The 230,686-nt window shown below is 74.6% G+C and carries 205 protein-coding genes, 2 tRNA genes, 3 rRNA genes, 6 pseudogenes and 1 riboswitch (2 of these 217 running past the window's edge); of the genes and pseudogenes, 70 read left to right on the top strand and 146 right to left on the bottom strand.

Features of this window, described 5'->3' with window-relative positions:
- On the top strand, nt 1–665 hold the 3' portion of the coding sequence (locus MTO91_RS12285) for a DNA alkylation repair protein (RefSeq protein WP_405417431.1). 454 nt of this gene lie to the left of the window's left edge; 665 of the gene's 1,119 nt are visible here — the last part of the coding sequence; its start codon lies off the left edge, out of view; its stop codon occupies nt 663–665.
- 220 nt (nt 666–885) lie between these two features.
- Entirely contained in the window at nt 886–1,191 is a 306-nt protein-coding gene (locus MTO91_RS12280; RefSeq protein WP_476654554.1) for a hypothetical protein, read from the top strand.
- Here the strand turns inward: MTO91_RS12280 and MTO91_RS12275 are convergent.
- The 9 genes and pseudogenes from MTO91_RS12275 to MTO91_RS12235 all read right to left on the bottom strand — a co-directional run.
- On the bottom strand, nt 1,167–1,316 hold the full coding sequence (locus tag MTO91_RS12275) for a VOC family protein (protein WP_405417435.1): 150 nt from the start codon (nt 1,314–1,316) through the stop codon (nt 1,167–1,169). The genes MTO91_RS12280 and MTO91_RS12275 overlap by 25 nt on opposite strands.
- An 82-nt stretch (nt 1,317–1,398) precedes the next feature.
- A complete protein-coding gene (locus tag MTO91_RS12270) occupies nt 1,399–1,575 on the bottom strand; it encodes a hypothetical protein (protein WP_476655003.1) in 177 nt (58 codons plus the stop codon).
- Between the two features lie 107 nt (nt 1,576–1,682).
- A pseudogene (locus MTO91_RS12265) lies at nt 1,683–1,811 on the bottom strand (arsenate-mycothiol transferase ArsC); the annotation flags it as partial.
- Entirely contained in the window at nt 1,808–2,236 is a 429-nt protein-coding gene (locus tag MTO91_RS12260; protein ID WP_405417438.1) for an arsenate reductase ArsC, read from the bottom strand. The gene MTO91_RS12260 and the pseudogene MTO91_RS12265, both read right to left, overlap by 4 nt.
- Nucleotides 2,237–2,279: 43 nt before the next feature.
- Nucleotides 2,280–2,933, bottom strand: a complete 654-nt coding sequence (locus MTO91_RS12255) for an arsenate reductase ArsC (RefSeq protein ID WP_346104994.1) — start codon at nt 2,931–2,933, stop codon at nt 2,280–2,282.
- 47 nt (nt 2,934–2,980) lie between these two features.
- On the bottom strand, nt 2,981–4,075 hold the full coding sequence (arsB, locus tag MTO91_RS12250) for an ACR3 family arsenite efflux transporter (protein WP_476654553.1): 1,095 nt from the start codon (nt 4,073–4,075) through the stop codon (nt 2,981–2,983).
- A 15-nt stretch (nt 4,076–4,090) separates the two neighbouring features.
- A complete protein-coding gene (locus MTO91_RS12245; protein WP_476654552.1) occupies nt 4,091–4,462 on the bottom strand; it encodes an ArsR/SmtB family transcription factor in 372 nt (123 codons plus the stop codon).
- A 69-nt stretch (nt 4,463–4,531) separates the two neighbouring features.
- Nucleotides 4,532–5,731, bottom strand: a complete 1,200-nt coding sequence (locus MTO91_RS12240; RefSeq protein ID WP_476654865.1) for an MFS transporter — start codon at nt 5,729–5,731, stop codon at nt 4,532–4,534.
- 90 nt (nt 5,732–5,821) lie between these two features.
- Nucleotides 5,822–7,132: pseudogene (locus MTO91_RS12235) on the bottom strand (FAD-dependent oxidoreductase); the annotation flags it as partial.
- A gap of 92 nt (nt 7,133–7,224) precedes the next feature.
- Here MTO91_RS12235 and MTO91_RS12230 point away from each other — a divergent pair.
- Nucleotides 7,225–8,073, top strand: a complete 849-nt coding sequence (locus MTO91_RS12230) for a helix-turn-helix domain-containing GNAT family N-acetyltransferase (protein WP_476654551.1) — start codon at nt 7,225–7,227, stop codon at nt 8,071–8,073.
- A gap of 16 nt (nt 8,074–8,089) precedes the next feature.
- On the opposite strand, the gene MTO91_RS12225 is transcribed toward MTO91_RS12230, so the two are convergent.
- Nucleotides 8,090–8,635, bottom strand: a complete 546-nt coding sequence (locus tag MTO91_RS12225) for an alpha/beta hydrolase fold domain-containing protein (RefSeq protein ID WP_476654863.1) — start codon at nt 8,633–8,635, stop codon at nt 8,090–8,092.
- Nucleotides 8,636–8,646: 11 nt separating this feature from the next.
- Between MTO91_RS12225 and MTO91_RS12220 the strand changes: the two genes are divergently transcribed.
- Complete coding sequence (locus MTO91_RS12220) at nt 8,647–9,378, top strand: diguanylate cyclase (protein ID WP_476654550.1); 732 nt, start codon at nt 8,647–8,649, stop codon at nt 9,376–9,378.
- 41 nt (nt 9,379–9,419) lie between these two features.
- Here the strand turns inward: MTO91_RS12220 and MTO91_RS12215 are convergent, their stop codons facing one another.
- Nucleotides 9,420–9,845, bottom strand: a complete 426-nt coding sequence (locus MTO91_RS12215) for an STAS domain-containing protein (protein WP_476654549.1) — start codon at nt 9,843–9,845, stop codon at nt 9,420–9,422.
- Nucleotides 9,846–10,209: 364 nt separating this feature from the next.
- Between MTO91_RS12215 and MTO91_RS12210 the strand changes: the two genes are divergently transcribed.
- Together MTO91_RS12210 and MTO91_RS12205 are read left to right on the top strand one after the other, a co-directional pair.
- Nucleotides 10,210–10,383, top strand: a complete 174-nt coding sequence (locus tag MTO91_RS12210) for a hypothetical protein (protein ID WP_476654548.1) — start codon at nt 10,210–10,212, stop codon at nt 10,381–10,383.
- Nucleotides 10,384–10,691: 308 nt separating this feature from the next.
- Nucleotides 10,692–11,090, top strand: coding sequence for a hypothetical protein (locus MTO91_RS12205; protein WP_476654547.1), 399 nt, complete (start codon nt 10,692–10,694; stop codon nt 11,088–11,090).
- A gap of 100 nt (nt 11,091–11,190) precedes the next feature.
- Here the strand turns inward: MTO91_RS12205 and MTO91_RS12200 are convergent, their stop codons facing one another.
- Nucleotides 11,191–12,372, bottom strand: a complete 1,182-nt coding sequence (locus MTO91_RS12200) for a DUF418 domain-containing protein (RefSeq protein WP_476654546.1) — start codon at nt 12,370–12,372, stop codon at nt 11,191–11,193.
- A 1,476-nt stretch (nt 12,373–13,848) separates the two neighbouring features.
- On the opposite strand from MTO91_RS12200, the gene MTO91_RS12195 reads away from it, so the two are divergent.
- The 5 genes from MTO91_RS12195 (at nt 13,849) to MTO91_RS12175 (ending at nt 15,488) form a co-directional block, all read left to right on the top strand.
- Nucleotides 13,849–14,022, top strand: coding sequence for a hypothetical protein (locus tag MTO91_RS12195; RefSeq protein ID WP_476654545.1), 174 nt, complete (start codon nt 13,849–13,851; stop codon nt 14,020–14,022).
- The gene (locus tag MTO91_RS12190) at nt 14,019–14,324 is read left to right on the top strand and encodes a hypothetical protein (protein ID WP_476654544.1); all 306 of its coding nucleotides are present in this window, start codon (nt 14,019–14,021) and stop codon (nt 14,322–14,324) included. The genes MTO91_RS12195 and MTO91_RS12190 overlap by 4 nt, the downstream gene beginning before the upstream one ends.
- Nucleotides 14,321–14,524 (top strand): hypothetical protein, encoded by a 204-nt coding sequence (locus tag MTO91_RS12185; RefSeq protein WP_476654543.1) that lies wholly within the window; start codon nt 14,321–14,323, stop codon nt 14,522–14,524. The genes MTO91_RS12190 and MTO91_RS12185 overlap by 4 nt, the downstream gene beginning before the upstream one ends.
- Nucleotides 14,525–14,855: 331 nt before the next feature.
- On the top strand, nt 14,856–15,197 hold the full coding sequence (locus tag MTO91_RS12180; protein ID WP_476654542.1) for a hypothetical protein: 342 nt from the start codon (nt 14,856–14,858) through the stop codon (nt 15,195–15,197).
- Between the two features lie 60 nt (nt 15,198–15,257).
- A complete protein-coding gene (locus MTO91_RS12175; RefSeq protein WP_476654541.1) occupies nt 15,258–15,488 on the top strand; it encodes a hypothetical protein in 231 nt (76 codons plus the stop codon).
- Between the two features lie 3 nt (nt 15,489–15,491).
- Here MTO91_RS12175 and MTO91_RS12170 read toward each other — a convergent pair whose 3' ends face one another.
- Entirely contained in the window at nt 15,492–16,187 is a 696-nt protein-coding gene (locus tag MTO91_RS12170; protein WP_476654540.1) for a hypothetical protein, read from the bottom strand.
- Nucleotides 16,188–16,266: 79 nt separating this feature from the next.
- A complete protein-coding gene (locus tag MTO91_RS12165) occupies nt 16,267–16,515 on the bottom strand; it encodes a hypothetical protein (protein ID WP_476654539.1) in 249 nt (82 codons plus the stop codon).
- 113 nt (nt 16,516–16,628) lie between these two features.
- Here MTO91_RS12165 and MTO91_RS12160 point away from each other — a divergent pair, with 113 nt between their 5' ends.
- Together MTO91_RS12160 and MTO91_RS12155 are read left to right on the top strand one after the other, a co-directional pair.
- The gene (locus tag MTO91_RS12160) at nt 16,629–17,618 is read left to right on the top strand and encodes an HK97 family phage prohead protease (protein ID WP_476654538.1); all 990 of its coding nucleotides are present in this window, start codon (nt 16,629–16,631) and stop codon (nt 17,616–17,618) included.
- Nucleotides 17,585–18,169, top strand: coding sequence for a hypothetical protein (locus MTO91_RS12155; RefSeq protein ID WP_476654537.1), 585 nt, complete (start codon nt 17,585–17,587; stop codon nt 18,167–18,169). The genes MTO91_RS12160 and MTO91_RS12155 overlap by 34 nt, the downstream gene beginning before the upstream one ends.
- A 22-nt stretch (nt 18,170–18,191) precedes the next feature.
- Here MTO91_RS12155 and MTO91_RS12150 read toward each other — a convergent pair whose 3' ends face one another.
- The 14 genes from MTO91_RS12150 to MTO91_RS12085 form a co-directional block, all read right to left on the bottom strand.
- Nucleotides 18,192–19,061, bottom strand: a complete 870-nt coding sequence (locus MTO91_RS12150; protein ID WP_476654536.1) for a recombinase family protein — start codon at nt 19,059–19,061, stop codon at nt 18,192–18,194.
- On the bottom strand, nt 19,058–19,579 hold the full coding sequence (locus MTO91_RS12145) for a hypothetical protein (RefSeq protein WP_476654535.1): 522 nt from the start codon (nt 19,577–19,579) through the stop codon (nt 19,058–19,060). Before MTO91_RS12145 ends, MTO91_RS12150 begins: the two co-directional genes overlap by 4 nt.
- A 2-nt stretch (nt 19,580–19,581) precedes the next feature.
- Nucleotides 19,582–20,073 carry a hypothetical protein gene (locus MTO91_RS12140; protein WP_476654534.1) on the bottom strand — a complete coding sequence of 164 codons (492 nt, stop codon included), beginning with the start codon at nt 20,071–20,073 and terminating at the stop codon, nt 19,582–19,584.
- A 210-nt stretch (nt 20,074–20,283) separates the two neighbouring features.
- Nucleotides 20,284–20,874, bottom strand: coding sequence for a hypothetical protein (locus MTO91_RS12135; RefSeq protein WP_476654533.1), 591 nt, complete (start codon nt 20,872–20,874; stop codon nt 20,284–20,286).
- Nucleotides 20,864–21,088: a hypothetical protein gene (locus MTO91_RS12130; RefSeq protein WP_476654532.1), complete on the bottom strand. Its 225-nt coding sequence runs from the start codon at nt 21,086–21,088 to the stop codon at nt 20,864–20,866. Before MTO91_RS12130 ends, MTO91_RS12135 begins: the two co-directional genes overlap by 11 nt.
- Entirely contained in the window at nt 21,085–21,612 is a 528-nt protein-coding gene (locus MTO91_RS12125) for a helix-turn-helix transcriptional regulator (RefSeq protein ID WP_476654531.1), read from the bottom strand. Before MTO91_RS12125 ends, MTO91_RS12130 begins: the two co-directional genes overlap by 4 nt.
- A gap of 361 nt (nt 21,613–21,973) precedes the next feature.
- Nucleotides 21,974–22,321: a hypothetical protein gene (locus tag MTO91_RS12120; RefSeq protein WP_476654530.1), complete on the bottom strand. Its 348-nt coding sequence runs from the start codon at nt 22,319–22,321 to the stop codon at nt 21,974–21,976.
- On the bottom strand, nt 22,318–23,409 hold the full coding sequence (locus MTO91_RS12115) for a PDDEXK family nuclease (RefSeq protein WP_476654529.1): 1,092 nt from the start codon (nt 23,407–23,409) through the stop codon (nt 22,318–22,320). Before MTO91_RS12115 ends, MTO91_RS12120 begins: the two co-directional genes overlap by 4 nt.
- A gap of 493 nt (nt 23,410–23,902) precedes the next feature.
- Nucleotides 23,903–25,744, bottom strand: coding sequence for a phage/plasmid primase, P4 family (locus MTO91_RS12110; RefSeq protein WP_476654528.1), 1,842 nt, complete (start codon nt 25,742–25,744; stop codon nt 23,903–23,905).
- 170 nt (nt 25,745–25,914) lie between these two features.
- Nucleotides 25,915–26,304 (bottom strand): hypothetical protein, encoded by a 390-nt coding sequence (locus tag MTO91_RS12105; protein ID WP_476654527.1) that lies wholly within the window; start codon nt 26,302–26,304, stop codon nt 25,915–25,917.
- Nucleotides 26,305–26,317: 13 nt separating this feature from the next.
- Nucleotides 26,318–26,635 (bottom strand): hypothetical protein, encoded by a 318-nt coding sequence (locus MTO91_RS12100; RefSeq protein ID WP_476654526.1) that lies wholly within the window; start codon nt 26,633–26,635, stop codon nt 26,318–26,320.
- Nucleotides 26,636–26,854: 219 nt separating this feature from the next.
- Entirely contained in the window at nt 26,855–27,253 is a 399-nt protein-coding gene (locus MTO91_RS12095) for a hypothetical protein (RefSeq protein ID WP_476654525.1), read from the bottom strand.
- Between the two features lie 106 nt (nt 27,254–27,359).
- Nucleotides 27,360–27,902, bottom strand: a complete 543-nt coding sequence (locus MTO91_RS12090; RefSeq protein WP_476654524.1) for a hypothetical protein — start codon at nt 27,900–27,902, stop codon at nt 27,360–27,362.
- The gene (locus MTO91_RS12085; RefSeq protein ID WP_476654523.1) at nt 27,899–28,138 is read right to left on the bottom strand and encodes a helix-turn-helix domain-containing protein; all 240 of its coding nucleotides are present in this window, start codon (nt 28,136–28,138) and stop codon (nt 27,899–27,901) included. Before MTO91_RS12085 ends, MTO91_RS12090 begins: the two co-directional genes overlap by 4 nt.
- A gap of 81 nt (nt 28,139–28,219) precedes the next feature.
- Between MTO91_RS12085 and MTO91_RS12080 the strand changes: the two genes are divergently transcribed.
- A complete protein-coding gene (locus tag MTO91_RS12080; protein WP_476654522.1) occupies nt 28,220–28,834 on the top strand; it encodes a helix-turn-helix domain-containing protein in 615 nt (204 codons plus the stop codon).
- Nucleotides 28,831–29,907, top strand: a pseudogene (locus MTO91_RS12075) (site-specific integrase); the annotation flags it as partial. The gene MTO91_RS12080 and the pseudogene MTO91_RS12075, both read left to right, overlap by 4 nt.
- A 369-nt stretch (nt 29,908–30,276) precedes the next feature.
- On the opposite strand, the gene MTO91_RS12070 reads toward MTO91_RS12075, so the two are convergent.
- From MTO91_RS12070 to MTO91_RS11990, 17 genes and pseudogenes are all read right to left on the bottom strand, one after another.
- Nucleotides 30,277–30,350, bottom strand: a tRNA-Pro gene (locus MTO91_RS12070).
- Between the two features lie 27 nt (nt 30,351–30,377).
- The gene (locus MTO91_RS12065; protein ID WP_405417465.1) at nt 30,378–31,103 is read right to left on the bottom strand and encodes a LuxR C-terminal-related transcriptional regulator; all 726 of its coding nucleotides are present in this window, start codon (nt 31,101–31,103) and stop codon (nt 30,378–30,380) included.
- Nucleotides 31,104–31,129: 26 nt separating this feature from the next.
- On the bottom strand, nt 31,130–31,903 hold the full coding sequence (locus MTO91_RS12060; RefSeq protein WP_224402733.1) for a DUF5995 family protein: 774 nt from the start codon (nt 31,901–31,903) through the stop codon (nt 31,130–31,132).
- A 74-nt stretch (nt 31,904–31,977) separates the two neighbouring features.
- Complete coding sequence (locus MTO91_RS12055; RefSeq protein ID WP_476654521.1) at nt 31,978–34,887, bottom strand: ATP-binding protein; 2,910 nt, start codon at nt 34,885–34,887, stop codon at nt 31,978–31,980.
- A 26-nt stretch (nt 34,888–34,913) separates the two neighbouring features.
- On the bottom strand, nt 34,914–35,147 hold the full coding sequence (locus MTO91_RS12050; protein ID WP_476654520.1) for a hypothetical protein: 234 nt from the start codon (nt 35,145–35,147) through the stop codon (nt 34,914–34,916).
- Between the two features lie 59 nt (nt 35,148–35,206).
- Nucleotides 35,207–36,181 carry a quinone oxidoreductase family protein gene (locus tag MTO91_RS12045; RefSeq protein ID WP_476654519.1) on the bottom strand — a complete coding sequence of 325 codons (975 nt, stop codon included), beginning with the start codon at nt 36,179–36,181 and terminating at the stop codon, nt 35,207–35,209.
- Entirely contained in the window at nt 36,181–37,593 is a 1,413-nt protein-coding gene (gene der / locus MTO91_RS12040; protein ID WP_374231895.1) for a ribosome biogenesis GTPase Der, read from the bottom strand. Before der ends, MTO91_RS12045 begins: the two co-directional genes overlap by 1 nt.
- A gap of 83 nt (nt 37,594–37,676) precedes the next feature.
- Nucleotides 37,677–38,372, bottom strand: coding sequence for a lysophospholipid acyltransferase family protein (locus MTO91_RS12035; protein WP_476654518.1), 696 nt, complete (start codon nt 38,370–38,372; stop codon nt 37,677–37,679).
- Nucleotides 38,369–39,106: a (d)CMP kinase gene (gene cmk / locus MTO91_RS12030; protein WP_208823967.1), complete on the bottom strand. Its 738-nt coding sequence runs from the start codon at nt 39,104–39,106 to the stop codon at nt 38,369–38,371. The genes MTO91_RS12035 and cmk overlap by 4 nt, the downstream gene beginning before the upstream one ends.
- Before the next feature lie 39 nt (nt 39,107–39,145).
- Complete coding sequence (aroH, locus tag MTO91_RS12025) at nt 39,146–39,508, bottom strand: chorismate mutase (protein WP_476654517.1); 363 nt, start codon at nt 39,506–39,508, stop codon at nt 39,146–39,148.
- Nucleotides 39,508–40,269, bottom strand: a complete 762-nt coding sequence (locus MTO91_RS12020) for a pseudouridine synthase (RefSeq protein WP_062394310.1) — start codon at nt 40,267–40,269, stop codon at nt 39,508–39,510. The genes aroH and MTO91_RS12020 overlap by 1 nt, the downstream gene beginning before the upstream one ends.
- Before the next feature lie 5 nt (nt 40,270–40,274).
- Nucleotides 40,275–41,705: an SMC-Scp complex subunit ScpB gene (gene scpB / locus MTO91_RS12015; RefSeq protein WP_476654516.1), complete on the bottom strand. Its 1,431-nt coding sequence runs from the start codon at nt 41,703–41,705 to the stop codon at nt 40,275–40,277.
- A 250-nt stretch (nt 41,706–41,955) separates the two neighbouring features.
- Nucleotides 41,956–42,819 (bottom strand): annotated as a pseudogene (locus tag MTO91_RS12010) (segregation and condensation protein A); the annotation flags it as partial.
- Between the two features lie 2 nt (nt 42,820–42,821).
- Nucleotides 42,822–43,715, bottom strand: coding sequence for a ParA family protein (locus MTO91_RS12005; RefSeq protein WP_100877410.1), 894 nt, complete (start codon nt 43,713–43,715; stop codon nt 42,822–42,824).
- Nucleotides 43,716–43,905: 190 nt separating this feature from the next.
- Entirely contained in the window at nt 43,906–44,580 is a 675-nt protein-coding gene (locus tag MTO91_RS12000) for a DUF4097 family beta strand repeat-containing protein (protein ID WP_476654515.1), read from the bottom strand.
- Nucleotides 44,581–44,635: 55 nt separating this feature from the next.
- Nucleotides 44,636–45,559: a site-specific tyrosine recombinase XerD gene (locus tag MTO91_RS11995; protein WP_178375003.1), complete on the bottom strand. Its 924-nt coding sequence runs from the start codon at nt 45,557–45,559 to the stop codon at nt 44,636–44,638.
- A 2-nt stretch (nt 45,560–45,561) separates the two neighbouring features.
- Complete coding sequence (locus MTO91_RS11990; RefSeq protein ID WP_224402739.1) at nt 45,562–46,554, bottom strand: LLM class F420-dependent oxidoreductase; 993 nt, start codon at nt 46,552–46,554, stop codon at nt 45,562–45,564.
- Nucleotides 46,555–46,902: 348 nt separating this feature from the next.
- Here MTO91_RS11990 and MTO91_RS11985 point away from each other — a divergent pair, with 348 nt between their 5' ends.
- Nucleotides 46,903–47,220 (top strand): hypothetical protein, encoded by a 318-nt coding sequence (locus tag MTO91_RS11985; protein WP_208823957.1) that lies wholly within the window; start codon nt 46,903–46,905, stop codon nt 47,218–47,220.
- 19 nt (nt 47,221–47,239) lie between these two features.
- A complete protein-coding gene (locus tag MTO91_RS11980; protein ID WP_476654514.1) occupies nt 47,240–48,235 on the top strand; it encodes a DUF1707 domain-containing protein in 996 nt (331 codons plus the stop codon).
- 130 nt (nt 48,236–48,365) lie between these two features.
- Here MTO91_RS11980 and MTO91_RS11975 read toward each other — a convergent pair whose 3' ends face one another.
- The 24 genes and pseudogenes from MTO91_RS11975 to argC all read right to left on the bottom strand — a co-directional run bounded on the left by MTO91_RS11975 (nt 48,366) and on the right by argC (nt 77,543).
- On the bottom strand, nt 48,366–48,998 hold the full coding sequence (locus MTO91_RS11975; RefSeq protein ID WP_073575225.1) for an NUDIX domain-containing protein: 633 nt from the start codon (nt 48,996–48,998) through the stop codon (nt 48,366–48,368).
- A gap of 168 nt (nt 48,999–49,166) precedes the next feature.
- The gene (locus MTO91_RS11970) at nt 49,167–50,945 is read right to left on the bottom strand and encodes a CTP synthase (RefSeq protein ID WP_083474023.1); all 1,779 of its coding nucleotides are present in this window, start codon (nt 50,943–50,945) and stop codon (nt 49,167–49,169) included.
- A 22-nt stretch (nt 50,946–50,967) separates the two neighbouring features.
- Nucleotides 50,968–51,891, bottom strand: coding sequence for a copper transporter (locus tag MTO91_RS11965; protein ID WP_346105041.1), 924 nt, complete (start codon nt 51,889–51,891; stop codon nt 50,968–50,970).
- Nucleotides 51,888–53,075, bottom strand: coding sequence for a putative cytokinetic ring protein SteA (gene steA, locus MTO91_RS11960; protein ID WP_073575228.1), 1,188 nt, complete (start codon nt 53,073–53,075; stop codon nt 51,888–51,890). Before steA ends, MTO91_RS11965 begins: the two co-directional genes overlap by 4 nt.
- Before the next feature lie 173 nt (nt 53,076–53,248).
- Nucleotides 53,249–55,222 carry a DNA repair protein RecN gene (gene recN, locus MTO91_RS11955; RefSeq protein WP_476654513.1) on the bottom strand — a complete coding sequence of 658 codons (1,974 nt, stop codon included), beginning with the start codon at nt 55,220–55,222 and terminating at the stop codon, nt 53,249–53,251.
- Between the two features lie 90 nt (nt 55,223–55,312).
- Nucleotides 55,313–56,239, bottom strand: coding sequence for an NAD kinase (locus tag MTO91_RS11950; protein WP_476654512.1), 927 nt, complete (start codon nt 56,237–56,239; stop codon nt 55,313–55,315).
- The gene (locus MTO91_RS11945; RefSeq protein WP_251787150.1) at nt 56,236–57,069 is read right to left on the bottom strand and encodes a TlyA family RNA methyltransferase; all 834 of its coding nucleotides are present in this window, start codon (nt 57,067–57,069) and stop codon (nt 56,236–56,238) included. Before MTO91_RS11945 ends, MTO91_RS11950 begins: the two co-directional genes overlap by 4 nt.
- A gap of 2 nt (nt 57,070–57,071) precedes the next feature.
- Nucleotides 57,072–57,278, bottom strand: coding sequence for a hypothetical protein (locus MTO91_RS11940; RefSeq protein ID WP_062402852.1), 207 nt, complete (start codon nt 57,276–57,278; stop codon nt 57,072–57,074).
- A 70-nt stretch (nt 57,279–57,348) separates the two neighbouring features.
- Nucleotides 57,349–58,356, bottom strand: a complete 1,008-nt coding sequence (locus tag MTO91_RS11935; RefSeq protein WP_405417480.1) for an HAD-IIA family hydrolase — start codon at nt 58,354–58,356, stop codon at nt 57,349–57,351.
- Nucleotides 58,353–59,882 carry a hypothetical protein gene (locus tag MTO91_RS11930; protein ID WP_476655002.1) on the bottom strand — a complete coding sequence of 510 codons (1,530 nt, stop codon included), beginning with the start codon at nt 59,880–59,882 and terminating at the stop codon, nt 58,353–58,355. Before MTO91_RS11930 ends, MTO91_RS11935 begins: the two co-directional genes overlap by 4 nt.
- Before the next feature lie 180 nt (nt 59,883–60,062).
- Nucleotides 60,063–61,292: pseudogene (locus tag MTO91_RS11925) on the bottom strand (hypothetical protein); the annotation flags it as partial.
- A 158-nt stretch (nt 61,293–61,450) separates the two neighbouring features.
- A 5S ribosomal RNA gene (gene rrf / locus MTO91_RS11920) occupies nt 61,451–61,567 on the bottom strand.
- A 141-nt stretch (nt 61,568–61,708) separates the two neighbouring features.
- Nucleotides 61,709–64,791, bottom strand: a 23S ribosomal RNA gene (locus MTO91_RS11915).
- Between the two features lie 324 nt (nt 64,792–65,115).
- Nucleotides 65,116–66,635: ribosomal RNA gene (locus tag MTO91_RS11910) — 16S ribosomal RNA — on the bottom strand.
- The 16S, 23S and 5S rRNA genes sit together here, the layout of an rRNA operon.
- Nucleotides 66,636–67,070: 435 nt before the next feature.
- Nucleotides 67,071–68,345 (bottom strand): tyrosine--tRNA ligase, encoded by a 1,275-nt coding sequence (gene tyrS, locus MTO91_RS11905; RefSeq protein ID WP_405417484.1) that lies wholly within the window; start codon nt 68,343–68,345, stop codon nt 67,071–67,073.
- Between the two features lie 46 nt (nt 68,346–68,391).
- Nucleotides 68,392–69,057 carry a DNA-3-methyladenine glycosylase gene (locus tag MTO91_RS11900; protein WP_476654511.1) on the bottom strand — a complete coding sequence of 222 codons (666 nt, stop codon included), beginning with the start codon at nt 69,055–69,057 and terminating at the stop codon, nt 68,392–68,394.
- A gap of 2 nt (nt 69,058–69,059) precedes the next feature.
- Nucleotides 69,060–70,283 (bottom strand): aspartate aminotransferase type Ic, encoded by a 1,224-nt coding sequence (locus tag MTO91_RS11895; RefSeq protein ID WP_476654510.1) that lies wholly within the window; start codon nt 70,281–70,283, stop codon nt 69,060–69,062.
- Nucleotides 70,280–71,725, bottom strand: coding sequence for an argininosuccinate lyase (gene argH, locus MTO91_RS11890; RefSeq protein ID WP_178375044.1), 1,446 nt, complete (start codon nt 71,723–71,725; stop codon nt 70,280–70,282). Before argH ends, MTO91_RS11895 begins: the two co-directional genes overlap by 4 nt.
- Complete coding sequence (locus tag MTO91_RS11885) at nt 71,722–72,279, bottom strand: arginine repressor (RefSeq protein ID WP_062402841.1); 558 nt, start codon at nt 72,277–72,279, stop codon at nt 71,722–71,724. The genes argH and MTO91_RS11885 overlap by 4 nt, the downstream gene beginning before the upstream one ends.
- Nucleotides 72,272–73,195, bottom strand: coding sequence for an ornithine carbamoyltransferase (gene argF / locus MTO91_RS11880; RefSeq protein WP_251786452.1), 924 nt, complete (start codon nt 73,193–73,195; stop codon nt 72,272–72,274). Before argF ends, MTO91_RS11885 begins: the two co-directional genes overlap by 8 nt.
- Nucleotides 73,195–74,388, bottom strand: coding sequence for an acetylornithine transaminase (locus MTO91_RS11875; protein WP_476654509.1), 1,194 nt, complete (start codon nt 74,386–74,388; stop codon nt 73,195–73,197). The genes argF and MTO91_RS11875 overlap by 1 nt, the downstream gene beginning before the upstream one ends.
- Entirely contained in the window at nt 74,385–75,305 is a 921-nt protein-coding gene (argB, locus tag MTO91_RS11870) for an acetylglutamate kinase (RefSeq protein ID WP_062404726.1), read from the bottom strand. Before argB ends, MTO91_RS11875 begins: the two co-directional genes overlap by 4 nt.
- Before the next feature lie 34 nt (nt 75,306–75,339).
- The gene (gene argJ, locus MTO91_RS11865) at nt 75,340–76,512 is read right to left on the bottom strand and encodes a bifunctional glutamate N-acetyltransferase/amino-acid acetyltransferase ArgJ (protein WP_476654508.1); all 1,173 of its coding nucleotides are present in this window, start codon (nt 76,510–76,512) and stop codon (nt 75,340–75,342) included.
- Nucleotides 76,509–77,543, bottom strand: a complete 1,035-nt coding sequence (argC, locus tag MTO91_RS11860; protein ID WP_476654861.1) for an N-acetyl-gamma-glutamyl-phosphate reductase — start codon at nt 77,541–77,543, stop codon at nt 76,509–76,511. Before argC ends, argJ begins: the two co-directional genes overlap by 4 nt.
- 166 nt (nt 77,544–77,709) lie before the next feature.
- Here argC and MTO91_RS11855 point away from each other — a divergent pair, with 166 nt between their 5' ends.
- On the top strand, nt 77,710–78,540 hold the full coding sequence (locus tag MTO91_RS11855; protein ID WP_251786449.1) for a hypothetical protein: 831 nt from the start codon (nt 77,710–77,712) through the stop codon (nt 78,538–78,540).
- Between the two features lie 39 nt (nt 78,541–78,579).
- Here MTO91_RS11855 and pheT read toward each other — a convergent pair whose 3' ends face one another.
- From pheT to uvrA, 7 genes are all read right to left on the bottom strand, one after another.
- The gene (gene pheT, locus MTO91_RS11850) at nt 78,580–81,087 is read right to left on the bottom strand and encodes a phenylalanine--tRNA ligase subunit beta (RefSeq protein ID WP_476654507.1); all 2,508 of its coding nucleotides are present in this window, start codon (nt 81,085–81,087) and stop codon (nt 78,580–78,582) included.
- A gap of 38 nt (nt 81,088–81,125) precedes the next feature.
- A complete protein-coding gene (gene pheS, locus MTO91_RS11845; RefSeq protein ID WP_226356502.1) occupies nt 81,126–82,181 on the bottom strand; it encodes a phenylalanine--tRNA ligase subunit alpha in 1,056 nt (351 codons plus the stop codon).
- Between the two features lie 37 nt (nt 82,182–82,218).
- Nucleotides 82,219–83,085: a TrmH family RNA methyltransferase gene (locus MTO91_RS11840; protein ID WP_062404719.1), complete on the bottom strand. Its 867-nt coding sequence runs from the start codon at nt 83,083–83,085 to the stop codon at nt 82,219–82,221.
- A gap of 16 nt (nt 83,086–83,101) precedes the next feature.
- The gene (gene rplT / locus MTO91_RS11835) at nt 83,102–83,485 is read right to left on the bottom strand and encodes a 50S ribosomal protein L20 (RefSeq protein WP_020623392.1); all 384 of its coding nucleotides are present in this window, start codon (nt 83,483–83,485) and stop codon (nt 83,102–83,104) included.
- Between the two features lie 77 nt (nt 83,486–83,562).
- Nucleotides 83,563–83,757, bottom strand: coding sequence for a 50S ribosomal protein L35 (gene rpmI / locus MTO91_RS11830; RefSeq protein ID WP_020623393.1), 195 nt, complete (start codon nt 83,755–83,757; stop codon nt 83,563–83,565).
- A gap of 100 nt (nt 83,758–83,857) precedes the next feature.
- Nucleotides 83,858–84,484 carry a translation initiation factor IF-3 gene (gene infC / locus MTO91_RS11825; RefSeq protein ID WP_073576959.1) on the bottom strand — a complete coding sequence of 209 codons (627 nt, stop codon included), beginning with the start codon at nt 84,482–84,484 and terminating at the stop codon, nt 83,858–83,860.
- A 230-nt stretch (nt 84,485–84,714) separates the two neighbouring features.
- Nucleotides 84,715–87,723, bottom strand: a complete 3,009-nt coding sequence (gene uvrA, locus MTO91_RS11820) for an excinuclease ABC subunit UvrA (protein ID WP_405421854.1) — start codon at nt 87,721–87,723, stop codon at nt 84,715–84,717.
- A 368-nt stretch (nt 87,724–88,091) separates the two neighbouring features.
- Between uvrA and MTO91_RS11815 the strand changes: the two genes are divergently transcribed.
- Nucleotides 88,092–88,766 carry an MBL fold metallo-hydrolase gene (locus MTO91_RS11815; RefSeq protein ID WP_405417507.1) on the top strand — a complete coding sequence of 225 codons (675 nt, stop codon included), beginning with the start codon at nt 88,092–88,094 and terminating at the stop codon, nt 88,764–88,766.
- A gap of 51 nt (nt 88,767–88,817) precedes the next feature.
- Here the strand turns inward: MTO91_RS11815 and MTO91_RS11810 are convergent, their stop codons facing one another.
- The 8 genes from MTO91_RS11810 to MTO91_RS11775 all read right to left on the bottom strand — a co-directional run bounded on the left by MTO91_RS11810 (nt 88,818) and on the right by MTO91_RS11775 (nt 102,394).
- Nucleotides 88,818–89,516, bottom strand: a complete 699-nt coding sequence (locus MTO91_RS11810; protein WP_405417510.1) for a hypothetical protein — start codon at nt 89,514–89,516, stop codon at nt 88,818–88,820.
- 443 nt (nt 89,517–89,959) lie between these two features.
- Complete coding sequence (locus tag MTO91_RS11805; protein WP_405417513.1) at nt 89,960–90,445, bottom strand: hypothetical protein; 486 nt, start codon at nt 90,443–90,445, stop codon at nt 89,960–89,962.
- Nucleotides 90,442–91,755 carry a hypothetical protein gene (locus MTO91_RS11800; protein WP_345647554.1) on the bottom strand — a complete coding sequence of 438 codons (1,314 nt, stop codon included), beginning with the start codon at nt 91,753–91,755 and terminating at the stop codon, nt 90,442–90,444. The genes MTO91_RS11805 and MTO91_RS11800 overlap by 4 nt, the downstream gene beginning before the upstream one ends.
- Entirely contained in the window at nt 91,752–94,670 is a 2,919-nt protein-coding gene (locus MTO91_RS11795) for a hypothetical protein (RefSeq protein WP_476654506.1), read from the bottom strand. Before MTO91_RS11795 ends, MTO91_RS11800 begins: the two co-directional genes overlap by 4 nt.
- On the bottom strand, nt 94,667–96,469 hold the full coding sequence (locus MTO91_RS11790) for a hypothetical protein (RefSeq protein ID WP_405417519.1): 1,803 nt from the start codon (nt 96,467–96,469) through the stop codon (nt 94,667–94,669). Before MTO91_RS11790 ends, MTO91_RS11795 begins: the two co-directional genes overlap by 4 nt.
- On the bottom strand, nt 96,466–96,750 hold the full coding sequence (locus MTO91_RS11785) for a hypothetical protein (protein ID WP_345647545.1): 285 nt from the start codon (nt 96,748–96,750) through the stop codon (nt 96,466–96,468). The genes MTO91_RS11790 and MTO91_RS11785 overlap by 4 nt, the downstream gene beginning before the upstream one ends.
- Complete coding sequence (locus MTO91_RS11780; RefSeq protein WP_476654505.1) at nt 96,747–98,927, bottom strand: hypothetical protein; 2,181 nt, start codon at nt 98,925–98,927, stop codon at nt 96,747–96,749. Before MTO91_RS11780 ends, MTO91_RS11785 begins: the two co-directional genes overlap by 4 nt.
- On the bottom strand, nt 98,924–102,394 hold the full coding sequence (locus MTO91_RS11775) for a penicillin-binding transpeptidase domain-containing protein (RefSeq protein WP_476654504.1): 3,471 nt from the start codon (nt 102,392–102,394) through the stop codon (nt 98,924–98,926). The genes MTO91_RS11780 and MTO91_RS11775 overlap by 4 nt, the downstream gene beginning before the upstream one ends.
- A gap of 319 nt (nt 102,395–102,713) precedes the next feature.
- Between MTO91_RS11775 and MTO91_RS11770 the strand changes: the two genes are divergently transcribed.
- The gene (locus tag MTO91_RS11770) at nt 102,714–103,331 is read left to right on the top strand and encodes a class I SAM-dependent methyltransferase (RefSeq protein WP_345647536.1); all 618 of its coding nucleotides are present in this window, start codon (nt 102,714–102,716) and stop codon (nt 103,329–103,331) included.
- Nucleotides 103,332–103,346: 15 nt separating this feature from the next.
- Here the strand turns inward: MTO91_RS11770 and MTO91_RS11765 are convergent, their stop codons facing one another.
- Complete coding sequence (locus MTO91_RS11765; RefSeq protein WP_476654503.1) at nt 103,347–104,033, bottom strand: response regulator transcription factor; 687 nt, start codon at nt 104,031–104,033, stop codon at nt 103,347–103,349.
- On the bottom strand, nt 104,030–106,075 hold the full coding sequence (locus MTO91_RS11760) for a sensor histidine kinase (RefSeq protein WP_476654502.1): 2,046 nt from the start codon (nt 106,073–106,075) through the stop codon (nt 104,030–104,032). The genes MTO91_RS11765 and MTO91_RS11760 overlap by 4 nt, the downstream gene beginning before the upstream one ends.
- 138 nt (nt 106,076–106,213) lie before the next feature.
- On the opposite strand from MTO91_RS11760, the gene MTO91_RS11755 reads away from it, so the two are divergent.
- On the top strand, nt 106,214–106,672 hold the full coding sequence (locus tag MTO91_RS11755) for a hypothetical protein (RefSeq protein ID WP_345647527.1): 459 nt from the start codon (nt 106,214–106,216) through the stop codon (nt 106,670–106,672).
- Nucleotides 106,673–106,701: 29 nt separating this feature from the next.
- Nucleotides 106,702–107,481 (top strand): sporulation protein, encoded by a 780-nt coding sequence (locus MTO91_RS11750; protein WP_345647524.1) that lies wholly within the window; start codon nt 106,702–106,704, stop codon nt 107,479–107,481.
- Nucleotides 107,482–107,484: 3 nt separating this feature from the next.
- Here the strand turns inward: MTO91_RS11750 and MTO91_RS11745 are convergent, their stop codons facing one another.
- On the bottom strand, nt 107,485–107,769 hold the full coding sequence (locus tag MTO91_RS11745) for a hypothetical protein (protein WP_345647521.1): 285 nt from the start codon (nt 107,767–107,769) through the stop codon (nt 107,485–107,487).
- 238 nt (nt 107,770–108,007) lie between these two features.
- On the opposite strand from MTO91_RS11745, the gene MTO91_RS11740 reads away from it, so the two are divergent.
- The 12 genes from MTO91_RS11740 to pqqE all read left to right on the top strand — a co-directional run bounded on the left by MTO91_RS11740 (nt 108,008) and on the right by pqqE (nt 119,065).
- Nucleotides 108,008–109,222, top strand: coding sequence for a hypothetical protein (locus MTO91_RS11740; RefSeq protein ID WP_476654501.1), 1,215 nt, complete (start codon nt 108,008–108,010; stop codon nt 109,220–109,222).
- 44 nt (nt 109,223–109,266) lie between these two features.
- On the top strand, nt 109,267–109,743 hold the full coding sequence (gene rnhA, locus MTO91_RS11735; RefSeq protein ID WP_476654500.1) for a ribonuclease HI: 477 nt from the start codon (nt 109,267–109,269) through the stop codon (nt 109,741–109,743).
- A gap of 24 nt (nt 109,744–109,767) precedes the next feature.
- Entirely contained in the window at nt 109,768–111,864 is a 2,097-nt protein-coding gene (locus tag MTO91_RS11730; protein ID WP_476654499.1) for a prolyl oligopeptidase family serine peptidase, read from the top strand.
- Nucleotides 111,865–112,122: 258 nt separating this feature from the next.
- Entirely contained in the window at nt 112,123–112,329 is a 207-nt protein-coding gene (locus tag MTO91_RS11725; protein WP_374231597.1) for a rubredoxin, read from the top strand.
- A 19-nt stretch (nt 112,330–112,348) separates the two neighbouring features.
- Nucleotides 112,349–113,110, top strand: coding sequence for a ribonucleotide-diphosphate reductase subunit beta (locus tag MTO91_RS11720; protein WP_476654498.1), 762 nt, complete (start codon nt 112,349–112,351; stop codon nt 113,108–113,110).
- 551 nt (nt 113,111–113,661) lie between these two features.
- On the top strand, nt 113,662–114,126 hold the full coding sequence (locus MTO91_RS11715; RefSeq protein ID WP_251786437.1) for an MSMEG_3727 family PQQ-associated protein: 465 nt from the start codon (nt 113,662–113,664) through the stop codon (nt 114,124–114,126).
- Between the two features lie 13 nt (nt 114,127–114,139).
- Nucleotides 114,140–115,828 (top strand): PQQ-dependent dehydrogenase, methanol/ethanol family, encoded by a 1,689-nt coding sequence (locus MTO91_RS11710; protein ID WP_251786436.1) that lies wholly within the window; start codon nt 114,140–114,142, stop codon nt 115,826–115,828.
- Between the two features lie 49 nt (nt 115,829–115,877).
- Nucleotides 115,878–115,970, top strand: a complete 93-nt coding sequence (pqqA, locus tag MTO91_RS11705) for a pyrroloquinoline quinone precursor peptide PqqA (RefSeq protein WP_060712366.1) — start codon at nt 115,878–115,880, stop codon at nt 115,968–115,970.
- Between the two features lie 64 nt (nt 115,971–116,034).
- Nucleotides 116,035–116,928, top strand: coding sequence for a pyrroloquinoline quinone biosynthesis protein PqqB (gene pqqB / locus MTO91_RS11700; protein ID WP_476654497.1), 894 nt, complete (start codon nt 116,035–116,037; stop codon nt 116,926–116,928).
- Between the two features lies 1 nt (nt 116,929).
- Nucleotides 116,930–117,637, top strand: coding sequence for a pyrroloquinoline-quinone synthase PqqC (gene pqqC / locus MTO91_RS11695; RefSeq protein ID WP_346109196.1), 708 nt, complete (start codon nt 116,930–116,932; stop codon nt 117,635–117,637).
- Entirely contained in the window at nt 117,624–117,986 is a 363-nt protein-coding gene (pqqD, locus tag MTO91_RS11690) for a pyrroloquinoline quinone biosynthesis peptide chaperone PqqD (RefSeq protein WP_476654496.1), read from the top strand. Before pqqC ends, pqqD begins: the two co-directional genes overlap by 14 nt.
- Nucleotides 117,983–119,065: a pyrroloquinoline quinone biosynthesis protein PqqE gene (pqqE, locus tag MTO91_RS11685; protein WP_251786432.1), complete on the top strand. Its 1,083-nt coding sequence runs from the start codon at nt 117,983–117,985 to the stop codon at nt 119,063–119,065. Before pqqD ends, pqqE begins: the two co-directional genes overlap by 4 nt.
- 28 nt (nt 119,066–119,093) lie before the next feature.
- Here pqqE and MTO91_RS11680 read toward each other — a convergent pair whose 3' ends face one another.
- Nucleotides 119,094–119,363: a hypothetical protein gene (locus MTO91_RS11680; protein ID WP_476654495.1), complete on the bottom strand. Its 270-nt coding sequence runs from the start codon at nt 119,361–119,363 to the stop codon at nt 119,094–119,096.
- A gap of 507 nt (nt 119,364–119,870) precedes the next feature.
- On the opposite strand from MTO91_RS11680, the gene MTO91_RS11675 reads away from it, so the two are divergent.
- The gene (locus MTO91_RS11675; protein ID WP_226356486.1) at nt 119,871–120,248 is read left to right on the top strand and encodes an FKBP-type peptidyl-prolyl cis-trans isomerase; all 378 of its coding nucleotides are present in this window, start codon (nt 119,871–119,873) and stop codon (nt 120,246–120,248) included.
- The gene (locus MTO91_RS11670; protein ID WP_251786475.1) at nt 120,245–120,748 is read left to right on the top strand and encodes a metallophosphoesterase family protein; all 504 of its coding nucleotides are present in this window, start codon (nt 120,245–120,247) and stop codon (nt 120,746–120,748) included. The genes MTO91_RS11675 and MTO91_RS11670 overlap by 4 nt, the downstream gene beginning before the upstream one ends.
- Nucleotides 120,749–120,765: 17 nt before the next feature.
- On the opposite strand, the gene MTO91_RS11665 is transcribed toward MTO91_RS11670, so the two are convergent.
- From MTO91_RS11665 to MTO91_RS11650, 4 genes are all read right to left on the bottom strand, one after another.
- On the bottom strand, nt 120,766–121,005 hold the full coding sequence (locus MTO91_RS11665; protein WP_251786430.1) for a hypothetical protein: 240 nt from the start codon (nt 121,003–121,005) through the stop codon (nt 120,766–120,768).
- A 19-nt stretch (nt 121,006–121,024) separates the two neighbouring features.
- Nucleotides 121,025–122,122 carry a sodium:calcium antiporter gene (locus MTO91_RS11660; protein ID WP_476654494.1) on the bottom strand — a complete coding sequence of 366 codons (1,098 nt, stop codon included), beginning with the start codon at nt 122,120–122,122 and terminating at the stop codon, nt 121,025–121,027.
- Nucleotides 122,123–122,303: 181 nt separating this feature from the next.
- Nucleotides 122,304–123,398 carry a TerC family protein gene (locus MTO91_RS11655; protein WP_208823910.1) on the bottom strand — a complete coding sequence of 365 codons (1,095 nt, stop codon included), beginning with the start codon at nt 123,396–123,398 and terminating at the stop codon, nt 122,304–122,306.
- Between the two features lie 260 nt (nt 123,399–123,658).
- Nucleotides 123,659–125,353, bottom strand: coding sequence for a metallophosphoesterase (locus MTO91_RS11650; RefSeq protein ID WP_476654493.1), 1,695 nt, complete (start codon nt 125,351–125,353; stop codon nt 123,659–123,661).
- A gap of 234 nt (nt 125,354–125,587) precedes the next feature.
- On the opposite strand from MTO91_RS11650, the gene MTO91_RS11645 reads away from it, so the two are divergent.
- Nucleotides 125,588–128,704: an alpha/beta fold hydrolase gene (locus tag MTO91_RS11645; protein WP_476654492.1), complete on the top strand. Its 3,117-nt coding sequence runs from the start codon at nt 125,588–125,590 to the stop codon at nt 128,702–128,704.
- A complete protein-coding gene (locus MTO91_RS11640; RefSeq protein WP_226365503.1) occupies nt 128,701–129,597 on the top strand; it encodes an ABC transporter permease in 897 nt (298 codons plus the stop codon). The genes MTO91_RS11645 and MTO91_RS11640 overlap by 4 nt, the downstream gene beginning before the upstream one ends.
- A 44-nt stretch (nt 129,598–129,641) precedes the next feature.
- Here MTO91_RS11640 and MTO91_RS11635 read toward each other — a convergent pair whose 3' ends face one another.
- From MTO91_RS11635 to uvrB, 4 genes are all read right to left on the bottom strand, one after another.
- Complete coding sequence (locus MTO91_RS11635; RefSeq protein ID WP_251786425.1) at nt 129,642–130,409, bottom strand: acetoin reductase; 768 nt, start codon at nt 130,407–130,409, stop codon at nt 129,642–129,644.
- A gap of 136 nt (nt 130,410–130,545) precedes the next feature.
- Complete coding sequence (locus MTO91_RS11630) at nt 130,546–131,751, bottom strand: GAF domain-containing protein (RefSeq protein WP_405421858.1); 1,206 nt, start codon at nt 131,749–131,751, stop codon at nt 130,546–130,548.
- Between the two features lie 170 nt (nt 131,752–131,921).
- Nucleotides 131,922–133,211, bottom strand: a complete 1,290-nt coding sequence (locus MTO91_RS11625) for a glycosyltransferase 87 family protein (RefSeq protein WP_405417564.1) — start codon at nt 133,209–133,211, stop codon at nt 131,922–131,924.
- Nucleotides 133,212–133,341: 130 nt separating this feature from the next.
- Nucleotides 133,342–135,579, bottom strand: coding sequence for an excinuclease ABC subunit UvrB (uvrB, locus tag MTO91_RS11620; protein ID WP_202968142.1), 2,238 nt, complete (start codon nt 135,577–135,579; stop codon nt 133,342–133,344).
- 81 nt (nt 135,580–135,660) lie between these two features.
- Here uvrB and MTO91_RS11615 point away from each other — a divergent pair, with 81 nt between their 5' ends.
- On the top strand, nt 135,661–136,185 hold the full coding sequence (locus MTO91_RS11615) for a ribonuclease FAU-1 family protein (protein WP_476654491.1): 525 nt from the start codon (nt 135,661–135,663) through the stop codon (nt 136,183–136,185).
- Between the two features lie 84 nt (nt 136,186–136,269).
- On the opposite strand, the gene MTO91_RS11610 is transcribed toward MTO91_RS11615, so the two are convergent.
- From MTO91_RS11610 to rpsA, 5 genes are all read right to left on the bottom strand, one after another.
- A complete protein-coding gene (locus MTO91_RS11610) occupies nt 136,270–137,064 on the bottom strand; it encodes a hypothetical protein (RefSeq protein WP_476654490.1) in 795 nt (264 codons plus the stop codon).
- A complete protein-coding gene (locus MTO91_RS11605; protein ID WP_476654858.1) occupies nt 137,061–137,837 on the bottom strand; it encodes an RNA polymerase sigma factor in 777 nt (258 codons plus the stop codon). The genes MTO91_RS11610 and MTO91_RS11605 overlap by 4 nt, the downstream gene beginning before the upstream one ends.
- Nucleotides 137,838–138,060: 223 nt before the next feature.
- Nucleotides 138,061–139,188 carry a dephospho-CoA kinase gene (gene coaE / locus MTO91_RS11600; RefSeq protein ID WP_405417572.1) on the bottom strand — a complete coding sequence of 376 codons (1,128 nt, stop codon included), beginning with the start codon at nt 139,186–139,188 and terminating at the stop codon, nt 138,061–138,063.
- A 42-nt stretch (nt 139,189–139,230) separates the two neighbouring features.
- A complete protein-coding gene (locus MTO91_RS11595; protein WP_405417575.1) occupies nt 139,231–140,034 on the bottom strand; it encodes a hypothetical protein in 804 nt (267 codons plus the stop codon).
- A 237-nt stretch (nt 140,035–140,271) separates the two neighbouring features.
- Nucleotides 140,272–141,762 carry a 30S ribosomal protein S1 gene (gene rpsA, locus MTO91_RS11590; RefSeq protein WP_345652952.1) on the bottom strand — a complete coding sequence of 497 codons (1,491 nt, stop codon included), beginning with the start codon at nt 141,760–141,762 and terminating at the stop codon, nt 140,272–140,274.
- Nucleotides 141,763–142,062: 300 nt separating this feature from the next.
- Between rpsA and MTO91_RS11585 the strand changes: the two genes are divergently transcribed.
- Complete coding sequence (locus tag MTO91_RS11585; RefSeq protein ID WP_405417578.1) at nt 142,063–142,911, top strand: class I SAM-dependent methyltransferase; 849 nt, start codon at nt 142,063–142,065, stop codon at nt 142,909–142,911.
- Between the two features lie 4 nt (nt 142,912–142,915).
- On the opposite strand, the gene MTO91_RS11580 is transcribed toward MTO91_RS11585, so the two are convergent.
- The gene (locus tag MTO91_RS11580) at nt 142,916–143,509 is read right to left on the bottom strand and encodes a carbonic anhydrase (protein WP_178375068.1); all 594 of its coding nucleotides are present in this window, start codon (nt 143,507–143,509) and stop codon (nt 142,916–142,918) included.
- Nucleotides 143,510–143,737: 228 nt separating this feature from the next.
- Here MTO91_RS11580 and MTO91_RS11575 point away from each other — a divergent pair, with 228 nt between their 5' ends.
- From MTO91_RS11575 to MTO91_RS11555, 5 genes are all read left to right on the top strand, one after another.
- On the top strand, nt 143,738–144,166 hold the full coding sequence (locus MTO91_RS11575) for a PaaI family thioesterase (protein WP_062402733.1): 429 nt from the start codon (nt 143,738–143,740) through the stop codon (nt 144,164–144,166).
- Nucleotides 144,167–144,418: 252 nt separating this feature from the next.
- The gene (locus MTO91_RS11570; RefSeq protein ID WP_476654489.1) at nt 144,419–145,723 is read left to right on the top strand and encodes a branched-chain amino acid ABC transporter permease; all 1,305 of its coding nucleotides are present in this window, start codon (nt 144,419–144,421) and stop codon (nt 145,721–145,723) included.
- 9 nt (nt 145,724–145,732) lie between these two features.
- Nucleotides 145,733–146,728, top strand: a complete 996-nt coding sequence (locus MTO91_RS11565; RefSeq protein WP_062402727.1) for a branched-chain amino acid ABC transporter permease — start codon at nt 145,733–145,735, stop codon at nt 146,726–146,728.
- Entirely contained in the window at nt 146,718–147,713 is a 996-nt protein-coding gene (locus tag MTO91_RS11560) for an ABC transporter ATP-binding protein (RefSeq protein WP_476654488.1), read from the top strand. The genes MTO91_RS11565 and MTO91_RS11560 overlap by 11 nt, the downstream gene beginning before the upstream one ends.
- Nucleotides 147,710–148,525 (top strand): ABC transporter ATP-binding protein, encoded by an 816-nt coding sequence (locus tag MTO91_RS11555; RefSeq protein WP_224402765.1) that lies wholly within the window; start codon nt 147,710–147,712, stop codon nt 148,523–148,525. Before MTO91_RS11560 ends, MTO91_RS11555 begins: the two co-directional genes overlap by 4 nt.
- Nucleotides 148,526–148,771: 246 nt before the next feature.
- Here MTO91_RS11555 and MTO91_RS11550 read toward each other — a convergent pair whose 3' ends face one another.
- The 6 genes from MTO91_RS11550 to MTO91_RS11525 form a co-directional block, all read right to left on the bottom strand.
- Nucleotides 148,772–150,097, bottom strand: coding sequence for an ABC transporter substrate-binding protein (locus MTO91_RS11550; RefSeq protein ID WP_476654487.1), 1,326 nt, complete (start codon nt 150,095–150,097; stop codon nt 148,772–148,774).
- A 355-nt stretch (nt 150,098–150,452) separates the two neighbouring features.
- On the bottom strand, nt 150,453–151,085 hold the full coding sequence (locus MTO91_RS11545; protein WP_308215872.1) for an ANTAR domain-containing response regulator: 633 nt from the start codon (nt 151,083–151,085) through the stop codon (nt 150,453–150,455).
- Between the two features lie 575 nt (nt 151,086–151,660).
- Nucleotides 151,661–151,737, bottom strand: a tRNA-Leu gene (locus MTO91_RS11540).
- 73 nt (nt 151,738–151,810) lie between these two features.
- Nucleotides 151,811–152,521, bottom strand: a complete 711-nt coding sequence (locus tag MTO91_RS11535; protein WP_405417592.1) for a metallophosphoesterase — start codon at nt 152,519–152,521, stop codon at nt 151,811–151,813.
- Nucleotides 152,518–153,678, bottom strand: a complete 1,161-nt coding sequence (locus MTO91_RS11530) for a class I SAM-dependent RNA methyltransferase (protein WP_253068018.1) — start codon at nt 153,676–153,678, stop codon at nt 152,518–152,520. The genes MTO91_RS11535 and MTO91_RS11530 overlap by 4 nt, the downstream gene beginning before the upstream one ends.
- 32 nt (nt 153,679–153,710) lie before the next feature.
- On the bottom strand, nt 153,711–155,792 hold the full coding sequence (locus tag MTO91_RS11525) for an APC family permease (protein WP_253068013.1): 2,082 nt from the start codon (nt 155,790–155,792) through the stop codon (nt 153,711–153,713).
- Between the two features lie 138 nt (nt 155,793–155,930).
- On the opposite strand from MTO91_RS11525, the gene MTO91_RS11520 reads away from it, so the two are divergent.
- Both MTO91_RS11520 and MTO91_RS11515 read left to right on the top strand, forming a co-directional pair.
- Complete coding sequence (locus tag MTO91_RS11520) at nt 155,931–156,593, top strand: potassium channel family protein (RefSeq protein ID WP_073576989.1); 663 nt, start codon at nt 155,931–155,933, stop codon at nt 156,591–156,593.
- A complete protein-coding gene (locus MTO91_RS11515; protein ID WP_405417596.1) occupies nt 156,593–157,246 on the top strand; it encodes a potassium channel family protein in 654 nt (217 codons plus the stop codon). Before MTO91_RS11520 ends, MTO91_RS11515 begins: the two co-directional genes overlap by 1 nt.
- Before the next feature lie 43 nt (nt 157,247–157,289).
- Here the strand turns inward: MTO91_RS11515 and MTO91_RS11510 are convergent, their stop codons facing one another.
- From MTO91_RS11510 to dut, 4 genes are all read right to left on the bottom strand, one after another.
- A complete protein-coding gene (locus tag MTO91_RS11510; RefSeq protein WP_208826458.1) occupies nt 157,290–158,069 on the bottom strand; it encodes a DUF3159 domain-containing protein in 780 nt (259 codons plus the stop codon).
- Between the two features lie 48 nt (nt 158,070–158,117).
- On the bottom strand, nt 158,118–158,495 hold the full coding sequence (locus tag MTO91_RS11505; RefSeq protein ID WP_020622832.1) for an OB-fold nucleic acid binding domain-containing protein: 378 nt from the start codon (nt 158,493–158,495) through the stop codon (nt 158,118–158,120).
- 250 nt (nt 158,496–158,745) lie between these two features.
- Nucleotides 158,746–162,255: a DUF3710 domain-containing protein gene (locus tag MTO91_RS11500; protein ID WP_476654486.1), complete on the bottom strand. Its 3,510-nt coding sequence runs from the start codon at nt 162,253–162,255 to the stop codon at nt 158,746–158,748.
- Nucleotides 162,256–162,771, bottom strand: a complete 516-nt coding sequence (gene dut / locus MTO91_RS11495; protein WP_476654485.1) for a dUTP diphosphatase — start codon at nt 162,769–162,771, stop codon at nt 162,256–162,258.
- Between the two features lie 25 nt (nt 162,772–162,796).
- On the opposite strand from dut, the gene MTO91_RS11490 reads away from it, so the two are divergent.
- The gene (locus MTO91_RS11490) at nt 162,797–163,294 is read left to right on the top strand and encodes a DUF3093 domain-containing protein (protein WP_208819638.1); all 498 of its coding nucleotides are present in this window, start codon (nt 162,797–162,799) and stop codon (nt 163,292–163,294) included.
- Nucleotides 163,295–163,367: 73 nt separating this feature from the next.
- On the opposite strand, the gene MTO91_RS11485 is transcribed toward MTO91_RS11490, so the two are convergent.
- Nucleotides 163,368–163,670, bottom strand: a complete 303-nt coding sequence (locus MTO91_RS11485; protein ID WP_010223990.1) for a DUF4193 domain-containing protein — start codon at nt 163,668–163,670, stop codon at nt 163,368–163,370.
- A 313-nt stretch (nt 163,671–163,983) separates the two neighbouring features.
- Between MTO91_RS11485 and MTO91_RS11480 the strand changes: the two genes are divergently transcribed.
- On the top strand, nt 163,984–165,069 hold the full coding sequence (locus MTO91_RS11480; protein ID WP_476654484.1) for a phosphotransferase family protein: 1,086 nt from the start codon (nt 163,984–163,986) through the stop codon (nt 165,067–165,069).
- The gene (gene cei / locus MTO91_RS11475; protein WP_224402768.1) at nt 165,069–165,698 is read left to right on the top strand and encodes an envelope integrity protein Cei; all 630 of its coding nucleotides are present in this window, start codon (nt 165,069–165,071) and stop codon (nt 165,696–165,698) included. The genes MTO91_RS11480 and cei overlap by 1 nt, the downstream gene beginning before the upstream one ends.
- A gap of 33 nt (nt 165,699–165,731) precedes the next feature.
- Here cei and MTO91_RS11470 read toward each other — a convergent pair whose 3' ends face one another.
- Entirely contained in the window at nt 165,732–166,562 is an 831-nt protein-coding gene (locus MTO91_RS11470) for an inositol monophosphatase family protein (protein ID WP_405417610.1), read from the bottom strand.
- A gap of 230 nt (nt 166,563–166,792) precedes the next feature.
- Here MTO91_RS11470 and MTO91_RS11465 point away from each other — a divergent pair.
- A pseudogene (locus tag MTO91_RS11465) lies at nt 166,793–168,253 on the top strand (RNA polymerase sigma factor); the annotation flags it as partial.
- Nucleotides 168,254–168,316: 63 nt separating this feature from the next.
- Here the strand turns inward: MTO91_RS11465 and MTO91_RS11460 are convergent.
- Both MTO91_RS11460 and MTO91_RS11455 read right to left on the bottom strand, forming a co-directional pair.
- Nucleotides 168,317–169,174 carry an alpha/beta fold hydrolase gene (locus MTO91_RS11460; RefSeq protein WP_476654483.1) on the bottom strand — a complete coding sequence of 286 codons (858 nt, stop codon included), beginning with the start codon at nt 169,172–169,174 and terminating at the stop codon, nt 168,317–168,319.
- A gap of 80 nt (nt 169,175–169,254) precedes the next feature.
- The gene (locus tag MTO91_RS11455; protein ID WP_476654482.1) at nt 169,255–169,779 is read right to left on the bottom strand and encodes a CHRD domain-containing protein; all 525 of its coding nucleotides are present in this window, start codon (nt 169,777–169,779) and stop codon (nt 169,255–169,257) included.
- A 284-nt stretch (nt 169,780–170,063) separates the two neighbouring features.
- Here MTO91_RS11455 and MTO91_RS11450 point away from each other — a divergent pair, with 284 nt between their 5' ends.
- On the top strand, nt 170,064–173,558 hold the full coding sequence (locus MTO91_RS11450; RefSeq protein ID WP_476654481.1) for an ATP-binding cassette domain-containing protein: 3,495 nt from the start codon (nt 170,064–170,066) through the stop codon (nt 173,556–173,558).
- 25 nt (nt 173,559–173,583) lie between these two features.
- On the opposite strand, the gene MTO91_RS11445 is transcribed toward MTO91_RS11450, so the two are convergent.
- The 5 genes from MTO91_RS11445 to MTO91_RS11425 form a co-directional block, all read right to left on the bottom strand.
- Nucleotides 173,584–174,357, bottom strand: coding sequence for an alpha/beta fold hydrolase (locus tag MTO91_RS11445; protein WP_405417623.1), 774 nt, complete (start codon nt 174,355–174,357; stop codon nt 173,584–173,586).
- Nucleotides 174,354–175,496, bottom strand: coding sequence for an NADH:flavin oxidoreductase/NADH oxidase (locus tag MTO91_RS11440; RefSeq protein ID WP_476654480.1), 1,143 nt, complete (start codon nt 175,494–175,496; stop codon nt 174,354–174,356). The genes MTO91_RS11445 and MTO91_RS11440 overlap by 4 nt, the downstream gene beginning before the upstream one ends.
- 38 nt (nt 175,497–175,534) lie before the next feature.
- A complete protein-coding gene (locus tag MTO91_RS11435) occupies nt 175,535–176,464 on the bottom strand; it encodes a cation diffusion facilitator family transporter (RefSeq protein WP_405417629.1) in 930 nt (309 codons plus the stop codon).
- A gap of 50 nt (nt 176,465–176,514) precedes the next feature.
- A complete protein-coding gene (locus MTO91_RS11430; protein ID WP_476654479.1) occupies nt 176,515–179,019 on the bottom strand; it encodes an ATP-dependent Clp protease ATP-binding subunit in 2,505 nt (834 codons plus the stop codon).
- Between the two features lie 69 nt (nt 179,020–179,088).
- Nucleotides 179,089–180,045, bottom strand: coding sequence for a hypothetical protein (locus tag MTO91_RS11425; RefSeq protein WP_476654478.1), 957 nt, complete (start codon nt 180,043–180,045; stop codon nt 179,089–179,091).
- Between the two features lie 200 nt (nt 180,046–180,245).
- Between MTO91_RS11425 and MTO91_RS11420 the strand changes: the two genes are divergently transcribed.
- Nucleotides 180,246–181,745, top strand: a complete 1,500-nt coding sequence (locus MTO91_RS11420) for an amino acid permease (protein ID WP_476654477.1) — start codon at nt 180,246–180,248, stop codon at nt 181,743–181,745.
- Nucleotides 181,746–181,767: 22 nt separating this feature from the next.
- On the opposite strand, the gene MTO91_RS11415 is transcribed toward MTO91_RS11420, so the two are convergent.
- Entirely contained in the window at nt 181,768–183,021 is a 1,254-nt protein-coding gene (locus tag MTO91_RS11415) for an FAD-dependent monooxygenase (protein WP_405417639.1), read from the bottom strand.
- A gap of 133 nt (nt 183,022–183,154) precedes the next feature.
- A complete protein-coding gene (locus MTO91_RS11410; RefSeq protein WP_405417642.1) occupies nt 183,155–184,300 on the bottom strand; it encodes an FAD-dependent monooxygenase in 1,146 nt (381 codons plus the stop codon).
- Between the two features lie 309 nt (nt 184,301–184,609).
- Between MTO91_RS11410 and MTO91_RS11405 the strand changes: the two genes are divergently transcribed.
- Nucleotides 184,610–186,058 carry a lipopolysaccharide biosynthesis protein gene (locus tag MTO91_RS11405; RefSeq protein WP_476654476.1) on the top strand — a complete coding sequence of 483 codons (1,449 nt, stop codon included), beginning with the start codon at nt 184,610–184,612 and terminating at the stop codon, nt 186,056–186,058.
- Between the two features lie 962 nt (nt 186,059–187,020).
- Here the strand turns inward: MTO91_RS11405 and MTO91_RS11400 are convergent.
- On the bottom strand, nt 187,021–187,911 hold the full coding sequence (locus MTO91_RS11400) for an ATP-grasp fold amidoligase family protein (RefSeq protein WP_405417647.1): 891 nt from the start codon (nt 187,909–187,911) through the stop codon (nt 187,021–187,023).
- A 257-nt stretch (nt 187,912–188,168) separates the two neighbouring features.
- Here MTO91_RS11400 and MTO91_RS11395 point away from each other — a divergent pair, with 257 nt between their 5' ends.
- From MTO91_RS11395 to MTO91_RS11380, 4 genes are all read left to right on the top strand, one after another.
- Complete coding sequence (locus tag MTO91_RS11395; protein WP_168172231.1) at nt 188,169–189,170, top strand: glycosyltransferase family 2 protein; 1,002 nt, start codon at nt 188,169–188,171, stop codon at nt 189,168–189,170.
- 28 nt (nt 189,171–189,198) lie between these two features.
- Complete coding sequence (locus tag MTO91_RS11390; protein WP_178375090.1) at nt 189,199–190,218, top strand: DNA topoisomerase IB; 1,020 nt, start codon at nt 189,199–189,201, stop codon at nt 190,216–190,218.
- A 44-nt stretch (nt 190,219–190,262) separates the two neighbouring features.
- On the top strand, nt 190,263–191,465 hold the full coding sequence (locus MTO91_RS11385) for an MFS transporter (RefSeq protein WP_405417652.1): 1,203 nt from the start codon (nt 190,263–190,265) through the stop codon (nt 191,463–191,465).
- A gap of 87 nt (nt 191,466–191,552) precedes the next feature.
- On the top strand, nt 191,553–192,881 hold the full coding sequence (locus MTO91_RS11380; protein WP_476654475.1) for an MFS transporter: 1,329 nt from the start codon (nt 191,553–191,555) through the stop codon (nt 192,879–192,881).
- 3 nt (nt 192,882–192,884) lie between these two features.
- Here MTO91_RS11380 and MTO91_RS11375 read toward each other — a convergent pair whose 3' ends face one another.
- Entirely contained in the window at nt 192,885–194,360 is a 1,476-nt protein-coding gene (locus tag MTO91_RS11375) for an MFS transporter (RefSeq protein ID WP_476654474.1), read from the bottom strand.
- A gap of 116 nt (nt 194,361–194,476) precedes the next feature.
- On the opposite strand from MTO91_RS11375, the gene MTO91_RS11370 reads away from it, so the two are divergent.
- Nucleotides 194,477–196,033: an acetolactate synthase large subunit gene (locus tag MTO91_RS11370; RefSeq protein WP_476654473.1), complete on the top strand. Its 1,557-nt coding sequence runs from the start codon at nt 194,477–194,479 to the stop codon at nt 196,031–196,033.
- Nucleotides 196,034–196,193: 160 nt separating this feature from the next.
- Here MTO91_RS11370 and MTO91_RS11365 read toward each other — a convergent pair whose 3' ends face one another.
- On the bottom strand, nt 196,194–197,396 hold the full coding sequence (locus tag MTO91_RS11365) for a hypothetical protein (protein WP_476654472.1): 1,203 nt from the start codon (nt 197,394–197,396) through the stop codon (nt 196,194–196,196).
- The gene (locus MTO91_RS11360; protein WP_476654471.1) at nt 197,393–198,028 is read right to left on the bottom strand and encodes a hypothetical protein; all 636 of its coding nucleotides are present in this window, start codon (nt 198,026–198,028) and stop codon (nt 197,393–197,395) included. Before MTO91_RS11360 ends, MTO91_RS11365 begins: the two co-directional genes overlap by 4 nt.
- A gap of 114 nt (nt 198,029–198,142) precedes the next feature.
- Here MTO91_RS11360 and MTO91_RS11355 point away from each other — a divergent pair, with 114 nt between their 5' ends.
- Nucleotides 198,143–199,498 carry an MFS transporter gene (locus tag MTO91_RS11355; RefSeq protein ID WP_476654470.1) on the top strand — a complete coding sequence of 452 codons (1,356 nt, stop codon included), beginning with the start codon at nt 198,143–198,145 and terminating at the stop codon, nt 199,496–199,498.
- Between the two features lie 3 nt (nt 199,499–199,501).
- Here MTO91_RS11355 and MTO91_RS11350 read toward each other — a convergent pair whose 3' ends face one another.
- From MTO91_RS11350 to MTO91_RS11320, 7 genes are all read right to left on the bottom strand, one after another.
- Nucleotides 199,502–200,563 carry an alpha/beta fold hydrolase gene (locus MTO91_RS11350; protein WP_476654469.1) on the bottom strand — a complete coding sequence of 354 codons (1,062 nt, stop codon included), beginning with the start codon at nt 200,561–200,563 and terminating at the stop codon, nt 199,502–199,504.
- A 95-nt stretch (nt 200,564–200,658) separates the two neighbouring features.
- Entirely contained in the window at nt 200,659–204,360 is a 3,702-nt protein-coding gene (gene cobN / locus MTO91_RS11345) for a cobaltochelatase subunit CobN (RefSeq protein WP_405417667.1), read from the bottom strand.
- Nucleotides 204,361–204,450: 90 nt separating this feature from the next.
- Nucleotides 204,451–204,524: riboswitch (cobalamin riboswitch) on the bottom strand.
- Nucleotides 204,525–204,579: 55 nt separating this feature from the next.
- Nucleotides 204,580–205,206: a hypothetical protein gene (locus tag MTO91_RS11340; protein WP_251786381.1), complete on the bottom strand. Its 627-nt coding sequence runs from the start codon at nt 205,204–205,206 to the stop codon at nt 204,580–204,582.
- A 7-nt stretch (nt 205,207–205,213) separates the two neighbouring features.
- Entirely contained in the window at nt 205,214–205,546 is a 333-nt protein-coding gene (locus MTO91_RS11335) for a PucR family transcriptional regulator (protein ID WP_405417669.1), read from the bottom strand.
- 132 nt (nt 205,547–205,678) lie between these two features.
- Nucleotides 205,679–206,734: an ABC transporter ATP-binding protein gene (locus MTO91_RS11330; RefSeq protein ID WP_405417672.1), complete on the bottom strand. Its 1,056-nt coding sequence runs from the start codon at nt 206,732–206,734 to the stop codon at nt 205,679–205,681.
- Complete coding sequence (locus MTO91_RS11325) at nt 206,722–207,645, bottom strand: nitrilase-related carbon-nitrogen hydrolase (protein ID WP_476654468.1); 924 nt, start codon at nt 207,643–207,645, stop codon at nt 206,722–206,724. The genes MTO91_RS11330 and MTO91_RS11325 overlap by 13 nt, the downstream gene beginning before the upstream one ends.
- Before the next feature lie 10 nt (nt 207,646–207,655).
- Nucleotides 207,656–208,252 (bottom strand): cupin domain-containing protein, encoded by a 597-nt coding sequence (locus MTO91_RS11320; protein WP_405417678.1) that lies wholly within the window; start codon nt 208,250–208,252, stop codon nt 207,656–207,658.
- Nucleotides 208,253–208,492: 240 nt separating this feature from the next.
- Between MTO91_RS11320 and MTO91_RS11315 the strand changes: the two genes are divergently transcribed.
- The 6 genes from MTO91_RS11315 (at nt 208,493) to MTO91_RS11290 (ending at nt 214,649) form a co-directional block, all read left to right on the top strand.
- Nucleotides 208,493–209,473, top strand: a complete 981-nt coding sequence (locus MTO91_RS11315; RefSeq protein WP_476654467.1) for a C40 family peptidase — start codon at nt 208,493–208,495, stop codon at nt 209,471–209,473.
- Between the two features lie 76 nt (nt 209,474–209,549).
- Nucleotides 209,550–210,779, top strand: coding sequence for a precorrin-3B synthase (locus tag MTO91_RS11310; RefSeq protein ID WP_476654466.1), 1,230 nt, complete (start codon nt 209,550–209,552; stop codon nt 210,777–210,779).
- Nucleotides 210,776–211,417, top strand: a complete 642-nt coding sequence (locus tag MTO91_RS11305) for a precorrin-8X methylmutase (protein ID WP_062404674.1) — start codon at nt 210,776–210,778, stop codon at nt 211,415–211,417. Before MTO91_RS11310 ends, MTO91_RS11305 begins: the two co-directional genes overlap by 4 nt.
- 32 nt (nt 211,418–211,449) lie before the next feature.
- Nucleotides 211,450–213,006 (top strand): precorrin-2 C(20)-methyltransferase, encoded by a 1,557-nt coding sequence (locus MTO91_RS11300; RefSeq protein ID WP_476654856.1) that lies wholly within the window; start codon nt 211,450–211,452, stop codon nt 213,004–213,006.
- 58 nt (nt 213,007–213,064) lie between these two features.
- Nucleotides 213,065–213,520, top strand: coding sequence for a GNAT family N-acetyltransferase (locus tag MTO91_RS11295; RefSeq protein WP_476654465.1), 456 nt, complete (start codon nt 213,065–213,067; stop codon nt 213,518–213,520).
- Between the two features lie 61 nt (nt 213,521–213,581).
- On the top strand, nt 213,582–214,649 hold the full coding sequence (locus MTO91_RS11290) for an alcohol dehydrogenase catalytic domain-containing protein (RefSeq protein WP_476654464.1): 1,068 nt from the start codon (nt 213,582–213,584) through the stop codon (nt 214,647–214,649).
- Here the strand turns inward: MTO91_RS11290 and MTO91_RS11285 are convergent, their stop codons facing one another.
- Nucleotides 214,650–215,405, bottom strand: coding sequence for a cobalt-precorrin-6A reductase (locus tag MTO91_RS11285; RefSeq protein WP_476654463.1), 756 nt, complete (start codon nt 215,403–215,405; stop codon nt 214,650–214,652).
- Nucleotides 215,406–215,423: 18 nt separating this feature from the next.
- Here MTO91_RS11285 and MTO91_RS11280 point away from each other — a divergent pair, with 18 nt between their 5' ends.
- On the top strand, nt 215,424–216,086 hold the full coding sequence (locus tag MTO91_RS11280) for a haloacid dehalogenase type II (protein ID WP_405417686.1): 663 nt from the start codon (nt 215,424–215,426) through the stop codon (nt 216,084–216,086).
- 42 nt (nt 216,087–216,128) lie between these two features.
- Here MTO91_RS11280 and MTO91_RS11275 read toward each other — a convergent pair whose 3' ends face one another.
- From MTO91_RS11275 to MTO91_RS11245, 7 genes are all read right to left on the bottom strand, one after another.
- Nucleotides 216,129–217,301 carry an ROK family protein gene (locus MTO91_RS11275; protein ID WP_062404671.1) on the bottom strand — a complete coding sequence of 391 codons (1,173 nt, stop codon included), beginning with the start codon at nt 217,299–217,301 and terminating at the stop codon, nt 216,129–216,131.
- 1 nt (nt 217,302) lies between these two features.
- Nucleotides 217,303–218,805, bottom strand: coding sequence for a sugar ABC transporter permease (locus tag MTO91_RS11270; RefSeq protein ID WP_208819569.1), 1,503 nt, complete (start codon nt 218,803–218,805; stop codon nt 217,303–217,305).
- Nucleotides 218,805–219,578, bottom strand: coding sequence for an ATP-binding cassette domain-containing protein (locus MTO91_RS11265; RefSeq protein ID WP_100880336.1), 774 nt, complete (start codon nt 219,576–219,578; stop codon nt 218,805–218,807). The genes MTO91_RS11270 and MTO91_RS11265 overlap by 1 nt, the downstream gene beginning before the upstream one ends.
- A gap of 74 nt (nt 219,579–219,652) precedes the next feature.
- Nucleotides 219,653–220,792: a sugar ABC transporter substrate-binding protein gene (locus MTO91_RS11260; protein WP_476654462.1), complete on the bottom strand. Its 1,140-nt coding sequence runs from the start codon at nt 220,790–220,792 to the stop codon at nt 219,653–219,655.
- A gap of 255 nt (nt 220,793–221,047) precedes the next feature.
- Nucleotides 221,048–221,776: an ABC transporter ATP-binding protein gene (locus MTO91_RS11255; RefSeq protein WP_476654461.1), complete on the bottom strand. Its 729-nt coding sequence runs from the start codon at nt 221,774–221,776 to the stop codon at nt 221,048–221,050.
- Nucleotides 221,773–222,540 carry an ABC transporter permease gene (locus MTO91_RS11250; protein ID WP_476654460.1) on the bottom strand — a complete coding sequence of 256 codons (768 nt, stop codon included), beginning with the start codon at nt 222,538–222,540 and terminating at the stop codon, nt 221,773–221,775. The genes MTO91_RS11255 and MTO91_RS11250 overlap by 4 nt, the downstream gene beginning before the upstream one ends.
- Entirely contained in the window at nt 222,537–223,562 is a 1,026-nt protein-coding gene (locus tag MTO91_RS11245; protein ID WP_476654459.1) for an ABC transporter substrate-binding protein, read from the bottom strand. The genes MTO91_RS11250 and MTO91_RS11245 overlap by 4 nt, the downstream gene beginning before the upstream one ends.
- A 332-nt stretch (nt 223,563–223,894) precedes the next feature.
- On the opposite strand from MTO91_RS11245, the gene MTO91_RS11240 reads away from it, so the two are divergent.
- On the top strand, nt 223,895–224,617 hold the full coding sequence (locus tag MTO91_RS11240) for a hypothetical protein (protein ID WP_476654458.1): 723 nt from the start codon (nt 223,895–223,897) through the stop codon (nt 224,615–224,617).
- A 7-nt stretch (nt 224,618–224,624) separates the two neighbouring features.
- Here MTO91_RS11240 and MTO91_RS11235 read toward each other — a convergent pair whose 3' ends face one another.
- The gene (locus tag MTO91_RS11235; protein WP_073577041.1) at nt 224,625–225,053 is read right to left on the bottom strand and encodes a helix-turn-helix domain-containing protein; all 429 of its coding nucleotides are present in this window, start codon (nt 225,051–225,053) and stop codon (nt 224,625–224,627) included.
- 117 nt (nt 225,054–225,170) lie between these two features.
- Between MTO91_RS11235 and MTO91_RS11230 the strand changes: the two genes are divergently transcribed.
- Entirely contained in the window at nt 225,171–226,874 is a 1,704-nt protein-coding gene (locus tag MTO91_RS11230; RefSeq protein WP_405417702.1) for a choline dehydrogenase, read from the top strand.
- A gap of 92 nt (nt 226,875–226,966) precedes the next feature.
- On the opposite strand, the gene MTO91_RS11225 is transcribed toward MTO91_RS11230, so the two are convergent.
- Entirely contained in the window at nt 226,967–227,152 is a 186-nt protein-coding gene (locus MTO91_RS11225; RefSeq protein ID WP_062402550.1) for a DUF7455 domain-containing protein, read from the bottom strand.
- A 362-nt stretch (nt 227,153–227,514) separates the two neighbouring features.
- On the opposite strand from MTO91_RS11225, the gene MTO91_RS11220 reads away from it, so the two are divergent.
- Nucleotides 227,515–228,378, top strand: coding sequence for an EamA family transporter (locus tag MTO91_RS11220; protein ID WP_405421867.1), 864 nt, complete (start codon nt 227,515–227,517; stop codon nt 228,376–228,378).
- Between the two features lie 379 nt (nt 228,379–228,757).
- On the opposite strand, the gene MTO91_RS11215 is transcribed toward MTO91_RS11220, so the two are convergent.
- On the bottom strand, nt 228,758–230,485 hold the full coding sequence (locus MTO91_RS11215) for a DEAD/DEAH box helicase (RefSeq protein ID WP_062402543.1): 1,728 nt from the start codon (nt 230,483–230,485) through the stop codon (nt 228,758–228,760).
- Nucleotides 230,486–230,652: 167 nt separating this feature from the next.
- Nucleotides 230,653–230,686: the 3' end of a class I SAM-dependent methyltransferase gene (locus MTO91_RS11210; protein WP_405417708.1), read on the bottom strand. It continues 602 nt past the right edge of the window; only the last 34 of its 636 coding nucleotides appear in the window; its start codon lies off the right edge, out of view — the gene reads right to left on this strand; its stop codon occupies nt 230,653–230,655.

The following is a 230,686-nucleotide window of genomic DNA, read 5'->3' as shown; positions in this document are numbered from 1 at the left end:
GCCTGAACGTCCGGCGTCTGGCGAGCGAGGGCATCCGGCCGCGGCTGCCGTGGGCCCGGACCCTGCACCGGTTCGTCGAGGACCCCGCTCCGGTGCTGGAGGTCCTGGAGGTGCTGCGCTCGGACCCGTCGCCCTACGTCCGCAAGTCCGTCGCGAACAACCTCAACGACATCGCCCGCGACCACCCGGACGCCGTGCTGGAGGTGCTGGAGCGCTGGGCGGTGGAGAGCCCGACCCCGGAGACCGCCTGGATCAGCAGGCACGCGCTGCGCGTGCTGGTGAAGAACGGGGACCAGCGGGCGCTCGCCCTGTCCGGCGTGACCGGCGGGGAGCACGTCCGGGCCGACCGGCTGGTGCTCAGCCCGGCCACCATCCGGCTCGGCGAGTCGGTCACCCTGCGCGCCGAGATCCGCAACACCGACCGGCGGGCGCACACCGTCGCCGTCGACTACGTGGTGCACCACGTGCGGGGCAACGGGCGCACCCTGCCCAAGGTGTTCAAGCTCGCCGCGGTCGAGCTCGGGCCCGGTGAGAGCCGCGTGCTGGAGAAGCGTCACCCTGTCCGTGAGGTCACGACCCGCCGCTACTACCCCGGCACCCACGTCGTCGATCTCCAGGTCAACGGGCGGGTCGTCACCGGCGACGGATTCGAGCTCGTCACATGATCGCCCCCCGCACGGTCACCGCCGTGGCCCCCGTTCGTCGCCGACCACCGCATCGACGGGGTGGGGGTGCTGCCGGCGGCGGCACAGATCGACCTGATGCCGCAGGCCGTCGGCGCCGGGTGGTCGCCGCCATGGAGGCCTCCACCGGAGGGGAGACCCCGCTGTCGGTCCTGGACGGGTGGCGCGCGACGAGCGGGATCGCCTACGGGAGCGGCACCGGGTGATCCGCTCCCTGCGCCGCGACGGCGACCCGCCGTTCGGGGTGCCGCGCCCCGCGGCCGCCGCGCCGGGCGCCGTCGTCGACCCGCGGACGCTGGTCCTGGGTGAGGTCCCCGGGCCCGCGGAGCCGGCCGGACGTCTCGGCCCCGACGCCGTTGCCGACGGGACGTTGCGGTCCCGGCTGGCCGACGACCCGCCGGGGCTGGTCGTGTACGCCCCGGCCGGTGGCGGGGACACCGGTCGGCGCACCGCGCGGAGATCCGGCCGCGGGCCGACCGTCACTCAGACGGTGGCGTCCTCGGCGTAGAGGGCGGCGAACCCGGCCGTGGGTTCGATGGGGGTGATGACGTCGACCAGGACACCGTTCGGGTCCGCGACGATGAAGTGTCGCTGCCCGGGCGGTTCGTCCCGCAGCTCGAGCTCGGCGGGCACGCCGCCGTCGAGGACGACCCGCTTCCACTCGTGGCGGGCGTGCGTCCGCCGTTCGTAACGACGACAACGGCATGAGCGGGCCTCACGATTCCGGCGGTGGACCGGCCAGCTCGGCAAGCAGCAGGTCCACCCGAGCGGCGCGGATCAGGCGCATTCGTTCGAGTCCCTCGATCCCTCGCGCCGAAGGCTCGTCGGTGTCCCAGTTGCGGACCTCGGTGTCCCCGCCGTCGACGTGTGCCTCCCGGCCGAGGGTGACCACGAGGTCGACGCGCCGGAGCAGCTCAGGATCGATCGGCGTGGGCGTCTCACCGGTGATGTCCGCACCGGACTCGTCCAGTACCTCACGGACAGGGCCTTGACGGCAGTGCCCGGGCTGGTGCCGGCGGAGTGGACCTCGACCCGGTCCTGGGCAGCGGCCCGCATGAGGCCGGCAGCCATCCGGGACTTGCCGCCGTTGCGGACGCAGACGAACAGGACCGAAGGGATAGCGGTCACGACGGTCCCGCCCCCGCTGTGCCACCGGTCAGCTCGCCCAGCAGCGCACGGACCCGGGCGTCGATGTCGTCGCGGATCGGCCGTACCTCGTCGACCGTCCTCCCGGCGGGATCGTCGAGCTGCCAGTCGAGGTAGCGCTTGCCCGGGAACACCGGGCACGCGTCGCCGCAGCCCATGGTGATCACGACGTCGGCGGCGCCGACGGCGTCGGTGGTCAGGCGCTTCGGGATCTCGGTGCCGAGGTCGATACCGATCTCGGTCATGACCTCGCGGACCGCGGGGTTGATGCTCTCGGCCGGAGCGGAGCCGGCGGAGCGGACACGGACGGTCCCGGCGGCGTGGTGGTCCAGCAGGGCGGCGGCCATCTGGGACCGGCCGGCGTTGTGGACGCAGACGAACAGGACTTCGGGGATGGCGTGGGCCATCAGGTGCTCTCCTGGGATCGGTGGTCCGGGGGTGGGGTCGATGTCAGACCGGGGCGGGCAGCAGCTCGTCGACGAGTTGGCGGACCCGCTGCTCGATGGCGTCCCGGATCGGACGGACGGCGTCGAGGTCGAGACCGTCCGGGTCGGCGATGTCCCAGTCCTCGTAGCGGCGGCCGGGGAAGATGGGGCAGGCGTCGCCACAGCCCATCGTGATCACCGCGTCGGCGGCCCGGACGATCTCGTCGGTCCACGGTTTCGGGAACTCGGAGCTGATGTCGATGCCGACCTCGGCCATGGCCGCCACGGCGGCCGGGTTGACCGTGTGCGCAGGGGACGAGCCGCCCGACCAGCCGATGGCCCGGTCCCCGGTCAGGTGTGTGAAGAAGCCGAGGGCCATCTGTGACCGGCCGGCGTTGTGGGTGCAGAGGAACAGCGCGACCGGTCGTCCGTCGTCGCCATCGCCCTCGACCCGTGCCAGGGCCCGCAGCCGCTGGCGTGCGAAGCGCTCGGCCAGCAGCGGCAGGAAGTTCAGCACGACCGCGCGGCCGGCGAACTCGCCGTAGGACGAGTGCAGGAACCGCTCGATGGTCTCCCTGCCGAACGTGTCGTCGAACTCCCGGGCCAGGTTCGTCGCCGCAGTGGTCAGGGCGAGCTGCTGGTCGATCGAGAGGGTGTCGCGGTGCCACGGACCGGTCATGGCGGGCCTTCTTCCTCGACGGGCGATCGTGGTGTGGACGTGGTGGGTCAGGTGCGGGACACCGCATCGGGCCGTGCCGGGAACAGGCGACGGCGGAGCCACAGGGAGACGTAGACCAGCCCGACCAGCACCGGCACCTCGATCAGCGGCCCGACGACGCCGGCGAGCGCCTGCCCGGAGGTCACGCCGAACGCCCCGATGGCGACGGCGATGGCGAGCTCGAAGTTGTTGCCGGCGGCGGTGAACGCGAGGGTGGTGGTGCGCTCGTAGCCCATGCCGACGGCCCGCCCGAGAGCGTAGGAGCCGGCCCACATCAGGGCGAAGTAGGCGAGCAGCGGCAGCGCGATGCGGGCCACGTCGAGGGGCTGTGAGGTGATGGCCTCGCCCTGCAGGGCGAACAGCAGCACGATCGTGAACAGCAGGCCGTACAGCGCGAACGGCCCGATCCGGGGAAGGAACTTCCCCTCGTACCAGTCACGCCCCTTGGCCCGCTCCCCCAGCTTGCGGGTGAGGTAACCGGCGAGCAGCGGGATGCCGAGGAAGATCAGCACGGACGTGACGATCTCCCCCGTGGAGACGTCGAGGTCGGTCACCGGCAGGCCGAGCCATCCGGGCAGGACCGAGAGGTAGAACCATCCCAGCACGCCGAACATGACGACCTGGAACACCGAGTTCAGCGCGACCAGCACGGCGGCGGCTTCGCGGTCACCGCAGGCGAGGTCGTTCCAGATGATCACCATGGCGATGCACCGGGCGAGCCCGACGATGATCAGACCCGTCCGGTACTCGGGCAGGTCGGGCAGCATCAGCCAGGCCAGCGCGAACATCAGCGCCGGGCCGAGGACCCAGTTCAGCAGCAGCGAGGTCAGCAGCAGCCTGCGGTCGCCGGTGACGGTGTCGAGGCGGTCGTAGCGGACCTTCGCCAGCACGGGGTACATCATGATCAGCAGGCCGAGCGCGATCGGCAACGAGACGCCGTCGACAGCCAGGGCGTCCAGCGCCGGGGCGAGCCCGGGGACCAGGCGGCCGAGCAACAGGCCGGCCGCCATCGCCGCGATGATCCAGACCGGCAGGAAGCGGTCCAGGGTCGACAGCCGGGCGACGACAGCGGCACCGTCGTCGGTGGTGTTCTGGGTGGTCACGTCAGTCCTCGTACGTCAGTTCGCAGGTGCGGTGGATACAGGGGCCGTGTGGGTGTCGGCGGCGGGACCGAGCAGGCCCGCGAGACGACCGAGAGCGGCCGGGACCGTGCGGTAGTAGATCCAGGTCCCCCGGCGCTCCCCGGTGATCAGACCCGCCTCGCGCAGCACCCTGAGGTGGTGCGAGATCGTCGGGCCGGACACCTCGAACACGCCGGACAGGTCGCACACACACGCCTCGCCCCCCGCGTGCGAGGCGATCAGCGACAGCAGCCGCAGGCGTACCGGTTCCCCGAGTGCCTTGAACACTCGTGCGAGTTCGGTCGACTCCGACTCGTCGAGGGGGCGTTCCACGAGCACCGAGCGACAGATCGGCTCCTGGTTCGACACTCGTCTATTTTGATCAGCATCGAATCCATGGGTCAAGTGAACAGATGGGGTCGGACCGGGTCGCCGCCGTCAGCCCCCTCGACGCGGCAGGGTCCCACCGGCCAGAGCGGCGGCGACCACCGCGGCTCCGGCGAGAACGACGAACACCTCGGGATAGCCGCCCAGCGGACCCGCGAGTGCGCTCCCCGCCCAGGGGGAGATCGCCACGGCGATCATGACGGGTGCGGACAGGATCCCGTTGAGGCGGCCGTAGGCGCGCGGGTGCCAGCGGTCCGACAGCGCGGTGGCCTGCAGGAGGGTGAAGATCCCGCGGGCGGCGCCGGCGAGCATCGCTGCTGCGATCAGTGCCCACACCGGCCCCGGCAGGACGGCGAGCAGGATCGTGGTCGTGCCGAGTGCGGCCATCACGGCGATGCTGCGGCCACGGACGGTGCTGCGCCGGACGAGGGGGCCGTAGCCGAGCCTGCCGAGGACCTGTCCGAGTCCGCCCAGACCCAGGGCCCAGGCGGCGAGATCGGTCGACATCCCGCGGTCGAGCAGGAGTGGTACCTGGTTGACCGTGACGGCGAAGCTGGTGAACCCGCCGAGAGTGACCACCACGACCAGCAGCCCGAACGCCCTGCTGTGCCGGATCCGTGCCGGATCGTCGTCGACGACCGCCGGAGCGGCGCCGTGGTGGACGGGATCGGCGACCGGCTCGGGCCACGAGCCGCGCAGCCCGAACAGGTGCGCCGGAATCGTGACGACCCCGAGGACGACGGCGAGGACCACGTAGGTCTCCCGCCATCCGAACCGCTCCAGCAACGCCGCGGCGAGCGGGGCGAACACGGTGCTGGCCAAACCCGCGACCAGGGTCAACACGGTCAGCGCACGAACCCGGTCCGAACCCCACCACCGGGTCAGGGCCGCGAACGCCGGCGGGTAGAACGTCGCCGCCTGCGCGGTCCCGGCCAGCAGCCACGCCGCCACGAAGGCCGGGAACGATCCGGCCGCGGCGATCAGGAGAGTGGCCGGCACGCCGACGACCGCGCCCGCGGTCATCACCCAGCGGGGACCGTGACGGTCCAGCACACGCCCGACCGGGATCCCGACCAGCGCGGAGACCACCAGCCCCGCGGAGAACGCCGCGGTGACCGACGGGACGGACCATCCGGTGTCGGCCGCGATCGACGGCGCCAGCACGGGGAAGGCGTAGTAGAGCACGCCCCAGCTGGTGATCTCGGTGACGCACAGGACCGCGAGGACCCGCCACCGGCCACGGGACGTCAACCCTCCGCCGGACCGCCCACCGCGACGGCGAGCGGGCCGGGTCGTCGTCTCGTCGGAGGTCACGACGAGGAGGCCCCCGGCCGGGTCCGGATCAGGGACGGCGGGACCGCAACAACCGCTACCCGATGCCGTCGCGGCGTCCGACTCGTCGGCGTCGAACAGTCCCGCTCCCCCGCAGACACCGGTCTCGTTGAGCACCAGCTCCACCCGTGCGGCAGCCTCGTGATCACCGATCAGGGCGTCGGCGATCGATCGGACCTGCTCGTAGCCGGTGCGGGCCAGGAACGTCGGTGCGCGCCCGTAGCTCTTCATCCCCGCCAGGTAGAACCCCGGTTCGGGGTGCACCAGCTCGGCGGCACCGTGCGGGTACACGGTTCCGCAGGAATGCACGTTCGGGTCGATCAGCGGCGCCAGCCGGACCGGCGCCTGCAGCGTCGGATCCAGCTCGGTCCGCACCTCCGACAACCAGCCCAGCTCGGGCCGGAACCCGGTCAGCACGAGCACCTCGTCCACGCCGGACAGCGTGCGACCCTCGTCCGAGATCAGGACCACCGTCCCGTCGGCCACCTGCTCGATCCGCTCGGTGCGGAATCCGAACACCGGATCCACCAGCCCGGCTCCGACAGCCTCGGACGCCCGGACCCCGAGCGCCCCGCGAGCGGGAAGCTGATCACCCTCGCCACTGCCGAACACCTGACCGAAGCCCGGCCGGCGCAGCACCCACGAGATCCGGGTTCCCGGCTCCTCACGGGCGAGCTCCGCCAGGCCGGCCAACGCGGTCAAGGCCGAGTGCCCCGCCCCCGCGACGACGACGTGCCGACCGGCGTAGCGGGCCCGCTGCGCGGCATCGGTCAGGTCCGGGATCACGGCCCGCACCCGCTGCGCGACCTCCGCCTCACCGACCGCGGGCAGACCGTCACCGCCGAGCGGATTCGGGCTCGTCCAGGTCCCCGACGCGTCGATCACCGCTCGAGCCGCGATGCGCTGTCCGTCCGCGGTCCGCACGATCAACGGTTCGCTGTCGCGACCGGCGTCGACCACCCGGTCCCGGCCGCGGCGGGTCACTCCCACCACGCGAGCCCCGGTCCGCACTCGCTCCCCCAGAGCAGCGGCCAACGGCGCAAGGTAGCCCGCGACCCACTCCGCACCGGTCGGATACGCCTCGGGCTTCGGACCCACCCACCCGGTCGGGGCGAGCAGCCGCTCCGCGGCCGGGTCGATCAGCCAGCCCCACGGTGAGAACAGCCGGACATGGCCCCACTCCAGCACCGACGCTCCCGCGCTCGCCCCGGCCTCCAGTACGAGCGGCTCCACGCCACGTTCGGCCAGCTCGGCCGCCGCAGCCAACCCGACCGGGCCGGCACCGATCACCACGACCGGCAGCCCCGCACTCTCGCCCATCCCGCCTCCATCGATGTGTATCGATTAATCCGGCCGAATGTATCGACCCACATCGATGGACGCAACCATCGATCGTCGTCGATACTGGGTTCATGAGCGTGCTCCACACCGACTCGCAGGCAGCACAGCTCCCTGCGCACGACGCCACCACCTACGCGCACTGGTTCGCCTGCCTCGCCGAGCCGGTGCGGGTGCGTCTGCTGCACGCCGTCGCCACGGCCGGGAACCCGGTCCCGGTCGGCCGGCTCGCCGAGCTGGTGGGCATCAGCCAGGCGACCTGCTCGCACCACCTGCGCAAGCTGGCCGACACCGGCTTCGTCATCCTGCGCAAGGAAGGCACCACCACGCAGGTCACGGTCAATCCGCACTGCTGTACCGGCCTGCCTCACGCCGCGGACGCCGTCATGGGCCTGCTCGCCCCCGGCCCCTGCTGCCCGGACGACATCCCCGACGACGTCACCGTCCGCGCCATGGCCGACGACGACTGGGACCCGGTGCTCCGGATCTACGGCGAGGGCATCGCCACCGGGCACGCCACCTTCGAGACCGACGTGCCCGACCGCACCGACCTCGACGCCGGCTGGCTGCGCGAGCACCGCTGGGTCGCCGAGATCGACGACCAGGTCGTGGGCTGGACCGCCGTGCGCCCCGTCTCGACCCGGCCCGTCTACAGCGGCGTCGGAGAGACCTCGATCTACGTCGCCGACGGCTTCCGGGGCCGCGGCGTCGGCAGAGCACTCATCCGTCGGCAGGTCTGCGCCGCGGACGACGCCGGCCTCTGGACCCTGCAGACCTCGATCTTCCCCGAGAACCGCGTCAGCCTCGCTCTGCACCGCGCTGCCGGCTACCGCACCCTCGGCGTCCGCGAACGCATCGGACAGCACGACGGTCGTTGGCGGGACACCGTATTCCTCGAACGCCGCTCCGATCACCGCAGCTGACCAGCGAGATTCGCCGTCACAAGGCCGTCAGATCCACTGCGACGATCACGCGATTCATGGGAGAACGAGCACGTGGCCGACGACTCGGTGGGTAGGCGGATCGCCACTTACCGACGCCGGGACGGGCTCGGCCGGGCCGCGCTCGCCGGTCTCGTCGGACGGTCCGAGTCGTGACCCGGGCATCGGGCAGCGGATGCATGATCCAGTTGTGGCACATGCCCGGACACCGGCGCAGCTCGATCTCCTGCCCCGCCCGTTCGGCGTCACGCTGTAGCCGCCCGGCGTCAGCGAGGAGGAGGGCCCGGGTGCCGACGAAGGCGGCGATCCGGCCGAGTCCACGCAGGTCGGCGTCGACGGGACTGACCTCGGGATCGTCCAGGGCGGTCCCCGCCGCATACCAACGCCCGGCCCGGCGCAGCCCCTCGATCCCCAGCACCGGGTCGCCCGGCGCGGGCGGGGGCGGTGTGAACGCTGCGGCTCGACGGCCCCGATGGGCGTGACAGGAACAGGTCCGTGTCCTCTTGCTCGTCCCCCTCCTCCTTCCGGTACCGCTGACCGTCATGGCCGTGCGCCATGGCGCCATGGGGGCCACCCTGGGGGGCGCTCGTCGCCGTCCCGGTCACCCCGGGGCTGACCCGGCTCGGCCACGGCCCGTTCGTCACGGCGACACCGAGCCTGCAGACGGCGATGATCCTCGCCCAGGTGTTCCTCGCCCTGGTGATGGCCACCAACCTCGCGGTCGTGGCCGCCCTCGACCGGTGCGACGCCACAGCGGACCGCCGCCGGCACGACGATCTGGAGAATCTGCGCCGAGCCGCCGACACCGACGGGCTGACCGGTCTGGCCAACCGCCGCCGCCTCGACCGGGACCCCACCACAGCCGGACAATCCAGGGGCGTCCGCGGCGAGCCGTTGTCCCTGTTGATTCCCGACGTCGACGAGTTCAAGTCCTACAACGACCGCTTCGGCCACCCGGCTGGCGACCGCGTCCTCGTCGTGGTCGCCGCAGCGATCCGGTCGACGCTACGGACCCCGACCGACCTGCCGGCCCGCTACGGCGGCGAGGAGTTCGTCGTGCTGCTCCCCCACACCGGTCTCGCCGACGCGAGCCGGGTCGAGGCGCGGATCCGGCACGCGGTGGGGGCACTCGCCGTCATTCACGACAGGGCCGCCCGCGGCCCCCTGAGCATGAGCGTCGGGGTCGCGAGTGCGCGCCCCGACGACCAGCGGGCCGACCACTCCCGCCTGCTGACCGAGGTCGACCCGGCGCACCACCCCGCCGAGCGCGCAGGCCGCAACCGGTGAAGTGCGCCTGACCCGGCGTCGGCAGACATCCGCCGGGAACGTTACCTCCGCCCGGTGGCGGAGGTGATGGCGACCTCGACGGTCGGGTACCAGGTGAGCGCAGCCAACCTCCGCTGCGCGGCGGGCGACAGGAAACGCAGGTCGAAGGTCCCGGCCACGGCGAAGCCGATCCGACGACGGGTACAGGCATGAAGCGCGTGCGCGAGCGCCTCGGGGCCGCCTCGGCTGATCGTGTCCGACGCCGACACGTCGATGACGACGACGTCGAGCCGTCGGTGACCGGTCCGGGCCATCTCGATCTCCGCATCGAGGAGGCGCAACAACCGGCCACCGGAGGCCGAGTCGAGATGGCCCCGTGTCCGGATGACCGTCGTGCCGTCATGAGGGTGGGTCACGAACGGTCGCTCCGCGCCCGGTCGGGGCGGTGAGGTACGACCGCCGGGGGTCGCAGATCCGAGATTCTCCATGGTCGGCTCCCAGCACAGGTCCGTCGCGCGCGGAGCGCTCCGGGCGGAACGGCGAGCTTGTACTCGACCCGGTGCCGTGCAGCTACCCGAATCGTCGCGGCCCACACCTCACGGCACGAGCCCAGGACCACCCGGATTCCGCCCCGCCGCAACCCGCGACCGTGACGGGTGGCGAGATCGCCACGAGGTGGGTTTTCGGTGACCCGTCGCGGTTCGCGGGCCTGCTACCGCGCCGCACACGCGGTGCCGCCGAGCCGCACTCTGCGCGAACGTAGCCGAGGGCCCGGAACCCGATCCTCCATGTCCGTCCGCCGTGGGACTTCTCGCCCGCCGCGCCGCCTCGGCAGCGGCCACCAGCGGAACAGTGACCACGGATCCCACCGTCGTCACCTCCGACAACAAGGCCGACCAGCGGCCGGCCGAGCCCGGCGGCGACCGCGACGGTATTCCGTTGCCATGGAGCCAGGACGGCGCTGGGGCCGCCCCGCTGCACCACCGGTTCCTGCCGCGCCCCGGCACCTCGACCGGCGCCCGGTGACCGGATGCACCGCCGGTCCCGGCGATACTCCCCGCTGTCGCGGGTACAGGACGACGATGGGGACCAGGAGCCGGAAGCCCACGGGGGGGGGCGAGCCCGTCAGCACGCCGCCCGATCGGTCCGACGCCCGCGCCTGCGGTGCTCGGGCGGCACGAGACCGCCTCTTGCGTCGGTACAACGCCGGCCTGCATCGGAGCGCGACCCGGGATCACGACATGGACCGTCCTCCGGCTGTGGTGCGACGGTCCGGTCCGCCGCGTTCGGGATCTCTGCCGGAATCGACCTCGGCCGCAGGGACCCGGCGGTAGGTGACGATGGAAGACAAGCCGAATCCCGACCGCAGGACGTACTGGGGCGCGCGATATACCCGCGGCTGGTTCACGATGCTCGTCGGGGCACCCCTGGCGGTCGGCATCTACCTGTCGATCCTGCAGAACACGTCGGCATGGCTGGTGCTCGCGCCGATCACCGTGGTGATCATCGCAGCGCTGTGGCTGGTGCCGGTGGCGGTCGTCTCCGACAGGGGCGTCCGGTTCGTACTGTCGGGCACGGCCCTGCCCTGGTGCCGGGTGGCAGCGGTACTCGACCCACGCCCCGGGGACGAGGTGGTGCGGCTCGAGCTGACCGACGGGCGCATCGTCAGGGTGCCTGGCGTGCCGCCGAGCGCAGCACCCTACCTCCGGACGCTGCACTCCGGTGGGTCCTGAGCGCACGCGCCGCCACCCGCCGTCCGCTCCGCGTGGTACGGACTCGTACTGCCTGCAGCTCCGGAACACGCAGGGCTGCTGACGCGCCCTGCGCACGTGGTCAGGCAGTCGCCGGGCGTGGAGCAGTTCGCCCGGCGCCGTAGGTGAGGCGGCGCAGCAGGGCCTCGGCCGGCCCCCGCCGGCCCGCGCGATCCAGAGCAGCGGCGACGACCACGGTGGCCATCCAGGTGGCGACGGCGACCGCGGCAGCCGCGGCGGCGCCGAGCCGGCCGCCGAGGTCGAGCAACGCCGGCTCGGTGGCGACGAACCACAACGGCGACTGCGCGATGTAGAACGTCATCGACCGGCGACCGCAGGCGGCCAACGCGTTCGTGACCGGTCCGCGCCGCCGGCCGAGGCGGTCCGCCACGAGCGCGATCGCGGCCGTGAAGGCCAGCCCCCCGGCGACACCGGTCGCCGCGAACGTCGCCTCGGCCAGCACACCGGCCACGACCGAGTCCGGGGCCCACACACCCACCGCCTGCAGCGCGACCGGCTGCGCGCCCAGCACCGCCACCGGGAAACCGACCAGCACGACCCGGGTCAGGAGACGCCGGTAGCGGTCGGGTTGCTCGAGCAGCCGCATCCGGCCGGCCCAGACCCCGATCAGTACCGCGGGCGCGACGCTCAACCCGGCGAGGGGCAGCACCACGAGGGCAGACGCGCGCAGCACCGCGCTGTCGAGCAGGGTCGCCCCGACGGCCAGCGGAGCGTCCGCGGCGAACTGTTGCAGGGCAGTAGCAGACGCGACCCCGAACACGAGCGTGACCACGAACACCGTCCACAGCCGACGGCCCGACCAGGTCACCACACCGGCGAACAGCAGGGCGAACACGCCGTAGGAACCGATGATGTCACCGCTGTAGAGCAGGACGACGTGGGCGATGCCGAACACGACCAGCCAGGCACCGCGCCGCCGGATCAGCCGCCGCGCGTTCGCGGGGTCCCCGCCCGGGCCGGTCTGGCGCCGGGTCATCTGTACGAGGCCGTAGCCGAACAGGAGCCCGAACAGGGGCGCGGCCCGCCCGTCGACGACGGAGGTCAGGAGCCACTGCACGGCGACGTCCACCGGGCCGCCACCGGCAGGTCTGGCGAGCAGGTTCCCGCCCGCGTGCAGCATCCGGGAGTGGGCGAGGGCGATGAGCAGCAGCATCACCCCCCGCGCCAGATCCGGCGCCAGGAGGCGCTCCGAATCCGGTGTCGGGGAGACCCCACCGACCGCGGTCCGACGGGTTCGCGACATGGGACGCACGGTATTGATCTCATCCGATTCTGCGCATCGTTCCGGCGGAGGACCACGCCCCTACGAAGGGAGGAACGTCGTTCGCTCTTCGACCCACCTGTCATCGGCACACCGGCCCGGACGCCGCGCCGCGGTGCCTCGTCGCAACTGCACAGTCCTCGCCTCGGCCGTCGGCCTCTCGGGCCGGCCCCGCCCATCGTGGCCCTGTCGATCCGGAGAACGCCTGCTGTACTCGGCCGGTGCCGGCTCTCCCGCGGCGCCCGACGGTGGGCTGCTCCTCAGCCGCGTCGCACCGAGTCGCGGCGTCGACCGGCCCGGGTCCCGGTGCCGCGGTCCGTTCGAGCGCCGGGACAAAGGTCGGGGTGGTGGCCGGCCATGCCGGGGAGGCACGGGCCCGTTCGGGTCGCCGGTGCGGGCGAAGGCGGGCTGAACAGCAGGTTCTCCGAGTCCGGGTGACGGGAGACCTTCCGGATGGTGGGTAGCGCCGCAGCCGCGTCGGCTCCGCCGGCGAGACCACCGGGTTGGGAGCCCGGCCGGGCCACAGGGGGCAGACCGGTGAAAGCCCTGCGGTGGCCAGCGGCTTGTGCGGGTCGACCCCGATCCCCCGACGCGAGCATGCAGCTCGTACAGATGCTCGGCGAACCGACGCGACGATCAGGGTCCCATGACCGGTGACGACACGTACGACCTCGACAGGATTGCGGGGCCCGACGACGCTGAGCACAACTCCGGCCGAGCCGGTGGCGACCGGCAACGGGGCCCGGACGTCGGCGGCCATTGCGGCCGCGCGCCGAGGGATGGGCACGTGCGGCACGGTGCAGCCACGACTCGCGGACCGCAAGAATCCGAGCGGCGTCGGCGGGAGTGTGCAGCGGAGGCACTCCGACGCTCTCGTCCCTGGGCGGCACCGCTTCCCGAGCGAACGCCGGCTGCCCGCGATACCGAACCCAACCGCACCACACCGCGTTAGATTCACCCGAACGGCACACCTATCACGGAGCATGAGCCCTTGACCTCTTTGCGCGCCGTGGAGCGGCGTGCTCCGCGATACGGCCACAGTGGACTCCAGCATGATCATTCACGACGATCATCCGAGGATCACCGCTGTCGCCGTACCCATAGGTCAGACACAGAAAAGGCGGCACCACCCGGAAGTGATACCGCCCGTTTCCGACCGTCGGGACGACAGGATTTGAACCTGCGACCCCTTGACCCCCAGACAGACCAGAGCCCCGATGAGGAGTGACGGATAGCGGTATCTGCCCACGTCAGGGTAGGTGCGCGACCACGTCGACACGTAGCGGCCGACAGGCGCTCACAAGCGCCGCGCGCTCACACCGCACTCACCGGGGGCAGCCGTCCACATCGGACGCGACTGCTCCCCCACTCCCCATCGGGCACGGCCCTCCGGCCGGTGTCCGACACCGCCCGGAGGGCCTGACCCGATCCCCTGCCACGAACAGGAGACCGGCAGTCATGAACGCTTTCACACCCCATCCCCGGCACCGCGTCGGCGGCGCCCACCGCAGGACCCAGACGTGGCCGCCCACCCGCGCCCGCCGCGACCGGCTCGTCGTCGCCCTGGCCGTCACCGCCGCCGCCCTGTGCGTCCTGGCCGTGGCCCTGCTCGCCGCCGGAGCGGCAGCGTGACCGGCCCCGACGGCATCCGCGCCGCGACCGCCGACGTGCTGCACGCCGCACCGGCCGACAGCGGGTCCCCCGAGCCGCGCGACGGCGAGTGCTACCACTGCGGCATCGCCGACGACGAGGTCGTCCTGCTGGTCCACACCGGCCGCGGCGACCGCCTCCACGGCCACGACGAGTGCGGCGAGCCCGACGACTACCGGCCCGCGCCCGCCTGCACCGGACTGGCCGACTCGTGCGGTGCCGCGGAGGGCGTCCCGTGCGAGCCGTGGTGCTCCGCGACCGACCCGTTCGGGCACCTCTCGTGACCGGCCGCGAGCACGACGGCGACCGCGAGCGGGTCAGCGAGCACCGCTCCGGCGGACGCCGGTACCGCGTCCGCGAGTACGACTCCGGCGCGGTGATCGTCGAGCGCCTGGCGCCCGACGGCTGGCACCTCCTCGACGACGACGCTGCCGCCGCAGTCGTCGACCGGCTGCGCCGGGGCGAGCCCGGCACCGGCCAGTAGCAGCACTGCGGGGCGCTTCCGGGGACCGCTTCCGGGGGCGCCACGTCGTGTTTCCGCCGGTCGGCACGGTGTCGGCACGCGTGATTCCGGCAGCGCTTCCGCCGTGTCGACCGACACGGCGCCAACACGGCCGTGCCGACACGGCCCGAACCCCCGCTGACCTGGGCGGAAACACTGCCCGGCACCGCTTCCGGCGCCGTGTCGACACGACAGGCCGAAATCACGCCGGATGCGCCCGTTCCGCGGTGCGACGTGCGGAAACACCCCGACACGGAAGCGGTGCCGACACAGCACCCGACACAGCACCGCCGCCCCGGAGAGGACCGACCCGATGAGCGCCTGGTGGTGGGTGGCCCTGGTCGCCGCGGTGACGCTGCCGGTCGTCGTCGCAGCCACCGGCAGCCCCACCCGGCCGTGCCGGGCCTGCCGCGGGATCGGCACGGCCCGCGGCGACGGCGGCCGGTGGGCCCAGCACTGCACGTCGTGCTCCGGATGGGGGCAGGTCGAGCGTGACTCCCGCGTGATGCTCCGCCAGGCGACCGGCGGGCGCCTGTTCCCCGACGCCCCGTGCGAAGGGCGCCGGTTCGGCGGGAACGCCCCGTTCACCGCGGGGTGGCCGCGGCGGCTGCGCCGGGCCGCCCGCAGGCGGCGGCGGGCGCGGCGGAGCCGGTAGCGTCCGCACCGTCCGGCTGCGCTCCCCCGCGGCCCGCCCGACCGACCCTGGGGAGCCGTCATGCCCGACCAGTCCATGCCGCTGCACACCGCCACCGCAGTCCTGCGGGGCGTAGGCGGCGTCACGACCCGCGACGACCGCGACCGGGCCACAGCACGGGTGCTGGCCGCCCTCGACCGCCAGCACCTCGTCGCGATCTGGGCGCGCAGGTTGCTCGACGCCTCCGACGACGCGACCGCCGACCGGGCGCGGCGGCGGCTGCGTGAGGCGCTGGACGGGCTGGGGCGCTGACGGCTACAGCGGCCGGTGATCAGGCCCCTCGGGCTGGCCCGGCGGCACCGCGGGCTGCACGATCGCCGGGGCGGACGGAGGCGGGTCGTCCCACATCCACTCGACCTGGTCGCGGACGGGGCTGATGAGACCGACGATGACCGTGATCACGAGCACCCAACCCGGATTGCGCTCCGCCCAGCCGTTCAGTCCGCCACGTGCTGCCGCAGCACGGGCCTCCGCCAGCGGCTCGCGCATTGCCTCTGTTAGCGCACGAAGATCCTCCGGGGTGAGGCGTGCGGTGACCTCTGGCAGCGACAAGCCTGGCCCATGGACCGCCGCAGCGGTCGGGCTACTGGCGGTCGCGCTGACCTCCGCGACGCCAGCGTGTCCCTCGGCTCGCCCGCGTCCGCTCGACGTCCGCGTTGGCTTCAGTGCGAGCGCCCACTGTTCTCGCAGCTCTGGCCGGTCCTGCAACCATGCGGACAACTCCCGAGCCGTGCGATCTACCGATGCAAGCAGGTCACTCCGGCGGATGATCTCCGTGAACTGCTCGGCCACCTCCTCCATCCGCTCGACCATCCCGGACGCTGCGATAGCCGCCGAGATCTGCGCGGCAGCCTGCTCCAGATCCGCGAACGATTCGTTGCGGGCAGGGTCATAGGCGATGTTCTTCCAGGCGTCCGCGATGGGAACGCGAGGCGCGGTGGCGTCGGTCATGTCGAAGACACTGCCAGCAGCCACCGACGTTGCATCGCCCTTCTCGGGTCGGCCACGTAACTACACGCGGGCCGCCCTCTCAGCCCTGCTCCGCCCGGGTCTCGCGCGCGTTGTCCCGCGCACGCTTCGCCGCATGCTTGGTCGCGATCTGGACGTCCTCGATCCTGCCCTCCCACTCCGTTCGGTCGTCCTCGGTGAACCGCCCGACCGGCATCCGCTGGGCCAGGGTCTGCAGCTTGGTCGCCAACACGTGGGCGTCCATCGTCGACTTCTCCAGCTCGTCAGCGCGCTGCGTCGCGGTCTTCTCGGGCTTGCCCTTGGTCGTCATGGGCCCATAGTGACTTGCATCGCCGCCCGGCGGCCGGTGCTACTGCCGGCCTTTCTGCGACTGCACGGCGCGGGTCGGTGACCTGCACGTTCACACCCGGCACGCTGGACACCATGACCAGCACCCGCCCGCCCCGCGACCTCCAGTTCAAGGCGGCCCCGGCCCTGCTCGAACCGCGACCGGGCACGGTCACCGGCACCGACGACGGCACCCCCACCGACGAGGGGCAGGGCATCGTCACCGGCCTCGCCGCCGTCACCGGCGTCCGAGACGACGTCGGCGACATCATCGAGCCGGGCGCGATGGCCCGGACCCTGCGGGAACGCACCCCGCAGATGTGCGTGGCCCACGACTGGGGGCGCGTCGTCGGCAAGGTGCTCGCCGCCGTCGAGCTGCTGCCGGGCGACCCGCGGCTGCCCGCCACTGCCCCGGACGGCTCCCCGTGGCCGCCGGAGGCGGGCGCCCTGTGGTTCCGCGCCCGGTACATTCTCGCCACCCGCGAGGGGCGGGAGGCCTACGAGATCGCGAAGGCGTTCGGCCCGCAGCAGGGCTTCAGCATCGGGTACAAGGTCACCGCGAACGGCGCCCGCCACCGGGCCGGGACCCGCACGATCACCGACCTCGACGTCTACGAGATCAGCGCGGTCCTGCACGGCGCGAACCGGCTCGCGACCCAGCTCAGTGTGAAGGCCGCCGCCGCGGCGACGTTGGAGTACAAGGCCACCAGCGGCACCGGCACGGTCGCGATGGCCGCCCCCCGCGCCCGCGGCCCGTACCGCGTGCCGGTCGCCTGCGACATCTGCGGCGGCTCGGCGGGGGCGATGTCCGGCCCGCTCGGTGCACAGCTCGCCATCATCTGTCGGGACTGCGCCGTCGCGGTCGACGAGATGATCGCCGGGCGGGCCGTGCTCACCGATGAGCACCTGGCCGCCGCCGACGACGTCGAGCCTCCGCCCGCCAGCCTCGACGCCTACGCTGCCGCGATCGACAACGAGCAGGGGTACGAGCTGCTGCCGGACGGCGACCTGCTGCAGGCGGGCGAGGACGGCGGCGAGCAGACCGGCCAGGCGTGGCGGCCGGGCCGGACGGCGTCGCCGTACTAGCCCCGATTGCGCCGAACGGTCGCGAACCGGACAAGCCGCCGGACGTCTTGCAAGACATGCGCCCCCAGCTCCCCGCCCGCGCCCGCCGCGCCGTCGGCATCGCCGCCGCCGTCCTCGGCGTGCTCGCCGCGACCACCGCATGTCAGGAGGCCGCCGCCAGCCCTGCGCCGCGGCCGACGATCCCGCCGCTGCCGACCATCTCCATCCCGGCCCCGCCGACCGTGCCGGGCACCCGGCCGAATACCGGCAACATCGTGCTGACGTGCACTCAGATCGGGACGTCGAAGCAGTACCTGTGCACCCAGACCGGTACCGCAGCGCCGCCGGTCGCGCCGCCGCCCGTAACCGTCCCGACGACGCAGCCGCCTCCGACCCCGACCGATCCGCACACCTTCCCGCCGGTCACGCCGCCCAGCACCTATGACCCCTCGCCGCCGCCGACGATTGACCCGCCCATGACCACCACGCCGCCGGTGACGACGCCCCCGGAGCCGGAGCCGCATGCGCCGACCACCGCTCCCACGGAGATCGCACCCGGCCCGGCCGCCTGAGTGCGGGCAGCGGGAGCGCCGGTCAGCCCTCGACCCGCGCTCCCGCTGCCGCGGCGGGGCCCATCGCTCTCTGCGCTACCGCCCGGACCGCCATCGCCGACCAGGACGCCGCGCGCCGCGGCCGGTGCCCCTCCGCGTCGAGGGTGGCGGCGATCTCGCGGTAGGACGCCCCCTCGCCGCGCAGCTCGACGACGCGGGCCACCGCTGCCTGCTCGTCGGCGCGGGGCCCGGCGTCGCGGGCGCGGCCCTTGCCGGTCGCCTGGTAGCCGTAGGCGTAGGACCCGGTGGCCTTGCGGCCGGTCGCGGCCTTGGCCCGCATCCCGTCGCGCATCCGCTTCACGGCGGTGTTCTTCTCGTACTCGATCACCGCACCCATCACCTGCCGGATGAGGTTGCGCGACGGGTCCTCCGGATCCTCGGCGTGGACCTCACCGGACGTCGCGGTCAGGACCCGGCCGCCAGCGCGCCACACGACGGCGAGCGCGGCTTCCTGCACGGTGAGCTTGCGGGCGAACCGGTCGAGGTCGGCGATCAGGATGGCGTCGGCGCCGTGGCCGATCTCGGCGATGGCCGCTTCCAGCCCGGGGCGGTCGATCACGTCGAGGGTGCCGGAGCGTCCCTCGTCGCGGTGCCAGGCGGTGATCTTCAGCCCATGGGTGCGGGCGTACTGGCGGATGGCCGCCTCCTGGCGGTCCAGGCCCCAGGCGTCGATCTGGCCCGCGCTGGACACTCGCATGTAGGCGACAACCGGCGTACCCCTCATGACCTGCACTGTAACAGAACCGGGCGGATTCTTTACGACCGGAGTCGTGTCGAGCAGCCCCGACGCCTCGATCTCGCGCTCGACGACCGGCAGCAGAGCCGCCACCCGGGCCAGGTCCACCGTCGTCACCGCCCCGCCTCCCGCTCCGCCCGTCGCTGCGCCGCCGCATCCCGGCGCCGCTCCGCCGACCGCCCCGCCGTCCACCGGGCTCGCGCCTGCTCCGGCGTCGCCACCGGGTCCGGGTCGTACTCGCGGCGCGGCTCGCCCGCCCTGCCGTCGCGGCGCGGCACCCGCGGCGGCGACCGGCGCACCCCGACCGGCAGCAGCGCCGGGCGCGGCGGGCGGCCCGCGTTCGCGCGCTCGTCGTGGCGTCGCACGCGGGCGGCCAGGGCGGCGACGTCGTCGCGTGCGCGCTCGCGCCGGGCCTGCTCCGCAGCCGTCGCCCGCACCGCGCGCAGCCGGGCCAGCGTGATCGTCCGGCGGCGGGCCATCTCCGCGGCGAGCACGTCGACCGTGCGCAGGTGCTCAGTTGCGGCGGCGACGTCGCGGGCCAGCGCGGCCCGGTCGGCGGCGAGCACGCCCGGGGAGACGGGCACCATGACCGGGGCCGCCGGATCGGCCAGGCGGTCCAGGTCGACGACGAGCACGCTCAGGCTGCGCCGTCGCCGTCCGGCTCACCGGACGACCGGGCCGCCATCAGCCACCCGGGCCGGGACGCCACACCGATGCCCGGCAGCGGCGGCGGCACCGCGCCCGGCTCGTCGAGCGACCCCCACAACGACCGGCCGTCGGCACGCCCCGCGTAGTCGCCGGTCGGCGGGCCCCATCCGGTACTGCCGTCCTGGGCCGCGTCCGGGTGCGGGATCGCCTCGCCGGGCGCGAAGTGGTCGGCCCGCGCAGCAGCGCTTCCCAGGTGCGGCCAGGTGGCGTCGGCTGCGCTGTGCGAGTGCTCGGTCATGGCCCCAGGGTCGCGCGGTCGGCGGCCGGGCGCCCGGAGGCGCGTCGGCCGGTCCTGGATGGTGTGCGCGTCGAGCCCGGCTGCCGCGGCAGCCGGGGTCGTCGCCCACACCGGCCAGCACACCAGCCCGCCGTGCGGAGCGGAGCCGGTCCGGGCGGGCCGGTCGCGATCGCGAACCTGCACCGCCGCCACCTGACCGAGACGCAGCGGGAGTGGACGGCCGCGCAGATCGCCACCCTGGTGCACGGCGGGGACCGGGGGAACCAGCACACCGGCGGCAAGGTGCAACCTTGCACCTTGCCGACCGGGCCGGTCCCGACCCGGGCGCAGGCGGCGGAACTCATCACCGACCGGCGCCCGGCGAGGAAAGGCCGGCAGAACCGTCACCGCAGGTCAGCGACCCGGCAGCTCCACCACCGACCCCGCATCCCCCCGTGCCTCTGCCGCCGCAGCCGCCAGTAGCGCGGCCCGCTCCGCCACCGACACCGCCGGGCCCGCGACCTGGTCGACCCGGACCTCGGGCTGCGTCGCCGCCAGCCCCGACCTCTTCGCCGCGCGCAGGACACGGTCATCCGTCATCGGGAGCCCGACCTCGTCGGCGAACCGCAGCAGCGCGCCGCTCACAACCTGGGCGACGTCCTGGCGGGCCCGGGCCTCGTCGAGGCCCAGCCGGGCGATGGTGGCCGACATCGCGGCGACGCGGTCGCGCTCGGCGGCCTCCAGCGTTACCAGTGCCCGGACCGACTCGGGCACCGGGATGACCGTGCCGTCCTTCGACTGGACGGCCCTGTCGCCCTCGATTAGACCCGCGATGCCCTCCGCTGCAAGCTGATCGGCCAGCAGCTCCCCCAGATACTCCGCGCGAGCCACCGCGAGATGAAGCTGCCGCCCGGCCGCGATCGCCGGGTGGCTGTCGCGGAGCCGGTCCCCCGGATCGTCCGACACCAGCGGCAGCCGGGGCACCCGCTGCACCTCATCGCTCATGGTCGTCACCTTCCCGGTCCCGGACGACGTTCCTCGCGAGCCACACCGGGTCGCTCAGCGTCTCCACGTAGGCCAGTAGCACCGCATCCGCCGGGTCGACCGCCTCACGGGAGGGGTAAGGAACGCCCACGTCGCTCGTCGCCGCCGCCAGCTCCAACGCCCGCCGCCACCGCCACGGCTCCACATCGTCCGGCCGCTCCGGCACCGCGATCACCGCCCCGCCGCCTCGTCCAGCGCAGCGAGCAGCCGCCCGGCCGCGACGTCGAGCGCCGCCGACGGGACCGGCTCGGCGGCCAGCCGCTCCGCCGCCAGCGAGTAGGCGCGCTGCCACCGGGCCGACCGCGGGCGGCGCCGATTCCAGCGGCGCAGCGACTCCCCCGCCGCCGCCTGCAGCTGGAGGTCGAGCACAGCGACGTCGACCGGGTCGCCGTGCGGGCGCAGCGCCACCGCCAGCGCGCGGCACAGCGACTCATCCGGGCGACGCCAGCCCCGCTCGATCTGCCGCACCGTGATCTCCGCGACCCCCACCGCCTCCGCGAGACGACGCTGCGACCACCCCGCTCCGGCCCGTCGCTCCGACACCAGCAGCGCCCCGAACGTCCCCCGCAGCCGGGCCCGCTCGACCGCATCCGGCGCCGGACGACGTCCCTCGAACCGGGCCCGCGGCCCCACCTCCGACGCGGTCACCGGCCCGCCCCCGACCGTGCCGGTGCCGCGGCGCGTGCGCGCGGTCCGCACCGCGGCACCGCCTGCAGTGGAACCGGATGCAGGCACAGGCCGTCCGGCCAGCAGCCGCACAGTAGCCGCGGTCCCACCACGATCTCCGCGAGCCGTTCGACCGCCCCGCACCGGCCGCACCGCACCTGACCGCCCGGTGCCCGGACGCACGGCCGATCGCGCCCTCCGCTGCAGCCGCTCAGCTTGCTCGACCAGCCGAGCGGGAGCCGCCTCGCGCCTGCCCTCAGCGGCGGCAGGGGCCATGTGCAGTCCACCGGCGGCGGCCACACCGGCTCCGCCGCCCGGATTGCGGCGACGGCGGCCCACGATGCCGCGGTAGCCCGCGGCCGGGTCAGCGCATCGAGCGCCGTCTCCGCGCTCATCACGCGCCCACCGCCGTGACCTGGAACCGAGCCCGGCCGCGGATCTTGCGGCGGCGCACCGTGACCCCGGCCGCGGCGATCTCGGCGGCCCGGCGCCGCAGCAGCATCCCGAGCGACGACGCTGTCGGCGGCCACCACGGCCACGCCGTCGACGGGCCGCGGCCGATCGCGGCCAGCAGGTCCGTCGTCGTCCCGGTCCATCGGCCGTCGGCGCGGACGGCGACGTCGCGGAGCGCGGCGATCAGCGGGGTGATGTCGCGGGGCTCAGCGGGCCCCTGCCGGTTCGGGGGTGCCGGGGCACCGGGCGGGGCCGGTGCGGGCGCGTGCGGGGCGGCGGGGCGGGTCACCGGGGTCCGCCTGCGGCTCGCGGGGCCCGCACGAACGGCAGCGGCTCACCCGACCAGGTCGGGATCCCGACGGGCGGCACCCACACCTGACCGTGGAACACGGTCTTGCCGTCGCAGCCGCACCGGCGGCAGCACCAGGACCCCTCGGTCTCGACGAACGACGCCTTCCGGCACTTCCCGCAGCGCGCGAGCACGGTGCGATTGACGTCCTCCCGCGGGTCCTCCCACATGGTGAGGCCCGCCACCGCAGCCCGACCGATGACGACGAGCCGCCACGGCGACGCCCAGCACGTGCAGTGCAGCCACCGGGGCACCCCCAGGGGCAGTCCCAGTCCGTCGAGCGCGCTCAGCATCGCGTTGTCGACGGTGACCCCGCGCCGGAAGCGGCTGACGCGTGTGGTGCCCGGGATGACCAGCTCGGCGAGGCGGCTCTCGTCGGACACCGCCGCGTCCACCTCGTCGGTGACCCGGAACGAGGTCACGGTGAGCACGGTCGGCCCATCCGCGCCAGCCGCGACGGCCGCGGCGATCCCCCGCTCCTGCTCGGGCGTGCACGCCTGCAGGCGCAGCACCTTGCCCTGCCACCCCTGGCAGTCCGAGACGTGCTCCCCGGCCGCGGCCAGTTCACGAACCTTGTCGATCCGATCGTTGTGCGGGCCCTTCACCTCCAGCCACGTCGCGATCTCCGGCAGGAAGAAGTCCGGCCGGTAGTACTCGCCGGAGGGCAGGCGGACGGCCTCGGGCTCGTACTGCCAGACGATGCCCAGCGAGTCCAGCGTGGCCGCCCAGTCGGCCTCCAGCGTCGAGCGGAACCGCACCCCGCGGAACGTCTGGGGCACGGCCTCGATCCGCGCGGGCCGCGACACCGTCGGGCGCCGGTCCGCGACCACCGCCGCGGTAGTGGTGCGCGGCGACGGCACGGACGCGACCTCCCGGTCGTCTCGCCGACGCCGCAGCTCGCGGATCGCGGCGAGCTGCTTCGGGCTGTACTGCGCCAGGGCCGTGGCCTGCTCGGCGGCGATCTCGGCGTCGACCTCGGCCAGCACAGCGGACAGCTCGGCCAGGTCGTTGTCGCGGTAGTCGGTCATGAGGTGCCTCCAGGGCTCGTGGTCGCGGTGTGGGTGTGCCGTCGGGGTGGCGGTGTGCGGTGCAGCACCCGTGCACCCACGTCGTCGCAGGTCAGGACATGCGCGGAAGGGCAGCTGAGGGTGAGGGTGCACGGGTGTGCACGGGTGGGGCCCCTCACCCGTGCACCCTCATCGCCGCAGGTCAGGGGCCGGTTTCGGGGGTCGGGTGCACGGGTGCACGGGTGCCGACCCACGTTGGCCTCGTGTGTGCGCGCACGAGGAACAAGATCAACAGACCTCTCTCTCCTCACGCGTAATGTGAGGGGGGACCCGTGCACCCGTGCACCACAGGGTGTCGCCAACGTCCTGACCTGCGACAACATGGGTGCACGGGTGAGGGGTCCCACCCGTGCACACCCGTGCACACCCGTGCACCACCTCTGACCTGCGGCGATGCGGCCCGTCGAGCCGAACGATCCACCGATCGGACTAGTGGCGCGGCGCGGATGACTCGTCACGGGTGCGGCCGCCAGGTCTGCCGGACGTGCCCCAGGCACCCGCGGCACCGGCACCCCTCGGGGTGCGGCTCCGGCTCGAACACGGCCCGATCCGGGCTCAGCCGGAGCCCCGTGCGCATCCGGACCCGCTTCGCCTTCGGCCCGCCGAACCGCCGCCCGTGCCCCCGACCCGTCAGCTCCTTGCCCAGCGCGATCGCGTCGATCGTGTCCGCGGGGGCGATCCGGTGCGCGGCACACCACTCCCACCAGTCGCGGGCGAGGTCGTCGACGGCCTCGGCGTACTCGGTGCCGATCTCGCAGCGGTCGGCGAGCCACCTGTCGATCAGGCTCATGTCGGCCTTCACTGCGGCCAGGGCGGCGACACACGCCTGCGGGACGTCCCCGAACCCGTCGAGCTGGACGTAGGCGTTGTAGCCCTCGACGAGCCACCCCAGCACGCCGTCGGCGTCGTCGCGCAGCCGCGCTCCCAGGCCGGGATCCTCGGCGGACTCGGCGACGGTGTTGTCCATCGGGACGGCGTGGGAACGGCGCCACAGGGCCCGGTCGGCGCCCCGGATCTGGGGGGCGTCGTTGCACGCGATCACCGGCATGAACGCCGGACGCTGCTCGCGGTAGGTGCCCGAGTGCAGCGTGCGGGCGGCGTCCGTGTCGTTCCCGGTGAGGCGCTTCACCGCGTCGGCGTCGAGTGCCCAGCGGGCGGAGGTCTCGGTGGTGATGAGCAGCCGCCGCGGCAGCGCACGGTGAAGGTCCGGGCGAGGCTTGCCCGGGTCGGACTCGGACCGGAAGAGTGAGAGCTTGAACGACGACGCGTAGTCACCGAGGGCCCACGCGATGGCTTCGAGCAGCGTGGACTTGCCGGACGACGTGGCTCCGACGAGCAACAGCAGCACGCGGCGGGCGTTGTGCCCCAGCAGTCCGTACCCCATGATCCGCTGCAGGTACGCCCGTACGGCCGCGTCGGGGATGGCGCGCTCGACGAAGGCGGCGAACTCGCCCCGCGGCTGGTCGGGCCGCCAGGCGGCGCGGGCGGTGCGGGTGATGCGGTCGGCGCGCCGGTGCTCCCGGAGCTTCGCCCCGCCGTCGGCGAGTTCCAGCGTGCCGTTGGCGACGGTCAGCAGCCGCTCGTCGGAGTCCCAGACCTCCGCCGGGACATGGACGCCGGGCTCGTCGCGGATCAGGTCGAGCGCGGCATGCACGGCGGCCGACGACGCGGACTTCGCCGTGAACGCGGCGAGCGCGGCGGCGGCCTTCGCGGCCTTCTCGTTCTCGGCGTCCTGCTGGTCCTTCGCGGCCTTGTCGGCCGGGGCGGGACGCTTGGCGAGGTCGGCGGCGTAGCGGGCGACGGAGGCCAGCTCGCGCGGCAGCAGCTCGCGTACGACGGTCTTCACGCAGGACGCGGACAGCGCGCCCTGCTCGTCGACCGCCCACCGGGCTCCCGACCACAGGCGGAAGCCGTCATCCGACCACGCAAGATCCCCCGCGAACATGATCGCGACCCGCTCGGCGAGGCCGACCTGGGTGAGCTTGGGCAGGTCCAGGACGCTAAGTGCGCGGGCGCTCTTGCACGCCCGACCGGGGATCTGCCGCTCGACGGCGGCGATGGTCGGGTGCAGCCGGAACGCTGCGCACGTGGCGTCAGCGGTCCAGGTGTACTCCCGGTCCGTCAGCTGGCAGACGAGCAGCGCCCAGCCCAGCCGGTCCAGCACGCGCGTGGTGTGGACGCCGCGGGGCTCGTCGACCTGCACCGTCAGGGCAGCGGCGATGTGGGCGGGCAGGGGGTCAGGCAGCACCACGGTGGCGTGCTGGCACTCCACGTTGTCGGCGACCTTGGCGCTCACCTCCGGGTCCCGCAATCGGTCGTCGCGCCATCGGCGCAGGCCGGGCTACCCTTGACGGGCATGTGATGTGTCCCTTCGCGAGCGACGCGGGCCCTCCCCGGATCCGCTGCTGCTGCGTCGCGATGTGGTCGGTACCGCCCCCGGGTCGATCCCCCGGGGGCGTCCGTCTGTCAGGTGTCGAACGGCTCGTGTCGGACGGCGAGATCGGGGTGACCGTCGGCCAGCTCGACGAACGTCGTGCCCTTGTTCTGGGTGAGCACGAGAGCGAACCTGTCGTTGCACTCCTCGCACCAGCCGGACAGGGCGATCCGCTGCCGTCGCCCGGTGCCGACGGTCGAGCCGGTCGGGGCGGGGATGGCGGCGCGGGTGACGACCCGTCCGGTGATGGCGTCGACGGTGATCTCGTTGGGCGCCTGGTCCTCACCGCGGGCGGACACCGCCACGTGCTCGACGTGGGTGGTGTCGGCGCCGCAGGTCGGGCAGTGCAGGACGATGCCCTCGACGTGCAGGGTCATGCCGCGGTAGTCGCGCGGCGGGCGCTCGGCGTGGGTGGCGGTCATCGTTCTCGTGCTCCTAGCGATCGTGGTCGTCGGTGACGAGGGCGTCGAGCTGGGCCCGCTCGGCGGCGGCCTCTCGGGTCTGCCGGGCGGCGCGCTCCTTCTGTGCCTTCGCGAGGGCCATCCGCGCGTAGGCGACCTTGCGCAGCCCGTCGGCGCGGCGCTCCCGCTCCTCGACCGGCAGCACACCGTCGGGGTCGGCCTGGTCGAGGAACTTCTGTCGCAGGGCGGCGCGTGCGCGGGCCATCTGGTCGTGCGCCTCGCCGGGCGCGGCGTGCGCCCAGCGGGTGGCGCCGCCGACGGCGCCGGTGGCCTGGCGGAGGGGGTTCGGCATCCTCGTTCTCCATTTCCTATTGGGCAGGTGCGGTACAGGAAGTGCGATGCCGGTACCGAATCCGACGCCACCGAAGCGCACAACCAACGCGTTTCCGGACCCCATTCGGTGATTAATGTCTGAGCACGTCACGGGCCCGCTCGGCGGGAATCGGACATGGCCGGAATACCCGTTCGGCGCAGCCTCCCCGAATTGCAGCACCGGGGGCCGGCAGGTGCTTTATCCCGCCGACTCCCACCGTCGCTCCGCCGCCGCCCGCGCCACCGCGAGCGCGTCGCTGCCGCGGGCGATCGCGAGCGCGTCGATCTCGGACTGCACGCCATCCGCGAGCGCCTGCAGGCTCGCCTTCACCCGTCCGAGGTGGCCGCGCGGGAGCCGCGCGAACGGGCCGATGGCGAGCAGTCGCCGGGTCCCGCGGTCGGTCAGGTGCTCGACACGCTCGGCGCCGTCGACCGCGAAGGTCGCGATGCCGTCGAGGCCGCGACCCGCGTAGTAGGCGCGACTCAGGACGTCGGCGACCAGGTCGGCGACGACGGGGTCGGGCCGCCAGCAGCCGGGGCCGTCGACGTCGATGGATGCCACGCCGGGGGCGGGGCGGGTAACGTACTGCTCACTCACTGATTGGTTCCCTTCGCGGGCGGCGTCCTCCCCGGACGTCCAGCTACGCCGCGATGTGGAGATGCAGCACGGCGCCCCCGGCCCTCACCGGGGGCGCCGTCGTCTGTCAGTCCCGGCGCGACCGGGACGCCCACCACGGCGTCGGCCGCTCCGGCTCCGGCACGGTGACCGGCCCGTCCGGCTGCGCCGGGTCGTCCAGCTTGGCCAGGTCCGCGTCGGCCTGCGCCCGGCGGCGCTCGGCGTCGGCCCGGCGGGCCGCGCGCTGCCTTTGCTCGGTCAGCTCGCGATGCGCCCGCTCGGTGGGGGTCTCCGTCGCCCGCTCCCGCTCCACCCGTGCCCGGGTCCAGCGGCACAGGTCATCGGCGACGAGCGCCCACCCGTCGGCGTCGAGCCGCGGGCCGTCGTGGTCGACCCGGGCCTCGCGCTCCAGCACGTCGGCGGTGATGGCGACCATCGGGGCCCGCGACCCGGCAGGGCGGCCGACCACCGTGCCGTCGGCGAGCACGTCGGTGGACCAGCGGGTGCGGTGGATGGTCGCCTGCGCCTCCGCCGCCGACTTCACCGGGGCCGGTCCGATCTCGCGGCGGATCCGCTCGACGAACTTCAGACGGGGCCCGTCCGGGTGTGGGGTGTAGGGGTCGACGCTCATGCCGCACCCTCCCCCGCCGCGGGCAGCCCGAGCGCGGCCCGGATCTCACTGGTCGGCACGCGCCACTGCCGCCCCAGCTTCAGCGTCCGGACGGGGAACTCCCCGCGCCGCGCGAGCAGGTAGGCGGTGGACTCGGCGATGCCGAGGCAGGCCCCCGCCTCCGGCACGCTCATGGTCGGCCCCGCGGCGGCCAGGATCCGCGGGCCGTCCGCCGCGGTCAGATGTCGCGTCCTCATGACGCCCTCCCTTGTCGAGTCTCGCCCGCCCATGTTGTCCTGTGGCTTGCGACGGGCACAACAGCCTGAGATGGTGGCTTCATGACACGACGCGCTGAGGGGTGGGCGGCCGACCTCACCCGGGTCACCGGCGAGGCCGTCGCCCGCGAACGCCGCGAGCGCGGCTGGTCCGGCGAGCACCTGCTGACCCGGCTCGCCGACGTCGGCCTGACCATGACCCGCGCCGCCCTGACCAACCTGGAGGCGGGCCGCCGCGAGGCCATCGGCGTGCACGAGGTCTACGCGCTGGCCGTCGCGTTCGGCATCCCGCCGGTCGCGCTACTCGTCCCCGACCCGGCCGCGGACATCCCTCTGCTGCCCGGCCTCGCCCTCGACGGCGTGCACACCCTCGCGTGGGTCACGGGCCAGCACCTGCCCGGCGTGCTGATCACCGACCCCGACGGCGCCGACGACCGGTTCACCGCGGCCGGACGGGCCGCGCACCTGCTGCGCGAGCACGCCGCGTTCGCACTCGACGTCGTCGCCGTCGGCCACCTCCGGCGCAGCCCCGACGTCGACGAGCTGTACCGGCGGCGCGTCTCCGAGCTGCGCGACCTGCGCGCCCAGATCGCCGGGTACGGCTGGCCGCTGCCGCCGCTGCCCGCACCCCTGATCCCCGTCGACGTCGACGGCCCCGCCCCCGAACAGGAGAGATGATCATGCAAGGACGTGTGTTCCGGCGCTGCGCCTGCCGCGGCCCCGACGGCCGACAGGTCGGCACCGGCTGCCCGCGGCTCGCCACGGACTCCCGGCACGGCAGCTGGACGTTCGCCCTCGAACAGCCCGTCGTCAACGGCCGACGCACCACGATGCGCCGCTCCGGGTTCACCACCCGCAAGGCCGCCGCCGACGCCCTGGCCCGCCAGGTGGAACGCCAGAACGGCGGCGTCACCAGCGACGACCGGGAGACCGTCGAGACCTACCTGACCGCGTGGCTCGTCGAGCAGCAGCGTGTGCGCAAGCCCACCACCTTCGCGAACTACGCCCGGTACGTGCGGGCCGACCTCATCCCGGCGCTGGGCAGGGTGCCGCTGGAGAGCCTGACCCACGCCCACGTGGGACGCCTGGTCGCCGACCTGGAGGCGGCCGGGCGGGGGGCGACCACGATCCGCCGGATCCATGCGGTCCTGCGGTCCGCGCTCGGTGACGCCGTGCGCCGCCGACGCCTGGCGCACAACCCGGCCGCGCACGCCGTACTGCCGGAGGTGCACCGGGTCGAGCGGGGCGGCTGGGCCGTCCCGGAGGCGATCGGGTTCCTCGCCCACGTCCGCGACGCCGACGACCGCGACGCCGACCTGTTCGAGACCCTGATCGGCACAGGTCTGCGCAAGGGCGAGGCGATCGCGCTGCGCTGGTCGGACGTCGACCTCGACGCCCGCATCGCGCACGTCCGTCAGACCCTGTCCAGCGTCGACAACGCGCGCCTGGTGTTCACCAAGCCGAAGACGAAGGGATCCGCGGCCGGGGTCGGCCTGTCCACCCGGGTGGTCGCTGCGCTGCGACGCCAGCGGGACCGCCAGGACGGCGAGCGGGCCGCCTGGGGCGACGCCTACGCCGACCACGGTCTGATCTTCTGCCGGGAGAACGGGGAGCCGCTGCGCCCGGAGTACGTGCTGCGCCGTTTCCGGACGTTGACCGCCGCGGCCGGGCTGCCGCGGGTGCGAGTGCACGACCTGCGCCACCTGGCCGCCAGCATGATGATCGCGGCCGGGGTGCCGCTGCCGATCGTGTCCAAGACGCTGCGCCACAGCACGGTGGCGATCACCGCGGACGTCTACTCGCACATGACGGCCGACATCGCCCGCGAGGCGGTCGACGCCATGGCCGCCGCCCTCGACGCCGCGGAGGCGGAGGCGGCCGCGACGGGGCGGGCCCGCGCCGTCCTCGACGACGGCCCGTCCGGCGGGCCGGACGACCCCGTGAGCGCGGACCCCGCGCTCACGCACTCACATCGCACTCACAACGAGGAGATGATCATGGATACGGCGCAACAGCGCCCCCGCCCGCGGCAGGTCCGCCGCAGGTCGCCCGGGGCGTTTCCGCAGGTAGACAGCGAAAAGGGCGGCCCCTCCGTGAGGAAGAACCGCCCTAGCCGACCGTCGGGACGACAGGATTTGAACCTGCGACCCCTTGACCCCCAGTCAAGTGCGCTACCAAGCTGCGCCACGTCCCGGCCACCCCTCGCGGGGCACGTGGAACCTTACCGTACCCACGGCAGCATCCCACCGGGGGTGTCGTCCGTGGCGTCGACGCTGCGCACGAGCGCGACGGCCTCCAGCTGCGACCCGACGTCGAGCTTCGCGAGCACCGCCCTGACCTGCGTGCGGACCGTCGGGAGCGACACGACGAAGTGCTCGGCGATGGCGTGCGCCCGCACCCCGCCGGCGAGCAGTTCGAGGACCTCCCGCTCGCGGCGGGTCAGGGTCGCGATGCGTTCGCGGACGGCACGCTGACGGCGGTCCCACTCGACGTAGCGCTGCACGAGCTCGTCGCGGTGGGTGGCGTGCAACAGCGACCGCCCGACGCGGGCCTCCCGGACCGCGACGACCAGTGCGGGCATCGAGGCCGTCTTCGACACCCAGGTGAAGCCGCCCTGGTGCAGGGCCGCGCCGATCCGGGTGGGGCTGGAGCTGCCCGAGAGGACGAGGACCCGCCACCCCTGGGCGCGCAGCCCCGGGATGAGCGGGATGGTGTCGATCCGGCGGCCCTCGGCGTCGCGTCCGAGGTCCAGGTCGAGGACCAGCAGTCCGGGCTCGACCCCGGCGACGGCGCGGTGCACGTCGACGTGCGAGTGCGCGGGGCGGAACGAGGCCGGTTCGCCCTCCGCGCGCAGGGCCAGCGCCAGCGACGACCCGACGAGCTCGTGGTCGTCGATGATCAGCACCGTCGCGAGCGGTGCGACCGTCTCCGGCCGGGGGTGTGACACCCGCCCGCCCCCCACTCGGGCGGGTGTCACGTCAGGGCTCCCAGCGTGAGCAGGCCACGCCCCAGGAGCGCGGTCCGGCGGTCGAGCGCCGCGACCTCGTTCTCGTACTCCATCGGCCGGGAGCGGAGCTCCCACAGCTCCAGGGCCTGCCGCCAGGCGACGTCGCGCGCCAGCACCACCGGGACGTCGGCGACGCAGCCGAGCAGCTGCTCGGACAGCGAGGTCTCGCCGGGGTCGTTCCGGTCGAAGCCGTCGAGCAGGCGGACCATGTGCAGCGAGAACACGTCGTTCACGGCCCGGTAGTCGGCCCGCTCGGCCGGGCCGGGTGTACTGCGCCCGAGGACCGTGCAGGTACGCACGACCGCGGGCGCCAGATCGAAGTTGACGTGCGCGTTCACCCCGACCACCGCGTACTCCACCGGGGAGATCCGCTCGTGGTGACGGCGTTCCAGCAGCACCCCCCAGGACCGCGGCGGGGTCCCCCCGGTCGCCTCGGCGTACAGGGCCCGGAAGTAGCGGCGGGCGAACTCGACGTCGAGCCGGACCAGGAAGTCCCGGTCCGCGAACAGGTCGTCGTCGAGCTGGTCCCGGATGCCGCGGGTGATGCGCAGGTAGAGCCGGTTGAACGAGGCGACGCCGTCACCGGGGCCGTACTCGCACTCGAGGATCTCCTGGAGGTGCTCCAGGTGCGCGACGACACCGTCGATCGTCTCCGGTGGCGTCGCGAGCAGCGCTCCGACGCGCGCCCGGCCCGCCGGGGCCGTGCCCTCGCCGGAGGGCGTCTCGATGGTGGCCGTCATCGCCTGCCTCCGTGTCGCTCGATCCGGTGATCAGCCTGGTCGAACGTGCCCGGCGAAGGTATAGGGCGAATGACCTAGATGTCGGTGCGGTGCTCGCGGAGGACGGCCGCGGCGCTGGTGCGGTTGGTGACGTCGAGCTTGGCGAACACCGAGGCGAGGTGGGCGCCGACCGTCTTCGGGGTGATGAACAGCCGGGCCGCGATCTGCTTGTTGGTGGCGCCGTCGGCGAGGACCTCCAGCACCTCCCGCTCCCGGTCGGTGAGCCGGGCCAGCGGACCGTCCACGGCGACCGGGGCACGACCGTCCGTCACGACCGCGGCGAGCTCGGGCACCTCGATCCGGGCCCGGTGGGCGACCTCGGCGATCTCGCTGAGCAGCGGACCGGCCCGCAAACCCGCGGCGAGCCGGGCGGCGCGGCGCAGGTCCGCGGTGCCGTCCTCGGTGCGGCGGCCCGCCAGCAGCGCCTCGGCGCTGCGCAGCCGGGCGTAGGAGCCCGGGTAGGGCTGGCCGAGGCCGTCCAGCAGGTCGGCGACGCCTCGCCAGGTGCCCGGGTCGGACCCCGCGGTGGTCCGGGCGTCCTCGGCGGAGCACATGGCCTCGTAGCTCGCGATGACCCCGCGCAGCGCGGGGGCGGAGCGGTCCCCGCGGTCGAGGAGGTCGCGCCGGTGGCGGCGCAGCCGTCGCAGCCCGCTGGCGTCGGGGGGACGTCCGGCGAGGACGGCCTGGGCGTGCGCGCGGGCACCGTGCCAGAGCAGCGGCGCGACCGCGAAGACGTCGTCGATGCCGGACTCGACGACGTCGAGCCCCTTCCCGACGTGGGCGAACGCCAGCTCCGGGTTGCCCCGCCACATCTCCAGCCCGGCGCGCAGGATCAGCAGCGGCAACCGCTGCTTGGGCAGGCCCGTCGATCCGGCGATCAGCTCGGCCGCGGTGAGATCGACGTCGGAGCCGTCGAGGTCGCCACGGCCCATCCGCAGCCGGGCGCGGGCCAGGCGCAGCTCCAGCATCTGCGCCCCGGACGGGCCGGCCGACCATGCCGTCGCCACCTCCCGTTCGGCCTCGTCCCAGGCACCGGCGCGGAACAGCCCGTTCGCCGCCACCACCCGCAGCGACACCGACGAGGTCCGGCCCAGCCCCAGCCCGGCCATCCGCTCGGCTCCCGCCCGGGCCGCGGCGACGCCGTCGTCGAGGGCGTTGAGCGGGCCGGTCAGCAGCTCCGCGCGCCGGGCCAGGCACTCCCCCAGCGTCTCCGGGTCGCCGTCGGCCTCGGCGACGGCGACGGCCTCGGTCAGCGCGTCGAGTCCGGCGGCGCCGTCGCGGGAGTGCGCGGCACCGAACCCGAGCGTCGCCAGCACCGACGCCAGTGCCCGCGGCTCCCCCACCCGGCGTGCCGCGACCAGCGCGTCCTCGGCGACGGCGCGGGCACCGGCGTAGTCGGCCCGGTCGAGCAGCGCGGCCGCGTAACCGGCGAGGACCTCGGCGCGGGCGGCGACGGCGGTGTCGGCCGGATCGTCGCCGGCGGGCAGGGTGGCGACGGCGCGCCGGTAGGCCTCCTCGGCCTCGGCCAGCTGGCCCGCCGCGCCGAGGTAGCGCCCGAGCCGGGAGCGCAGCACCGCCTGTTCTGTGCCGGGGGGCGCGTCGGGCTCGCCGAGCCGTTCGGAGAGCAGCGCCACGGCCGAGTCGTGGTCGCCCGCCAGGGCCGCCGCGGACGCGGCGTGCTCCAGGTAGCGGCTGCGGTCGCGGACGGCGTCGGGGACCGGCAGCGTCGCCGCGCGCAGCCAGTGCCGGTGCGCCTCGGCGTAGCCGCGCAGCCGTTCGGCCTCCTGCGCCGCGTCGAGGGTCGCCTCCAGCGCCTCGTCCGGGCGCCCGGCGAGCTGCCAGTGGTGGGCGAGGCGGGCCGCCGACCCGGGGACGCGGTGACCGCCGTGCAGCGCGGTGGCGTAGCGGCCGTGCAGCTCGACCCGCTCGGCGGGGAGCAGGTCCGCGGAGACGACCTCGGTCATCAGGCCGTGCCGCAGCGTGTAGCCGTCGGCACCGGCGACGACGACGAACCCGGCGTCGGCCGCCTCCCGCACGGCCGCGGCCAGCTCCGGCCCGTCGACGTCGACGACGGCGGCCAGCAGCGTGTGCTCGACCTCCCCGACCCCGGCCGCCACGGCCCGCACCACCTCCATCGCCCCCGTCGACAGCCCGGCGGCGGCCGCCCGCACCAGCTCGCGGACCGTCTGCGGCACGCCACGCGGGTCCCCGTCGAGCACGGCACGGACGGTCTCGCGGGCCAGGAACACGTTCCCGCCGGAGTGCCGCCACACCAGGTCCTCGACGTCGTGGCGCCCCGATGCCCACTGCGCGACCAGCTCGGCCAGCTCGTGCCGGGGCAGCGGCTCCACCCGGGCGAAGCGCACGCCGCGGTGCCGGCGCAGCTCCCCGGTGAGCCCGAGCAGGTCGATCGGGACGCCACCGGCCGGGTCGTCGCGGTAGGTGCCGACCAGCAGCACCGGCGACGACGACAGCGCCGCCAGCAGGTAGGCGAACAGGTCGCGGGTGGAGCGGTCGGCGCGGTGCAGGTCGTCGACGACGAGCACCACCGGTGCCCGGCGGGCCGCCCGTTCGACGACGGCGGCGAGCTCGCCCAGCATCTCGACCCGCCCGGCCGGCCCGTCGGCGCGGTCCAGCCGGGACAGCGCGGCCGCGCACTCCCGGCCCAGCGCGCCGCGGGTGCGGGACTGCTCGCGCAGCGCCGACACGACGGGCCAGAACGGCGGGGCGTCGGCGATGTCCAGCGCGCGGCCGGACAGCACGACCGCGCCGCCGCTCGTCGCGGTGCGGCCGAACTCCGACACCAGCCGGGTCTTGCCGACCCCCGCGTCGCCGCCGAGGAGCACGGCCGAGGCCCCGCCGGCGACGGCGTCACGCAGCGCGTCGGCGAGCAGGTCCAGCTCCGCGACTCGGCCGTGGAACACCTCGGCCGGTGTCTCCCTCACGCCCGGCCACGATAGTGACGGTGTCGTCACCGTTCCAGGGGTCTCACGGCGACGGTGCGCCGGGCGAGCAGGATCGACAGCCAGGCGTGGATGCGGGCGTCGGGCTCGCAGCCCCGGCCGTCCCACGGGTGCAGCAGGTCGGCGTACCAGGAGGCCTCGGTGCGGGCGTCGTCGACGAGTTCGTCGCCGCCGCACAGGGCCAGCGCCAACTCGCAGGCGGCGCGCACTCGCCACACCCAGAGCCGCTCGAACACCGTCACCTCGACACCGTCACGTCCGGGCACTCGTCGGGGCACCGCCGGTGGTTACAGGCGCGGCGTCACGATCCGGCGACCTCGACCACGACCTTGCCGACGGCCCCGCCGGACCGCAGGTGCGCGACGGCGCCGGGGGCGTCGTCCAGGGACACGACCCGGTCGACGGTGGCGCGCACCCGGCCGTCGCCGACCAGGCCGAGGACCGGCGTCAGCGCCGCGGCGACGGCCGCCCGCTCGTCGGCGCTGCGGACGCTGAAGGTGGTGCCGATCAGGCGGAGCCTGCGGAAGGACAGGGTGTTGAGGTCCAGCGTCGCCGACGGGCCGGCGAGCCGGCCGATCTGCACGACGGTCCCGCCGATCCGCACGGCGGGCAGGGCCGCGGCCAGGTGGTCGCCGCCGACGAAGTCCAGCACGACGTCGACGGGCCCGTCGAGGTCGCCCAGCGCGTCGACCCCGACGAGCGGGACCGCCCCCGCGTCGACGAGCGCGGCGCGCTTGGCGGGCGAGGTCGTCGTCGCGAGGACCGGTGCGGCCCCCAGCGCGGCGGCGAGCCGGATCGCGACCTGCCCGACCCCCGTACTGCCGCCGAGCACCAGCACGGCGCCGCCGTCGGCGCCGAACCCGGCCTGGGTGACCAGCGCGTCGTGCGCGGTCTCCAGCGCGACCGGCAGCGCGGCGGCGTCGGTCCAGGACAGGCCGGACGGGACCGGCAGGGCGCGGCGGGCGTCGACGACGGCGTACTCGGCGAACGCGGCGGGCGCCGACGCGAACACCCGGTCCCCCGGCCCGCGGCCCGGGGCACCGGTGACGCCCGGACCCGCGTCGACGACCTCACCGGCGAGCTCCATGCCCGCGGTGAACGAGCCGTCGTCGTCGGCGTGCGGGACGGGATAGCCGCCACCCAGCGCGAGCAGGTCGGCCCGGTTCACCCCGGCCGCCCGGACCCGCACGAGCAGCTCCCCCGGGCCCGGGACCGGGGTGTCGATCTCGTCGACCTCCCAGGTCCGGGCACCGGGACGGCCGCGCAGGGCCCGCATCACTTCTTCCGGGAGCGCTTCTCGCGGACCCGGACCGAGACGCGGATCGGCGTGCCGCCGAACCCGAACTCCTCGCGCAGCCGGCGCTCGACGAAGCGCCGGTAGCCCGCCTCGAGGAACCCGCTGGTGAACAGCACGAACGTCGGCGGGCGGGTCTGCGCCTGCGTCGCGAACATGATCTTCGGCTGCTTGCCGCCGCGGACCGGCGGCGGGGTCGCGGCGACGAGGTCGTTGAGCCACTGGTTGAGCCGCCCGGTCGGCACCCGGGTGTCCCAGGACTCCAGCGCGCGGTTCAGCGCGGGCGCGATCCGCTGGGTCGACCGCCCGGTCAGCGCGGACACGTTGACCCGCTCCGCCCAGCGCACGCTGATCAGGTCGCGCTCCAGCTCACGGGTGAGCTGGTGGCGGCGCTCCTCGTCGACCTTGTCCCACTTGTTGAACAGGATCACCAGGGCGCGCCCGGACTCCACCACCATCGTCAGGACCCGCTGGTCCTGCTCGGCGATCGGCTCGGAGGCGTCGATCAGCACCAGCGCGACCTCGGCGGACTCGATCGCGGAGCTCGTCCGGAGCGAGGCGTAGTACTCCATGCCCGAGGCCATCTTGACCCGCTTGCGCAGGCCGGCGGTGTCGACGAAGCGGAACACCTGACCGTCGAGCTCGACCAGGGAGTCGACCGGGTCGACGGTGGTGCCCGCGACGTCGTGGACGACCGACCGCTCCTCGCCCGCCAGCTTGTTCAGCAGGCTGGACTTGCCGACGTTCGGCTTGCCGACGAGCGCGACGCGGCGCGGACCGCCCCCGGAGGCGCCGAAGTCGTCACGCGGGGTCTCGGGGAGGATCTCCAGGATCGCGTCGAGCAGGTCACCGGAGCCGCGGCCGTGCAGGCCGGACACCGGGTGCGGCTCGCCGAGCCCGAGCCGCCACAGGTCGGCGGTGTCGGAGGTGAGCCGGTCGTCGTCGACCTTGGTGGCGCACAGCATCACCGGCACGTCGGCGCGGCGCAGGACCCGCGCGACGGCCTGGTCGGTCGCGGTGGCGCCGACCGAGGCGTCGACGACGAGCAGCACGGCGTCGGCGAGGCGCATCGCGGTCTCGGCCTGCTTCGCGACGAACCCCTGCAGGCCGGCGGCGTCGGGCTCCCAGCCACCGGTGTCCATCAGCTTGAACCGGCGGCCGTTCCACAGCGCGTCGTAGACGACGCGGTCGCGGGTCACCCCCGGCACGTCCTGCACGACCGCCTCGCGACGGCCCAGCATGCGGTTGACCAGGGTCGACTTGCCGACGTTCGGGCGGCCGACGACGGCCAGGGTCGGGGTCGCCAGCATCTCGTCGGGGTCGATCCCCGCGGTGACGACGCCCTCCTCGTCGACGGCCACGAACTCCGTCGGGTCCAGCCCGAGCCGGTCCATCTCGGCCCGGTCGGCCGCGTCACCGATCTCGACGCCGCTGCGGTACGCCCCGCCGAGGCTCGTTCCGCGTTCGCTGCTCTCGCTCACTGCTCTCTCACGTCCCCGGCCGCGTCGGGCCGTGTCACTTGCCTGTGTTCGTTGTCCAGTTCGCGGACCAGTGTCCGCAGGGCCTCCGTGACCTCGGTGGTCGCGGCGGCCAGGCCGTTCCGTCCCGGCGCCGTCGGCGCCGGCAGCGGGTCGCCGACCAGCACGTCCACCCGGGGGCGGAGGCGGCGGGCCGCGCCCGCCGGGTGGTGCGTACCGCGCACCGCCACCGGCAGCAGCGGCGCCGATGCCGCGCGGGCCAGCCAGGCCGCGCCCTGCCGGGCACTGCCGATGTCGCTGCCGACCTCGCCGGTGCCGCGGGTGCCCTCCGGGAAGACGGCGACCATGCCGCCGTCGCGCAGGACCTCCAGCAGGGTCGTCAGCGGCCGCCGGTCGACGACGTCACGCCGCACCGGCACCTGCCCCAGCCACCGCAGCAGTGTCCCCACGATCCCGGAGAACATCTCCGCCTTCACCAGGAACACCACGCGGCGCCCGAACATGCCGAACAGCAGAGGTCCGTCGACGAACGCGCTGTGGTTCGCGACGAGCACCACCGGACCGGTCGCCGGGATCCGCTCCCGGTGCCGGATCCGCACCCGGAAGAACGGGACCCACAGCCAGGTGCCGATCCAGCGGCCGAGGTCGTGCAGCCACCCGAGAGCGTCCTCCGGCAGCGCACGCGCCCGGCTCACCCGTCCAGCCCCCGCGCGGACACGAGCTCGCGCAGCTTCGCCAGCACCGCGTCCGCCGACAGGTGGTCGGTGTCGAGCACCAGCGCGTCCGCCGCCGCGTAGAGCGGGGAGACGCGGCGCGACGAGTCGAGCCGGTCCCGGCGTTCGACGTCGGCGAGGGTGACGTGCAGGTCGGCCTTGCGGCCCGCCTTCTCGTCCTGCCGCCCGCGCCGCGCCGCGCGGACCTCCGGCGACGCCGTCAGGTAGACCTTGAGGGGCGCGTCCGGCACCACGACGGTACCGATGTCGCGTCCCTCGACGACCATCCCGCCGTTGCTCTCGACCGCCGCGCGGATCAGGGCGTGCTGGCGGGCGACCATCTCGGCCCGGACCTGCGGCACCGCGGAGACGGCCGAGACGAACCCGGTCACCTCGGGGCCGCGGATCGGGCCGGAGACGTCCTCGCCGTCCAGGGTGATCGTCGGGGCGACCGGGTCGGTGCCCGACTCCAGACGGGCCCCGATCGCGGCGCGGGCGATCTCGTCCTCCGCCGCACCCTCGCCCAGGCCGGCGCGCAGCGCGGCCAGCGTCGCGGCGCGGTACATGGCCCCGGTGTCCAGATAGGCCGCCGAGCAGGCCTGCGCCAGCCGTCGGGAGACGGTCGACTTGCCCGTCCCGGACGGACCGTCCATCGCGACGACGCCCCGCAAGGCCACCTTGTTCCCCCACCGTGTTCGAGTTGCTGCGTCCGGCATTGTCGCCGGTCGGCCCCCGCCACGACGGGGCGGGGTGTCCTACTGGGGCAGATCGGTGCGCAGCGCCCGCGCCCCGTGCAGGTAGACGTGCCGCATCGCCGAGCGCGGCTTCGGGGTGTCGACGTGGGCGAGCAGCCGCAGCACCCGCGGCAGCGCGCCGGGCACCGACATCTCGGTGGCGCACATCAGCGGCACGTCGGTCAGCCCGAGCAGCCGTGCCGCGTACGCCGGGAACTCGGCGGTGAGGTCCGGGGTGGCGGTGAACCAGATCGAGATGATGTCGTCGGAGCGCAGCTCGTTGCGCTCAAGCACCGCGGTGACCAGCTCGGCGGAGCGGTCGAGGATCTGCCCGCGGTCGTCGGCGTCGACCTGGGTCGCGCCCCGCAGGGCCCGCACGGCCATCAGAGACCCACCGCCTTGTACAGGGAGCCCACCTCGACGCGGTCGAGGGGACGCAGCTTGCCGGGACGCTGGTTGCCCAGGGCCACGGTCCCCACGTGGGTCCGGACCAGGCGCTGCACCGGGTGGCCGACCTCGGCGAGCATCCGCCGCACGATGTGCTTGCGGCCCTCGTGCAGGACCAGCTGCACGGTGGCCCGGCCGGGGACGGCGTCGACGAGCTTGAACGAGTCGACACGGGCGATGCCGTCGTCCAGCTCGATGCCGTCGCGCAGGCGTCGCCCGAGGTCGCGGGCGATCTTGCCCTCGATCTCGGCGAGGTAGGTCTTGGGCACCTCGTAGGACGGGTGCATCAGCCGGTGGCCGAGCTCGCCGTCGTTGGTGAGCAGCAGCAGCCCCTCGGTCTCGGCGTCGAGCCGGCCGACGTGGAACAGCCGCTGCGCGGTGTTCATGATCTCGACGCGGTCGGCGAGCAGGTCACCGACGCAGGGCCGGCCCATGTCGTCGGACATCGTGGAGTGCAGCCCGAACGGCTTGTTCAGCGCCAGGTAGACCTGGTCGTCGCGCAGGGTGACCCGGGCGCCGTCGACGTGGACGACCGCGGTGTCCGGGTCGATCCGGCGGCCCTGCTCGCGGACGGTCTCGCCGTCGACCTGCACGCGTCCCTGCGCGATGAGGTCCTCGGCCGCGCGCCGGGAGGCGACGCCCGCGCGGGCCAGCACCTTCTGGAGCCGGACGCCGTCGGGGTCGTGTGTGTTGCTCATGGTGCCTAGCTTTCCAGGTCGTCGATCGCGTCGATGTCGGGCAGCAGCGGTGCCAGCGGGGGCAGCTCGGCCACGGAGGAGATCCCGAGCCGTTCGAGGAACAGCTCGGTCGTCCGGAACAGTGTCCCCCCTGTGTGTTCCTCGGTGCCGGCCTCCTCCACCAGTCCACGGGTGAGCAGGGTGCGGAGCACGCCGTCGCAGTTGACGCCGCGGACCGCGGAGACCCGTGCACGGGTGACCGGCTGCCGGTAGGCGACGACCGCGAGGGTCTCCAGCGCGGCCCGGGTCAGCCGGGCGCGCTGGCCGTCCATCAGCATCTTCTCGACGTAGGGGGCGTAGCGGTCGCGGGTGTAGAACCGCCAGCCCTCCCCTGCGCGGCGCAGGTCGATGCCGCGCCGGTCGGCGGTGTAGGCCAGCGACATCCGGTGCAGCGTCTGCCGGATCCGCGACGGCGTCTGGTGCAGCGCCGTGGCCAGGGACGGCTCGTCGACGGGGGCGTCGACGACGAGCAGCAGCGCCTCCAGGGCGTGCTCGAGCTCGGCGTCGTCGGCGAGCTCGTGGAACTCGGGCTCCTCGGGTTCCGGCTCGTCCCCGGTTCCGGGTTCCTCGGTTCCGGGTTCCTCGGTTCCGGGGTCCGCTGTTCGCGGGCCCTCGGCTCCGTGGGCTGTGTTCTCCGGCCCGGCCGCGTTGGCCGGCCCGGCTGCGTTGGCCGGCCCGGCCGCGGCGCCGGTCGCGGTCCCGGCTGCCGGGACAACCGTTGTGTCACCGGGCCCCGCCGCGGGGTGCTCGGTCGCCGGGGCGACGTGGCCGGACTCGCGCCCGCCGGGGCGCCCGGACCGGTCGCCGTCGGCGTCGAGCGTTGCGAATGCGTCGTCGCGAGCACGGTTTCGCAGCGCTCGATGGTCCGCCGACGTGTCGGAGGCGGTGGCATCGCCGACGGTGGGGTCTCCGAACCCATCGAGATGCACGTTTCCGCCCTCGGCAGGGCCGGAACGTGCGTCTCGATCGCCCGGACGGGGCGTCACAGGTGTGGCGGTGGCGGGCTCGGGCTGCTCCGAGGTGTGCGCCCCGGCCGCCCCGGTGGCGGCGCCCGCATCTGTATGATCTGCCCCGGCTCGATCAACAGCGACGCCGTCGGCAGCCGCGCGATCGGCGACGACGCCATCTGCCACGGCGCCGTCGCTGTCGGCCGACGGATCCACGTCGTCGGCGGGCTCCGCGGTGCGGGCGAGCTCGGCGTCGGCAGTGGTCGCGTCCTCGTCGGCGGCGTCGGCCGTGGCCTCCGGCTCCGGGGCGGCTCGCTCGTCCGCGCCCGGCGCGACCTGCGGCGACGCGGTGGCGTGCGGGCTGCGCGGCACCGTACGGCCGATCAGGCGCAGCAGCTCGGAGGGGTCCTCCGGGTCGTCGGAGCCCGGCCGGTCGTCCGGCTCAGTCACCGGTGGTTCCGGTCCTCTCGTCGTCGGGGTCGGGATGGAGCACGTGCAGACCGTCGAGGTCGGCGTCCGGGTCGTCCAGGTCCGTATCCGGGTCGTCCGGGTCCGCGTCCCGAGCCTCCGGGTCCGCTCCGGAATCGGAGTCGGCATCGGGATCGGAGTCGGCGACGGAGTCAGGGGCGGAGCCGGGGCCGGACGCGACCGACTCGACGCGGTTCCTCTTCCGGCGGCGCCGGTTGCGCGCCCGCACCGCCTCCTCGGCGGCCGCGGCCTCGTCCTCCAGCGCGGCGGCGTAGGCGACCGGGTCGTCCTCGCGGTCCGCGGTCCAGGTGACCGTCAGGTCGGCGAACGCCTCCGGCTGCTCCAGGGCGACCGAGCGCTCCCGGTACAGCTCCAGCAGCGCCATGAACCGGGCGATGACCTCCAGCGTCGCGACGCAGTCGGCGGTCAGGTCGGCGAAGGTGGCCGTCCCGGCGAGCGCGAGCCGCTCCCGCAGGATCGCCGCGTGCTCGGGCACCGACACGTGCACCGCGTGCAGGTGGTCGACGCCGACCTCGTCGGGCGGGCGGGGCCGGAACACCGCGGCGGCGAGCTCGGCGAAGGCCTGCGCGTCGACGCCGAGCAGCACCTCGGGCAGGAGCTCGGCGTAGCGGTCCTCGATCGCGACCGAGCGCGGGAAGCGGCGCATCGCGCCGTTCTCGAGCTCGACGAACAGCGCCGCGGCCTCCTTGTAGGCGCGGTACTGCAGCAGCCGGGCGAACAGCAGGTCACGGGCCTCGAGCAGGGCGAGGTCGTCCTCGTCGTCGACCTCGGCGCCGGGCACGAGCCGCGCGGCCTTCAGGTCGAGCAGGGTCGCCGCGACGACCAGGAACTCGGTGATCTCGTCGAGGTCGGCGTCGTCGCCGAGGTCGGTGAGATGGGCGATGAAGTCGTCGGTGACCTTGTGCAGGGCCATCTCGGTGAGGTCGAGCTCGTGCTTGCCGATCAGCTGCAGCAGCAGGTCGAACGGGCCCTCGAAGTTGTACAGCCGGACGGTGAAACGACGGGTCCGCGGCGCGGCGACGTCGTTGTCGTCGAGACCGTCGCCCAGACCTTCGGGAGCACCGTCGGCGAGCAGTGTCACCGGGCGATGACCTCGCGGGCGAGCATCCGGTACGCCTCCGCGGCGTACGATGTGGGCGCCCACGTCGTGATCGGCTCACCGGCGACCGTGGTCTCCGGGAACTTGATCGTCCGGTTGATGACGGCGTCGAACACCTTGTCCCCGAACGCCTCCACCACGCGGTCGTGGACCTCGCGGGTGTGCAGCGTGCGGGTGTCGAACATCGTCGGCAGCACGCCGAGCAGGCGCAGGTCCGGGTTGAGCCGCTCGGTGACCTTGTCGATGGTGTCCATCAGCAGTGCCACGCCGCGCAGCGAGAAGAACTCGCACGCCAGCGGGATGAGGACCTCGTCGGCGCAGGCGAGCGCGTTGATCGTGAGCAGGCCCAGCGACGGCTGGCAGTCGATCAGGACGATGTCGTAGTCGGGCAGGAACCGCTTGAGGGCACGGCCGAGTGCCTGCTCCCGGCCGACCTCGGTGACGAGCTGGACCTCGGCCGCCGACAGGTCGATGTTCGACGGCAGCAGGTCCAGGTTCTCGACGCCGGTGTCCTGGAGCACCTCGTCGGCCTCGACGCCGCGTTCCATCAGCAGGTTGTAGACGGTGGACTCGAGCTGGTGGGGCTGCACGCCGAGGCCCACCGACAGCGCGCCCTGCGGGTCGAAGTCGACGAGCAGGACCCTGCGGCCGTACTCGGCGAGCGCGGCCCCGAGGTTGATCGTCGACGTCGTCTTCCCGACGCCGCCCTTCTGGTTCGCCACCGCGATCACGCGGGCCGGGCCGTGCACCGACAGCGGTGCGGGCTCGGGAGCGCGCGCGCTGGTGGTCTGGGTGCCTCGCCCGTGATCCGGCGTCGGCTCGTCGCTCGGGTCGTCGAGCCTGCCCTGGGCCTCCGGCCGCGTCGGGTTCATGCGGTCTCCGGTCTCGTCGCGGGTACCGTGCCGGGTCCCGGGTCCCGGTCAGGGCCTGAGACCGCACTGCAGGAGATGTCCCCACGTGCGGCGACGTCCCCGTCGGGCCACGTCGCGGTATGGATTTCCAGGTCACCCTACCTGCGGGCGGGCGCCGTCCGGCCGACGGTGCGCCCCGGCGTGTCGCGCCTCAGCGGGCGGGCAGGACCGAGACCCCGCCCGCGCTGCTCTTCGCGGTGATCCGGTGGTCGGCACCGGGCTGGTCGGGGACGCCGACCTCGGTCGATCCGGCGGAGCTCTCGGCGGTCACCTCGTAGGCCGGACCGACCGGGACCCGGATCCCGACGCCGCCGGCGCTGGACTCCGCGGTCACGTCCGCGGCCGCCGCGGCGAAGGTCAGCTCGACCGCGCCGGCGCTGGACCTCGCCCGCACGTCGCCCGGTCCGGCACCGGTGGCGCTGACCTCGCCCGCCGACGACGTCAGGTCCAGCGCCCCGGTCAGCCCCTGGACCTCGATGCCGCCCGCACGCACGTCGACCAGCGCCGACGACGCGGCGGGCGCGGTCACCACGAGACCGGCCTGGCAGCGGTCGCTGCCCTGGTCCGGGCAGCGGACGGTGACCCGCAGGACGCCGCCGTCGACCTTCTGCTCGACCTGCGGGCGGGCCTCGCCGGTCCACCGCAGGTCCTGCTCGACCGACGCCTTCTCCCCCGCGACCAGGCGCAGCGCCCCGGCGTCGGAGTCGACCTCGACCCGGGTGACCGTCCCGTCGACGGGCTCGTTCACCGCCTCCTGCCGCTCCTGCCCGGCGGCGACACCACCGCATCCGGCCAGGAGGAGTCCGGCCGCCGCCAGTGTCGTCACCCGTGTCGCCCACGCTCCGTGCCGCATGGGTCCCGGAACGTAGTGCCCGCGCCCCTCAGCCGCGGGCGCGGGGGTGCGCGGTGGCGTAGACCTCGCGCAGCGTGTCGACGGTGACGTGGGTGTAGATCTGCGTGGTCGCGACGCTCGCGTGCCCGAGCAGCTCCTGCACCACCCGCACGTCGGCGCCGCCGGAGAGCAGGTGGGTGGCGAAGCAGTGCCGCAGGGTGTGCGGGGAGACCGCGGCGACGACGTCGCCGGGCAGCCCGGACGCCTCGGCGGCGGCGCGCAGCACGTGCCAGGCGCTCTGCCGGGACAGCCGGTTGCCGCGGGCGTTGAGCAGCAGCGCCGGGCTGCCCGTGCCCCGTCCGGCGAGGTCGGGCCGGGCCCGGACCCGGTAGGCGTCGACGGCGGCCAGCGCGGGACGCCCGACGGGCACGATCCGCTGCTTGTTCCCCTTGCCGTGCAGCAGGATCGTCCGCGCGTCCGGGTCCAGGTCGTCGAGGTCGGCGCCGACGACCTCGGAGATCCGGGCGCCGGTGGAGTACAGCAGCTCCAGCAGGGCCCGGTCGCGCAGCCCGACCGGGCCGTCGGACACGCAGCCGGCGAGGAGCTGGTCGACCTGGTCGACCGACAGCGCGGACGGCAGCCGCGAGCCCAGTGCCGGCGGCGCCACTCCGGCCGCGACGTCGGTCGGGGTGAGTCCCTCGTGCAGCGCGAACCGGTGCAGCCCGCGCACCGCGGCCAGCGCCCGCGCCGCCGAGGACGCGGCCAGCGGGCGCTCGCCCGTGCGCAGCGCCGTGACGAACGCGGCGACGTCGGCCTCGGCCACCTGGGTCAGCTCCGCGCGTCCCAGGTGGTCGAGGTGGTCGAGGTAGCGCCCGAGGTCGAGCCGGTAGGAGCGCAGGGTGTTCTGCGCCCGCCCCCGTTCGACGGCCAGGTGGTCGAGGTAGTCCTCGGCCACCCGGCGCACGGTCGGCACCGTCAGTCCCGCAGGGCCGGGACGACCTCGCGCTCGAACAGCTCGATGCCCGACCGGTCGTAGGCGGCCTCGGGAAAGTAGAAGATGCCGTAGCTCATGCCGACGGCCTGCAGCGCGGAGAGCTTGTCCACGATCTGCTCCGGGGTCCCGACACCGGGCATCCCGCGGAACGCACCCAGCGCGCCCTGGGCCTTCTCCGCACCGACGATCGGCTCCAGCCGGGCGACGAGCCGGGCGAGCCGCTCCTCCACCTCGGCCTCGGTGTGCCCGATCGCGACGTTGTAGTTGGCCGAGCGGACGATGGCGTCGTAGTCGGTGCCGACGTCGCGGCAGTGGTCGGCGAGCAGCGCCGACTTGTGCCGGAAGCCGTCGAGGGTGCCGTCGAAATTGGTGTACTGCGCGTACTTCGCGGCGATCTTGAGGGTCACCTTCTCGCCGCCGCCGGCGATCCACAGCGGGATGCCGCCGTCCTGGAGCGGGCGGGGCGCGACGATGGCGTCGTCGACGGTGTAGTGCTTCCCGTGCAGGGTGGCCCGGCCCTCGCGCCAGGCCTGGGCGAAGATCTGCACGCCCTCGTCGAGCATGCCGAGCCGCTCGCCGGGCCGGGGGAAGCCGTAGCCGTAGGCGCGCCACTCGTGCTCGTACCAGCCGCCGCCGATGCCCATCTCGACGCGGCCCTTGGAGATGACGTCGGTGGTGGCGGCGACCTTCGCCAGGTACGCGGGGTTGCGGTAGGCCATGCAGGTGCACATCTGGCCCAGCCGCACCCGCTCGGTCGTCGCGGCGAAGGCGGCCATCAGGCTCCACGCCTCGTGGCAGGCCTCGTCGGTGGGCGCGGGGACGGTGTGGAAGTGGTCGTAGACCCAGACCGACTCCCAGACGTCGCCGCGGTCGGCGTGCTCGGCGAGGCCGCGCATCACGTCCCACTGGGCGGCGGGGTCGATGCCGACGAGGTCGAGACGCCAGCCCTGGGGCACGAAGAGTCCGAAACGCATGCGCAGAGCCTAGGACGGCCGTCGCGCGGCGGCCCGTGAGGGCAGTCTGCACAGTGGTCGGCCCCGGGACGGGCACATCGCCCCGTGACCGGGCTCTGACCTGCACCTACCGTTCTCGCAACCAGGCGGGAGTCGGCCCTGAGCCAGTTCCTGGTCGGCTCGACACCCGGTCTCGGGATGGGTTCTGGGACGCCTTCGTCGCCGTCACCCTCGGCGCGGTGATCCTGGAGCTGGTCTCGATCCGCGTCGGGGTCATCGGCTGCGAGGAGGGCCTGAACACCTCGCTGCTGGCCCGCTGGACCGGCTGCGGCCACGGCGGCGGCGCGCTGATCGGCGTCGCGATCGGGGGTGAGCCTCGTCGACTGGTTCGGCGTGCGGTCCGGGGTCTCGGCCGAGGGCCTGGTCACGCTGATCGGCGGGCTGCCGGTCCGGGCGTGGTCGCTGGTGTTCGGCCTGGTCGTCACCATGATCGTGCTGTGGGGCTTCGGCTCGACCGGGGTGGTACGGGTGCACCGCGGGGCGGGCGGGCCGGCCCGCACCCTCGGCGAGGCCGGGGACGCGGCCCGGCCCGAACGGGTACGCCACGTGCTCGGCGCCGACCTCGCCGACCCGGACGAGCGCCTCGCCCTGCATCGCGCGTGTCGCAGCGTGCTGTTCCACAGCTGATCGCGGCTACGGTCGGGGTATGAGCGCGGACCCGATCGGCTACGCCGAGCAGGAGGAGACGGTGCGGGCGCTGTCCCGCCACTACACGGGCGGGGCGCTGGACGTCGACGCGTTCGACGCGCGGGTGCGCCGGGCCCGGGCGGCGACGACGCGGTCGGAGCTGGCGGCCCTGTTCACCGACCTGCCCGAGCCGCACCCGGCGTCGCTCACCGGGGTGGCGCCGTCCCCGTCCGCGGCCGGCGACGACCCGGGCGGTGGTCCCGCCGGTGCGGGTCCCGCGACCACCGGTCCCACCGGCGCGGATCCCACCTCCGCAGATCCGGCCACCACCGGCGCGACCGCGCGCACCGGGACGTCCACCGGCAGCGGCTCCGCGGACGCCCACGACGACGGGCACGGCGGTGACGCCGAGCGCACCGCGCGCTTCGCGGTCCCCGGCCCGACCCGGGCCACCCCGCACCCGGATCCGTCGGGTCACCCCGCGGCGGGCCCCTACCCGGACCCGTCGCCGACGACCGCCGGTCCCCGCCCGCCATGGCCGGCCCCCGGGGCGGCCGGGTACCCGGGCGCGGGGTACCCCGGCGGGACGTACCCGTCCGGGCCGTACCCGGACGGCGGCCCCGCGGGCATGTCCCCCGCCGGCGGGCCGGCGTGGGCGGCCGGTGCGCCGGGCTGGGCGTCCGGGCAGCCGCAGCACCCGGGCGCGGCCTACCCGCCGCACCCCGGGCCCCCGTCCTACGGCTCCTACGGCTACGACCCGTCCGCGCCCTACGGCCGCGAGCCCTACTCGGGGCTGCCGTACTCGGACAAGCAGAAGATCGTGGCGGGGCTGCTGCAGCTGTTCCTGCCGTTCGGCATCGGCCGGTTCTACTCGGGCCACACCGGGCTGGCCGTTGCGCAGCTGCTGGTCACCTTCCTGACCTTCGGGATCGGTGCGATCTGGTCGTTCGTGGACGGGATCGTGGTGCTCGCCGGATCGCCCCGGGACCCGGCGGGTCGTCCGCTGCGGCCCTGACCACCGCCCGGCGCGGTCACCCGTGGGCGCCGCCGGGCGGACACCCGCCGGCCCGGCAGGCCGTCACCCGGAGACCCGGCGCGGTGACGCGTCGCCGCGGCCCGCGGTCACCCGTCGGCGCGGCGGAGGATCACTCGTCGGCGCGGCGGGCGAAGCGGAACGGGCGGTCGGCCCACTCGGCGTCGACCGGGCGCGGGTCGAACTCCCCGGCCAGCACCGCGCGGGCCGCGAGCAGCCCGGCGCAGGACACCGCGTTGACGATCTCGCCGGAGAACACCATCCCGACGGCCTCGGCGATCGGGATCCAGCGCAGCTCGAGGTCGGCCTCCTCGTCGTCGCCCAGGTCGGGGCGGGGCTTCTCGACGAGCTCGCGGGCGAGGAAGATGCGGACCGACTCGTCGGAGAACCCGGGTGAGGGCACGACGTCGAGCAGCACCGACCAGTCCGACGCCGACAGCCCGGCCTCCTCGGTCAGCTCCCGGTCGGCGGTGACCGCGGGGTCCTCCCCCGCCACGTCGAGCAGGCCGGCGGGGAGCTCCCACAGCCGTCGCCGGACGGCGTGGCGGTACTGGTGCAGCATCCGGACCCGCCCGGCCTCGTCCACCGCGACGACGGCGACCGCCCCCGGGTGCTCCAGGATCTCGCGGGTCGCGACCCGGCCGCCGGGCATGACGACGCGGTCCGACCGCAGCGCCATGACGCGGCCGGAGTAGATGTCGGTGGCCGAGCGGACCGGGAAGTCGTGCTCACCGGGGCGGGTCACCGGGTCACCGCCCGGCGGATGCGCAGTTCGATCACCCGTCGGACAGTAGTCGCCGGGCCCGGCCCGTGCGGGGCGCGCGGGCCGTGCGGGCCGCGTGCCGCGCCCGGCGGCAGGGCCCCGGGCCGCCGTGCCGGACCGGGCCACCGTCGGCGGCCCGGTCCGGTCGGGTCAGCGGGCGGAGGTGCTCTCGGCCCGGGCCACGCCGTTGCCGCCCGCGCCGACGGCGACGTCGTCGCCCTCGACCGTCTCGGCATCGTCGGCGTCGGTGTTGTCCCGGCCGGGCAGGTGCACCGGCAGCCGGTCCTCGGCCCGGTAGCGCAGCGCCGCCTTCACGAACGCCGCGAACAGCGGGTGCGGCCGGGTCGGGCGGCTCTTGAGCTCGGGGTGCGCCTGGGTCCCGACGAAGAACGGGTGCTGCGACGACGGCAGCTCCACGAACTCCACGAGCGTCCCGTCCGGGGAGGTCCCGAACACCAGGCCCGCCTCGGTGAGCTGCTGCCGGTAGGCGTTGTTCACCTCGAAGCGGTGCCGGTGCCGCTCGGAGATCTCGCGCGACCCGTAGGCCTTCGCCGCGACCGAGCCGGGCTGCAGCACCGCCGGGTAGGCGCCCAGGCGCATGGTCCCGCCCATGTCCCGCTCGCCCGCGACGACGTCGCGCTGGGTCGCCATCGTCGAGATCACCGGGTGCGCGGTCTCCGGGTCGAACTCGGTCGAGCTGGCGTCCTCCAGGCCGGCGACGGTGCGCGCGGTCTCGATGACCATGCACTGCAGGCCCAGGCACAGCCCCAGGGTGGGGATGCGCCGGGTGCGGGCGTGGGTGATGGCGCCGAGCTTGCCCTCGATCCCGCGGATGCCGAAGCCGCCGGGGACGAGCACCCCGTCGACGCCGTCGAGCGCCTCGGCCGCGCCGGCCGGGGTCTCGCAGGAGTCCGACGGCACCCAGCGGATCGCCACCTTGGCGTGGTGGGCGAAGCCGCCGGCCCGCAGCGCCTCGGTGACCGAGAGGTAGGCGTCGGGCAGGTCGACGTACTTGCCGACCAGCGCGATCGTCGCGGTCTCCCGCGGGTGGTGGACGCGGTCGAGCAGGTCGCCCCACACGGTCCAGTCGACGTCGCGGAACGGCAGCCCCAGCCGGCGCACGACGTAGGCGTCGAGGCCCTCGCCGTGCAGCACCTTCGGGATGTCGTAGATCGACGGGGCGTCCGGGCACGCGGCGACGCCGTCGAGCTCGATGTCGCACATCAGGGAGATCTTGCGCTTCATGCCCTCGGGGATCTCCCGGTCGGCACGCAGGACCACCGCGTCGGGCTGGATGCCGATGTTGCGCAGCGCCGCGACGGAGTGCTGGGTCGGCTTGGTCTTCAGCTCGCCCGACGGCGCCAGGTACGGCACCAGCGACACGTGCAGGAAGAAGCAGTTGTCCCGGCCGACCTCGTGGCGGACCTGGCGGGCGGCCTCGACGAACGGCAGCGACTCGATGTCGCCGATGGTGCCGCCGACCTCGGTGATGACGACGTCGGGGGCCAGGCCCTCGGCGTCGGGCTCGGCCATCGCGAGGACGCGGTCCTTGATCTCGTTGGTGATGTGCGGGATCACCTGGACGGTGTCGCCGAGGTACTCGCCGCGACGCTCCTTGGCGATGACCTCGGAGTAGACCTGGCCGGTGGTGACGTTGGCCCGCCCGGCGAGGTCACGGTCCAGGAACCGCTCGTAGTGGCCGACGTCGAGGTCGGTCTCGGCACCGTCCTCGGTGACGAACACCTCGCCGTGCTGGAACGGGTTCATGGTCCCGGGGTCGACGTTCAAGTAGGGGTCGAGCTTCTGCATGGTGACGCGAAGCCCGCGCGCGGTGAGCAACTGACCGAGACTGGAGGCGGTCAGGCCCTTGCCCAGCGAGGACGCGACCCCACCGGTGACGAAGAGATGACGGGTGGCGCGAGTCTGCACGGAGTTTCAGCCTACCGATCGGTCAAGGGGCGGCGGGAACCGGCCCCACCGTTCCGGCCCCGGAACCGTAGCGGCCGGTGCCTCCTGCCTGTCGTTCGGCGAGCGCGAGCACGGTCGCGACCCGCCCGGCCCCGGTACCGACGCCGTCGACGGTGGCGAGCCGGCCCACCGGACCGGCCCCGGACGAGCGGGCGGCGGCGACGGCCGAACCGTCCGCGGCGTCCCGCCCGGCCAGCACGGCTCCCGCGCCACGACGGTCGAGCTCCGCGGCCAGTGCCGCCGCGGTGGACGCCGAGGCGCCGGCGTCCACGCCGGAGTACGCGGCACCGGTGACGACGACGGCCACCCGCCCGGCCGCGGGACTGCCCTGCGGTGCCTCGGCGAAGCCGCCGCCGGCGAGCCCGGCGAGCACCGCGCCGGCCCCGTCCGGGGCGGGTGCGGGGCCGTCGGGCGGGGCCAGCAGCGCGGAGCCGAGCAGGCCCCCGGCGAGCGCACCGGCGTCGGTGGCGGTGGGGAGCTGGGCCCCCGACGGCAGCAGCCGTGCGGACAGGTCGCGCAGCTGGTCGGCGCGGGCCGGGTCGGTGACGGCCGGGGTGAGCACGACCTCCCCCGCGACGCTGCCCCCCGCGGCGACGACGAGCTCCGCGACCGCGCGCGTGTCGGCCGGGTCGGCACCGAGCGCCACGACGGTCACGGGCACCCCGGTGAGCTTCCCGCGCACCAGATCGGGTCCGACGCGGCCGGCGAACTCGTCACTGGCGTGCAGCTGCGCGGCCAGGGTGTCGCGTTCGACGCTCAGCCGGGCGGTCTCGCCCGTGTCCGTCCCCGAGGCCGCGACGTCGGCGATGCGCTGCGGCAGCCCGACGACGGCGAGGACGAACCCGGCCGCGAGGGCCAGCACGAACACCGCGACCAGGGCGATGCGGTGGTGGCGCCGCGAGATCACGCCGGGAACCATCCGGCGACCAGGGCCCGCAGGCTCTCCAGCACGCCACGCAGCCACTCCAGCACCGCGGGGCCGCCGCCGGACACGAGCACGGCGACGACGACCGCGACCACCGCGGCCGCGACGAGCAGCAGCAGCGGGGCGAACGAGGTCCGGCTCCGGTACATCTGGGCGATCATCGCGCCGTCGACGACGCTGCCCCCCGCCTGCAGCCGGGTCAGGAACGTCGAGGCGTTGCTGCCCGACCGCCCGCGGTCGAGGAACTCCCCCATCGACGCCGACAGCCCGACCGTGACGATCATCGAGGCGCCGCGGTGGTGGGCGAGCAGCAGGGCGAGGTCCTCGGGGTTGGCCATCGACGGGAACGTCACGGCGCTGGCGCCCAGGTCCTGCACACGGTGCAGCCCCGGGGCGTGCCCGTCGGGGAATGCCGGGACGACGACGTCGGCGCCGCTGGTCAGCGCCTGGTTCGACACCTCGGACGGGTCGGCGACGATGAGGTCCGGGCGGTGGCGCGCGTTGAGCAGCGCGTCCGCGCCCGCCCCGACGCCGACGAGCACCGGCCGGTACTCCTTGATGTAGGTCTTGAGCCGCTTCAGCACGGCGAGGTGCTCGAACCCGGCGGCGACGACGAGCACCGGCCGCCCGTCGAGGGCGACATCGACCTCGGGAACGCCGTGCCCGTCGAGGAGCAGCGAGCGCTCGCGGCGCATGAACTCGATGGTGTTCGCGGCGAACGCCTCGAGCTGGTGGGTCAGGCCCTGCTTGGCCTCGTCCAGGGCGTCGGCGACGGTGTCCTCGGTCTGCTCGCGGCCCTCGCACAGCGGCTGTTCGCCGGTGTAGAGCACGCCGTCGTGCAGCCGCACCCGGATGCCGTCCTTGACCGCGCGCAGGGTGTCGGGACCGCAGTCGTCGACGAGCGGGATGCCCGCCTCGACGAGCACCTGCGGGCCGAGGTTCGGGAACCGGCCGGAGATCGACGGGGCGGCGTTGACGACCGCGGCGACCCGGGCGGCGACGAGCGCGTCCGCGGTCGCCCGGTCCAGGTCGACCTGGTCGATCACGGCGATGTCGCCGGGGCGCAGGCGCCGGAGCACCGACTCGATGCGGCGGTCGGCGCGGGCCGGGCCGGTCAGGCCCGGCAGCTCCGGTCGGGAACGGTGCAGCAGGCCGGACAGCTTCATGTGGCGCACTGTGACAGGTGGGGCGTCCGTGACCACGCAGGCACGCCGCGCGAGACCGCGACGTCACCGGCCCGGACGATCCCCCGTCGCCCCCCGGGTGGCGGCGCCCGGAGCACCGCGCCGCTCACCCACAGCGACGGCAGGCCGCCCGGGCGGCCGTCGGCCGGGCCCGCTCAGCCGGCCCGGGCGACCCGGCGGCGCCGCGATGCGGCGGAGGGACGACCCGCGGCAGCGTCCGGGTCGACGCCGCGGGAGTCGGTGCCGCGGGAGTCGGTGCCGCGCGGCCCGGGGACCGCACCCTCCGCCGGCGCGGTCGCGGCGCCGGTGTCCGTGTCCTGCACGGTCCGGCCGCGCCGGGACTGCGCGCGACGCGACCGGGCCTCGGCGAGGTCCGCGGGCCGTGCCGCCGCGCGGTCGGCCTCCCGGTGCGCGGTCGCGGCGCTGAGCAGCTCCTCCGCGTGCGCGCGGCCGGTGTCGGTGTCGTCCATCCCGGCCAGCATCCGTGCCAGCTCCCCGGTGCGCTCCTCCTCGGTGAGCCGCCGCACGCTGGAGCGGGTGACCCCCGCCCCGGACGCCTTCTGCACCACGAGGTGCCGGTCGGCGTACGCAGCGACCTGCGGCAGGTGGGTGACGACGATGACCTGGTGGCGGGCCGCGAGCTGCGCGAGCCGGCGGCCGATCTCCACCGCGGCCCGGCCGCCGACGCCGGCGTCGACCTCGTCGAACACCATGGTCGGCACCGGGTCGGCCCCGGCGAGCGCGACCTCCAGGGCCAGCATGACCCGGGACAGCTCACCGCCGGAGGCGCCCTTGTGCAGCGGCTGGGCCACCGCCCCGGCGTGCGGGACGAGCCGGATCTCGACCTCGTCGACGCCGCTGGACCCGGCCTGGCAGCGCCGCCCGCCGACCTCGAGCACCGGCCCGGTGTCGGCGGCGGGCCGCGGCTGCACGCCGACCTGCAGCGTCGCGTCCTTCATGGCGAGCCCGGCGAGTTCCGCCGTGGTCGCCTCGGCCAGCCGGGACGCGGCGGCGGTGCGCGCCGCGGTGACCGCGGCGGCGTGACCGGCCAGCTCACCGGCGAGCGCGTCACGGCGGGCCGACAGCTCGGCGAGCGCCTCGTCGGAGGTGTCGAGCCCGGACAGCCGCTCGCGGGCGGTGTCCGCCCAGGCCAGCACGCCGTCGGTGTCCGCCGCGTACTTGCGGGTGAGTGCCTTGAGCTCGGCCTGGCGGGTCAGGACGCGGGACAGCAGCTCGGGGTCGGCGTCGAGCCGGTCGAGGTAGCCGCTCAGCTCGGCCGCGGCGTCGGCGAGCACCGCGATGGCCTCGGTGAGGCGCGGGCCGAGCTCCTCCAGCGCGGGGTCGCCGCTGCCCTCGGCGAGCCCCTTGGCCTGCCCGGCGAGCCCGACCGCGCCGGGAGCCTCGCCGTCGTCCGAGCCGGACAGTGCGAGGTGTGCGCTCTCGGCGGCGGCTCGCAGGTCGTCGGCCTCGGCCATCCGTCGGGCCTGCTCGACGAGCTCGCGGTCCTCACCGGGCTGCGGGTCGGCGGCCTCGATCTCGGCGAGACCGTGGCGCAGCAGGTCCGCCTCCTGGGCGAGCCGGCGGGCGTTGTCCCGTCGCTCGGCGAGCTCGGTGACCACCTGCAGCCACTCGGTGCGCACCGTCCGGTAGGCGGCCAGCGGGACCGCGACGGGGTCCCCGGCGAAGCGGTCGAGCAGGGCCCGCTGGTCGGAGCCGCGCAGCAGCCGCAGCTGGTCGTTCTGCCCGTGCACGGCGAGCTGGGTCTCGGCGAGCCTGCCCAGCACCCCGTTGGGCACCGACCGGCCGCCCAGGTGGGCCCGGGAGCGCCCGTCGGCCGACACGGTGCGGGCCGCGATCAGCGACCCGTCGTCGTCGGCCTCGGCGCCCACCTCCTCGGCAAGTTCCAGCGCCCCCGGCGAGGCCGCGAACCGGCCCTCGACGACGGCGCGGCGCGCCCCGGCCGACACCCGCGAGGACTCCGCGCGGCCACCGCCGAGGAGGTTCAGCCCGGTCACGACCATGGTCTTCCCGGCGCCGGTCTCACCGGTGAGCACGGTCAGGCCCGGGTCGAGTTCCAGGGTCGCGTCGTCGATCACGCCGAGGCCCTGGATCCGCATCTCGGACAACATGCGTGGGACCATACGTTCGAACACCGACAGCGTTCGAGCCCCGACACGCGAACGGCACCGAACGGATGTTCCCGTGCGCCGAACGGTCGATCAGGTGTTCGAACCCGGTGGCTGGGTCCGGGCCCCGCGCCAGCCCCGGACGGGCAGGTCGAACTTGCGGACGAGCCGGTCGGCGAAGGGCTGCGCGGCCAGGCGCACCATCCGCACGGGCTCCGACGCGCGGCGCAGCTCCACCCGGGCCCCGGGCGGCACCGCGACGGTGCGACGGCCGTCGCAGTCCAGCACGGCGGACGGGCCGTCGGCGGACACCTCGATCGCGACGGTGCTCTCCGGCGCGATCACCATCGGCCGGGCGAACAGGGCGTGTGCGTTGCTGGGGACCACCAGCAGTGCCTGCACCTGCGGCCAGATCAGCGGCCCGCCCGCGGAGAAGGCGTAGGCGGTCGAGCCGGTCGGGGTGGAGCAGAGCACCCCGTCGCAGCCGAAGGAGGACACCGGGCGACCGTCGACCTCGAGGACGACCTCGAGGATGCGGCCGCGGGTGGTCTTCTCGACGACGGCCTCGTTCAGCGCCCACGCCCGGCCGAGCACCTGCCCGGCGGCGGTGACGACGGCCTCGAGGGTGGTCCGTTCCTCGACCTCGTAGTCGCCGTCGGCGAGCTTCTGCAGCGCCTCGGGCAGCGTGTCCTCCTCGGCCTCGGCGAGGAAACCGACGTGGCCGAGGTTGACGCCCAGCAGGGGCACGCCGGCGTGGCGGGCGAGGTCGGCGGCGCGCAGCAGGGTGCCGTCACCGCCGAGCACCAGGACCGCCTCGGCGCCGCGGGCGCACTCGGGGCTCCCGGGGACCGGGACCGGCTCGTAGCCCGCCGGGACGTCGGGGTCCGCGGCGAGCTCGGCCCACTCGTCGGCGAGCACCCGGGTGCGCAGGCCGAGCCGCCCGAGCTCGCCCATCACGTGCAGCGCGGTCTTGCGGTTGGTGGGCCGCCCGGTGTGCAGGACCAGCAGGACCTCCCTCATGCGGGGCCGTCCGCGACCGCGGCGGCCAGCATCGGCGCGAGCTCGGGCTGCTCGGGGGCGCCGCCGGCCGGGCCGGCGGCGGGCCGGCGCAGGTGCAGGAAGTATTCCACGTTGCCCGACGGGCCGGGCAGCGGACTCGCGGTCGCGCCGAGGACGTGCAGCCCGGCTGCGGCGGCGGCGGTCGCGACCCCGTGCAGCGCCTCGGTGCGCAGGCCCGGGTCCCGTACGACCCCGCCGGAGCCGAGTCGGTCCTTCCCGACCTCGAACTGTGGTTTCACCATGGGCAGCAGGTCGCCTCCGGGCGCGGTGCAGGCGGCGAGGGCCGGCAGCACGGTGCGCAGCGAGATGAACGACAGGTCGGCGACGGTCAGGTCGACCGTCCCGCCGATCTGCTCCGGTTCGAGGGCCCGGACGTTGGTGCGGTCGTGCACGTGGACGCGCTCGTCGGACTGCAGCCGCCACACCAGCTGGCCGTACCCGACGTCGACGGCGACGACCTCGGCCGCCCCGCGGGTGAGCAGCACGTCGGTGAAGCCGCCGGTGGAGGCGCCGGCGTCGAGGCAGCGCCGCCCGGCGGGGTCGACGTCGGTGAACGCGTCGAGGGCGCCGAGCAGCTTCTTGGCACCGCGGGAGGCCCAGTCGGGTTCGCCGTCGTCGTCCGGGCGGACGAGGACGGGTGCGTCCCGGTCCACGACGGTGGCGGGCTTCGCCGCCGGCATGCCGTTGACGACGACCCGGCCTGCGGCGATCAGCTCGGCGGCCTGGCCGCGGGAGCGGGCGAGCTTGCGGCGGACGAGCTCGGCGTCCAGCCGGGCGCGGGTGGGGCCCATCGTCACTCCCGTTCCGAGCCGGCGCTCAGCGCGCGGCCGAGCGCGGCGTGCACCCGCTCGAACGCGGCCGGGTGCTCGGAGACCGGACGGTCGTCCAGCGCGTCGAGCGCCGCGACGGCCGCGTCGACCTCGGCACGCAGGGCCGCGACGGGGCGGTCCTGCTCGGGCCGCGGGTCGCCCGGACGGGGTCCGGGTGCGGGAACGCTCATGGATGATCTCCGGGGACGGGGTTCTGACGCCACGGTAGCCGACGGTCCCCACCGCGGCCGCGACGCGGCGTCACCGCCCTGGCCGCTCCGCCAGGCCGAGGTCCGCCAGTGCCGCGGCGGCGGCCGCACCGTCGGGGCGGACGTCGTGGACGCCCTGCTCCCAGGCCACCGCGCACAGGGCACGCAGCGCGTCCACCGTGGGTTCGGGCCCGTCCCCGTCGCCGGACAGCACGAGCGTGCCGCTGTCGGCGCGGACGTCCCAGCCGGGCCGCGGTCCGGGGGCCAGCTCGTCCGGTGGGCGGGTGAGCGCGGCGAGGTCGGCGCCGATGTGGGTGGGCCGCACCTCCGGGGCGGCGGCGAGCAGCTCCGCGGCGCCGCTGACCCCGGTCAGGACCATCAGCGACGGGGCGCCCATGGCGTTGGCACCCTCGATGTCGGTGTCGAGGCGGTCCCCGATGACGAGCGGGGCCCGCGCGTCGCCGCACCCCTCGCGGAGCAGCCGGGCGGCGGGCTTGCCCGCCACCTGCGGCCGCGCCCCGGTCGCCGTCCGCACGACCTGGACCATCGAGCCGTTGCCGGGCAGCGCCCCGCGCTCGGTGGGCAGTGTGGGATCGACGTTGGAGGCGACCCACAGTGCTCCGGCCCGGACGGCGACGACCGCCTCGGCCAGGATCCGCCACCCGGTGTCGGGCGAGTGCCCCTGGACGACGGCGTCCGCGCCCTCGGCGTCACCGACGACGGCGAGCCCGCGGGCCCGGACCTCGTCGGCCAGCGCCGACGTGCCGACGACCAGCACCCGCGCACCCGGCGGGAGCTGCTCGGCCAGCATCGCGGCCGCGGCCTGTGAGCTGGTGCGGACGTCCTCGACGCGCGCCGGGAAGCCGAGCTCGGCGAGGTGCGCCGCGACGTCGGCGGGGCTGCGCGAGGCGTTGTTGGTGACGTACACCGTGGGCACGCCGCGGTCCGCCGCCCCGCGCACCGCCTCGACGGCCCCCGGGACGACCTCGGGGCCCCGGTAGAGGGTGCCGTCGAGGTCGGCCAGGAGGACGTCGTGGCGGGACAGGAGGTCGTCGGTCACCGGTCGCCGGCCCCGGTGTCCCGGCCCTGCTGGTGGTTCGTGGCGGGAGCCGCACCGGAGGCGTCCTGCTCCTCGGCCACGGCGCCTCCGTCGGTCGCGTCGGTGTCGCCGCGGACCTCGTCGGTCCCGTCGGTGTCGGTCCCGTCGGTGTCGGTCCCGTCGGTGTCGGTCCCGTCGGCGCTCGGGGCGTCGGCCCCGGACGCGTCGTCGGCGCCGGGGTCGCCGATCGCGCCGGCGTGGTCGTCGGCGTCGATCCGGCCGGACGGCGCCGGGGCGTCGGTGTGCGGCGCCTCGGTGTGGTCGTCGGCGGCCGGGGGCACGTCCTCCCAGCCGACGGAGAGCTCGTCGTCGGCGCCCTCGAGCTCGTCACCGGTCAGCTCGGCGATCCGCGCGGCGGCGTCGGTCTCCCGGTGCTGGTCGGCGTCGTGGGCGTGGACGAACCACTGCACGGCCTCCGACTCCCGGCCCGCGGCGAGCAGGTTGTCGGCGTAGGCGTAGAACAGCCGGGCGCTCCACGGATCGCGGCGGACCGGGTCGAGCTCGGGGACCTGGAGCCCGACGACGGCGGCGTCGGCCTCGCCCAGGTCGCGCCGGGCTCCCGCGGCGACGATGAGCAGCTCGATCCGCTCCTCGTGGCCGAGGTCGCGGGCCTCCGGGCTGCGGGCCAGGTCGAGAGCACGCTCGGGACGGCCGAGGGCGCGCTCGATGTCGGCCATGACGTGCACGTGCCCCGGTCCGCCGCCCATCCGGCGGGCGGCGCGGAACTCGCCGAGGGCCTCGTTCCACTCCCCCGCGTGGTAGGCGACGATGCCGGCGGCCTCCCGGACGACGGCGATCCGCGACGCCCGGCGCCGCGCGTAGCGCACGTGTTCGAGCGCCTGCACGGCGTCCTCGTCGACGAGCAGCCCCGCGGCGACGAGGTGCCGCGCCACGACCTCGGCGGTCTCCTTCTGGAGGCCGCGCAGGTCCCGGCGCACGCTCGGGTCGAGCTCGGCGGCCGTCACCGAGTCCGGCAGGTCCGGCTCGGCGACGAAGGTCCGCTCGGCCGACTCCGGGATCGCCCGTCGCGGACGGGCGTCGCGGTCACGGCGGTCGTCGCGGCCACGGTCGTTCCGGCCACGGTCGTCGCGCCTGCGGTCGTCACGGTCGTCGCGCCTGCGGTCGTCACGGCCGGAGCGCGGGCCCCGGTCGTCCCGGCCGCCACGCGGGCCACGGTCGTCACGCTCCCGGCGCGGGCCACGGTCGTCACGGTCACGGAGCGGGCGACGCTCGTCGCGCCCGACGAGACGCTCGGCACGGTCGGTGCGCGGACCGTCGACGGTGTCGCCGCCCGATCCGGTCGTGCCCGGGGCGGTCCCGGCGCGGTCGACGGCGTCGGCCCCGGTACCGGCCCCGCGGGCGTCGGTCACGGGGGTGTCGGTCCGGTCCCCGCTGCCGGACCGGGGGCCGTCGGGCGCGGTGCTGCCCGTGCCGACCGCGTCGTCGGTGGGCTCGTCGCGGGTGACCGGCACGTCGGCCGCCTCCACGGGCGGGGTCTCGGGAACCCGGACCGCGGTGTCGGAGGCGGTTGCGCCGGTCGACGTGGCCGCCTCCCGTGTGTCGGTCGTCGACGGCGTCACGGCAGGCGCGTCACCGGCCGGCTCGGCCTGCACCGCGGCCGGCTGCGCGACGTCCCGGGGCTCGACGGCCGCAGACCGCTCGGCCGGGCGGTCGTGCGACGGGCGCTCCTCGCGGGCGCGGTACGGGCGGTCGTCCCGGTCCCGGGACGAGCTGCGCCGGTCGTCGCGATCGCGCGGCGCGCGGTCGTCACGGTTCCGGTGGGGACGGGCGCCACGGTCGTCGTCGCGCTGCGGACGGGGGCCACGGTCGTCACGACCACCGAAAGAACGGCCGCCACGGTCGTCACGGTCCCGGGACGGCCGACCGGCCCGGTCGTCGCGATCACGGAACGAACGGCCACCGCGGTCGTCGTCGCGCTGCGGACGGGCGCCACGCTCGTCGCGGTCCCGGAAGGAACGGGCACCGCGGTCGCCGGACGGACGTCCCCCGCGGTCGTCACGGTCGCGGAACAAACGGCCACCGCGGTCGTCGTCGCGCTGCGGACGGGCGCCACGGTCGTCACGGCCACCGAAGGAACGGCCGGCGCGGTCGTCACGGTCGCGGAAGGAGCGGGCACCACGGTCGTCACGGTCCCCGGAGGGCCGACCGCCACGGTCGTCACCGCCACGGAACGGACGGCTGCCCCGGTCGTCACTGCCCCGGGCGGGACGGCGGTCGTCTCGGCCGCCGAAGGAGCGACCGTCACGGCCCCCGGACGGACGCTCCCCGCGGTCGTCGCGACCGGGGAAGGAACGCCCGCCACGGTCCTCGCGACCGGAGAACGAGCGGCCACCACGGTCGTCACGGCCGGAGGAGGGACGACCGGCGCGGTCGTCGCGGTCCCGGTACGAGCGCCCGCCGCGGTCGTCGTCGCGCTGCGGACGGGGGCCACGGTCGTCACGGTCACGGTAGGGACGGCGGTCGTCACGGCCCCCGGAGGGCCGGCCACCGCGGTCGTCGCGGCCACCCCGGAACGAGTCACGCCGGCCGGTGCCGCCGGAACGGCGGTCGTCGTCGCGGGCGGGACGACGGTCGTCGTCACGACGCGGCCCGCGGTCGGAGCGGTCGTCGCCGCGGAAGCCGCTGTCGCGCCGGCCGGTGTCGCGTCCACCCCGGTCGGACCAGGAGCGGCCCTCGGTGCGGCGCTCGCCCGGACGTCCCCGGTCGTCGCGCGCACGGTCGCCGCCGCCACGGGTGCCCCGGTCGTCGCGACGCGTGCGGTCGTCGCCGTCGCGGCGCCGTCCCCGCTGGTCGTCACCACGCGACCATCCCGACCCGCTGCGCGAACCGCGCTCCTCGCCTGCCCGGCCGTTGCCGGGACGTTCCCCGTCCGTCACGTGGTCAGGGTACAAACCAACACCGTCACTTCCGCGGTCGGCGACCGCACTGGGCGAACCGGTCCGCGCAGAGAGGCGGACACGGCTGCAGACATACGAAAAAAGGGGAGTCCACAGCGGCTTCTACACCGTTGCGGACTCCCCTTTCAGAGGTTGAATGTCGGCGGCGACCTACTCTCCCACACCCTGGCGAGTGCAGTACCATCGGCGCTGGAAGGCTTAGCTACCGGGTTCGGAATGGGACCGGGCGTTTCCCTACCGCAATGACCACCGACAACACTATCCAACTATCACCCCACCCCGAAACCGGGACAGGGGTCGAGCACACACACCGACTCCACACCGGCCCGGGCATACCCGGGGACAGTGTGGATGGTTGTGGACTCAGGGTCACACAGTGGATGCGAACAACTCGTTGTGGCAAGCCCTCGGCCTATTAGTACCGGTCAACTCCACCCCTCACAGGGCTTCCATCTCCGGCCTATCAACCCAGTCATCTACTGGGAGCCTTACCCACTCGAAGGTGGTGGGAGACCTCATCTTGGAACAGGCTTCCCGCTTAGATGCCTTCAGCGGTTATCCCTCCCGAACATAGCCAACCAGCCGTGCCCCTGGCGGGACAACTGGCACACCAGAGGTTCGTCCGTCCCGGTCCTCTCGTACTAGGGACAGCCTTCCTCAAGTCTCCAACGCGCGCGGCGGATAGGGACCGAACTGTCTCACGACGTTCTAAACCCAGCTCGCGTACCGCTTTAATGGGCGAACAGCCCAACCCTTGGGACCTACTCCAGCCCCAGGATGCGACGAGCCGACATCGAGGTGCCAAACCATGCCGTCGATATGGACTCTTGGGCAAGATCAGCCTGTTATCCCCGGGGTACCTTTTATCCGTTGAGCGACACCCCTTCCACAAGGTGGTGCCGGATCACTAGTCCCGACTTTCGTCCCTGCTCGACCCGTCAGTCTCACAGTCAAGCTCCCTTGTGCACTTACACTCAACACCTGATTGCCAACCAGGCTGAGGGAACCTTTGGGCGCCTCCGTTACTCTTTGGGAGGCAACCGCCCCAGTTAAACTACCCACCAGGCACTGTCCCTGAACCAGATCATGGCCCGAGGTTAAGACACCCAATTCGACCAGAGTGGTATTTCAACAACGACTCCACCACCACTGGCGTGGCGATTTCACAGTCTCCCACCTATCCTACACAAGCCGAACCGAGCACCAATACCAAGCTATAGTAAAGGTCCCGGGGTCTTTCCGTCCTGCCGCGCGTAACGAGCATCTTTACTCGTAGTGCAATTTCGCCGAGTCTGTGGTCGAGACAGCGCCCAAGTCGTTACGCCATTCGTGCAGGTCGGAACTTACCCGACAAGGAATTTCGCTACCTTAGGATGGTTATAGTTACCACCGCCGTTTACTGGCGCTTAAATTCTCCGCTTCGCCCCGAAGAGCTAACAGGTCCTCTTAACGTTCCAGCACCGGGCAGGCGTCAGTCCGTATACATCGTCTTGCGACTTCGCACGGACCTGTGTTTTTAGTAAACAGTCGCTTGGGCCTGGTCTCTGCGACCGGCCGTCCCTAGCCCGCAAGGAGCCTCAAGACAACCGGCCCTCCTTCTCCCGAAGTTACGGAGGTATTTTGCCGAATTCCTTAACCACAGTTCGCTCGATCGCCTCGGTATTCTCTACCTGACCACCTGTGTCGGTTTGGGGTACGGGCCGCAACAGCACTCGCTAGAGGCTTTTCTCGACAGCATGGGATCACCCTCTTCGCCTCAATCGGCTACGCATCACCTCTCACCCTTAAATGAGCCCCGGATTTACCTAGGACTCGGGCTACAGGCTTACACCACGACAACCACCGCGTGGCGGAGCTACCCTCCTGCGTCACCCCATCACTTGCCTACTACCAGATCGGATCCCACGCTCCCCCACAAACAACACTCCCGAAGGAACGAAGGTGGGTTCGGATGGTTAGCATCACCAGCCTCGGCATGGACGCACTATCACGAGCACGGGAATATCAACCCGTTGTCCATCGACTACGCCTGACGGCCTCGCCTTAGGTCCCGGCTCACCCTGGGCGGAACAACCTGGCCCAGGAACCCTTGGTCATCCGGCGGCAGAGATTCTCACTCTGCATTCGCTACTCATGCCTGCATTCTCACTCCCACACCCTCCACCCGTAAATCACTCCCGGGCTTCACCAGATGCAGGACGCTCCCCTACCCAACAACACCTAAGTGTCATTGCCACGGCTTCGGCGGTGCGCTTGAGCCCCGCTACATTGTCGGCGCAGGACCACTTGACCAGTGAGCTATTACGCACTCTTTCAAGGGTGGCTGCTTCTAAGCCAACCTCCTGGTTGTCCGGGCGATCCCACATCCTTTCCCACTTAGCGCACGCTTAGGGGCCTTAGCCGGTGATCTGGGCTGTTTCCCTCTCGACCACGAAGCTTATCCCCCGCAGTCTCACTGCCGCGCTCTCACTCACCGGCATTCGGAGTTTGGCTGACTTCGGTAAGCTTGTCGGCCCCCTAGGCCATCCAGTGCTCTACCTCCGGTGAGAAACACACGACGCTGCACCTAAATGCATTTCGGGGAGAACCAGCTATCACGAAGTTTGATTGGCCTTTCACCCCTACCCACAGCTCATCCCCCAGGTTTTCAACCCTGGTGGGTTCGGGCCTCCACGACGTCTTACCGACGCTTCACCCTGGCCATGGGTAGATCACTCCGCTTCGGGTCTACACCCCGCGACTCAGACGCCCTATTCGGACTCGCTTTCGCTACGGCTACCCCACACAGGTTAACCTCGCCACGAAGCATAACTCGCAGGCTCATTCTTCAAAAGGCACGCCATCACCCCGAAAGGCTCTGACGGCTTGTAAGCACACGGTTTCAGGTACTATTTCACTCCCCTCCCGGGGTACTTTTCACCTTTCCCTCACGGTACTTGTCCGCTATCGGTCATCAGGTAGTATTTAGGCTTGACGGGTGGTCCCGCCAGATTCACAGCGAATTTCACGGGCTCGCTGCTACTCGAGAACACGCCCACAACAGAACCCAGTGTTTTCGCGTACGGGGCTATCACCCACTACGGCCGACCATCCCAGAGTCGTTCCGCTAACACAGGCACTTGCTGTCCCACCCTCGGCAGAAGATGAACGACACGTCTCACAACCCCGCACCCGCAACGCCTGCCGGCTTGACACGGACACGGTTTAGCCTCTTCCGCTTTCGCTCGCCACTACTCACGGAATCACTATTGTTTTCTCTTCCTGTGGGTACTGAGATGTTTCACTTCCCCACGTTCCCTCCACGCACCCTATGAATTCAGGTACGGGTAACGCCCCATGACGGGCGCTGGGTTTCCCCATTCGGACACCCTCGGATCACAGCTCGGTTGACAGCTCCCCGAGGCCTATCGCGGCCTCCCACGTCCTTCATCGGCTCCTGATGCCCAGGCATCCACCATGTGCTCTTAACAACTTGACCACAACAAGATGCTCGCATCCACTATGCAACACTCAACCCACAACCACACCAGACCAAGAAACAACCACCACCCACACACGCAGGCGTTAGGAAGCTCTCAACCAGAGCGGCCAAAGAAAACAACCCCAGCTCCGAAGAACCACAGGATGTCCTCTCAGGACCCAACAGTGTGCCAAGCCAAACGGTCCGACGTACTGCGTTCCACCCAACGCACCCGACCCACGAACGAGGCCGCAAATGCGATTCAATGAAGGAACCACAGACTCACCATGAGCACAACTCACAGAGCATCGTGGCGCCCCATCACATGATGGGACTCCTTAGAAAGGAGGTGATCCAGCCGCACCTTCCGGTACGGCTACCTTGTTACGACTTCGTCCCAATCGCCAGTCCCACCTTCGACAGCTCCCTCCACAAGGGTTGGGCCGCCGGCTTCGGGTGTTACCAACTTTCGTGACGTGACGGGCGGTGTGTACAAGGCCCGGGAACGTATTCACCGCAGCGTTGCTGATCTGCGATTACTAGCGACTCCAACTTCACGGGGTCGAGTTGCAGACCCCGATCCGAACTGAGACTCACTTTAAGGGATTCGCTCCACCTCACGGTCTCGCAGCCCTCTGTATGAGCCATTGTAGCATGTGTGAAGCCCTGGACATAAGGGGCATGATGACTTGACGTCATCCCCACCTTCCTCCGAGTTGACCCCGGCAGTCTCCCATGAGTCCCCACCATTACGTGCTGGCAACATGGAACAAGGGTTGCGCTCGTTGCGGGACTTAACCCAACATCTCACGACACGAGCTGACGACAGCCATGCACCACCTGCACACCAACCACAAGGGAAGCCCTATCTCTAGGGATGTCTGGTGCATGTCAAACCCAGGTAAGGTTCTTCGCGTTGCATCGAATTAATCCACATGCTCCGCCGCTTGTGCGGGCCCCCGTCAATTCCTTTGAGTTTTAGCCTTGCGGCCGTACTCCCCAGGCGGGGCGCTTAATGCGTTAGCTGCGGCACAGAAACCGTGGAATGGTCCCCACACCTAGCGCCCAACGTTTACGGCGTGGACTACCAGGGTATCTAATCCTGTTCGCTCCCCACGCTTTCGCTCCTCAGCGTCAGTATCGGCCCAGAGACCCGCCTTCGCCACCGGTGTTCCTCCTGATATCTGCGCATTTCACCGCTACACCAGGAATTCCAGTCTCCCCTGCCGAACTCAAGTGATGCCCGTATCGACCGCACGCTCAGAGTTAAGCCCCAAGTTTTCACGGCCGACGCGACACACCGCCTACGAGCTCTTTACGCCCAATAATTCCGGACAACGCTCGCACCCTACGTGTTACCGCGGCTGCTGGCACGTAGTTGGCCGGTGCTTCTTCTCCAGGTACCGTCAATCGCTCTTCGTCCCTGGCGAAAGAGGTTTACAACCCGAAGGCCGTCATCCCCCACGCGGCGTCGCTGCGTCAGGCTTCCGCCCATTGCGCAATATTCCCCACTGCTGCCTCCCGTAGGAGTCTGGGCCGTGTCTCAGTCCCAGTGTGGCCGGTCGCCCTCTCAGGCCGGCTACCCGTCACCGCCTTGGTAGGCCATCACCCCACCAACAAGCTGATAGGCCGCGGGCCCATCCCCCACCGAAAAAACTTTCCACCACCAACCATGCGATCAGTGGTCCTATCCGGTATTAGACCCAGTTTCCCGGGCTTATCCCAGAGTGGAGGGCAGGTCACCCACGTGTTACTCACCCGTTCGCCGCTCGTGTACCCCCGAAAGGGCCTTACCGCTCGACTTGCATGTGTTAAGCACGCCGCCAGCGTTCGTCCTGAGCCAGGATCAAACTCTCCAACAAAACCCTGACTTGCAACAAACAACTAGCCACAACACCCGACGGGATCGAATGCTGCAACCAAACAAACAATTTGGCACAAAACGCCAAACCGAATCAAAATAGCTCGACACACTGTTGAGTTCTCAAAAGACACCCGCACTCGAGGACCGGGCCTGATGACCGTCGCCCCGGGGCGCCAGAGTCGTCCTCGCTAGGAGGCAACTCTCTTATGCTACGTGTACCGGAGAGCAGCGTCAAGCCTTACTCCGGGCGGCCGGATCTCCACCGAGATGGAGTTCGTGGGCCGTCGCCTCCGGGCCGGATCAGCGTCCCTGGCCTCTCGGCCGGTCTCGCTCTCGTCCGTCCCGTCCTGGCGACAACGAGAAAGTTACAGGACTGCCCGGAGGCGATTCACAGGGGGGTACCTGTTCAGCGTTTCCGCAGGTCAGCGGCCGATCATGCCGATCCGACCCGCACACCGGCCAGGTTGCGCTTCCCCCGCCGCACCACCAGCCAGCCGCCGTCGAGGACGTCCCCGGCACCCGGGACCCACTCCTCGTCGACGACCTTGACGTTGTTGACGTACGCCCCGCCCTCCTTCACGGCGCGGCGCGCGGCTCCCTTGCTGTCGGTCAGACCGGTGGCGACGAGCAGGTCGACGATCGTGTCGGCCGGGCCTGCGTCGGCCGTCGGCACCTCGGCGAGCGCAGCACCGAGGGTGGCCGCGTCCAGGTCGGTGAGCTCCGCGCGGCCGAACAGGGCCTGGCTCGCCGTCGTCACCTGCTTCGTCTGCTCCTCGCCGTGCACCAGCGTCGTCAGCTCGGCGGCGAGACGTCGCTGCGCGCCACGCAGATGCGGCTTCTCGGCGAGCTCGGTCTCCAGTGCCTCGATCTCGGCGCGGTCGAGGAAGGTGAACAGCTTGAGGTAGGTGATCGCGTCGGCGTCGGCGACGTTCACGAAGTACTGGTACCAGGCGTACGGCGAGGTGCGCTCCGGGTCGAGCCAGACGTTGCCGCCCCCGGTGGACTTGCCGAACTTGCGGCCCTCGGAGTCGGTGACCAGCTGCAGCGTCAACGCGTGGACGTGGTCGCCGGTCACCCGCCGGACGAGGTCGACACCGCCGACGATGTTGCCCCACTGGTCGGAGCCGCCGATCTGAAGCCGCACCCCGAGCTCGCGGTACAGGTGCAGGTAGTCCTGGGCCTGGAGCAGCAGGTAGCTGAACTCGGTGTAGGACATCCCGTCGCCGGCGAGGCGGCGCTTCACCGTGTCCCGCGAGATCATCGTGCTGACCGGGAAGTGCTTGCCGAGATCGCGCAGGAACTCCAGGACCGTCTGCTGCCCGGTCCAGTCCAGGTTGTTGACGGCGACGGCGCCGGTCGGCCCGTCGTCGAAGGACACGAACCGCTCCAGCTGACCCCGGATGAGCACCGTCCAGTCGGCCACGGTCGAGGCGTCGTTGAGCGTCCGCTCCCCCACGTCGCGCGGGTCCCCGATCATCCCGGTCGCCCCGCCCGCGAGGATGACCGGACGGTGCCCGGCCTCCTGGAAGCGACGCAGGGTCAGCATCGGGATCAGGTGCCCGGCGTGCAGGCTCGACGCGGTCGGGTCGAAGCCCGCATAGATCGACACCGGGTCGTCGGCGGCGAGTTCCTTCGCGAGCGCGTCGCGGTCGGTGCTCTGCGCGATCAGGCCGCGCCACTCCAGGTCGTCGAGGATGTCGGTACCCACGGTGCCCATCTTGGTCGGGCCGCCGCGGCCCGTGCACGCGGGTGCCTCAGGCGCTGCGACGACGGCGCGTCCCGGCCCGGTACGGACTGACCGCCGGTGAGCCGTCGACCCAGTGGCGCCACGGCAGCTCGGCCGCCGCGGCGACGCCCACCCGGGGGCCGGTCCGGACGAGCTCCGGGGCGACCGGGGCCCCGGCGCGCAGCCGCACCCGGGAGACAGGGTCGGTGACGTCGGTCCCGTCGTCCTCACGGCGCAGCCCGAGGAGCGCGGCGAGGCGCGCGGGCCCGCGGGCCAGGTCCGCATCCCGACGGGCGGTGGGCCGGCGCTCCCGGGCCACCCCCGGGTCGGTGAGCAGCTCCCCGGCGCGCAGCAGTACCGCGCCCGGCTCGCCGTCGGACAGGCACGAGACGTTCGCGCAGAAGTGCATGCCGTAGACGAAGTAGACGTACAGGTGCCCGGGTGGGCCGAACATCACCGCGTTGCGCGGGGTCCGGCCGCGGTAGCAGTGCGACGCGGGGTCGTCGCGGCCCCGGTAGGCCTCCACCTCGACGAGGCGCACCGCGACGGTGCCGTCGGGGGTGTCGGCCTCGAGGACGCAGCCGAGCAGGCGTCGTGCGGCGGGCAGGACGTCGACGGCCAGGGCGGACCGGTCCAGCAGACCGGCGGGGCCCGGCCGGTCGTCCCGGCCGGGCCCCGCCGTGTGGTCGTCCACCGTCAGCGGCGCGCGAGCGCCAGCTGCACGCAGGTCACGACACCGGCCATGGCCTTCTCGACCTCGTCGAGCGGGGGCAGGGTCGGGGCGAGGCGGATGGTCGCGTCCTGCGGGTCCTTGCCGTAGGGGTGCGTCGCACCGGCCGGGGTCAGGACGACGCCCGCCTCCTTCGCCAGCCGCACGACCTCCGAGGCGAGGCCGTCCGGGACGGTCAGGCTCACGAAGTAGCCGCCCCGGGGCTTGGTCCAGGACACGCCCTCGACATCGGAGAACGCCTCGGTCAGCAGCCGATCGACCGCGGCGAACTTCGGCGCGATCAGCTCGCGGTGGGCGGCCATGTGCGCCCGCAGCCCGGCGGCGTCCTTGAGGAACAGCGCGTGCCGCAGGTGGTTGACCTTGTCCGGGCCGATCGTCTTCTTCGACGCCAGCTTCAGCCACCAGTCGACGTTCGCCGGCGAGGCACCGAAGAACGCGACGCCCGCACCGGCGAGGGTGATCTTGGAGGTGGACCCGAAGACGAACGGGCGGTCCGCGTTGCCCGCGTCGGCGGCCAGGGTGAGGACGTCGGCGATCTCGACCTCCTCGATGGTCAGGTGGTGCACCGCGTAGGCGTTGTCCCACATGATCCGGAAGTCCGGCGCGGCCGTCGGCATGGTGGCCAGCCGGCGCACGACCTCGTCGGAGTAGACGACCCCGTCGGGGTTCGAGTACTTCGGCACGCACCAGATGCCCTTGATCGACGGGTCCTCGGCGACGAGCCGCTCGACCTCGTCCATGTCGGGGCCGTCCGCGGTCATCGGGACGGTGACCAGGTCGATCCCGAGCCGCTCGCACACGCCGTAGTGGCGGTCGTAGCCGGGGACCGGGGCGATGAACGCGACCCGGCCGGCGTCGACCCAGCGGGTCGGGGCGCCGGGCAGCGCGGTCAGCAACGCGTGCACGAGCGTGTCGTGCATCAGCTCCAGGCTGGAGTTGTTCGATGCCACCAGCTGCCCGACCGGGACCTGCAGCGACGGCGCGAAGATCTCCCGCAGCTCGGGCAGACCCTGGCCGCCGCCGTAGTTGCGGGTGTCGGTGCCGTCGGCCGCGCGGAACTGTCCCGCGCCCGGCAGACCGAGCAGCTCGTGGGACAGGTCCAGCTGCTGCGCGGACGGCTTGCCCCGCGTCAGGTCGAGCTTCAGGCCGGCGGCCTTGAGCTCCTCGTAGGCTGCGGCAGGGTCGGTCATGCGGTTCCTCCGGTGAACTCTCGCGCTGCTGCGACCGCGGTACGCAGGTCGGTGAGCTGCTCGGCGACCCGGTCGCCGGCCGTCCCACCGCGCGCGTTCCGCGACGCGATGGAGCCTTCCACGGTCAGTACGTCGCGGACACTCGGGTCGAGTGCCGGGTGCACGGCGGCCAGCTCGGCGTCGGTCAGGTCCTCCAGCCCGACGCCGCGAGCCTCGGCGGCGCGGACGCAGCCGCCCGCGGCCTCGTGCGCCACGCGGAACGGGACGCCCTGCCGGACGAGCCACTCGGCGACGTCGGTGGCGAGGGTGAACCCGGCCGGGGCCAGCTCGGCGAGCCGCCCGGTGTGGAAGGTCAGGGTGGCCACCATCCCGGCGACCGCGGGGAGCAGGAGCTCCAGCTGCGCGACGGAGTCGAACAGCGGCTCCTTGTCCTCCTGGAGGTCCCGGTTGTAGGCCAGCGGGAGCCCCTTGAGGGTGGTCATGAGCCCGGCGAGGTTGCCGACGAGCCGGCCGGACTTGCCGCGGGCCAGCTCGGCGACGTCGGGGTTCTTCTTCTGCGGCATGATCGAGCTGCCGGTGGAGAACGCGTCGTCGAGGGTGACGTAGCCGAACTCGGCCGTCGCCCAGAGGATGATCTCCTCCGACAGCCGCGACAGGTCGACGCCGATCATCGCGAGGACGAACGCGGCCTCGGCGGCGAAGTCCCGCGAGGCGGTCCCGTCGATCGAGTTGGCCGAGGACCCGGTGAAGCCGAGCTCGGCGGCGACGGCCTCCGGGTCGAGCCCGAGCGAGGACCCGGCGAGCGCGCCGGAGCCGTAGGGCGACCAGGCGCTGCGCCGGTCCCAGTCGGCGAGCCGGTCGACGTCGCGCAGCAGGGCCTGGGCGTGCGCGGCCAGCTGGTGGCCGAGCAGCACCGGCTGGGCGTGCTGCAGGTGGGTGCGGCCGGGCATCGGCGCGCCGGGGTGGGCCTGCGCCTGGGCGACGAGGGCGTCGACGACGTCGAGCACACCGGAGCCGACCCGTCGCGTGGCGTCGCGCAGCCACATCCGGAACTGGGTGGCGACCTGGTCGTTGCGCGAGCGACCGGCCCGCAGCTTGCCGCCCAGGTCGGCACCGGCCCGCTCGATGAGGCCGCGCTCCAGCGCGGTGTGCACGTCCTCGTCGCCCGGGTCGGGGCCGAACGCCCCGGAGGCGACGTCGGCGGCGAGCTCGTCGAGCGCCTTGTGCATCCCCGACAGCTCCTCGTCGGTCAGCAGACCGGCGCGGTGCAGGACCCGGGCGTGCGCCTTCGAGCCGCGGATGTCGTAGGGGGCCAGTGCCCAGTCGAAGTGGGTGGACTTCGACAGCGCCGCGAGCGCGTCGGCCGGACCGGACGCGAACCGGCCACCCCACAGCGCTCCGCCACCGGCGACCGCGCCCTGTCGGGGGTCCGCGTCGGTCATGTCGGGTCTCCTTCTCGTTCGTCGTGCGTCCCGGCGGCCGCGTGGGCCCTCCGGGGCAGGTCCTGCAGCCGTTCGGCCAGCTCCGCCCCGGTGAGGGGCTCGCGGGCGACGACGATGACCGTGTCGTCGCCGGCGATGGTGCCGACGACGTCGTGCAGTGCGGCCCGGTCGAGTGCGCTCGCGAGGTAGTGCGCCGCGCCCGGCGGGGTCCGCAGGACCGCCAGGTTCCCACTCGCGTCGGCGGACACGAGCAGCTCCCCCAGCAACCGGGCGACCCGCCCGGTGCCGCCCTCGACCCCGCGCACGGGGCTGCCGTCCTCGGGGATGCGGTAGACCGGCTGCCCGCCGTCCGCGCCGCGGAGCTTCACCGCGCCCAGTTCGTCCAGGTCTCGCGAGAGCGTGGCCTGGGTCGTCTCGATGCCGTGCCGCTCGTGGAGCAACCCGATGATCTCCACCTGGCTGCTCAGCTCGTAGTTCCAGACCACGTCGATGACGGCCGCCTGCCGGCTGGCCCGGCTCACCGGGTTCCTGCGGTCGCGGTCCGCCTCACCCATGCCGCAGGAGCCAGGTGAGCAGCGCCTTCTGCGCGTGCAACCGGTTCTCGGCCTCGTCCCAGACGGCGCTGGCGGGGCCGTCGAGGACCTCGTCGGTGATCTCGTCGCCCCGGTGGGCGGGCAGGCAGTGCAGCACGATCGCGTCCGGTGCGGCGCGCTCCAGCAGCGCGGCGTTCACCTGGTAGGGCCGGAACGGCGCCACCCGGTCCAGCCCGTCGTCCTCCTGGCCCATCGAGGTCCAGGTGTCGGTGACGACGACCTGGGCGCCGTCGACGGCGGCGACCGGGTCCGCGACGAGCGTGACCGATCCCCCGGTCTGCTCGGCCCGGGTCTTCGCATCGCGCAGCACGTCGTCGTCGGGGGTGAACCCGGCGGGTGCGGCGATCCGGACGTGCAGCCCGGCGGTGGCCCCGCCGAGCAGCAGCGAGTGGGCGATGTTGTTCGCGCCGTCGCCGAGGTAGGTCAGGGTGAGCCCGGCGAGGCGGCCGAACCGCTCCCGCACGGTCTGCAGGTCCGCCAGGATCTGGCACGGGTGGAACAGGTCGGTGAGCGCGTTGACGACCGGCACGGTCGCCGCGCCGGCCATCTCCCGGATCCGCTCCTGGCCGCTGGTGCGCCACACGATCGCGTCGACGTAGCGCGACAGCACCCGGGAGGTGTCGGAGATCGTCTCGCCGCGCCCCAGCTGGCTGGTGGTGCCGTCGAGGATGATCGCGGTGCCGCCGAGCTGGGTGATCCCGGCCTCGAACGACACCCGGGTACGGGTGGAGGACTTGTCGAACACGACCCCCACGGCGCGCGGCCCGGCGAGCGGGCGCTCGGCGAACGGGTCGGCCTTGAGCCGGTCGGCGAGGTCGAGGACCTCGGCCTGCTCGGCCGGGGTCAGGTCGTCGTCGCGGAGCAGGTGGCGGACCATCAGTTCCCCTGCCCCTCGTGCTGGGCGGCGGCCGCGTCGAGGACGGCGGGCAGCGCCGTCAGGAACTCCTCGGCCTCGTCGTCGGTCAGGGTCAGGGCCGGGGCCAGCCGCAGCCGGTCCGGGGTGGCGTTGTTCACCAGGATCCCGGCGTCGCGCGCGGCCGCGGCGGCCTGGGCGGCGACCGGCTCGGTGAGGCCGACGCCGATGTGCAGACCGGCGCCGGAGACGTCGCCGACCAGGGGGTGGCCGAATCCCTCGATCCGGCTGCGGATCTCCTTGCCGAGCCGGTCGACGTGGGCGAGCAGCCCCCCGGCGGCGACCGTGTCGAGGACGGCGAGCGCCGCGGCGCACGACACCGGGTTGCCGCCGAAGGTGGTGCCGTGCTGGCCGGGCTCGAGCAGGGCTGCGGCGTCGCCGAACCCGACGCAGGCCCCGATCGGGAGACCGCCGCCGAGGCCCTTGGCCAGGGTGATCACGTCGGGGACGATGCCGTGCGCCTGGTGGGCGAACCAGTATCCGGTACGGCCGATGCCGGTCTGCACCTCGTCGAGGACCAGCAGCGCGCCGCGCTCGGCGGTGATCCGACGGGCCTGCGCCAGGTACCCCTCGGGCGGCACGATCACCCCGGCCTCGCCGAGGATCGGCTCCAGGAACACCGCGGCGGTCCGTTCGGTGACGGCGGCGTCGAGTGCGGCGGCGTCACCGAACGGGATGTGGGTCACCCCGGCGGGCATCGGCTCGAACGGGGCACGCTTGGCGGGCTGCCCGGTCAGCGCGAGCGCACCCATCGTGCGGCCGTGGAACGCGCCCTCGCAGGCGACGATCTCCGGCCGGCCGGTCCGGCGGGCGATCTTGAAGGCGGCCTCGTTGGCCTCGGTGCCGGAGTTGCAGAGCAGGGTCCGGGCGTCGTCGCGGCCGAGCAGTGCCTGCAGCCGCTCGGCGAGCTGCAGCGCGGGCTCGGTGATGAAGAAGTTCGAGGTGTGGCCCAGGGTGCGGACCTGCTCGGACACCGCCTCGACGACGGCCGGGTGCGCGTGTCCGAGCGCGTTGACCGCGATCCCGGAGTAGAGGTCCAGGTACGCGCGACCCTCGGCGTCCCAGACGCGGGCGCCCTCGCCGCGGACCAGGGTCAGCGGCGGGGTGCCGTAGTTGTTCATCAGTGCGGCCTGCCACCGCTGCGCGTGCGTGGTCATGTCGTTCCCCCAGCTGTGGCGTCCGGCAGCACCATGGTGCCGACGCCTTCGTGCGTGAACACCTCGAGCAGGACCGAGTGCGGCACCCGCCCGTCGATCACGTGGGCCTGGCCGACGCCCGACCGCACGGCGCGCAGGCAGGCCTCCATCTTCGGGGCCATGCCGCTCTCCAGGCGGGGCAGCATCGGCTCGAGCTGGTCCGCGGTCAGCGAGGTGATGATCGACTCCGGGTCGGGGTAGTTCGCGTAGAGCCCCTCGACGTCGGTGAGCACCACGAGCTTCGCGGCGTCCAGCGCGCCGGCGAGCGCCGCGGCGGCGCTGTCGGCGTTGATGTTGTGGACCTGGCCGTCGGCGTCCGGCGCGATCCCGGCGACGACCGGGATGCGACCCGCCGCGATGATGTCCAGCACCGCGTCCGGGTTGACCTTCGTGACGTCACCGACCAGGCCGATGTCGACGGGCTCGCCCCCGACCAGCGCGGTCCGCTTCTCGGCCGTGAACAGGCCCGCGTCCTCCCCGGACAGGCCGACGGCGAGCGGCCCGTGGGCGTTGATCAGCCCGACGAGCTCGCGCCCGACCTGGCCGAACAGCACCATCCGGACGATCTCCATCGTCTCCGGGGTGGTGACGCGCAGGCCGCCGCGGAACTCGCCGGGCATGCCGAGCCGCTTCAGCATCGCCGAGATCTGCGGCCCGCCGCCGTGCACGACGACCGGGTGGATGCCCGCGAGCCGCAGGAACACCATGTCCCGGGCGAAGGCCTGCTTCAGCTCGTCGTCGATCATGGCGTTGCCGCCGTACTTGACGACGACGATCCGGCCGTGGAAGCGCTGCAGCCAGGGCAGCGCCTCGGCGAGCACACCGGCCTTCTCCCCCGCCCGCTTCAGCCGGGCCGGGGTCTCCGGGGACGGCGCGATCTGCGGCTGCGGCAGCGCGTCCGGGGCGATCGGCTCAGGAGGAGTAGGCACTGTTCTCCTCCACGTAGGCGTGCGACAGGTCGGTGGTCCGGATCTCGGCGGTGTGCCCGTCGGCCCCACCGGACAGGCCCAGCTCGACCTCGATCAGCACGTCCTTCCCGGACAGGTCGCAGTCGGCCCGGTCCCCGGCGACGACGGCGCCCTTGCACAGCAGCACGCCGTTGATCGTGACGTCGAGGCGCTCGGGGTCGATCTCGGCGTCGGCGTACCCGGCGGAGGCCGCGACCCGGCCCCAGTTCGGGTCGGACCCGAACATCGCGGTCTTGACCAGGGAGTCGCGGGCGATCGTGCGGGCGACGGTGACCGCGTCGTCCTCGGAGGCGGCGCCGGTGACCCGCACGGTGATCCGCTTGGTGACGCCCTCGGCGTCGGCCTGCATCTGCTCGGCGAGGTCGCGGCACACGCGGGTGAGCGCGGCGGTGAACACCGCCGGGTCGGCCTCGACGCCGGACGCGCCGGAGGCCAGCACCAGCACGGTGTCGTTGGTGGACATCGAGCCGTCGACGTCGAGCCGGTCGAAGCTGTAGCGGACCGCCTCGCGCAGCGCGGCGTCGAGCGTCGCCCGGTCGAGGACGGCGTCGGTGGTGAGCACGCTGAGCATGGTCGCCATCGACGGGGAGATCATCCCGGCGCCCTTGGTGGTGCCCCCGACGGTCCAGCCCGCCGGGTCGGTCACCGCGGACTCCTTCGGGACGGTGTCGGTCGTCATGATCGCGGCGGCGACGGCGGACCCGGCCTCGGGCCCGGACGCCAGCTCCGCGGCGGCCGACCGGACCCCGGCCAGCACGGTCTCCCGGGGGAGCTGCTCACCGATCAGGCCGGTGGAGCACACGGCGACGTCGATCGCGCCGCAGCCGACCACCTCGGCGACCTGCTCCGCGGTGGCGTGCGCGACCTGGAAGCCCTCGGGGCCGGTGCAGGCGTTCGCCCCGCCGGAGTTGAGGACGACCGCGCGCAGCGAACCGGTGGTCAGCACCTGCTGGGACCAGAGGACGGGGGCGGCCTTGACCTTGTTGCGGGTGAAGACCCCGGCGGCCTCGGCGCGCGGGCCGTCGTTGACGACGAGCGCCAGGTCGGCCCTCCCGGACTTCTTGATCCCGGCGGCGATCCCGGCGGCCCGGAAGCCCTGGGCTGCGGTCACGCTCACGGCGCCACTCCCGTCGTCGGCAGGCCGGTGGTCTCGGGCAGACCGAGGGCCAGGTTCATGCACTGGACGGCGCCGCCCGCAGTGCCCTTGGTGAGGTTGTCGATCGCGGAGACGACGACCAGCCGGGCGGCGTCGACGTCGACGGTGACCTGCAGCGCGACCATGTTGGAGCCGAGGGTCTGCGCCGTGGTGGGCCACTGGCCCTCGGGCAGCAGCCGCACGAACGGCTCGTCGGCGTAGGCCTTCTCGTAGACCGCCCGGACCGCCTCGGCGTCGGTCGCCGGGTCGGCCAGCGGGGCGGAGCAGGAGGCGAGGATGCCGCGCGGCAGCGGCGCGAGCACCGGGGTGAAGCTCACCGACACGGGAGAGCCGAGCGCGGTGGACAGGTTCTGCGCGATCTCCGGGGTGTGCCGGTGCACGCCGCCGACGCCGTAGGCCGACAGCGACCCCATGACCTCCGCGCCCAGCAGGTGCGGCTTGGGCGACTTGCCCGCGCCGGAGGTGCCGGTGACCGCGGTGATCACGACCTCAGGGGCGACCAGGCCCGCGACCAGGGCCGGGACCAGCGCGAGGCTGGTGCCGGTCGGGTAGCAGCCCGGCACCGCGACGCGACGGGTGCCGGTCAGCGCGGCCCGGGCACCGGGCAGCTCGGGCAGCCCGTAGGGCCAGTGCCCGGCGTGCTCGCCGCCGTACCAGCGGTCCCAGGCGGCCGGATCGGTGAGGCGGTGGTCCGCACCGCAGTCCACGACGAGCGTGTCCGGCCCCAGCCGGGCCGCCAGCTCCGCGGACCTGCCGTGCGGGAGTGCGAGGAACACCGCGTCGTGTCCGGCGAGGTTCTCCACCGTGCTCTCGCCCAGGACGCGGTCCGCGAGCGGGGTCAGGTGCGGCTGGTGCTCGCCCAGACGCGTCCCCGCGTTCCCGCCGGCCGTGAGGGCACCGATCTCCACCTCGGGATGTGCGAGCAGCAGCCGGAGGAGCTCTCCCCCGGCGTAGCCACTGGCTCCTGCCACTGCGATGCGTACCACGTGGATGAGTATGCACGCCCCCGGAAAGCCATGCAATCGGGATTCACGATCGCGACCGGCCGGTGCGGAACCGGCCCGGCGGCCGGGTGCGACGCCTAGTTTCCCGCGGGTGCGGCGACGGGTGACACGCGGGGTGGGACCGGGCGCGGGAGCGCCCGCACGGGGACGGTCGGTGGCGCGCACGGCGGCCGTCGCGGCGGTGCTCGCGGGGCTGCTCGGCGGGTGCGCGTCGACCGTGTCCGGGACGCCGTGGCCGACGGGTCAGGGACCCGCGCTGCCGCCGTCCGGGGCGGCGCCGGTGGAGCCCACGCGACGGCCGCCGACGTCGTTCACGGTGCCGGGGCCGCTGTCGAGCGGGCCGCTCGCCGCCCCGACCACCGACGGCCGTCCGACGGCGACGGTCCCGCCCGTCCCGGTGCCGCCCCCGTCCGGGGTCCCGTCCGGTCCGCCCGACGGCGGGGCCGGTGTGGCGCGCACGGTGCCGCCGGTGCCGGTCGGGGACGGCGCGTCCCGTGTCCCGGACGGCCGGGTCCGGCCCTCCCCGGGTACGGCGCGCGCCACGGCCCGGCCCGCCTCTCCGGCCGCTCCGGCCCCGCTGACCTCGGACGTGGTGGCCGACGAGTGCCTGCTCGACCGGGCGGCGCTGACCGGCCTGCTGGGCGGGCCGCCGGTCGCGCCGGCGACGAACGCCGTCGTCACCCGCACCGACGGGACCCGCACCCGGGCCTGCTTCGCGCTCGCCGACGGCGTGACGGTGTCGGTCAACGTGTACACGACGAACCGGGGCACGCCGGCCGGCTACGTCGCCGGCGCCCGGCACGGCAGCGCGGTGACCGGGCTCCCGGCGGGGACCTCCGCGACGGTGCTCGACACCGTCGCCGGGCCGACCCTGCAGCTGGCCACCGCCCGGTACCTGGTGACGGTGGCGGTCGCGGGGCGGACACCGTCCCGCGACCGGTGGCGGGCCGCCGCGGTCGCCGCCGTCGCGGCGGCCCCGCGCTGAGCCGGCCGTGGCCCGGCGCGGGCCCGCCGCGGACCGGGGTCAGCGCAGCGCGGCTCCGTGCCGGGCGGTGGCCTCGGCGACCGCCGCGTCCCGCGCGGCGTTCGCCTCCTCGCTGGTCAGCGTGCGGTCCGCGGCGCGCAGGCGCAGCGAGAACGCCAGCGAGCGGCGGCCCTGTCCGACCTGGTCGCCGGTGTAGACGTCGAACAGCCGCACCGACTCCAGCAGCTCCCCCGCGCCCGCGGTGAGCGCGTCGGCGAGGTCCGCGGCCGGGACCGTCTCGTCGGCGACCAGCGCGACGTCCACGGCGACCGGCGGGAACGCCGACACCCGCGGCACGGGCAGGTTCTCCCGCAGCGGGACCGCGTCGAGGTCGATCTCGGCCGCGGCGGTGCGGGCCGGCAGCCCCAGCGCCTCGACGACCTTGGGGTGCAGCTCCCCGGCGTACCCGACGACGGTGTCGGTGCCCGCGACGACGAGCTCCGCGCACCGGCCCGGGTGCCACGGCGCCCGCTCGGCGCGACGCGGCCGCAGCTCCACCCCGGCGGCGGCACCGGTCAGCCGGGCCGCCTCGACGGCGTCGGACCAGGCGGCGGGACGGCCCCGGCCCCACCAGCCGCGCGGCTCGCGGTTCCCGGCGAGGACGACCCCGACGTGGACGGGCTGGTCGGGCAGCGCGGCGCGCAGGGCGGCGTACTCGGCGTCGGACGGACGGCCGGTCACGGCCGGGTCGGGCATCGCGGGGGTGCTCTCCCCCGGCTGCACCACCTGCGCGATCGCGTACAGCGCGAGGTCCTCGGCGCCGCGGGAACGGTTGCGCACCAGCATGTCCAGCAGCCCGGGGAGCAGGGTCGTCGTGAGCCGGGACCGCTCGGCGTCGAGCGGGTTGGTGACGGCCACGGTGCGGCGGCGCTCGTCGTCGGCGGGCAGGCCCAGGTCGTCCCAGACGGCGTCGGAGACGAACGGGAACGGCAGCACCTCGACGTGGCCGGCCTCGGCCAGCGCGCGCGACACCGCGCGGCGGCGCCGCTGGGCGGCGGTCAGACCACGGCCGGCCGGGGCGGTGGGCAGCACGGAGGGGATGGCGTCGTAGCCCTCCAGGCGCAGCACCTCCTCCACGAGGTCGGCGGCCATGGTGAGATCCGGGCGCCAGGTCGGCGGGGTCGCGACGACGACGCCCTCGCCGCCGGCACCGGTGTCCAGCGAGACGGCGCAGCCGACCTGGGTCAGGCGGCGCACGGTGGCCCCGCGCGGGTAGTCGACGCCGGCGACACGGTCGGGCATCGACAGCGGCATCCGCACGCTCGCGACGGCGGGGACCCCGCCGGCGTCGGTGCGGCCGTCGGCGAGGGTCCCGCCGCCGAGCTCGACGAGCAGCTGCGCGGCGCGCTCGGCCGCGACCGGCGGCAGCGCCGGGTCCACCACCCGCTCGAACCGCTTGGACGCCTCGCTGGGCAGCTTGTGCCGGCGCGCGGCGCGCGCGATCACCGGTGGGGAGAAGTGCGCGGCCTCCAGCAGCACGTCGACCCGGGCGCCGTCGGCGAGGTCCCCCGGCGCGGGGATCTCGGTGGACGCGCCGCCCATGACACCGGCGAGCCCGATCGGGCCGGAGTCGTCGGTGATGAGCAGGTCGTCGGTGTCCAGCGCACGGGTGTGGCCGTCGAGGGTCTGCAGCTTCTCCCCCGTCGTCGCGCGGCGGACCTCGATGGCGCCGGTCAGGCGGGTCGCGTCGTAGGCGTGCAGCGGCTGGCCGAGGTCGAGCATCACGAAGTTGGTGACGTCGACGATCAGCGAGATCGGCCGCATCCCGGCCGAGAGAAGCGCGCGCTGCATCCACCAGGGGCTGGGCGCGGCCGGGTCGACGCCGTCCACCCGGCGGGCGACGAACCGCGGGCAGGCATCGGTGTCGGCGAGCCGCACCGGCCACGCGTCGCCGGTGGTGTCCGGGACGGTGACCCGGGTGACCGGGTCGGTGTAGTCGGCGTCGAGCGAGGTCGCGAGCTCGCGGGCGAGACCGCGGACGGCGAAGCAGTAGCCCCGGTCCGGGGTGACGGCCAGCTCGACGACGGGCTCGGACAGGCCGAGGACGTCGAGGGCGTCGTCGCCGGGCTCGGCGGTGCCGGGCGGCAGCACGAGGATGCCGCCGCTCTCGGCGCCGAGGCCGAGCTCCTTCGCCGAGGCGATCATGCCGTCGGAGACCTTGCCGTAGGTCGTGCGCTGGGCGATCGCGAAGTCACCGGGCAGCACCGCACCCGGCTCGGTGACGACGACGAGGTCGCCGACCGCGAAGTTGCGGGCGCCGCACACCACGTAGCGGTGGCGCTGCCCCTCGAAGCCCACCCGGCAGTACCGGATCGGCTTCTTGAACCCGGTGAGCTCCTCGATCTCCTCGACCCGGGCGACCGTGACCGGCCCGGTGACCGCGGGGGCCGGGTGGATCTCCTCGACCTCCAGCCCGACGCGGACGAAGGCGTCGCCGATCGCCTCGGGACCGGCGGGCAGCGCCGCCGGGTCGATGTGCCGGGCGAGCCAGGACGCGGACACTCGCACTGCTCAGAACTCCTCGTGTGGAAGCGGGGTGGGCCGGGTCAGACGCCGAACGCGGTCGAGAAGCGCACGTCGCCCTCGACCATGTCCCGCATGTCCGGGATGCCGTTGCGGAACATCAGGGTCCGCTCGATGCCCATGCCGAACGCGAAACCGGAGTAGACGTCGGTGTCGACGCCGCAGGCGCGCAGGACGTTGGGGTTGACCATGCCGCAACCGCCCCACTCGACCCAGCCGGGGCCGCCCTTCTTCTGCGGGAACCACAGGTCCACCTCGGCCGAGGGCTCGGTGAACGGGAAGTACGACGGCCGCATCCGGGTGCCGGCCTCCGGGCCGAACACCGCGCGGGCGAACGCGTCGAGCGTCCCCTTGAGGTGGGCCATGGTCAGCCCGCGGTCGACGGCGAGGCCCTCGACCTGGTGGAACACCGGGGTGTGGGTGGCGTCGAGCTCGTCGGTGCGGAAGGTCCGGCCGGGGCAGGCCACGTAGACCGGCAGCTCGCGCTCCAGCAGCGACCGGACCTGGACCGGCGAGGTGTGCGTGCGCAGCACCGTGCCCGAGTCCTGCCCGCGCTCGGGGTCACCCAGGTAGAAGGTGTCCTGCATGGTGCGGGCGGGGTGGTCCTTGCCGAAGTTGAGCGCGTCGAAGTTCAGCCACGACGCCTCGACCTCGGGACCCTCCGCGACCTCCCAGCCCATCCCGACGAAGATGTCGGCGATCCGCTCGGACAGCTGCGTGATGGGGTGGCGCGCGCCGCGCGGGCGACGGTCCCAGGGCAGCGTGACGTCGACGGCCTCCTCGGCCAGCACCCGGGCGTCGCGCTCGACGAGCAGGACCTCGCGGCGCGCGTCGAACGCGGCCTGGGCCTCCACGCGGGCGGCGTTGACCCGCTTGCCGGCGTCGGCGCGCTCGGGGCCGGGCAGCTGCCCGAGCGACCGGCGGGCCATCGGGATCGGGGCGCGGTCGCCGAGGTGCGCGGGCTTCGCCGCGGCCAGCGCGTCGAGGTCGCCCGCCTCGTCGAACGCCGTGCGGGCGGCCTCCACCGCGGCCTTCAGTGCATCCGGGTCGAGAGGGCTCGCCGTGTCGTTCTCACTCATGGTGCCCACGATCGTAGAGGGCGGCCGCGAGGCGGTTTCAGTCGCGCGCCGGGGACAGCTGCGGGGCGACGCCCGCGCGGGCCCCGACCGTCGCGTACAGGCAGATCGCCGCGGCGGTGGCGAGGTTCAGCGACTCGGCGCGGCCGTGGATCGGGACGCGGACCCGGTGGTCGGCGGCGGCGTGCACCTCGGCCGACGGGCCGTGCGCCTCGCTGCCGAGGATCCAGGCGACGGGCCCGGCGAGGGTCGGGGTGACGGCGGGGTCGTGCAGGTCGACCTCGCCGTGCCCGTCGGCGACGAGCGTGGTCAGCCCGGCCGCGCGGCACATCTCGACGACGGCGGGCGCGTCCCGGTCGCGGGCCAGCGGCAGGTGGAACACGCTGCCGGTGGAGGCCCGGACGGCCTTGCCGTTGTGCGGGTCGACGGTGTCCCCCGCCAGGAGGACCGCGTCGCAGCCCGCCGCGTCGGCGACCCTGATCACGGTGCCGACGTTGCCGGGGTCGGAGATGCCGTCGCAGACCGTGACGAATCCGGGGACCCCGGCCAGCGCGGTGGCGACCGGGACGTCGAGCAGGTCGCAGACGGCGACGATCCCCTGCGGGGTGACCGTCTCGGACAGACCCGCGGCGGCCTTGTCCGTCACCGGGGACACGCGGGCGCCGGAGCGCTCCGCGGCCTCGACCAGCTCGGGGTGGCGCTCGGCGGCGACGGCGGTGACGAACAGCTCGTGCACCGTCACGGCGGCGAGGGCCTCGCGGACGGCCTGGGCGCCCTCCACGAGGAAACGCCCGGCCCGATCGCGCCCCGCGCGCCGCAACAGCTTGCGTGCTGCGGCAACGCGGGGAGTGCGTTCGGTACCGGGCGTGGAGTCCGCGGAGCGCTCGCCGGCGCCGCGCGACTCGATGTCGCCTCGGGTCACCTCAGGCCGCGGAGCCCTGCTCGGTGCCGACCGGCAGGTTCTCCTTCGCCACCGCGACGAGCGCGGCGAAGGCGGCCGGGTCGCTGACGGCGATCTCGGCGAGGTTCTTGCGGTCGACCTCGACACCGGCGGCCTTGAGGCCCTGGATGAACCGGTTGTAGGTCATGTCGTTGGCGCGGGCCGCGGCGTTGATGCGGGTGATCCACAGCTGCCGGAAGTCGCCCTTGCGCGCACGACGGTCCCGGTAGGCGTAGTTCATCGAGTGGAGCATCTGCTCCTTGGCCTTGCGGTACAGCCGCGAGCGCTGCCCGCGGTAGCCGGCGGCCGACTCCAGCGTGGTGCGGCGCTTCTTCTGGGCGTTCACGGAGCGCTTCACGCGTGCCATGGGGTATCTCCTGGGGCTTCTCCGGCACTACCGCGATGGGGGTGCGGCGTGCCGGGGTTCGTGAAAGGGGCGGAAGGTCAGTGACCGAGCAGCTTCTTGACGCGCTTCACATCGGCCTTGGCGAGCTCGACGGTGCCCGACAGGTCGCGCTTCTCCTTGCGCGACTTGACCTCGAGACGGTGCCGCAGCCCGGCCTGCTGGCGCATGAGCTTGCCGCCACCGGTGATGCGGACGCGCTTCGCGGTCCCCTTGTGCGTCTTGTTCTTCGGCATGACGTATCCGTTCGATGTCGGCCCCCGAGGTTCCGGGGGTCGGTGCGGGTACTGCGTGTCCGTTCCGTGCCCGGCTGCGGCCGGGCACGGGACCGGGACCTCACGCCTCGGCGTCTGCCGGGGCGTCGGAGCTGGCTGCCGCCGTCGTCTTGCGGGACGCCGGCTTCTTGGTCGGCGCCAGCACCATCGTCATGTTGCGGCCGTCCTGTTTCGGAGCGGCCTCGACGACGGCCATGTCACCGATGTCCTCGGCCAGGCGCTGGAGCAGGCGGTAGCCCAGCTCGGGACGCGACTGCTCGCGACCACGGAACATGATCGTGACCTTGACCTTGTTGCCGCCTTCGAGGAAGCGGATGACGTGACCGCGCTTCGTCTCGTAGTCGTGCTTGTCGATCTTCGGCCGGAGCTTCTGCTCCTTGATCACGGTGAGCTGCTGGTTGCGCCGGGACTCCCGGGCCTTCTGCGCGCTCTCGTACTTGAACTTTCCGTAGTCCATGAGCTTGCAGACCGGCGGGCGGGCCTGGCCGGCGACCTCGACGAGGTCGAGGTCGGCGTCCTGGGCCAGCTTGAGGGCGTCCTCGATGCGCACGATCCCGACCTGCTCGCCGTTCGGGCCCACGAGGCGGACCTCGGGCACGCGGATGCGGTCGTTGATGCGGGGCTCTGTGCTGATGGGGTCTCCTGTGTGACTCGCTGTGTCGCTACTACCTGCTGCCGGCGACGACAAGCGAAGACCCGTTGATCGGCCCGCGACAGAATGCCGCCGCGAAGCCGGACCATGGACCCGGACACCGTTACGATCACGGCGCGGGTGGGAGCGGGGCTCCACTTGACGCCCGGAACACACGTGTCAACGCGATCCCGGGTGGTCGCATTCCCGAGGGTAACAGGCTGCCGGTGCGCCGGGAACGCGGGGTCCGGGCCGGGACCTGCGCGGACCCCGGGCTGGGGCCGGGCTCAGCCCGCGCTGGCGGCCTTGGCCCGGCTGCGCCGTGCGGTCGCCGGCCGCCCCGCGCCCGCGGTGCCGTTGCCGTTGCCGTTCGACGACGAGGTCCGCCGCCGGACCGGCTTGACCGGTGTGTCGTCCGGGGTGACCAGGTCGCGCAGGAACCGGCCGGTGTGGCTGTCGGGGTGTGCCGCGATCTGCTCCGGCGTCCCCTGGGCCACCACGGTCCCGCCGCCCGAGCCGCCCTCCGGGCCCATGTCGATGACCCAGTCCGAGGTCTTGATGACGTCGAGGTTGTGCTCGATCACGATCACGGTGTTGCCCTTGTCCGCCAGCCCCTGGATGACGGCGAGGAGCTTGCGGATGTCCTCGAAGTGCAGACCGGTGGTCGGCTCGTCGAGGATGTAGACGGTGCGGCCGTTGCTGCGCTTCTGCAGCTCACTGGCGAGCTTGACGCGCTGGGCCTCACCGCCGGACAGCGTCGGCGCGGGCTGCCCGAGCCGGACGTAGCCGAGGCCGACGTCGACCAGGGTCCGCAGGTAGCGGGCGATCGAGGTGATCGGCTCGAAGAACTCGGCGGCCTCCTCGATCGGCATGTCGAGGACGTCGGCGACGGTCTTGCCCTTGTAGTGGACCTCGAGGGTCTCCCGGTTGTACCGGGCTCCCTTGCAGACCTCGCACGGGACGTAGACGTCCGGCAGGAAGTTCATCTCGATCTTGATCGTGCCGTCGCCGGTGCACGCCTCGCAGCGGCCGCCCTTGACGTTGAAGGAGAAGCGGCCCTCGGCGTAGCCGCGGACCTTCGCCTCCGTGGTCGCGGCGAACAGCTTGCGGACCTTGTCCCACACGCCGGTGTAGGTCGCCGGGTTGGACCGCGGGGTCCGCCCGATCGGCGACTGGTCGACCCGGACGAGCTTGTCGAGCTCGTCGATGCCGTTGATCCGGGTGTGCCGGCCCGGCACCTGGCGGGCGCCGTTGAGCCGGTTCGCCAGCACCGTGGCGAGGATGTCGTTGATCAGCGTCGACTTGCCGGACCCGGACACCCCGGTGATCGACACCAGGCCGCCGAGCGGCACGTCGACGTCGATGCCGCGCAGGTTGTGCTCGCGGGCGCCGACGATGGTCAGCCTGCGGTCGTGGTCGAGCTCGCGGCGCTCGGGCAGCGGGATCGACTTGCGCCCGGACAGGTAGGCACCGGTCAGTGAGGTGTCGTGCGACTCCAGGTCAGCGATGGTGCCGGAGTGCACGACGCGCCCGCCGTGCTCACCGGCGCCGGGGCCGATGTCCACCGCCCAGTCCGAGGCGCGGATGGTGTCCTCGTCGTGCTCGACGACGATCAGCGTGTTGCCCAGCTCCTTGAGCCGGGTCAGCGTGTCGATCAGCCGCCGGTTGTCGCGCTGGTGCAGCCCGATCGACGGCTCGTCGAGCACGTAGAGGACCCCGACCAGGCCGGAGCCGATCTGGGTGGCCAGCCGGATGCGCTGCGCCTCGCCGCCGGACAGCGTGCCCGCGGCGCGGTCCAGCGACAGGTAGTCCAGCCCGACGTCGAGCAGGAAGCCCAGCCGGGCCTGCACCTCCTTGAGCACCGCGCCGGCGATCATGGCCTGCCGGTCGTCGAGGACCATGCCGTTCAGGAACTGCGAGCACTCGGCGACCGACATGTTCGACACCTGCGCGATCGACCGCTCCCCCAGGTCGCGGTGCGGCAGGGTCACCGACAGCACCTCGGGGCGCAGCCGGGCGCCGTTGCAGGCGGGGCAGGGGATGTCGCGCATGTAGCCCTCGTAGCGCTCCCGCTGCGACTCGGACTCGGTCTGCTCCAGGCGGCGCTCGAGGAACGGCATGACGCCCTCGAAGTTCGCGTAGTACGAGCGCTCGCGGCCGTAGCGGTTGCGGTAGCGCACGTGGACCTGGTCGTCGCTGCCGTGCAGCACCGCCTTCTGGGCGGCGGCGGGCAGCGTGCGCCAGGGGGTGTCCATCCGGAACCCGACCGCGGCGGCCAGACCGGACAGCAGCCGGCCGAAGTACTCCGCGTTGTGCCCGGACGACCAGGGCGCGATCGCGCCGTCGCCGAGGGACAGGTCCGGGTCGGGGACGACCAGCTCGGGGTCGACCTCCTTCTTGATGCCGATGCCCGCGCACGCCGGGCAGGCACCGTAGGGCGAGTTGAAGGAGAACGTGCGGGGCTCGAGGTCGTCGACGGCGAGGGTGTGCCCGTTCGGGCAGGCCATCTTCTCGGAGAAGCGGCGCTCGCGCTGCGGGTCGTCGTCGGGCAGGTCGACGAAGTCGAGCACGACCAGGCCGTCGGCCAGCCGCAGCGCGGTCTCCACCGAGTCGGTGAGGCGCTGCTTGGCCGTCGCCTTGACCGAGAGCCGGTCGACGACGACGGCGATGTCGTGCTTCTCCTGCTTCTTCAGCTTCGGCGGGTCCGACAGCGGATGGACCGTGCCGTCGACGAGGACCCGCGAGTAGCCCTGGGCCTGCAGGTTCCCGAACAGGTCGACGAACTCGCCCTTGCGGGTGCGCACGACCGGTGCGAGCACCTGGAAGCGGCTGCCCTGCTCCATCTCCAGGACCTGGTCGACGATCTGCTGCGGGGTCTGCTTCTCGATCCGCTCGCCGCAGGTCGGGCAGTGCGGGATGCCGGCGCGGGCGTAGAGCAGGCGCAGGTAGTCGTGGATCTCGGTGATCGTGCCGACCGTCGACCGCGGGTTGCGGTTGGTCGACTTCTGGTCGATCGAGACCGCCGGGGACAGTCCCTCGATGAAGTCGACGTCGGGCTTGTCCATCTGCCCGAGGAACTGGCGCGCGTACGCCGAGAGGGACTCGACGTAGCGCCGCTGGCCCTCGGCGAAGATCGTGTCGAACGCGAGGCTGGACTTGCCGGACCCGGACAGCCCGGTGAAGACGATCATGCTGTCGCGGGGCAGGTCGATGTCGATGCCCTGCAGGTTGTGTTCGCGCGCGCCACGCACGACCAGCTTCGGCCCGTCCGGGACCGGCGACGCGCCCGGGGACAGGGCGGTGCCGGCGTCGCGGCGGTCGGTGCTGTGGTCGCTCACGTTTCGCGCCTCCTGGGGTGGCGGTGCCGTCCGGGTGATACCCGGTCGTAGCGCCCGCAGGGCTGGGGACATTCCGCGACCGGGCACCTGTGGCCGGTGAGGTTCGTCCCCACGTCAGCCGCCGATGCTAGGTCGACCCACCGACAGCGAGCCCGTCGAGCCGGCCTCGCAGGCGGTCCGGCGCGGTGGATGCACACCGGGACGCGCCGGTCGGTCCGCAGTGCACGGTACTCGCACGTCCGTTCGATCCGTCAGCGGCCCCGTGGGTGCGACCGGCGGGTTCTCCCCACCGCGGGATGTCGGTGCGGGCCGCTACCCTCCCGCTCGTGGACGTCCTGGAGAACTACACCGGTCACACCGACCCCGGCGGCGCGGCCATCCGCCGCGACCTCGAGCGCCTGAGCATCAGCAAGGTCTCGGTCGGCGAGATGGACAACAACGCCTACCTGCTCGTGTGCAAGCAGAGCAACGAGGCGCTGCTGATCGACGCGGCGGCCGAGCCGACCCGCATCGCCGACCTCGTCGGCGCCGCCGACGAGCGTCCGGACCTGCGCCACCTGGTCACCACCCACCGCCACGCCGACCACTGGCAGGCGCTCGGCGCGATCGCGGGCATGTTCGAGCCGCGGCTGATCGCCCACCCGCAGGACGCCCCGGAGCTGCCGGCCCCGATGGACGAGTTCGTCGAGCACGGCGACACGATCACTTTCGGCGAGATCGAGCTGGAGGTCATCCACCTGCGCGGGCACACGCCGGGCTCGCTGGCGCTGCTCTACCGCGGGGAGGACCGGCCGCACCTGTTCACCGGGGACAGCCTGTTCCCGGGCGGGCCGGGGAAGACCTGGTCGGCGGAGGACAACGCGCAGCTCATCGGCGACCTCGAGGAGCGGGTGTTCGACGTGCTGCCCGACGACACCTGGTTCTACCCCGGCCACGGGGACGACTCCACGCTCGGCGAGCAGCGGCCTGACCTGCCGGAGTGGAAGTCCCGCGGCTGGTAGCCGACACCGTACGGCCCGACGGCCGGGCCGGTGACGGCCCCGGGCTCCGGGTCAGCCGGCCGGGCCGGGACGGCGCAGCGCGCGGAGCCGCAGGTCGACCGCGGCCGCCACGGCGGGCAGCCCGGCCCATGTGGTGCGGTCACCGTGGCGGACTAGCGGGCACGCCGTCACGACCAGGCCCGGATCCAGGTCGCCCGCGGCGGCGTGCACGGCGGCGGGCGGCGGGTCGGCGACCGACTGCACGCCCGGGGCGTCCAGCAGGATCCGGATCCGCCTGCCGTGGCAGCGGGCCGCGGCGAGCGGATCCCGGTGCCGGGCGAGCTCGGTCCGCCAGGCCGTCCCGGCCAGGGCCGCGGCGCCGTTGCCGGAGCCGCCGGGGCGGCCCGAGGCGCCGGCCGGCACGGCGACCTCGTCCCGGACGTCGTCGTCGACGAACCAGGCCACGACGACCGCCCCGTTCCCGGCACCGGCCGTCCGGGCGAGCTCCAGGTCGACCGCGAGCGGGTTGCCCCGGGCCCGGTCCCCGGTGGCCCGGGACAGCGGCACGAGTAACAGGGCGTGCCCGCCGGGGCGGAACCCGTCCGCGTCCCGGACCCGGGCCAGCCCGGCCAGTGCGGGCCGCAGCGCCGCGGCCGTCCCGAGCCCGGTCGCGTCGACGACGGTGAGCAGCGGCCGGGCATCCGCGGGAGCGCGGCGCCACCCCGGCCCCGCCCCGCGGACCGGCCACTGCTCCCGGCCGGGACCGACCACGGGGTGCTCCGTCGCCGGACCATCCGGGAACCGGGCGGTGCCGGCGGCCCGCTCCGTCCCTGTCCCCGACCCTGGCCCGGGCCGGGGCGCCGGGTCGGCCGGGTACCGGTCCCCGGAGCCCGCTCCCGGACGCGCCGGGCCACTCGCCCGGCCGCGGCCCGACCCACCTGCCCCGCGACCGCCGCCGCCGGGCCCGTCAGCGGGTGCGGTGCCGTCGTCGAACCCGGGCCACTCACCGGACGCGGCGACGGGGACGCCGCGGCGGCCGACCCCGTCGCTCGGGCCGCCGTGCGCGCCGGGCCGGGCCGGACCGGCCCCCGCACCGGGCCGCCGGACCGGCCGGGTCCCCCCGGCACCCGGGCGCCCCGGAACCCGGCCGCCCGTTCCGCGCCGTGCCGGCGGCCGCCACCCGATCCACCGGAGCAGCCGGCGCAGGCGGGCCCTCACGACCCGGTCAGGAGGAACAGCTCCACCCGGACCTCCCCCGGCGCGCCGTCCTCGCTGTCGCCCAGGTAGGGCCGGATGTCCGCGGCCCGTTCCAGCTCCGGCAGGTCCCGCACCAGCTCCACGAGCCGGCGGGACACCGCGGTGCCCGCGAGCGGCCGGCCCGGGTCGCGGGACACCCCGAACATCAGCGCCAGGCCGACCGACCGGTCCGGTCCGACGACCCGGGCCAGGTCGGTCCGGAACCGGGCGACGGTCCCGCCGCCGTCGTCGCCGGCGGGCACCGGGAGGACGAAGGTCACCGGGGTGAGCAGGACCCCCTGGTCCTCCCGGCCCGCCCCGGGTCCCTCCTGCCGGGGCACCTCCTGGGGCGAGTCCGCCGACGCGAAGGCGACGATCATCAGGATCGCCGCGAGCTCCGCGAACAGCCAGCCGGCGATCGCGAACGCCGGCGGTCCGGCCGCCGCGCGCGACCGTCGCCTCATCGGGGCTCCTCCGCCGGCCGGCCGGGGCGGGCCGCCGGGGCGGGCCGGGAGCCGTTGCCGTCGGGTCCGGGGGTGTCGTGGTGCGGGGCGTCGCGCTCCGGGGCGTCGTGGTCCGGATCGTCGTGACCGGGGGCGTCGTCGGGGTGCCGGAGCCCGTCGGCGACGAGCCCCAGCCAGTTGACCCGGCGCACCACGGCGCGCAGGTCGGCGGCCGTCGTCGCCAGCGTGGTCGCCGTCTCGGCGAGCCGGTCGCTGGTCGAGGTCATCGTCTCGCCGGCCGCGGTGACCGGCGCCCGCGCCTCGGCGAGGGCCGACCGGAAGTGCTCGGCGCGCTCGGCGAGCTCCGCGGTGCGGTCGGCGAGGTCGGCGGCCTCGTCGCGGGCGCGGCCCGCGTCGTGCCCGGCGGCCCGGGCCGCCTCGGCGGCCGACTCGACCGTGTGCACGGCCTCGACCAGCGGTGCGGCCCGGCGGTCCAGGTCCGCCGCGGCGGCCCGCAGGCGCATGTCGGTCTCGCCCAGCGCGGCGGACTGCCTGCCCAGCTCGGGGACCGCCCGAGACAGCTCGCCCACCGACGACGCCAGCCCGGCCAGGGTCCGGCCCAGCTGGTCGACGACGCCGCGGCTGCCCGCCAGCGACGTCGCGGCGGCCTCCATCCGGTGCGCGGCCTGGGTCAGGGCCCGGCCGGACCGGTCGGTGGAGTCCGCCGCGGCCACGGCCGAGCGCAGCCGCTCCAGCGGCACCACCAGCGTGGTCTCCTGCTCCTGCGCCCACCGGTCGAGGTCGTCGGCGGCGCGCTGGTCGCGGGCCGCCCTGGCGTAGGACAGCATGATCAGCCCGAGACTGAGCACGATCAGCGCCGACAGCGCGGCGGGCCCCCGCCAGGCCGGCGCCGACATCCAGTCCGCGAAGAACGACGGGCGCAGCCCCGGCGCGGTCGCAGCGTGCTGCCGCGCGTAGTAGGCCTCCGCGGCGCCCAGCAGCAGCCAGGTCAGCAGCACCGGGACGAGGACCGCGACGGTGCTGGCCCGGCGGACCACCCGGTCGGCCGCGTCGCGCAGGCTGCCGGGGCCGTCCAGCCGCCACAGCGTCGCACCGGGGGTCGACGGGTCACCGAGGGCGATCCGGTCCGCCTCGGCACGCCCGGCCCGGAGCAGGGCGCCGAGCTGGCGCCCGTTGGGTCGCGCCGCGTCCGGACGGCGGGACAGCTCGCCGAGCATCGACGACAGCAGCGCCGAGACGGCCCGGGCCGCCGTCGGGCGGTCGGGCCGCTCGTCGTCGTGCGACGGCGGGGCCGCCTGCGGGCCGGTCACCGGTCGACCTCCGTTCCGCGGCCGGAGGCCGGGTCGGCCGCGCCACCGGGGGTGTCCGCCCCCGTCCCGGCCGCGCCGCCGGCCGGCCGGGTGCCGTCCGGCGCGACCGTCCCGCCCGGCGTCGCCGCCGTGTCCGGCGCCGTCCCCGCCGAGGACGGCGCCCCGCCCTGCGGCGCGGTGCCCGACGGTGCCGGGGCGGGCACCCCGGGTGCGGTCGAGGCGGGCGGCGACGACGGCGACGGGCCGTCCGCGCCGGGCCACCAGTACAGCCCCGCGACGATCACACCGAGCCCGAGCAGCACGGCGACGACGGCGACCACCCGGGCCGTCGTCCGGCCGCCGGCCGCGGGCGCACCCGGGATCCGCCGTGGGCGGCCCACCTCGAGCTCCGGGCCCGCGGCCGGGACGGCGCCGGTGCGCGCACCGGGGTCCGGCCGGCGCGACCAGCTGTCGGGGTCGACCCGGTCGGGGAGATCGCGGCGGTCGGACCGGTCGGGGTGCACTGCCCGGTCCGGCCCGGCCGCGGCACCGGGTGGTTCCGCGTGATCCACCGGGCCGAGCCGATCCGTCGGGCCGAGCCCATCGGCCGGGCCGGACAGGTCCGCCGCACCGGGCCGGTCGGTCCGGGCATCTCGGGCGAGCCCCGGTGCGGTCCCGTCCCCCCGGAAGACCGGCAGCCGCGTGGTGGCGCCCAGGTCCGGACCCGACCCGGCGTCCGGGTCCGCCGGCGCCCGGTCCGCAGCATCGGCCGCCGGGTCCCGGCGCCACCAGCCGCGCAACCGTCCCAGCAGCGACCAGCCGGTCGGGACCGCGGCCCCGGCGGCGGCCGCCCCGGGCGTCGCTCCGGCGGTCGCACCGCGGGGCCGGGACGCCCGGGCCGAACCCCCCGGGCGTCCGGGCCCGGCGTGGGCGCCGGTGTTCCACGGCTCGGCGTCCGGGGCACCGCCGCGTGCCGCGCCCGGGTGGCTTCGGTGCGCCCGGCCGCCGACGGTCCGGTCCCGGTCGGCCGGGTCGCCCGGAGTCCCGGTCCCGCCGGTCCGGGCACCGGTGCCCCGGCCGTCGCCTGCCGGGTCGTCGCGGAGCGGGTCCGCGGCGGTCCGGCCGCCCGGCCGGAAGCGGCGCCGGACCGGCTCGCCGCCCCGGGCCCGGGCCGGGACGACGGCACCGGCCTGTGCCACGGCGTCTCCGGGCGGGCCGGGCACCGGGTCGGCGAGCACGCTGCGCGCGACCGTCCGCTGCACGCCCGCGGCCGACGGGTCGTCGAGGACCGTCCGGGCCCAGGCCCGGAGGGTGCCGGCGTCGGCGGCCTCGCCCCACTCGTCGAGCCGGCCCAGCAGGAGCCCGATCACCGCGCGCAGGGTCCGCGCACCGGGCCCGACCGCCTCGACCGCCTCGACCGCCGCCGACACCCAGCCGGTACCCCCCTCGCGCGGGGTGTCGAGGTCGAGCAGCGCGCGCACCGCGTCCGCGATCTCCGACGGGCGCATCCCGCAGTCCCGGCCGAGCCGGACCAGGGCACCGGCGACCGGCGGCGGGGCGTCCGGCAGCCGGTGCAGCGCGCCGTGCACCAGAGCGGTCCGGTCCGGGTCGTTCTCCAGCCGGGTCACGATCCACGGCTCGATGCCGCCCCGGTCCAGCAGCCGGCGGGCGATCTCGGCCGGCCGGAGCTCGAACACCTCCGGGTGCGCCGCCGGGTCCGGCAGCACCGTGCGCAGCCAGTCGTGCGCCTCGTCCCGCAGGTCGCCGGGCTCCAGCGGACGGCCCGGTCCAAGCAGCCAGTACCGCACGCGCCGGGCCCGCTGGTGCTCGTCCGGCTCGACCCGGATCAGCGCGTCGGCCAGGGTCCGGCCCCAGCCGGGCGAGTGCGCCGGGTCCAGCGGTGGCGGGCTCAGCCCGGGACCGGTGTCGGTCCGGTCCGGTCCGGGCCCGTCCGCGATGCCGGTGAGCAGCGCGGACAGCACCTCGGCGGCCCGGTCGGGGCGTCCGGCGGGCGCCGCCGTGACCGGGCCGACCAGCTCCATCGCCCGCTCCGGGTCCAGCCCGGCGAACTCGCGCACGGTCACCGCGGAGTCGGCCAGCCGCTCCCACTGCTGCCCGTCCGCGACCAGCGCGGGCACGTCGGCCCGGTCGACCGGCAGGTGGTGCCGCACGACGTGCCGGACCACCTCGGCCAGCGACGCCGACCCGGCGACGACGGTGTGCGCGTCACCCTGCCCGGCCCGGCGGGCCAGCCAGGACAGCGCCCGCTCGGTGCGCCCGTCCAGCTCGTCCGGTGCGGGCGACGGCGTCGCGGCCCCGTCCAGCCAGCGGTCGACGCTGGCCGCCGCGTCCGGCAGGTCCCGGCGCATCCCGTCCGACCAGCCGCCGGTCACGAACGACGACCGGTCCGCCGGGCCCGGCACCGAGGTCAGGCAGGACGCCCACACCCGCCCGTCGACCAGCGGCGACGGCAGCGCCGCAAGCAGCGTGCCGATGGCGGCGGAGGCCTCAGCCGGGGTGCCGGGGATCCGCAGCACCGGCGCGTCGGGCCGCTGGTGCAGGGTGCGCAGCACGTCGGTCACCCGTGCCGTGGCCGCGGTGTCCGCGACACCGGGCGGTGTCCGCGGCCACAGGTCCGCGGCGTCCGCCAGGTCGGCGGCGGCGAAGGTGAACACGCAGCCACCGGCCCGCCCCACGTCCTTCCCGACGAGCTGCTCGGTCAGGCACAGGTGGCTGCCGTGGCCGCCGACCTCGACCCGGCGCAGCGTGAACAGCGGACCCGTGGCCCGGGCCGCCAGGCCCTCCGGCGGCTGCATCCCGAGCCGGGACGCGGCGTCCAGGAACGCCCGCGGCACGTCGCCGGTGCGTTCCAGGTCGGGCACGTAGCCACGGGTCCTGTCGCCGAACCACACCCGCACCGGCGCCGGGGCGGTCACGACCGCACCCCCGACACGATCGAGAGCAACAGCTGGGTGAGCCCGGCCGACTCCCGGTTGAGCACCGGGAACACCGCGGCCGAGTCCAACGGCATCACCGCGGGCCGGTGGTCGGCGCCGCCGCCGTCGAGCTGCGTCGGCACCTCGCCGAGCGGCGAGCAGAGGAAGATCCGTACCTCGCATCCGGGCTCGTCGAGCAGCACACCGACCGCGGCGGTGTGCTCCAGCGCGGTCAGCAGCCCGCACCCGATCGCCCCGGCGACGACGTCGCGCAGCTGCAGCTGCGAGCCGGCCCCGCGCTGCAGCGCGTCGGCCAGGTGGTCCTGCAGCGAGGGCACCCGCAGCGGCACCGACGGCGGTACCCGGCTGTCCGAGCCGCCGGGCAGCTCGATGGCGGCGGCCGCGCCGTCGTGCACCAGACCCCAGAACCGGTCCGCGTTGCCGTAGTGCCGGTACAGCGCGCTCACCAGGCGGTCGACCAGCAGGTCGACCGTGTCCTCGTCGCTGGCGCGCAGGCCGTCCAGCAGCTCGCGCAGGCCCGGCCCAGGGTGTAGCGGGACCCCGTGCCGGTGCGCGTCCGGGCCGGTGCGGTCCAGCACGTAGTGCAGGTACTGCGTCATGCCCTCGCGCACGGCCCCGCTGCCGCCGTCGATCTCGTCGAACCCGCCCGCGCCGGTGGTCAGCGCGATCCGGACCAGGTCCGCCTTGTTCACCGCCACCATCAGGACGCGGCGCGCGCCGTCGGTCCCGAGCGGTCCGTCGTTGCCGGCCAGCGAGAGTGCGATCTCGGCCTGCAGTCCCTGGTGCACGCTCTGCACCTGCCGCACGTCCGCGGTGTCGGACCGGTTGCTGGCCGCGATCACCGCCCGCGAGTCGGTCCCCCCGCCCCGGGAGTGCTCGCGCAGCGCGGCCTCCACCAGATCGGTCAGCCGCGTGTCGACGGCCGGGTCGACCACCCAGATCAGCCCGCCCAGGCTGGCGAGCAGCTGTTCCTGGTCCTCGTCGCCGACCCGGCGCCGGTGCATCGACTCACCGGCGAGGTCGGCGATCCCGGTCCAGCCGTGCTCGGCCGGGGAACCGTCCCGGGCGGACAGCTCGGTCCGCAGCACGACGGGCTGGCGGATCTGCATGCCCCAGCCGGCGGCGCCGGGCCGCTCCGCCGGATCCGCGACCCCGGCGACGTCGGCGTGCACCTCGGCCACGTGCACCGCGAGACCGCGGTCGATGGCGGTCAGCAGCCGGACCGGCATCAGGTCGTCGAGGTTGGTGGGGCTCATCGGCTGGGAGAAGTCCCGGGTGCGGTTGTAGGCGGTGCGCAGCGCGCGGCCCGGGCGGTCCTCGATGTCGTCGGTGACCGAGGGCACCCGGTACCGCAGCGCGGTGTCCGCGCCGCGCCGGCGCCGGGCGGTCAGCACCGGTGTCTGGGCGATCGTGCGCGAGATCAGGTAGCTCTTCCCGCTGGCCACCGACCCGATCGCGGCCACCACGTTGCGGAACTGGGTGCGGGTGTCCGGGCCGCCGTCGCGCCCGGAGCCGACCAGGAACAGGTGGCCCTCGCCACACAGGTGGTAGCGGCGGCGCACCTGGTCCGGGTCGAAGCCGTCGCTGACCCGCTGGGCGACCCCGCCCGCGGCGTCCGGGAACGTCCGGACCCACCAGCCGGACACCTCGTTGTCCCCGGCCAGGCAGACGTCGAGCTGCACGCTCGGCGGCCGCCAGCCGGCCCCGGCCGAGGGCGGGGTGCCCAGGTCCGCCGCGCAGACCGGGCACCGCCCGAACACCGCACCGGGGGCGCTCACCGCAGCACCGCCAGCACGACTGGGACGGTCAGCAGAACCAGCAGCACCACCGGCACGCTGCACAGCAGCCCGGTCACCGCGCCGTGCCACTTACCGGCCCGCTCGGCCCGGGCAAGCAACGCCAGCATCTCCGACTCGACCGCGTCGGCCGCGCCGCGGGCGGGGGCCGCGCCGGGAGAGGCCCAGTCGGCCACCGGGATCGCGAGGTCGCCGACGAGCCGGTCTACCCCGCACTCCCGGTCGAGCCGCTCGGTCAGCACACGGCGCCGCAGCGCGTTCATCGGACTCCTCCGGTCGGGGTCAGCAGCGCCACCAGCACCAGCACGGCGACCACGCCGAGCAGCAGCACCAGCGACGACGTGTACAGCGCGTACCGGCGGGCGGTGTCCTCGGCCCGCCTGCGGATCTCCTCGGTGAGCAGGACGGCGGCCGCCGCCGCGCGGTCGGCGGCGCGGACCTGGTCGGCCAGTACCGCCCGGTGGATCCCGCGCAGCGACGGGTCGGGCTCCCAGGGCTCCTCGGGCCGGTCCCGCGGTCCCAGCTCGGCGTGGTCGGCGGCGGCTCGGTCGGCGACCCGACCCAGCCAGCCGGCGGCCGACCAGGCACCGCGCAGCACCGGCTCCGCGAACGCCTCCTGCAACGCCCCGATCAGTGCCGGACGTCCGCCCGGCCACCGGTTCCACAGCGTCGCCCCGACCTCGCCGGGACGGTCGACCCGCCGCTCCGGTGGCCGGTCCGGTGAGCCGCCGGCCACCGGGACCGCCGGCCGGTCCACGGTCTCGACCAGGGCGTCGGTGAGACCCTTGCCCCCCAGCGCGGTGAGCACCAGCAGCGCGAAGCCGAACCGGTCGTGCTCGCCGGTGTGTGCCCCACGGTCCTCGTACCCGGCACCGGTGCCCGCGGCGGGCCCCCGCAGCGGGGCGGTGACCGCCGCCGCCGGGTCGGCGCCGACCACCGGCATCAGTGCCTCGCGCACCGCCTGCGACGCGTAGGCCCAGGTCGGGCGCAGATCGTCGACCCGGCCGGTGCGGACCAGCGAGTCCGCGTCCACCAGTACGTAGCGCCCGCCGGGCTGCCAGCAGACGTTCTGCGGCTTGACGTCGCCGTGCGACCAGCCCAGCTCGTGCAGCAGGTCGATCGCGACCCCGACCGGGCGCAGCTTGTCCAGCTGCTCCAGCCCGGGGGTGGCCGGGTTGACCGTCCACTCCACCGGCGCGAACCAGCGGGACACGGTCACCACCACCCGGTCCGGGTCGAGGTTGTCGCCCCGGGCGAACCAGCCGACGAAACCGCTGCCCGGCCCGCCGACCAGCGGCTCCGCGACCGGGCGGGCCACCGTGTGCTCCACCGGCGCCGCCTCGGACGGCGGCCGCGCCACGTACACCGGCGTCATCGCCAGCTGCTCGCCGTCCACCGCGCCCGTACTGCGGGCGCGGGCGTTGAGCCGGCCGATCGCCTCGGACCGCTCGCCGAGGTGGCTGCGCAGCCCGGCGGCGTGCTGCGCGGTCGCGCACAGGTAGAGCTTCACGTGCCAGCGCTGGGTGCCACCGACGGTCACCCCGGTGGTGGTGAGCTGGTCGGCGACCAGCCAGACGTCCTCCTCCACCCAGACCGGGAACTGCGGCCGGGCCACGTCCAGGGCCGCGGGCGGGTCGACCAGGATATCGACCGGCTCGAAGTCGGCGCGCACCCGCACCGCCTCCGGCTCCAGGTCGCCCTCGACGGTCGCGGCCCGGTGGTCCGGGCCGGCCGCGTCCGGGGCGAGGAGCTCGTAGTCCAGCAGCACCCCGGCGGTCCCGCGGACCGCGGTGAACCGTAGCGTGCCGGACTCGCCGAGCCGGCGCTGCCCGCCGTCCGGGGCCAGCGGGACGCCGTCCACGGTGACCTCGACCCCGTCCCGCTCGGCGGTCCGGCGCACCGCGTGCCCACCGCCGTCCGGCACGATGTCGAGCAGGTGCCCGCTGGGCACCACCGCGAGCCCCGGCGGGAGCCGGATCGCGTCCGGTGCGGTGGTGCCCGACGACACCGGGCGCAGCAGCGCCACCGGGCCGCGCAGCGGCGGCAGGTGGAAGCCGAGCTCCGCCCCGTCCCACACCAGGCGCAGGTGCCGGGCCGGCGGCGTCGGGCCGGTTGCCGGCCGCGGCTCCCGAACCGGCGACGGCGCGGGCGCCGGTCCCCCGTGCACCGGGCGGACGTGCGCGCTGACCGACCGGGTGGCGCCCGCCCGGAACAGCACACCGACTGACTGCAGCGGTGGCAGCGCCCGGGGCAGCCGCTGCAGCTGCTCGGTCACGTCGGCCTCCAGGGCGTGCCCCAGTGCGACCGGGGTGCAGACCTCCACCTCGATCCGGGTGCCGTCCGGGCAGCCCGCCTGGCGGTACCGGGTGACGACGGCGGTCGCCGCGGCCACGGCGGCGACGCCGACCGATTCGTTCTCGTCCGCTCCATGGCCGGTCATCGGCGTCCCTCCACGACGGCGTCCAGCAGTGCTTCGGTGATCGCGCGGGCCCGGGCCGCCCCCGCGGCCTCGTCCCGCGTCTCCAGTGCGACGGCGAAGGCGACCGGCCCGCCGCCGGTCTGCACGAACCCGGTGATCCAGGCGACCTGCCGGGCGAACACCTCGCGCGGCGGGTCGGTCCCGGGCGGGAACAGCTCGTGGGTGCCGGTCTTCACCCAGGCCCGCTCACCCGCCGGCCGGTCCCGCAGGGCCGCGGGCAGCCGCAGCCGGGACGCGGTGCCCGACTCGACCGTCGCCCCCAGCGCGCGGCGCAGCTCACCGGCCTGTTCCGGGGTGAGCACCCGGCGCCGCTCCGGCTCGGTGGCCACCGACGGGCCGGACGTCCCGCTCGCCCGGGCGCCGCCGACGATGCCGGGCGCGGAGGCCGTGCCGTCCGCGGCGACGGTCGCCATCACCGAGGCCATCTGCAGCGGGGAGGCCTGCACCGTGCCGCCGCCGAGGGCCAGGTTCGCCAGGCCGGACGCGTCGTCGTCGGGGACCAGCGATGCGGCGCCGAAGTCCGGCCCGGAGCGCCAGTCCGCGGCCCGGGTCGGGGTGCCGAACCCCAGGTCGACGGCGGTGTCCCGGATCGCCGGCCAGCCCAGCTCGGCGGCGAGCGCGGCGAAGGCGGTGTTGCAGGACACCGCGAGCGCGGTGCGCAGGGAGATCCGGCCGTCGTCGCCGGTGCCGGCGCAGGCGCCGCGGCCCGCGTTGCGCACCGGCGCCGTCCCCGGGCGGTCGACCTGCTGCGGCGCCGGGATCCGGTCCTCGGCCCCGGTGCCGGGGCGACGCAGGTAGGTCGCGGCGACGACCACCTTGAACGTCGAGCCGACGCCGTAGCGCCCGGCCGTGGCCCGGTCCACGCCGGCCGCCGGGACCGTCGCGTCCGGGTCGTCGCCGACGTAGCGGCGCAGCTCCGCGGTGTCCCCGGCCGGCCCGGCCAGCCAGCGCCAGCAGCGCTGCGGGTCGTCCGGGACCCGGTCGTCCCGGCACGCGTCGGCCTCGTCCGGGGTCAGGTCACGGATGCTGCCGTCCGCGCGGCGCTCCCCCATCGCCCGGCCGTCGTTGACCGCGTCCCTGGCCTCCTGCCGGGCCGCCTCCACCGCCGGGTCGGCGGCGTCCTGCACCGCGGCCGGCACCGAGGCTGCGGCCAGCACGTGCCCGGTGCGGGCGTCCAGCAGGACGGCGCCGCCGGCCAGCGGGGGGCCGCCCGCCTCGGCGTCCAGCGCGGTCGCCGTGGCGTGCTGGAGCGCGGGGTCCACGGTCAGGTCCAGCTGCACGTCCGGGGTGCCGGTCAGCACCGGCGGCACCAGCCGTCGCAGGGCCGAGGTGACCGGTACCCCGCCCGCCTGCTCGACGACGGCGGCGTCGACCATGCCGCCCCCGCCGTCGTCCAGGATCCCGGCGAGGTCGGCCCGGGTCACCGCGGGCTCGCCGACCGGGACCCAGCCCGCCCCGGCCCGCTCCTGGCGGTAGGCGGGCACCCCGGCCAGGGTGACGGTCACCGCGGCCCGCGCGGTGCGGAACCGGTCGGTGGTGCACCGGTCGGGGTCGACCGGGACCAGCGGGTCCCGGCACAGCGGGAGGTCCTCGGCGTGCCCGGAGTAGGGGCGGACCACCACCCAGCCGGTCATCAGGACGCAGGCGGCCAGGGCCAGCGCGCCCGCGGTGGCCGCCGTCGTGCGCAGCGCCGGCCGGGCCGGGCGCGGGTCGGGTGCGGCGGGGCGGCCGCCGCGGTAGCCGGCCGCGACGGCGAGCAGCACCACCAGGGTCACCGCGAGCGTCGACTGCCCGCCGCGGGACAGCCACGGCGCGGTGATGCCGGAGTGCGGCACCACGTTCAGCGTCGCCGCCAGCACGAACAGGTACTGCCCGACGAGCATCCCGGCCGCGCCGGCGGCCAGCAGCCGTCCGGGGTCCCCGGCGCGGGCGCCCGGGCGCAGGTCGCGGTACAGCGTGACCAGCGCGACCCCGAGCAGCACGACCAGCACGGACAGCGCGAGGACGGCCAGCCCGCCGAGCTTGTTCCAGGTCACCGCGAGGACGAAGTCGGTCGAGCCGGCCGGGATCCGGCCGGTGATCGTGTCCGGCAGCCCGCGACCCCACAGCCCGCCGTCGGCGACCGCGGCGAGGCTCTGCGAGATCTGCGAGAGCCGCCCCGCGACGTAGGTCTGCAGCGCCTCCTGGCAGGCGACGCTGCCGTCCGGGACCTCGAACGGCGGCGCCGACCCGGCGGGCGGCGGCACGCACGGCGACACCCACGGGTACACCCACGGCTCCCACCAGGTGCGCACCCGGTTCGCGATGTAGGGGTGGGCGAGGACCGCGAGACCGAGCGCCGCCAGCGAGCCCAGCGCCGGGATCAGCAGCGGTCGCCCGGCTGCCAGCGCCTCGCGGCGGACCCGGCGTCGCCCGGCCGCGTCGTCCGGGGCGCCCGATCGCAGCTGCGCGGCCCGAGCCTCGGCGCGCAGCACCGACCAGTACATGGCGAGCATCCCGGCCAGCGCCGGGACCAGCGGCCCCAGGTCGGACCGCGCGGCGCTACCGAACGCGACGATCGCCAGCGGCACGATCGGCCGCCAGGTCGACCGTTCGCGGGCCCGCCAGCCCTGCGGCGGGTGGAACAGCACCGCCAGGTTCGCCAGCAGCACCGCCAGCACGAGCAGGTAGAGCGGCTTGGCGTACTCCGGGGTCGCGATCCGGGCGACCGTCAGGTTCGGCGATCCCTCGACCAGCGGTGCCAGCACCGCCACCAGCAGCAGCCCCTCCAGCAGCAGGGTGGACTCCCAGCGCCGCCCGGTGGAGGCCCGGCGGCGCCGGGTCACCCGGTCCAGCAGGGCCGCCGCCCCGCGGCGGACGACCCGCAGCCGTCCGGCGCGCACCAGCAGCAGCACCGCGCACACCGCGGCGACCACGGCGAACGGCAGGACCAGGGTCTCCACCGCGGTCCGCACCGTGGGTCCCTCGACGATCGCGGACGTCGCGGCGTCCGGGTCGGGCACCACGACCAGCCGCACCACCAGCAGCACGCCGGTGACGGCCAGCGCGGAGGTCGCCCCGAGGACGGCGAGCGCGGCCGGCGCGACCCGGTCCTCGCCGCGGTCCCGGTGCGCCACCCGCAGCAGCCACGACGCCAGGCCGGCGCACAGCGCGACGAGCAGCACCCCGATCAGCGACCAGGCCACGTCCGAGGCGCCGGAGGCCAGGAACCCGGCCGTCACCAGCGCGGGCCCGGCGACGAGCTGGGCGGCCCCGCCCCGCCCACCGGGACCGCGCGGGAGGACCGCACCGGCCGCGGCGACCGCGGGCGCCGACCCGGGCCGTAGCAGCAGCCGGGCCGTGACCCCGGCCGAGACGACCAGCCCGGCCAGCACGACCAGGTTCGCCGCGGCGCGGAGCAGCAGCTGATCCACGAGCCAGGTCAGCACGTGCCGCGGACCCCCGCCCCCGGACGGTCTGCCGGTCCTGCGTCGGAACTGTCGATCACGTTCGATACGTCGGTCCGCGCGACGATCCGTTACCGGCGTCCCGGCCGCCGCCCCAATACTGGGGACGAGCCGCCGTGCCGGCGGCTGCGCCGCGGCCCCCGGACCGGTCCGAGCCGCACGCCGGGCGGCCCCGGGGATCCGGGACCGTCGGCCCGTGCGGCCGGGACACCGCGAACGGCATCCTGGGTGCCCGACCCGCCCTGCCGGAGGACTCCATGAGGCTGCCGCCCGAACCGCCCCACCGGGGCCGGTGGTCCCGGTGACGAACTACGCACGGCTGTACCGCATGGGGCTGACCCCGTGGGAGCGCTACGGGCGGCTCACCGCGGAGGGCACCGGCGCCCGGCTGGACCGGGAGGAGGCGGAGCGGGGCCGCCCGCCCGGGCGAGCGCTCGACCTCGGGTGCGGCCGGGGCCGGGACACCGCCGAGCTGGCCCGGCGGGGCTGGGACGCCGTCGGGATCGACGCCGTGCCGGCCGCGATCGACGCCGCCCGGCGGGACACCGGCGCGACCTACGTCGTGGGCAGCGTGACCGACCTGCCCGGGGCCGGTCTCGGCACGTTCGACCTGTTCCTCGACGTCGGCTGCTTCCAGGGGTTCGGCCCCGACGACCGGCGTGCGACCGGCCGCGGGGTGACCGCGCTGGCCAACCCGGGATCGACGGTACTGATGCTCGCGTTCGGCCCCGGCCGGTTCCGGTCGGTGGTCGGCGGTGTGTCCCGGGCGGAGGTCGAGGAGGCCTTCGACGGCTGGGACGTCGTCGCGGCCGAGCCGGCCGGCACCGCGGGCCTGGGCTGGCCGATGAGCCGCACGGCACCGCACTGGTACCGGCTGCGGCTGCGCGACCGGGAGGGTCGACCGGCCTCGGCGCACTGACCCCGTGCGCGCCGATCAGCGGGCCGCGCCGAGCCCGGCGTCCCGGGCGGTCGCCACGGCGGCCGACCTGCTGCGCACACCGAGCTTCGCGAAGACCACGGAAACGTTGTTCCGTACGGTCTTCTCCGACAGGTGCAGCCTGCGGGCGATCGCGGCGTTGGTCAGGCCCTCGGCGACGAGCCCGAGAACCTCGCGCTCCCGGTCGGTCAGGTCGGGGAACGCCATCCGGGCCGAGTCGGGCGGAGGCTCGGCCCATCGTCGGCGCACTCCGCCCGCGACGCCCCGGCCGACGACCACACCACCCTGCGCGACGTGCCTGATCGCCCGGTCGATCTCGGCGCGGTCGGCGTCCTTCAGCAGGTAGCCGGACGCCCCGGCGCGCAGCGCGGCACCGACGGTCTCGTCCTCATCCAGCATGGTGAGCGCCAGCACCGCCGGTCCCGGTCGTGCGGCGCACAGCGTTCGTGTGGCGTCGATCCCGTCCACACCCGGCATCTGCAGGTCCATCAGCACGACGTCCGGCGCGATCTCCCGGGCGAGCCGAACGGCCTCGGCTCCGTCGGCGGCCTCTCCCACCGGCTCGATTCCGGCCATCGTGCGCAGCGCGCCGCGCAGGCCCTCGCGGTAGAGCGGGTGGTCGTCGACTATCAGCACACGGACGGGTGTCGGCAGCCCGGACGGCCCAGCGGGCTGCCCGCTCATCGGAGCGGCACCGGTAACGCCGCCTCGACGATGGTCCCCGGACCCTCCCACACCTCCAGGGTGCCGCCGAGCCCGTCGACCCGCCGGCGCAACGAGTGCAGCCCCAGGCCCGGCGAGGCGCCCGCGGCCGCCCGGGTGCCCCGACTGTTGTCGGACACCCGAACCAGCAGGAAGCCCTCGCGCCGGTGCGCGTAGACCCGCACCCGAGTGGCGTCGGCATGCCGGCACGCGTTCGTGACGAGCTCGGCCACCAGCAGGTGGGCCGCGAGCTCGACCTCCGCCGGCAGCGGACCGAGCTCCCCCAACTCGACCTCGACTGCGCACGCGGGTGTGCTGGACCGGGCACCCAGCTCGCGCAGCGCACCCTCCGGCCCCAGCTCGTCGAGCAGCGCGGGCCTCAGGTCCCGGGTGATCGCCCGGACGTCGCGGACCGCGTCCCGCAGCTGCGCACCCAGCCGGTGCAGGACCGCGCGTCCCTCGTCCGGGGACTCGTCGATCAGGTCCCGGACGCTGTCCGCCTGGAGGCTCGCTGCGGCGAGGGCGGTGCCCACCCCGTCGTGCAGCCGGCGGCGCAGCCGGTCCCGCTCCTCCTCCCTGGCCGCGGCCGCCCGTTCGCGCTCCCGGCGGAGCTCGTCGGACAGCGCGAGGGCGTGCACCGCGACCGCGGCCTGGGCCGCGACGTCGGTCAGCGCACGCCGTTCGGACCGGGTCAGCCCGCCTCGCACCGGTACGGCGCGCAACACGCCCACCCGCCGTCCGGCGTGTCGCAGCGCCAGCTCCTGCACCGGACCGTCGGGGGGCGAGCCGTCGGGGAAGATCCGGCCGTCCGCCGTCTCCAGCGACAGGTGCCGCAGGCCCAGCGTCCTGGAGACCTCGGTGAGGATGTCCGGCAGGACCGACGACGCGACCTGGTCGGCGGGCACGGCCGCGCCGAGCCGCATCGCCAGCCGGGTGATCACCCGATGGGGGTCCTCCGGCGAGCCGTGCACCAGCCGGTTCACCACCCGGCGCAGGACGTGGTGCAGCGGCAGCACCAGCATCGCCACGACCGCGGTACCCACGATCGGGGCGCCGGTGCCCACCCCGATCGCCCCGCCGAGCAGGCCGACGACGCCGGCGTAGGCGACCGCGACCGCCACCGAGAGCCCGCCGTAGACCAGCGACCTCCCGACCACCAGCTGCAGGTCCCACAACCGATGCCTGCTCACGGCGATCATGCAGCAGACGGGTAGCGCACCGACCGCGAGGGCCGCGGCGAGGACACTCGCGGTGGCCATCGCGACAACCTCGCACGCGACCGTCACCGCGACGCCGTACAGCATCCAGGACAGCGCCCGGCGCCCGTCCGGCCCGGCCCGCCGCCACCGCGCCACCAGCCCGGCGGCCGCCAGCACGACCCCCAGCGCCACCAGCGGGGCGGCGACCCCGCCGACCAGGGCGGAGGGACCCGGGGAAAGCGCCAGCGGGTTCGGCCCGATCGCCGCGTCCGTGGCGGGGCCGTCCAGCAGCTCATAGGGGGTGGTCGCCCACCGGGTCGTCGCGACCGCGATCGCGCACACGCCGAACAGGACGACCGGGCGCCACCGCTGCGAGGGCAGGGTCCCGTCGGGCAACAGCAGCGGCACGACGACCAGCAGCGCGAGCAGGCCCGGCACCCACGACCAGGTGTGCGACCAGAACAGCCACCGGTCGGCCGGCAGGCCGTCGACGACCTGCAGGCCGTACACGCCGTACTCGCGGCCGAACAGTGACGCGGCCTGGCTCAGCGCCACGACGAGGAAGACCGGGCCGAGCACACCCGCGGTGCGGCGGGCCACCAGCAGCCCGCCGACGACGCCGTAGGTCACCAAGCCCACGACCTGCATGGGCCAGAACCCGCCCCGGCCACTGCTCGACGGGGCACCCGCCGCGACGTTGACGGCCAGCAGTACGCATCCCGCCCCGCCGACCGCCAGCACGACCGCCGCAACGGTGCAGGCAGCGACCACACGGCCGTCCGGCGCAGGCGCGGTACGGAGCCCGTGCGACGCGAGAGTGGCCATCGAACCAGGCTCGCCCACGGGTGTCCCGTCGTTACGGGACCGGAGGTCCCGGACGGGACGGGACGGACGGATCGGGTGTACGGGGCGGCCCCGAGGTCAGGATCGGGCCGTCCGCCCAGCAGCTCCGGAGGTAACGCCGTGACCGTCCCCGTACCGCCCGCCACCGTCGCGTCCCGCCGCCCGCCCGTGCCCGTCGTCGTCGCGAGTGTCGTCGTCGCGGTGCGGATGGGGTTCGGCGCGTTCGGCCTCGTCTACTTCGGGGTGCTCGCGCCGCCGGAGGTCAACCCGGACGCCGGGAGCCCCGCCGCCACCGCCTTCGCCGCCGTCGGGCTGACCACCGTGATCACCGCCTGGGCGTGCCTGCCCGGTGTGTGGGCCGGCCGGCGCGCGCCGTGGCACCTGCTCACCTGCGTCCTCGCGGCATGGGTCTACTTCAGCTGCTACAAGATCCTCGCCGAGGGCGAGACCGAGTCGATCGCGTTCCTGGTGGTCGACGTGCTGGTGGCCGGGCTGCTCTGCCTGCCCACGTCCCGGCGGCACGTCGCCGCCGGGGACCGGTCCGCCGGATCCGCCCCGTCCCCGGCCGGCACCCGCTAGCTTGCCCCTGACGACGACCAGGGGCGGCGATGGTGTTCAAGAAGCTCAAGGCACGGTTCGGTGGGGGCACGACGGTCGACACGGTGGTGCACACCCCGGTCGCGCAGCCCGGTGGCGTGTTGGACGGCGTGGTCGAGGTCGTCGGCGGCGAGTTCCTGCAGCGGATCAACTTCCTCGCACTGCGCCTGGAGACCGTGGTCGAGGTGGAGTCCGGCGACAACGAGTACCGCTCCACGACGTCGTTCGCCGAGCAGCGGGTGACCGGGGCGTTCGAGCTGCATCCGGGCGAGCGGCGGTCGGTCCCGTTCCGGTTCGGGGTGCCGTGGCAGTCGCCGTTCACCACGGTGCACGGGCGGGACCTGCCCGGGGTCCGGGTGGGCCTGCGCACCGAGCTGGACATCGCCGGTTCGTTGGACAAGGGCGACCTGGACCCGGTGCGGATCGAGCCGACCCGTCCGCAGCAGACCATCCTGGCCGGGTTCGAACGGGCCGGCTGCCGGTTCCTGCGCTCCGACGTGGAGAAGGGCCGGGTCCCCGGTGCCGAGTTCGGCTTCTACCAGGAGATCGAGTTCGCACCGCCGCCCGACCTGGCGCGCGGCCTGAAGGAGGTCGAGGTGTCCTTCCTCGCCGGACCGCACGCGATGGACCTGCTCCTGGAGGGCGACCGGCGGGGCGGCTTCCTGGACGCCGGCGGCGACCGGATCGTCCGGTTCACCATCCCCTACGACGTGCTGGACGCCCACGACTGGGCGGCCGAGATGCGCGGGCACATGGCGGAGCTGGCCCGGCGGCGCGGCCTGTTCGGCTGACCCTCAGCGTCCGGGCGACGGGACGGGCAGCCCGGCCGCCGCGAACAGCTCCGCCCACCGCGCACGCGGCAGCCGGTCGACGGGGTCGCGGGCACCGGCCCAGGCCTCCGGGACCGCCGACGCCAGCAGCGCGGGCGGGAGCAGGCCCGCGTCGTCGAGCTCGGCCAGCAGCAGCGGCGCCCGGTCCCGGCCGACCCGGGCGGCCGCCGCGTCCCAGCCGGCGGCGGTGAGCGGGCGGTCCCGGTCCAGCAACGCGTTCACGGTGACCTCGTACAGCGCCTGGCTCACTGCCCCAGCGTGGCACGCCGGGCTCCCCCGCCCGGGGCACCGCCCCGCCGGACGGCGCCCGGCACTCGGTGGCCGGTGCGGGACGCGCGACGTGCGGCACCCGAGCGGGCGGGGCCGCCGGACCGCGCGGCACCCGCGCGCCGACCACGCACGGTCAGCGTGACGGAGCGACCGGCCGCCGTGACTGCGCCAAACGGCCGCTGTGCGGGCCGCAACCCTCACCTAGCGTCCGATCGCGATGAGCGCTCCCCACGCCGACGACCGTCCCCCGCACCGTCCCGATCGGCCCGACCGGCCCGGCTCCGGCCCGCCCCCGCCGGACGGACGGCCCCGCAACGGGTACCGGCCCGCGGACCTGCTGGACCGGGCCGCCGTCCCGCCGCCGCGCCGTCCCGGCGACGGCGGTGCCGCCCCGGGGGCGGCCGTCCCCGGCCCCGGCGCGGCGGGTGCCGGACCCGCTCCGGGGCCCGCGGCCGGACCGCACGGCACGGTCCCGGCACCGCGACCGCCCTGGCTGCCGGGCGCCGCCGCCCCGGCCGCCCCGCTCGCTGCCGGGGCCGTCCCGGCCGGGGAGCCGGGCGACGGACCGCCGGCATGGGGCGGGCCGCCACCCGGCGTCGCACGCCCCGCGGCGCCCGGCGCGCCGTGGGCCGGACCGGCGCCGACACCCGGTCCGTGGTCCACCGCGTCGTGGGGCCCAGCCGCACCCGTGCCCCGGGGCGCCGAGACCGCGCCGCCGGCCGGGGGCGGGCACCCGGCGTCGTGGGGTGCGCCCGGGCACACCGCGCCGCAGGCCCGGCCACCGTCCGGTCCGGGTGCCGGGGCGTGGGCGGCGGTCGCCGTTCGGGCCGGCGGCGCCGGGGACCGGATCTCGCGGGCGGTGACCGGGCTGGACGGCGCCCTCGGCCGGGCCCTGCCCGGCGGCGCCGGGCACCGCGGGGCGGCCCTCGCCGTCGGCGCGACACTGCTGCTCGCGGTCGCGGCCGCCGCGGGCGCCGAGTCCCCGGGTGCCGACAACGGCCCGGCGCCGGGCACCGCCGCCCCGGCCGCACAGGAGCCGGTGCCGGCACCCGCCGACCTCGTCGCGGGGACCGCCCCGGCCGACCCGGCGGCGTTCGCCGGGTCCGGATTCCGCTCCCCCAGCGGCAACATCACGTGCCGGATCGACGGCGCCGAGACCCGCTGCGACACCCGTACCCGAGCCTGGTCCCCGCCGGACGACCCGGCGTGCACGTTCCGCTCCGGGACCGGGCTGGTGCTGCGCGCCGCCGGGGCCGGGCCGAGCTGCGGCGGCGAGCGGGTCCGCGCCCGCGGCACCGCCGAGCTCGGCTACGGCACCCACCTGACCCGCGGCGACGTCACCTGCGTGAGCCGCCGGACCGGCGTCGAGTGCCGGGACGCGCGCACCGGGCACGGCTTCGCGACCTCCCGCGAGGCGTACCGGATCTACTGACCCGCGCCGCCGCGGCCGGTCCGCCACAGATAGCGTCACCGGCCGTGACGGCGGTCGTGGAGATCTTCACCGACGGCGCCTGCGTGCCGAACCCCGGCCCGGGCGGCTGGGGCGCGGTGCTGCGCTACGGCGAGCACGAGCGCGAGCTGCACGGCGGCGAGCCGGAGCGCACGACGAACAACCGGATGGAGCTGACCGCCCCGATCCGCGCGCTGGACGCACTGACCCGGCGCAGCGTCGTCCACCTGCACACCGACAGCACCTACGTGCGCAACGGCATCACCCAGTGGCTGCCGCGCTGGCAGGCCCGCGGCTGGCGGACCGCCGCCGGGGAGCCGGTGAAGAACGACGACCTGTGGCGCGAGCTCGACGCCGCCGTCCGCCGCCACGACGTCACCTGGTTCTGGGTGAAGGGGCACGCCGGGCACCCGGAGAACGAGCGTGCCGACCGGCTCGCCGCCCGCGGCTGCGAGGAGGCGGGCGGACGCGCGTCCGGGAAGCGGCCGTCCCGCACGCGGTGACGCCGGGGAGATAGCGTCGGCCGCGTGGCCGACTCGTTCCCCCGCCTGCACGCCCGCACCCGCCGCTTCACCCTCGGGGTCCCCCGCGGGTTCACCGTCGCCCCGGACGGGTCGCGGGCGGTGTTCCTGCGCAGCCGGTCCGGTACCGACCCGGTCACCTGCCTGTGGTCGGTCGACGCCGCGACCGGCGCGGAGCGGCTGCTCGTGGACCCGGCGTCGGTACCCGGGCTGCCGGGCGAGGAGGACCTGCCCGCCGCGGAGCGGGCCCGGCGCGAGCGGGTCCGGGAGCAGGCGGGCGGCGTCGTCGGGTACACCACCGACGCCGCGGTCACCCGCGCCGTGTTCGCACTGTCCGGGCGGCCGTTCACCGTCGCGCTGACCGGGGAGCCGGACGTGCGCCCGCTCGACGTCGGCGGGATCGAGGCCGTGGTGGACCCGCGGATCGACCCGAACGGGACCCGGGTGGCCTTCGTCGCCGCGGGCGCGCTGCACCTGCACGACCTCACGACCGGCACGACGACGGCCGTGCTCACCCCCGACGGCGACGACGTCTCCTGGGGCCTGCCCGACTTCGCCGCGGCCGAGGAGATGGACCGCCACCGGGGGTTCTGGTGGTCCCCCGACGGCGGCGCGCTGCTCGTCGCCCGGGTCGACGAGTCGCCGGTCGCACGCTGGCACATCGCCGACCCGGCGCACCCCGACCGCGTCCCGACCACGGTCCGCTACCCCGCCGCCGGCACCCCGAACGCCCGGGTGGGGCTGGTCGTCGTCGCGCTCGACGGCAGCCGCACCCCCGTGACCTGGGACGACGAGACCTACGAGTACCTCGCCACCGCGGGCTGGGACGCACACGGCCCGCTGCTGTCGGTCCAGCCGCGCGACCAGCGCGAGGTCCGCACCCTGGCCGTCGACCCCGCGACCGGGCGGACCACCACGCTGCACTCCCAGACCGACCCGGTGTGGGTGGAGAACGTGCCGGGCGTCCCGGCGCGCACCGCGTCCGGGGCGCTGGTGCGGGCCGAGGACTCCGGCGGGGCGCGCCGGCTCGTCGTCGGCGACGCCTACCTGACCGGCCCGGAGCTGCAGGTGCGCGGGGTCCTCGGCATCGACGGCGAGACCGTCCTGTTCCGCGCCTCGACGGAGCCGACCTCGGTCGCCGTCTGGTCGGTGACCCCGGGGTCCGAGCCGGTCGCGGTGACGCCGACGACCGGGGTGCACGCCGTCACCGCAGCGGGGGGCACCACCGTGCGCGTGTCCCAGGACCTCGCGACGGCGCCGCACGCCGTGCTCGTCACCGCCGCCGGGGCCGAGCACCCGGTCGCCGGGCACGCCGTCGACCCCGGGTTCGACCCGGCCCCGGTGCTGCACTCCTTCGGTGAGCGGGAGCTGCGCACCGCGGTGTTCCTGCCGTCCGGCCACGTGCCCGGTACCCGCCTGCCGGTGCTGCTCGACCCCTACGGCGGCCCGCACTCCCAGCGGGTGCTGCAGGCCCGCAACGCGCACCTGACCAGCCGCTGGTTCGCCGAGCAGGGTTTCGCCGTGCTGGTCACCGACGGTCGTGGCTCCCCCGGCCGCGGCCCGGAGTTCGACCGCGCGATCCACGGCGACCTGGCGGGACCGGTGCTGGAGGACCAGATCGCGGCCCTGCACGCGGCCGCCCGGGCCTACCCCGACCTGGACCTGGGGCGGGTCGGGATCCGCGGCTGGTCGTTCGGCGGGTACCTGTCCGCGCTGGCGGTGCTGCGCCGGCCCGACGTCTTCCACGCGGGCATCGCCGGCGCGCCGGTCACCGACTGGACGCTCTACGACACCCACTACACCGAGCGCTACCTCGGGATGCCGGGCGGCGAGCCCTACACCCGCTCGTCGATCGTCGACGACGCCGCGACCCCGCCGACCGCGGACCGGCCGCACCGCCCGCTGATGGTCGTGCACGGCCTCGCCGACGACAACGTCGTCGCCGCGCACACCCTGCGGCTGTCCTCGGCGCTGCTCGCGGCCGGGCGTGCCCACCAGGTGCTGCCGCTGTCGGGCGTCACCCACATGACGCCGCAGGAGGTCGTCGCCGAGAACCTGCTGCTCCTGCAGGTCGGGTTCCTCCGGGACGCGCTCGGCGGCTGAGCGCGAACACGTGTTTCACCGATTCCGACGATCACCGACGCCGATCGGAACTGATCTACGGACACCGCGTCGTCGCAGGTGAGGGCGCCGCGCGTCCGTGCGTGACCGGACGCGCGGCGGTCACCGGTGCCCGCGACGGGGCTCCGGGCCCGCTTGCGACCCCGCTCACACTGTGGCTCCCTGGGCCGGAGGGACACCTCCGCCGGACCCGGCCACGGGCCACCGGCGGGCGTGGGCGACGACGCCGTGGGGAGCAGCATGACGATGTCCGACCAGGCCACGCGGTCCCTGTGGATCTGCGAGCCGTGCGGGTTCGTCTACGACCCGGACGAGGGCGACCCGGACGGCGGCATCGAGCCGGGCACGCCCTTCGAGGACATCCCCGACGACTGGATGTGCCCGATCTGCGGCGCCGCCAAGTCGGACTTCCGCCCGTTGGAGCCGGGAGAACAGTTCCCGGGGTGAGGACACCGAGACCATGGTCATGATCGCCGGATACGACCACTTCGTCCAGCTGGCCGAGTCGCTGCAGTGGGACGAGACCGACCTCGACCTGGGCCCGGACCGCGACGCGTGGGCCCGGCTCGCGCCGGACGAGGCGGCGACCGTGCGCGGGCTCGTCGCCGGCTTCTGCATCGCCGAGGCCTCGGTCGCCGGGCAGCTCGGCTCGTACCAGGCGGCGGCGCTCGACGACACCATGCAGGCCGCGTTCCGCGCCCAGGCCCGCGACGAGGCGCGGCACGCCCGGTTCTTCGACCTGGTCGCCGCGCAGGTGCTGGGCGTCCCCGGCGACACCCCGGCCGACCGGCTGGACGTGCTGCGACGCGAGGTGAGCTCCGAGCTCGTCGACCTGTTCGAGCACCGGCTGCCGGCGACCGCCCGTGGGCTCGCCGAGGACCACACCGGACTGACCGGGGCGGTCGGGCTCTATCACATGGTCATCGAGGGTGTGGTGCTGCTGGCCGGGCAGCACGCGATGCTCCAGACCCTGGACCGGCTGTCCGTCCCGCTGCCGGGCGTGCACCGCGGGACCGAGCTGGTCCTGCGCGACGAGCGCTGGCACATCGGCTTCGGCGCGCGGGTGGTGCAGAGCGCCGAGCTGGGTGGCGAGGAGGCCGACGCGCTGCTCGAACAGGGTGAGACCGCGTCGAAGGTCTGGGCCGGGCTCATCACCCCCGAGGCCATCGCGCTCGCGGTGAAGCAGCACCGCCGTCGGCTGAAGGCGGCGGGCATCAAGTTCTGGTGACACCCCCACGCCGGTCGCCGCCCTTTCGGGAAACATGTGTTTCATTCCTCCGGGGCCGGCCGCGTGGCCTGCACGGAATGGGCACGGACGGTTCCGCGGGCGGGGACCGCGGGTGTCCACACCGGAGCCCGCGGCGCCGTCCCGGGCGCGGCGTCGCACGTCACGGCGGGGACGGCCGCCCCGGCCCCCGCGACGGTGCTTGTCGCCGCACCGACGTCACCGATCTCCGGCGGCCACGATTTCCGGGGCACCCGCCCGCATTTCCCACCATTTTCCGGACGACCCCACGGCACAGTCCGCAGAAATGTTCCGATTGTTCCCGGACAATCGTTTCCGAGCAACGGGGCGACCCCGCGCAGCCGGTCCTGACCTGCGGGGAGATCGTCCGAGCCGAGCCCGGGACCCTCGCGGGAGATCATTCCGCATTCGAGCTCGCGCGTTCATGATCGTCGGCGCAGAATTGCTGGACGCACGGGGTTGACGCTTACCACCGTGCGGTGTGAAGGTGATCACGTACCCACCGACGAATTGCGCTCGGGAGGAAAGTGTCAATGACGACCACCGAAGACGAACGCGCGGAACAGCTGGCCGCCGCGGGTCTCGACGGGCAGAACCGGCTCGCGCTGGGTCGGCTGCTCGGCAGCGGGACCATCGGCTACGCCGAGGAGGGACCCGACGGCGTGCTCCGGGCGACCATCCGGATCCCGGAGGACGAGATCTGCTACGAGCCCGGCGTGCTCATCCTCCCGCACGGCGGTGACATCGAGCTGACCCTCATCAACGACGACAAGAACACCCACTGCGCGGTGCTGCCCAGCAACGGCGACCCGAAGTTCATCTGGCTGGTGAACCACTCCAAGGGCACGGCGAAGATCAACCTCGACGGGCCGGGCACGTACTACTACGGCTCCGCGAGCGGCAACGACGAGGGCCGCGGTCTCACCGGCTCCATCGTCATCGGGGGCGAGGTACCCGACCACGCCAAGCTCGACCGTCCCCCGCAGCCGCGACCGTAGGAAGGATCCCGAGATGACGGACTACGTCGACGCGGGTGAAGCGATCCCGCACGTCCAGCTCAGCAACGTCCGGGGCGAGGCCCCGGCCACCTCCGCGGTGGACTACGACCGGATCCGCGGCGCACGCTCCGAGCCGCAGAACTGGCTGACCTACTACGGCACCTACGACGGCCAGCGCTACAGCGAGCTCGACCAGATCAACAAGGACTCGATCCGCAGACTGTCGCCCGCCTGGGTGTTCCAGGCCGGCGCCGTCGGGATGCAGTCCGGTGCGTCCACCTACTCGTTCGAGGCGTCACCGATCGTCGTCGAGGGCGTCATGTACGTCTCCGGCCCCGACGGCCGCGCCTGGGCGATCGACGCGAGGACCGGCGAGGAGCTCTGGCGCTACAAGCACGCCTCGCCCTACGACGTGTCGCTGTGCTGCGGCAACGTCAACCGCGGGCTGGCCGTGGGCCACGGCAAGGTCTACATGTACACGCTCAACGCGCACATCATCGCGCTCGACGCCACGACCGGGAAGGTCGTGTGGGACACCGTCAACGGCGACGTCCGCGCCGGGGAGAGCGGCTCGGTCGCGCCGCTGATCGTCAAGGACCTGGTGATCGTCGGCAGCGCCGGCGGGGAGTTCGGCGTCCGCGGCCACCTCGACGCGTTCGACGCGGAGACCGGTGAGCGGCGCTGGCGCTGCTACACCGTCCCGAAGCCGGGCGAGCCCGGCTCGGAGACCTGGCCCGACGACGGCGAGGCCTGGCAGCGCGGCGGCGCGAACTGCTGGGTGACGCCCACCTACGACCCGGAGCTGGAGCTGCTGTTCCAGGGCACCGGCAACCCGGCCCCGGACTTCGACGGCGGCGTGCGCCCCGGCGACAACCTCTACACCGACTCGACGATCGCGGTCGACGTCAACACCGGCGAGATCAGGTGGCACTACCAGTTCACCCCGCACGACCTGTGGGACTACGACTCCACGATGGAGAACGTCCTGTTCGACGCGCCGGACGGGCGCAAGCTGCTCGCCCACGCGGACAAGAACGGCTACTTCTTCGTGCTCGACCGGACCAACGGCGAGCTCGTGCGGGTGTTCCCGTTCGTCGACCGGATCACCTGGGGCGAGATCACGCCCGAGGGCAAGGTGACGCCGAAGATCTACCCCGACGAGGAGGGCGTCCCGGTGCACTTCTGGCCGGGCCCGGCGGGCGGCAAGGAATGGACGCACATGTCCTACAACCCGCAGACCGGGTTGATGTACGTGCCCGTCCAGGAGGTCGGGGCGACCGCCACCCGGCGTCGCCGTGAGTTCAAGGAGTCCATCCCCTACTGGGGCGCCGGCGTCGCCGTCGACATCGAGGACTTCTACGGGTTCGTCGCCGCGATCGACCCGCTCACCGGCGAGGAGAAGTGGCGCTGGAACAACGAGTACCCGATGTGCGCCTCGACGCTCACCACCGCGGGCGGCCTGGTCTTCCAGGGGACCCCGACCGGTGAGTTCGTCGCGCTCGACGCCTCGACCGGGGAGAAGCTCTGGTCGTTCCAGTGCGGCAGCGGGCACCACTCCAGCCCGACCACCTTCGAGGTCGACGGCAGGCAGTTCATCGCCGTGCCGACCGGGTGGGGCGGCTGGGTCGAGGGGTTCCTGCCGGGCCTGCTCGGTGCGGCCGCGGGCGACGCGTTGTTCTGCTTCGCGTTGCCCGAGCAGTAGATCCGGCCGACCCCGGGGACCCGAACGCTGTGAGAAGGGAGGTGATCGCATGGAGTCGACCACCGAGTGGGAGGCGCCGGAGTTCGAGGAGATCGGCTGCGCGCCCGAGGTGACGATGTACATCGCCCGGACCGAGGCGTGAGGTGACCGACGGCCGGGGGCGCGCGCAGCGCGCCCCCGGCCGTCGCCGTGGAACAGGGGGTGCCATGAGGATCCGGATCCTCGGATCGGCGGCGGGCGGTGGCTTCCCGCAGTGGAACTGCGGCTGTCCGGGCTGCCGGGCGGTGCGCGACGGGTCGCGACCGGCGACGCCGCGCACCCAGTCCTCGATCGCCGTCTCCCCCGACGGGCGGCGGTGGTGGCTGGTCAACGCCTCCCCCGACGTCCGCACCCAGCTCGCCGACGCTCCCGCGCTGCACCCGACCGGCGACCGGACGACCCCGCTGCAGGGTGTGCTGCTCACCGACGCCGAGATCGACCACACCCTGGGGCTGGTGCTGCTGCGCGAGGGCCGCGGGGTGTCGCTGCACGCGACCGCGGCGACCGAGCGGACCCTGCGCGAGGGATCCGGGCTGCTGCCCACCCTGGAGCGGTTCTGCCCGGTCACCTGGACCGAGGTCGTCCCCGGCGCCGACCACGACCTCGGCGGCCTCGTCTACCGCGCGTTCGGGGCGCCGACGGGCAAGCACGACCGGTTCGGCGTCGCCGAGGGCCTGCCCGGGCGGGTGGTCGGGTACCGGTTCACCGACACCGCGTCCGGCCGGTACGCGGTGTACCTGCCCGGCGTGCAGGAGCTGACCCCCGCCGTGCAGGACGAGATCGACGGCGCCGACCTGCTGCTCGTCGACGGCACGACCTGGCACGACGACGAGCTGGTCCGGCTCGGGCTGGCCGCGAAGACGGCGCACGACATGGGACACCTGCACGTCGGCGGCCGGGGTGGCAGCCTGGAGGTGCTCACCGCCCTCGGTGTGCCCCGGATCGTCTACGTGCACGTCAACAACACCAACCCCGTCCTGCTGGAGGACTCCGCCGAACGCGCCGCGGTCACCGCCGCCGGGGTCGTCGTCGGGTTCGACGGACTGGAACTGGAGGTCTGACATGACCGCTCCGGACACCGCGCTGGTGCGACGGCTGCGGGCGCACGCCGCGCAGTACCACTCGGCGCACCCGTTCCACGTCCGCATGAACGACGGCACCCTCACCCCGGACCAGATCCGTGGCTGGGTCGCGAACCGGTTCGCCTACCAGGAGGCCATCCCGGTCAAGGACGCGGCGATCCTCTCGAACTGCCCCGACGTCGGGGTCCGGCGGCGGTGGATCCGCCGGATCACTGATCATGATGGAGTCCACGACGGCCGGGAACCGGGCAGCGGGAACTCCGGACAGGGGGGTATCGAGGCGTGGCTGCGGCTCGGCGAGGCGTGCGGGCTGAGCCGGTCGGAGATCACCGACCACCGGCACGTGCAGCCCGGGGTGCGGTTCGCCGTCGACGCCTACGTGGGCTTCGCCCGCACGAGGCCGTGGGTCGAGGCGGTCGCGTCGTCGCTGACCGAGCTGTTCGCCCCGGACCTGATGGCCGAGCGGCTGGCGGCGTTCGAGAAGTACTACACCTGGATCGACCCGGACGGGCTCCAGTACTTCCGCAACCGGCTGTTCCAGGCCCCGCGGGACTCCGAGCACGCACTGGAGGTCGTCGTCGCGCACTGCCGCACCCCCGCCGAGCAGGACGCCGCCGAGGCCGCGCTGTCGTTCAAGTGCGACGTGCTCTGGGCGATCATGGATGCGATCGACCATGCCTACGCGTGACGGGTCGACCGCCACCGGCGCGACACGGGTGCCGGCGCCACGACGCGGCGAACGGGCCGCCCGCACACCCGCGGTCACCGGGGACTCCCGGCCCCGGCTCGGCCGGCACGTGCGGATGCGGCCGGACCGCCCGACCGGCGGGTGGGTGCTGCTCGGGCCGGAGACCGTCGTCGTACTGAACCGGACCGGGCACGCGGTGCTGCGCCTGTGCGACGGCGAGCGCAGCGTCGACGACATCGTCGCGGCGCTGGTCGCGGACTTCGACGAGGCCGACGCGCTGGTCGTCGGCGACCAGGTGCGCGACTACCTGACCCGGCTCGTCGCCCGGAACCTGGTGGCGCTCGGATGAGCGCCCCGCGCCCGTTCGGGCTGCTCGCCGAGCTCACCTACCGTTGCCCGCTGGCGTGCGCCTATTGCTCGAACCCGATCGAGCTGGCCCGCTACGACGACGAGCTGTCCACCGCCGACTGGCAGCGCGTGTTCGGCGAGGCCGCCGCCATGGGCGTGCTGCAGTGCCACCTGTCCGGCGGGGAGCCGCTGCTGCGGCGGGACCTGCCCGAGCTGGTCCGCACCGCCTGCGACCTGGGTATGTACACCAACCTCGTGACCAGTGCGATCGGGCTGTCCCGGCCGCGGGCCGAGGCGCTGCGCGCGGCGGGGCTGGACCACGTGCAGGTCAGCGTGCAGGCCGACGAGCCCGCCACCTCCGACCGGATCGCCGGGATCCGCTCGTTCGACAAGAAGCTGGAGGCCTGCCGGCTCGTCCGTGAGCTGGGCTGGCCGCTGACGGTCAACGTGGTGCTGCACCGGCAGAACATCGAGCGGATCGGCGCGATCGTCGACCTCGTGGAGCGCCTCGGCGCCGACCGGGTGGAGCTCGCCAACACCCAGTACTACGGCTGGGCCTGGCGCAACCGGTCGTCGCTGCTCCCGACCCGCGAGCAGCTCGACCGGGCCGAGGAGGTCGTCACCGCCGCCCGGGCGCGCCTGGCCGGGTCGATGGAGGTCGTGCACGTGCTGCCCGACTACTACTCCCGCTACCCCAAGCCGTGCATGGGCGGCTGGGCGCAGCGTCAGCTCACCGTCGCCCCGAACGGCGACGCGCTGCCCTGCCCCGCCGCGCAGACCCTGCCACTGCCGCGGGCCTCGGTCCGCGACAGCGGCCTCGAGGAGATCTGGACCTCGGCGCCGCTGTTCACCGCCTACCGCGGCGAGGACTGGATGCAGGAGCCGTGCCGGACCTGCGACCGTCGCGAGATCGACCTGGGCGGGTGCCGCTGCCAGGCGTTCCAGCTCACCGGTGACGCCGCGGCCACCGACCCGGTGTGCCACCTGTCGCCCGAGCACGGGCTCGTCGAGGACGTGGTGTCCGAGGCGAACCGGCCGGCGCGGGTGGACCTGGAGCTGGCGCCCCGGCCGCACCGCTGAGGCCGGAGCGGCAGCGGGCCGCGCCCGGTCAGCGCAGGTGCGTGGCGTCCCAGAAGCGGTAGGCCCGGTCCGAGGGGTCGACGACCGCGTCGTCGACCTCCGGTCCGGCGGCGATCAGCCGGCGCAGGTAGTCCCCCACGCCGGTCCCGACCACGCGGCGCTCGTCCTCGTCCGGACCGGCGACGACGATCTGCCCGACGGCGCCACCGGGCTCCGGGACGGTGTCGACGACCAGGGCGTTCCCGCCGCCGTCGACGGCCAGCGGCCACCAGCCCGCGTCCCAGTAGTGGGCCAGCACCGGGTCCCCCGGCGCGCACGGTCACGTGGTCGTGCCCCATGTCGGCGACGACGTCGAGCCAGCCGCGGTACTCCCGCGTCGCCTCGGCCAGGGGCACGAACCGGTAGGTCGCGGGGAACAGGCTCGTCGCGACCTCCGGGTGCGGGCCGGGGGCGCGCGGGTGGTCGGCCAGCTGGCCGTCGGCGAGCGCGTAGAGGGCCCGCAGCGCGGCCGGGAACTCCCGGCCGAACACCGCCTCGGCGTCGGCCACCGCGCCGGGCTCCGCGGGCGCGCGGAGGTTGGACGAGGCCGGGATCCCGGCCCGTTCCAGCACGTCGAGCCAGCGGGGCCAGTTGGTCGCGACGCCGTCGTCGGGGGCGCCGCCGGAGAGGTCACGGTCACCGGTCACGGTGTGCAGCGTGCCACGACGGGCGGGCCCGGGACGCACCCGCCGGCGGGTTCTGGCAGGGTCGTCGCGCACCCACGGCCCGCCCCCGCGGGCCGTCCCCGTCCGTGAGGAGCACGTCCGTGTCCGCACCGCAGAAGCCCGCCGTCGAGATCGTCGACGGCCCGCTGCCCACCGACCTCGTGACCGAGGACCTGACCGTCGGCGACGGCCCGGAGGCCAAGCCCGGTGACACCGTCGCCGTGCACTACGTCGGGGTCTCGCAGTCCACCGGCCGCGAGTTCGACAACTCCTACGACCGCGGCCAGCCGCTGCAGTTCGGCCTCGGCGCCGGCCAGGTCATCTCCGGCTGGGACAACGGCGTCGCCGGGATGAAGGTCGGCGGCCGCCGCCGGCTCGTGATCCCACCGCACCTGGGCTACGGCGCCCGCGGCGCGGGCGGCGTCATCGCCCCGAACGAGACCCTGATCTTCGTCTGCGACCTGGTGGGCGTGCGCTGACCGCGCTCCTGCTGATCTCCGACACCCACCACCCGAGCCGCGGGGCCGCCCACTCCGGTGGGCTCCCCGGGCCGGTGTGGGAGGCCGTCGACGCCGCCGACGTCGTCGTGCACGCCGGTGACTGGTGCTCGGTGGAGCTGCTCGACCGGGTCGAGGGCCGCGCGGCCCGGCTGCTCGCCTGCTGGGGCAACAACGACGGCGACGAGCTGCGCGCCCGGCTGCCGGAGACGGCCCGGGCGACCCTCGACGGGGTCCGGGTCGCGGTGACCCACGAGACCGGCCCGAAGCAGGGCCGCGAACGCCGGGCGCTCGCCGCCCACCCCGACACCGACCTGCTGGTGTTCGGGCACTCGCACATCCCGTGGGACTCCGCGGCGGACGGGCTGCGTCTGCTCAACCCGGGGTCGCCGACCGACCGGCGCCGGATGCCGACCCACACCTGGATGACGCTGACCCTGCACGACGGCCGGATCGACGACGTCGTGCTGCACCACCTCTGACGCCGCTCAGCCGCCGCTCAGCCGTCGTCGTCATCGTCGTCGGGCTGCTGTTGCTGCTGCCCCGGCGCCCGGTCCTGCGGGGCCGGAGCGGCCGGGGCCCGCCGGTCGTCGTCGTCCACCCGGGTGGCCGACGGCGGGCCGCCCGCCGGGGCGTCGTCGTCGTCGCGGGCGCCCTCGCCCGTGCCGAACACGAGCACGAGGCCGACCAGCGCGGCCACGACGACGAGCGCCGCGGCCATCCGGTCCTTCGTGAGCATCGGGTCTCCCTGCAGGTGCTCAGTCGTCGACGGGGACGCCGCCGAAGACGGTCAGGCTGAGGACGAAGTAGGCGACGTAGAGCCCCAGCAGCACCACGCCGTGCCAGCGGCGGATGCGCCCGGTGCCCAGGAACACCGCGGAGAGCACGGTGAGCCCGAGCAGCACCGGCAGGTGCCAGACCAGGGCCGTCGGGTCGACCACGATCGCCCCGCCGACCAGCAGGATCACGCCGAGCTTGCCGGTCACCGAGAACACGACGCTGCCGAGCACGTTCGCGACGGCGATCTCGGGCGCGCCGCGCCGGGCCGGCTCGACGGTGATCAGGATGTCCTCGAGGGACAGCGCGAGCGTTGCGATGGTGACCCCGAAGACCGTCCCGCTGATCGCCCAGGTCTCGAGGATGCCCTCGGTGCCCTGCCCGGCGATGAGTGCGCCGACGACCAGCCCGATCAGCGCGATGACGGCGAACAGGATGGTCCGCCCGGGCGGCTGGGCGCGGGCCTTGAGGAACCCGTCGTCGACGCGCAGGTCCTCGGGCAGCCGGAACCCGGGGCTGCCGGCCGCCGCGTCGGTCCGGGGCGGGCCGCTCGGCGCGACCGTCGCCGTCGTGCTCCCGCCCGCGGCGACCCCGGCCTTCTCCAGCTGCTCGTAGACCTCGGCGTTGCGCCAGACGGGCCGACGGGCGGAGTACTCGCGGTGGGCGATCCAGCCGACGAAGGCGACGAACAGCAGGATCAGCACGACGCCGGTGCCGGCGGTGAGCAGCCCGCCGAGCGCGAGCAGGAACATCACCACCGGGGCGGCGACGTAGAGCGCGAGGTAGTCGCGCGGGACCTCGACCCGGGTCGGCGCGATGATCGCGGCGAGCGCGAGCACGATGCCGGTCAGCGCGATCGTGGTGCCGATGACGGCGCCGAGCGCGACGTCGCTGAGGTCCTCCATGTTCAGCACGACCCCGAACGCGAGGTCGTCGAACTCGATCCCGGTGAAGACGACGGCGATCAGGAACAGCGAGATCGCCCAGCGACTCGCCACCCCGACCAGGTAGCCGATGAGCTTCTCCGCGCTGTAGACCAGCACGGCGACGCCCAGGACGAACTCGATCACCGGGATCATGCGTCAGCCCCTCGCTACGACGCCAGGATCACCCGATAGTGAACTGGACCACGTGGCGAAGCAACACTTGACAATCACCAGGCAGGACGTTTCGCCTGGTCACAGGCGCGGCGCGCCGGGCGGGGCGGGGCCGACACGGCCCCGCCCCGGTGTCCGATGCGGATCCGACGGGCCGGGGGCCTCAGTCGCGCGGGGGCGCGCTCACCCGGTGGTCGGCCTGCTCGTCCTGGGCCTCGATCTGCGCGGCCTCCTCCTTGGTGCGGGCCAGCGGCGGCGCGGTGATCCCGCTGCCCTGCTCGGCCAGCTCGGGCTTCATCCGGACCGCCACGAGGCTGACGATCGTGGTGAGCGCGAGGACGCCGACGATGACGCCGAGCGAGAGTCCGATCCCGACCTCGGGGACCGGGACCGGCTCCCCGCCGTTGATGAAGGGCAGCTCGTTCTCGTGCAGGGCGTGCAGGGCGAGCTTGACGCCGATGAAGGCGAGCAGCACCGCGAGGCCGTAGGACAGGAAGACCAGCTTGTTGAGCAGCCCGCCGAGCAGGAAGTAGAGCTGACGCAGCCCCATCAGCGCGAACGCGTTCGCGGTGAAGACGAGGTAGGGCTCCTGGGTGAGGCCGAAGATCGCCGGGATCGAGTCCAGGGCGAACATGATGTCGGTGACGCCGATCGCGATCATCACGATCAGCATCGGGGTCAGCCAGCGCTTGCCGTCGATCTTCACGGTGGTCTTGGCACCGTGGTAGTCGTCGGTGACCGGGAAGGCCTTGCGGACCCACTGCAGGACCCGGCCCTCCTTCCACTCCTCGTCGTCGCCGCCGGCAGCCTGCTTGACCAGCGAGACGGCGGTGTAGATGAGGAACGCGGCGAAGAGGAAGAACACCCAGCTGAAGCGGTCGATGACCGCCGCGCCCGCGGCGATGAAGATGCTCCGCATGATCAGCGCGATCACGATGCCGACCAGCAGCACCCGGTGCTGGTGGAGGACCGGCACCTTGAACGCGGACATAATGATGAGGAAGACGAACAGGTTGTCGACCGACAACGAGTACTCGGTCAGGTAGCCGGCGAAGAACTCGCCGGCGTAGGTGCCCCCGGAGAAGAACCAGACCCCGCAGCCGAACGCGACGGCCAGCGCCACGTAGAAGACGACCCAGCGGGTGACCTCGCCCAGGGTCACGGCGTGCGGCTTGTGGTCGTTGAGCCACAGGTCCGCACCGATCACCAGCACGAACCCGACGATGGTGACCAGCCAGACCCACAGGGGTACGTTCACGAAGTTCCTCCAGACCAGGGCAGCATCAGACAGCCCGAGGTCTCTCCCGCCACGGCAGCCCGTTGCTGCGGCTGCCGAGCGTGGCCGGTGGTGCCGGGTCCGCTCGCGAACCACGCTCGCGACGACACCGTGCTGACGACACCACCGCGGTAGGGATACTCCCCTGCGGTAGGTGAAGTGTCCTCCCTGGTCCGTTGCATGGCGAGCCGGGGTGACCCAGGGCACCCGGTCGGGGCCGGAAGTCGTCCGGTGTGTCCGGTTCAGCGGCGCGCGCGACGGCTGAGCCGGACCATGTCGATCTCTTCGCCGAGGTCGGAGATCGCGTGCACGACGAGCCGGGAGTCGGTGCCGCCGGAACCGGGGACCACCGAGCAGCGCAGGTAGGCGTAGCCGAGGTAGCGGGTCCGCGACCAGGTGACGGTCTCGGCCTGCTTCTGGTCGTCGGGACCGGCCAGGAAGCTCGTGACCGGCGCCTGCTCGGTCTCGTGGCCGCGGAAGCTGTCGGTCTCGCCGGGCTGCCAGCGGTAGCGGGGCCGTCCGCCGGAGCCGACGCAGACGTAGGTGGTGCCGTCGCTCTCCGGGTGGACGGTGGAGCGGTCCGGCGCCGGACGGGTGGGGCGGCCGTCGCGGATGGGGTCGGTGCGCTCGTACTGGTGGTTGTGGCCCTGCACGCACAGGTCGACCCGGTAGCGGTCGCACAGCGGCGCCAGCGCCCGTCGCACCCCGGCGTCGGAGGCGTGCGAGCCCGAGGTGGCGAACGCGCAGTGGTGGAAGAACAGCACGATCCACTCGATGTCCGGGTCGGCGCGCCAGCCGGCCAGGGTCCGCTCCAGCCAGGTCAGCTGGGTCCCGCCGGAGTAGCCGGCGTTGGTCGGGATCTCGGTGGAGAGGTCGTTGGCGTCCACGCTGACGACCCCGACGGTGCCGTGGGTGAACGCGTACACCGAGGGGCAGCCGCGGGGGCCGGTCCCGGGCAGCGCGAGCCGGGCGGCGTGACCGGCGTAGCCGTGCGCGGGGCCGTCGGCCCGGTTCAGGTCGTAGAGCGCCTCCATGTCGTGGTTGCCGGTGGCGAACATCCACGGGGTCGACGCGGCCGAGCGTTCGATCGCGGCGAAGTAGGTGCTCCAGACGGTGGGGTCGAAGCTGTCGTGGGCCTCGTCGTCCTGCGGGGCGCCGTTGCGGGCCGGTCGGCCGGCGCCGGAGGGGTCGGCGTAGCAGATGTCGCCGGCGAGCAGGTGGAACACGGGTGCCTCCGCGGCGACGAGCGCGGTCAGCGCCTCCGCGGGCGCCGGGCTGCGGTGGGTGTCGTCGGGCTTGTAGTGGTTCGGCTCCCCACCGGTGCTCACGCCCTGGTCGGCGAAGGCGGTGAAGGTGAACCGGTGCCGGGTGCCGCGGGGCGCGGCCGTGCGGAAGGTGCTGGTGGCGGTGGTCGCCGAGGTTCCGCCGGGGCCCTCGATGCGGAACCGGTAGACGTAGCGGCTGCCGGGGGTGAGGCCGTCGGCGCGGGCGTGGGCGAACCACTGGCGGGTGCCGCGGATGCTGCCGTCCACCTGCGGGACGAGGCTCTCCAGCGGGCGGACCTGCACCGGGAGCGTGAGCCCGAACCCGGAGTCGGTGCCGACGTCGACGACCATCCGGCCGGGCGGCGGGGCCGCGGTCAGCTCCCCGGAGAACGACATCGAGCGGGCCGGGTCGGGCCCGTAGGCCAGGTGCCGTCCGACGACGGTCACCGGCGCGGGTGCGGCGGCCGCGGCCACCCCGCGGGCCCACGGCGACCCGGACGCCGCGAGGGTCGCCAGGACTCCGGCGCCGCCGCGCAGCGCGGTGCGCCGGCTGACGGCGTGGCGTCGCAGGAAGGCGGCGAGCCAGTCCTGCTGGTCGGCGATCGTCATGTCGACGGCGAGTGCCCGCGGGACACCGACGCCGGGGGTCTCTCCGGTGGGGTTGACGCTCACACCCGGTGACGGTGCCGGGCTTCGGTCTCCCGTCGGCGTTGCACGGCGGAACGTCGGGTGAACGCCCGGCGACACCCCGGGGTCACGCGCCGTTGGTGCGGCATTCATCCCGGGTGCCCGGTTCGCCGCGGCCGGTGCCGGTTCCCGTGCCGGAACGGTGCCGGGCGGCGGGCGTGGCGGGACGCACCCGCCGACCGGCGACGCGGTCGCGGCGATCTGCGTAGTTTCGATGACGTGCACGTGCTCCCCCGGACCCGGTGGGTCCGTACCCCGATCGTGGCGGCGACGGTCGCCGCCCTGGTGCTGGCGTTCGCCCCGGCCGCGTCGGCCGCACCCGGTGTGCCGGTCGCCGCGCCGGCGCCCGCCGCGGCGGCGGCCGACGACGGCGGGGCGGTCGCCGTGACCGAGGAGGAGGTCGCCGTCCCGGCCGGCCCCGGGCAGCCGGGCACGATCGACCTGGACACCTCGCTCTACGTCCCCGCCTCGGCGACCGCGGCCTCCCCCGCGCCCGCGGTGCTGGTGGCGCACGGCTTCGGCGGCAGCAAGGCCTCCGTCGACTCCGACGCCCGCGAGCTCGCCGCCCGCGGCTACGTGGTGCAGACCTGGACCGCGCGCGGTTTCGGCGCCTCCGGTGGCTCGATCGGGCTGGACGACCCCGACCACGAGGTGGCCGACGCGTCCCGGCTGGTGGACCGTCTCGCCGCGCGCGCCGACGTGCAGCGCGACGCCGACGGCGACCCCCGCGTCGGTGTGACCGGTGGGTCCTACGGCGGTGGCCTCGCCCTGCTGCTGGCCGGCTACGACCGGCGGATCGACGCGATCGTGCCGGTGATCACCTGGAACGACCTGGGCCAGGCGCTGTTCCCCAACAACGCCGTCCCGGCCGGTGCGACGCCGCCGGTCACGCCGGCGGCCGGTGCGGGTGCCGGCGACGGGGTGTTCAAGAGCGGCTGGGCCGGGGTGTTCTTCGGCTCCGGTGGCCGGGTGCCCGCGGGCGGGGACTCCCCGGCCGGTGCCGCCGCCGGCTCCTCCGGCGGGCTCGGTGGCTCCGGTTCCGGCGGTGGGGGCGGTTTCGGCTCGTCCTCGGGCGGGGCGTCCTCCTCCGACGGCACCGGCACCGCGGGCGCGTCCGGGCCGGACGGCGCCGGCACCGCGGGACCGGGCACCGCGGTCGGCACCGCGGCCGGTCCGGGAGGCGCGACGGCGCCCGGCGCGGCCACCGGCCGGGCACCGGACGCGTCGCAGCCGGCGTCGGACCCGATCTGCGGACGCTTCGCCCGCGACGTCTGCGCCGCCTACGGCGAGGCCGCCCGCACCGGCCGCGTCTCCCCGGAGCTGGCCGAGCTGCTCCGCCGCTCCTCCCCCGCGACCGTCACCGACCGGATCACCGCACCGACGCTGCTGGTCCAGGGCGAGCAGGACACCCTGTTCGGCCTCGACCAGGCCGACGCGAACGCCCGCCAGATCGCCGCGAACGGCACCCCGGTGTCGGTGCTGTGGTTCGCGGGCGGCCACGACGGCGGCGGCCCCGACTCCGAGGTCCGCGCCCGCATCGCCGACTGGTTCGACCAGCACCTGCGGGGCCTGCCCGCGGCGCAGGGCACCACCGGTGGTCTCGCCGAGGCCCCCTTCGCCTACCAGGTCCGCAGCACCGTCCGCACCCGCGGCGACACCCCCACCGGCCGGACCGTCCTCGCCGGGGCCTACCCCGGCCTGACCGCGGGCTCCGGACCCGCCCCGACGGCCGCGCTGCCCCTGGACGGCGGCGAGCAGACCGTCGTCCACCCGCCAGGCGGGAACCCGTCGGCGCTCACGTCGCTGCCCGGCCTCGGCTCGGCGCTCGGGTCGCTGGACTCGCTCGGCGGCCTGTCCGGCCTGACGACGCCGGGCCAGTCCGCCCGGTTCCTCACCGCACCCGTCGCCGACGCGATGCAGCCCTCCGGGGCGCCGCGGGTGACGGTGCGCGTCGCGCGGGTCGCCGGACAGCCCGCCCCGGACACCGCGGTGCTGTTCGCGTCGCTCACCACGCTCACCCCCGACGGGCGCAGCACGCTGCTGGGCAACGCCGTCGCGCCGCTGCGGATCGCCGTCCCCGCCGACGGCTCCCCCGCCGAGGCGACGGTGACGCTGCCCGGCGTCGTCGCGCCGGTGCAGGCGGGCAGCCGCCTGCTGGTGCAGCTGTCGACGACCGACCAGGGCTACGACTCCGGCACCGACCCGGCCGTGTGGCGGGTCGGGCTCGCCGGGGACACCGCGCTGTCGGTGCCCCAGGTGCCCGGCCGCACCGAGTCGGCGGGGACCGTCCCGTTGTGGCCGGTGCTCGGGATCGCCGCGGTGCTGGCCGCGGCACTCCTGGTGTGGCTGGTGGCGCGGCTGCGGTCGCGCCGGACCGAGCCCTCCGACGACGACGTGCCCGGCGACGCTCCGCCGCTGGTCGTCGGCGGGCTGGCGAAGACCTACCGCAACGGGTTCGCCGCGGTGTCGGACGTGTCGTTCACCGTGCCGCGCGGCGCGGTGCTCGGCCTGCTCGGCCCGAACGGCGCCGGCAAGACGACCGTCCTGCGCATGCTCATGGGCCTGATCGCGCCCACCGCCGGGACGATGACGGCGTTCGGCCGTCCCATCCGTCCCGGCGCGGCGGTGCTGTCCCGGATCGGCGCGTTCGTCGAGGGACCCGGGTTCCTGCCGCACCTGTCGGGCGCGGAGAACCTGCGGCTCTACTGGGAGGCCACCGGGCGCCCGCCGGAGCAGGCGCGGATGGAGGAGACGCTGGAGATCGCCGGGCTCGGCGACTCGGTGCACCGCCGCGTCGGCACCTACTCCCAGGGCATGCGGCAGCGCCTCGCGATCGCGCAGGCGATGCTGGGCCTGCCCGAGCTGCTCATCCTCGACGAGCCCACCAACGGGCTCGACCCGCCCCAGATCCACGCGATGCGCGAGCTGCTGCGCCGCTACGCCGCGGGCGGCCGGACCGTGCTCGTGTCCAGCCACCTGCTGTCGGAGGTGGAGCAGACCTGCTCGGAGGTCGTGGTCATGCACCGCGGCACGGTCGTCGCCGCGGGGACGGTCGCCGAGCTGATGGCGGCCGGGGGCGGCTCGTCGTTCACCGTGGACGACACCGGCCGGGCCCGGGCCGTGCTGGCCGCCCTCGACGGCGTCACCGACGTCGTCACCGGAGACCAGCCGGGCGTCGTGCACGCCGATCTCGACGGCACCGCCCGCGCCGACGCCGTCGCCGCGCTGGTGTCCGGCGGGGTCGCGGTCAGCGCGGCCGGGCCGCGCGGGCGGCTGGAGGACGCGTTCCTGGAACTGGTGGGCCCCGAGGGGCGCGACGTCGGAGGTACCTCGTGAGTGACGACCGTCAGCTCTCGACCCGCCGCGGGCACGTCGGCGACCTCGTGACCGGCCGGGCCGCGCCGCCCGCCGTCCCGGGCCGGACCATGCCGCTGCGCACCGAGCTGGTCCGCCAGCTCCAGCGCCGTCGCACCCAGGTCGCGTTCGCGCTGGTGGTGGCGATGCCGATCATCCTGTGGGCGGCGTTCTCCCTCGGCGACGACGAGCCCGGAGCCCGTGGCCCGAGCCTGGTCGACCTGGCGTCGGGCAGCGCCGCGAACTTCGCGGTGTTCACGCTGTTCGCCTCGGCGAGCTTCCTGCTGGTGGTGCTGGTCGCGCTGTTCTTCGGCGACACGGTGGCCTCGGAGGCGTCGTGGTCGTCGCTGCGCTACCTGCTGGCCGTCCCGGTACCGCGGGCGCGGCTGCTGCGGCAGAAGGCCGTCGTCGCGGGGGTGCTGTCGGTGGCGGCGCTGCTGCTGCTCCCGGTCGCGTCGCTGGTGGTGGGGGCGATCGCCTACGGCACCGGGGACCTGGTCTCGCCGATCGGGGAGTCGCTGCCGTTCTGGAGCGCGGCCGGGCGGGTGATGCTCGGCGCGCTGTACGTGACCGTGCAGCTGAGCTGGGTGGCCGGGCTGGCGCTGCTGCTGTCGGTGAGCACCGACGCCCCGCTGGGCGCGGTCGGCGGCGCGGTGATGGCCTCGATCGTCTCCCAGATCATCGACCAGATCGAGGACCTGGGGATCATCCGGGACTTCCTCCCCACCCACTACGGCGACGCCTGGTCGGCGCTGCTGGCGACCGACGTCGACTGGTCGGACATGACCTACGGGACGTTCTCCGCGGTCTGCTACGCCACCGCATTCCTGGGGCTCGCGGCGTGGCGGTTCCGCACCAAGGACATCACCAGCTGACCGTGGTGCCGGGCCGGCCGCGCGGCCCGGCACCCGGTGGGCCCTTAGACCATGACCACCCCGCCGTCGATCATGACGGCCTGGCCGGTCATGTAGTCGGAGTCCGGGCCGGCGAGGTAGGAGACGAAGGCGGCGACGTCGTCGGCGGTCTGCACCCGGCCCAGCGGGATGGCGGCCGCGTACTGCGTGAGCGTCTCGCCCTTCCCCGCGCCGCTGCGGGCGCCCATCTGCTCGTCGATCAGGTCCCACATGTCGGTGCCGACGATCCCCGGGCAGTACGCGTTCACGGTGATCCGGTGCGGCGCCAGCTCCTTGGCCGCGGCCTGGGTGAGGGCACGGACGGCGAACTTGGTCGCCGAGTAGTGCCCGAGGAGGTCGAAGCCCTGGTGCCCGGCGATCGACGCGGCGCTGACGATCTTGCCGCCGGTCCCCCGGTCGATCATCACGCGGGCGGCGGCCTGCAGGCAGTAGACGACGCCGAACACGTTGACGTCGAAGATGGTGCGCAGGTCGTCGGGTGTCACCTCGAGCAGGGGCTTGACCTGGGCGATACCGGCGTTCGCGACCATCACGTCCAGACCGCCGAGCTCCTCGGCGACCTGGCCGACCATCGCGGTGACCGCGTCGGGGTCGGTGACGTCGGCCGGGTAGGCCACCGCGGTCCCGCCCGCCGAGCGGATCTCCTCGGCGACGGCGGTGGCGCCGTGGGCGTCCCGGTCGTTGACGGCGACGGCGTGCCCGTCCCGTGACAGGCGCAGGGCGATGCCCCGCCCGATCCCGCGTCCGGCTCCGGTGACCACGGCGACACCCATGTCGGCCTCCCAGTTCGCTCGCGCAGGCCGCCGGGGGGCGGCGTCCCTGCCGCGGCGGGACGTTCCCGCGACCCCAGTCCAACCGGTGACGCGGGTCACGGACAGCGTTGCAGCCGGGTTGCAGCGACGGGGTCGCTCAGTCGCGACGCAGCGCGGCCACGCCCGGCGCGGTCGACTCCCGCACGACGCGGCTGCCGGCCAGCCCCGTCAGGTCCAGCTCGACCTCGGGGGCGATCCGGTAGGGGCGGGCCAGCAGGATCCCGCCCAGGTTCCGGCGCAGCCGCGACATCTCGGCGCGGACGGTGACCAGGTGCGCCCGGTCGCCGTAGAGCCCCTGGGACAGCGTGGCCGCGTCCAGCCCGCTCGCCCCCGCACGGGCGAGCAGCGCCAGGACCTCGGCGTGCCGGGTCGACAGCGGGTGCACCCAGCGGGTCGTGCCCTCGATGACGGCCTGCGGCGGACGACCGTCCAGGTCCAGGCGCAGCCGCATCCGCCTGCTCCCGCCGGACGCCGGGCGCAGCAGCCAGCCGCCGGGCACCGGCTCGGGCAGGCACGGCCCCAGACCGTGGACGGCGATCAGGCGCTCCGGCACCGGTGCGGCGACCCGTTCGACACCGGGCAGCCCGGACGCGGCGGCGACCCAGCCGTGGTCGTCGACCACCAGGCCCGGCCCGGTGTCGCCGGCGAGCATCGGGGCGCCGATGGTGCGCAGCGCGTCGAGGCGGGCCTCGTGACGCTGCCACAGCCCGGCCTCGGCGAGCCGCACCGCGGTGTCGACGAGCGCGACGGTCGTCGGGTGGATGGTCTCGGCGGGCCCGGACAGGTCGACGACGCCGAGCAGCTCACCGCTGCGCGGGTCGTGCACGGGGGCCGCGGTGCAGGTCCAGCCGTGGTGGCTGCGCACGAAGTGCTCGGCGGAGAAGATCTGCACCGGCCCGCCCTCGGCGAGCGCGGTCCCGATCGCGTTGGTGCCGACCGACTGCTCGGACCACTCCGCGCCCTCGGTGAACCCGAGCGCGTCGGCGCGGCGGCGGACGGCGGTCGAGCCCTCCCGCCACAGCAGGACCCCGTCGGCGTCGCAGACGACCATCACGTGCCGGGCGTCCTCGGCGACCGAGGTCAGCGCGGCACGCAGTGCGGGCAGCACCGGCACCAGCGGTGACGTCGCGCGGCGCTGCTCGACGACGGCGGCGTCCAGCGGGCCGGGCGGCTCACCGGCGTCGGGGTCCACGCCCTGGGCCCGGACCCGGTCCCAGGAGCGGGTGATCAGCCGACGTCCGCGCGCCGTGTCGTCGGGGCGTGCGTCGCCGGACAGCACCGCGTCGTGCAGCCGGGACAGCATCCGGGCGTGCCGACCGAGGTCGGTCCCCGGGCGGACAGCGCACACGCCTGCCCGGTTCCGGTCGTCGTCGACTGGCTCCACCGGCACCTCCGGCTCCCACAGTAGGCGGGTGTCCGTGACCCGCGCCATAGTCGCGGGCGGTCGTGCCCGGGCCGGCCCCCGCCGGAGGGTCAGGACCCGACGTGACGCCGCTCGGGGTGCGGGGCCCGCGGACCACCGGGACGGCCCGGGCCCCGGGTGACGTACCAGCAGCCCAGTCCGAGGGTCAGCGCGGCGGGGATGACGTAGCTGGCCCCGAGGAACTGCTCCCAGAGGCTCCACTTCATCTCGACGCCCCACACGTTGGGCATCCAGCGGAACGGCGCGATGTAGAAGATCGCGGCGATCACCGCGCCGACCGCGGCCCACCCGGCGCTGCGGTACCGCAGGGCGTGCGCACCGATCCCGATCAGCGCGGGCACGACCCACACCCAGTGGTGCGACCAGGCGGTCGGGGTCGCCATCAGCACGACGGCGGCCGTCGCCGACATCCCGATCACCGGCTCGGAGCGCCGGACGACCGGCACGGCCAGCGCCAGCAGGACCGCGACGATGCCCAGCCACAGGATGTGGAACCAGGGGTCGGGGACCTCCTGGCGGGCGAGCACGGCCTGCACGGTCTCGTTGGAGAAGAACGTCGAGCCGCTGACCCCGGCCGCCGGTCCCCCGACGAACCAGTACCGCACCGAGGAGTCGAGGTCGACGACGAACCCGAGGCCGGTCGCGAGGATGCCGGTGACGACGGCGACGCCCGCCGCCTTCCAGTCCCGCCGCACCAGGAAGTACAGGACGAACCCGCCCGGGGTCAGCTTGATCGCCGCGGCCAGGCCGAGCAGCAGCCCGCGCGGCCACCAGGTCCGCGGGGCCAGCAGGTCGACCAGCACGAGCAGCATCAGCACGAGGTTGATCTGGCCGAAGGCGAAGGTCTGCGCGACCGGCTCCATGAGCAGCGCCGCGGCCAGCACCGGCACGCCCAGCACGAACGGGGCCCGCCGCCCGCCCGCGGGCCACGCGACGCGGATCGTGAGCGCGATGCAGACCGCCAGCGACAGCACCGAGGCGACGAACTGGGCGGTGAACGCGACGGCGTAGGGCACCACGGTCAGCGGCACCATCGTGATCGCCGCGAAGGTCGGGTAGATGAACGGCAGCTCGGGCCCGTGCAGGGGCAGCGGGAGCCGACCGTACATGTCACCGCCGTCCAGCCAGACCTGCACGCCGATCCGGTAGACGTCGAGGTCGAGTGCGTAGTCGCGCAGCCGGAACCAGGACCAGTACAGCGCCGCGGCCAGCAGCGGCACCGTGACCACGAGTGTCCAGGGGGTGAGTGCCGCCGTCCGCAGCCGTCCGACGAGGACCGCGGCGGCCCCGCCGCGAGCGGCGGGCACGTCGGGGTCGTGCGGGGTGCGGGTGACGGTCACGCGGGCTCCTCCGTGTGCGGCCGGGCCGGACGGGTACGGGCCGCGCGACGGGCGGAGCCCGGCGGCCGCTTGGGGACGACGGTGGACCACGGTAGCGGGGCGCGACCCCGCGCCCCGCCGCGGGACCCGCCTACGACACCCCGGCCGCGTCCATCCCCCGCAGCTCCTTCTTGAGGTCGGCGATCTCGTCGCGGAGCCGGGCCGCCAGCTCGAACTGGAGGTCCCGTGCGGCGGTGAGCATCTGGTCGTTCATCTGCTGGATGAGGTCGGCCAGCTCGGCACGCGGCATGCCCGCCGTGTCCTTCGCCGCCACCCCGGAGCTGCCCGCCGCGGCCGGACGGCCCTTCTCCCCCGCCGCCCGCTTGCCGCGCGAGGCGTTGCGGCCCGACCCGCCGACCGGGACGGCCTCGGTGTCCTCGGCCTCGCGGTAGACCTGGTCGAGGATGTCGGCGATCTTCTTGCGCAGCGGCTGCGGGTCGATGCCGTGCTCGGTGTTGTAGGCGACCTGCTTGGCGCGGCGCCGGTCGGTCTCGTCGATGGCGTACCGCATCGAGTCGGTGATCCGGTCGGCGTACATGTGGACCTGGCCGGAGACGTTGCGCGCCGCGCGGCCGATGGTCTGGATCAGTGACGTGCCGGAGCGGAGGAAGCCCTCCTTGTCCGCGTCGAGGATCGCCACCAGTGACACCTCGGGCAGGTCGAGACCCTCGCGGAGCAGGTTGATGCCGACCAGCACGTCGTACTCGCCGGACCGCAGCTGCCGCAGCAGCTCCACCCGGCGCAGGGTGTCGACCTCGGAGTGCAGGTACCGGACCTTGATCCCGAGCTCGAGCAGGTAGTCGGTGAGGTCCTCGGCCATCTTCTTGGTCAGCGTGGTGACCAGGACCCGTTCGTCCTTGGCGGTCCGGTCCCGGATCTCGGCGACCAGGTCGTCGATCTGGCCCTTGGTCGGCTTCACGACGACCTCGGGGTCGACCAGGCCGGTGGGGCGGATGACCTGCTCGACGAACTCGCCGCCGGTGCGGTTGAGTTCGTAGGGGCCCGGGGTCGCGGACAGGTAGACGGTCTGGCCGATCCGGTCGGCGAACTCCTCCCAGGTGAGCGGCCGGTTGTCCACCGCGGAGGGGAGACGGAAGCCGTACTCGACGAGGTTGCGCTTGCGGGACATGTCGCCCTCGTACATGCCGCCGATCTGCGGCACGGTCACGTGCGACTCGTCGATGACCAGCAGGAAGTCGTCCGGGAAGTAGTCGATCAGGGTGGCCGGCGCGGTGCCGGCGCCGCGGCCGTCGATGTGGCGCGAGTAGTTCTCGATGCCCGAGCAGAACCCGACCTGGCGGATCATCTCGATGTCGTACTGGGTCCGCATCCGCAGCCGCTGGGCCTCGAGCAGCTTGCCCTGGTTCTCCAGCTGTGCGAGGCGCTCCTCCAGCTCCGCCTCGATGGCGCGCACGGCGCGTTCCATCGCCTCCGGGCCCGCGACGTAGTGCGTCGCCGGGAAGACCTTGATCTCGTCGACCTGCTCGACCTCCTCGCCCGTCAGCGGGTTGAGGTAGTACAGCGCCTCGATCTCGTCGCCGAAGAACTCGATCCGCAGCGCCAGCTCCTGGTAGGCGGGGATGATCTCGACGGTGTCACCCCGGACCCGGAACGTGCCGCGGGTGAAGGACATGTCGTTGCGGGTGTACTGCACGTCGACCAGCAGCCGCAGCAGCCGGTCCCGCTCGACCTCCTCGCCGACCCGCAGCGAGACGGACCGGTCGAGGTAGGACTGCGGGGTGCCGAGGCCGTAGATGCACGACACCGAGGCGACCACGACGACGTCGCGGCGGGACAGCAGGTTCATCGTCGCCGAGTGCCGCAGCCGCTCGACGTCGTCGTTGATCGAGCTGTCCTTCTCGATGTAGGTGTCGGTCTGCGCGATGTAGGCCTCGGGCTGGTAGTAGTCGTAGTACGAGACGAAGTACTCGACCGCATTGTTCGGGAGCATCTCCCGCAGCTCGTTCGCCAGCTGCGCGGCCAGGGTCTTGTTCGGCGCCATCACCAGCGTCGGGCGCTGCTGCTGCTCGATCAGCCACGCGGTGGTGGCCGACTTGCCGGTGCCGGTGGCGCCCAGCAGGACGACGTCCTGCTCGCCGGCACGGAGGCGCCGGTCCAGCTCGGCGATCGCGGTCGGCTGGTCACCGGCCGGGACGTGCTCGCTGACCACCCGGAACGGGGCCGTGCTCCGCTCGACCGCACCCACCGGGCGGTGCTCGGAGTGCGCACGCGGGGTGTCCGCCGGGGTGGTGCCCGCGTCCGGGTGTGCCTCGTCCTCCCGGGCACGGGAGTCCGCCGCGCTGCCCGGGACCTCGGTCGCGAATGCCATGACACCAGGGTACGAGCGACCCCCGACACTTTCCCGCCGTGCGCCCCGCCGGATCCTCCGGCGGAGGCAGGATGGGCGACCGTGCACCCGCCCAAGACGCAGACCTTCGACCCCGGACGGGGCGTCCAGATCGACACCAAGGGGACCCACCGCGAGATCGCCACACTGCGCGAGGAGAGCTGGGGTCTGTACCTGTCCCGGCCCGTCGTCGCCCGGCCGAACGCCTGGTGGATCGAGACCTGGGTGCTCCCGGAACTGGGCGTGTGCCTGTCGGACTGGCGGTGGCGGCCGGGGCACGAACGCGACCAGGACGTGTACGTCGACGTCGCCGCGATCACCCGTGAGGGCAGGCGGCTGCACATGACCGACCTCTACCTGGACCTCGTGGTGCGCCGCGGCCGCGGGACCGACGTCATCGACGTCGACGAGTTCGTCGCCGCCGTGGCGCAGGGGCTGGTCGGGACCGACCTGGCCGAGTACGCCCTGGAGCGGTCGCACGCCGTGCTCGACGGGCTGGTCCGCCACGACCACGACCACGTGGCCTGGCTGGCGTCCCTGGGGATCGACCTGGGCCCGCGGGACCGGCCGGAGGACGCTCGCGACTGACCGTCGCCACCGACCGGCGACGCGGGCGGTCCGTACGGCGCGCCCGGTGCACCGACCGGCCGTGGCGGGGCCGGCCCGGGTGGGTCAGAGCGCGGAGGACTGCGCCGGGCCGAGGCCGACGGCGCTGGTCGAGGTCTCCGGCGTCGTGGTCCCGGTGGTGGTCGTCGGCTCGGGCGAGGTGGTGGTCGGCGCGGCCGAGTTGGTCGTCGTCGGGGCCGGGGCGGTCGTCGTCGGCTCCGGGGTGCCCTCGTCGGTCGGCTTCGGCGTCGAGGTCTCCGGCGGCGGAGTCGTCGTCACCGGCGGCTTCGTCGTGGTCGGCGGCGTCGTCGTGGTGGGCGGCGGAGGCGTCGTCGGCTCGGGCGAACCCTCGTCGGTCGGCCGCGGCGGGGTCGTGTGCGGCGGCGGGGTCGGCTGACCGCCGCCGGTGGGCGGCGGCGGGACCACCGGCGCGCCGGGGGTGCCGGGCGCGGGGGCCGGACCGGGCGCGGGGGCGGCGGGCGAGCCGCCACCACCGGGCAGCGCGCCGCCCTGGGTCGCCGCGACGGTCGGGGCGAACGCCGGCGGGAGACCGCCCTGACCACCGGTGGCGCCACCGGCGTCGCCGGTCTCGACCGGCTCCGGGGTCGGGCCGCTCTCCTGCGGCGCGGCGATGGCGAACGGCGGGCCGACGAAGCTGCCGCCGGGGGCGGCCGCGGTCGCGACGGCGGTGATGCCGCCCAGAGACCCGACGGTGAGCACCGCCGCGGCCGCGGCCGAGGTGGCCCGGCGCGCACCGGCGGCGCGGGAGATCACGTCGTCGACGGCGGGCAGCGGCACCGCCGCGGCCAGGACGTCGTCGAGCCGGTGGAACTCCCGGTCGATGTCGGCGAACCCGTTCATACCCGTCCCCCCTCGGTGGCGGGTGGGTACCCGCCACGCAGGTCGTACTGCGGCGCCCCGTGACCCGGCGGCGGTCCCCCGACCGCGTCACCCGCCGGTCCGATGATCTCCTCCAGCACCTCGGCCATGCCCTCGGTCACGACCTCGCGACCGCGGACGAGCCGGCGCCGCACCTCGTGCTCGGTGACCCGCTCGAGCTCGGCGACCGCGCCGGTCGACAGGCCGGCCATGTGGTGCAGCACCACGGCCCGGCGGTCGACGGGTGCGAGCCTCCCGAGAGCCTCCAGGAGCGCCCCGGTGCGCGGGTCGGTCTCCTCCGGCGACGGCCTGCGACGGCGGCGCAGGATCCGCCCCCGCATCGACGTGCGGATCGCGACCCGCCGGACCCAGCCGACGGCCGCGTCCTCGTGGTCCGGGCCCGCGGGCTCGGCGCGCAGCGCGGCCCAGCGCCGCCAGGCCCGCGAGTAGGCGTCCTGCACGGCGTCGTGCGCGTCGTGCGGGTTGAGTGTGATCGCGTAGAGCTGCGCGACCAGGCGCGGGTAGTGCGTCTCGAGGTGTGCGCCGAAGTCCGCACGGAGCTCACCGTGCGGGAGCGTGCGGTGCTGCTGGACGACCGCGCCGCTGATCGGCGGGGCCTCGTACTCGGCGCCGGTCCACGCGTCGTGGTCCGGTGCGCCCGGCTCCGGCGCACCGCCGTACTCGTCCGTGTGGGGGAACGCGGGCGCGCGCTCGGGCTCGGCGAACTCGCCGTCCGCCCCGAAACGCTGGGCCACTGTGCTCAACCCCGTGTCCTCTCGTCGCCGTCACCGGACCCTCCGGTCCGGTGCCGATCACCCCGGTGACCGGCCCGATCGACGGGTACCCGCAGGTACCGCGGCCGATCCGGGCAGGAGCACCCTCTGCCCCGCCTGATCGACCAACGAGCGTGCGGCGTTACAGAAACGGGTCCGGCGCGACCCGATCGTCACGTTCCGCGTGATCTGCATCCCGAGATGCTCAACCGTTCGGGTCGGATCGCCACTCCGCCGTGCACGCACGGTAGTGGCGCGAGTCCGGGTCGTCGGCGTGCCGTTCCGCCGCCGCACGCTTGTGCGCGGCGTAGCCGGCACGGGCGGTCGCGTCGGCGCGCAGCCGGTCCCGCAGCTCGATCGCGTGCCGCCAGGCGGGCGAGCCGTATACCCGTACGGCCACCACGGCGGCCCGCCCCGGGTCCGCCGAGCGGTGCACCCGCACCGTTCCCGTGGTCTCCTCCGGGGCGGCGGGGTCGACCGGGAACCCGGCCGCGACCAGGGCATCGGTGACCGTACCGGCGTCGGCGGGCGACTCCACCGCGAGCTGCAGGTCGAGCACGTCGCGGGCGGGGAGCCCCGGGACGGCCGTCGACCCGACGTGCTCCACCCCGCGTCCGGGACCGCCCGCGGCGACCGCGACCCGCTCGGCGAGCCGGTGGGCCTGCGCCGCCCAGTCCGGGTCGTGCTCGACGAGCCGGGGCGGTCCGTCCGCGGCCGGGCGGCCCGTGCGCAGGTTCTCCTCGAACCCGGCGAGCCGTCCGTCCCACAGCGCGTCCACCCGGCGACGGGTGTCGTCCGGCTCCCCCGAGTTGTCCAGCCAGACGTCGGCGACGGCGCGGCGCTGCTCGTCACCGGCCTGGGCGGCGATCCGGGCCCGGGCGTCCTGCTCGCTCATCCCGCGCGCGGACACCAGCCGCCGGACCCGCTCCTCGGCGTCCACCCCGACCACGACGACCAGCGGGAACGTCGGCGCCATGCCGCCCTCGACGAGCAGCGGGATGTCCTGCACGACGATCGCGTCCGCCGGGGCGGCGGCGACGATCTCGTCGGACCGGGCCCGCACCAGCGGGTGCACGATGCCGTCGAGAGTGCGCCGTGCCCCGGCGTCGGAGAAGACGACGGCGGCGAGGGCGGGCCGGTCGAGCCGGCCGTCGGCGTCGAGGACGTCCCGACCGAAGGCCTCGACGATCGCCGACAGCCCCGCGGTGCCCGGTTCGACGACCTCGCGGGCGATCACGTCGGAGTCGACCAGCACCGCCCCGCGTTCGACCAGTCGCGTCGCGACCGTCGACTTGCCCGCACCGATTCCGCCGGTCAGCCCTGTCCGCAGCACGTGATCACCGTAGCGGGCCGTGCCGGGTCGCCCCGGCCGCGCTCAGGTGGTGCCGCGCGCGTTGCCCGCGGCACCGGTGCCGGCCTGCGGGGTGGTGGCCGCCGGCGGTGCGGCGGGCGTCGGCCGCGCGGACGGCGGCTGCGTCGGCGTCAGCGCCGGGATGATGCGCTGGGCCAGGTCGGGCAGGGTCTCGGCCGCGGACCGGGTCTGCCCGGGAGCGGCCACCGGCAGGATGAACGTCAGCGTGTCGACGCCGTAGACCAGGGCGAGGGTGGTCTCGTCCGGCCGCTCGACGAGGACGCCGGGGACCGAGCCGACGGTGATGTCACGCGAGGCGGTGGCCGAGCCGCGCTCGGCGTTGGTGTTGAGCTGCCACTGGCGGGTCGCGGACGCGGTGTCGCCGTAGCGGCCGATGTTGAGCTGGAACAGCACCGGGCCGGAGTTGCGCGCCCCGCCGAAGGCCTGGGCCTGGCCGCCCGCGCGGTAGGTGCAGGCGGTGCGCTCGGTGCGGTTCACCGACGCCTCGGGGACGCCGCGGACCGACTGGACCGACACCGACCCCAGGACCTGCCCGAACAGCGCTCCGGCCTGCTCGGGGTCCATCAGCTGCACGCAGTCGGTGGGCAGCGCGATCGGGATCGGTTCCCGCCCTGCCTGGGCGGCGCCGGACTGCTCGGCCGGGAACGTCGGGACCGCGATCCCGGTGTCCCCGGACGCCGTGCCGCATCCGGCGAGGACCGCGGCGAGCAGGACGCTCGCGAACGCGGACCGCCCGCGACGCAGGAACGTGCGGTCGTGGGACAGGGACTCGCCGGAACGCGTCCGGCGGACGGTACGGCCGGCCATACACCCAATCTAGGCCGACCCGAAGATCGACTCCGGACCGGTGCGCGCGCCGTGACCAACCGCAGCCGAACCGTGATCTGCACATGGCGTGTCCGCTCTGACACGCCGGGCGACGTGAACGGGCATCGACCGGGACCCGGAGGGCCACCGGAAACGGGCCGGGCCCCGGTGACCGTGACGGTCACCGGGGCCCGGTGTGGTGCAGTCGCCGGTCCGCGTGGGACCGGCACGGGACCGTCAGGCCCCGCCGGAGAGCTTCTCGCGCAGTGCGGCGAGCTGCTCGTCGCTGGCGAGCGAGCCACCCGACTCGGCCTGGCCACCGCCACCGCCGGTCGAACGGTCGTCGTCACCGCCGGAGGAGTAGTTCGCCGGCGCGATGTCGTTGCCGCCCTCCGCCTCGGCCTCGGCGGCCTTGCGGATCTGCGCCATGTGCTGGTCGTAGCGGGCCTGCGCCTCGGCGTACTGCTTCTCCCAGGCCGCGCGGGCCTCGTCGAAGCCTTCCTTCCAGTCGCCGGAGTCGACGTCGAAGCCCTCGGGGTAGATGTAGTTCCCCTGGTCGTCGTACTCGGCGGCCATGCCGTAGCGGGTCGGGTCGAACTCGGTGTCGACCGTCATGCCCTCGTTGGCCTGCTTGAGCGACAGCGAGATGCGACGGCGGTCGAGGTCGATGTCGATGACCTTGACCATCGCGTCGTCGCCGACCTGGACGACCTGCTCCGGGATCTCGACGTGGCGCTCGGCCAGCTCGGAGATGTGGACCAGGCCCTCGATGCCCTCCTCGACGCGGACGAACGCACCGAACGGGACGAGCTTGGTGACCTTGCCCGGCACGATCTGGCCGATCGCGTGGGTCCGGGCGTACAGGCGCCACGGGTCCTCCTGGGTCGCCTTCAGCGACAGGGAGACGCGCTCGCGGTCCAGGTCGACGTCGAGGACCTCGACGGTGACCTCCTGGCCGACCTCGACGACCTCGCTCGGGTGGTCGATGTGCTTCCAGGACAGCTCGGAGACGTGCACCAGGCCGTCGACCCCGCCCAGGTCGACGAACGCACCGAAGTTGACCACCGAGGAGACGACGCCCTTGCGGACCTGACCGCGCTGCAGCTGGTTGAGGAACTCGCTGCGGACCTCGGACTGGGTCTGCTCGAGCCAGGCGCGGCGGGACAGGACCACGTTGTTGCGGTTCTTGTCCAGCTCGATGATCTTGGCCTCGATCTTGCGGCCGACGTAGGGCTGCAGGTCCCGCACGCGGCGCATCTCGACCAGCGAGGCCGGGAGGAAGCCGCGGAGCCCGATGTCCAGGATCAGGCCGCCCTTGACGACCTCGATGACGGTGCCCTCGACCGGCTCGTCGGCCTCCTTGAGCGCCTCGATCGTGCCCCAGGCGCGCTCGTACTGCGCGCGCTTCTTGGACAGGATCAGACGGCCCTCCTTGTCCTCCTTCTGGAGGACGAGGGCCTCGACGAACTCGCCGACCTCGACGACCTCGGCGGGGTCGACGTCGTGCTTGATCGACAGCTCACGCGAGGGGATGACGCCCTCGGTCTTGTAGCCGATGTCGAGCAGGACCTCGTCACGGTCGACCTTGACGATGGTGCCCTCGACGATGTCGCCATCGTTGAAGTACTTGATCGTCTGGTCGATGGCGGCGAGGAAGTCCTCCTCCGACCCGATGTCGTTGATAGCGACCTGCGGCGTGGTCGGGGCGGCGGTGGTGTCGGTGGACATGTAGTGAGGTGCTCCGATGGATTTCTCTGGCATGGTCGGCCCGGTCGGCTCTGCTGCAGCAGCGCGCCCCGGTTCTGGTACGTGTAGCTGTGACGTTGTAACAGTCACCCTCTGGCGTCGATTCCCGTGGTCGGGAACATCGGTGCACGGACACCCGCGAGACCGGCGCTGGAGTGGCGCCGCGCGGTCGGCCGACACGTTGACCACGGTGCGGGAAGAATGCTACGCGGCCCGCAAACCCCCCGGCAATGCGGGTCCGCCATCCGCGGGCGCGCACGGGCTTGCGACGATCGGGTGGTCATGAGCAGCCGCGACGAGTACTTCTCCGCCGAGGACGCCGTGGGGACCGCCGGTGTCGCCCGGCGCCGCGTCGGCAGCGCCGAGTCCGAGGCGGCCGGGCGCCGCTGGTGGGACGCCGACGCCGACGACTACCTGGCCGAGCACGGTTCCGACATCGGCGACGAGTCGTTCGTCTGGTGCCCGGAGAACCTGCACGAGGACGAGGCGGGCCTGCTCGGCCCGCCCGCGGACCTCGCCGGGAAGCGGGTGCTGGAGGTGGGCGCCGGCTCCGCCCCGTGCAGCCGGTGGCTGGCCCGCCGCGGGGCGCACCCGGTCGCGCTCGACGTCTCCGGCGGGATGCTGCGTCACGCGGCCCGGCTGAACGACGCGCTCGGGCTGTCGGTGCCGCTCGTGCAGGCCGGCGCCGAGCACCTGCCGTTCGCCGACGCCACGTTCGACCACGCCTGTTCGGCGTTCGGGGCGATCCCCTTCGTCGCCGACCCGGGCCGGGTCATGCGCGAGGTGCACCGGGTGCTGCGTCCCGGCGGGCGCTGGGTGTTCGCGGTGAACCACCCGATGCGCTGGGTCTTCCCCGACGACCCCGGCGAGCAGGGGCTCACCGTCGTCCAGTCCTACTTCGACCGGACCCCGTACCTGGAGGTGGACGGCGACGGCCGGGCCACCTACGTCGAGCACCACCGCACGCTCGGCGACCGGGTGCGCGACGTCGTCGCCGCCGGCCTGGTGCTCGACGACCTGGTCGAGCCGGAGTGGCCGGAGGGCCACGAGCGGGTGTGGGGACAGTGGTCGCCGCTGCGCGGCGCGCTGTTCCCCGGCACCGCGATCCTCGTGACCCACCGGCCGGGCTGAGCCGTCAGACCTCGAGGACCGCGCCGGTCTCCAGGTCGTAGCGGGCACCGATGATCGTGAGGTGGTTGTTGCAGACCGCCCCCGACAGCGACGGGTCGGAGGTCAGCTGCGCGACGACCCGGCGGACGTTGGCGTCGACCGCGCCGGCCACGGCGCCCTCGCCCTCCCCCTCGCACACCGGGACGATGTCGCCGACCAGGGCGCCCAGCGTCGACGGCGCCGGCGCGGGCTGCCCGGAGGCGACCGACACGGCCGCCTTCACCGCGCCGCACTGGGAGTGGCCGAGGACCACCAGCAGCGGGATGCCCAGCGCCCCGGCGCCGAAGGCCAGCGTGCCGAGCACCGCGTCGTCGACGACCTGACCGGCCGTCCGCACCACGAACAGGTCACCCAGACCCAGGTCGAACACCAGCTCCGCCGGGACGCGGGAGTCCGAGCAGGAGAGGATCATCGCGGCCGGGGTCTGCCCCGCCACGGCGGCGGCGCGTTCCTCCGCGGACCGTCGCGGGTCCTCGCGCTCGTCGCGCTGCCAGCGCCCGTTGCCCTCCAGCATCATCTGCCACGCCTGGGCCGCGGTCGGCCTGCTGTCGTTCGCCATAGGGTCTCCCTCGGTCGGCTTCTCACCGACCAAGATCGGCGAACGGGTCCGTGCGGGCAAGCATGCACGCCGCTGCACCCCTCCCGTGTGACGAGACCCGCACGGCAGGCGGCCCGGAGCGTCCCGAGCCGCTCCATCCGGCCGGTGGCCGGGTCCTGGCGGGCACCGGCGACCGGGACCACGGGGCGCCATGTCGTCCCGGGCCGCGGCGCGTCGTAGGGTCGGTGGGTGCCGATCACCCCCGACCAGCTGCCGGAGCTGAGCTCCGAGCACGCCGACGAGCAGCTCACCGACCGGATGGGCATCGAGATCCTCAAGGCCGACCTCGACGAGGTCGTCGGCCGGATGCCGGTCGCGGGCAACCGCCAGCCCTACGGGCTGCTGCACGGCGGCGCCAGCGGCGTCCTCGCCGAGACCCTCGGGTCGACCCTGTCCGCGCTGCACGCGCTGCCCGAGCGGTTCCCGGTCGGGCTGGAGCTGGCCTGCACCCACCACCGTTCCGCCACGTCGGGCTGGGTCACCGGGACCGCGCGGCCGATCCACGTCGGGCGGTCCACCTCGACCACCGAGATCGTCCTCGTCGACGACGACGGCCGCCGCGTCTGCACCGCGAAGCTGACCTGCCTGCACCGCGACACACGACCGCCGGTGACCTGACGCTCGCCCTGCGACACCGTCGCGTTACGTCTCGGCTACGTCCTGGTCCGAGACGTCCGTACCAGTTCTCTCCTCGGCTACGTTCGCCCCCATCACCCATCAGGGTGTCGCACAGAGTCGTGTCCGACGACCCCCCGAGGACGAACGTTGTCACCACCCCCGCTCCCGCGCCGACCGCGCGCCGATCGCGCGGCCACCCCGCCCGTCGGTGCGTCCCGGCCCTCCCCGATCCCCACGACCGCCCGGTGGCTGGTGGGCCTGCTCATCACCCTGCTGGGCGCGCTCGTCCTGTCCGGGACGGCCGCCGCGGCGACCGCCCCCGCCGGCCCCGTACCGGCCTCCCCCGGTGCCGTCGCCCCGTTCCAGCAGGCAGACGGCATCGACGTCAGCGGCACGCTGCGGAACCAGGACGGTCAGCCGCTGCCGGACGTACGCATCACCGCCGAGCGCGACGGTGCGCCGGCCGGTGAGACCCGTTCCGGGGCCAACGGCCGCTGGACCCTGACGGTCCCCGGCGCGGGCTCGTACCTGTTCCGGCTCGACGAGGCCTCGCTGCCGCCCGGCACCGAGGTCCTGCAGGGCGAGACCACCCGCGAGGTGACCGCCGGATCGCTGAACACCGTGGTGTTCCGCTTCGGCGCCGAGGTCGAGGGCGCCGACACCGGCGGGTTCGCGACCTTCCTGCGGCTGCTCGTCGACGGCATCCGGTTCGGCCTGGTCATCGGCATCTCGGCGGTCGGCCTGTCGCTGATCTTCGGCACCACCGGCCTGACGAACTTCGCGCACGGCGAGATGGTCACCATCGGCGCCGTCATCGCCTGGTTCATCAACGTCGGCGGCGGCGTGCAGCTGATCCCCGCGACGATCGTCGCGATGCTCATCGGCGCCCTGCTGGGCGCCGCGAACGAGCTCGGCATCTGGCGGCGGCTGCGCCGGCGGGGCGCCGGGCTGATCGCCCAGCTCGTCGTCTCCATCGGCCTGTCGATCGCGCTGCGCTACCTCGTGCTGATCATCTTCGGTGGCCGGTCGGAGTCCTTCGCCGACTACACCGGGCAGACCGTCCGGAACTACGGCCCGGTCGCGCTGACCGACAAGGACCTGTCGGCCATCGTCATCGCGATCGTCGTCCTCGTCGCGGTCGCGCTGCTGCTCCAGAAGACCCGGATCGGCAAGGCCATGCGCGCGGTGTCCGACAACCGGGACCTCGCCGCGTCGTCGGGCATCGACGTCGACCGCGTGGTGCTGTTCGTCTGGATGCTGGGCGGGGCGCTGGCCACCCTCGGCGGCGTGCTGTTCGCGCTGTCGGAGCTGTCCTCCACCGTCCAGTACGAGATGGGCTTCCGCCTGCTGCTGCTCATGTTCGCCGGCGTCATCCTCGGCGGCCTCGGCACCGCCTACGGCGCACTGCTCGGCTGCCTGATCGTCGGCATCCTGGTGCAGCTCTCGACGCTGGTGCTGCCGCTGGATCTCAAGTACCTGGGCGGGCTGGCCGTGCTGATCGTGATCCTCGTGTTCCGGCCGCAGGGCCTGCTCGGGTCCCGGGCACGGATCGGCTGAGGGGCGGACATGATCGACTTCGGACAGCTCCTCACGGTCGGGCTCTCGCAGCTGATCGGCCCCTCGGCCATCTTCTTCGCGCTGCTGGCCCTCGGCCTCAACATCCACTTCGGCTACACCGGGCTGCTCAACTTCGGCCAGATCGGCTTCGCGCTGGTCGGCGCCTACGGCATGGGCATCTCGGTCGCGAACTACGGCGCCCCGCTCTGGCTGGGCGTCCTCATCGGCATGGCCTGCGGGGTCGCGCTCGCCCTGGTGCTCGGCATTCCGACGCTGCGGCTGCGCGCGGACTACCTGGCGATCGTCACGATCGCGGCGTCGGAGATCCTGCGCCTGATCACCCGGTCGACCTCGCAGACCGGGTTCACCGGCGGCACCCAGGGCCTCACCGGGTTCGCCGACTCCTTCGCCCGCGCCAACCCGTTCGGCACCGGCACCTACGACTTCGGGGTGCTGTCGCTGCGGGGGCCGGACCTCTGGTCGATCCTCGTCGGCTGGACGGTCGTCGGGCTGTGCGTGCTCCTCACCTGGCTGCTCGTGCGCAGCCCGTGGGGCCGCGTGCTCAAGGCGATCCGGGAGGACGAGGACGCCGCCCGCGCGCTGGGCAAGAACGTCTTCGCCTACAAGATGCAGGCGCTCGCCCTCGGCGGGGTGTTCGGTGCGCTGGGCGGCATCGTGTTCGCCCTGGCGACCCAGTCGCTGACGCCGGACTTCTACTCGCCGCCGCAGACCTTCTTCGCCTACGCCGCGCTCATCCTGGGCGGCGCGGGACGGGTCTTCGGCCCGGTGGTCGGCGCGATGGCGTTCTGGTTCCTGCTGTCGGTCGCCGACGCGTTCCTGCGCCAGGCGACGGCCGGGGAGTCGCCGCTGCTGCCGTTCATCTCCTCCCAGGACGTCGGCGCGATCCGCTTCGTGCTCGTCGGCCTGTTCCTGGGGCTCATGATGGTGTTCCGACCACAGGGCATCTTCGGACGCCGCAGGGAGGTGCTGGGCGATGGCCGCTGAGGACACGACCCCCGACCCGACCGTGACCGACCCGGCCCGCACGCTGACCGGCGTCGCCCCGGAGCCGGGCGTCGCCAAGCCGGACCCGGTGCTCACCGTGGACGGCGTGACCCGCACGTTCGGCGGCCTGAAGGCCGTGGACGTCGCCCACCTGGAGTTCCAGCGCGGCGCCATCACCGGCCTCATCGGCCCCAACGGCGCCGGGAAGACGACCCTGTTCAACCTGCTGACCGGCTTCGACCGGGCCGACACGGGCTCCTGGATCTACGAGGGCAGCCCGCTGCAGAAGCTGCCGCCGCACCGGGTGGCCCGTAAGGGCGTCGTCCGCACGTTCCAGCTCACCAAGGCCCTCGCGGGCATGACGGTGCTGGAGAACATGAAGCTCGGCGCGGTCGGGCAGCGCGGCGAGAGCTTCCTCGGCGCGCTGTTCACCGGCTGGGGCGCGCAGGAACGGCGGATCACCGAGCAGGCCCGCGAGCTGCTGGCCCGCTTCAAGCTCGACACCAAGGCCGAGGACCTGGCCGGGTCGCTGTCCGGCGGGCAGCGCAAGCTGCTCGAGATGGCGCGGGCCCTGATGATGGACCCGAAGGTCGTCATGCTCGACGAGCCGATGGCCGGGGTGAACCCGGCGCTCACCCAGAGCCTGCTGGGGCACGTGAAGTCGCTGCGCGACGAGGGCATGAGCGTCGTGTTCGTCGAGCACGACATGGACGTCATCCGGGACATCTCCGACTGGGTCGTCGTCATGGCCCAGGGGCAGGTGATCGCGGAGGGGCCGCCCTCGGCGCTGTCGTCGAACCAGGCCGTCGTCGACGCCTACCTCGGTTCGCACCACGGCCAGGTCCTCGAGTTCGACGAGCACGGCAACCCGGTCGGGCAGACCGCGGAGATCGTCGCCGAGATGGAGGCCGCCGAGATCGAGGGCGCCCTCGCCGACGACGGCACCGGTCCGGCCCGCCCGGATCAGGAGGGGAAGCGCACATGAGCGAGCAGGCACCCGGTGCCGACCGGGCCATGACACCGGAGCAGGCCGCCACCCCGGAGGTCCACCGCGCGCTCGCCGAGGGCGCCGTGCTGCGGGTCGACACCCTCGTCGCCGGGTACGTGCCGGGCGTCGACATCCTGACCGGCAGCGACTTCTTCCTCCGCGACGGCGAGATCGTCGGCATCATCGGGCCCAACGGCGCCGGCAAGTCGACGCTGCTGAAGGCCATGTTCGGGCTGATCCCCGTGCGCAGCGGCACGGTCCGGCTGCGCGACGCCGAGATCACCGGGGCCAAGGCGCACGCCCTGGTCACCAAGGGGCTCGGGTACGTCCCGCAGCGCGACAACGTGTTCCCCTCGCTCTCGATCGAGGAGAACATGCAGATGGGCGTGTTCCTCCGGCCGAAGACGTTCGCGAGCCGTTTCGACGTCGTCGCGGACCTGTTCCCGATGCTGGGGCAGCGCCGGAAGATCAAGGCGGGGTCGCTGTCCGGCGGTGAGCGCCAGATGGTCGCGATGGGGCGGGCCCTGATGATGGAACCGTCGGTGCTGCTGCTCGACGAGCCGTCGGCGGGCCTGTCCCCGATGCTCCAGGACGAGGTGTTCGTCCGTTGCAAGCGCATCAACGCGGCCGGGGTCTCGGTCATCATGGTGGAGCAGAACGCGCGTCGCTGCCTGCAGATCTGCGACCGCGGCTACGTGCTCGACCAGGGCCGCGCGGCCTACACGGCGGGTGGCCGGGACCTGCTGAACGACCCGAAGGTCATCGAGCTGTACCTGGGGACGCTGGCCGGCAGCAGCGAGAAGAAGTGACCTGACGCGCCGGTCCAGCGACGGCCCCGCCCCCACCCACGGGGGCGGGGCCGTCGTGTTCCCGGTGCGGGTCCACCGGGGCCACCGCGCCGGTGCGCCCCGGGTGCCGCCGGGGCGTCGTGCCCTGCGTCGCGCCGGGTGCCGGGCCGGTGCATCGTCCCGGTGGGGCGCGGCCGGTCCCGGGGACGATGAGGGGGCGGGCCGTGGCGGCCCGCCCCCTCGTGTCGGTGCGTGTGGTGCGGTGTGTCAGCCCTGGGCGCCGACCCGGACGTAGGTGGTCGCCGCCTCGTCGATCTTGTTCTGGGCGTTGAACGTCTGGACCCCGTACGACCCGGATCCCGGCTCACCGGCGTCGGTGAAGTCGAGCGTGCCGGTGGCGCCGTCGTAGTCGACGTCACCGCCCCGGTCGAGGATCGCCTTGCAGCCGGCGAAGTCGGTGCACTTCTCGCCGCCCTTGGTGATCCCGTTGATCTGGGTCGCGATGTCCGCGCCGTTGGTCGACTTCGCGGCCTCGGCGGCCAGCGCCGAGACCACGACGGCGTCGTAGGACTCGGCCGCGTAGTTGAAGTCGGTCAGGCTCGGGTCCTGCGCGGTGAGCCGCTGCCGGAAGTCGCCCGACAGCTCGGTGAGCGGCAGGGTGCCCTTCATCCCGTTCAGCAGGCCCGCGGGCAGTCCCTCGCCCAGGGCGTTGCCCATGTTGCCGTCGGTGCCGTACACGGCCTTCTGGGCCGGTCCGATCTGCACCTCGCTCATGCGCGACAGGATCCGCTTGGACTCGTCGAAGCCGATGACCGCGACGGAGTCCGGGTTGAACTGGGCGACCTGGTCGATCTCGGGGTTGAACGACGCCGCGTTCGGGTCGTAGATGATCTTGGTGATCTGGTCCTGCGGGATGCCGGCGGAAACCAGGTTGCGCTCGGCGCTGTCCGCCAGGCCCGAGCCGTACGGGTCGTTGCGGGCGAGCAGCGCCACCCGCTGGCCACCGTCGGAGGTGATCAGCTGCGCGAGCGCCTGCCCCTGCAGGACGTCCGGCGGCGCGGTCCGGAAGTACAGGCCGCGGTCCTGCCAGCAGGTGAACTCGTCGGAGGTGTTGGCCGGCGAGAACTGGACGACACCCGCACCGGTGATCTTGTCGATGACCAGCTTCGACACACCCGACGCGGCGGCACCGACGATGACCTGCGTCCCGGCGCCGAGCTGCCGGTCGACGGTCTGGTTCGCGATGTCGGTGGTGTCGTCACCCGAGTCACCGCGCAGGTGCTGGACCGGGTTGCCGAGGACTCCCCCGGCGGCATTGATCTCCTTGACCGCCACGTCGACCCCCGCGAACTCGGGCGGACCGAGGAACGCCAGGCTCCCGGTCTCCGGCAGCAGGGAGCCGATCTTCAGCGGCGCGGTGCCGGGATTGCCGGTGGCCTGTGCCTGCGGCGGGGTGCATGCCTGCCCCGCGGCGGCGGGCTCCTCCGAGCCGCCGGTGGCCCCGCCGGAACCGGTGTCCCCGCCACCGCATCCGGCCAGTACCAGCGACGCCGCCCCGGCGAGGGCGGCGAGTCGCCACGTCGTTCGCGTCATTCGAATCCCCTTCGGTTCTCCGCCCGCCCGAAGCAGCGCGGGAGGATGGCGGAAAAGTAGTACGCCCGAACCAGGAAAGGGGACACCGTCACCACTCGTGACAGGAATGTGATCCGCGGACACCAGCGTGACACAAGTGGATCTTTTCCGGTGCCCGGACGGCCACATTCGGTAACCGGAATTGTCTCGTGACGCATCGGAACGGGGGGCACCGGTCCCGTCGACGGGCCGTCGGCCCTCGGGGCCCGGCAGGGCGGCCCGCCGGCCGGCACGGACGACGCCGGCCCCGCCGCGCGGTGCGCGGCGGGGCCGGAACGACGGTGCCGGGCGGCGGTGGTCGACCGCCGCCCGCGCCTCAGGAGGACTTGGCCGGGGCCAACCCCTCGACGACCGCCTCGGCGACGGCCTTCATGGTCGTCCGGCGGTCCATCGCGGTCCGCTGTATCCAGCGGAAGGCCTCCGGCTCGGACATCTTCTGCGCGGTCATGAGCAGGCCCTTGGCCCGGTCGACGACCTTGCGGGTCTCGAACCGCTCGTTGAGCGAGGCGACCTCGTCCTCGAGCGCCTTCTTCTCGGCGAACCGGGAGACGGCGAGCTCGATGGCCGGGACCAGCTCGTGCCGCGCGAACGGCTTGACCAGGTAGGCCATGGCGCCGGCGTCGCGGGCGCGCTCGATCAGCTCGCGCTGGCTGAACGCGGTCAGCATGACCACCGGCGCGATCTTCTCCTCGACGATGGTCGACGCCGCCTCGATGCCGTCCTTCTTGGGCATCTTGACGTCCATGATCACCAGGTCGGGCCTCAGCTCGCGGGCCTGGGTGATGGCGGCCTCGCCGTCGCCGGCCTCACCGGCGATGCGGTAGCCCTCCTCGGAGAGCATCTCGGCCAGGTCCATGCGGATCAGCGCCTCGTCCTCGACGACCAGCACCCGCCACCCGGGCTGCGGGCCGTCCTCGGCCGGCTTCTCTGCGGGAACGTTGTCGGTCACCGGAGAACTCCTTCATCGGTCAGTGGGGTGTCCGGAGCGCCCAGGCTACCGGCGGTATGGGTGCACAGCCGAACCACTTCGGCCTTTCGTGTGCGGAAACACGATCCGCCGACCGCATTACCCGTCCGATCGGGCAGGAGCGGCGGTGCTCGGGTCGTCGGGCCGATCGCGGCCTCCGGCGCGGCGACGGCGTCATGTCACGCGACCGACGGCGAGGTCGCGTGCGCCGGCCGGTGTGCGATCCCCGGCCGGTCCCGGGCCGCCGCCTCGGCGTGCCGCACGATGTCGTCGGAGGTGGTGCCGAGGAACCGGCGCACAGTGGCGTACTCGCGCAGGGAACCGTCGGACCGGCGGGCCCGGACACGGTTCGTGGCGCGACCGTCGTCGGAAGGGGGACAAGCCGCGCGGGAAGCGGTCGGGGTGGGCGTCGACGGTGTGGCGCCGCCTTTGCCGAGCCGGACCGGGAGGGTGTGCCCACCACGTCCATCCGGAGGAACATGCAGGCCAGACGGCGAAGGCACCCCGGGACGCGGGTGCCCGGAGCCGTGGGCCGACACGTCGGACGGATCGGCGAATGGTGCCCCCGGTGGGATTCGAACCCACACTGTACGGTGTTTGAGACCGCTTTCTCTGCCAGTTGGAATACGAGGGCGAAAGCAATTCACTGCATTCTGTGGTGAACCGATCCTAGCGGGTTCCGGGCAACCCGCGGCAGCCGACCCGCCTCACACCGGCCAGCTCAGGAACCGGCTGCGCGGCGGCCCGTCCCCGAGCACGTGCAGCACCCCACCCGGCGCCGGGACGGGGTCGCTCCCCCCGGTCCCGGGCACGTCCGGCCAGCGCAGGGCGGGCGCCACCGACGGGGCGACGACGAGCGGGTGCCCGGCGAACGTCGTCGCCAGCGGGGTGTGGACGTGCCCGCACACCACCAGCGTCGGGTCGCTGCGCGCGGCGAGCAGGGCCTCGAACACACCGGCCTCGAGCAGCCGCATCCCGTCGAGGACCGGGTGCCCGACCGCGACCGGCGGGTGGTGCAGGGCGACCAGCAGCGGCGCGGGGTCCCGGACGGCCTCGGCGAGCAGGGCGACCGCGGCGTCGGACAGCGCACCGTGCGGCGCCCCGGGGACGAGGGTGTCGAGCAGCGCGACGGTGGTCCCGCCGGTGCGGTGCAGCCGGTCGCCCACCGGTCCGACGGCGTCGGCCATCGCGGCGCGGTCGTCGTGGTTGCCGGGCACGTGCAGCGCGCCGAGGCCGTCGAGCAGCCGTGCCGCGGAGGCGTAAAACTCGGGGGCGCCGTCGTCGGCGAGGTCGCCGGTGACGAGCACGACGTCCGGCGCCGGGTCCAGCGCACGGACCCCCGCGACGGCGCGGGCGGCCCGGCCGTCGGTGTCCGGGCGGCCGAGGTGCAGGTCCGACAGCTGGACGACGGTGGTCACCGCGGGATCCGCTCCAGCAGGGCGGCCGCCTCCATGTGGTGGGTCATCGGGAACGCGTCGAACGCCCGCAGCGCGGCGGTGCGGTACCCGGCGGCGGCGAACAGCGACAGGTCCCGGGCCAGCGCGGCCGGGTCGCAGGCGATGTGCACGATCCGCTGCGGGGCGCGGGCGGCGAGGTCGCGCACCGCGGCCTTCCCGAGCCCGGCGCGCGGCGGGTCGGTGACCACGACGTCGGGGTCGGGGCCGAGCCGGCTGATCTCGCGCTCGGCGCGGCCGCGGACGAACTGGACCTGCGGCAGGTCGGCGAGCGCGGAGGCGCCGTCGGCGACCGCGGACGCGGCGGACTCGACGACCAGCACGGTCCCCGACTCCCCCACCTGGCCGGCGAGGACCGAGCCGAGCAGCCCGACGCCGCCGTAGAGGTCCCAGGCGACGCCGCCGGTGGGGGCGTCGGCCCAGTCGCGCACGACGGACGCGAGGGTGTCCGGCAGCGCAGGGTGGACCTGCCAGAACGTGCCGGCCGACAGCTCCCAGGTGCGGTCCGCGGCGTGCACTGTCGCGCCGGAGCCGACCCGGGCGGCGCCGTCGCCGACGACGGTGACGTCGAGCTCGGAGTCGGGCCGGAAGCGGCGCTCCAGCACCGGCGGCAGCGCGCCGGCCGGGACGAGCGGGCAGTCGCCGATCTCGCACACGTCGTGGCTGCGGTGGGCGCGCAGGCCGGGGACGCCGTCGTCGTCGACGGCCAGCCGCACCCGGGTGCGCCAGCCGAGCGGACCGCCGGGGAGCTCCTCGACCTCGACGGCGGCGAGGTCGGCGGTGGCGACGACCGCGGCGCCGGCGCCGAGGCGCTCCAGCTGCTCGCGCAGGACCGTCGTCTTCAGGGCGCGCTGGGTGGCGTGGTCGGTGTGCTGGAAGTCGCAGCCGCCGCAGCCCCCGGGACCGGCCCACGGGCAGGCGGGCTCGACCCGGTCCGGGGACGCCTCCAGCACGGCGACGGCGTCGGCGCGGCAGAACGCCCCGCCCGGGTCGTCGGTGACCACCGCACGGACCAGCTCACCGGGCAGTGCGTGCCGGACGAACACGACCCGGCCACCGTCCCCGTCGCGGGCCACGCAGTGGCCGCCGTGCGCGACGGGGCCGACCCGCAGCTCCAGCATGCGGTCGGTCCAGTCGGTCGCCGTGTCGGCGTTCACCGGTTCTCCTTCCTCGTCACCCGGGGTGCGGACGGGGTGCCGCCACCCGTCCCGACGCCCGCGCCGTCGCGGCGTTCGCCGGGCAGCTGCTCCATGCCCGGGTAGCCGCGCCGGGACGCCCCCGGCGCCTGCAGCGGCGACAGCGCCCGTGTGCGCGACGACGACGGCAGCTGCCACGGCACGCTGGTCACCATCACCCCCGGCTGGAACAGCAGCCGCGTCTTGAGCCGCAGCGCGCTCTGGTTGTGCAGCACCTGCTCCCACCAGTGCCCGACGACGTACTCCGGGATGTAGACGGTGACGACGTTGCGCGGGGAGTCGGTGCGGATGCGCTTGACGTAGTCCAGCACGGGCCGGGTGATCTCCCGGTAGGGCGACTCGACGACCTTCAGCGGGACCGGCAGGTTCCGCTTGTGCCACTGCTCGACGAGCTTCTTGGTCTCGGAGTCGTCGACGTTGACCGTGACCGCCTCGAGGATGTCCGGGCGGGTCGCGCGGGCGTAGGCCAGCGCCCGCAGGGTCGGCTTGTGCAGCGTCGAGACCAGGACGACGGCGTGGTTGCGCGAGGGCAGGACGTCGTCGGACTCGTCGGCGACCAGCGCGGCGGCGACCCGGTCGTAGTGGAGCTGGATCATCCGCATCAGCACGAAGAACCCGCCCATCGCGACGATCGCGATCCAGGCGCCGAGGGCGAACTTCGTGACGAGCACCGTGACCAGCACGACGCCGGTCATGCAGGCGCCGAACCCGTTGATCGACTGGGCGCGGCGCATCCGGCGGCGTTCGGACGCCGAGGGGTCCAGCGCGAGCTCCCGGTTCCAGTGCCGGACCATCCCGGCCTGGGACAGCGTGAACGACACGAACACGCCGACGGTGTAGAGCGGGATGAGCCGGGTGACCTCGGCCTGGAACCCCACGACCAGCAGGATCGCGAACAGCGCGAGCGCGACGATGCCGTTGGAGAACGCGAGCCGGTCGCCACGGGTGTGCAGCTGACGGGGCAGGTAGCGGTCCTGGGACAGGATCGAGCCCAGCACCGGGAAGCCGTTGAACGCGGTGTTCGCGGCGAGGACCAGGATCAGCGCCGTCATCACGATGACGAAGAAGTAGCCCGGCGGGAAGTTGTCGAACACGGCGTCGGCGAGCTGGGCGATCATGGTGTGCTGCTCGTAGCCGGGCGGCGCGTCGGGGAACTGGCGGGCCGGGTCCTCGGCGATCTGGACGTGGGTGAGCTGGGCCAGGGCGATCAGCCCCATGAACAGCGACACCGACATCACGCCGAGCAGCAGCAGCGTGGTGGCCGCGTTCCTCGACTTCGGCTTGCGGAAGGCGGGCACCCCGTTGGAGATCGCCTCGACACCGGTCAGCGCGGCGGCGCCCTGGGTGAAGCTGCGCAGCACGAGCAGCACGAGCGCCAGGCCGGTGAACGCGTCGCCCTCGGCGACCAGGCGCAGGTCGGCACTCTCCGCCCGCACGGAGTCGCCGAGGATCAGCACCCGGGTCAGGCCCCAGATGATCATCGTCGCGACGCCGATGACGAAGGCGTAGACCGGGATCGCGAAGGCCGCGCCGGACTCGCGGATGCCGCGCAGGTTGATCGCGGTGAGCACGACGATCGCCGACACCGCGAACAGCACCTTGTGCTCGGCGACGAACGGCACCAGCGCACCGATGTTGGCCGCGGCCGCGGAGATCGAGACGGCGACGGTGAGGGTGTAGTCGACGAGCAGGGCGCTGGCGACGGTCAGTCCGGCGTTCTTGCCGAGGTTCACCGTCGCGACCTCGTAGTCGCCCCCGCCGGAGGGATAGGCGCGGACGTTCTGCCGGTAGCTGGCGACGACCGTCAGCAGGACGACGACGACCGCGAGACCGATCCACGGCGACATCGCGTACGAGGCGACACCGGCGACCGACAGGGTCAGGAAGATCTCCTCGGGGGCGTAGGCGACCGACGACATGGCGTCGGAGGCGAACACGGGGAGGGCGATCCGCTTCGGGAGCAGGGTGCTGGTCAGGCGGTCGCTGCGCTGCGGTCGTCCGACCACGAGCCGCTTGAGAGCGACGGCGAGCTTGGACACGGGGCGCAGCCTATGCCCCCGCTCCGTTGCGCTTCGCGATAGCGTTCACTCCGCGTCGTCGGCGTCCGCGTCGCCGCGTACAGAAGGAACGAACCGTACATCCCGGGCCCCCCACCCGGCGGAAGGACCCCTGACGCCATGCACGTCGTGATCATGGGATGTGGCCGCGTCGGCGCGTCCCTGGCCTCGGGCCTGGAGCGGCTCGGCCACGAGGTCGCGGTGATCGACCGCGACCCGCAGGCCTTCCGCAGGCTCGGCCCGGACTTCCGCGGGCGCCAGGTCGTCGGTTTCGGCTTCCACCGCAGCGTCCTCGACGAGGCCGGGCTGGAGTCCGCCGACGCGTTCGCCGCCGTCTCCTCCGGGGACAACTCCAACATCATCGCCGCCCGGGTGGCGCGCGAGAGCTACGGCGTCGGCAAGGTCGTCGCCCGGATCTACGACGCCAAGCGCGCCGCGGTGTACGAGCGTCTGGGCATCCCGACGGTCGCGACCGTCCCGTGGACGACCGACCGGCTGCTGCGCATGCTCCTGCCCGACGGCGTCGCCACCGCCTGGCGCGAGCCGACCGGCACCGTGGCCGTCCTGCCGCTGCCGCTGCACGAGGACTGGGTGGGGCGCCCGATCCGGGACCTGGAGCGGGCGACGAACTCGCGGGTCGCGTTCATCGTGCGGTTCGGCACCGGGGTGCTGCCGACCAAGGACACCACCGTGCAGCACGAGGACACCGTCTACGTGGCGGCGGTCTCGGGCACGGTCAGCGACGTGACGGCGGCCGCCGCGGCGCCGCCCGAGGAGGACTGATGCGGGTCGCGATCGCGGGGGCGGGCGCCGTCGGGCGGTCCATCGCGCTGGAACTGGTCGAGTCCGACCACCGGGTCATGCTGATCGAGCGCGAGCTGACCCACATCGACCCGAACGCCGTCCCCGAGTCCGAGTGGGTGCACGCCGACGCCTGCGAGCTGTCCTCGCTGGAGGACGCCGGCATCGAGGGCTGCGACGTCGTGATCGCCGCGACCGGCGACGACAAGGTCAACCTGGTGGTCTCGCTGCTGGCGAAGACCGAGTTCGGGGTCCGCCGGGTGGTGGCCCGGGTGAACGACCCGCGCAACGAGTGGCTGTTCGGCGAGAACTGGGGCGTCGACGTCGCGGTGTCGACGCCGCGGCTGCTGGCGGCGCTGGTCGAGGAGGCCGTCGCCGTGGGTGACCTGGTGCGGCTGCTGACGCTGCGCCAGGGGCAGGCGAACCTCGTCGAGGTGACGCTGCCCGAGGACACCCCGCTGGCCGGACGGCCGGTGCGGGTGCTGGAGCTGCCGACGGACTCGGCACTGGTGACGATCCTGCGCGGCGGCCGGGTGATCGTGCCCCAGCCCGACGACGCCCTGGAAGGCGGCGACGAGCTGCTGTTCGTGGCGACGACGGCGGTCGAGGAGGACATCCGCGCCGCCCTCATGTGACCCCGCCCGGGACCGGCGCGCGGACCTCGCGCGCCGGTACGGGTCAGGCGGTCGCGGTGCGGGCGCGCTCGGCGCGGCGCACGATGAGGATCGTGGCCAGGATCGCGACACCGGTGAGCGGGTAGCCCATCGCGAGCCGCGCGACGCCCAGCCAGGTCTCGGAGTCGGCCAGGTACAGCCCGCCCTGCACGACGACCTTCGCGAGGAAGGTCGTCGCCCACACCGCGGTGGCCCAGCCGTAGGCACGGACCAGGTGGGGGTCCCGGCGCCACTCGGTGCCGTGTCCGTTGATGCCGTGCCAGATCACCCCGGCCAGCGGCCAGCGGGCGATGATCGAGACCAGCGCGACGATCCCGAGGGCGCCGCTGTAGAGCAGACCGGGTAGGTAGAAGCCGCGGGCCTCGCCGGTCCGGCTCGCGACGAGCGCGCACACCCCGACGCCGAGCAGGCCGGAGATGGCCGGCATCACCGGGTCGCGCCGGACCAGCCGCCAGAGCAGCACCAGTACCCCGGCGCCGAGCGCGGCGTACAGCGCGGTCCGCAGGTCGCCGAGGACGTTGGCGACGACGAACACCACGACCGGGATCGTCGAGGCGACGATCCCGGTGACCCCGCCCATCTGCTCGAGCAGGGTGGGGGTCGGAGCCCGCCCGCCCGCGTCCGTCGCCGGTGCCGCCGCGGGCCCGGTCCGCTCCGGCTCGGGCCCGGCGGCGTGCGCCGGTGCCGTCACCGGCCGGCCGAGGGGCGCGGTCCGGTCCTGCGGGTCCACGTCGGGGACACGCGGGATCCGGGTGGTCGGGGCGTCGTGGTGGTGGTCGTTCAAGCCGGTCCGATCCGTCGGCTCAGGAGCAGACCGCGAGGGTCCCGCGGGTCACTGCGCCTGGCAGATCTCGTAGTACGGGTTGTAGAGCACCTTGCGACCGTCGCGGACCGAGATCCGTCCACGGACCCGCATGGTGCGCCCGGCCTCGATGCCGGGGATGCTCCGCCGGCCCATCCAGACCAGGGTGACGCCGTCGGTGCCGTCGAACAGCTCGGCCTTCAGCGTGGCGTCGGCGCTCTGCGGACAGAGGTCGACGCTGCGGATCCGGCCGAGCATCGTGACCTCCTCGCCGCAGGCGCAGTCGCGGGCCGGGCGTGCCCCGGTCTCCTCGACGTCCTCGGCGAGATCGCGCGCGTCGAGCTCGTCGACGTCGCTGGTGAGTTTGCGGAGCATCCGGCGGAACGCTCCGCCATCCGTGCTGCCCATGTCTCTCCTCGGCCCGCATCCGGTACCGGCCCGGGGTCACCGGACCCTCCGGTGACCCGCACTCGCGTGGCGACCCGACAGGGTGTCGTGGTGGCGCCGAGAGCGTAACGCGCGGACGCTCCGGTTTGTGCCCGTGGCGGCCCTGACCTCCCGGTCGCCGCCCCGCCGACCGGTTCCCGGGCCGCGCCCGGTGGTCGGTGGGCAGGCGCGGGCCGGGCGTACCGGACACCCGCGCCCACCGCACTCCCGCTCAGTCCCGGCGGTGCCGTCCGAGGTCGCGGGGACCGGTGCCGCCCGCGCGCCGACCGGACGACCACTGGCCGGTCAGCCCGGACCCGCCCGCCGCACGGCCGGCGTCGAGCGCGTCGGGGACGTCGTCGGTGTCGTCGTCCCCGGTGCCGGTGCGGGCCGGGTCCGCGTCCGCGGGGTCCTCGGCGGCGCGGGCCGCGGCCCGTCCGGCGGCGGCCCGGCTGGCCCGGTAGTCGGCCAGACCGGTGACGCCGCCGTGCGCGTCGGCGCGGTCGGCCCCCCGCCCGTCGGCGTCGGGTCCGCGGTCGGCCGACGCGCTGCGGAGCAGGTCCTGCAGGGCGCTGCGTGCCTCGTCGGCCGAGGTGGGACCGCCTCCGTGCCAGGGGCGGCCCGCGTCGCCCGCGGCCCGGAACAGGTCGTCCCCGCCCGGGCCCGGTTCGGCCCTGCCGTCCGTGCCGGGCTCGGCCCGGCCGTTCGTGCCCGGCTCGGCCCGGCCCGATTCCGGCCGGCCCGGTCTCGCCGGGTCGTCCGTTCCCCGGCCGGACGGGCGCGGCGACGCGGATTTCGCCGACACGTGGTTCGGCGGCGCGGGGTTCGCCGACGCGGGGTTCGCCGACGCGGGGCTCGCCGACGCGGGGCCGGCGGGCGTGGGACCCGCGGTGCCGCTCCCGGCGTCGGGGGCGGCGTCGGGTTCGCGGCGTCGTCCGCCGCCCGCGGGGGCATCGAGGGCGACGGCGGCGAGCAGGTCGGCCACCGAGGTGCCCGCCCCCGCTCCGTGCCGGCCGGAGCGGCGGCTGGCGGCGATCTCGGCGGACAGCCAGCCGTCGTCGTCCGGGGTGGGGTCGGCGGGTGCCGTGTGGCCGGGCGCGTCCGCGGAGGGGCGGGTGCCCCGCCGACGACGGGTGGGCGCGGGTGCGGCGGGCTCCGGCGGGGCCGGGAGCCGGTCGAGCGTGGCCTCCATCAGCGGCACGTCCGACAGCGGGATGTCCTCGATGGCCCCGGTGGGCTGCGCCGCCGGTGCGGGGGTGGCGGCCGGGGTGTCCCGGGTGCGCCCGGCGAGCAGGTCCGCGGCGTCGACACGGGTGGCGTCGGCGGCGCGGTCACGCCGGGAGCGCCGGCCCGCCCCACCGGTGCCCGGTGCGGCCGTGCCCGCGGCACCGCCGGCGGTGGTCGTGCTGCCGCGGGTCCCGCGCCCGTCCGCGGCGTCACCGGTCCCGAGGCCGGTCCCGGTGCCCGCACCGCCGCCGAGGGCCGGGCCGCCACCGGGAGCCGTACCGGCGTCGAGAGCCGAACGGCCGTCGAGGGCGGTGCCGGACAGGGAGGGGCCGTCGTCGAGGACGGCCGGCACGGGGGTGCCGGTGTCCAGGATGTCGCCGGCCGACGCGCCCCGGCCGAAACCGGTGAGCGGGGTCGCGGACCGGTCGTCCTCGGCACCCGCGAGCAGGTCGGCGACCGACAGCGCGGTCACCGCCGGGTCCCGGCGGGCCGGGGTCTCCACCGGCTCGGGCTCGGCGGCCCGGACCGGGGCGGCCGCGGACGGCGCCGGGTCCGGTGCGTGCAGCGGCGCCGGGGCGTGGATCGGCTCGCGGCCGGGCAGCGGGCGCGCACCGGTGTCGGCCCCGGGCCGGGCCGGGCCGGCCGCGGGGGCGACGCCACCCGTCGTCGGGATCGCGCCGGTCGGGGTCGCGCTGCCGGGGACGCCCCCGGCCGGGGCGCCGCCGAGGCGGTTCGCGCCGGTCCGGTCGGGCCGGGCCGGACGTCCGCGACGGCGGCCGGGCCGCGCCTCGGACCCGGGGGTGACCAGCGGGCCGCCGGTCAGCGCGGTGCGCTCGGCGGGCGACTCGTCGGCGCGGACGGCGGGGGTGAGCTCCGTGCGCTCCGCGGGCAGCTCGGCCGGAGCCGCCGCGGCGGGGCGGCGGACCTGCGGCAGCGCGCGGGTGCGCGGGTCGGCGTCCTCGACCGACGGGCGGGGGCCCACCGGCCCCGCGGGGGGCTGCGTGGCCCGGGCCGCGGGGGCGGCGGGCGCGGTGCGGCGCGGACCGGCCGGGCGGGCGGGCTCCACCGGCGTCGCCGGTTCCGCGGAGGCGGCGGCCGGCACCGGGCGGGCGCCGGTCGCCGGGCCGGACGGCACCGGGGTCGCGCCGGTGGTGCCCGACGGCACCGGGGTCGCGCCCGTCGCGCCGGTGGGGGCCGGGACGGAGACGGTGATGCTGGGTTTCTGGGGGGCGACCTCGGGCTGCTGCTCGCGCAGGTGCTCGGGCAGCTCCAGCGGCAGGACCGTCCGCGGCGGGTACGGCGACTTCCCGCGGACGACGATGATCCCCCGCAGCACGCGGCGGAGCTCGACGTCGAGGGCCTCGACGGTCTCCAGCGACGCCGTCGCCACGCCGTAGACCATCCAGCGCGGGCCGTCGCAGCCGACGAACACCGAGGCGGCGTTCTCGGTGCGGGCATGGAGCTCGCGGCCCCAGTCGCCGCGGGCGTTGCGCACCCGGGCGCCGCCCTTGCGCAGGGACTGCTCGATCTCCGCGGACAGGTCCGCCCACAGACCGGACGATCGTGGCGCGGCCAGCGCGCTCACCGCGATCCGGCCCTCGGCCAGCAGCAGGTGCACGGCCTGGGGGCGCTCGGCACCCGTGGGCTCCAGCTTCAGCTCGGCGCCGTAGGGCACCGGGACCTGCAGGGCACCGAGGTCGACGCGGGCGAGCGCGTCGGTCATCGACGGGTCGAGCTCCTCGACGTCGGCCGGGCCCAGCGGGCGGCCGCCGCTGCCGGGCGGCGGGACCGAGAGCGGGGCGTCGCCGACGCCGTACTCGTCCTCGTCGTACTCGTCCTCGTCGTACTCGTCCTCGTCGTCGTACTCGTCGTCGTCGTACTCGTCGTCGAGGTCGTCGGACGGCGGCGCGGAGGGGCGCCGGCCCCAGGACGGGTCGTCGGGGTCGCCGCCGTCGAAGCCCTGCGGGGTGCGGTCGCGGGCGTAGGCGAGTTCGTCGTCCTCGGCCCGGTGCGACAGCAGCGGCGGCTCCTCGTCGTCCCAGCGGCCGTCGGGGGCAACCCGGTCGTCGTGCGCGGCGGGTGCGGGGTCGGGCAGGCGCCCGGAGGCGCCGGTGGCGGGGGGACGGCCGGTGGCGTCGCGGCCGACCGCGCGCACCGCCGTCGTCGCCGCGGCGGTGCCGTCGGGGGCGGGGACGGCACCGGTTCGCGGGCCGGCCGGAAGGCCGTTCGCCGGTACCGGGCGGGGGCCGGCGGGGGGCACGGAGCCGTTGCGCCCCGGCGCGGGCGGCCTGCCGTTCGGCGCACCGGGTCCGGAGCCGTTGCGCGGGGCCGCGCCGTTCACCGGCGGCGCCCCGCGACGGGCGTCCTGCTCTGCATAGTGGTCGGCGTAGTCGTCGAAGTCGTCGATGTCGGAGTCGCCGTAGCCGGGATAGCCCGGATAGGCACCCGTCCCGGTGTCCTCGACCCCGTCCTCGGGACGGATGTCGAACATCCGACCGCGTGCGCGTCCCGGCATCTACTGGTCCCCTCCCCCGGCGACGAGCGCGGCGTTCCCGCCGGTCGAGCCGTGACCGGCGGCGCCGCGTACCGACGCGGGCAGCGCGGTGACCTCCACGAACCGGGCCGTCTCGACCCGCTGCACCACCAGCTGCGCGATGCGATCCCCCCGGTGCAGCTCCACCGGCGTGTCCGGGTCGGTGTTGACCAGGCACACCGTGATCTCGCCGCGGTACCCGGCGTCCACGGTGCCGGGTGCGTTGACGATCGACAGCCCGCAGCGGGCCGCGAGGCCGGACCGCGGGTGCACGAACCCGGCATAGCCCTCGGGCAGCGCGATCGCCACCCCGGTCCCGACGAGCGCCCGGCGCCCGGGCTGGAGGACCACGTCGGTGGTCGTCACGAGGTCGGCCCCGGCGTCCCAGGGCCGCGCGTACGCGGGGTGGGGGACGTCGGGGTCGAGCCGCATCAGCAGGACGTCGACGGACGCTGCTGCCGGCGGCTGGTCCGGGGGAGCGGGCACGGAACCGGGCACGGCGGGCGACGCTACCCTGGGCCCCGTGAGCGAACGGGTTCCGGAGACCGACTCTGCGACGGCTGGCCCTGCTGCGTTCGACGAGCGGTTGTCCGTCCCGGTGTGGTGGTACCTGCTCGCCGTCGGGCTCGGTGTCCTGATGGGCGCGCAGATCCACATGGGCTATCCCGGCCTGCGGGCGTGGCTGGGCTATCTGGTCATGGTGCCGCTGTGCGTCGGCGTCCTGTGGTGGATGGGCCGCAGCCGCACCACCGTCCGCGACGGCGTGCTGATCTCGAACGGCCGGGAGCTGCCGCTGTCCGCGGCCGGGGTCACCGACACCGTCGCGCGCGCCGACAAGCAGCAGGCGATGGGCCCCGACCTCGACCCGCAGGCCTACGTGCTGCACCGGGCGTGGGTGGGGCCGCTGGTGCGGGTCCAGGCGACCGGCCGCGAGGAGCCCTACTGGGTGCTCAGCACGCGCCGTCCCGACGCGCTGCGGGCGGCGATCGCCGCGCAGGCGCCGCACCCCCAGCAGAGCTGACCCCGCGGACGCACGACGGGCCCCGGCGGAGTCCGCCGGGGCCCGTCGTCGTGGTCCCGCAGTGCGGGCCCGGTCAGGCCGCGCAGTCGCGGCAGAGGAACTGCCCGCCCGAGGTGCTGGCGAGACGGCTCCGGTGGTGCACCAGGAAGCAGCTCGCACAGGTGAACTCGTCCGCCTGCTTCGGCAGGACGTTCACCGTCAGCTCCTCGCCCGACAGGTCCGCGCCCGGGAGCTCGTAGCTCTCCGCGGTGTCGGTCTCCTCGACGTCGACGACCGCGGACTGCGCCTCGTTGCGGCGCTGCTTGAGCTCGTCGAGCGAGTCCTCGGCCATCTCGTCGGCCTCATTGCGACGTGGGGCGTCGTAGTCGGTCGCCATCAGGTCTCACCCTTGCCTTACGTCCGTGCTGCTCGATTCGGCCCTCGAACAGCGGTACTTCGCATCGGTTGGTCGTCGCGTGCCGCTGAGGAACGTCGCGGGAAGCGGGTTTGTGCCCGGCGCCCGGAGTGACGCCGGTCTCACCTTCCCCGGTGGTCCGGGTGGCTCGTCCGCCGTGCGTCCTGTCGCGGCCGGTCCGGCACCGGCGGCGGGGAGGGTAGCCCAGCGTCCGGCGGGCGTCGCAGCGAGTCCCCCGATCACGCCGGGTGTCGCCCGGGCGCGGGCGCCGCCGGGCGCACTAGTGTCGCCCGGTGTGACGACGAGCGCCCGCACGCCCACGCCCGGTGCCGACCCCGCCACCGTCGGCGCGTGGCTGTCCACGGCCCTCGGCGACGAACGGTGGCGCGAGGCGCAGCTCACCTCGATCGGCGCCGGGCGGTCCAACCTGACCTATCGGGTCTCCTCCCCCGCCGGCGCCGTCGTGCTGCGTCGTCCGCCGGTCGGCGAGGTCGCCGCGACCGCCCACGACATGGGCCGCGAGCAGCGCGTGATCTCGGCTCTCGGGCCGAGCGCCGTGCCGGTCCCCGCGGTGCTGGCCGCCGACGACGGCGACGTGCTCGGCGCCCCCTGCTTCGTGATGGAGCTCGTCGACGGCGTCGTGCCGCTGGACGACCTGCCCGAGGGCTGGGCGTCCACCGAGGCGCAGCGCCGCGCCGCGGGCGACGCACTGGTGGACGTGCTGGCCGCGCTGCACGCCGTCGACCCGGCCGCGGCGGGGCTGGGTGACTTCGGTCGCCCGGACGGCTTCATGGAGCGCCAGATCCGCCGCTGGGGCACGCAGTGGGCCGCCGCCCGCGACGGCGACGACCCGGTCCCCGTCGACGCCGACGAGGAGTCCGAGCTCACCCGGCTGTCCGAGCGGCTGGCCGCCGACGTCCCCGCCGCGCAGCGGCACACCGTCGTGCACGGTGACTACCGGCTCGACAACTGCGTGTTCGACGCCGAGGACCCCGGCCGCATCCGCGCGGTGCTGGACTGGGAGATGTCCACCCTCGGCGACCCGCTGGCCGATCTCGGGCTGCTGCTCGTCTACTGGAAGCAGGACGGCGACGACGCCGTCTGGTCCGCGGCCCAGCCGCTGCCGAGCCCGACCGGCCTGCCCGGCTTCCCGACGCGGCGCGAGCTCGTCGCGGGCTACACCGCGCGGACCGGCCTCGACGCCGGTCCGCTGCCCTGGTACGTCGGGTTCGGCGCGTTCAAGCTGGCCGTCGTGCTCGCCGGGATCCTGGCCCGGGTCCGGGCCGGGTCGGTACCCGAGGAGATGGCCGAGGGCCTCGACGGGTCGGTCGGCCCGCTCGTCGCGCTGGGGCACCACGTCCTGGACGGAGGGTCGTTCTGATGCTTCCCACCCGTACCCGCGGCGACCGTCCCTACGAGCGGCGCCGGACCCGCCCCATCCTGGTCACCACCGCGCTGCTGGCCGTGCTGGCCGTGGCCACGTGGGCGGTCGTGCTGGGCACCGCCTCGGACGGCTCGGCGTCGACGAACTGCCCGGCGCCGTCGTCGGGGACCCTGGCGGGCTCGAAGGTCGACCGCACGGAGCTGGAGTCGGCCGCCCCGACCGCGCCGGACGACGTCCGGTTCCAGGTCCGCAACGCCGGCGGGCAGCGCGGCCAGGCCAACCTGGTGTCGGCCGAGCTGAAGGACCTGCAGTTCGGCGAGGCCGGTACGCCGGGCAACGACACCGTGTTCCCCGACGGCGACCTGGACTGCATCGGACAGCTGCGGTTCGGCCCGGACGGTGCGGCCTCCGCGTCGACGCTGGCGCTCGCGCTGCCGTGCGTCGAGCTGATCCGCGACGACCGGCAGGGCGCGGTGGTCGACGTCGTCGTCGGGTCGGCGTTCACCGACGTCGCACCGGGCCGCGCGGCCCGCGACGTGCTGGACCAGCTGTCCGCGCCGGGGACCGAGGGCGGCCCGCGGGCGGACCCGGGCCTGCTGGCCCAGGCCCGCGCCGCGGTCTGCTGAGCCGCGACCGTCCGGGCGGGGGGTCCGGACCGCTCAGACGGTGTCGGCGCCGCTGCGGCGGGCCAGTGCGGCCAGGTCGGCGGCGACCCCGGGCGCGGCGGCGAGGGTGACGTCGGCACCGAGGGCGTCGCCGGCGACGGGACCGCGGACGCCGGGGCTGCCCGCGACGTGCACGACGGCACCGGCCTCGGTCGCGATCAGCGCACCGGCCGCCCAGTCCCACCAGTTGCAGCCGTGCTCGAGGTAGCCGTCGAGCCAGCCGGCCGCGACCGCGCACAGGTCCAGCGACGCCGCGCCGGCCCGGCGCACGTCGCGGACCTCGGGGAGCATCGCCGCGACCATCCGGGCCTGGCGGGCGCGCCGCTCGGCGCGGTAGGCGAACCCGGTGCCGACCAGGGACTGGCCCAGCTCGGTCGTCGCCGCGGCGCGCAGGGGGCGCCCGTCGAGGGTCGCGCCGAGCCCGCGCCCGGCCGACCAGAGCCGTCCGGAGGCGGGCTCGGACACGGCACCGGCGACGCCCTCCCCGTCGAGGACGGCGGCGATCGAGATCCCGTACCAGGGCAGCCCGTAGAGGTAGTTCACGGTGCCGTCGATCGGGTCGACCACCCAGCGCGCGGCGGCGGCGTCGCCCGCACCCTCCTCCCCGTACACCGGCTCGCCGGGGCGCAGCTGCGCGAGCCGGTCCCTGACGAAGCGCTCCACCGACGCGTCGGAGGCGGTGACGACGTCGGTCGGCGAGGACTTCGTCGTGACGCCGTCGTCGTGCGGTGCGGGCAGGCCACGCAGGTGCTCCGCGGCCTCGGCCGCGACCTGCTCGGCGACGGCGCGCAGGGTGGCGGGATCGCTGCTCTCGTGCGGGCTCACCACCCCATCCGACCACGTGCGGAGCCACCCGGACGCGCGGGGCGGCGTGAGGTGCGTCCCCCCGGCCGGTACGCAGTTACAATGGAACGCGTTCCCCGTCTCCGGGACGCGCGGCGACCACCATCGACGCCGGCGACCGAGGCGGTGGCAGGACAGGACATCCCGGCCGTCGTGGCCTCGTCTCCCCCGACGAGCGCGCCGCGACCGGGCCGCGTAACGACTCCAGCGCACGTAGCGAGAGGGCCCAGGTGGCAGCCGCAGACTCCGCAGCACGCAGCGACTCGACCGTCGAACCGACGTCGGGTACCGCATCCCGCAGCCGCCGTACTTCCGGCACCACGAGCACCGCGTCGGCGACGACCGGCACCGCCAAGAAGCCGGCCGCACGCACCCGCAAGCCCGCCGCGGCGGGTGGCACGGTGACCAAGGCCGCGCCGAAGACCGGCCCGCGCAAGGCCGCCCCGAAGAAGGCCTCCACCAAGAAGGCCGACGGCGACGAGCCGGACGCCGACGGCGACGAGGTCGTCCTCGAGGACGGCGAGGTCGACGCCTCGGACATCGAGGCCGATCTGGCCGAGGCCGCGAAGGAGGAGACCGCCGACGAGTCGTCCGACGACGACGATGACGACGACTCCGACGACGAGACCAACACCGGCAAGAACCGGGTGGCGCCGACCACCCGGGCGTCGCAGCAGAAGTCGGCGGACTTCGTCTGGGACGAGGAGGAGTCCGAGGCCCTGCGCCAGGCGCGCAAGGACGCCGAGCTCACCGCCTCGGCCGACTCGGTCCGCGCGTACCTGAAGCAGATCGGCAAGGTCGCGCTCCTCAACGCCGAGGAGGAGGTCGAGCTCGCGAAGCGCATCGAGGCCGGCCTCTACGGCGCCGAGCGCATCCGCAAGGTCTTCGAGTCCAACGAGAAGCTGTCCCCGCAGCTGCGGCGCGACCTGCGCTGGATCGTGCGGGACGGCGAGCGCGCCAAGAACCACCTGCTCGAGGCGAACCTCCGGCTCGTGGTCTCGCTGGCCAAGCGCTACACCGGCCGCGGCATGGCGTTCCTGGACCTGATCCAGGAGGGCAACCTCGGCCTCATCCGTGCGGTCGAGAAGTTCGACTACACCAAGGGCTACAAGTTCTCGACCTACGCCACGTGGTGGATCCGGCAGGCCATCACCCGCGCGATGGCCGACCAGGCCCGCACCATCCGCATCCCGGTGCACATGGTGGAGGTCATCAACAAGCTCGGCCGCATACAGCGTGAGCTGCTCCAGGATCTCGGGCGCGAGCCCACTCCCGAGGAGCTCGCCAAGGAAATGGACATCACCCCGGAGAAGGTGCTGGAGATCCAGCAGTACGCCCGGGAACCCATCTCCCTGGACCAGACCATCGGCGACGAGGGCGACTCGCAGCTCGGTGACTTCATCGAGGACTCCGAGGCCGTCGTCGCGGTCGACGCGGTGAGCTTCACCCTGCTGCAGGACCAGCTGCAGTCGGTGCTGGCGACGCTGTCCGAGCGCGAGGCGGGCGTCGTCCGGCTGCGCTTCGGTCTCACCGACGGCCAGCCGCGCACCCTCGACGAGATCGGCCAGGTCTACGGCGTGACCCGCGAGCGGATCCGCCAGATCGAGTCGAAGACGATGTCGAAGCTGCGGCACCCGTCGCGGTCCCAGGTGCTGCGCGACTACCTGGACTGAGCACCACCCGTCGCACGACGAGGGCCCCGCCGGACGATCCGGCGGGGCCCTCGTCGTCCGCGGTCAGAACAGGTCCGGCGTCGCGGGTGCGACGTCGTCGAGGAACGCGGTGACGGCCGGCACGAGGGTCGCCGTCTCCCCCACCAGGCCGATGTGCGAGGTCGCGGGCAGCACCACCAGGCGCGCACGGGGGACCGCCTGCAGCATCCCGGTCGCCGCGGCACGTTCGTCACCGCCGCCGAGCAGGCGGAACATCTCCACCGCGTGCTCGGGCCGCACGCCGTCGGCGTCGCCGACGATCACCATGGACCGGGCCGTGATCGCACGCATCCGGTCGTCGGGGATCTCCTGGTCCTCGGCGTTGAGGACCTTCACCTTCTCCACCCACGCCGCGAACGCGACGGGGTCCGGCGTGTGCTCCAGGAAGGCCGTCTCGACGGGCGAGCCGGCCAGTGTCGTCGCGTCCATCCCCGTGATCGCGGCGTGCACGGCCGGGTACCAGCCGTCGCGGCGGAACGTCGCGGCCATCACGACCAGCTTGCCGACGAGGTCCGGATGCCGGAGCGCGAGCTGCAGCGCCACGCCGCCGCCCTGCGAGTAGCCCATCACGTCCGCCCGGCCGACGCCCAGGGCGCGGAGCAGCGCCGCGGCGTCGTCGGCGAACTGCTCGTAGGACAGCGCACGGGGCACGTCCGGTGTCCGGCCCTGGCCCTGCATGTCGGCGACGACCACGGTGCGGTCGCCGGCGAGCCCGGCCGCCCACGCCGCCATCGAGCCGGCGGCCATGAACGCACCCGGCAGCAGGAGCAGCGGCGGCGACGTCCCGAGCTCGCCGTACACCTCGTGGTACAGGTCCAGGCCGTCGACCGGCAGGTGCCCGCTCGAGGTCGGCGACGGGGTGGTGGTGGCCGCTCCGGTCATGGTGTCTCCCGCGGTGGGTCGAGGGTCCGTCCCCTACCGACCGTGCCGGGGCCGCGGACTCATCGGCCCCGGCAGCGCCGTCAGCCCGTCTTGGACAGCTGCCCGCGCACCGCGCCGGTCCGGTACTGCTCGGTGTGGGTGTCCACGAACCAGGCCGCCGGGTTGGCCTCCAGGTCCTTGACCGTGAACCCGGTGCCGGTGTCGACGCCGCCGACGACCACGCCGGTGGTGAACGGCCCCTGCAGGCAGCCCTTGCTGGTCATCGGGCCGCCGGGCGGGCCCTGCGGGTCCGGGAAGACCATCCGCGGGTTGCCGAACTCGTTCGGCTGCCCCTCCTGCAGGTGCGTGGCGGTCCGCGCGGGGCTGCTGAACGGCGGGGTGACCCCGGTCATCCGGATGTCGTAGCAGACGATGTCCTGCCGGCTGTTCAGGCGCAGGGTGAACTGTCCGCTCGCGCCCTGCTGGCCGGGCACCGGTGCGCCGTCGTCGGCGCGGACCGCGTCCGGGGTCAGGGTCGCGGTGAGCGTGCTGGTGAACGTGGGGGGCTCCGGTACGGGTGCGTCCTCGGCCAGCGCCGGTGACGCGGTGAGTGCCAGTGCCGCCACCGCGCAGAGCGCGCCCCCGGCCCACCTGGTCGACCACGGTCCCATCGGTTCCCCCTCGTGTTCCACGCGTCGCTGCGGGGCAAGCATGCGGACACCGGGGCCCGGACGCGCCCCCTCGGGGCGTTGTCGACCGCTTCGTGTGGGGCACCGCCCGATCCGGTTTCGACCGGCCGATCGGGGGCAGGGCCGCCGAAAACCGGGCGATTCTGTCGGGGGTCGCGGTTAACGTCGATCACCGACGGCGCCGGAGATCCCGTAGCGCGGTCTCGTCGGGGGTGTCGAGGGTGCGCGCGCTGTCCTGGCGTCGGCTGGGTGGACCGGTGTCGGTCGTGGCGGTGGGCGCCGCGGTGGTGGCCGCGGTGGCGGAGGCGACGGCGGCGACCGTGGTGGGGGCGGTGGTGAGCGGGCCGACGGCCACCCTGGTCGCCGTGCTGGCCGCGCTGCTGCTGGGCGCCGCCCTGCTGGACACCCTGGGCCGGGTCCTGTTCTCCGGGGTGGTCGGGCGCGCGGAGGGAAGGCTCCGGTCGGACCTCGTGGGGTCCGCGCTGGCGCAGCCGCTGCCCGCGCTGGAGGACCAGGCGGTCGGTGAGCTCCTCGACCGGGTCGACGACGACTGCCGCCAGCTCGCCCAGCTCATCCGGCGGATCGGCTGGGAGACGGGCCGCTCGCTGCTGCGCTCGGTCGTCGCGTGGATCGTCGCCGGACTGGTGTTCTGGCCGGCGTTCGTCGTGTTCCCGCTGGTCGCCGCCGTGATCGTGCTGGTGGCGCGGCCGTTGACGCCGCAGATCGCGCGGGCCAAGGTCGCCGAGGAGACGGCCTGGTCGGACCACGCGGCGCAGCTGGAGGAGGCGGTCGCCGGGCAGGACGACGTGCGCACCTCGCTGGGCCAGCCGCACGTGGTGGCCGGGTTCGCCCGCCGGGCCGCGACGGTCGTCGCACGCACCCACGAGGTGTGCCGGATCGCGACCCGGCTCGGGCTGCGGACGGGCACCGTCGCGCACGCGCTGCTCGGGGCGCTCGCGCTCGGCGGGGTGTGGCTGGTCGCCGGCGACCCGGGCGGGATCGCCGCGCTGGTCACGCTGTGGCTGCTGGTCACCGCGTTCGTCGGGCAGATCGACGCGGTCGTCGACCGGATGCCCGACATCCAGGCCGGTCTGGGCGCGCTCACCCGGGTGTCGTCGCTGCTGGAGACCGAGCGGGAGCCCGAGGGCGGCCGTCCGCTGCCGCCGGGGCCCGCGGCGGTGGAGCTGCGCGGGCTGACCGCCGGGTACGACGACGGGTTCCGCCTGGGCGGGATCGACCTGACCGTCCCGGCCGGGACGACGTGCGCGCTGCTCGGCCGCACCGGCTCGGGGAAGTCGACGGTCACCAAGGTGCTCTCGCGCGCCGTGGAGCCGCCGCGCGGGCAGGTGTTCCTGGCCGGGGTCGACGTGCGCGATCTCGACCTGGACGGGCTGCGCCGCGCGGTCGGGGTCGTCACCCAGCGCACCGAGGTCCTGGCGGCGACGCTCGCGGAGAACGTCACCCTGTTCGACCCCGCCGTCCCGCGCGGCGCGGTCGAGGCCGCGACGGCCGCGCTGGGTCTCGACGAGTGGGTCGAGGCCCTGCCCGACGGCCTGGACACCCGCCTCGGCACCGGCGGGATCGCCCTGTCCTCCGGCGAGGAGCAGCTGGTGGCCTTCGCCCGGCTGCTGGTGCGCGACGTCGCCGTCGTCGTGCTGGACGAGGCCACCGCGCGGATGGACCCGCGCACCGAGGAGCGGGTGACCCGCGCGTCGCGGGCGCTGCTCGCGGGCCGCACCGGGATCGTCGTGGCGCACCGGCTGTCGACGATCCGCCGCGCCGACGCCGTCGCGGTGCTGTCCGACGGCCGCCTGGTCCAGCACGGTGCGCGGGAGCAGCTGGCCGCCGAGCCGGGCCGCTACGCCGACCTGCTCGCCGCGGACCGGTCCCTGCCCGGGTCCACGGGCGCCGCCGGCGCCGTCGGGACCGGGCCCGCGACGGCGCGGCGCGACGGTGCGGTCGCCGTCGCCGACCCGGGGTCGCCGCTGCTGCACCGGGCGGTCCGGCGTGCGGTGCCGCCCGTGGACCCGGTGCCCGCTCCCCCGTTGTGGCGGGTCGTGCTGCGGCTGGCGCTGGCCCACCCGCGCTGGGGGCTGGCCGGCGGGTCGATGTTCACCCTCGCCACCCTGGGCTCGGCCACCGGTGTGCTCACCGGCTGGCTGTGGGGGCTCGTCGTCGCGGGGCTGGAGGGCGGCGGCACGCCGTGGGGGCCCGCCGTCGCGCTGACGGTGGTGCTGATGCTGTTCCCGGTGTGGATCGCCGTCGCGTTCCGCACCTACCCGCGCTGGTGGTCCGCGACGACGCTGCGGCTGCGGCTCGGGGTGCTGCGCGGGCAGACCATGCAGCGGCGTGGTCCGCGCTCCCCCGCGGGCGAGGTCGTGGCGCGGGCGCTGGACTCGGACCGGATGATCCTCTACGTGGACCGCTGGGTCGACGTCACCAACTCGGTGGTCGTCGTCGTGGTGGCCGGGCTGGTGGCGGCCGACGTGCGGGCGGCCGCCGTCATCGGCGGGTTCCTGCTGGTCTGCGCGGGCGTCGCGGCGATCGGGGCGCCGTTCGCGGGGCGCTCCGGGCGGATCGCGGCCGACGCCCGGGCCCGGTTCGGCACCGCGCTGGGGTCGGTCCTGGAGTCGGTGCGCACGGTGAAGCTCGCCGCCGCGACCGGCGCGCTGCGGGCCCACCTCGGCGCCGTCGACGGCGACCGGGTCCGGGCCACGGTCCGCGAGTACCGGGTGCGCACGCTGCTCGACGGTGTCCCCGGTGTGCTGCTGCAGGGCGCGGTGGTGCTCACCTGGTCGCTGTACCTGGCCGGGACCTGGCCGCTGGCGACGGCGCTGCTGGTGTCGACCACGCTGAACGGGGCCGGGTTCCTCGGGCAGGTGTGCGCGGCCGCGGTCACCGAGGCCCCGATCGCACGGCGCTGGCTGCGGGCCGTCGCCCCGTTCGCGGGTCCCGCGGACCTGACCCGGCTGCCGCCGGGGGTCGACCTGGCCACCGGGGCCGCGCCGGCCCCGGGGCCGGTGGAGCGCGAGCCGCTGCAGCGACTGAGCCTGGAGAAGGTCGCCGCCGTGCACGACGACGGCACCGTCGGCGTCGAGGGTGTGGACCTCGACATCGACGCGGGCTCGCTGGTGCTGGTCACCGGCCAGGTCGGGTCGGGCAAGTCCAGCCTGCTCGCGGGCCTGGCCGGGCTCGTGGGGCACGAGGGCGTCATCCGGTGGAACGGGCGCGCGGTCGAGGATCCGCAGACGTTCCTGCGTCCCGGGCAGGTCGCCTACGTCGGGCAGGTCCCGCGGGTGCTCTCGGGCACGTTCGGCGACAACATCGCCCTCGGGCACGACCGGCCGGTGCAGGACGCGGTCGGCGACGCCCGACTCGACCGGGACGTGGCCGCGGCGGGCGGGCCGGACGCCGTCGTCGGACACCGGGGCATCCGGCTGTCGGGCGGGCAGGTGCAGCGGGTCGCGATGGCCCGGGCGCTGGCGACCGGCGCCGAACTCATCGTCGCCGACGACGTGTCCTCCGCGCTGGACGTCCGCACCGAGATCGAGCTGTGGGCCGCGCTGCGCCGCCGCGGCAGCACCGTGGTCGGCGCGAGCACGAAGCGGGCGGCGCTGGCCCGGGCGGACCGGGTGGTCGTGCTGGACCGCGGGCGGGTCGCCGACGAGGGCACCTGGGACGAGCTGTCGGTGCGGTGGTCGCACCTGGCGGGCTGAGCCCGGTACCGCGGGCCCGGCCGGCTCAGCCGGGCGGGAGCGGGTGCCGGACGAGGAACGTCAGTACCTCGTCGGTTGCGCGCCGCTCCAGGAAGTAGGCGTGCCGGGCCCCGGGCAGCACGACGAGTTCGGCGCCGGGGATGCGCCGGGCGAGGCGGAGCCCGTTGTCGGGCGGGGTGAGCTCGTCGTCGCCGCCGTGCAGCACCAGGGTCGGGGCGGTGATCGTGGCGACCGCGTCCCACGCGTCGTGCCGTGCGCTCGCGCGGCGGTGGCCCGCCCGCGCAGCCGGACTCATCGTGTCGTCGCCGAGGACGGGCAGCGGGTCCGGGATCTCTGGGCCTGCCATGAGGCGGCGCAGCTCGCCGGCGTGGGTCGCCGGCTCGGCCAGGCGGCGCGGTACGTCCGGGTCGGGCGCGACGGTGCCGGGTCCGCCCGCGGTGGTGCAGCCGAGCACCAGCGCGCCGACCCGGTCGGGGTGGTCGGCGGCCACCCACTGCGCGACCCGGCCGCCCATCGACGTGCCGTAGACGTGGGCGCGACCGATCCCAGCCGCGTCGAGGACGGCGACGACGTCGCGGGCGAAGCGGCGGGTGCTCCAGTCGTGGTCGGCCGCGTCGTCGCTGGTCCCGGTGCCGGCGGTGTCGACGGCGACGGTGCGGTACCCGGCGAGGCCCTCGCGTACGGAGCTCCACCAGTGCCGCGCGTTGGCCTGCCCGGCCAGCAGGACCAGCGGCTCGCCACTCCCCCGGACGTCGAACCCGATTCCGGTCCCGTCCGGTGCGACGGCCCGTGCACTCACCGGACCACCCGCGGCTCGGGCCAGCCGATGCTCGGGGTGTGGCCACGCATGTTCCGCAGCCACCAGGCGTAGTCGTCGGGGACGAGTGAGAACGGGTCGTCATGGCCGAGCTCGCGGGCGGCCCACACCGGCCAATGCGGGTTGGCCAGCGCCGGCCGCCCCAGCAACACGACGTCCAGGGCGCCGGACCGGACGGCCTCGTCGGCGGTCTGCGGTACACCGAGGTTCCAGCTCGCCGCGACCGGGATGCCGATCTCCGCACGGATCCGCCGGGCCCGATCGACCCACGCGCCCTGCTCGCCGCGCATCGCGTCGCGCGAGTCGGGGGTGTTCCCGCCGAAGGACAGGTCGGCCAGGTCCAGGCCGTGCTCGCGCATCCAGCCGATCGCGGTGACGGCGTCGTCGAAGGTGGTGCCGTCGGGGTGCAGGTCGTCGGCGCCGAGCCGCATGGTCAGCGGGTACTCCTGCGGCCACGCCCCGCGGACGGCGTCGAGCGCCTCCAGCAGGAACCGCGCGCGGTTCTCCAGGCTGCCGCCGTAGGCGTCGGTGCGGCGGTTGGAGATCGGCGAGAAGAAGCTCGACCCGAGGTAGCCGTGGGCGAAGTGCAGCTCCATCCACCGGTAGCCCGCCTCGGCGGCACGGCGGGCGGCGTCGGCCCACGCGCGGTGCAGACCGTGGATCTCGGCGACGGTCAGCTCGTGGACGGCGTGGTCGTGCTTCGGCCCGCCGAACGGCACCGGCGACGGTCCGGAGGTCAGCCAGCCGTCGGGATGCTCGGGCGGGAGCTGGGCCTTGCCCTCCCAGGGGAGCTGCTCGCTGCCCTTGCGGCCGGTGTGGGCCAGTTGGATCCCTGCGACCCCGCCCATCGCCTCGACCATGGCGACGGTGCGGGCGTGCCCGGGGACCTGGTCGTCGCGCCAGAGCCCGGCGCAGTGCACCGAGGTGCGCCCCTCGGCGCTGACGGCGATCTGCTCGCCGAAGACGAGTCCGAACCCGCCCGCCGCCCGGGCCCCGAGGTGCATGAGGTGGAAGTCGCCCATGTGCCCGTCGTGTGAGCGGTACATGGTCATCGGCGACATCGCGATGCGGTTGCGCAGGGTCACGCCCTGGAGCGTGTACGGGCTGAACAGGTGCGCCATTCCACGGACTACCCCGGGCGGCGGTGGATCACCGCGGCTCAGCCGCAGTGGTTCTCGTGCCCGGTGTGCGCGGCGTGCTCGACCTGCAGGGTGGAGTGGTCGAGCCCGAACCGCTCGCGCAGTTCGTGCCCGGCGCGGTCGAGCACCGAGGAGTCCCCGCAGTGCGCGGAGACCTCCTCGTCGACGACGACGTGCGCCGACATCGCGGGGGTGCGGTCGTTGATCGCCCACACGTGCAGGTCGTGCACGTCGGCGACTCCCTCGACGGCCAGCAGCGCCGCCTTGACCTCCTGGGCGTCGATGCCCTTGGGCGCCCCCTCCAGCAGGACGTGCGCAGCCTCGCGCAGCAGCGACACCGCGCGCGGGAGGATCAGCGCGACGATGAACAGCGAGGCGACCGTGTCCGCGTAGGGCCAGCCGGTCGTCATCAGGACGACGGCGGCGGCGAGCACGCCCACCGAGCCGAGGGCGTCGCCGAGGACGTGCAGCATGGCACCGCGCATGTTCATGTTCCCGCGGTCGCCGCCGGCCAGGACGGCCAGCGACACCAGGTTGCCGACCAGGCCGAGCACGCCGATGACCAGCAGCGGCAGGCCCGGGATCTCCGCGGGCACGAACAGCCGCTGCACCGCCTCGACGCCCACCCACACCACGACCGCGACGAGGGTCAGCGCGTTCAGTGCGGCGACGAGCACCTCGGCCCGGCCCATCCCGTAGGTCCGCGACGTCGTCGCCGGGCGGGCGGCGAGCACGCTGGCGATCAGCGCCGCGACCAGCGCCCCGGCGTCGGTCAGCAGGTGGCCGAGGTCGGCCAGCAGCGCGAGCGAGCCGGTGTACACCGCGCCCGCCGCGCCGAGGACCGCCGTGACGAGGGTGACGGCCAGTGCCGTCGCGAGCCGGCGGCGGTCGGTGCCCGCCCCGGCGTGCCCGTGGCCCGACCCGCCGCCGTGTCCGTGTCCGTGCCCCATGCGGCCACCATACATGCATACATTCGCATGTGAAGCGTTCGCGGCCGGGCTCAGCCGGTGGGGACCACCACGGACTCGATGCTCAACGCCCCGTCCTCGACGCCGACCCGGGCGGTGCTGCCCGCGCCGATCCGCCCGTCGAGCAGCATCGACGACAGCGGGTTGTCGAGCTCGCGGCGGATGGTGCGGCGCAGCGGACGCGCCCCGAACTCGGGGGCGTGCCCGTGCTCGGCGAGCAGCGCGACGGCGTCGTCGCTGATCTCGAAGCCGATGTCCATCCGGCCGAGCCGGTCGCGGGTGTCGTCGAGCAGCAGCCGGGTGATCCGGGTGAGCTGCTCGGCCTCGAGCCGGCGGAAGACGATGGTCTCGTCGATCCGGTTCAGGAACTCGGGCCGGAAGACCTCCCGCAGCCGCGGCATCAGCCGGTCGCGCAGCACCGCGTCCTCCCGCTCGGCGGGGGTGGTGCCCGGACCGGCGGCCGGGCCGAAGCCGAGCGTGGTGCCGTGCCCGGTGATCAGCTCCGACCCCACGTTGGAGGTCATGATGATCACCGTGTGCCGGAAGTCGACGGTGCGGCCCTGGCCGTCGGTGAGCCGGCCGTCGTCGAGGACCTGCAGCAGCGTGTTGAACACGTCCGGGTGCGCCTTCTCGATCTCGTCGAGCAGCAGCACCGAGTACGGCCGCCGGCGCACCGCCTCGGTCAGCTCGCCGGACTCGCCGTAGCCGACGTAGCCGGGCGGGGCGCCGACCATCCGCGCGACGGTGTGCTTCTCGCCGTACTCGCTCATGTCCAGGCGGACCATGCGGTCCTCCTCGCCGAACAGCGCGACGGCCAGGGCGCGCGCCAGCTCGGTCTTGCCGACCCCGGTGGGGCCGAGGAACAGGAAGCTGCCCACCGGGCGGTTCTCGTCGCCGAGCCCGGAGCGCGAGCGGCGGATGGCCTCGGCCACGGCGGTGACCGCGGCGTCCTGCCCGACGACGCGCTGGTGCAGCTCGTCCTCCAGCTTGAGCAGCCGGTCCCGCTCGGCCTCGGTGAGCTGGGCGACCGGGATGCCGGTGGAGCGCGCGACGACCTCGGCGATCTCCTCGACGCCGACGACGGGTGCGCGGCCGTCGGGGTCGGTGGGGTCGGCGGCCAGCTCCTCGCGGGCGGCGGTGATCTCGTCGCGCAGCTGGGAGGCCTTCTCGTAGTCCTCGTGCGCGACGGCCTGGTCCTTGTCGCGCTGCAGCGCGTCGAGGCGCTGCTCGACGGCCCGCCGGTCCACGGTGGGGGTGCGGGTGCGCAGCCGGACCCGGGCCCCGGCCTGGTCGAGCAGGTCGATCGCCTTGTCCGGCAGGAACCGGTCGGTGACGTAGCGGTCGGACAGCTCCACCGCCGCGCGCAGCGCGTCCGGGGTGTAGCGGACCTGGTGGTGGGCCTCGTAGCGGTCGGCGAGGCCGCGCAGGATCGTGACGGCGTCCTCCACCGACGGCTCGGGCACCAGCACCGGCTGGAAGCGGCGGGCCAGCGCGCTGTCGGACTCGATGTGGCGGCGGTACTCGTCGAGCGTGGTGGCGCCGATGACGTGCAGCTCGCCGCGGGCCAGCGCGGGCTTGAGCAGGTTCCCGGCGTCCATCGCGCCGCCGTCCCCTCCCCCGGTGCCCGCGCCGACCATCGTGTGCAGCTCGTCGATGAACACGATCAGCGCGTCGCTGTGCGACCGGATCTCCTCGATCAGCGTGCGCATGCGTTCCTCGAAGTCGCCGCGGTACTTGGTGCCGGCGACCACCCCGGCCAGGTCCAGCTGCACGACACGGCGTCCGCGCAGGGTGTCGGGCACCTCGCCGTCGGCGATGCGCTGGGCGATCCCCTCGACGACGGCGGTCTTCCCGACCCCGGCCTCCCCGATCAGCACCGGGTTGTTCTTGGTCCGGCGGGACAGGACCTCGACGGTCTGCTCGATCTCGTCGGCGCGGCCGATGACCGGGTCCAGCCGACCGCCGCGGGCGGCCTCGGTGAGGTCCTGGCCGTACTGGTCCAGGGTCGGGGTGCCGGTGTCCGCGACCGCGCCCGGGTCCGGGGTGCCCGTCGCGCCCGGCCCGGCGGGGGCCTGCGGGGTCATCGCGCCGGGGCTGAACCGGGAGCGGGCGAGCAGCCGGCCCGCGGCGGAGTCCTCGTTGGCGGCGAGCGCGAGCAGCAGGTGCTCGGGTCCGATGTAGCTCGACCCGAGCGAGCGGGAGATCTGGTGCGCGTCGAGCAGCGCGCGCTTGGCCGACGGCGTCAGCGACGGCGGCCGCCCCGCGTCGTGGCCGCCGCCGGGGCGTGGCAGGCGCTCCTCCAGGATGCGGGCGATCGTGTCCGGGTCGCCGCCGGCACGGGCGATCCAGCCGCGGGTGGAGTCGGTGCGGGCGCAGGCCAGCAGGATGTGCGTGGCGTCGAGGTCGGTGTCACCGCGTTCCGCGGCCTCCTGGGCGGCCCGGGCCATGATCTCGCGGGCACCGCCGCTCAGCAGCCGCGTCAGGTCGATCCGGTGCACCGGGCCGCGGGGGTCGCCGGGGCCGAAGAAGTCGGTCATCGTCCACCTCTCGTCGGGTCGGGGCGATCGACCGCTTTCCCGGTGCCGGGCCCGTCGAAACCGTCCGCCTCAGGAGGTGGCGAGCACGTCCGCGGCGACGTCGCGGCAGACCTGCCAGCCGTGCTCGACCCCGAGCCCGCCCGGGTAGGTGGTGAGGACGGCCAGCGCGCGGTCCTCCCAGGCCAGCACGCAGTGCACGTTCCAGCCGTCGCCGCCGTGCAGGGTCCAGCCGTTCTTCTCCGCGACGGCGCCGGACAGCACGGGCCGGATCCCGGACCGCCCGTCCGGGGTGACGGCGTCGAGGTCGGCGAGCAGCTCGGGTCCGACGGGCAGGGCCGGGGCGCGCTCGCGCACGCAGGCGAGGACGCGGGCGGCGTCGAGCGCGCTGACCTGTGTGTACGACCACCACCCGGGCCGCGACGTCGACACCGTCACCCCGCACTCCGGGCCGAGCCGCGCGGTGCTCGCGTCCCGGCCGAGCGCCCGGTAGAGGCGTTCGGCGGCGGCGTCGTCGGAGGCGCGGACGGCGGCGGCGATGTCGGCACGTACGGCGGGCGGGACCGGGAGGCCCCGCTGCGCGGCGGCCCGCAGGGTGTCCAGGGCCAGCCAGGCCTTGATCGTCGACTCGGCCTCGCTGCGGCGGGTCGCGGCGTCCGCGGAACCGGTCCAGCGGCCGTCGCCGGTGTCCAGCAGCGCCCAGGACACGGCGAGCCCCTCCTCCCCCTCCCGGTCGACGGCGAGCGTGCCGGGCGCGAGGTCGAACGGGTCGGCCGTCGCCGACCCGGTGATCGCCGCGAGGAGCTCGCGCAGGGTGCCGGGCGGCTCCGCGTCGGCCGCGGGGGCGTGCTGCAGCCGGGCGACGGACGGGGGTGTCTCGGCCGGGCCTGCCAGGGCCGTCGACACCGGCCTGGCGGCCCTGGCGGCCCCGGCGGCCCCGGCGGCCGGAGCCAGCACGAGCGCGGCGACGACGGCGAGCACCGCTCCCCGTGCCGCCCGGGACCGTCGGCGTCCCGGCCTCCGCTCCACCACGGCTCCTCCGGTCGTGGGCACCCGGTCGGTTGCCCACGACCGACATCGTGCCCCGATCGTGGCCGACCCGGACAGGGAGAACAGAACGTTCACACGGGATTATCAGGATCGTCGACGCACCTCGTGCGGCGCGTCGTCACCCGGCGTCATACCGTCACGCAACGACCGGTCGACCGACGACGAGTGGGGGTGGCGGAGTGGGCTGGACGCGCACGATGCCGGTGGAACGGATCCTGGCCCGGAGCGAGCACGGGGACGGGGGTGCCGACGGGCACGGGACGCCGCTCAAGCGCACGCTGAAGGCCCGTGACCTGGTCGGATTCGGTGTCGGCATCATCATCGGCACCGGCATCTTCACCCTCGCCGGGGTCGAGGCCCAGCAGCACGCGGGCCCCGCCGTCACGCTGTCGTTCCTGATCGGTGCGGTCGTCGCCGGGCTCGCCGCCGTCTGCTACGCCGAGCTGGCCTCCTCGGTCCCGACGGCGGGCTCGGCCTACACCTACGCCTTCGCCACCCTCGGCGAGGTCTTCGCCTGGATCATCGGCTGGGACCTGCTGCTGGAGTTCGGCCTCGGCCTCGCCGTCGTCTCGCGGAGCTGGTCCGGCTACCTGGCATCGCTGTTCGGGCTGCCGACGGCGTGGTTCGGCGAGGACGCGACGGTCAACGTCGGCGCGGTGCTGATCATCGCGCTGCTGACGGTCGTCGCGGTGGCGGGCATCCAGCAGTCGGCGCAGCTGACGAACCTGCTGGTGCTGGTGAAGCTCGCGGTCTGCGTGCTGATCCTGGCCGTGGGCGTGTTCTACATCGACCCGGCCAACCTGCAGCCGTTCATCCCGCCGGCGCAGGCACCCGAGGACGGCGGCTCGGTGTTCACCCAGCCGATCATCTCCGGGGTGTTCGGGCTCGCACCGACCGTGTTCGGCGTGGGCGGCATGCTCACCGCGGCCGCGGTGGTCTTCTTCGCCTACACCGGGTTCGAGGCGCTGGCCAACCTCGGCGAGGAGGCGAAGCGTCCCAACCGCGACCTGAAGATCGGCCTGCTCGGCGCGCTCGCCATCTGCGCGGTGCTCTACGTCGGCGTCTCGATCGTGCTCACCGGGATGGTCCCCTACACCGAGATCGACACCGGCGCCCCGCTGGCGTCGGCGTTCGCCGGCGTCGGGCTGCCGTGGGTGGGCGCGCTGATCGCGCTCGGCGCGGTCACCGGGCTGACCTCGGTGATGATGGTGGAGCTCGTGACCATCGGCCGGATCGGCTTCGCGATGGGTCGCGACGGCCTGCTGCCGAAGGCCATCGGCACCGCGCACCCGAAGTGGGGCACCCCGCACCACATGACGGTCATCGGTGGTGTCGTCTGCGCGGTGATCGCGGCGTTCACCCCGATCACCGCACTGGCCGACATGGTGTCGATCGGCGCGCTCTCGGCGATGATCATCGTGGCGATCGCGGTGCCGGTGCTGCGCCGGACCCGCCCCGACCTCGACCGGCCGTTCACCGTGCCGTTCTCGCCGGTGGTGCCGGCGATCACCGCGATCGCGTGCCTCTACCTGATGCTGAACTTGAACCTGGACACGTGGATCCGGTTCGTCGGCTGGCTGCTGCTCGGCCTCGTCGTCTACGGCGTCTACGGGCGGAAGCACTCGTTCCTCGCGCGCGAGGAGCGGGAGGGTTCCGGGGCCGGGCGGGACCGGGCCTGAGCCGGTCCCGCCGGGCCGCGGGTCAGCGCTGCAGGGCCTCGCGGGGGGTGATCTCCCCGCGGGCCAGCGCCCGGCGGACCCGGCGGGCCGCGGTCAGCCTGCGACGGACCTGACGGACCGGCTCGACCTGCGTCGCGCGGTGCAGCCGCTCGTTGAGCCGGCCCTGGTCGTGCCGGCGGTCGAGCAGCGACCAGGAGAAGGCCAGCGCGTCGTCGGCGCCCTCGAGGCGCTCCGGGACGGTCTCGAACCACTCCATGCTGGCCCGGGCCATCCGCTGGATGGGCGCCATCGCGGCGCGGCGGCGCGCGTCGTACCCGGCGAGGGCGGCCTCGACGTCGTCGGTGCCGCGGGTCCCCCGCGGGTACAGCTCCTCGGCCAGCGCGATCGAGTCGGCGACCGCGAGCACGGTGCCCGAGCCGATGGCGAAGTGCGTGGTGTGCGCCGCGTCGCCGGCGAGAACGACGTTGCCGTCGCGCCAGGACATGTTCCGGACCTCGCGGAACTGCAGCCACGGCGAGGACCCCATGCCGGGCGGGGCGATCAGCGAGTGCCCGTCGAGCGAGCGGGCGAAGACGCCCTCGAGCATCCGCATGGCCTCGTCGGGCGCCGTCGTGTCGAGCCCCAGACCCGTCCACGTCTCCGGCGTGCACTCCACGATGCAGGTGCTGACGCAGTCCGCCGCGGGGTAGGCGTGGAACCAGATCCAGCCGGCGTGGGTCTTCTCGAACGCGAAGGTGAACGGTCGGAACGGCTTGCTCGTCCCGAACCACACGTAGCGGTTGGCGCCGTGGGCGACCCGGGTGCCGAAGACGTCGGCCCGGGCGGCGCGGATCGCGGACCCGACCCCGTCCGCGGCGACGACGACGTCCGCGTCCGCGGTCAGCGGGTCGCGTGCGGTGTCACCGTCGGCGGCGACGGCGGTGTCGAACATGAGCCTCACGCCCACCTGGCGGGCCCGCTCCGCCAGCACCTCCAGCAGTCGCGCACGGCCGATGGAGTAGCCGTAGCGCCCGCCGAGGTGCACCGGGCGCCCGGACACCTCCACGACCTGGGAGTCCCACACGTGCGCCGCGGCCCGCACCTTCTCGGCACCGAGGGGATCGGTGCGGAAGAGCTCGTCGAGGATGTCCTCACCGAGCGTGACCGCGAAGCCGGAGGCCGTGCCGGGCGCGTTGCGCTCCGCCAGGACGATCTCGTCCTGCCCACCCGACCGGAGCCGGGCCAGGATCGAGAAGTACAGACCGGCCGGTCCACCACCGACGACCACGATCTTCACACCGGACCTCCATCGGATGTCATCGATCTGGGACGCAACGACCCTACGAACGTGGCGGACCTGTGTGGACATCGGGTCCGGCCACGATCGGTGACGGTGCGCATGCCATCGGCGAGCGGTTTCGCGGCGGAACTCAGCTCTGCCGACCGCGCAGGGCCGACCGCCGGACGCGGCGGGCGGTGGTCAGACCGCGCCGCACCTGACGCAGCGCGGGCACCTGGGTGGCGCGGTGCAGGGTGCGGTGGATGCGGCTCATGTCGCCCCGGCGGTCGGTGAGCGACCACGCGAACTCGACGGGGTCGGTGACCTGCTCGAGCTGACGACCGGCCTGCTCGAACCACTGCATGTTGCGCCGGGCGGCGTCCTGGACCGGGCCGACCTCCGCACGCCGGCGGGCGTCGTAGGCCGACAGCGCGGCGCCGCGGCCGTTCGGGCAGGTCAGGTCGGCCGCAGCCGTCCGGCCCGCGACGCCGTAGAGGGCGTCGACCAGACCCATCGAGTCCTGCATGGCCAGCACGGTGCCCGAGCCGATCCCGAAGTGCGTGGTGTGCGCGGCGTCGCCGGCCAGCACGAGGTCGCCGTCGCGCCAGGTCCGGTTGCGGACCTCGCGGAAGCGCAGCCAGGGCTTGTCCCCGAGCCCGCCGAGGGGCTCGATGAGCCGGCGCCCGGCCAGCGTGCGGTGGAAGACCGACTCGACGAGCCGGACGGCCTCGGCCCCGGACATGTGGTCCAGGCCCAGCGCCTCCCAGGTGTCGGGCTCGCACTCGACGATGCAGGTGCTGACCCCGTTCGACGAGGGGTACAGGTGGATCCACATCCAGCCCGCGTCGGTCGGCTGGAAGTCCCACACGAAGGTGTCGGAGTCGCTGTCGGCGCCGAGCCAGACGTAGGGGTTCGTCCCCTCGTCGACGGTGGTGCCGAAGTGCTCGGCGCGCGCGGTGCGGATCCGGCTGCCGACGCCGTCGCAGGCGACGACCAGGTCGGCGTCGAGGTCCGCGCGGTCGACCGGGGAGCCGTACTCGATCGTCACGCCCAGCTGCTCGGCCCGGCGCGCCAGCACGTCGAGCAGGTCGACGCGGGCGATCGCGTAGCCGTACTTGCCGCCGACGTGCACCGGGCGGTGGTCGCCGACCCGGATCTCCTGGGCGTTCCACAGCCGCGACGCGCGACGCAGGGCCTCACCGCCCTCGGGGTCGTTGCGGAACGCATCGTCGAGCATGTCCTCGCCGTAGGTGACGGCGAACCCGTGGGTCCGCCCCGCCTCGTTGCGTTCGTGCACGACGACCTCGTCGCGTCCACCGGACCGGAGCCTGGCGAGGACCGCCAGATACAGACCGGCCGGTCCCCCTCCCGCGCAGGCGATACGCACGCGAGCCCCCTTCGGTTCATCAAGTCACCGGAATGGATGCACCGTAGCGCAGCGATTGCGCGCCACGACGGGGTGTGTATGTCCGAGGTGTCCGACCCCGGCCGGTGCCGGGCCGTCCGGGCCCCTCCCCCTGGTAACCGGGTGGTCGACCCCTGGTTAGCGTGGTGGTGTGCACGCACTCAGCGGGACGTCCCGCGCCGCCGTCCGGTGGTGCGCGCGATGAGCGTCGGGGAGATGGTCGCCGGCCGGGTCCGCTCGGTCCGCCGGGAGATGGGCAACCCGCTCTACCGCAACGCGTACGCCCTGATGCTCAACACCGTCGTCAACTCCGGCTTCGGGTTGCTCTACTGGGTCTTCGCCGCGCGCGTGTTCAGCACCGAGGACGTCGGCCGTGGCAACGCCATGGTGAACCTGATGATGCTGATCTCGGTCCTGACCTCGCTGAACTTCGGTCAGGCCCTCATCCGCTTCCTCCCGACGGCCGGACGCGACTCACGGTCGCTGGTGCGGCTCGCGTACGGGATCAGTGCCGCCATGGCGGTCGTCGGCTCGGCCGCGGTCATGACCTACTGCCACGTCGCATACGCCCCCGGCGACCCGCTGCACGTCTCCCCCGGCTTCGCCGCGTGGTTCGTGGTCTCGACCGCCGCGTGGTCCATCTTCAACCTGCAGGACCAGGTCCTCACCGGGCTGCGCTCGGCGATGTGGGTGGTGCTGGAGAACGGCGTCTACGGCGTCGTGAAGCTCGGGCTGCTCGTGGTCGTCGCGTTCACCTCGGTGTCCGACGGCGTGTTCACCTCCTGGAGCGCGCCGGTCATCGCGCTGCTGGTGCCGTTCACCCTCCTGATCTCGCGGCGGCTGCTCCCCCGGCACACCGCCGAGACCGCGGACCGCGACGACGCGGGCGCCCCGGACCGCGCCACGCTCGCCCGCTACATGGGCGGCGACTACCTGGGCCAGGTGTTCAACCAGGCCATGTCGTCGTTCCTGCCGGTGCTGGTGGTCATGACGATCAGCCAGGCGGCCAGTGCCTACCTGCTGCCGGCCCAAACGGTCTTCCTCGCGATGAGCATGCTGTCGATGGCGATCACCTCGGCGCTGGTCGTGGAGGGCTCCCGGAACCCGGCGCACGCGCACGTGTTCGCCCGGGCGGTGCTGCGGCGGATCTGCCTGCTGGTGTGGCCCGCGTCGCTGGTCATCGCGCTGGCCGCGCCGCTGCTGCTGTGGTTCTACGGGCCGCAGTACGTCGAGAACTCCACGACGCTGCTGCAGCTGCTGATGGCCTCGATGTTCCCGCGCGTGATCGTGACGATGTGGATGACGAAGTCCCGTCTGGCGAACCGCACCTTCCCCCTGGCCGTCCAGCAGCTCGTGCACTGCGCGATCGTGCTCGGCGGGATCCCGCTGCTGGCCCCGATGCTCGGGGTCGACGCCGTCGGCTGGATGTGGCTCGCGGGCGAGCTGGTCCTGGCGATCGCCTTCCTGCCGTCGGTGGTGCGCTGGCTGCGCCGGCCGGTCCCGCCGCACCCGCCCGGCGACGGCGGCCCGGACGGCCCCGCCGGCCCGGACGTCCCGGACGGCCCGGATCCCCTCGCCCGGGACGACGACACCCGGCCCATCGGCGGGCCGGAGGCACGGACCCACGAGTTCCCCCGCGTCCGCGACTGACCCGCGGTACCGCGGGCTCCGGCGCTCCCTCCGACTCAAGGGCCTCGGGGCTCCGGAGGTCCCGGGGCTCGGATCCACCGAGCTCCGGGCTTCCGGGCCTCCGATTCACCGGGCTCCGGGCTTCCGGGCTCCGATTCACCCGACCTTCCGGCATCCGGAGCTCCGATCCGGCGAGCTCCGGGCGTCCGGGCGACAGACCGGCCCGCGGTCCGCCGGCCACCCGGGGCACTGGCCACCCAGCGCTCCTACTCGCGGGCGACCACAGCCGCGACGCCGCGGCCCGGCCCGGCCCGGCACGCCGGCCCCGGGCCCACACCTGCCCCCGGCTCGGCGGTCCCGTCGCACCTCGGACGAGGTCGTCGCACCCGCCGCATGGGGTGCGACGACCCCGTGCGGGGTGCGGCAGGTCGCGCGGAGGACCTCGTCGGCTGCTGCGACGCGGCCGTGCGCCCTGCCGAACCCCGCGGTCGTCCGCACCCCACGGAATCGCACGCCGCGCGACGAGGGTGGTCCTCACCCACGCTCCGACGAGCGCCCCACCGGGCGACGTGCGGGACAGACCTGTCGATCAGTACCTGAGTGCTGTCCGACCAGGCGCCGGCAACGCTCAGGTACTGATCGATCGGCGGCGGGCGCCGTCGTCGCACGCTCTCCGCGGCTCGCATCCCGGTTCCGCCCCGACGACCGCCAGGACAGCACCTCGGGGACCGGCGTCGGCGGCACACCGTCCCGACGCGACACCCCTTCGCGGGCGGCCACACCTGTTGCAGGGGGTGTGGCCGCCCGCGAAGGGGTGTGGACGGGGCGGCGACCCGCGACGACGCACGGCGGCCGTCGCGTGGTGTGCCGCGGCCGGCGGCGGGTCACCACGGGGTCGTCGGGGCTCGGCGCGGCGGACGGGTGGGGCGGAGGGTGTGGCGCGGCGAGGGCGGCGCAGGACCAGGGGCTGCGCGAGAGCCCGGTCAGGAGCGCTGGATGAACTTCTCCGGGATCGGGGTCCCGTTGCGCCACAGGTTCCCCAGCGCCCGGTCGAAGGCGCGGGGCCGCAGCCGGACGAGCCCGCCGCCCGGGTTGTGGGTGATCTCGCCGAAGTAGACGTGGCCGTCGACGTCGTAGAGGTCGACGCGGGCGAAGGTGAAGTCCTTGCCCAGCGCGCGGGCGATCTCCAGCATCCGCTCGTAGGACGCGGGCTTCTCCGGCAGCGCGTCGGCCTGGGAGAAGCGCCCGGAGATCCGGAACGGCACCCAGTCCGGGTGCAGCATCGTCGAGGTGTGGGCGACGAAGCGGTCCTGGTCGATGACGACCATCGCGGGCTCGCCGTGGAAGACGAAGAACTTGTAGTCGGCGGGCGGCTTGGTGCCGTCGCCGATCATCTCCTCGACGACGGCGCGCGGGGTGAGCCCCTCGTAGGGGCGCTCGCGCCAGCCGTGGGTGAAGAAGTCGGTGCGCAGCCAGCGGGCGACCGTCGACCGGATCTTCGCGTGGTCGGCGGCGGCCGGGTGGCGCACCAGGATCGTCATGTCGCAGCCGTGGGTGCCCTTGACGACGTAGGGACCCGCGGGGGCCTCCAGGTCGAGGTCCTCGGGCCGTTCGACCACCTGGATGAGCGGGATGAGGTGCTGGGCCCCGATCCGCTCGGCCACGTGTTCCCGGACGGCGTACTTGTCCGCGGTGACGTGCACCAGCTCGGGCTGGTCGTCGAGGTTCTTCTTCGCGAGCAGCTGGGACCAGGTCCGCGGCCGCCGGAACGTCGTCAGCTCCCCCTGGAACAGGGCGTGGTGGGCGATCGCGAAGGCGCGGTGCGGCAGGAACCGGAGCCGCCGGGACAGCATCACCCGTGCGTCGAACGACATTCTCCGGACGATAGCGACCCTCTCCCACCACCCGGCGCACCGGCCCCGGACCGGGTGGCCGGCCGCCCGGGGCAACCACGGATGCCGCACGGACGTCACCAACAGTGCGCAGGCTCGTTGCCATTCGCGAGGAATGCCCGCAGCACGGCCTCGGTCGAGGGCGTGCCGAATGCTCTGCGTCACCCCTTACGGTGAAGGCGGGGCCGACGGCGCCGAAGACCGGCGCACCCCGGAAGGAGCAGGCGACTGTGCCGATCGTGCGGAACCCCCACGTTCTCGTCACCGTGATCACCCCGGCCTACAACGTCGGTCCCTGGATCGGCGAGGCCATCGACTCGGTGCTCGCGCAGACCGAGTCCCGGTTCGAGTACCTCGTCGTCGACGACGGGTCGACCGACGACACCGCCGACGTCGTCCGCTCGCGCGCCGAGCGCGACCCGCGGGTGCGACTGATCCAGGTGGAGAACGGCGGCTCGGGTGCCGCGCGCAACCGCGCCCTGGCCGAGAGCGCCGCCCCCTTCGTCGCGTTCCTGGACGGCGACGACCGCTGGCACCCCGAGTTCCTGTCGCACATGCTCGAGACCATGCACACCGCCCCGCCCGGGGTCGGGATGGCGTACTGCCACACCCGCGTGATGCTGGAGTCCGGGCAGGTCGTGGCGCTGCGCTGGCAGCCGTCGGGCAAGGTCGACATCGACAAGCAGCTGGTGGAGAACAACCCGCCGCACAACGGCAGCTCGCTGATGATCCGCCGGGCCTGCTTCGACCAGGTCGGCGGCTTCGACTGCTCGCTGCCCTCCGCGGTCGACTTCGAGATGTGGCTGCGGATCGCCGCCGGCTCGAACTACCCGCTGATGTGGGGCACCCGCCGCTGGCTGCTCGACATGCGCCTGATGCGCACCGGGTCGATCAGCTCCAACCGGCAGCGGCGGTTCGAGTGCCTGGACAAGGTCATCGCCGACTACGCCCCGCGGATGGGCCGCCAGCACCCGGGCATGGCCTACGTCCGGCCCGCGGTCTTCGCCTACCGCGACGGGCTGGACGACTTCGGCGACCGGTGGGCGCTGCTCGCCCGCGAGGCGGGCGCGAAGGAGCTCGCGAAGGACTCGTGGGGCCGGTCGCTGCTGGCCTGGAGCAGCGCGGGCCGCGAGCGTCGCGCGCAGCTGCGCAACGTCCGCGACACCGCCCGCAACGGTGCCTACAAGGGGATGTCCGGGGCGCTGCGGACCGCGGTGAAGATCAACTCGCTGCGGGGATGATCCCGGCGCGCGGCGGGTATCCCCCGGCGTGCGACTGACCAGGGCGATCCCGTACCGCGGCGGCCTCACCCGTCGTCGTCGGGGGCGGGGGTTCAGCTACCACGACGCGACCGGCGCCGCCGTCGCCGCGCCGGTGCGGGCCCGGATCGAGGAGCTGGTGATCCCGCCCGCCTGGCGGGACGTGTGGATCTCCGAGCGGGAACGCGACCACATCCAGGCCGTCGGCTACGACGACGCGGGCCGCCGCCAGTACGTCTACCACCCGCGCTGGCACGCCGACCGCGACACCGAGAAGCACGACCGCGTGCTGGAGCTCGCCCGCAGGCTGCCCCGTTTCCGTGAGCGCGTGCAGCGCGCACTCGACGGCCGCGGGACCGGCCGCGACCGGGTGCTCGGCGGGGCGATGCGCATCCTCGACCTCGGGGTGTTCCGTACCGGCGGCGAGCAGTACGCCGAGGAGAACGGCACCTTCGGGCTGTCGACGCTGCGCCGCGAGCACGTCCGGCTGCGCGGCGGCGGGTGCGAGTTCTCCTACACCGCCAAGGGCGGCATCCACCGGCGCGTCCGGATCCGCGACGACGGCCTGGTCCGCCTGGTCCAGGCACTGCGCCGGGCCCGCCCGGACGGCGACCGCTTCCTCGTCCACCGCGACGGGCGGCGCTGGCGCGAGATCCGCTCCGACGACGTCAACGACCACTTCCGGTCGCTCACCGACGCCGCGCACACCGCAAAGGACCTGCGGACCTGGAACGCCACCGTCGTCGCCGCGGTCGCGTTCGCCGAGCACGGCTCCGCCGGTGGCGCCGAGCTGTCCGCGACCGCGCTGAAGCGGGCCGAGGCCGCCGCGATGCGCCAGGTCGCCCGGGCACTGGGCAACACCCCGGCCGTCGCCCGCAGCAGCTACGTCGACCCGCGTGTGGTGCGGGCCTTCGAGGAGGGCCACACGGTCGCGGCCGGGCTGCGCCGCATCCCGCGCGGCGCCGACGAGCACCGCAGCCGGGTCGCCGTCGAACGGGCGGTGCTGCGTCTGCTCGAACGCCACAGCTGACCCCGCGGCCCGCCGGTGCCCGCCGGTCGGCGCATGATGGGGCCGTGGTGGCAGTCGAGGCGGGCCGGACGGAACGACGGGCCCGGGCGGCGGTGGCCCTGGTCTTCCTCACCAACGGCCTGGTCTACGCGAACCTGCTGCCCCGCTTCCCGCAGATCAAGGCCGATCTCGGCCTGTCCAACACCCAGCTCGGGCTGGCGGTGGCCGCGATGCCGTTCGCGGCGCTGCTGGCCGGGCTGACCGCGGGCCCGCTCATCGCCCGGTTCACCTCGGCGAGGGTGGCCTCGTTCGGGATGGCGGTGATCGCGCTCGGTGTCGTGCTGGTGGGGTTCGCGCCGTCCTGGGCGCTGTTCGCCACGGCGATGCTGCTGGTCGGGGCGTCCGACGCCGTCGTCGACGTCGCGCAGAACGCGCACGGCCTGCGGGTGCAGCGCCGCTACGGCCGGTCGATCCTCAACGGGTTCCACGCGCTCTGGTCGGTCGGGGCGGTCGCGGGCGGGCTGATGGGCTCGGCCGCCGCCGGGATCGGGCTGGCGCTGCCGGTGCACCTGGGGCTGTCCTCGCTGCTGTCGGTGGTGATCGCCGTCGCGGTGTACCCGCTGCTGCTGCGCGGCGACGACGGTGACGACCGCCCGGCCTCCGACGCGGTCGACGGTGCACCGCCGCGGCGGCCGTGGACCGGGCTCGGCCCCCGCACCGTGGCGCTGCTCGCCGTGTTCGGGCTGGTCGCGATCTCCGGCACCCTGGTCGAGGACTCCGGCGCCACCTGGGCGGCGGTGTACCTGCAGGGGCTCGGGGCCGGCGCGGCCGTCGCCGGCCTCGGGTTCGTGGCGCTGCAGGGCTGCCAGTTCGTCGGCAGGCTGATCGGTGACCGGATGGTCGACCGGTTCGGCCAGCGCGCGGTGGCCCGTGCCGGCGGTGGGCTGGTGCTCGCCGGGATGGGGCTCGCGCTGGCGTTCCCGACGGTGCCCGGGACCGTCGCCGGGTTCGGTCTCGCCGGGTTCGGGGTGGCGACGCTCGTCCCGGCCGCGATGACCGCCGCCGACCACCTGCCGGGGCTGGCCCCGGGGACCGGGCTGACGATCGTCACCTGGCTGATGCGGGTGGGGTTCCTGGTGTCCCCACCGGTGGTCGGGCTGGTCGCCGACGCGACGTCGCTGCGGGTCGGGCTGCTGGTCGTCCCGGTGGCCGGGCTGGTCGTCGTGCTCGTCGCGGGGGTGCTGGCCGGTCGTCGCGCCCGGATGTGAGCGCCGGTCGACACGATCACGACGGGAACGGACAGGATCTCCGGTGCGTCTCGACACGAATCGGACGACCCCATAGCGTCACCGCGCATGACCTCCACCGTCCCGCCGGCGTCGCCGGGACCCGCACTCCGGTCCTCCCGCAAGGTCGCCACCGCCAGCCTGGTCGGCACCACCATCGAGTGGTACGACTTCTTCATCTTCGGCACGGCCGCGGCCCTGGTGTTCAACCGGGTGTTCTTCCCGTCGGTCGACCCCGTCACCGGAACCCTGTCCGCGTTCGGCGCGTTCGCCGTCGGGTTCATCGCCCGCCCGCTCGGCGGGGCGGTGTTCGCGCACTTCGGCGACAGGGTCGGCCGTAAACCGATGCTCGTCTACTCGCTGCTCCTGATGGGCGCGGCGACCGTCGGGATGGGGCTGCTGCCCGGCTACGACACGCTCGGGGTCTGGGCTCCGGTCCTGCTGGTGACGCTGCGGTTCCTGCAGGGGTTCGGCGTCGGCGGCGAGTGGGGCGGTGCGGCGCTGATGGCCGTCGAGCACGCCCCGTCGCACCGGCGCGGGTTCTACGGCAGCTGGCCGCAGGTCGGCGTGCCGCTCGGCCTGGTGCTGGGGACGGCGACGTTCGCGGTGCTGTCCGCGACGCTGACCGACGAGCAGTTCCTGGCGTGGGGCTGGCGGGTGCCGTTCCTCGCCAGCATCGCGCTGATCGCGGTCGGGATGTGGATCCGGCTCGGCGTCCACGAGTCGCCGGTGTTCCGGAAGGCGATGGACGAGAAGGCCGCGAACCGGATGCCGGTGCTGGAGGCGCTGCGCACCTACCCGAAGGAGATCCTGCTCGCCGCCGGGTCGTTCCTGGCGACGAACTCGACGTTCTACGTCTCCTCGGTCTGGCTGGTCACCTACGCGACGCAGTCCCTGTCCTACGACCGCACGACGATCCTCGCGGCGAACTCGGTGCTGTCGCTGTCGGACATCCCGCTGATCATGGCGTTCGGTCTGCTGTCGGACCGGATCGGGCGTCGTCCGATGTTCGTCGGTGGGATGGCGCTGCTCGCGGTGTTCGCGGTGCCGTACTTCTGGCTCGTGTCGACCGGCAGCATCTGGCTGTTCCTGCTGGGCGGGCTGGTCGTGCAGGTGGCGCGCTCGGCGGTGTACGGGCCGCAGTCGGCGTTCTTCGCCGAGCAGTTCTCCACCAGCATGCGGTACTCGGGGGCGTCGCTGGCCTACCAGATCGCGTCGATCCTGGGCGGTCTCGCGCCGCTGCTGTGCACCGCGCTCGTCGCGCTGACCGGGTCGCTCTACGCCGTCGCCGGCTACGTCGTCGGGATCGCGCTGGTGTCGATGGTCTGCTCGTGGCTGATGACCGAGACGCTGCGGTCGGGGCTGCGCGAGAACACCGCCGCCGTCGCCCGGACCTGACCCCTACCGTCCGCCGGTCGCGGTCACCGGCGTGCCCCGTCCGCGGGCACGCCGGGCCGCGACCAGGTCGGTGACCCCGAGCACGAGGGCCAGCGCCACCAGCCCGACGGTGATGAGCAGGCCGTGCGAGATGGCGTCCGCCCAGTCCCCGCCGGACGCGGTGAGCCTGCCGAAGAACACCGCGCCGACCGCGGACAGCCCGATCGCCGTCCCGATCCGCTGCCCGGTCTGCAGCACCCCGCCCGCGGTGCCGCCGGAGGTGTGCGGGATCTCCGACAGCGCGAGGGTCTGGTTCGGCGCGATCACCAGCCCTCCGCCCGCCCCGGCGAGCAGCAGCGGCCCGGCGATCGCGAGCCCGGTCCACGGGCTGTGCGCGGTCGCGGCCAGGACCAGGTCGGTGACGCCGAGCCCGACCATCACCGTCGCCAGCCCGACGACGATCATCGGCTGCCCGAACCGCGCCACCAGGCGCCCGCTGAGTGCGGAGGTGACGGCCGAGCCGAGCGCGAACGCCGTCATCGTCAGCCCGGTCTGCAGCGGGGTGTAGCCCAGCCCGTTCTGCAGGTAGAGGGTGAGCACGAAGAAGATCGAGGTGAACCCGGCGAAGTAGACGGTGCCCAGCGAGGCCCCGACGGCGTAGCTGCGGGTCCGCAGCAGCGCGAAGTCGATCAGCGGGTGCCCGTGGACGCGCTTGGCCCGACGCTCCCACGCCACGAACGCCACCAGCGCCGCGACCGAGACCGCCACCAGCCACCACGGCGCCGACGCCGGGTCCCGCTCGGCGAGCACCAGCGGCAGCATCAGCGCGACGACGCCGACGCCGAGCAGCACCGAGCCGCCCAGGTCCAGCGGGCGCCGCTCCCCCGTGGTCACGGTGTCGGCGGGCAGCAGCCGGAACGCCGCGACCAGCGCCGCGGCGCCGATCGGGATGTTGATGAAGAAGACCCAGCGCCAGCCGTCGGCGTCGCCGGCCCAGGCCAGCAGCAGCCCGCCCAGCAGCGGGCCGACCGCGGTCGAGATCCCGACGACGGCGCCGAACATGCCGAACGCGGTGCCCCGCTCCGGGCCGCGGAACAGGTCCTGGATGAACCCGACGACCTGCGGGGACAGCAGGCCGGCCGCGACGCCCTGCACCAGCCGGACCGCGACGAGCACCTCCGGGTTCGGGGCGAACCCGGCGACCGCGCTGGTCAGGGTGAACAGGGCGAGGCCGGTGACGAACATGCGACGGCGGCCGCGGTCGTCACCGAGACGCCCGGACGCGACCAGGACCAGGCCGAACGTCAGCGCGTAGCCGGACACGATCCAGGACAGCTGCGCCGCCGAGGCCCGCAGGCCGGCCTGCATGGCGGGCAGCGCGACGTTCACGATGCTGACGTCGAGCAGGCTCATGAACCCGGCGACCAGGCAGACCGACAGTGCCCGCCAGCGTCGCGGGTCGGGGGTGTACGCCTCGGGCGCGGTGCGGTCGTCGCTCACAGTCCCTCATTCCGCGTCCTGGCGATGCGGGCCGCAACTCGAACCCGGGTCCTGCGGACACGCGTCACATCGTGTGAACTCACCGGCATGTGGACCGAAGAGATCGGGAACCGGTCGTGAGGGGCGCCGAGGCGCTGGTCGGGTCGCTCACCGCGGCCGGGGTCGACGTGTGCTTCATGAACCCGGGGACCTCGGAGATGCACTTCGTGCAGGCGCTCGACGCGGTGCCGGAGATGCGCGGGGTGCTGGCCCTGTTCGAGGGCGTCGCGACCGGTGCCGCCGACGCCTACGCGCGCATCGCCGGGAAGCCGGCGGCGGTGCTGCTGCACCTCGGGCCGGGGCTGGGCAACGGGCTGGCGAACCTGCACAACGCGCGCCGGGCCGGGACGCCGCTGTTGTGCGTGGTCGGCGGGCACGCGACCGACCACGTCCGCTTCGACGCGCCGCTGGAGTCCGACATCACCGCGGTGGCGCGGACCGTGTCCGGGTGGGTGCACACCAGCGGCGACGTCCGCGACGTCGCCGCCGACGCGATGCGCGCCCTCGCCGCGACCGGCGAGCGCGGCGGGCAGGTCGCGACGCTGGTGCTGCCGGCCGACGTGTCCTGGTCGGAGGGCGCGTCGCCCGCCCCGCCGCTGCCGGCCGCCGGGCCGTTCCCCCCGGACCCCTCGCGGGTCGCCGCGGCCGCCGACGCCGTCCGCGCGCCCGGTGCGACGCTGCTGCTGGGCGGGCCCGCCCTGAGCGCCGCGGGGGTCGACGCCGCCGGGCGGATCGCCGCGGCCACCGGGGCCCGGCTGCTCGTGGAGACCTTCCCCCGGTGCTGGGAGACCGGCGCCGGCCGGACCCGCATCGACAAGCTCGCCTACTTCGCCGAGCAGGCGATCGCGCAGCTGGACGGCACGTCGTCACTGGTGCTGGCCGGGGCGCGGTCGCCGGTGTCGTTCTTCGGCTACCCGGGCGTGCCCGGGGACCTGGTGCCCGAGGGGGCCGCCGTGGTGGGGCTGGCCGACCCGGCCACCGACGCGACGGCCGCGCTGGAGGCGCTCGCCGACGCCGTCGCCGGCGACGCGGCCCCCGCGCTCGCCCCGCACGAGGCGCCGGAGCCCGCGCCGGGGGCGCTCGACGTGCGGGGGCTGTGCGCCGCCGTCGCCGCGACGCTGCCGCAGGACGCGATCGTGGTCGACGAGGCGCTGACGGCGGCGGCGTCGCTGGCGATGTCGTTGCAGACCGCGCCGCGACACACCCAGATCGCGCTGACCGGTGGCGCGATCGGGATGGGGCTGCCCGCCGCGGTGGGTGCCGCGGTCGCCGCGCCGGACCGTCCGGTGGTGGCGGTGCAGGCCGACGGCAGCGCGCTCTACACCGCCCAGGCGCTGTGGACGATGGCCCGCGAGCGGCTCGACGTCACCGTCGTGCTGATCAACAACGCGGCGTACTCGATCCTGCGGGTGGAGCTGGCCCGCACGGGGGCCGGGGAGGCGGCGCACTCCGGGCGGGCGGGCCGGATGCTGGACCTGTCCGACCCGACACCGGACTTCACCGCACTCGCGACCGGGCTCGGGGTGCCCGCCGAGCGGGTCACCACCACCGAGGGCCTGCTCGACGCGCTGCGGAGGGCACAGGCCGAGCCGGGCCCGCACCTGGTCGAGGCGATCGTCCCCGCCCTGGGTTGAGCCCTCCCGTCCGGAGGGCGCGGCCGGGCCGCGCGGTCCGGCCCGCCCCGGCGTCCGGCCGGTCGGCGCCGGCCCGCGCGGCCGGACGCCGCGCGGGCCCGCGGTGCGCCGCACGGGTTCTTCCCCGTGCCGGCGCACCCGGAACCCGCGCGGCGCGGCGTCAGAGGGACAGCAGGCGGTCGAAGAACTCGCGGTAGCGGGTGAGCGCCTGGCGCAGGTCCTCGGTCGAGGCGTCGTCGCGGGAGAACTGGGCCTCCAGGTCGTCGCGCTGACGACGGAACAGCGACTCCATCTCGTCGAGGATCTCCCCCACCAGCGCGTTCGCCCCGTGGACGGCGCGGCGGGGCTCGTCGACGAACTCGCCCTTCAGCGTCGACCAGCGGTCCTGGTACTCGCGGGCCCGGTCGGCCGGGAGCAGCGACGAGCCGCCGGTGGCGGGGTCGGTCGCCGCCGGGTCGGCCCCGGGTCCGGTCGCGCCGCTCCGCGGGTCACCGGGGTCGCGCAGGTCGTCGTGCCCGCGGCCGGGTGTCGCGTCGTGGTGACGGCCGCCGGGCGCGCTGTCCTCCCGTACCGGTGCGCCACGGGTGGTCGCCGCGGCGGCCACGCCGGCCGCCGTCCCGCCTGCGGCCGCGGCGGTCCCGGCACCGCCCGCGGAGCCGGGCGCCGCGTCGTGGGGCGGTGCGCCCGTCCCCGGTGCGACGTTCCCGACACCGCCGCCGGGCGGGACCCCGCCCGCGTCGGCCGGTCCGCGGCCGCCCGCCGCCGCGGGGTCGCCGAGGGTGTCGTGCCGTCCGGCCGGGCCGGCGTCGCGCGGGTCGGCAGCCGGTGCGCCCGGGCCACCGTGGGGGTCGCCCCCGGGCAGGTGCCCGCCACGGGGGTCGGCACCGCGCGGGTCCGCGCCCGGTACGTCCCCGCCACGCGGGTCGCCACCGCGCAGGTCGCCGCCCCGCGGGTCCCCGCCTCGGAGGTCCCCGCCGCGCGGGTCGCCGTCCCGGGGGTCCACGCCGCGGGGCCCACCGGCACCCGGGTCGGTGCCGAGCGGGCCGGCGCCGCGGGGGTCACCGGCCCGCGGGTCCCCGCCGGGGTCACCGGCACGTGCGGCCCGCGGGTCCCCGCCGGCCGCACGGTCCTCGGCCAGTCGTCCACCGGGGGCGTCGCCCGGCCCGGCCCCGGGGCCCGCCAGCGGCGGGGCGTCCGGGTCGCCGTGGCGCCGGCCCGGGACGCCCGCGTCCTGCTCGGCCGTGCCCGCCGCCTCACGGCGCTCCCAGCCGGCGTCGCGCTCGTCCTCGCTGCGGCCGGTGAAGGCGTCCTTGATCGAGTCGGCCAGTCGGGCCGCCTTGCTGCTGCCCTGGTGCTCGCTCATGCCGTGGTCTCCCGTCGGGTGTCCTGGTCCGGTCCGCCATGGCGGTGGCGGCCGTCGTTCTCGGGACGGCCACCGGAACCGGTGCCGTCGCCGTCGTCGAGCAGGGCGTCGATCAGCGCGCGGTAGCTCGTGACCGCGTGCCGGAGGTCCTCGGTCCCGGCTCGCCCGGCGGAGTGCTCACGGGAGATGGCCCGCGCCTCGCGGTAGCGCTGCGTGACGACCGGGTAGGCGACGGACAGGTCCTCCTCACGGCGGTCGACGTCCTCGGCGGGGTATCCGCGGGCCGCCATGACGTCGGCGACCAGCGCGTCGGCGTCGTGCACCGCCCGGGACGGGTCGTCGACGAAGCCCTCCTGCACCTGCTGCCACCGGCGGCGGTAGCCGTCGCGCTCCTGCGGGTCGAGGGATCGCAAGGTCAGCGCGTCGTGGCGCTTGCGACGCTGCGCGAGTTCCTTCTCCGCGTCGCGGGGGTCGTCCGCGTCGCGGACGGTGCGCTCGTACTCGGGTCCGAACTGGTCCCGGAGCTCGGCAGAGCGACGACGGCGCAGCATCGTCGCGGCGGCCACGGCGAGTACGGCGACGACGATCACCACCACGGCGACGACGACGATGATCGTTGTGATGTCGGTCATAGCGCGGGATACCCGATCGCGCGAGCCGGAAACACGGAGCGTGGTTGTTGATCACGAATGGTGATCACTGAATCGACTTGACCTGCACCGGGGTTTAGGGAGCAGGGTGGCGCCGTGGTCGAGGCGCGGACGGACGGGACGGGGGTCTGGTCCCACGGGCGCGCCCCGACCACCGTCGGCATCCTGCTGCTGATCAGCCTGACCGCGTTCGAGGCGATGGGCGTCGGGACCGCGATGCCCGCGGTCGTCGCCGACCTGGGCGGGGTCGCCCGCTACGCCTGGCCGTTCGTGCTGTTCCTGGCCGCGGCGGTCCTCGGCACCGTCGCCGGCGGCCGCTGGTGCGACGTCCGGGGCCCGCGGGTGCCGCTCGTCGCCGCGCCGGTCCTGTTCGGGGCGGGCCTGCTGGTCGCCGGGTTCGCGACGACGATGACCGGGCTGCTCGCCGGCCGGGTCCTGCAGGGACTGGGCGCGGGGGCCCAGGGCGTCGCGGTGTACGTGCTCGTCGCCGAGGTGTACCCCACGCGGGCGCGCCCGGTGGTGTTCGGGCTGATCTCCTCGGCGTGGGTGCTGCCCGCGCTCGTCGGTCCCCCGCTGGCCGGACTGGTGACCGAGCACCTCTCCTGGCACTGGGTCTTCCTGGGACTGCTGCCGGTGGTGGGGCTGGCCCTGGTACTGGTCACCCCGGTGGTGCGCGTCCTGCGACCGCCCGCCGGACCGGCGGTGGGCGGCCACGGGGCGGGCCTGGTCCCCGCGGCACTCGGTGCCGCGGTCGGCGTCGCCGGGCTGAGCTGGGCGCTGGAGAACCTCGACCCCGGCGGCGCGGTGGCCGGCGTCGTCGCCGTCGCGGCGCTGGTGCCCTCGCTGCGCAGGCTGCTGCCCCGCGGGACCGTCCTCGCGCGCCCGGGCGTCGCCGCGGTCGTCGCGGCCCGCGGCCTGGTCGCCGCGGCGTTCTTCCCGGTCGTGTCGTTCCTGCCGCTGGTGCTCACCGCGACGCACGGCTGGTCGCTGACCGCCGCTGGGACGCCGCTGATCGTCGCCTCGCTGGGCTGGTCGGCGGCGGCCGCCTGGCAGGCCCGCCGGCCCGGCAGCGACCGCTCGGTGATGCTGCGCGCGGGGTTCGCGACGATCGCCGCGGGCCAGCTCGCGCTGGTCCCGGTCGCCGCGGGACTGCTTCCGGGCCGGCTCGCCGTCGGGTTCTGGGGCGTGTCGGGGCTCGGGATGGGTGTGGCGTTCTCCGCGATCGCCTACCTGACCCTCGCCCACTCCGACGCCCACGACGTCGGCTCGCACTCCTCGGCGGCCCAGCTGCTCGACCAGCTGGCGACGGCGGCGTTCGTCGGCCTGGGCGGCGCGCTGCTGGTGGCGCTGCCGTCACCGGCCGTCGCGCTGCCGGTGCTGCTGGTCGTGGTCGCGGTGCCCGCGGTCGCCGGTGCACTGACCGCGTCGCGCACGCGGGTACCGGGGCCCTGAGCCTCAGATCCCGGACGGGCGGGCGAGCAGCTCGGCCACGGCGGCGTCGATGAAGGCCGTGTCGACCGGGTTCCTCCCGCCGCCGGCGAAGTGGCCCCACACCCCGGGGATGACCCGCAGCTCGGTGCCGGCCCGCATGTGCGACACCGCCCAGGCCTCGTCCTCGGGCGGGAAGTACAGGTCCTTCTCCGCGGGCATGACGATCGCCGTCGCCCGGATCGAGGCCAGTGCCTCCTCGGTCGAGCCGGCGCCCGGGGTCGCGCCGACATCGCCGTGCCACCAGGTGTCGAGCATGGTCAGCAGGTTGTTCGGGTCACGACCGTCGAGGAAGAAGCCCTCCCAGAAGTCGACGACGAAGTCCTCCAGTGAGGTGTTGCCCAGCCGGCGCCACTCCTCGTCGCGGTAGAACGCCTGGGAGAAGCCCCAGCCGGCGTAGATCCGGGCGAACGCGCGCAGCCCCTGCGCCGGCGGGACCGTATAGCGGCCGCCGTCGAACCCCACCGCGGCCATGAGCGCGGCACGCAGCGAGTCGAGGAACACCTGGTTGTGCGGCGCGGTCCGCGGCGACCCGCAGAACGGCAGGATGCGCTGCACCATCTCGGGGTGGCTGACCGCCCACTGGTAGGTCTGGCCCGCGCCCATCGACCACCCGAGCACCAGCGGCAGCGTGCTGATCCCGAAGCACTCGGTGACGAGCCTGTACTGGGCCTCGACGTTGTCGCGCACCCGGATCGGTGGGAACGACGGGCCGTCGTGCGGCACCGGGGCGTTCGACGGCGACGTGGACAGCCCGTTGCCCAGCATGTTCGGCACGATGACGAACCAGCGGTCCGGGTCGAGCGCCATCCCCTCACCGATCAGCCACTCGTTGTCCCAGTGCCGCCCGGAGTACCAGGTCGGGTAGAGGATCGCGTTGTCCTTCGCCGCGTTCAGCTCGCCGTAGGTGCGGTAGGCGATCCGGGCCGGGCGCAGCGTCCGCCCGCAGTCGAGCGTGAGGTCGTCGATCTCGAAGACCTCGTAGGGCTCGTCGCGGCCGTAGCGGGGCCGGGCGGTGGGCTCGGGCACGGGGATCCTCCGGGAGCGGCGACGGTCGACAGATGGTTTCCCAGGAAATATGTTCCTGGGAAACCATCGGTGTCAAGGCCGGAGGGTCCCGCGGCTCAGCCGTCTCCCTCGATGTCGCCCTCGGACTCCAGGTAGGCCTGGCGCAGCGCGTCCAGCGTCGCGGACTCCGGGCTCTCCCAGAGACCACGGTCGACGGCCTCCAGCAGCCGCTCGGCCATGCCGTGCAGCGCCCACGGGTTGGACTCGGCGAGGAACTTCCGGTTGTCCGGGTCCAGCACGTACTCGGCGGTCAGCGTCTCGTACTGCCAGTCCGCGATGACGCCGGTGGTGGCGTCCCAGCCGAACAGGTAGTCGACGGTCGCGGCCATCTCGAACGCGCCCTTGTAGCCGTGCCGGCGCATCGCGGCGATCCAGCGCGGGTTGACCACGCGGGCACGGAAGACCCGGGCGGTCTCCTCGTGCAGGCTGCGGGTACGCACCGCCTCCGGACGGGTCGAGTCCCCGACGTAGGCGGCCGGCGCGGTACCGGTCAGCGCGCGCACCGTGGCGACCATGCCGCCGTGGTACTGGTAGTAGTCGTCGGAGTCGGCGATGTCGTGCTCGCGGGTGTCGATGTTCTTCGCCGCCACCGCGATCCGCCGGTAGGCGTTCTCCATGTCGTCCCGGGCGGGGACGCCGTCGAGGCCGCGGCCGTAGGCGTAGCCGCCCCAGGTGGAGTAGACCTCGGCGAGGTCGGCGTCACCGCGCCAGTCACGGGAGTCGACGAGCTGCAGCAGCCCGGCGCCGTAGGTGCCCGGCTTGGAGCCGAAGATCCGGGTGCGGGCGCGACGGTCGTCGCCGGTGCGCTCGCGGTCGGCGTCGACATGGGCGCGGACGTAGTTCTGCTCCGGGGTCTCGTCGAGCTCGGAGACCAGCTTCACCGCGTCGTCGAGCAGGGCCAGGACGTGCGGGAACGCGTCGCGGAAGAAACCGGAGATGCGGACCGTGACGTCGACGCGCGGGCGGCCGAGCTCCGCGAGGTCGATGACCTCCAGGCTGCGCACGCGACGGCTCGCGTCGTCCCACACCGGGCGGACGCCGAGCAGGGCGAACACCTCGGCGACGTCGTCGCCGGAGGTCCGCATCGCGCTGGTCCCCCACACCGACAGGCCGACGCTGCGCGGGTACTCGCCGTGGTCGGCCCGGTAGCGCTCGACCAGCGACTCGGCCATCGCCTGCCCGGTCTCCCAGGCCAGCTTCGACGGGACCGCCTTGGGGTCGACGGAGTAGAAGTTCCGCCCGGTCGGGAGCACGTTGACCAGCCCGCGCAGCGGCGAGCCGGACGGGCCGGCCGGGATGAACCCGCCGTCGAGGGCGTGCAGCACCCGGTCCAGCTCGTGCGCGGTGGCGTCGAGCCGGGGCACGACCTCCTCGGCGGCGAAGCGCAGCACCGCCGTGACCGCGTCCACGTCGACGCCCGGGAGCCCCCCACCGGTGCCCCCAGGGGAACTCTCGTGGCTTAGAGCGCTACGAGAGTTCCCCTGGGGGCCACCGGGGACGGGGGCCAGGTGCTCGGCGACCACCGCGTCGACGGCGTCGGGGACCCAGGAACGGGATTCCATCGCGGCGCACAGGGCACGGGCGACGGTCTCGACGGTGTCGGTGCGGGTGTTCGACTCCGAGCCGTCCTCGACCAGGCCGAGCGCCTGGCGCAGACCCGGCACGGACTGCTCGCCGCCCCACATCTGCCGGGCGCGCAGCACCGCGAGCACCAGGTCGACGCGCTGCTCCCCGGCCGGTGCCTGGGCCAGCACGTGCAGGCCGTCGCGGATCTGCACGTCCTTGATCTCGCACAGCCAGCCGTCGACGTGCATCAGCATGTCGTCGAAGACGTCCTCGTCGGGACGCTGCTCCAGTCCGAGGTCCTGGTGCATCTGGGCCGCGGTCATCAGCGTCCAGATCTGCTGGCGGATCGCGGGCAGCTTCGCCGGGTCGAGCGCGGAGATGTTCGCGTGCTCGTCGAGCAGCTGCTCCAGCCGGGCGATGTCGCCGTAGGACTCGGCGCGCGCCATCGGCGGGATGAGGTGGTCGACCAGGGTGGCGTGCGCCCGGCGCTTGGCCTGGGTGCCCTCCCCCGGGTCGTTGACGAGGAACGGGTAGACCAGCGGCAGGTCGCCGAGGACGGCGTCGGTGCCGCAGGAGGCCGACATGCCCAGCGTCTTGCCGGGCAGCCACTCCAGGTTGCCGTGCTTGCCGATGTGCACGATCGCGTGCGCGCCGAACCCGCCCTCGGACTCGGGCGCGGCCAGCCAGCGGTAGGCGCCCAGGTAGTGGTGCGACGGCGGCAGGTCCGGGTCGTGGTAGATCGCGACCGGGTTCTCCCCGAACCCGCGGGGCGGCTGCACGATCAGCGTGACGTTGCCGCGGCGCAGTGCCGCGACGACGATGTCGCCGTCCGGGTTCTGCGAGCGGTCGACGTAGTGCTCGCCCGGCGCCTCGCCCCAGTGCTCCTCGACGCCGGACCGGAAGTCCTCGGGCAGCGTGTCGAACCAGCTGCGGTACGTCGCGGCGGAGATCCGGACCGGGTTGCCGGCGAGCTTGTCCTCGGTCAGCCAGTCCGGGTCCTGCCCGCCGGCCTCGATCAGGGCGTGCATGAGCGCGTCGCCGTCGCCGGCCTCGACGCCCGGGAACGCCGCCTCGCCCTCGGTGGCGACCGCGTAGCCCGCCGCGGCCATCGTCCGCAGCAGCGCCACCGTGGACGCCGGGGTGTCCAGCCCGACCGCGTTGCCGATCCGCGCGTGCTTGGTCGGGTACGCCGACAGCATCAGCACGATCTTCTTGTCCGCGTTCGGGACACGGCGCAGCGTCGCGTGCTTCACCGCGATCCCGGCGACCCGGGCGGCCCGCTCGTCGTCGGGGACGTAGACCGACAGGCCGTCGGCGTCAGTCTCCTTGAACGAGAACGGGACGGTGATCAGCCGGCCGTCGAACTCCGGCACGGCGACCTGGGTGGCGACGTCGAGCGGGGACATCCCGTCGTCGTTGGCCTCCCAGGTGGCGCGGGAGCTGGTCAGGCACAGGCCCTGCAGGATCGGGACGTCGAGCGCGGCCAGCTCGGTGACGTCCCACTCCTCGTCCTCGCCGCCGGCCTGGGCGCCTGCGGGCTTGGTGCCGCCCGCGGCGAGCACGGTGACGACCATGGCGTCGGCCCCGCGCAGCCGCTCCAGCAGCGCGGCCGGGGCCTGGCGCAGCGACGCGCACCAGATCGGCAGCGCGCGGGCGCCCTTCGCCGCGATCTGCTCGCAGAGCGCCTCGATGTAGCGGGTGTTCCCGGCCAGGAACTGGGCGCGGTAGAACAGCACCGCCACCGTCGGTCCGTCGACCTCCGTGCCGGGCAGGGACAGCTCGCCCCACTCGGGCAGCTCCACCGGCGGCGCGAACCCCTCGCCGGTGAGCAGCACCGTGTCGGACAGGAACGCGTGCAGCTGCGCCAGGTTCTCGGTGCCGCCCTGCGCGAGGTAGGTGTGGGCCTGCGCCGCGACGCCCGCGGGCACCGAGGACAGCTCCATCATCTCCGCGTCCGGGGCCATCTCCCCGCCCAGGCAGACCAGCGGCGTCGCGCGGGCCCGCAGCAGGTCCAGCCCCTCCTCGAAGTAGCGGTACCCGCCGAGGACGCGGACGACGACGACGTCGGCCGCGTCGGCCATCTCCGCCAGCTCGTCGTGGGTGACCCGGTTCGGGTTCGCGAGGCGGTAGTCCGCGCCCGAGGACCGGGCCGAGAGGAGGTCGGTGTCCGAGGTGGACAGCAGCAGGATCACCGGACGGCTCCGGGGGCGGCGTGGGCGCGCGTCATCGACGTACCTTCCTCGGGATCCTCGTCCCGGGTGGGGTGGCGCGGCGAACGGGCGCAGTGTCTGGCTCCCCCTCGCCGGGGCGAGGGGTCACAGTGGCGGGACCGCGCCGGACTCGCACCGGCTTCCTGGGGTTCCGCTCGCCGTCTTCGGTTGTCGTGAGTCACCATCGGTGGCGCCACCGGGTCACGTCAAGGAGCGCTCGACCAGGGTGGTGATCCGCACGTGCGACGGCGTGGCGGGGGCCGAGCCGAAGCCGAACCGGACCGGCGGGACGACCGCGGCCAGCCCGCCGCAGTCGCCGTCGTCCCAGCGGGCCCAGGCGGCGGCGACCCTGTGCAGGTCGCGGGCCCCGTAGTACTCGCGCCGGCCGCCGCCGGCACTGCCGACGGTCCGTACCCCGGGCACGGCCCTGCGGGCGATCGGGTCGATCACCCGCAACCACCAGGGGTGCACCGCGAGCGGTCCCGGGACCGCGCGCAGCAGCCTGCCGAGCAGCGGGCGGCCGCCGATCCGCCAGCTCACCTCCAGCGGGCCCGCCACGACCCGTCGCCGGTCGTCGTCGACGGTGTGGGTCACCGGCACGACCCGGACCTCGTCGAAGGTGTAGGTGGCCGAGACGAACTCCGCGACCTCCTCGCTCGGGGCGAGCAGGGTGCGGTGCCCGTCGGCGGACTCGGTCATGACGTCGGTGAACGACCCCAGCGGGGTGTCCGGCCAGTGGCCGACCACGATCCGTCTGCCCGAGGTCGTGCCCAGCCCGCAGATCCAGCCGTCGAAGCGGTCCAGGACGGGGGATCCGGCGGTGGGCACCCCGCCATCAGAGCCGATCGGCGCCGTTCCCGCCCGGGGAGACCCCGTCCGTACCGGCCCGTCCGAGGTCACGGGCCTGCAGGGCGAGCCACAGCTGGTGGCGGTCCTGGGCCGCGGACAGGCGTCGTCCGCTGACCTGCTCGGCCGCGGTGATCCGGTTCCGCACGGTGTGCCGGTGCACGCCCAGCGCGGTCGCCGTCGCCTCCCAGTGGCCGTTGTGCTCGACGAACGCCGCCACCGCGCGCAGCAGCGCGGGGCCGTGCGGGTCGGCGTCGCACGGGCCGAGGACGGCGTCGGCGAATCCGCCGAGCCGCGCGTGGCCGAGCAGGGCGAGCAGCATCCGGGCTGGTTGCGATCGTCGCGGCCCGCTCGCAACCCGCCCCGTCGACGACGGCGTCCGCACCGGCCGGGACCGGCGGGTGGGCGCCGCCGGGGCCGGGACGGAGGGACCCGGGCGGCGGCGCCCGAGCCGTCAGCCCAGCCGGGCCCCGTCCGCGGCGAACAGGTGGGTACGCGCCGGGTCCGGTGCCAGGTGCACCCCGGTGCCCCGCGCCGGGGGCCGGCGCCCGTCCACCCGGGCGACCATCGGGTGCTCGACGCCGTCGAGGCGGGTGCGGCCGTAGACGTAGGCGTCCGCGCCGAGCTCCTCGACCAGGTCGATCTCCAGGGGGATGCCGTCGTCGGCGAGGTGCAGGTCCTCGGGGCGGACCCCGAGGGTGACCGTGTCCCCCGCCCCGCGCGGCACCGCGACGTCGGCACCGCCCAGCCGGACGCCGTCCGCGGTCACCGGCAGGCTCAGCAGGTTCATCGCGGGCGAGCCGATGAACCCGGCGACGAAGGCGTTGGCCGGGCGGGCGTAGAGCTCGCCGGGGGCGGCGCACTGCTGCAGCAGACCGTCCTTGAGCACGGCCACCCGGTCGCCCATCGTCATGGCCTCGACCTGGTCGTGGGTGACGTAGACGGTGGTGACCCCGAGCCGGCGCTGCAGCGAGGCGATCTGGGTGCGGGTCTGCACGCGCAGCTTGGCGTCGAGGTTGGACAGGGGCTCGTCCATCAGGAACACCTGCGGCTGGCGGACGATCGCGCGTCCCATCGCGACGCGCTGGCGCTGCCCGCCCGACAGCGCCTTGGGCTTGCGCTCGAGGTAGGCCTCCAGGTCGAGGATGCGCGCGGCCTCGGCGACCCGGTGGGCGATCTCGGCCTTCGCGGTCCCCGCCATCCGCAGCGCGAAGCCCATGTTCTCGGCGACCGACATGTGCGGGTAGAGGGCGTAGTTCTGGAACACCATCGCGGTGTCGCGTTCCTTGGGGGCGACGCCGGTGACGTCGCGCTCGCCGATGCGGATGCGGCCGCCGTCGACGTCCTCCAGACCGGCGAGCATCCGCAGCGAGGTGGTCTTGCCGCAGCCCGACGGCCCGACCAGCACGAGGAACTCGCCGTCGGCGATCTCGAGGTCCAGGGCGTCGACGGCGGCCCGGGTCGACCCGGGGTAGCGCCGCGTCACCGCGTCGTAGGTCACGCCGGCCATGGTGGTGGTCCTTCCGGTGGGGGATCGGGCTCGCGGTACAGCGGCGGCCTGCGGTCGCGCAGGACGTGGTTGTGCGCGGTGAGGCGCTTGTCGCGGGCGGCGGCCGGGTCGAGCGTGGCCAGCAGCACGCCGGGCTCCCCCGGCGGCGGACCGCCGGGCCCGGCGAGCAGGTCCCCGTCGGCGCCTGCGATCACCGGCGCCCCGAACCAGGCGACCCCGCGCTCGGTGCCGCAGCGGTCCGCGGCCACCACGTGCACCCGGTACGCCCCGGCGACGGCGCGCACCTTCGCCACCTCCAGCGGGTGCTGCCCGCCGGGGGTCGGGCGCCACGGCCAGTTCACCGGCGCGGCGACGATCTCGGCGCCGTCCTGCGCGGCCCGGCGCACCCACTCGGGGAACTCCAGGTCGTAGCAGACCATCGGGGCGATCCGCCCGGCCGCGGTCGCGACCACCGGGGGTGCGGCGTCGCCGGGGGTGAACAGCGTGTGCTCGCGGTCCCAGAGGTGGACCTTGCGGTAGACCGCGCGGCGCACCCCGTTCTCGACGAGGACGGCGCTGTTGTACACGCGGCCGTCGTCGCCGAGCTCGGCGAACCCGGCGACGACGACGCAGCGCAGCTCCGCCGACAGGGCCGCGAAGCGGGCGATGGTGGGACCGTCGGCGGGTTCGGCGGCGGCCAGCGCCTCGGCGGCGTCGGCGAAGGCGTAGCCGCAGACGGTGAGCTCCGGCAGGACGACGAGCCGGGCCCCGCCGGCGACCGCCTCGCGCACCGCGCGCTCGGCGACCGCCGGGTCCGGGGCGTCGATCCGCGCCGGGATCCGGCACGCCGCCACCGTCACCGCACCGGCGGCACCCGGCACCACCGGTCCGGGCGCCGCCCCCGTCGGCCCCGTGGGTCCCGTCCGCGGCATCGGCCCGTCCTCAGTCGTCCTCGGCCGCGAACGCCAGCACGGCGGCCGGGGCGAGGTAGCCGTCGGCGTCGAGGACCCGGCCCCGGTCACGGGCACCGGCCACGACCTCGGGCGCCCACTGGTGCCGGACCCGGCCGTCGCCGCCGGTGACGACCAGCAGCTCACCGGTGCCGGGGGTGGCGGTCCGGCCGCCGTCGGCGTCGAGCGCGGTCATCGACCGCCAGGCGCCGGGCGGCACCGACAGGGTGTCCCGCGGGCCGAGCTCGACGGTGCGCGCGTCGTCGCCGGTGTTGAGGGTGACCGCCCAGTGCCCGGCCTTCACCGTCAGCACCTGGGTCGCGTCGTGCCGGTGGGTGAGCACGCCGTCCCCGGGCAGGGCGCGCAGCCACGCCAGCGCGAACCCGTGCGGGTCGAGCAGCCGCGGTGCCGCGGCCCGGCTCTCCGCGGTGCCCCAGCCGATGACCGGGGCGAGCTCGGCGCCACCGCCGGGCAGCCGCGAGCACAGGTAGGGCTCGGCGACCCACGGCCGGTCGGCGGCGTGCACCACGCGGCCGCGGAACTGCTCGGCGGTGTAGACGTCGAGCCGGTCGATCTCGGCCTGGTCCATCGGCCGGATCAGCGCGACGTCCTCGGGCAGCGGGTCCCCGGCGACGGTGTCGATGAGCCGGTTGTCCGCGGTGAGCCGGCCAGGAGCAGAGCCAGCACCGTCACGACGGCGGTGGTGATCCGGTGGGGGCGCACCGCACCATGAGAACCCACCCGTGTGGGCGGGGCCACTCCACCCGTCGTGGTGACCCGGCGGTGTGGCTGCTTGCCCCGGCCCATCCGGCTGTCGAGAGTCCCCGCCGTGCCCCGTGTCCTGTCCGTCCTGTTCGCCGCGGTGCTCGGCTGCGCCGTCCTGCCCGCGGCCGCCCTGCCCGCGGCCGCCGACGGACCGGGGCGCACGTTCGTCGCCGTGTCGGTCGCGACCGTGTGGACCTCACCGGACAGCCCGCGCCCGCGGGACCGGGCCGCCGTCGCCGCCCCGGCCGACCCGGCCGCGTGGATGGGGTCGATGAGCAGCGCGGACCGCCGCGAGCTCACCACCGCCTCGCGGACCCAGACCCAGGCGCTGCTCGGCGCCCCGGTGACCGTGACCGAGCGCCGCGACGGGTGGGCGCGGGTCGTCGTGCCCGGCCAGCCGTCGGGCAAGGACGGCCGCGGCTACCCCGGCTGGGTCCCCGCGGCCCAGCTCGTCGACGACCCCGCGTTCGGCGCGCTCGCCGCGGGGGCGCCCACCGGCACCGTCGACGGGGTCGCGACGGCCTGGCTGTACCGCGACCCGGCACGCACCGAACGGCTGCGCGAGGTCAGCGTGGGCACCCGGCTGCCGGTCGTCGGCGAGGCGGGCGACGCGGTCCGGGTCGCGCTGCCCGGCGGCGACCAGGCGTGGCTGACGGCGGGTGAGCTGCGCGGAGGGGCCCCGCCCTCCCCGACCGGGGAGGGTCTGGTCACGACGGCGCGGCTGTTCCTGGACCGTCCCTACCTGTGGGGCGGGCGTTCCGGGTTCGGCCCGGACTGCTCGGGGCTGACCGGGCTGACCTACGCCCTGCACGGCATCACCGTCGGGCGGGACGCCTCCGACCAGTCCCGCGGCGGGCGCCCGGTCGACGACCCCGCCGACCTGCGTCCCGGTGACCTGCTGTTCTGGAACTCCCCGGCGACGCACGTCGCGATGTACGCCGGCGACGGCACGATGATCGAGGCCTTCGACGCGGCCACCCCGGTCCGGGTGACCCCGGTGCGGTTCGACGCGGCCTACTCCGGTGCCCGCCGGTACCTGCCGTGACCTGAACACCTGACGAGGTGTGACCGCCGCCCCGGGCGGGTCCCCCCACCGGTCGTGGATGCCTACAGTGTCCGGCGTGCCGTCGCCGACCACCCGTACCCGCGCCGACGCCTGCCCCGGCGTCGTGTCGCCGCACGCGGCGGCGGACGGGGCCCTGGCGCGGGTCCGGCTGCCCGGCGGGACGGTCACCGCGGCGGCGCTGCGTGCGGTCGCGGCGCTGGCCCGCGACGCCGGCGACGGCGCCGTCCACCTGACCTCGCGCGGGAACCTGCAGCTGCGCGGCCTCGACCCGGCCGACCCGCGCCCGGTGGAGCGGCTGACGGCGGCCGGGCTGCTGCCGTCGAGGACCCACGAGCGGGTCCGCAACGTGCTGGCCTCCCCCCTGTCGGGGATCGACGGCGGCCTCGCCGACGTCCGCGGCCTGGCCACCGTGCTCGACCGCGGCCTGTGCGGGCGCCCCACGCTGTCGGCGCTGCCCGGCCGGTTCCTGTTCGCCCTCGACGACGGCCGCGGCGACGTCGCCGCCGAGCGCCCCGACCTGTGCTGGCGGGCGCGGGGCTCCGACGGGGGCGAGCTCGTCGTGGCGGGCGAGCCGACCGGCCTCTCCTGTCCCCCCGCCGAGGCCCCCGTGCTGCTGCTCGACGCGGCCGCGGCGTTCCTCGACCTGCGGGCCGCACACAGCGCCGACCCGGCCGCGCGGGCCTGGCGCGCCGCGGAGCTGCCCGGAGCCGCGACCGGGATCGCGGCCCGGCTCTCCGGCCGCTGGACGACGCCCGCGCCGGGACCCGGAGCCCGGTCCGCGGGCGACACCGGTGGTCGATCGGCACGTTCCCGCCGTGCGGAGGGCGGGAACGTGCTCGTCGGCGTGTCCGACGGCGGAGCACTGGGCGTCGCGCCCCTGCTCGGGCAGCTCTCGGCCGCGCAGCTCGACGTGCTGGCCGGTGAGGCCCCGGGGCTGCTGGTCACCCCGTGGCGCACCCTCGTGCTGCCCACCCCGGCAGCCGGTGCCGCCGACCGACTGGCCGGGGCGGGACTCGTCGTCGACCCCGGGCACCCCGCGCTGCGGGTGAGCGCCTGCGCCGGGTCGCCGGGCTGCGCGAAGTCCCTGGCCGACGTGCGTGCCCATGCGCTCGACCTCATCGGCCGGGGCGGCCCGCGGACGGGCGCGGGGCCGGACATGCTGCACGTCGTCGGCTGCGCCCGCCGCTGCGGCGCCCCGCACACCGCGCACCGCGACGCCGTGGCCACCGGGCCGGGCACCTACGTCATCGACGGACACACGATCACGACCGAGGAGCTCCGCTGAGCGGGTACGACTACATCACCGACGGCAACGAGATCTACCGCCGCTCGTTCGCGACGATCCGCGCGGAGACCGACCTCTCCGGGCTCCCGCCCGGCGTCGACGACATCGCCGTCCGCATGATCCACGCCTGCGGCCAGGTCGACCTCGTCGACGACATCGCCGCCTCCGACGGCGTCGTCGCGGCCGCACGCGCCGCGCTGCGGGCCGGTGCCCCGATCCTGTGCGACGCGATGATGGTCGCCTCCGGGGTGACCGCCGCCCGGCTGCCCGCGGACAACGAGGTGCTCTGCCTGCTGCGCGACGCCCGGGTGCCCGACCACGCGCGCCGGATCGGCAACACCCGGTCCGCGGCCGCGCTGGAGCTGCTCGCCGACCGCTTCGAGGGCGCGGTGCTCGCGATCGGGAACGCCCCGACCGCGCTGTTCCACGTGCTGGACCTCATCGACCGCGGCGACGCACCCCGCCCGGCCGCGATCATCGGCATCCCGGTGGGGTTCATCGGCGCCGCCGAGTCCAAGGCCGCCCTCGCCGAGCGGACCGACCTGGAGCACCTCGTCGTCCACGGCCGGCGTGGCGGGTCGGCGATCACCGCGGCGGCGCTGAACGCGTTGGCCCACGAGCAGGAGATCATCGCGTGAACGAGCGTGCGAGTGCCGCGCAGCAGCACAGCGTGACAGGCACCCTCTACGGCGTCGGCCTCGGTCCGGGCGACCCCGAGCTGACCACGATCAAGGCCGCCCGGCTCGTCCGCGACGCCGACGTGATCGCCTACCACTCGGCCCGGCACGGCCGCTCCATCGCGCGCCGGATCGCCGAACCGCACCTGTCGGGCACCGCGATCGAGGAGGCGCTGGTCTACCCGGTCACCACCGAGGCCACCGACCACCCCGGCGGCTACCAGGGTGCGATCGACGCGTTCTACACCGAGGCCGCCGCCCGGCTCGCCGCGCACCTCGACGCGGGCCGCGACGTCGTACTGCTCGCCGAGGGCGACCCGCTCTTCTACGGCTCCTACATGCACATGCACAAGAGGCTGGCCGGGCGCTACCCGACCGAGGTCGTCCCGGGGGTCACCTCGATCAGCGGCGCCGCCGCGGCGATCGGGCAGCCGCTGGTGGAGCGCGACGAGGTGCTCACCGTGCTGCCGGGCACGCTGCCCCGCGAGGAGCTCGCGAGGCGGCTCGCGGGCACCGACTCGGCGGCGGTGATGAAGCTCGGGCGCACCTTCACCACGGTCCGCGGGGCGATGGCCGACGCCGGCGTGCTCGACCGGGCCCGCTACGTCGAACGGGCCACGATGGAGGGCCAGCGGACCGGCTCGCTGTCCGACGTGGACCCCTCGGACGTGCCCTACTTCGCGATCGCCCTGGTCCCCGGTGAGGTCGCCGCCTCGGTGCCCGAGGAGGCCGTCGCGTCTGTCGTGGAGCCCGGAGGTGCGGCGGCCGAGGAGCGGTCGGTGCGCGGGCCGGGTGAGGTCGTCGTGGTCGGGACCGGTCCCGCCGGGCGGGACTGGCTGACCCCGCAGGTCGCCCGCGCCCTGTCGGAGGTGGACGACCTCGTCGGCTACGGCCCCTACCTGGACCGGGTGCCGCCGAACCCGCGCCAGGCCCGGCACGCCTCGGACAACAAGGTCGAGTCCGAGCGGGCGGCGCACGCGCTGGACCTGGCCGCGTCGGGGCGGCGGGTCGCCGTCGTCTCCGCCGGGGACCCGGGGGTGTTCGCGATGGCGACCGCGGTGCTGGAGGTGGCGGCGGAGCCGAAGTACCACGACGTCCCGGTCCGGGTGCTGCCCGGCATGTCCGCGGCGCAGGCCGTGGCGGCCGCCGTCGGTGCCCCGCTGGGGCACGACCACGCCCTGATCTCGTTGTCCGACCGGCTCAAGCCGTGGGACGTGGTCGCGGACCGGCTGCGTGCCGTGGCCGCGGCGGACCTGGCGATCGCGATCTACAACCCACGCTCGAGGGCCCGGCCGTGGCAGGTCGGCGCGGCCCGTGACGTGCTGCTGGAGCACCGTGCACCGGGGACCCCGGTGGTGCTGGGCCGCGACGTCGGCGGCGCCGGGCAGCGGATCGTCGTCACCACGCTGGGCCAACTGGACCCGGAGCAGGTCGACATGCGCACCCTGGTGGTGGTCGGCTCGTCGACGACCCGGGCGGTCGAGCGCGGCGGCACGACCGTCGTGTTCACGCCCCGGCACTACGGCCCCGGCGGCACGACGACCGACTGACCACATCCGCCGGTTGTCGACATCCTGACGGATGCCGGTTCCGCGCTAGCGTCACGCCGTGCAACTGCAGGTGCGGCGCTTCGGGCCCGACGACTGGGAGCCGGCCCGCGCGGCCCGGCTCGCCTCGCTTCGGGACGGCTTCGGTGAGGACAGCGACTTCTACCGCGAGCAGGCGTCCATGGAACCGGCCGCCTGGCGGCTGGTCCTGGCCGAGCACGTCCGCTTCGGCGCCTTCGACGGCGACCGGCCGGTCGGCACCGCCTGCTGGCGGACCGGTGACGACGGCGACGGGCAGCTCTACGGCATGTGGGTCCATCCCGACGCGCGCGGGACCGGGCTGGCCGACGCGCTCGTCGACGCCGTCGTCGCGGCCGCGCGCGAGCTCGGCTCGGCCACCCTGTCGCTGAAGGTCGAACCGGGCAACGCCCGGGCGATCGCCTTCTACCTCCGCACCGGGTTCGTCGCCGACGGCGACCCCGGCCCGGGGCTGGTCGTCATGACCCGACCCGTCTGACCGCGTCGGCGAGCCCCGGCAGGGCCGTCAGCCCGGTCAGGCCCGCTGGGAGGATCGCACCATGCGAGCAGTACGGATCACCGCGTTCGGCGCGCCGCCCGAGGTCGTGGACCTGCCGGACCCCACCCCGCCCGCGGGTGGGGTCGTCGTGCGGGTGGAGGCGACCGGGCTGTGCGCCAGCGACCGGTTCGCCTGGGCCGGGCACGACGGTGACGTGACGCTCCCCCACGTGCCCGGCCACGAGCTGGTCGGGCACGTGGTCGCGACCGGCGCCGGGGTCACCCGGTTCCGGGCCGGTGACCGGGTCACGACGCCGTTCGTCTGCGGCTGCGGTGCCTGCCCGGACTGCCGGGCGGGCCGCGCGCAGGTCTGCCCGCACCAGCAGCAGCCCGGGTTCACCCACGACGGGTCCTTCGCCGAGCTCGTCGCGCTGCACCACGCCGACCACAACCTGGTGCCGGTCCCCGACGACACCGACGCGGCCGGCGCCGCACTGCTCGGCTGCCGGGTCGCCACCGCGCACCGGGCGCTCGTCGGGCGCGGCCGGCTGACCTCCGGGGAGCGGGTCCTCGTGCTCGGAGCGGGTGGGGTCGGGCTGGCCGCGGTGCTGATCGCGTCGGCGCTGGGCGCCGAGGCGGTCGTCGCGGACCCCTCGCCCGCGGCGCGGGCCCGGGCGGTCGAGCTGGGCGCGGTCGCGGCGGTGGACACCGCGGACGGCCCGGACGCGGTGCGCGGGGCCGTCGGCGACGGCGGCGCCCGCCTCGCGGTCGAGGCCGCGGGCCGCGCGGACGCCCTGGACCTCGGCGTCCGGTCGCTGCGCAGGCACGGGACGCTGGTGCAGGTCGGTCTGCTCACCCGGGAGCCGGTGGTGCCGGTGCCGCTGATGATCGCGCACGAGCTGACCGTCACCGGCAGCCACGGCATGGCCGCGGCGGACTACCCGGAGCTGATGGCGCTCGTCGCCGACGGGCGGCTCGACCCGGGCCGGCTGGTCACCCGGCGGACCGGGCTGGACGCGCTCGCCGAGGCGCTGGCCGCGGCTCCCGAGCCGGGCGGGATCCTCGTCGGCCTGCCCCGGGACCCGGCCGCGGACCGCTCGGCCCTCCCGGTGCAGCCGGTCCCCGGGTGATCAGTCCCCGAGCAGCCGGGCCAGCGCCGCGTCCACCGTGGGCTCCACCGCGACCCCGCCGGGCAGCGGCGGCCGGTCGACGACGAGGACCGGCACCCCGCGCTCCCGGGCGGCGGTGAGCTTCGGCGCGGTCGCCGCACCGCCGGAGTCCTTGGTGACCAGCACGTGCGGGACCACGGCCCCGAACAGGGCGCGCTCGTCGTCGAGGGCGAACGGGCCCCGGTCGAGCAGCAGCTCGTGCCGGGCGGGCAGCGGGCCGTCGGGCGGGTCGACCGCGCGGATCCAGAACGCCGCGTCGACAGCCGCGAAGTGCGCCAGTCCCCCGCGGCCGGTCGTCAGCAGGACCCGCCCGGCCGGACCGGGGAGCAGGCCGGGCAGCGCGGCCGCGGCGGCGGCGACCGAGGCGACCCGGTGCCACCGGTCCCCCGGCCCGGGCGTCCAGCCCGGCCGGCGCAGCACGACCAGCGGCACCCCGGTCCCCGCGCAGGCGGCGGCCGCGTTCGCGGTCATCGTCGAGGCGAACGGATGGGTCGCGTCGAGCACCGCCGCGACCCGCTCGGCGCGCAGGTGCGCGGCCAGCCCCGCGGCACCGCCGAAGCCGCCGATGCGGACCTCGCCGTCGGGCAGGGCCGGGCTGCGCACCGCCCCGGCCAGCGACGACACGACCCGGACGTCGTCCCGGCCGGCCAGCGAGGCGGCCGCGGCCCGGCCCTCGGTCGTACCGCCGAGGACCAGCACCGTGCGGGGAGCGCTCACACCCGTCAGGGTAGGGGGATGGCGATCACGACCGTGGTGTTCGACGTCAACGAGACCCTGTCGGACCTGACCCCGATGGGGGCCCGGTTCGCCGCGCTGGGCGCTCCGGAGGAGCTCGGGCCGCTCTGGTTCGCCGCGACCCTGCGCGAGGGCATGGCGCAGGCCACCGGTGGGGAGCTGACGCCCTTCGCCGAGCTGGCGACGGCGACCGCGGCCGGGCTGCTGCGCCGGCACGGCGTCGCCGACCCCGACGCGGGCGCGCGGCACGTCGTCGACGGCTTCCTGGAGCTGCCGGTGCACGACGACGTCCACGGCGGGGTCGCGGCACTGCGGTCCGCGGGGCTGCGGCTGGTGACGCTGTCGAACGGCGCCGCGTCGGTGGCCGAGCGGCTGCTCGGCGACCACGGCCTGCGCGAGCAGTTCGACGCGGTGCTGTCGGTGGAGGACGCCGGGATCTGGAAGCCGGCTCCCGCCTCCTACGCGTACGCGCTGCGGGCCTGCGGGGTCGACGCGGCCGAGTCGGTGATGGTCGCGGTGCACCCGTGGGATCTCCACGGCGCCGCCCGGGCCGGGATGGCGACGGCCTGGCTGGACCGCCACGGCGACACCTGGCCCGGGTACCTCACCCCACCGACCTTCACCGTCGGCGCGCTGCCCGAGCTGGCCGGCCACCTGGCCTGAGCCCGCGGGACGCCGGGAGCGGTGCCGTCCGGCCCGCTCCCGTCAGACCGCCGCCAGCACCGGCTCGAACGCGATCTCGGCCGCGCCGACCAGCGCGCCGTCGCGGCCGAGCGGGGAGACCGCGAGCCGGGTCCCGCCCGCGGCCCGGCTCACCAGGCTGCGCCGGCGCAGCTCGGACCCGATCCGCTCGACCACCGAGGGCGGCAGCGCGCCGAACAGGTCGCCCAGCACGACGAGCTCGGGGGCCAGCATGTTCACCACGGTGACCAGCCCGGCGGTCATCCACCCGGCGTAGCCCTCCAGCAGCCGGTCGGCCCGGCCCGGCACGACGGCCAGGTCGCGCAGCTCCGCGACGAGCACCCCGCGCGGGGTGTCCTCGGGCAGGCCGAGCGCGCGGCACAGCGCGGGCTCGCCGACCTCGGTCTCCCAGCAGCCGTGCGAGCCGCAGAAACACTCCCGCCCGTCCGGGCGGACCATGAGGTGGCCGAGCTCGCCGACGTAGCCGCCGGTGCCGCGCAGCGGCTGCCCGCCCGACACCACGCCGCCGCCGACGCCGACGTCGGCCGAGAGGTAGACCATGTCGGCGACGTCGCGGCCGATCCCGCGCAGGTGCTCGGCGAGTGCGCCGGCCTCCGCGTCGTTGGCGACCTGCACCGGCCGGGCGAGGACGGCGGCGAGCCGGGCCCCCAGCTCGACGTCGCGCCAGCCGAGGTTGGGCGCCTCGTGCACGAAGCCGTCGGAGCGCCGCACGACGCCGGGCACCGAGACCCCGACCGCCTGCTCGGCGACGCCCAGCTCGTCGCGCAGCAGGGCGGCGGACTCGGCGAGGTGGGTGATCACCTCGCCGGGCAGCCGGGTGGTGCGGTGCAGGTTCCAGCTGTGCCGGCCCAGGATCTGGCCGCCGATGCCGACCATCGCCAGCGCGACCTGCTCGACCCGGATGTCGACGGCGAGCACCACCGCCGCCTGCGGGTCGGGCAGCACCAGCAGCGACGGCCGCCCGGCCCCGGAGCGCTGGGCCGGGACGGCCTCGGTGACGACGCCCGCCTCGGCGAGCCCGTCCACCACCGCCTTGATCGTGCTGCGGTTGAGGCCGAGCTCGCCGGCCAGCGTCGCGCGGGTGCAGGGACCCTCGACGTGCAGCCGGCGCAACAGGACGGCCCGGTTGTGCCGGCGCGCGTCGTCGGGTCGGGTCCCCGATCCGGGCTGGGTCATGTCACCGGCCGCTGGCCGCCGCCCGGCGCCGTGACGCCACGTCGACACCGGCCGCGAGCAGCAGCACCAGGCCGGTCACCACGAACACGACCGCGGCGGGCTGCTTGAGCAGGCCCAGACCGTTCTGCACCGTGGCGAGCACCGTGCCGCCGATGACGGCGTTGCTGATGCGGCCGCGGCCGCCGAACAGCGACGTGCCGCCGATGACCGCGGCGCCGACCGCGAACAGCAGGGTGTTGCCGCCACCGGCCGCCGGGTTGACCGACCCGATCTTCGACGAATAGACGATCGCGCCGATCGCGGCGAAGGCGGTGGAGATGACGAACACCGACGCCCGGATGCGGGCGACGTCGATGCCGGCCCGGCGCGCGGCCTCCCGGTTGCCGCCGACGGCGTAGACGTGACGGCCGAACCGGGTCCGGTCGAGCACCCAGGTGCCCGCGACGAGCAGCACCAGCACGACCGGGACGACGTAGGGGATCCCGGCGATCGCGATGACGCCGGGCGAGCGGTCCTGCACGAGTGCGAACGTCACCAGCCCGCCGAGCACCACCACCGCTCCGATCTTGAGTGCGACCAGCCCCGTCGGCGGCGCGACCAGCCCGCCGCGGAGCCGGGTCCGCAGGCGCACCACCTGGACGGCCGCGTAGCCGCCGGCGACGACCACGAACAGCACCCAGGACGCCGTGACCGAGAGATTGCCGTTCGCCACGGCGTTGATCAAGGGGTCGCGCAGCGCGATGGTGCCGCCGTCGCCGATGAGCTGCAGGATCACGCCCTGCCACGTGATGAACAACGCCAGCGTCACGACGAACGACGGCATCCCGATCCGGGCCACGAGGAACCCGGTGAGGCAGCCGATCACCACCCCGACGCCGACGGCGAGCCCCATCACGGTGAACGCGTTCGCCGGGACCCCGATCACGAGCACGACCGCGGTGAGCAGGCTGATCACCGACCCGGCCCACACCCGGACCAGCGCGGCGAGCACGGCACCGGCCAGCATCACCGCCACGAGCAGCACGAACACGGTGGTGCCGGTGGCGCCGAGCACGTTGCCGTCGCTCATCAGGTGCAGCGCCATCAGCGCCGCCGCCAGCCCGGACGCCGTACCGGCGGCCAGGTCGATCTCCCCGGTGAGCAGCACGAACACCAGGCCCATCGCGATGATGGTCGGGCCGGCGCCCTGCTGGAGCAGGTTCGCCAGGTTGAGCAGGCTCGGGAAGGTGCCGCCCGAGTCCAGCACGCTGAACAGCACGAACAGCGCGGCCAGGCCGAGCAGCGCCGGCAGCGAGCCCAGGTCACCGCCACGCAGGCCGCGCAGGTACGCCGTGATCGCCTCGCGGGTGGTGCGGGCGGTGGTGTCGATGCCGAAGTCGGCGGCCCGGTTACCGGGGTTCGCCCGGCGGGCCGCGCTCTGCTCCTGCTCGGGCGCGGGCGTCCGTTCGGTCACGGTGTCTCCTCCCGGGCCGGCGGGGCCGGACGGATCGGGGTGGGGGGCCATCAGGTCACCGCCTGCTCGGGCCGCGGCAGCCCGAGCTCGCCGGAGCGGCCCGCGGTGATGAGCTGGACGACGTCGGAGTGGGTGACCTCGCGGGTCGGGACCTGCGCGACCATCCGGCCGAGGTAGAGGCAGGCGATCCGGTCGGACACCTCGAACACGTCGGCCATGTTGTGGCTGATGAGCACGACGCCGAGGCCCTGCTCGGCCAGCCGTCGCACGAGGTCGAGCACCTGGCGGGTCTGGGCGACGCCGAGCGCCGCGGTCGGCTCGTCGAGCAGCACGACGCGCGAGTCCCAGAGCACCGCCTTGGCGATGGCGACGGTCTGGCGCTGCCCGCCGGACAGCGACGCGACCGGGGTCCGGACCGAGGTGACGGTGCGGACCGAGAGCGACGCGAGGGTGTCGCGGGCGGCCTGCTCCATCGAGCCCTCGTCGAGCATCCAGGAGCGGCCGCGCTCGCGGCCGAGGAACATGTTCTGGACGATGTCGAGGTTGTCGGCCAGCGCGAGGTCCTGGTAGACGACCTCGATGCCGAGCCGGGAGGCGTCCGACGGCCCGGCGACGGTCACCGGCGCCCCTTCGAACAGGACCTCGCCGGAGTCGATCGGGTGGATACCCGCGACGCACTTGACCAGGGTGGACTTGCCCGCGCCGTTGTCGCCGACGAGCGCGGTGACCTCGCCGGCGCGCACGGTCAGGTCGACGTCGTGCAGGACCTGCACGGCGCCGAAGCTCTTCGACACACCGCGCAGGGAGAGGATGGGGTCGGCCACTTCGGGCACCTTCCACGTGGGCGTCGGCCGGGCCGCGGCGGGGTCTCCGCCGCGGCCCGGTCCGGCTGCGGGTCCTACTTGATGCCGAGCTGGCCGCAGGCGGCCTGGGTCTCGGCGTTGCAGATCTCCGAGGCCTTGACGTAGCCGGCGTCGGTGACCTTCTTGACCGAGTCCTTGGTGATGAGCTGCGGCTCGAGCAGCACCGACTTGACGTCGCGGTTGCCCTTCGGGTCCTCGACCGTCTGGGTGGCGACGCCGTCGGCGGCCGCGGTGTCGCCCTTGGCCAGGGCACCGGCGAGCTTCGCGGCGGCCTCGGCCTCCTGCTCGATCGGCTTGAACACCGTCATGTACTGGTCCCCGCGCAGGATCGCGGCGAGCCCGTCGGCGGTGGCGTCCTGGCCGGTGACCACGACCTTGCCGTTCAGGCCGTACTTGGCCAGCACCGTGACGATGGCGCCGGCGAGGCCGTCGTTGGCGGCGACGACGCCGTCGACCTTGCCGCCGTTGCCGGTGAGGATCTGCTCGAAGGTGGTGCCACCGACCTGGTTGTCCCACTTGTCGATCTTCTGACTCTGCACCAGCTTCAGCGCCCCGGACTCGTACTTGGGCTTCAGCACGATCTGCTGGCCGTTGTAGAACAGGGTCGCGTTGTTGTCGGTCGGCGCGCCCTCGATCTCGATGACCTGGGCGCCCGGCTTGTCGCCGATGCCCTGGACCAGGCCCTCTCCCTGCAGGGCGCCGACCTTCTCGTTGTCGAAGGAGACGTAGTAGTCGCTGACGCCGCCGAGGTTGAGCCGGTCGTAGTCGATGACCGGGATGCCCTGGGCCTTGGCCTTCTGGGCGACGGCGGTCCCGCCGTCGCTGCTGATCGAGGCGATGATCATGACCTTGACACCGCTGGAGATCATGCCGTCGGCCAGGGTGGAGAACTTCTGCTCGTCGCCCTGGGCGTTCTGGATGTCGGGGTCCATGCCCTGGGCGCGCAGCGCCTTGTCCAGCATGGGCTTGTCGAAGCCCTCCCAGCGGGCCGAGGAGTCGGTCTCGGGGAGGATCACCCCGACCTTCACCCCGCCGCCGGAGCCGCCGCCGGCGGCCTCCCCGCCGCCGCCGGCGCTGTTCTGTCCGCAGCCCGCGACGGCCAGCAGCAGGCCGAGACCCGCCGCCGCGACCGCCCGACGCAGCCGGGGACCGCGCCCCGTGTTCCGTGCCCCCATCGGGGTCTCCCTCCACCACGTTGTGGACCGCTCGCATGATCACGAACGGGTGAATGTTGCGAGCGCCAACGTATTGGGCGGAACCGGTTCCGCGACAGCCTTCTGAATCGAGACAGTTCCCGTTTCGTCATCACAATCCGGTCACGAACATCGACTTTGTTGCCCTGCGGCACGATCCGGACGGCCGCCACGGCACCAGAACGCGCCGTGGCGGGCGGTGACCACCGCTCCCCCGCCCCCGGGGTCGGGCCCGCCTCAGCCGCGCAGGGTCTCCAGCAGGTCCGCCTCGACCGCGGCCAGGGTCGGGTCGGTACGGCTGCGCGGCCGCCCGGCGTCGACGACGACCTCCCGCACCACGGTCGCCGGGCGCGGCGAGAAGACCAGCACCCGGTCCGAGAGCAGGACCGCCTCCCGCACGTCGTGGGTGATCAGGACCGTCGTCCAGCCGTAGCGGGCGCGCACCGACTCCAGCCAGTCCTGCATCGCGGTCCGGGTGAGCGCGTCCAGCGCGCCGAACGGCTCGTCGAGCAGCAGCACCTCGCGCCCCCCGACGACGGTGCGCAGCAGCGCCGCGCGCTGGCGCATGCCGCCCGACAGCGCACCCGGGCGGGCGTCCTCGAAGCCCGCGAGCCCGAACGGCTCGAACAGCGCGCGGGCACGCTCGCGGGCCTCGCGGCGCCCCACGCCGGCGACCTCCAGCCCGAGGGTGGTGTTGTCGAGCACGGTGCGCCACGGGAACAGCAGGTCCTGCTGGGGCATCAGGCCGAACGGTGCGCCGCGCACCGGGCCGCCGTCGACCTCGATCCCGCCGGTCACCGTCGCCCCGTCGAGGATGCCCGCCAGGGCCCCGAACAGCGTCGACTTGCCGCATCCCGACGGCCCGACGAGCGACACGAACTCCCCCGGCGCGACGTCCAGGCTCACCCCGGACAGCACCGGCAGGTCGCCGTAGGAGACCGACAGGTCGCGCACCACGACCTTCACCGCGCACCGTGCCCGTCGTGGTCGGCCACGTACCAGGGCGTGACCAGGCGCTGCAGCAGGAAGGTCAGCGCGAACAGCGTCACCGACAGCACCGCGGTCACCCCGACGGCCGCGAGCACCAGGTCGGTGCGGAACTGGTTCTTCTGCAGCTGCATGAAGATCCCCAGGCCGGCCCGGGCGCCGACGTACTCGGCGAAGATCGCCCCGGTGACGGCGTAGGTGATCGCGATCCGCAGCGCCGTGAAGAACGACGGCAGCGCCCCGGGCAGCCGCACGTAGCGGAACCGCTGCCAGCGCGAGGCCCCCATCGACCGCAGCAGCGCGGTCGCGGACCGGTCGGTCGCGGCGAAGCCCTCGATCAGCCCCACCGCCACCGGGAAGAACGTCACCAGCGCGATGACCAGCACCTTCGGCAGCAGGCCGAACCCGAACCAGATGATGAGCAGCGGGGCGATCGCGACCACCGGCAGCGTCTGCGAGGCCACCAGCAGCGGGGTCAGCGCCCGGCGCAGCCACGGCGAGAAGTCCACCGCGACCGCGGCCGCCCAGGCCAGCACCATCGAGACGGTGAACCCGATCAGCGTCACCTGGACCGTCGGCAGCGTGTTCGCCCACAGCTCGGCCCGGAACGCCCAGCCCTGCTCGACCACCCGCAGCGGCGAGGGCAGCACCTGGGGGCGGGTGCCGGCGACGGTGACCGCGACCTGCCAGGCGACCAGCAGGGCGGTGACCAGCGCCGCGGCCGGCCACAGCCGGCGGATCACGGTGCCAGGTAGTCGTTGGTGAACCAGGTCGAGAAGTCCGGCTTCTGCCGCACCGGGGCGCCGTCCGGCCCCGCGACGGTGCCGGTGTCGTAGAGGAATCCGGAGAACCCGGCCCACTGCTGCGGGGTCTGGAACCCGACGCGGCCCTGCGTGTCGCGCAGGAAGCGCTCGCTGAGCATCTGCGCGCCCCGGTCGACCAGCGCGTCGGAGGTGAACGCGCCGGGGTTGGCCTCCTTCAGCATCCGGGCCGCGGTCGCCGGGTCCTGCGCGGCCAGCGCGTAGCCCTTCTGGACGGCCTGCACGAACGCGCGGGCCCGGTCGGGGTTGTCGCGCAGCCAGGTCGAGTTGCCCAGCAGCAGCACGTTGTAGGAGTCCGGGAAGCCGTAGTCGGTGTAGCGGAAGGTGCGGATCGGCTCGCCCCGCAGCTGCGCCTCGATGCCCTCGACGTTGACGAACGGCTCGGTGAAGTCGGCCTGGCCGGAGTAGAGCGCCTCGTAGGCCGCGGTGGACAGGACCTCGGTGCGGAAGTCGCCGCGCCCGCCGTCGGCCCGGATCACGGCCTGCATCTTCTGGTTCTCACCGGGCCCGCCGAATCCGGCGTAGACCTTGCCGTCGAGGTCGCGCGGGCGCCGGATGTCGGTGCGGTCGGAGCGCACCGCGATCTCGGTCGCCCAGTGCTGCAGGACCGCCATCACCGAGGTGATGTCGGCGCCCGCGGCCTTCGAGAACGTGAAGGAGTCCTGGAAGCCGACGCCGAAGTCAGCGGCGCCGGAACCGACCAGGGTGTCAGGCGAGGTCTGGTTGTACGGCAGGAACTCGACGTCGAGGCCGGCGTCGCGGAAGTAGCCCGCCTGCTGGGCGGCGAACAGCCCGATGTGGTTGGTGTTCGGCGTCCAGTCCAGCGCGACGCGGATCGGCCCGCCCCCGGCGGAGCCGCCGGAGCCGTCCTCCGCGGCGCAGCCGGACAGGGCCAGCGCGAGCGCCAGCGCGACGGCGAGTGGACGGAGAGCACGTGACAGCACGGGGCGGCCTCCCTACGCCGGTGTGACCCGGATCAGGTTCGAACGGTCGGCGGCCGGTCCTGCCGCCCTCTCAGCCTCGGTGCGCGGGCTCCCGCGGTACGACCGTGAACCCTACGCGGTCCGCCGGGTCCTGCCGGGACGACGTCCGCCGCACCGGACCGGCCGGACACCCGCAGTCACCGTGGCCGTCCGATCCGGTCACCTGCGGTGATCGTCGGGACGGCCGGGCGAGCCGCCGTCCGCGGCGCGGACCACGATCGTTATCCTCGCCACCACACCCGCGACGCTGTGTCACGAACCCCGCTCGCGGGAGCTGACGCGGAAGGGACGAGATGGCGGCCTCGCTCTGGACCTCCGGCACGACCGGGCGGCCGACGCCCGACCCGGCCCCCGCCCTGGTGCGGGTCGCGTTGCAGGCCGGCGCCACCTCCGTGGCGCACGCCGACATCGCCGCGATGCTGTCCGGGATCTGTGTCGCTCTGGTGCCCGCCGCCCGGGTCGGGGGTGCGGCGCTGCTGCTGCGCGAGCCCGCCGACCCCCGCGACCCCGAGGCCCGGCGGGTGTTCGGCTCCGACACCGCCGCGCTGCGCCTGGGTGAGCTGCAGCGCCGGGCCGACGCCGGGCCGGGCCCCGCCGCCGAGCGCGGCAACCGCACGCTGACCACCCCGGACCTGACCCGGTCCGGACCGCCCGAGCTGGCCGCCGCCGCGGCCGACTGCGGCCTGGTCCGCTCGCTGTCGGTGCCGGTCCCGGTCGCCGGGCGCACCGCGGGCGTCCTGCAGCTGTTCGCCCGCGGCGGGCCCGACGACCCGCTCGGCGAGCGTCTGGTCGTCGCGCTGGCGCCGGTGGTGACCGCGCTGGCGGCCCGGCTCACCGACGTCCGCGAGCTGGCCCGGCTGCAGCTGCGCGCCGCGCCGCCGTCGGTGCCGGAACAGCCCGACGCGCTCGACCGCACCGCGCTGATCCCGGCGGCCCGCCGCTCCCCCGTGGTGCCGGTGGCGCCGCGAGTGCCCGCCCAGCGGCAGGCGCGGCACCGCAGGCACGACCAGGGCTGACCCGGGGTCAGGCTTCCGGCCGGTCCTGGCGGTCCGCACACCGTTCGAGGAGCTGCTGGTGTTCCTGCAGGTAGGCCGATACGCGCTGGCGGCTGACCCCGAACAGCCTGCCGATCCCGGCGATCGTCTCGCCCTCGCCGTGCAGCGCGACGGCCTCCTCGCGGCGGAACCGGCCACCGACGGCGCCCAGGCCGTCGAGGGTGCGGGTGAGGGTCTCCACGATCAGCGGCCGTGCCTCGCGCGGGACGATCGCCCGCCAGCTCAACCCCTGAGAGCGCAGCTCCTGCAGCTCGGCCACCCGTTCACGGGCCGAGGACAGCTCGGCGACCGACGCCTCCAGCTGGGCGGCGAGGGCGGCCAAAGCGGCGTCGGCGTCGTCCGCGGCGGCATCGCGGAGGTCCGCTCCGTCCTCGGCGTCACGCTCGGTCGTCGTCACACCATCGAGCCTACGGGGGTGGCGGCGACGGCCGGTGGGCGCGGCGTACCGTGATCCACGCAAGGGGGGTTGCTCCCTCGAACAGGGCAACCCCGACAGTGGGTGTGGAGGGCGCGCATGGGCCGGTACGACGTCGTCATCGTCGGCGGGGGATCCGCGGGGGCGGTGCTGGCCGCCCGGCTCACCGAGGAGCCCACGCGCCGGGTGCTGATGCTCGAGGCGGGCCGGCCCGACCACCGCTGGGACCCGATCATCCGGATGCCCGCCGCGCTGTCGAAGGCGTGGGGCAACCCCCGCTACGACTGGTGCTACGTCACCGAGCCCGAGGCCGGTCTGGCCGGGCGCCGGATCGCCGTCCCGCGCGGGAAGGTACTGGGCGGCAGCAGCAGCATCAACGGGATGGTCTACCAGCGGGCCCACCCGGGCGACTACGACCGCTGGTCCCGCCTGCCCGGCTGCGAGCAGTGGAGCTCGGCCCACCTGCTGCCCTACTTCCGCCGCCTGGAGCGGCGGATGTCCGAGCGCGGCACCCCGCTGACCGACGGCGGTCACGGGCCGCAGGTCCTCGAGCGCGCCCCGGCCGCGGGCCCGCTGAACGCGGCGTTCCTGGCCGCGGCGCAGCAGGCCGGGCACGCGCTGCTCGACTCCACGAACGGCCCGGTCCAGGAGGGCTTCTCCCGTACCGAGCGCACGATCTCGCGCGGGCGCCGCTTCTCGGCGACCGACGCCTGGCTGCACCCGGTCGCCGACTCGCGGCCCAACCTCACCGTCCGCACCGGCGCCCTGGTCCGCGCGCTGCGCACCGACGCCCGCGGTACCCGGGTCATCGGCGTCCGCTACCGCGCCGCCGACGGCACCCTCCGCGACGTCGACGCCGGCGAGACCCTGCTCGCCGCCGGCTCCATCGCCACCCCGCAGCTGCTCCAGGTGTCCGGCTTCGGCGACCCGGAGCACCTTGCCGGGATCGGCGTCGAGACCCGGGTGGCGCTGCCCGGGGTCGGCGCGAACCTGCAGGACCACCTCGCGGTGCACCTGCAGCACGCCTGCTCCCAGCCCATCTCGCTGGCCCCGCACCGGGCCCCGCACCGGCTGCCCGCCGCGGCGGCCCGCTGGCTCGTCTCGGGCACCGGGATCGGGGCCAGCAACCACTTCGAGATCGGCGGGTTCGCCTCCACCTCGATGGCCGGGGGCATCCCCGACGTCATGATGCTGTTCGCGCCGGTCGCGATGCGCTTCGCGCCGGACGTCCCGCCGGTCGGGCACGGCTACGAGATGCACGTCTCGGTGATGGCGGGCGACGTCCGCGGGACGGTGCGGGCGGTGTCCCGCGACACCGCCGTCCCACCGCGCCTGGTGCAGAACTACCTGGTCACCGACGGCGACCGGCGTCGCTGGGTGGAGGCCGTCGGCCTGGCCCGGGAGATCCTCACCCAGCCGGCGTTCGCGGGCCTCGACGCCGGGGAGACCTTCCCCGGCGACGGTGTCCGCTCCGACGCCGAGATCCTCGACTGGGTGTCCCGGCGCGCCCAGAACGGGCTGCACCCGACCAGCACCGCGCGGATGGGTACCGACGCCGACGCCGTCGTGGACCCGTCGACGCTGCGTGTGCACGGCACCGAGGGTCTGCGGGTCGTCGACGCGTCGATCTTCCCGGACGTGCCCAACGCCAACACCTACGGCCCGGTGGTGATGGTGGCCGAGCGGGCCGCGGACATCGTCACCGGCGCCACCCCGCTGCCCGCCGACCCGGCGCCGTCGCGGCCGGCCGGGGCGCACGGGGGCCCGGGCACCGGCCCGGAGCCGCTCGCACCGGTGTCCTGAACACCCCCGGACATGCCGAACGGGGCGGGGATCCGATCGGATCCCCGCCCCGTTCGCGGGTCTGAGTTGGGGCGCGGGTCGCGCCCCGGGTGTCACTCCCCGGTCTGCACCTGCACCCCGGACTCACGCAGCTTGGCAGCGTGGGCATTGCCGTGGTGGTTGCAGAACAGGAGTTCCCCACCGGAGGGCAGGATCGCGCGCACCTTGGCAGCCGCACCGCAGCGGTCGCAACGGTCGGCAAGGGTCAGTTCGGGCCGGGTCAGCGTTTCGGGCTGCATAGCGGTCTCCCTCCGTCGCGGCGGCGGGCTTCGGGCGCTCGCCGCCGTATCACTGTGACGACCGCACGAGCGGCTCGCCCACACCTGTACAGACGCTCGAGGCCCCTGTACGTGTTCCCGGGATGCGTCGCGACGTCCGTCACGTGTGGCGTGCGCCGCACGGTTCGGTGGCGCCGCGATGTACCCGCGGTGACCGATTGCGTATGAAGTTGACTGCGTGTGAATCATGCGGGCAACTCGCCCGACGTGCAAGCGCGCCACGGTAAATACGGTGTGTCGCGGTCTACGTTGGCCGGGTGAGTCCCCGCCCGTCGCCCGATCGTGTTCCCGCTCCGTTGCTGTTCCTGGCCGGTGGGACCTCGATGTACGTGGGGGCCGCGCTGGCCGTCGGGCTGTTCGACCGGCTCGCCCCGTCGGCGGTCGCCGAGCTGCGCCTCATCGGTGCCGCGCTGGTCCTGCTGGCGTGGCGCCGTCCCGGCCGCGACGCCTGGCGTGGCGTCCGGCTCGTCCGCGCGGGGACGTTCGGGCTGGCCACGGCGCTGATGAACGTCGCCTACTACGAGGCGATCGCGCGGCTGCCGCTCGGCACCGCGGTGGCGGTCGAGTTCACCGGCCCGGTCCTGGTCGCGGCGCTCGCCTCGCGCCGGTTCCGCGACGTCGGCGCGGTCGGCCTGGCCGCGGCGGGCGTGCTCCTCATCGCCGACGTCCGCTGGTCCGGCAGTCCCGCCGGGGTGCTGTGGGCGCTGGGCGCGGCGGCGATGTGGGCGGCCTACATCGTGCTGGGCAAGCGGGTCGCGCGGGCCGGTTCCGGCATCGACGACCTGGCGACCGGGTTCACCGTGGCCGCCGTCGTCCTGGTCCCGCTGCTGTTCACCGGGGGTACGGGTGCCGCGACCGGGTTCGGCGTCGCGAACCTCGCGCCGCTCGCCGATCCGGTGGTGCTCGGCCTGTCCGTCGGGCTGGGTGTGCTCAGCTCGGTGGTCCCCTACGTGCTGGACCAGGTCGTGCTGCGCCGGGTCGGGCAGGCCCGGTTCGCGGTCCTGCTGGCGCTGCTGCCCGCCACCGCGACGCTGGTCGGGCTCGTCGTGCTCGGTCAGCTCCCGGGGCCGCTGGAGGCCGTGGGGATCGCGCTGGTCGTCGCCGCGGTGGCCCTGCGGTCCCGCGACGGCGACGAACCCGTCCCCGTCCCCGCCACGTCCGCCCGGGACCGGTCCGCCCCGTCCTGACCGTTCGGGCGGTGCCACGTCCGCTCGCCGACCCGCGGTCCGCGCGCCGACCCGCAGTCCGCGCGCCGACCCGCAGTCCGCGCGCCGACCCGCAGTCCGCGCGCCGACCCGCAGTCCGCGCGCAGATCCGCAGTCCGCGCGCAGATCCGCTCGGCGCGCGTGTCCGGACGCGCGCGCCGAGCGGATCTGCGCGCGCGGAACGGATCACCGGGTGGCCCGACGCGCCGTCGTCGCTGTCGCCGCGCCGATGTCGAATCCTCGCGGTGGCGCGGAGGTCCCGCGGTGGTGGCGGGCCGACCCCGCCGCGCCCGCACGGGCCGCGACGGCCTCCGGGCAGGACAGGGCCCGACGGCGACACGGCGGCCCGCCACGGCGGCTCTCAGCGCCAGGACCGCAGGGTCGCGATGCGTTCCTCGAGCTGCTCGATGGTCGCCATCGCCACCGGCGGGCCGCCGCAGTGTGCCCGCAGCTCGTTGTGGATCTTCCCGTGCGGCTTGCGGGTCTTGTGGTTGTGCAGCGCGACCAGGGTGTTGAGCTCCTTGCGCAGCGTCTGCAGCCGCTCCCGCACGCTCTGCCCGCGCTCGGCGGCCGGCGGCGGGGTGGGCTCGGTCGCCGGGGTGGCGCGGGCCTGGGCGCCGGTGCGCGGCGAGCCCTTCGCGATCCAGTCGGCCTGCCGCTGGGACAGCAGGGTGCGCACCTGGTCGGGCTCCAGCAGCCCGGGCAGCCCGAGGTAGTCCTCCTCGTCGGCGGAGTAGGTGGCGCCCTCGTAGATCAGCTGGTCCAGCTCGGCGTCGGCGCCGAGGGAGGTGAACGCCTTCTCCTGCTCGCCGGGCTCGTCCTTGACCTTGTTGGCCTCGTTGAGCTCGGCGTCGTTCCAGACCTCCTCGGGCCGCTGCGGCTTGCCGAGGACGTGGTCGCGCTGGGCCTCCAGCTCGCTGGCCAGGCCGAGCAGCACCGGGACGCTGGGGACGAACACCGACGCGGTCTCGCCCTGCCGCCGCGACCGCACGAACCGGCCGATCGCCTGGGCGAAGTACAGCGGGGTGGAGGCGCTGGTGGCGTAGACGCCGACGGCCAGGCGCGGCACGTCGACACCCTCGGACACCATCCGGACCGCGACCATCCACCGCTCGGTGGAGCGGGAGAACTCCGCGATCCGGTCCGAGCCGCCCGCCTCGTCGGACAGGACGACCGCGGGCCGGACCCCGGTGATGCCGGTGAGCAGCGCGGCGTAGGCACGGGCGGCCGTCTGGTCGGTGGCGATCACGAGGCCGCCCGCGTCGGGCATGCCGCCGTCGCGGTGGCTCTGCAGGCGCCGGTCGGCCGCGGCGAGCACCGCGGGCATCCAGTCCCCCGAGGGGTCCAGCGCGGTCCGCCAGGCCATCGCGGTCTGCTCGCGGGTCAGCGGCTCCCCCAGCCGGGCGGAGATCTCCTCGCCCGCGCTGGTGCGCCAGTTGGACGTACCGGAGTAGGCCAGGAAGACGACCGGCCGGACCACGTTGTCGGCCAGCGCCTCGGCGTAGCCGTACTGGTGGTCGGCCCGGCTGCGCGGGGCGCCCTCGGCGTCGGGGACGTACTCGACGAACGGGATCGGGTTGTCGTCGGAGCGGAACGGCGTCCCGGTCAGGGCGAGGCGCCGGGTGGCGGGCTCGAACGCCTCGTAGACGCCCTCGCCCCAGCTCTTGGCGTCGCCCGCGTGGTGGATCTCGTCGAGGATCACCAGCATCCGGCGGTTCTCGGTGCGGTTGCGGTGCAGCATCGGGTGCGCGGCGACGCCGGCGTAGGTGATCGCGATGCCCTGGTAGTCCCGCGAGGTACCGCCCGCGGAGTTGCGGAACTCCGGGTCGAGCGCGACGCCGGCGGCCGCGGCCGACTCGGCCCACTGGTACTTCAGGTGCTCGGTCGGGGTGACGACGGTGATCGCGTCGACGACCCGGTCGCGCAGCAGCTCCGACGCGACGCGCAGGGCGAAGGTCGTCTTGCCCGCACCCGGGGTCGCGACCGCGAGGAAGTCCCGCGGCGAGGTCGCGAGGTAGCGGGCGAGAGCGCTGCGCTGCCACGCACGCAGCGGGCGGGTCTCGGGCGACACGAGCTGGGTCTGCGACACACGTCTCCCCTGGTCCGTGGGTCGTTCCCGGGCGGGAACCGGCGATCCCCGGCAGGTCCGCGCGTCGACGCCGACCGGGCTGCGGGGCGCGGATCAGGGTAGCCGGGGGCCGCACCGTCACCGCCCGGTGGGCGGGCCCGGGGTCTCCCCGGCGGCGACGGGCCAGGTCAGCCCCGGGGCTGCCGCGGACGGCGGGCGGTG

The organism is Pseudonocardia sp. 2-7 (assembly GCF_056341085.1).
The sequence above is the reverse complement of the archived record's forward strand: the minus strand, read 5'-3'. Positions and strand labels throughout refer to the sequence as shown.

Excerpts from the sequence above, each read along its gene's own strand:
- pqqB (WP_476654497.1), top strand. The coding sequence starts at position 116,035 with ATGAGGATCCGGATCCTCGGATCGGCGGCGGGCGGTGGCTTCCCGCAG.
- MTO91_RS12090 (WP_476654524.1), bottom strand. The coding sequence starts at position 27,902 with ATGAGCGTCGACCCCTACACCCCACACCCGGACGGGCCCCGTCTGAAG.
- MTO91_RS11565 (WP_062402727.1), top strand. The coding sequence starts at position 145,733 with ATGATCGACTTCGGACAGCTCCTCACGGTCGGGCTCTCGCAGCTGATC.
- MTO91_RS12200 (WP_476654546.1), bottom strand. The coding sequence starts at position 12,372 with ATGTCGCGAACCCGTCGGACCGCGGTCGGTGGGGTCTCCCCGACACCG.
- MTO91_RS11665 (WP_251786430.1), bottom strand. The coding sequence starts at position 121,005 with ATGCTCACGAAGGACCGGATGGCCGCGGCGCTCGTCGTCGTGGCCGCG.
- MTO91_RS11895 (WP_476654510.1), bottom strand. The coding sequence starts at position 70,283 with ATGACCGACCCTGCCGCAGCCTACGAGGAGCTCAAGGCCGCCGGCCTG.
- MTO91_RS11330 (WP_405417672.1), bottom strand. The coding sequence starts at position 206,734 with ATGGCCGGCGTGACCTACGACGCGGTGACGCGGCGCTACCCCGGGTCG.
- MTO91_RS12220 (WP_476654550.1), top strand. The coding sequence starts at position 8,647 with ATGGCGCCATGGGGGCCACCCTGGGGGGCGCTCGTCGCCGTCCCGGTC.
- rpsA (WP_345652952.1), bottom strand. The coding sequence starts at position 141,762 with ATGTCCACCGACACCACCGCCGCCCCGACCACGCCGCAGGTCGCTATC.
- MTO91_RS11220 (WP_405421867.1), top strand. The coding sequence starts at position 227,515 with ATGTACGTGGGGGCCGCGCTGGCCGTCGGGCTGTTCGACCGGCTCGCC.
- MTO91_RS11230 (WP_405417702.1), top strand. The coding sequence starts at position 225,171 with ATGGGCCGGTACGACGTCGTCATCGTCGGCGGGGGATCCGCGGGGGCG.
- MTO91_RS12085 (WP_476654523.1), bottom strand. The coding sequence starts at position 28,138 with ATGAGGACGCGACATCTGACCGCGGCGGACGGCCCGCGGATCCTGGCC.
- MTO91_RS11270 (WP_208819569.1), bottom strand. The coding sequence starts at position 218,805 with ATGGCCCCCCACCCCGATCCGTCCGGCCCCGCCGGCCCGGGAGGAGAC.
- MTO91_RS11610 (WP_476654490.1), bottom strand. The coding sequence starts at position 137,064 with ATGAACGGGTTCGCCGACATCGACCGGGAGTTCCACCGGCTCGACGAC.
- MTO91_RS12160 (WP_476654538.1), top strand. The coding sequence starts at position 16,629 with ATGACCAGCACCCGCCCGCCCCGCGACCTCCAGTTCAAGGCGGCCCCG.
- steA (WP_073575228.1), bottom strand. The coding sequence starts at position 53,075 with ATGAAGCTGTCCGGCCTGCTGCACCGTTCCCGACCGGAGCTGCCGGGC.
- MTO91_RS11325 (WP_476654468.1), bottom strand. The coding sequence starts at position 207,645 with ATGCCGCGGACGGGACCCACGGGGCCGACGGGGGCGGCGCCCGGACCG.
- MTO91_RS11760 (WP_476654502.1), bottom strand. The coding sequence starts at position 106,075 with ATGGCCACTCTCGCGTCGCACGGGCTCCGTACCGCGCCTGCGCCGGAC.
- recN (WP_476654513.1), bottom strand. The coding sequence starts at position 55,222 with ATGTTGTCCGAGATGCGGATCCAGGGCCTCGGCGTGATCGACGACGCG.
- rpmI (WP_020623393.1), bottom strand. The coding sequence starts at position 83,757 with ATGCCGAAGAACAAGACGCACAAGGGGACCGCGAAGCGCGTCCGCATC.
- MTO91_RS11885 (WP_062402841.1), bottom strand. The coding sequence starts at position 72,279 with ATGGGTGAGGCGGACCGCGACCGCAGGAACCCGGTGAGCCGGGCCAGC.
- MTO91_RS11365 (WP_476654472.1), bottom strand. The coding sequence starts at position 197,396 with ATGAGCGAGCACCAGGGCAGCAGCAAGGCGGCCCGACTGGCCGACTCG.
- MTO91_RS12020 (WP_062394310.1), bottom strand. The coding sequence starts at position 40,269 with ATGAGCAACACACACGACCCCGACGGCGTCCGGCTCCAGAAGGTGCTG.
- MTO91_RS11335 (WP_405417669.1), bottom strand. The coding sequence starts at position 205,546 with ATGCTGCTCGCCCTGCTCGGCCACGCGCGGCTCGGCGGATTCGCCGAC.
- MTO91_RS11750 (WP_345647524.1), top strand. The coding sequence starts at position 106,702 with ATGGTGTTCAAGAAGCTCAAGGCACGGTTCGGTGGGGGCACGACGGTC.
- MTO91_RS11260 (WP_476654462.1), bottom strand. The coding sequence starts at position 220,792 with ATGGGGGCACGGAACACGGGGCGCGGTCCCCGGCTGCGTCGGGCGGTC.
- pqqD (WP_476654496.1), top strand. The coding sequence starts at position 117,624 with ATGCCTACGCGTGACGGGTCGACCGCCACCGGCGCGACACGGGTGCCG.
- MTO91_RS11515 (WP_405417596.1), top strand. The coding sequence starts at position 156,593 with ATGCGGGTCGCGATCGCGGGGGCGGGCGCCGTCGGGCGGTCCATCGCG.
- MTO91_RS12100 (WP_476654526.1), bottom strand. The coding sequence starts at position 26,635 with ATGCCGAACCCCCTCCGCCAGGCCACCGGCGCCGTCGGCGGCGCCACC.
- MTO91_RS11715 (WP_251786437.1), top strand. The coding sequence starts at position 113,662 with ATGACGACCACCGAAGACGAACGCGCGGAACAGCTGGCCGCCGCGGGT.
- MTO91_RS11520 (WP_073576989.1), top strand. The coding sequence starts at position 155,931 with ATGCACGTCGTGATCATGGGATGTGGCCGCGTCGGCGCGTCCCTGGCC.
- MTO91_RS11660 (WP_476654494.1), bottom strand. The coding sequence starts at position 122,122 with ATGATCCCGGTGATCGAGTTCGTCCTGGGCGTCGCCGTGCTGGTCTAC.
- argH (WP_178375044.1), bottom strand. The coding sequence starts at position 71,725 with ATGACCGACGCGGACCCCCGACAGGGCGCGGTCGCCGGTGGCGGAGCG.
- MTO91_RS11360 (WP_476654471.1), bottom strand. The coding sequence starts at position 198,028 with ATGACCGACATCACAACGATCATCGTCGTCGTCGCCGTGGTGGTGATC.
- MTO91_RS11720 (WP_476654498.1), top strand. The coding sequence starts at position 112,349 with ATGATCGCCGGATACGACCACTTCGTCCAGCTGGCCGAGTCGCTGCAG.
- MTO91_RS11980 (WP_476654514.1), top strand. The coding sequence starts at position 47,240 with ATGAGCGCGGACCCGATCGGCTACGCCGAGCAGGAGGAGACGGTGCGG.
- MTO91_RS11630 (WP_405421858.1), bottom strand. The coding sequence starts at position 131,751 with ATGCTGTCCCGGCTGCACGACGCGGTGCTGTCCGGCGACGCACGCCCC.
- MTO91_RS11710 (WP_251786436.1), top strand. The coding sequence starts at position 114,140 with ATGACGGACTACGTCGACGCGGGTGAAGCGATCCCGCACGTCCAGCTC.
- MTO91_RS12115 (WP_476654529.1), bottom strand. The coding sequence starts at position 23,409 with ATGACCGACTACCGCGACAACGACCTGGCCGAGCTGTCCGCTGTGCTG.
- MTO91_RS12260 (WP_405417438.1), bottom strand. The coding sequence starts at position 2,236 with ATGGCCCACGCCATCCCCGAAGTCCTGTTCGTCTGCGTCCACAACGCC.
- pqqA (WP_060712366.1), top strand. The coding sequence starts at position 115,878 with ATGGAGTCGACCACCGAGTGGGAGGCGCCGGAGTTCGAGGAGATCGGC.
- pqqC (WP_346109196.1), top strand. The coding sequence starts at position 116,930 with ATGACCGCTCCGGACACCGCGCTGGTGCGACGGCTGCGGGCGCACGCC.
- MTO91_RS11225 (WP_062402550.1), bottom strand. The coding sequence starts at position 227,152 with ATGCAGCCCGAAACGCTGACCCGGCCCGAACTGACCCTTGCCGACCGT.
- MTO91_RS11740 (WP_476654501.1), top strand. The coding sequence starts at position 108,008 with ATGAGCGCTCCCCACGCCGACGACCGTCCCCCGCACCGTCCCGATCGG.
- cmk (WP_208823967.1), bottom strand. The coding sequence starts at position 39,106 with ATGCCGGACGCAGCAACTCGAACACGGTGGGGGAACAAGGTGGCCTTG.
- MTO91_RS11530 (WP_253068018.1), bottom strand. The coding sequence starts at position 153,678 with ATGCTGGAGCTGCGGGTCGGCCCCGTCGCGCACGGCGGCCACTGCGTG.
- MTO91_RS12005 (WP_100877410.1), bottom strand. The coding sequence starts at position 43,715 with ATGAACCCGACGCGGCCGGAGGCCCAGGGCAGGCTCGACGACCCGAGC.
- MTO91_RS11990 (WP_224402739.1), bottom strand. The coding sequence starts at position 46,554 with ATGCGTTTCGGACTCTTCGTGCCCCAGGGCTGGCGTCTCGACCTCGTC.
- MTO91_RS11460 (WP_476654483.1), bottom strand. The coding sequence starts at position 169,174 with ATGACCGGAGCGGCCACCACCACCCCGTCGCCGACCTCGAGCGGGCAC.
- MTO91_RS12230 (WP_476654551.1), top strand. The coding sequence starts at position 7,225 with ATGAGCGTGCTCCACACCGACTCGCAGGCAGCACAGCTCCCTGCGCAC.
- MTO91_RS12045 (WP_476654519.1), bottom strand. The coding sequence starts at position 36,181 with ATGCGGGCCCTGCGCGGCCGTCCCGGTGCCCGGACCTGGGAGGTCGAC.
- MTO91_RS12225 (WP_476654863.1), bottom strand. The coding sequence starts at position 8,635 with ATGACGGTCAGCGGTACCGGAAGGAGGAGGGGGACGAGCAAGAGGACA.
- MTO91_RS12080 (WP_476654522.1), top strand. The coding sequence starts at position 28,220 with ATGACACGACGCGCTGAGGGGTGGGCGGCCGACCTCACCCGGGTCACC.
- pheS (WP_226356502.1), bottom strand. The coding sequence starts at position 82,181 with ATGAGTGAGAACGACACGGCGAGCCCTCTCGACCCGGATGCACTGAAG.
- MTO91_RS11595 (WP_405417575.1), bottom strand. The coding sequence starts at position 140,034 with ATGGCCGGCCGTACCGTCCGCCGGACGCGTTCCGGCGAGTCCCTGTCC.
- MTO91_RS11275 (WP_062404671.1), bottom strand. The coding sequence starts at position 217,301 with ATGACCCAGCCCGGATCGGGGACCCGACCCGACGACGCGCGCCGGCAC.
- aroH (WP_476654517.1), bottom strand. The coding sequence starts at position 39,508 with ATGGCCGTGCGGGCCCTGCGGGGCGCGACCCAGGTCGACGCCGACGAC.
- MTO91_RS11290 (WP_476654464.1), top strand. The coding sequence starts at position 213,582 with ATGCGAGCAGTACGGATCACCGCGTTCGGCGCGCCGCCCGAGGTCGTG.
- MTO91_RS11430 (WP_476654479.1), bottom strand. The coding sequence starts at position 179,019 with ATGACCGACTTCTTCGGCCCCGGCGACCCCCGCGGCCCGGTGCACCGG.
- MTO91_RS11585 (WP_405417578.1), top strand. The coding sequence starts at position 142,063 with ATGAGCAGCCGCGACGAGTACTTCTCCGCCGAGGACGCCGTGGGGACC.
- cei (WP_224402768.1), top strand. The coding sequence starts at position 165,069 with ATGCTTCCCACCCGTACCCGCGGCGACCGTCCCTACGAGCGGCGCCGG.
- MTO91_RS11875 (WP_476654509.1), bottom strand. The coding sequence starts at position 74,388 with ATGACCACGCACGCGCAGCGGTGGCAGGCCGCACTGATGAACAACTAC.
- MTO91_RS11280 (WP_405417686.1), top strand. The coding sequence starts at position 215,424 with ATGGCGATCACGACCGTGGTGTTCGACGTCAACGAGACCCTGTCGGAC.
- MTO91_RS11435 (WP_405417629.1), bottom strand. The coding sequence starts at position 176,464 with ATGGGGCACGGACACGGACACGGCGGCGGGTCGGGCCACGGGCACGCC.
- MTO91_RS11635 (WP_251786425.1), bottom strand. The coding sequence starts at position 130,409 with ATGGGTGTCGCCGTGGTCACCGGAGCCGGACGCGGGATCGGGCGGGGC.
- MTO91_RS12165 (WP_476654539.1), bottom strand. The coding sequence starts at position 16,515 with ATGACGACCAAGGGCAAGCCCGAGAAGACCGCGACGCAGCGCGCTGAC.
- MTO91_RS12105 (WP_476654527.1), bottom strand. The coding sequence starts at position 26,304 with ATGACCGCCACCCACGCCGAGCGCCCGCCGCGCGACTACCGCGGCATG.
- MTO91_RS11765 (WP_476654503.1), bottom strand. The coding sequence starts at position 104,033 with ATGAGCGGGCAGCCCGCTGGGCCGTCCGGGCTGCCGACACCCGTCCGT.
- uvrB (WP_202968142.1), bottom strand. The coding sequence starts at position 135,579 with ATGGCATTCGCGACCGAGGTCCCGGGCAGCGCGGCGGACTCCCGTGCC.
- pqqE (WP_251786432.1), top strand. The coding sequence starts at position 117,983 with ATGAGCGCCCCGCGCCCGTTCGGGCTGCTCGCCGAGCTCACCTACCGT.
- argF (WP_251786452.1), bottom strand. The coding sequence starts at position 73,195 with ATGGTCCGCCACCTGCTCCGCGACGACGACCTGACCCCGGCCGAGCAG.
- der (WP_374231895.1), bottom strand. The coding sequence starts at position 37,593 with ATGGACCGGCTCGGGCTGGACCCGACGGAGTTCGTGGCCGTCGACGAG.
- MTO91_RS11505 (WP_020622832.1), bottom strand. The coding sequence starts at position 158,495 with ATGGGCAGCACGGATGGCGGAGCGTTCCGCCGGATGCTCCGCAAACTC.
- MTO91_RS11555 (WP_224402765.1), top strand. The coding sequence starts at position 147,710 with ATGAGCGAGCAGGCACCCGGTGCCGACCGGGCCATGACACCGGAGCAG.
- MTO91_RS12195 (WP_476654545.1), top strand. The coding sequence starts at position 13,849 with ATGAACGCTTTCACACCCCATCCCCGGCACCGCGTCGGCGGCGCCCAC.
- MTO91_RS11560 (WP_476654488.1), top strand. The coding sequence starts at position 146,718 with ATGGCCGCTGAGGACACGACCCCCGACCCGACCGTGACCGACCCGGCC.
- MTO91_RS11320 (WP_405417678.1), bottom strand. The coding sequence starts at position 208,252 with ATGGACCAGGCCGAGATCGACCGGCTCGACGTCTACACCGCCGAGCAG.
- MTO91_RS12170 (WP_476654540.1), bottom strand. The coding sequence starts at position 16,187 with ATGACCGACGCCACCGCGCCTCGCGTTCCCATCGCGGACGCCTGGAAG.
- MTO91_RS12215 (WP_476654549.1), bottom strand. The coding sequence starts at position 9,845 with ATGGAGAATCTCGGATCTGCGACCCCCGGCGGTCGTACCTCACCGCCC.
- rplT (WP_020623392.1), bottom strand. The coding sequence starts at position 83,485 with ATGGCACGCGTGAAGCGCTCCGTGAACGCCCAGAAGAAGCGCCGCACC.
- MTO91_RS11380 (WP_476654475.1), top strand. The coding sequence starts at position 191,553 with ATGACCTCCACCGTCCCGCCGGCGTCGCCGGGACCCGCACTCCGGTCC.
- MTO91_RS11805 (WP_405417513.1), bottom strand. The coding sequence starts at position 90,445 with ATGAGGCGACGGTCGCGCGCGGCGGCCGGACCGCCGGCGTTCGCGATC.
- MTO91_RS11440 (WP_476654480.1), bottom strand. The coding sequence starts at position 175,496 with ATGGCGCACCTGTTCAGCCCGTACACGCTCCAGGGCGTGACCCTGCGC.
- MTO91_RS12180 (WP_476654542.1), top strand. The coding sequence starts at position 14,856 with ATGAGCGCCTGGTGGTGGGTGGCCCTGGTCGCCGCGGTGACGCTGCCG.
- MTO91_RS12255 (WP_346104994.1), bottom strand. The coding sequence starts at position 2,933 with ATGACCGGTCCGTGGCACCGCGACACCCTCTCGATCGACCAGCAGCTC.
- MTO91_RS11405 (WP_476654476.1), top strand. The coding sequence starts at position 184,610 with ATGAGCGTCGGGGAGATGGTCGCCGGCCGGGTCCGCTCGGTCCGCCGG.
- MTO91_RS11580 (WP_178375068.1), bottom strand. The coding sequence starts at position 143,509 with ATGGCGAACGACAGCAGGCCGACCGCGGCCCAGGCGTGGCAGATGATG.
- MTO91_RS11400 (WP_405417647.1), bottom strand. The coding sequence starts at position 187,911 with ATGTCGTTCGACGCACGGGTGATGCTGTCCCGGCGGCTCCGGTTCCTG.
- MTO91_RS12135 (WP_476654533.1), bottom strand. The coding sequence starts at position 20,874 with ATGAGCGATGAGGTGCAGCGGGTGCCCCGGCTGCCGCTGGTGTCGGAC.
- MTO91_RS11240 (WP_476654458.1), top strand. The coding sequence starts at position 223,895 with ATGGCGGCCTCGCTCTGGACCTCCGGCACGACCGGGCGGCCGACGCCC.
- MTO91_RS11945 (WP_251787150.1), bottom strand. The coding sequence starts at position 57,069 with ATGGGCCCCACCCGCGCCCGGCTGGACGCCGAGCTCGTCCGCCGCAAG.
- MTO91_RS11725 (WP_374231597.1), top strand. The coding sequence starts at position 112,123 with ATGACGATGTCCGACCAGGCCACGCGGTCCCTGTGGATCTGCGAGCCG.
- MTO91_RS11940 (WP_062402852.1), bottom strand. The coding sequence starts at position 57,278 with ATGAGCGTTCCCGCACCCGGACCCCGTCCGGGCGACCCGCGGCCCGAG.
- MTO91_RS11785 (WP_345647545.1), bottom strand. The coding sequence starts at position 96,750 with ATGAACGCGCTGCGGCGCCGTGTGCTGACCGAGCGGCTCGACCGGGAG.
- MTO91_RS12060 (WP_224402733.1), bottom strand. The coding sequence starts at position 31,903 with ATGACGGCCACCATCGAGACGCCCTCCGGCGAGGGCACGGCCCCGGCG.
- MTO91_RS11500 (WP_476654486.1), bottom strand. The coding sequence starts at position 162,255 with ATGCCGGGACGCGCACGCGGTCGGATGTTCGACATCCGTCCCGAGGAC.
- MTO91_RS11950 (WP_476654512.1), bottom strand. The coding sequence starts at position 56,239 with ATGAGGGAGGTCCTGCTGGTCCTGCACACCGGGCGGCCCACCAACCGC.
- MTO91_RS12175 (WP_476654541.1), top strand. The coding sequence starts at position 15,258 with ATGCCCGACCAGTCCATGCCGCTGCACACCGCCACCGCAGTCCTGCGG.
- MTO91_RS11780 (WP_476654505.1), bottom strand. The coding sequence starts at position 98,927 with ATGACCGGCCATGGAGCGGACGAGAACGAATCGGTCGGCGTCGCCGCC.
- MTO91_RS11485 (WP_010223990.1), bottom strand. The coding sequence starts at position 163,670 with ATGGCGACCGACTACGACGCCCCACGTCGCAATGAGGCCGACGAGATG.
- MTO91_RS11550 (WP_476654487.1), bottom strand. The coding sequence starts at position 150,097 with ATGACGCGAACGACGTGGCGACTCGCCGCCCTCGCCGGGGCGGCGTCG.